This is a genomic window from Mycobacterium sp. H4Y (genome assembly GCF_000364405.1).
Lineage (GTDB): Bacteria > Actinomycetota > Actinomycetes > Mycobacteriales > Mycobacteriaceae > Mycobacterium > Mycobacterium intracellulare.
In genome coordinates this window covers 1095127-1325812 of the sequence record NZ_AKIG01000001.1, presented here as the reverse complement: position 1 = coordinate 1325812, position 230686 = coordinate 1095127, and the positions used below count along the sequence as shown (strand labels likewise).

187 protein-coding genes, 2 tRNA genes and 2 pseudogenes (2 of these 191 running past the window's edge) are annotated in these 230686 nt (G+C 67.5%); 95 read left to right on the top strand and 96 right to left on the bottom strand.

The annotated features are described in order from the left end of the window. Together W7U_RS05880 and W7U_RS05875 are read left to right on the top strand one after the other, a co-directional pair. A protein-coding gene (locus tag W7U_RS05880; RefSeq protein ID WP_008255860.1) for an ester cyclase crosses the window boundary here: on the top strand, positions 1-309 show its 3' portion. It extends 234 nt beyond the left edge of the window; the window shows 309 of its 543 coding nt (coding positions 235-543); its start codon lies off the left edge, out of view; it ends in the stop codon at positions 307-309. A 78-nt stretch (positions 310-387) separates the two neighbouring features. After that, a complete protein-coding gene (locus W7U_RS05875) occupies positions 388-792 on the top strand; it encodes a hypothetical protein (RefSeq protein ID WP_232536740.1) in 405 nt (134 codons plus the stop codon). Positions 793-796: 4 nt separating this feature from the next. Here W7U_RS05875 and W7U_RS05870 read toward each other — a convergent pair whose 3' ends face one another. After that, complete coding sequence (locus W7U_RS05870; RefSeq protein ID WP_008255856.1) at positions 797-2284, bottom strand: NAD(P)/FAD-dependent oxidoreductase; 1488 nt, start codon at positions 2282-2284, stop codon at positions 797-799. A gap of 66 nt (positions 2285-2350) precedes the next feature. After that, entirely contained in the window at positions 2351-2617 is a 267-nt protein-coding gene (locus W7U_RS25295; RefSeq protein ID WP_020822262.1) for a hypothetical protein, read from the bottom strand. A gap of 220 nt (positions 2618-2837) precedes the next feature. Between W7U_RS25295 and W7U_RS05865 the strand changes: the two genes are divergently transcribed. Further along, positions 2838-3596 (top strand): cutinase family protein, encoded by a 759-nt coding sequence (locus W7U_RS05865; RefSeq protein ID WP_036428776.1) that lies wholly within the window; start codon positions 2838-2840, stop codon positions 3594-3596. 1 nt (position 3597) lies between these two features. Here the strand turns inward: W7U_RS05865 and W7U_RS05860 are convergent, their stop codons facing one another. Further along, positions 3598-4365 (bottom strand): Rv3717 family N-acetylmuramoyl-L-alanine amidase, encoded by a 768-nt coding sequence (locus tag W7U_RS05860; protein WP_170320560.1) that lies wholly within the window; start codon positions 4363-4365, stop codon positions 3598-3600. Positions 4366-4423: 58 nt separating this feature from the next. Here W7U_RS05860 and W7U_RS05855 point away from each other — a divergent pair, with 58 nt between their 5' ends. Then, the gene (locus W7U_RS05855; protein WP_008255853.1) at positions 4424-5593 is read left to right on the top strand and encodes an acyl-CoA dehydrogenase; all 1170 of its coding nucleotides are present in this window, start codon (positions 4424-4426) and stop codon (positions 5591-5593) included. Here W7U_RS05855 and W7U_RS05850 read toward each other — a convergent pair. From W7U_RS05850 to W7U_RS05830, 5 genes are all read right to left on the bottom strand, one after another. Beyond that, positions 5573-6169: a TetR/AcrR family transcriptional regulator gene (locus W7U_RS05850; RefSeq protein WP_008255851.1), complete on the bottom strand. Its 597-nt coding sequence runs from the start codon at positions 6167-6169 to the stop codon at positions 5573-5575. The genes W7U_RS05855 and W7U_RS05850 overlap by 21 nt on opposite strands. Positions 6170-6223: 54 nt before the next feature. Beyond that, a complete protein-coding gene (locus W7U_RS05845; protein WP_008255850.1) occupies positions 6224-6769 on the bottom strand; it encodes a carboxymuconolactone decarboxylase family protein in 546 nt (181 codons plus the stop codon). After that, the gene (locus tag W7U_RS05840; protein WP_014711448.1) at positions 6766-7287 is read right to left on the bottom strand and encodes a carboxymuconolactone decarboxylase family protein; all 522 of its coding nucleotides are present in this window, start codon (positions 7285-7287) and stop codon (positions 6766-6768) included. The genes W7U_RS05845 and W7U_RS05840 overlap by 4 nt, the downstream gene beginning before the upstream one ends. Positions 7288-7434: 147 nt before the next feature. Then, positions 7435-8655 (bottom strand): endonuclease/exonuclease/phosphatase family protein, encoded by a 1221-nt coding sequence (locus tag W7U_RS05835; RefSeq protein WP_255348944.1) that lies wholly within the window; start codon positions 8653-8655, stop codon positions 7435-7437. Positions 8656-9121: 466 nt separating this feature from the next. Continuing rightward, positions 9122-11572 carry an AAA family ATPase gene (locus W7U_RS05830; protein WP_232525832.1) on the bottom strand — a complete coding sequence of 817 codons (2451 nt, stop codon included), beginning with the start codon at positions 11570-11572 and terminating at the stop codon, positions 9122-9124. Positions 11573-11762: 190 nt separating this feature from the next. Between W7U_RS05830 and W7U_RS05825 the strand changes: the two genes are divergently transcribed. From W7U_RS05825 to W7U_RS05795, 8 genes are all read left to right on the top strand, one after another. Beyond that, on the top strand, positions 11763-18164 hold the full coding sequence (locus W7U_RS05825) for a DUF4011 domain-containing protein (RefSeq protein ID WP_008255842.1): 6402 nt from the start codon (positions 11763-11765) through the stop codon (positions 18162-18164). A 331-nt stretch (positions 18165-18495) separates the two neighbouring features. Continuing rightward, positions 18496-19125: a DUF6308 family protein gene (locus tag W7U_RS26105; RefSeq protein ID WP_136244875.1), complete on the top strand. Its 630-nt coding sequence runs from the start codon at positions 18496-18498 to the stop codon at positions 19123-19125. Positions 19126-19681: 556 nt separating this feature from the next. Continuing rightward, on the top strand, positions 19682-22186 hold the full coding sequence (locus W7U_RS05820) for a hypothetical protein (RefSeq protein WP_008255840.1): 2505 nt from the start codon (positions 19682-19684) through the stop codon (positions 22184-22186). A gap of 2 nt (positions 22187-22188) precedes the next feature. Beyond that, the gene (locus W7U_RS05815; protein ID WP_008255839.1) at positions 22189-23700 is read left to right on the top strand and encodes an AAA family ATPase; all 1512 of its coding nucleotides are present in this window, start codon (positions 22189-22191) and stop codon (positions 23698-23700) included. 11 nt (positions 23701-23711) lie between these two features. Further along, positions 23712-25826: a DNA methyltransferase gene (locus W7U_RS05810; protein WP_008255837.1), complete on the top strand. Its 2115-nt coding sequence runs from the start codon at positions 23712-23714 to the stop codon at positions 25824-25826. Continuing rightward, the gene (locus W7U_RS05805; RefSeq protein WP_008255834.1) at positions 25823-28417 is read left to right on the top strand and encodes a DEAD/DEAH box helicase family protein; all 2595 of its coding nucleotides are present in this window, start codon (positions 25823-25825) and stop codon (positions 28415-28417) included. The genes W7U_RS05810 and W7U_RS05805 overlap by 4 nt, the downstream gene beginning before the upstream one ends. Positions 28418-28710: 293 nt before the next feature. Beyond that, complete coding sequence (locus tag W7U_RS25015; protein ID WP_008255832.1) at positions 28711-29442, top strand: HAD family hydrolase; 732 nt, start codon at positions 28711-28713, stop codon at positions 29440-29442. Next, entirely contained in the window at positions 29439-30119 is a 681-nt protein-coding gene (locus W7U_RS05795; protein ID WP_136244305.1) for a hypothetical protein, read from the top strand. Before W7U_RS25015 ends, W7U_RS05795 begins: the two co-directional genes overlap by 4 nt. 479 nt (positions 30120-30598) lie before the next feature. Here the strand turns inward: W7U_RS05795 and W7U_RS05790 are convergent, their stop codons facing one another. Continuing rightward, positions 30599-31057, bottom strand: a complete 459-nt coding sequence (locus W7U_RS05790) for a VOC family protein (protein ID WP_036428771.1) — start codon at positions 31055-31057, stop codon at positions 30599-30601. 158 nt (positions 31058-31215) lie between these two features. Between W7U_RS05790 and W7U_RS05785 the strand changes: the two genes are divergently transcribed. Continuing rightward, positions 31216-32484 (top strand): cytochrome P450, encoded by a 1269-nt coding sequence (locus W7U_RS05785; protein ID WP_008255818.1) that lies wholly within the window; start codon positions 31216-31218, stop codon positions 32482-32484. 4 nt (positions 32485-32488) lie between these two features. On the opposite strand, the gene W7U_RS05780 is transcribed toward W7U_RS05785, so the two are convergent. Further along, complete coding sequence (locus W7U_RS05780) at positions 32489-33085, bottom strand: TetR/AcrR family transcriptional regulator (protein WP_008255810.1); 597 nt, start codon at positions 33083-33085, stop codon at positions 32489-32491. A gap of 69 nt (positions 33086-33154) precedes the next feature. Here W7U_RS05780 and W7U_RS05775 point away from each other — a divergent pair, with 69 nt between their 5' ends. After that, on the top strand, positions 33155-33646 hold the full coding sequence (locus W7U_RS05775; RefSeq protein WP_008255808.1) for a DUF1707 domain-containing protein: 492 nt from the start codon (positions 33155-33157) through the stop codon (positions 33644-33646). A gap of 73 nt (positions 33647-33719) precedes the next feature. Here W7U_RS05775 and W7U_RS05770 read toward each other — a convergent pair whose 3' ends face one another. Further along, positions 33720-35201, bottom strand: a complete 1482-nt coding sequence (locus tag W7U_RS05770) for a serine/threonine-protein kinase (RefSeq protein ID WP_008255806.1) — start codon at positions 35199-35201, stop codon at positions 33720-33722. A gap of 187 nt (positions 35202-35388) precedes the next feature. Here W7U_RS05770 and W7U_RS05765 point away from each other — a divergent pair, with 187 nt between their 5' ends. Beyond that, on the top strand, positions 35389-36774 hold the full coding sequence (locus tag W7U_RS05765) for an FAD-linked oxidase C-terminal domain-containing protein (protein WP_008255804.1): 1386 nt from the start codon (positions 35389-35391) through the stop codon (positions 36772-36774). A gap of 203 nt (positions 36775-36977) precedes the next feature. Here W7U_RS05765 and W7U_RS05760 read toward each other — a convergent pair whose 3' ends face one another. Next, positions 36978-37379: a nitroreductase family deazaflavin-dependent oxidoreductase gene (locus W7U_RS05760; RefSeq protein WP_008255802.1), complete on the bottom strand. Its 402-nt coding sequence runs from the start codon at positions 37377-37379 to the stop codon at positions 36978-36980. 85 nt (positions 37380-37464) lie between these two features. On the opposite strand from W7U_RS05760, the gene W7U_RS05755 reads away from it, so the two are divergent. Beyond that, entirely contained in the window at positions 37465-38049 is a 585-nt protein-coding gene (locus tag W7U_RS05755) for a TetR family transcriptional regulator (protein WP_008255800.1), read from the top strand. 236 nt (positions 38050-38285) lie between these two features. On the opposite strand, the gene W7U_RS05750 is transcribed toward W7U_RS05755, so the two are convergent. Next, positions 38286-38951 (bottom strand): TetR/AcrR family transcriptional regulator, encoded by a 666-nt coding sequence (locus tag W7U_RS05750; RefSeq protein WP_008255797.1) that lies wholly within the window; start codon positions 38949-38951, stop codon positions 38286-38288. A gap of 120 nt (positions 38952-39071) precedes the next feature. Here W7U_RS05750 and W7U_RS05745 point away from each other — a divergent pair, with 120 nt between their 5' ends. Further along, positions 39072-40382 (top strand): cytochrome P450, encoded by a 1311-nt coding sequence (locus W7U_RS05745; protein WP_036428767.1) that lies wholly within the window; start codon positions 39072-39074, stop codon positions 40380-40382. A gap of 3 nt (positions 40383-40385) precedes the next feature. On the opposite strand, the gene trxB is transcribed toward W7U_RS05745, so the two are convergent. Then, positions 40386-41378, bottom strand: coding sequence for a thioredoxin-disulfide reductase (trxB, locus tag W7U_RS05740; protein ID WP_008255793.1), 993 nt, complete (start codon positions 41376-41378; stop codon positions 40386-40388). 289 nt (positions 41379-41667) lie between these two features. Between trxB and W7U_RS05735 the strand changes: the two genes are divergently transcribed. After that, the gene (locus W7U_RS05735; RefSeq protein WP_008255790.1) at positions 41668-43335 is read left to right on the top strand and encodes a nitrite/sulfite reductase; all 1668 of its coding nucleotides are present in this window, start codon (positions 41668-41670) and stop codon (positions 43333-43335) included. After that, positions 43332-44048: a sirohydrochlorin chelatase gene (locus W7U_RS05730; protein ID WP_008255788.1), complete on the top strand. Its 717-nt coding sequence runs from the start codon at positions 43332-43334 to the stop codon at positions 44046-44048. Before W7U_RS05735 ends, W7U_RS05730 begins: the two co-directional genes overlap by 4 nt. 91 nt (positions 44049-44139) lie before the next feature. Here W7U_RS05730 and W7U_RS05725 read toward each other — a convergent pair whose 3' ends face one another. Next, positions 44140-45081, bottom strand: coding sequence for a LysR family transcriptional regulator (locus tag W7U_RS05725; protein ID WP_008255786.1), 942 nt, complete (start codon positions 45079-45081; stop codon positions 44140-44142). A gap of 224 nt (positions 45082-45305) precedes the next feature. Here W7U_RS05725 and fdxA (W7U_RS05720) point away from each other — a divergent pair, with 224 nt between their 5' ends. Then, positions 45306-45632 (top strand): ferredoxin, encoded by a 327-nt coding sequence (fdxA, locus tag W7U_RS05720; protein ID WP_008255784.1) that lies wholly within the window; start codon positions 45306-45308, stop codon positions 45630-45632. Positions 45633-45676: 44 nt separating this feature from the next. After that, a complete protein-coding gene (locus W7U_RS05715) occupies positions 45677-46951 on the top strand; it encodes an alpha/beta hydrolase (RefSeq protein ID WP_008255779.1) in 1275 nt (424 codons plus the stop codon). Positions 46952-46970: 19 nt separating this feature from the next. On the opposite strand, the gene W7U_RS05710 is transcribed toward W7U_RS05715, so the two are convergent. Next, the gene (locus W7U_RS05710) at positions 46971-47405 is read right to left on the bottom strand and encodes a protease inhibitor I42 family protein (RefSeq protein ID WP_008255777.1); all 435 of its coding nucleotides are present in this window, start codon (positions 47403-47405) and stop codon (positions 46971-46973) included. 146 nt (positions 47406-47551) lie between these two features. Between W7U_RS05710 and W7U_RS05705 the strand changes: the two genes are divergently transcribed. The 6 genes from W7U_RS05705 (at position 47552) to W7U_RS05680 (ending at position 54850) form a co-directional block, all read left to right on the top strand. Then, positions 47552-49156: a Na+/H+ antiporter gene (locus W7U_RS05705; RefSeq protein WP_014379881.1), complete on the top strand. Its 1605-nt coding sequence runs from the start codon at positions 47552-47554 to the stop codon at positions 49154-49156. Between the two features lie 33 nt (positions 49157-49189). Then, entirely contained in the window at positions 49190-50368 is a 1179-nt protein-coding gene (locus W7U_RS05700; RefSeq protein ID WP_008255771.1) for an AAA family ATPase, read from the top strand. A 206-nt stretch (positions 50369-50574) separates the two neighbouring features. Beyond that, the gene (locus W7U_RS05695; RefSeq protein ID WP_008255768.1) at positions 50575-51207 is read left to right on the top strand and encodes a TetR/AcrR family transcriptional regulator; all 633 of its coding nucleotides are present in this window, start codon (positions 50575-50577) and stop codon (positions 51205-51207) included. Then, entirely contained in the window at positions 51200-52726 is a 1527-nt protein-coding gene (locus W7U_RS05690) for an FAD-dependent monooxygenase (RefSeq protein WP_008255767.1), read from the top strand. The genes W7U_RS05695 and W7U_RS05690 overlap by 8 nt, the downstream gene beginning before the upstream one ends. An 89-nt stretch (positions 52727-52815) precedes the next feature. Next, positions 52816-53955 (top strand): glycosyltransferase, encoded by a 1140-nt coding sequence (locus tag W7U_RS05685; RefSeq protein WP_008255765.1) that lies wholly within the window; start codon positions 52816-52818, stop codon positions 53953-53955. Between the two features lie 46 nt (positions 53956-54001). After that, positions 54002-54850, top strand: coding sequence for a sulfurtransferase (locus tag W7U_RS05680; protein ID WP_008255763.1), 849 nt, complete (start codon positions 54002-54004; stop codon positions 54848-54850). A gap of 1 nt (position 54851) precedes the next feature. On the opposite strand, the gene W7U_RS05675 is transcribed toward W7U_RS05680, so the two are convergent. Both W7U_RS05675 and W7U_RS05670 read right to left on the bottom strand, forming a co-directional pair. Then, positions 54852-56108: a cytochrome P450 gene (locus W7U_RS05675; RefSeq protein WP_008255762.1), complete on the bottom strand. Its 1257-nt coding sequence runs from the start codon at positions 56106-56108 to the stop codon at positions 54852-54854. Then, complete coding sequence (locus W7U_RS05670) at positions 56105-56677, bottom strand: TetR/AcrR family transcriptional regulator C-terminal domain-containing protein (RefSeq protein ID WP_008255757.1); 573 nt, start codon at positions 56675-56677, stop codon at positions 56105-56107. The genes W7U_RS05675 and W7U_RS05670 overlap by 4 nt, the downstream gene beginning before the upstream one ends. 134 nt (positions 56678-56811) lie before the next feature. On the opposite strand from W7U_RS05670, the gene W7U_RS05665 reads away from it, so the two are divergent. Together W7U_RS05665 and W7U_RS05660 are read left to right on the top strand one after the other, a co-directional pair. After that, on the top strand, positions 56812-57690 hold the full coding sequence (locus W7U_RS05665; RefSeq protein ID WP_008255754.1) for an LLM class F420-dependent oxidoreductase: 879 nt from the start codon (positions 56812-56814) through the stop codon (positions 57688-57690). Beyond that, a complete protein-coding gene (locus W7U_RS05660) occupies positions 57690-58418 on the top strand; it encodes a hypothetical protein (protein ID WP_008255752.1) in 729 nt (242 codons plus the stop codon). The genes W7U_RS05665 and W7U_RS05660 overlap by 1 nt, the downstream gene beginning before the upstream one ends. Here W7U_RS05660 and W7U_RS05655 read toward each other — a convergent pair whose 3' ends face one another. Genes W7U_RS05655 through W7U_RS05645 form a run of 3 tightly spaced genes read right to left on the bottom strand, consistent with a single transcriptional unit; the run spans position 58419 to position 60687 of the window. Beyond that, a complete protein-coding gene (locus W7U_RS05655) occupies positions 58419-58832 on the bottom strand; it encodes an ArsI/CadI family heavy metal resistance metalloenzyme (RefSeq protein WP_036429198.1) in 414 nt (137 codons plus the stop codon). It abuts the gene before it with no gap. A 2-nt stretch (positions 58833-58834) separates the two neighbouring features. Beyond that, positions 58835-60343, bottom strand: a complete 1509-nt coding sequence (gene arsB, locus W7U_RS05650; protein WP_008255750.1) for an ACR3 family arsenite efflux transporter — start codon at positions 60341-60343, stop codon at positions 58835-58837. Next, positions 60331-60687: a metalloregulator ArsR/SmtB family transcription factor gene (locus W7U_RS05645; protein ID WP_008255749.1), complete on the bottom strand. Its 357-nt coding sequence runs from the start codon at positions 60685-60687 to the stop codon at positions 60331-60333. Before W7U_RS05645 ends, arsB begins: the two co-directional genes overlap by 13 nt. Positions 60688-60761: 74 nt before the next feature. Here W7U_RS05645 and W7U_RS05640 point away from each other — a divergent pair, with 74 nt between their 5' ends. Continuing rightward, positions 60762-61274, top strand: coding sequence for a lipoprotein LpqH (locus W7U_RS05640; protein WP_036428762.1), 513 nt, complete (start codon positions 60762-60764; stop codon positions 61272-61274). Between the two features lie 44 nt (positions 61275-61318). Further along, positions 61319-62308: an alpha/beta fold hydrolase gene (locus tag W7U_RS05635; RefSeq protein ID WP_008255746.1), complete on the top strand. Its 990-nt coding sequence runs from the start codon at positions 61319-61321 to the stop codon at positions 62306-62308. A gap of 12 nt (positions 62309-62320) precedes the next feature. Here W7U_RS05635 and W7U_RS05630 read toward each other — a convergent pair whose 3' ends face one another. Continuing rightward, positions 62321-63526 carry a cytochrome P450 gene (locus tag W7U_RS05630; protein ID WP_008255745.1) on the bottom strand — a complete coding sequence of 402 codons (1206 nt, stop codon included), beginning with the start codon at positions 63524-63526 and terminating at the stop codon, positions 62321-62323. Between the two features lie 37 nt (positions 63527-63563). Next, positions 63564-64226 (bottom strand): TetR/AcrR family transcriptional regulator, encoded by a 663-nt coding sequence (locus W7U_RS05625; protein ID WP_008255744.1) that lies wholly within the window; start codon positions 64224-64226, stop codon positions 63564-63566. 196 nt (positions 64227-64422) lie between these two features. Between W7U_RS05625 and W7U_RS05620 the strand changes: the two genes are divergently transcribed. Further along, positions 64423-65211: a spirocyclase AveC family protein gene (locus W7U_RS05620; RefSeq protein ID WP_008255742.1), complete on the top strand. Its 789-nt coding sequence runs from the start codon at positions 64423-64425 to the stop codon at positions 65209-65211. 70 nt (positions 65212-65281) lie between these two features. On the opposite strand, the gene W7U_RS05615 is transcribed toward W7U_RS05620, so the two are convergent. The 3 genes and pseudogenes from W7U_RS05615 to W7U_RS26685 all read right to left on the bottom strand — a co-directional run. Further along, positions 65282-66256 carry an LLM class flavin-dependent oxidoreductase gene (locus W7U_RS05615; protein WP_008255741.1) on the bottom strand — a complete coding sequence of 325 codons (975 nt, stop codon included), beginning with the start codon at positions 66254-66256 and terminating at the stop codon, positions 65282-65284. A gap of 45 nt (positions 66257-66301) precedes the next feature. Continuing rightward, the gene (locus tag W7U_RS05610; RefSeq protein ID WP_036428759.1) at positions 66302-67363 is read right to left on the bottom strand and encodes a dihydrodipicolinate reductase; all 1062 of its coding nucleotides are present in this window, start codon (positions 67361-67363) and stop codon (positions 66302-66304) included. A 178-nt stretch (positions 67364-67541) separates the two neighbouring features. Then, a pseudogene (locus W7U_RS26685) lies at positions 67542-67637 on the bottom strand (LLM class flavin-dependent oxidoreductase); the annotation flags it as partial. A 254-nt stretch (positions 67638-67891) separates the two neighbouring features. Between W7U_RS26685 and W7U_RS05605 the strand changes: the two are divergent. Both W7U_RS05605 and W7U_RS05600 read left to right on the top strand, forming a co-directional pair. Continuing rightward, on the top strand, positions 67892-68986 hold the full coding sequence (locus W7U_RS05605) for a dihydrodipicolinate reductase (protein WP_008255739.1): 1095 nt from the start codon (positions 67892-67894) through the stop codon (positions 68984-68986). Between the two features lie 9 nt (positions 68987-68995). Further along, positions 68996-70192 carry a MalY/PatB family protein gene (locus tag W7U_RS05600; RefSeq protein ID WP_008255738.1) on the top strand — a complete coding sequence of 399 codons (1197 nt, stop codon included), beginning with the start codon at positions 68996-68998 and terminating at the stop codon, positions 70190-70192. An 11-nt stretch (positions 70193-70203) separates the two neighbouring features. Here W7U_RS05600 and W7U_RS05595 read toward each other — a convergent pair whose 3' ends face one another. Continuing rightward, positions 70204-70932 carry a DUF2652 domain-containing protein gene (locus W7U_RS05595; protein ID WP_008255737.1) on the bottom strand — a complete coding sequence of 243 codons (729 nt, stop codon included), beginning with the start codon at positions 70930-70932 and terminating at the stop codon, positions 70204-70206. Between the two features lie 111 nt (positions 70933-71043). Between W7U_RS05595 and W7U_RS05590 the strand changes: the two genes are divergently transcribed. The 5 genes from W7U_RS05590 (at position 71044) to W7U_RS05565 (ending at position 75327) form a co-directional block, all read left to right on the top strand. Continuing rightward, positions 71044-71949 carry a haloalkane dehalogenase gene (locus W7U_RS05590; RefSeq protein WP_008255736.1) on the top strand — a complete coding sequence of 302 codons (906 nt, stop codon included), beginning with the start codon at positions 71044-71046 and terminating at the stop codon, positions 71947-71949. A 178-nt stretch (positions 71950-72127) separates the two neighbouring features. Then, entirely contained in the window at positions 72128-72613 is a 486-nt protein-coding gene (locus tag W7U_RS25275; RefSeq protein WP_008255735.1) for a MarR family transcriptional regulator, read from the top strand. 382 nt (positions 72614-72995) lie between these two features. Then, on the top strand, positions 72996-73364 hold the full coding sequence (locus W7U_RS05575) for a DoxX family protein (protein WP_008255734.1): 369 nt from the start codon (positions 72996-72998) through the stop codon (positions 73362-73364). 68 nt (positions 73365-73432) lie between these two features. Next, entirely contained in the window at positions 73433-73786 is a 354-nt protein-coding gene (locus tag W7U_RS05570) for a hypothetical protein (protein WP_042911607.1), read from the top strand. After that, positions 73783-75327, top strand: a complete 1545-nt coding sequence (locus W7U_RS05565) for a multicopper oxidase family protein (protein WP_008255732.1) — start codon at positions 73783-73785, stop codon at positions 75325-75327. The genes W7U_RS05570 and W7U_RS05565 overlap by 4 nt, the downstream gene beginning before the upstream one ends. A 31-nt stretch (positions 75328-75358) precedes the next feature. Here W7U_RS05565 and W7U_RS05560 read toward each other — a convergent pair whose 3' ends face one another. Next, the gene (locus W7U_RS05560) at positions 75359-76087 is read right to left on the bottom strand and encodes a 3'(2'),5'-bisphosphate nucleotidase CysQ (protein WP_008255731.1); all 729 of its coding nucleotides are present in this window, start codon (positions 76085-76087) and stop codon (positions 75359-75361) included. A 170-nt stretch (positions 76088-76257) separates the two neighbouring features. Here W7U_RS05560 and W7U_RS05555 point away from each other — a divergent pair, with 170 nt between their 5' ends. Next, a complete protein-coding gene (locus W7U_RS05555; protein WP_014384440.1) occupies positions 76258-76821 on the top strand; it encodes a hypothetical protein in 564 nt (187 codons plus the stop codon). A gap of 51 nt (positions 76822-76872) precedes the next feature. On the opposite strand, the gene W7U_RS05550 is transcribed toward W7U_RS05555, so the two are convergent. Then, positions 76873-78048, bottom strand: a complete 1176-nt coding sequence (locus W7U_RS05550) for a thiolase family protein (RefSeq protein WP_008255729.1) — start codon at positions 78046-78048, stop codon at positions 76873-76875. A 151-nt stretch (positions 78049-78199) separates the two neighbouring features. On the opposite strand from W7U_RS05550, the gene W7U_RS05545 reads away from it, so the two are divergent. Both W7U_RS05545 and W7U_RS05540 read left to right on the top strand, forming a co-directional pair. Next, entirely contained in the window at positions 78200-79330 is a 1131-nt protein-coding gene (locus W7U_RS05545) for an NDMA-dependent alcohol dehydrogenase (protein WP_008255728.1), read from the top strand. A gap of 29 nt (positions 79331-79359) precedes the next feature. Beyond that, positions 79360-79752: a membrane protein gene (locus W7U_RS05540; RefSeq protein ID WP_008255727.1), complete on the top strand. Its 393-nt coding sequence runs from the start codon at positions 79360-79362 to the stop codon at positions 79750-79752. A 252-nt stretch (positions 79753-80004) separates the two neighbouring features. Here the strand turns inward: W7U_RS05540 and W7U_RS05535 are convergent, their stop codons facing one another. Continuing rightward, a complete protein-coding gene (locus W7U_RS05535) occupies positions 80005-80364 on the bottom strand; it encodes a VOC family protein (protein ID WP_014711398.1) in 360 nt (119 codons plus the stop codon). Between the two features lie 119 nt (positions 80365-80483). Here W7U_RS05535 and W7U_RS05530 point away from each other — a divergent pair, with 119 nt between their 5' ends. After that, positions 80484-81227, top strand: a complete 744-nt coding sequence (locus W7U_RS05530; RefSeq protein ID WP_008255725.1) for a sensor domain-containing protein — start codon at positions 80484-80486, stop codon at positions 81225-81227. 44 nt (positions 81228-81271) lie between these two features. Here W7U_RS05530 and W7U_RS05525 read toward each other — a convergent pair whose 3' ends face one another. The 3 genes from W7U_RS05525 to htpG all read right to left on the bottom strand — a co-directional run bounded on the left by W7U_RS05525 (position 81272) and on the right by htpG (position 84553). Beyond that, complete coding sequence (locus tag W7U_RS05525) at positions 81272-82291, bottom strand: TIGR03617 family F420-dependent LLM class oxidoreductase (RefSeq protein ID WP_008255724.1); 1020 nt, start codon at positions 82289-82291, stop codon at positions 81272-81274. A gap of 42 nt (positions 82292-82333) precedes the next feature. After that, a complete protein-coding gene (locus W7U_RS05520) occupies positions 82334-82549 on the bottom strand; it encodes a hypothetical protein (RefSeq protein WP_008255723.1) in 216 nt (71 codons plus the stop codon). A 69-nt stretch (positions 82550-82618) separates the two neighbouring features. Beyond that, positions 82619-84553 (bottom strand): molecular chaperone HtpG, encoded by a 1935-nt coding sequence (gene htpG, locus W7U_RS05515; RefSeq protein WP_008255722.1) that lies wholly within the window; start codon positions 84551-84553, stop codon positions 82619-82621. A 115-nt stretch (positions 84554-84668) separates the two neighbouring features. Here htpG and W7U_RS05510 point away from each other — a divergent pair, with 115 nt between their 5' ends. Then, complete coding sequence (locus W7U_RS05510) at positions 84669-85289, top strand: TIGR03085 family metal-binding protein (RefSeq protein ID WP_008255721.1); 621 nt, start codon at positions 84669-84671, stop codon at positions 85287-85289. 69 nt (positions 85290-85358) lie between these two features. On the opposite strand, the gene W7U_RS05505 is transcribed toward W7U_RS05510, so the two are convergent. From W7U_RS05505 to W7U_RS05490, 4 genes are all read right to left on the bottom strand, one after another. Continuing rightward, positions 85359-86576, bottom strand: a complete 1218-nt coding sequence (locus W7U_RS05505) for an IS30 family transposase (RefSeq protein WP_020821705.1) — start codon at positions 86574-86576, stop codon at positions 85359-85361. 63 nt (positions 86577-86639) lie between these two features. Next, positions 86640-88181 (bottom strand): AMP-binding protein, encoded by a 1542-nt coding sequence (locus W7U_RS05500; protein ID WP_008255718.1) that lies wholly within the window; start codon positions 88179-88181, stop codon positions 86640-86642. A gap of 2 nt (positions 88182-88183) precedes the next feature. Then, a complete protein-coding gene (locus W7U_RS05495) occupies positions 88184-89026 on the bottom strand; it encodes a thioesterase family protein (protein ID WP_008255716.1) in 843 nt (280 codons plus the stop codon). Positions 89027-89126: 100 nt separating this feature from the next. Then, on the bottom strand, positions 89127-89840 hold the full coding sequence (locus W7U_RS05490) for a VIT family protein (protein WP_008255713.1): 714 nt from the start codon (positions 89838-89840) through the stop codon (positions 89127-89129). A 203-nt stretch (positions 89841-90043) separates the two neighbouring features. Between W7U_RS05490 and W7U_RS26680 the strand changes: the two genes are divergently transcribed. After that, complete coding sequence (locus tag W7U_RS26680; protein ID WP_081490085.1) at positions 90044-90685, top strand: chitin-binding protein; 642 nt, start codon at positions 90044-90046, stop codon at positions 90683-90685. Between the two features lie 97 nt (positions 90686-90782). Here the strand turns inward: W7U_RS26680 and W7U_RS05480 are convergent, their stop codons facing one another. The 6 genes from W7U_RS05480 to W7U_RS05460 form a co-directional block, all read right to left on the bottom strand. Then, a complete protein-coding gene (locus W7U_RS05480) occupies positions 90783-91418 on the bottom strand; it encodes a class I SAM-dependent methyltransferase (RefSeq protein ID WP_014711393.1) in 636 nt (211 codons plus the stop codon). Continuing rightward, a complete protein-coding gene (locus W7U_RS05475; protein ID WP_008255710.1) occupies positions 91415-92347 on the bottom strand; it encodes a class I SAM-dependent methyltransferase in 933 nt (310 codons plus the stop codon). The genes W7U_RS05480 and W7U_RS05475 overlap by 4 nt, the downstream gene beginning before the upstream one ends. A 120-nt stretch (positions 92348-92467) precedes the next feature. Next, entirely contained in the window at positions 92468-92665 is a 198-nt protein-coding gene (locus W7U_RS26675) for a hypothetical protein (RefSeq protein WP_232518761.1), read from the bottom strand. Positions 92666-92948: 283 nt separating this feature from the next. Beyond that, the gene (locus W7U_RS05470) at positions 92949-93380 is read right to left on the bottom strand and encodes a nitroreductase/quinone reductase family protein (protein WP_008255709.1); all 432 of its coding nucleotides are present in this window, start codon (positions 93378-93380) and stop codon (positions 92949-92951) included. 87 nt (positions 93381-93467) lie between these two features. After that, positions 93468-93785 carry an STAS domain-containing protein gene (locus W7U_RS05465; protein ID WP_008255707.1) on the bottom strand — a complete coding sequence of 106 codons (318 nt, stop codon included), beginning with the start codon at positions 93783-93785 and terminating at the stop codon, positions 93468-93470. Beyond that, positions 93785-96355: a SpoIIE family protein phosphatase gene (locus W7U_RS05460; RefSeq protein WP_008255701.1), complete on the bottom strand. Its 2571-nt coding sequence runs from the start codon at positions 96353-96355 to the stop codon at positions 93785-93787. Before W7U_RS05460 ends, W7U_RS05465 begins: the two co-directional genes overlap by 1 nt. 173 nt (positions 96356-96528) lie before the next feature. Here W7U_RS05460 and W7U_RS05455 point away from each other — a divergent pair, with 173 nt between their 5' ends. From W7U_RS05455 to W7U_RS05445, 3 genes are read left to right on the top strand one after another with little or no spacing between them, the layout of a single operon-like run. After that, on the top strand, positions 96529-103965 hold the full coding sequence (locus tag W7U_RS05455; RefSeq protein WP_277813564.1) for a BTAD domain-containing putative transcriptional regulator: 7437 nt from the start codon (positions 96529-96531) through the stop codon (positions 103963-103965). Next, a complete protein-coding gene (locus W7U_RS05450; RefSeq protein ID WP_008255695.1) occupies positions 103962-104651 on the top strand; it encodes a Type 1 glutamine amidotransferase-like domain-containing protein in 690 nt (229 codons plus the stop codon). The genes W7U_RS05455 and W7U_RS05450 overlap by 4 nt, the downstream gene beginning before the upstream one ends. A gap of 46 nt (positions 104652-104697) precedes the next feature. Continuing rightward, positions 104698-106299, top strand: coding sequence for a bifunctional aminoglycoside phosphotransferase/ATP-binding protein (locus tag W7U_RS05445; RefSeq protein WP_008255693.1), 1602 nt, complete (start codon positions 104698-104700; stop codon positions 106297-106299). Here the strand turns inward: W7U_RS05445 and W7U_RS05440 are convergent. Beyond that, positions 106296-107180, bottom strand: a complete 885-nt coding sequence (locus W7U_RS05440) for a TPM domain-containing protein (RefSeq protein ID WP_008255687.1) — start codon at positions 107178-107180, stop codon at positions 106296-106298. The genes W7U_RS05445 and W7U_RS05440 overlap by 4 nt on opposite strands. Before the next feature lie 216 nt (positions 107181-107396). Here W7U_RS05440 and W7U_RS05435 point away from each other — a divergent pair, with 216 nt between their 5' ends. Further along, positions 107397-108803 (top strand): aldehyde dehydrogenase family protein, encoded by a 1407-nt coding sequence (locus W7U_RS05435; protein ID WP_008255685.1) that lies wholly within the window; start codon positions 107397-107399, stop codon positions 108801-108803. A gap of 133 nt (positions 108804-108936) precedes the next feature. Here W7U_RS05435 and W7U_RS05430 read toward each other — a convergent pair whose 3' ends face one another. From W7U_RS05430 to W7U_RS05420, 3 genes are read right to left on the bottom strand one after another with little or no spacing between them, the layout of a single operon-like run. Next, positions 108937-109224: a hypothetical protein gene (locus W7U_RS05430; RefSeq protein WP_036429189.1), complete on the bottom strand. Its 288-nt coding sequence runs from the start codon at positions 109222-109224 to the stop codon at positions 108937-108939. A 37-nt stretch (positions 109225-109261) separates the two neighbouring features. Further along, entirely contained in the window at positions 109262-109801 is a 540-nt protein-coding gene (locus W7U_RS05425) for a hypothetical protein (RefSeq protein WP_008255682.1), read from the bottom strand. A gap of 15 nt (positions 109802-109816) precedes the next feature. Continuing rightward, on the bottom strand, positions 109817-111289 hold the full coding sequence (locus W7U_RS05420; RefSeq protein WP_008255680.1) for a hypothetical protein: 1473 nt from the start codon (positions 111287-111289) through the stop codon (positions 109817-109819). A gap of 165 nt (positions 111290-111454) precedes the next feature. Here W7U_RS05420 and W7U_RS05415 point away from each other — a divergent pair, with 165 nt between their 5' ends. Continuing rightward, positions 111455-111628, top strand: a complete 174-nt coding sequence (locus W7U_RS05415) for a hypothetical protein (protein WP_014711392.1) — start codon at positions 111455-111457, stop codon at positions 111626-111628. Between the two features lie 162 nt (positions 111629-111790). Here the strand turns inward: W7U_RS05415 and W7U_RS05410 are convergent, their stop codons facing one another. Then, positions 111791-114337 (bottom strand): excinuclease ABC subunit UvrA, encoded by a 2547-nt coding sequence (locus W7U_RS05410; protein ID WP_008255677.1) that lies wholly within the window; start codon positions 114335-114337, stop codon positions 111791-111793. Between the two features lie 111 nt (positions 114338-114448). Here W7U_RS05410 and W7U_RS05405 point away from each other — a divergent pair, with 111 nt between their 5' ends. Continuing rightward, on the top strand, positions 114449-115600 hold the full coding sequence (locus W7U_RS05405; RefSeq protein ID WP_036429187.1) for an alpha/beta hydrolase: 1152 nt from the start codon (positions 114449-114451) through the stop codon (positions 115598-115600). An 88-nt stretch (positions 115601-115688) separates the two neighbouring features. Here the strand turns inward: W7U_RS05405 and W7U_RS05400 are convergent, their stop codons facing one another. From W7U_RS05400 to W7U_RS05370, 7 genes are all read right to left on the bottom strand, one after another. Beyond that, complete coding sequence (locus W7U_RS05400) at positions 115689-116876, bottom strand: IS481 family transposase (protein ID WP_036428753.1); 1188 nt, start codon at positions 116874-116876, stop codon at positions 115689-115691. A 111-nt stretch (positions 116877-116987) separates the two neighbouring features. Next, positions 116988-117064: transfer RNA gene (locus tag W7U_RS05395), tRNA-Ile, on the bottom strand. A 130-nt stretch (positions 117065-117194) separates the two neighbouring features. After that, positions 117195-117614 (bottom strand): hypothetical protein, encoded by a 420-nt coding sequence (locus tag W7U_RS05390; protein ID WP_008255672.1) that lies wholly within the window; start codon positions 117612-117614, stop codon positions 117195-117197. Between the two features lie 324 nt (positions 117615-117938). Next, on the bottom strand, positions 117939-118364 hold the full coding sequence (locus tag W7U_RS05385) for a hypothetical protein (protein WP_008255670.1): 426 nt from the start codon (positions 118362-118364) through the stop codon (positions 117939-117941). A gap of 411 nt (positions 118365-118775) precedes the next feature. After that, entirely contained in the window at positions 118776-119642 is an 867-nt protein-coding gene (locus tag W7U_RS05380) for a carboxymuconolactone decarboxylase family protein (protein ID WP_008255667.1), read from the bottom strand. 41 nt (positions 119643-119683) lie between these two features. Next, positions 119684-121057, bottom strand: coding sequence for a TldD/PmbA family protein (locus W7U_RS05375; protein WP_008255665.1), 1374 nt, complete (start codon positions 121055-121057; stop codon positions 119684-119686). Next, entirely contained in the window at positions 121054-122571 is a 1518-nt protein-coding gene (locus tag W7U_RS05370) for a TldD/PmbA family protein (RefSeq protein WP_008255664.1), read from the bottom strand. Before W7U_RS05370 ends, W7U_RS05375 begins: the two co-directional genes overlap by 4 nt. A gap of 58 nt (positions 122572-122629) precedes the next feature. On the opposite strand from W7U_RS05370, the gene W7U_RS05365 reads away from it, so the two are divergent. The 3 genes from W7U_RS05365 to W7U_RS05355 are packed head-to-tail and all read left to right on the top strand — an operon-like array spanning position 122630 to position 125662. Further along, positions 122630-123514, top strand: a complete 885-nt coding sequence (locus tag W7U_RS05365) for a sugar ABC transporter permease (protein ID WP_008255663.1) — start codon at positions 122630-122632, stop codon at positions 123512-123514. After that, positions 123501-124325 (top strand): carbohydrate ABC transporter permease, encoded by an 825-nt coding sequence (locus tag W7U_RS05360; protein WP_008255662.1) that lies wholly within the window; start codon positions 123501-123503, stop codon positions 124323-124325. The genes W7U_RS05365 and W7U_RS05360 overlap by 14 nt, the downstream gene beginning before the upstream one ends. Next, positions 124322-125662: an extracellular solute-binding protein gene (locus W7U_RS05355; RefSeq protein ID WP_008255661.1), complete on the top strand. Its 1341-nt coding sequence runs from the start codon at positions 124322-124324 to the stop codon at positions 125660-125662. The genes W7U_RS05360 and W7U_RS05355 overlap by 4 nt, the downstream gene beginning before the upstream one ends. 8 nt (positions 125663-125670) lie before the next feature. Here W7U_RS05355 and W7U_RS05350 read toward each other — a convergent pair whose 3' ends face one another. The 3 genes from W7U_RS05350 to W7U_RS05340 form a co-directional block, all read right to left on the bottom strand. After that, the gene (locus W7U_RS05350) at positions 125671-127125 is read right to left on the bottom strand and encodes an amino acid permease (protein ID WP_008255660.1); all 1455 of its coding nucleotides are present in this window, start codon (positions 127123-127125) and stop codon (positions 125671-125673) included. 127 nt (positions 127126-127252) lie between these two features. Further along, a complete protein-coding gene (locus tag W7U_RS05345; RefSeq protein ID WP_008255659.1) occupies positions 127253-128107 on the bottom strand; it encodes an energy-coupling factor transporter transmembrane protein EcfT in 855 nt (284 codons plus the stop codon). Next, positions 128104-130140, bottom strand: a complete 2037-nt coding sequence (locus W7U_RS05340) for an ATP-binding cassette domain-containing protein (RefSeq protein WP_225336764.1) — start codon at positions 130138-130140, stop codon at positions 128104-128106. Before W7U_RS05340 ends, W7U_RS05345 begins: the two co-directional genes overlap by 4 nt. 109 nt (positions 130141-130249) lie before the next feature. Between W7U_RS05340 and W7U_RS05335 the strand changes: the two genes are divergently transcribed. From W7U_RS05335 to W7U_RS05325, 3 genes are all read left to right on the top strand, one after another. Next, a complete protein-coding gene (locus W7U_RS05335) occupies positions 130250-130738 on the top strand; it encodes a MarR family transcriptional regulator (protein ID WP_008255657.1) in 489 nt (162 codons plus the stop codon). Between the two features lie 114 nt (positions 130739-130852). Further along, positions 130853-133189: an ATP-binding cassette domain-containing protein gene (locus W7U_RS05330; RefSeq protein WP_008255656.1), complete on the top strand. Its 2337-nt coding sequence runs from the start codon at positions 130853-130855 to the stop codon at positions 133187-133189. 49 nt (positions 133190-133238) lie between these two features. Beyond that, positions 133239-135191 (top strand): acyl-CoA dehydrogenase, encoded by a 1953-nt coding sequence (locus W7U_RS05325; protein WP_014379818.1) that lies wholly within the window; start codon positions 133239-133241, stop codon positions 135189-135191. Positions 135192-135235: 44 nt separating this feature from the next. On the opposite strand, the gene W7U_RS05320 is transcribed toward W7U_RS05325, so the two are convergent. Further along, positions 135236-135703: an LppP/LprE family lipoprotein gene (locus tag W7U_RS05320; RefSeq protein WP_008255654.1), complete on the bottom strand. Its 468-nt coding sequence runs from the start codon at positions 135701-135703 to the stop codon at positions 135236-135238. A 329-nt stretch (positions 135704-136032) separates the two neighbouring features. On the opposite strand from W7U_RS05320, the gene W7U_RS05315 reads away from it, so the two are divergent. The 10 genes from W7U_RS05315 to W7U_RS05275 all read left to right on the top strand — a co-directional run bounded on the left by W7U_RS05315 (position 136033) and on the right by W7U_RS05275 (position 148886). Continuing rightward, positions 136033-140274, top strand: a complete 4242-nt coding sequence (locus W7U_RS05315) for a bifunctional nitrate reductase/sulfite reductase flavoprotein subunit alpha (RefSeq protein WP_014379817.1) — start codon at positions 136033-136035, stop codon at positions 140272-140274. Between the two features lie 195 nt (positions 140275-140469). Further along, the gene (locus W7U_RS05310; RefSeq protein WP_009953066.1) at positions 140470-140649 is read left to right on the top strand and encodes a hypothetical protein; all 180 of its coding nucleotides are present in this window, start codon (positions 140470-140472) and stop codon (positions 140647-140649) included. A 148-nt stretch (positions 140650-140797) separates the two neighbouring features. Beyond that, complete coding sequence (locus tag W7U_RS05305; RefSeq protein WP_008255650.1) at positions 140798-141601, top strand: Stf0 sulfotransferase family protein; 804 nt, start codon at positions 140798-140800, stop codon at positions 141599-141601. A 140-nt stretch (positions 141602-141741) separates the two neighbouring features. Continuing rightward, positions 141742-141894 carry a hypothetical protein gene (locus tag W7U_RS26385; RefSeq protein WP_162130882.1) on the top strand — a complete coding sequence of 51 codons (153 nt, stop codon included), beginning with the start codon at positions 141742-141744 and terminating at the stop codon, positions 141892-141894. Then, positions 141888-143018 carry a YeiH family protein gene (locus tag W7U_RS05300; protein WP_008255648.1) on the top strand — a complete coding sequence of 377 codons (1131 nt, stop codon included), beginning with the start codon at positions 141888-141890 and terminating at the stop codon, positions 143016-143018. The genes W7U_RS26385 and W7U_RS05300 overlap by 7 nt, the downstream gene beginning before the upstream one ends. Before the next feature lie 485 nt (positions 143019-143503). Beyond that, positions 143504-144436: a cysteine synthase A gene (gene cysK / locus W7U_RS05295; protein ID WP_008255646.1), complete on the top strand. Its 933-nt coding sequence runs from the start codon at positions 143504-143506 to the stop codon at positions 144434-144436. Positions 144437-144438: 2 nt separating this feature from the next. After that, positions 144439-145122 (top strand): serine O-acetyltransferase, encoded by a 684-nt coding sequence (cysE, locus tag W7U_RS05290; RefSeq protein ID WP_008255645.1) that lies wholly within the window; start codon positions 144439-144441, stop codon positions 145120-145122. Positions 145123-145264: 142 nt separating this feature from the next. Continuing rightward, complete coding sequence (locus W7U_RS05285) at positions 145265-146386, top strand: LLM class flavin-dependent oxidoreductase (RefSeq protein WP_008255643.1); 1122 nt, start codon at positions 145265-145267, stop codon at positions 146384-146386. After that, the gene (locus W7U_RS05280; RefSeq protein WP_008255641.1) at positions 146383-147504 is read left to right on the top strand and encodes an LLM class flavin-dependent oxidoreductase; all 1122 of its coding nucleotides are present in this window, start codon (positions 146383-146385) and stop codon (positions 147502-147504) included. The genes W7U_RS05285 and W7U_RS05280 overlap by 4 nt, the downstream gene beginning before the upstream one ends. After that, entirely contained in the window at positions 147501-148886 is a 1386-nt protein-coding gene (locus W7U_RS05275; RefSeq protein WP_008255635.1) for an NtaA/DmoA family FMN-dependent monooxygenase, read from the top strand. Before W7U_RS05280 ends, W7U_RS05275 begins: the two co-directional genes overlap by 4 nt. 28 nt (positions 148887-148914) lie before the next feature. Here the strand turns inward: W7U_RS05275 and W7U_RS05270 are convergent. Next, positions 148915-148987, bottom strand: a tRNA-Asn gene (locus W7U_RS05270). Between the two features lie 142 nt (positions 148988-149129). Between W7U_RS05270 and W7U_RS05265 the strand changes: the two genes are divergently transcribed. Then, positions 149130-149408 carry a hypothetical protein gene (locus W7U_RS05265; protein ID WP_008255632.1) on the top strand — a complete coding sequence of 93 codons (279 nt, stop codon included), beginning with the start codon at positions 149130-149132 and terminating at the stop codon, positions 149406-149408. On the opposite strand, the gene dnaG is transcribed toward W7U_RS05265, so the two are convergent. The 3 genes from dnaG to W7U_RS05250 form a co-directional block, all read right to left on the bottom strand. Beyond that, positions 149392-151344 carry a DNA primase gene (dnaG, locus tag W7U_RS05260; protein WP_008255631.1) on the bottom strand — a complete coding sequence of 651 codons (1953 nt, stop codon included), beginning with the start codon at positions 151342-151344 and terminating at the stop codon, positions 149392-149394. The genes W7U_RS05265 and dnaG overlap by 17 nt on opposite strands. 30 nt (positions 151345-151374) lie before the next feature. Next, positions 151375-151992, bottom strand: coding sequence for a superoxide dismutase family protein (locus W7U_RS05255; RefSeq protein ID WP_008255630.1), 618 nt, complete (start codon positions 151990-151992; stop codon positions 151375-151377). A 67-nt stretch (positions 151993-152059) separates the two neighbouring features. Then, positions 152060-153337, bottom strand: coding sequence for a deoxyguanosinetriphosphate triphosphohydrolase (locus tag W7U_RS05250; RefSeq protein ID WP_008255629.1), 1278 nt, complete (start codon positions 153335-153337; stop codon positions 152060-152062). Between the two features lie 142 nt (positions 153338-153479). On the opposite strand from W7U_RS05250, the gene W7U_RS05245 reads away from it, so the two are divergent. Further along, entirely contained in the window at positions 153480-155459 is a 1980-nt protein-coding gene (locus W7U_RS05245) for a TPM domain-containing protein (RefSeq protein ID WP_008255627.1), read from the top strand. Positions 155460-155658: 199 nt separating this feature from the next. Here the strand turns inward: W7U_RS05245 and W7U_RS26670 are convergent. From W7U_RS26670 to W7U_RS05230, 3 genes and pseudogenes are all read right to left on the bottom strand, one after another. Further along, positions 155659-155799: pseudogene (locus W7U_RS26670) on the bottom strand (hypothetical protein); the annotation flags it as partial. Between the two features lie 503 nt (positions 155800-156302). Then, positions 156303-157529, bottom strand: a complete 1227-nt coding sequence (locus W7U_RS05235; protein WP_014382304.1) for a PPE family protein — start codon at positions 157527-157529, stop codon at positions 156303-156305. A gap of 251 nt (positions 157530-157780) precedes the next feature. After that, a complete protein-coding gene (locus W7U_RS05230) occupies positions 157781-159172 on the bottom strand; it encodes a glycine--tRNA ligase (protein WP_008255621.1) in 1392 nt (463 codons plus the stop codon). A 183-nt stretch (positions 159173-159355) separates the two neighbouring features. Between W7U_RS05230 and W7U_RS05225 the strand changes: the two genes are divergently transcribed. Together W7U_RS05225 and W7U_RS05220 are read left to right on the top strand one after the other, a co-directional pair. Further along, positions 159356-159781, top strand: coding sequence for a metalloregulator ArsR/SmtB family transcription factor (locus tag W7U_RS05225; protein WP_170320583.1), 426 nt, complete (start codon positions 159356-159358; stop codon positions 159779-159781). Then, a complete protein-coding gene (locus tag W7U_RS05220; RefSeq protein ID WP_008255605.1) occupies positions 159778-160173 on the top strand; it encodes a Fur family transcriptional regulator in 396 nt (131 codons plus the stop codon). Before W7U_RS05225 ends, W7U_RS05220 begins: the two co-directional genes overlap by 4 nt. A gap of 3 nt (positions 160174-160176) precedes the next feature. Here W7U_RS05220 and W7U_RS05215 read toward each other — a convergent pair whose 3' ends face one another. The 3 genes from W7U_RS05215 to recO all read right to left on the bottom strand — a co-directional run bounded on the left by W7U_RS05215 (position 160177) and on the right by recO (position 162437). Next, on the bottom strand, positions 160177-160605 hold the full coding sequence (locus W7U_RS05215; protein WP_008255604.1) for a hypothetical protein: 429 nt from the start codon (positions 160603-160605) through the stop codon (positions 160177-160179). After that, complete coding sequence (locus tag W7U_RS05210) at positions 160605-161474, bottom strand: decaprenyl diphosphate synthase (RefSeq protein ID WP_008255602.1); 870 nt, start codon at positions 161472-161474, stop codon at positions 160605-160607. The genes W7U_RS05215 and W7U_RS05210 overlap by 1 nt, the downstream gene beginning before the upstream one ends. Positions 161475-161639: 165 nt before the next feature. Further along, complete coding sequence (gene recO / locus W7U_RS05205; RefSeq protein WP_008255600.1) at positions 161640-162437, bottom strand: DNA repair protein RecO; 798 nt, start codon at positions 162435-162437, stop codon at positions 161640-161642. Positions 162438-162499: 62 nt separating this feature from the next. Between recO and W7U_RS05200 the strand changes: the two genes are divergently transcribed. After that, complete coding sequence (locus W7U_RS05200; protein WP_008255598.1) at positions 162500-163990, top strand: amidase; 1491 nt, start codon at positions 162500-162502, stop codon at positions 163988-163990. A gap of 76 nt (positions 163991-164066) precedes the next feature. Continuing rightward, positions 164067-165527, top strand: a complete 1461-nt coding sequence (locus W7U_RS05195; protein WP_008255597.1) for an ornithine decarboxylase — start codon at positions 164067-164069, stop codon at positions 165525-165527. A gap of 8 nt (positions 165528-165535) precedes the next feature. Here the strand turns inward: W7U_RS05195 and era are convergent, their stop codons facing one another. The 8 genes from era to hrcA form a co-directional block, all read right to left on the bottom strand. Further along, the gene (era, locus tag W7U_RS05190; RefSeq protein WP_008255596.1) at positions 165536-166435 is read right to left on the bottom strand and encodes a GTPase Era; all 900 of its coding nucleotides are present in this window, start codon (positions 166433-166435) and stop codon (positions 165536-165538) included. Then, the gene (locus W7U_RS05185; protein WP_008255591.1) at positions 166428-167738 is read right to left on the bottom strand and encodes a hemolysin family protein; all 1311 of its coding nucleotides are present in this window, start codon (positions 167736-167738) and stop codon (positions 166428-166430) included. The genes era and W7U_RS05185 overlap by 8 nt, the downstream gene beginning before the upstream one ends. A gap of 38 nt (positions 167739-167776) precedes the next feature. Continuing rightward, positions 167777-169030 carry a hypothetical protein gene (locus W7U_RS05180; RefSeq protein WP_008255589.1) on the bottom strand — a complete coding sequence of 418 codons (1254 nt, stop codon included), beginning with the start codon at positions 169028-169030 and terminating at the stop codon, positions 167777-167779. A gap of 17 nt (positions 169031-169047) precedes the next feature. Further along, complete coding sequence (ybeY, locus tag W7U_RS05175; protein ID WP_008255587.1) at positions 169048-169581, bottom strand: rRNA maturation RNase YbeY; 534 nt, start codon at positions 169579-169581, stop codon at positions 169048-169050. Positions 169582-169601: 20 nt separating this feature from the next. After that, a complete protein-coding gene (locus tag W7U_RS05170; protein ID WP_036428749.1) occupies positions 169602-170660 on the bottom strand; it encodes a PhoH family protein in 1059 nt (352 codons plus the stop codon). Positions 170661-170772: 112 nt separating this feature from the next. After that, complete coding sequence (locus tag W7U_RS05165; RefSeq protein WP_008255584.1) at positions 170773-171534, bottom strand: 16S rRNA (uracil(1498)-N(3))-methyltransferase; 762 nt, start codon at positions 171532-171534, stop codon at positions 170773-170775. 13 nt (positions 171535-171547) lie between these two features. Beyond that, a complete protein-coding gene (gene dnaJ, locus W7U_RS05160) occupies positions 171548-172696 on the bottom strand; it encodes a molecular chaperone DnaJ (RefSeq protein ID WP_008255583.1) in 1149 nt (382 codons plus the stop codon). 56 nt (positions 172697-172752) lie between these two features. After that, complete coding sequence (gene hrcA, locus W7U_RS05155) at positions 172753-173784, bottom strand: heat-inducible transcriptional repressor HrcA (RefSeq protein WP_008255582.1); 1032 nt, start codon at positions 173782-173784, stop codon at positions 172753-172755. A gap of 171 nt (positions 173785-173955) precedes the next feature. Here hrcA and W7U_RS05150 point away from each other — a divergent pair, with 171 nt between their 5' ends. The 3 genes from W7U_RS05150 (at position 173956) to W7U_RS05140 (ending at position 175852) form a co-directional block, all read left to right on the top strand. After that, positions 173956-174270, top strand: a complete 315-nt coding sequence (locus W7U_RS05150; RefSeq protein WP_008255581.1) for a type II toxin-antitoxin system VapB family antitoxin — start codon at positions 173956-173958, stop codon at positions 174268-174270. An 83-nt stretch (positions 174271-174353) separates the two neighbouring features. Further along, entirely contained in the window at positions 174354-174950 is a 597-nt protein-coding gene (locus tag W7U_RS05145; RefSeq protein WP_008255579.1) for a carboxymuconolactone decarboxylase family protein, read from the top strand. Next, entirely contained in the window at positions 174947-175852 is a 906-nt protein-coding gene (locus tag W7U_RS05140) for a sigma-70 family RNA polymerase sigma factor (protein ID WP_008255578.1), read from the top strand. The genes W7U_RS05145 and W7U_RS05140 overlap by 4 nt, the downstream gene beginning before the upstream one ends. On the opposite strand, the gene W7U_RS05135 is transcribed toward W7U_RS05140, so the two are convergent. The 10 genes from W7U_RS05135 to W7U_RS05090 form a co-directional block, all read right to left on the bottom strand. Beyond that, positions 175846-176370 (bottom strand): hypothetical protein, encoded by a 525-nt coding sequence (locus W7U_RS05135; RefSeq protein WP_008255577.1) that lies wholly within the window; start codon positions 176368-176370, stop codon positions 175846-175848. The genes W7U_RS05140 and W7U_RS05135 overlap by 7 nt on opposite strands. A 251-nt stretch (positions 176371-176621) precedes the next feature. Continuing rightward, positions 176622-177161, bottom strand: coding sequence for a hypothetical protein (locus W7U_RS05130; protein WP_008255575.1), 540 nt, complete (start codon positions 177159-177161; stop codon positions 176622-176624). Between the two features lie 224 nt (positions 177162-177385). Then, positions 177386-177601, bottom strand: coding sequence for an MbtH family protein (locus W7U_RS05125; protein ID WP_008255573.1), 216 nt, complete (start codon positions 177599-177601; stop codon positions 177386-177388). Next, positions 177582-178868, bottom strand: coding sequence for an NADPH-dependent L-lysine N(6)-monooxygenase MbtG (gene mbtG, locus W7U_RS05120; protein ID WP_008255571.1), 1287 nt, complete (start codon positions 178866-178868; stop codon positions 177582-177584). The genes W7U_RS05125 and mbtG overlap by 20 nt, the downstream gene beginning before the upstream one ends. Further along, the gene (locus W7U_RS05115) at positions 178865-183304 is read right to left on the bottom strand and encodes a non-ribosomal peptide synthetase (RefSeq protein WP_008255569.1); all 4440 of its coding nucleotides are present in this window, start codon (positions 183302-183304) and stop codon (positions 178865-178867) included. The genes mbtG and W7U_RS05115 overlap by 4 nt, the downstream gene beginning before the upstream one ends. Next, positions 183301-189876, bottom strand: a complete 6576-nt coding sequence (locus W7U_RS05110; protein ID WP_008255566.1) for a non-ribosomal peptide synthetase — start codon at positions 189874-189876, stop codon at positions 183301-183303. The genes W7U_RS05115 and W7U_RS05110 overlap by 4 nt, the downstream gene beginning before the upstream one ends. A gap of 1 nt (position 189877) precedes the next feature. Further along, positions 189878-192925, bottom strand: coding sequence for a mycobactin polyketide synthase MbtD (mbtD, locus tag W7U_RS05105; protein WP_008255558.1), 3048 nt, complete (start codon positions 192923-192925; stop codon positions 189878-189880). After that, positions 192925-194244: a polyketide synthase gene (locus W7U_RS05100; RefSeq protein ID WP_008255557.1), complete on the bottom strand. Its 1320-nt coding sequence runs from the start codon at positions 194242-194244 to the stop codon at positions 192925-192927. Before W7U_RS05100 ends, mbtD begins: the two co-directional genes overlap by 1 nt. Positions 194245-194249: 5 nt before the next feature. Continuing rightward, positions 194250-195020 (bottom strand): alpha/beta fold hydrolase, encoded by a 771-nt coding sequence (locus W7U_RS05095; protein WP_008255555.1) that lies wholly within the window; start codon positions 195018-195020, stop codon positions 194250-194252. A gap of 8 nt (positions 195021-195028) precedes the next feature. Beyond that, positions 195029-198532 (bottom strand): non-ribosomal peptide synthetase, encoded by a 3504-nt coding sequence (locus W7U_RS05090; protein WP_036428742.1) that lies wholly within the window; start codon positions 198530-198532, stop codon positions 195029-195031. 95 nt (positions 198533-198627) lie between these two features. On the opposite strand from W7U_RS05090, the gene W7U_RS05085 reads away from it, so the two are divergent. Then, positions 198628-200271 (top strand): AMP-binding protein, encoded by a 1644-nt coding sequence (locus W7U_RS05085; protein WP_008255551.1) that lies wholly within the window; start codon positions 198628-198630, stop codon positions 200269-200271. Between the two features lie 137 nt (positions 200272-200408). Here W7U_RS05085 and W7U_RS05080 read toward each other — a convergent pair whose 3' ends face one another. The 4 genes from W7U_RS05080 to W7U_RS05065 form a co-directional block, all read right to left on the bottom strand. After that, positions 200409-201476: a 3-deoxy-7-phosphoheptulonate synthase gene (locus W7U_RS05080; RefSeq protein ID WP_008255549.1), complete on the bottom strand. Its 1068-nt coding sequence runs from the start codon at positions 201474-201476 to the stop codon at positions 200409-200411. A 350-nt stretch (positions 201477-201826) separates the two neighbouring features. Beyond that, positions 201827-202444, bottom strand: a complete 618-nt coding sequence (locus W7U_RS05075; protein WP_008255547.1) for a TetR/AcrR family transcriptional regulator — start codon at positions 202442-202444, stop codon at positions 201827-201829. Between the two features lie 95 nt (positions 202445-202539). Then, a complete protein-coding gene (locus W7U_RS05070; protein WP_008255544.1) occupies positions 202540-203286 on the bottom strand; it encodes a maleylpyruvate isomerase family mycothiol-dependent enzyme in 747 nt (248 codons plus the stop codon). A gap of 129 nt (positions 203287-203415) precedes the next feature. Further along, positions 203416-204207, bottom strand: coding sequence for a hypothetical protein (locus W7U_RS05065; protein WP_008255541.1), 792 nt, complete (start codon positions 204205-204207; stop codon positions 203416-203418). 108 nt (positions 204208-204315) lie between these two features. On the opposite strand from W7U_RS05065, the gene W7U_RS05060 reads away from it, so the two are divergent. Beyond that, positions 204316-205947 (top strand): sulfite reductase flavoprotein subunit alpha, encoded by a 1632-nt coding sequence (locus W7U_RS05060; protein ID WP_008255539.1) that lies wholly within the window; start codon positions 204316-204318, stop codon positions 205945-205947. 10 nt (positions 205948-205957) lie between these two features. On the opposite strand, the gene W7U_RS05055 is transcribed toward W7U_RS05060, so the two are convergent. Beyond that, positions 205958-207616, bottom strand: a complete 1659-nt coding sequence (locus tag W7U_RS05055) for an NAD-dependent malic enzyme (RefSeq protein WP_008255538.1) — start codon at positions 207614-207616, stop codon at positions 205958-205960. Positions 207617-208520: 904 nt separating this feature from the next. Between W7U_RS05055 and W7U_RS05050 the strand changes: the two genes are divergently transcribed. The 10 genes from W7U_RS05050 to W7U_RS05010 all read left to right on the top strand — a co-directional run bounded on the left by W7U_RS05050 (position 208521) and on the right by W7U_RS05010 (position 221231). Next, the gene (locus W7U_RS05050; RefSeq protein ID WP_008255536.1) at positions 208521-209912 is read left to right on the top strand and encodes a condensation domain-containing protein; all 1392 of its coding nucleotides are present in this window, start codon (positions 208521-208523) and stop codon (positions 209910-209912) included. Between the two features lie 33 nt (positions 209913-209945). Then, a complete protein-coding gene (locus W7U_RS05045) occupies positions 209946-211592 on the top strand; it encodes an ABC transporter permease (RefSeq protein WP_008255534.1) in 1647 nt (548 codons plus the stop codon). After that, positions 211592-212938 carry a wax ester/triacylglycerol synthase domain-containing protein gene (locus W7U_RS05040; protein WP_008255531.1) on the top strand — a complete coding sequence of 449 codons (1347 nt, stop codon included), beginning with the start codon at positions 211592-211594 and terminating at the stop codon, positions 212936-212938. Before W7U_RS05045 ends, W7U_RS05040 begins: the two co-directional genes overlap by 1 nt. After that, on the top strand, positions 212935-214185 hold the full coding sequence (locus W7U_RS05035) for a hypothetical protein (RefSeq protein ID WP_008255529.1): 1251 nt from the start codon (positions 212935-212937) through the stop codon (positions 214183-214185). The genes W7U_RS05040 and W7U_RS05035 overlap by 4 nt, the downstream gene beginning before the upstream one ends. A 196-nt stretch (positions 214186-214381) precedes the next feature. Further along, positions 214382-214711 (top strand): hypothetical protein, encoded by a 330-nt coding sequence (locus W7U_RS25255; protein WP_074021617.1) that lies wholly within the window; start codon positions 214382-214384, stop codon positions 214709-214711. A gap of 355 nt (positions 214712-215066) precedes the next feature. Beyond that, positions 215067-216458, top strand: a complete 1392-nt coding sequence (locus W7U_RS05030; protein WP_036428736.1) for a PPE family protein — start codon at positions 215067-215069, stop codon at positions 216456-216458. 437 nt (positions 216459-216895) lie between these two features. Beyond that, positions 216896-217381, top strand: a complete 486-nt coding sequence (locus W7U_RS05025) for a hemerythrin domain-containing protein (RefSeq protein ID WP_008255526.1) — start codon at positions 216896-216898, stop codon at positions 217379-217381. Positions 217382-217510: 129 nt separating this feature from the next. Then, positions 217511-219835, top strand: coding sequence for a cbb3-type cytochrome c oxidase subunit I (locus W7U_RS05020; RefSeq protein WP_020822180.1), 2325 nt, complete (start codon positions 217511-217513; stop codon positions 219833-219835). 2 nt (positions 219836-219837) lie between these two features. Next, positions 219838-220464: a hypothetical protein gene (locus W7U_RS05015; RefSeq protein ID WP_008255516.1), complete on the top strand. Its 627-nt coding sequence runs from the start codon at positions 219838-219840 to the stop codon at positions 220462-220464. Beyond that, entirely contained in the window at positions 220461-221231 is a 771-nt protein-coding gene (locus W7U_RS05010) for a slipin family protein (protein ID WP_008255514.1), read from the top strand. Before W7U_RS05015 ends, W7U_RS05010 begins: the two co-directional genes overlap by 4 nt. A 34-nt stretch (positions 221232-221265) precedes the next feature. Here the strand turns inward: W7U_RS05010 and W7U_RS05005 are convergent, their stop codons facing one another. Then, positions 221266-222363 (bottom strand): 3-keto-5-aminohexanoate cleavage protein, encoded by a 1098-nt coding sequence (locus W7U_RS05005; RefSeq protein ID WP_008255513.1) that lies wholly within the window; start codon positions 222361-222363, stop codon positions 221266-221268. A gap of 330 nt (positions 222364-222693) precedes the next feature. Between W7U_RS05005 and W7U_RS05000 the strand changes: the two genes are divergently transcribed. The 4 genes from W7U_RS05000 (at position 222694) to W7U_RS04985 (ending at position 226984) form a co-directional block, all read left to right on the top strand. Next, positions 222694-224217 (top strand): PucR family transcriptional regulator, encoded by a 1524-nt coding sequence (locus tag W7U_RS05000; RefSeq protein ID WP_008255510.1) that lies wholly within the window; start codon positions 222694-222696, stop codon positions 224215-224217. Positions 224218-224397: 180 nt separating this feature from the next. Next, complete coding sequence (locus tag W7U_RS04995) at positions 224398-225018, top strand: membrane protein (RefSeq protein WP_008255508.1); 621 nt, start codon at positions 224398-224400, stop codon at positions 225016-225018. Positions 225019-225153: 135 nt separating this feature from the next. After that, a complete protein-coding gene (locus W7U_RS04990) occupies positions 225154-226431 on the top strand; it encodes an FAD-dependent oxidoreductase (RefSeq protein WP_014711348.1) in 1278 nt (425 codons plus the stop codon). A gap of 85 nt (positions 226432-226516) precedes the next feature. Then, the gene (locus tag W7U_RS04985) at positions 226517-226984 is read left to right on the top strand and encodes a GreA/GreB family elongation factor (protein WP_008255502.1); all 468 of its coding nucleotides are present in this window, start codon (positions 226517-226519) and stop codon (positions 226982-226984) included. 205 nt (positions 226985-227189) lie between these two features. Here W7U_RS04985 and fdxA (W7U_RS04980) read toward each other — a convergent pair whose 3' ends face one another. Continuing rightward, complete coding sequence (gene fdxA / locus W7U_RS04980; RefSeq protein WP_008255500.1) at positions 227190-227543, bottom strand: ferredoxin; 354 nt, start codon at positions 227541-227543, stop codon at positions 227190-227192. 52 nt (positions 227544-227595) lie between these two features. Between fdxA (W7U_RS04980) and W7U_RS04975 the strand changes: the two genes are divergently transcribed. Next, positions 227596-228003 (top strand): hypothetical protein, encoded by a 408-nt coding sequence (locus tag W7U_RS04975; protein WP_008255499.1) that lies wholly within the window; start codon positions 227596-227598, stop codon positions 228001-228003. 116 nt (positions 228004-228119) lie between these two features. Then, positions 228120-228866 (top strand): succinate dehydrogenase/fumarate reductase iron-sulfur subunit, encoded by a 747-nt coding sequence (locus tag W7U_RS04970; RefSeq protein WP_008255497.1) that lies wholly within the window; start codon positions 228120-228122, stop codon positions 228864-228866. Positions 228867-228881: 15 nt separating this feature from the next. Here W7U_RS04970 and W7U_RS04965 read toward each other — a convergent pair whose 3' ends face one another. After that, a complete protein-coding gene (locus tag W7U_RS04965) occupies positions 228882-229319 on the bottom strand; it encodes a group III truncated hemoglobin (RefSeq protein ID WP_008255495.1) in 438 nt (145 codons plus the stop codon). Beyond that, entirely contained in the window at positions 229312-230046 is a 735-nt protein-coding gene (locus W7U_RS04960; RefSeq protein ID WP_008255493.1) for an HTH domain-containing protein, read from the bottom strand. The genes W7U_RS04965 and W7U_RS04960 overlap by 8 nt, the downstream gene beginning before the upstream one ends. A 130-nt stretch (positions 230047-230176) precedes the next feature. Between W7U_RS04960 and W7U_RS04955 the strand changes: the two genes are divergently transcribed. Further along, positions 230177-230686, top strand: partial view of a nitroreductase family protein gene (locus W7U_RS04955; protein WP_008255490.1) — the 5' portion only. The gene runs 471 nt beyond the window's last position; 510 of the gene's 981 nt are visible here — the first part of the coding sequence; the start codon lies at positions 230177-230179; its stop codon lies off the right edge, out of view.

Here is a 230686-nt window from a genome sequence, read left to right as displayed (position 1 = left end):
CTGCGGCACAGCGCCGACGCGGTGATCGTCGAATTCTGGCTGATGGGCACCCACCGCGGCTACCTGGGCAAGGTCCCGCCGACCGGCAGCCGGTTCCGTGTCCGCATGACCGCCTACTTCGTCTTCGACGACACCGAAACCCTTGTCTGCGAACGCATTTACTTTGACAGCCTGACCATGGTCAAACAGCTCCTCGGCGGGCTGGACATGAGGAAGCCGGCGAACTGGTGGCTGGCCGCGCGCTGCGTGCGCGGGTTCCTATCGATGTCGTCGGGAAAACCGGACCCGGCGCTGACCAACACCTCCTAAACTCCACCGCTAAGAGCAAGGGAGGCTGCGATGCGCACTTCACCCCTTCACCCGGTGGGCGTGCTCGTCGTCGCGGCCATGTTGGCCCCCTGCGCCGCCGCCGTCGCCACTCCGCTGCCGCCCGGTTCGCACACCGAGAAATGGATCGACCTGCGGGCCGGTGAGTGCGTGGCCGACCTGCCGCCGGCCGACGGCAGCCGCGTCGACGTCACCGTCGTCGACTGTGCGACAGCGCATTTGGCCGAGGTGTATCTGCGCGCCCCGATGGCCGTCGACACCGCCACCGCCGCCGTCGCCAACAAGGACTGCGCCGCCGGACTCGCCCCCTATACCGGGCAATCCGTTGACGCCGGCCGATTTTCGATCACCTATCTGATCGACTCGAACCAGGACCGCACCGGCGCCGACCCCACCCCTAGCACCGTCATCTGCTTGCTGCAGTCCGCCAACGGGCAACCGTTGACCGGATCCGCGCGCCGCTGAGGCGCTAGGCGATCACGTAGTCGCTGAGCGGGAAGGTCTGCGCTTCGCGCACCGAATTGAGCGTCGACGTGGGCCGCAGCAGCGACGCCTCACCGCTGGGGCTGAAGTAGTACGACCGCGACGTGGCGCAGTCGCCGCTGTAGAACACCGAACTGTCCAGCCGTTTGGTCATCCGCTCCATGAACCGGTCGTTGGCTTCCTCGGTCACCTCGAAGGTCGTCGCGCCCCGGCGCTTGACCTCGCCGAGCAGCCGGTCGATGTGCCGCATCTGGTATTCGATGGTGTGGAAGAAGGACAGTCCGGAGAAGGCGAACGGGCTTGCCAGGCCGAGATAGTTCGGGAAGTACGGCACTGAGACGCCCTGGTAGGCCTGGAACCTGGTCTCGCGCCACCACTTACCGAGATTGCGGCCCTTGCGGCCGATCACCTCGATGGCCGGGAAGTTGGCCTCCCACAGGTCGAAACCGGTCGCCAGGACCAGGGTGTCGATGACGGTCTTGCGCCCGTCGGTGGTGACGATGCCGTCCGGCTCGATCCGCTCGATCGAGTTGGTCTCCAGGTGCACGTGCGGCTTGGCGAACGCGGGATAAAAGGTGTTGGACAGGGTGGGCCGCTTGCAGCCGCAGTCGTAGTCCGGGGTGAACTTGGCCCGCAGATCCTTGTCCCGGATCCACCGGAATCGGTTGATCTTGGCCAGGTCGGCGGCCGAAATGTTGCCGCGCCCCCGCGATTCCCGATAGTGCAGCGCCCCGACGACCATGATGATTTCCAAGATGATGTCGGTGACCCACCGCAGCGCGCGCTGCGAGGCGGGCAGCCGGGCGAACAGGCGTCGCACCGCCTGCGGGAACTCGAAGTCGGGCTTGGGCATGATGTGGGTCGCGGTGCGCTGGTAGACGGTCAGCTCGCCGGCCCGCTTGGCGAGCTCGGGAATGAGCTGAACCGCCGACGCGCCGGTCCCGATGACCGCGATGCGGCGGCCCGTGTAGTCGTAGTCGTGGTCCCACGCGGTGGTGTGGACGATCTTGCCCTCGAAGCCGGTGATGCCGGGGATGTCCGGCAGGCGCGGCTGGGACAGGAAGCCGGTCGCGGTGATCAGGAAGCGGGTGGTCAGGTTTTCGCCGCCGGCCAGCGCCACCCGCCAGACCTCGGCGTCCTCGTCCCACTCGGCGCCTTCGACGGTGGTGTTGAACCGCATGTGGCGGCGCACGTCGTACTTGTCGGCGACGTCGGCCGCATACGCCTTGACCTCGGCGCCCGGCGCAAACAACCGTGACCACCCGGGATTGGGCTCGAACCAGTACGAGTACGTCGTGGAGGGGATGTCGACGGCGATGCCCGGGTAGTGATTGACATGCCAGGTGCCACCCAGGTCATCCTCTCGGTCGAGGATGACGAAGTTCTTAAAACCGAGGCGCTTGAGCTGAATTGCGGCGCCGATGCCGCCGAAACCTGCGCCTATGATGATCGCGTCGAAACGGTCCGTTTTCACAGCCTTGCTCCGTGCTACCTGTTTCCATACTTAACGAATCATAAGCTTTCCCTAAGATACGTCACTCTAATAGGGCGCCACGCCGAGCGCACCTGAGCGTTGCCCGTATGTGACCATGCCGACACCTGTGCGCCCGCTCAGCATTTTCGGCTCACGCGGAAACCAATTCGCCGCACCGGCGTCCTCATCGCGGGGCCGGAGGCAATCCCATTCGGTCCCGCGTGGGTTGCGTCGCGCGCACGGGTCGTCGTCGCGGCCCGATATCACCGAGTGGTGTTGAACGGAAAAGAGATCGAAGGTTACGCCGCCGAAACCCGTTTCGCCCGTTGCCATGTCGCCGCCCCTCTGATTGGCAGAGTCCCGCGATCTGCGGCTACCCTCGACAGACGAAATCAAACGACGGCTTAAAGTGTTTTTTGGTAACAAGATGCGCACTGGCCGCGTCGGTCCGATGGAGGCGACGGAGCCGCTATCCACCGCATGCCGGCGCGCGCCGGTATACAGGAAAACATCACGAAATGGTCGGCAAGTTGACAGTTTGGGAGGGGCTCGCATGGGCACGTTGGACGGCATGATCGTGCGTCGAATTGTTCGTTCTTTTGGTCCAGCAGTAGTTATCGCCGCGTCGGGCATGGCCGCCTCGGCCGTCTCCGGTTCCCTCATCCCCACCGCCGCCGCCGCATGTCCCGACGTGCAAGTGGTCTTCGCCCGCGGCACCGGCGAAGAACCCGGCGTCGGCCCCACCGGCCAAGCCTTCGTCGACGCCCTGCACCAACGCGTCGGCGACCGCTCCTTCGACGTCTACCCCGTCAACTACCCCGCCACCGACCAATGGGACACCGGCATCGACGGCATCCGCGACGCCGGCGCCCACGTCGTGTCCATGGCCCATGACTGCCCCAACACCAAAATGGTCCTCGGCGGCTACTCCCAAGGCGCCGCCGTCATGGGCTTTGTCACCTCCGCCGCCGTCCCCGAAGGCATCGACCCCGCCACCGTCCCCAAACCCCTGTCCCCCGACGTCGCCAACCACGTCTCCTCAGTCGTGCTCTTCGGCATGCCCAACGTGCGCGCCATGAACTTCCTCGGCGAACCCCCCGTCGTCATCGGACCCGCCTACCAAGACAAAACCCTCAAAGTCTGCGCCACCGAAGACCCCGTCTGCTCCGACGGCATGAACTTCGCCGCCCACAACACCTACGCCGACGACGGCTCCATCATCGACAAAGGCGTCGCCTTCGCCTCCAGCCACCTCGGCCTCGGCGGCCCCGCCCCGGCGCCGCCACCCGCGAGCGGGGGCTTCGGCAGCTGAGTCAGCCGGCCTTGGCGCTGAGGAAAGCGACGATTCCCCGGGTGACCGCGGCGGCGTAGGCCGCCCGGCCGTCCGCGCTTTCCATCCGCGCGGCGTCGCCCGCGTTTTTCATGTTGCCGAGTTCGACCAGCACCGCCGGGTATTGGGCCAGGTTCAGCCCGGCGAGGTCGTCGCGGCCGTACAGGCCGTCGGAGCCGATGTAGTTCGCCGGCTGTAATCCCGACTGGGCCAAGGCATCCCGCATCGCGTGGGCCAGCTGCACGGCGGGTCCGGTCTGAACATCGCCCAGTGGCGGGCTGGAGTAGTTGACGTGGAATCCGCTGCCCGACGGCGGTCCCCCGTCGGCGTGGATGCTCACGATCGCGTCCGGGCGCATGGCGTTGGCCGCCGCCGCGCGCTGGTCGATGCACGGACCGACGCCGCCGTCGCCGTCGCGCGAGAGCTGGGTCCGAACGCCCATCTGGTTCAACTGGTCGGCGATCAGCCCCACCACCGCCCAGGTGAACGCGTGCTCGGGATAGCCGTCGCCGGCCGCGGCGCCCGAGGTCTGGCACGGCTTGGTGCCCCCGCGACCGTTGGGCACCTGCTGGTTGATCGAGGCGTCGTTGACGGCGTTATGGCCGGGATCGAGGAAGACCGACATCCCGGCGACACCGGCGGCCGCGCGCGGGGCGGGCAGGACGGCGGCGGCGCCGAGGATCGCCGGCAGGACACCGGCGATCTTCAGGACGTCGCGGCGTGATCGCATCCCGCCCGGGCGATCGCTCACCGGGCGATGGTAACAACCGGCGCCGCTACATACTAAAAAGTATGTTACGGTCGTCGGCATGTCCGTGGTCGACAGCCGTCCCCTGCACGGCATCACCGACGAATTCGTGGCGCGGCTGGCCGAGCGCGCCGAGGAGGCCGAGCGGCTGCGGCGCCTCCCCGCGGCGACGGTGAGCGATTTCCGGCAGACCGAGCTGTTCCGCTTGTTGCTGCCGGCGCGGTTCGGCGGCCTGCAGGCCTCGTTTCCCGAACTGCTGCAACCGATTCGGCGGATGGCGCACGGCTGCGCCTCGAGCGCCTGGACGTTGGGTTTCTACGCGCTGCACAACTGGATGCTGTCGTTGTTCGATCCGCGGGCGCAGGAGGAGGTGTTCGCGTCCGGACCGGCGCTGGCGCCGGCTCCCCTGGCCCCGACCGGCCGCGGCGTCCCGGCCGACGGCGGGGTGCGGGTGACCGGCAGGTGGTCGTGGGCGACGGGGGCGATGGACGCCGATTGGATGATCGTCGGCGCGCTGATCGAGCGCGCGGACGGGATCGACCCGGTGCTCGTCGTGCTGCCCGCCGACCGGGTCGAGGTCGTCGACACCTGGCACACGGCCGGCATGCGGGCCACCGGTTCGCATGACCTGGTCGTCGACGATGTTTTCGTCCCCGAGCATCGGTTGGTCGCGGTGGCCGACATCTACGGCGGCACCGCACCCGGCGCGCGGGCGCACGGGGTCCCGACGTACCGGTGGCCGATGGTGCCCGCGCTGGCGCTGACGGCGTCGATGCCCGTGCTCGGGGCGGCCGAACGGGTGACCGAGCTGTTCGCCGAGCGCCTCGGTGGGCGGGTGCTGGCCTACAGCGGGGTGGCGCAAAAGGATCAGCCCGCCGCGCAGATCCGGCTCGGCGAGGCGCGGGTGCGGCTGAGCGCGCTGCGGGCGTTGATCGCGGCGACCGTCGACGAGATCGAGGCGATCGTGGTCAGCGGCGGGCGGGTGAGCCGGTCGGTGCGCGCCGATGCCCGGCTGGCGGCGGCGCGCACGGTGCACGAGTGCCGGGCGATCATCGCCGCTCTGTTGGAGGCGGCCGGCGCCAGCGCTCATTTCCTGTCGAGCCCGCTGCAGCGCGCCAAGCGCGACGTGGACATCGCCGCGGGGCATGTGGTGTTCGACTACGACACGAGCCGAGAGTTGGCCGGCGCGTTGGCGATTGGCGCGAAGATCTCACCCATCGCCATGATCTGAGCCGGCGGTCCCCGACTCGCCCAGCATCACGGCCAGGAATCGTTCTCGCTGGGACAGCGATTGGGCCTGCTCGGCCGAGCTGGTGAGGTGCAGCAGGCCGATTCCCGCGGCGAAGGTCAACTCCGCGCGCAGTTTGGCGTCCTCGAAGCTGAACCCGTAGTCGCAGTAGGCCTTGACCACGGTGCGCAGCAAGAGCCGGTCCGCCGCGCGGATGTTTTCGGCCGCGACCGGGTCCAGGCGGGCCCATTCGCGCATCGCCCGCTCGAGCATCCAGTACTGGGGGCTGACCAGCGTGCGCGTGAGGGCCAACAGGCGCTCCCGGGGTGGCAGCTCGTCGAGCTTGGACAGCGCCTGGCGGTCGCGTTCGAGGAATTTATTCCAGGATTCGACGAGCGCGGCCCGGTAGTGGTCGATGTCCTCGAAGTGCCAGTAGAAGCTGCCACGCGTGACACCGGCCTGCTGGCACAAACGCTCGACTTTGAGTGCGCGCACACCCTCTTCGGCGAGCACGGTGTAGCCCACCTCGAGCCAGTCCTCGGCCGACAGGCGGGTCGACGGCTGCTTGCGCACCACCATGTCGTGAAGGTTACGGGAAGGCCGATTGGCTGGTGGAGGAACCGCGGGCCACCGTCATTTTGTCGGCGGTATCGGCAGTCGGGCGGTCTCGTCGAGGTCCACGTCGAGCGCGTTGAGCATCAGCGCCAGGCCGGCGTAGCGGTTGATGACCATCAACGCCTCCATGGTGGCCTCCGAGCCGAGGGCTTGGTGTACCTGGGCGAAAAGCTCTGCCGCGACGCGGCGGGTGGTGACCAGCTCCGTGGTCAGGTGCAGGACGGCCAGCTCGGTGGCGTCGAAATCGCCGTTTTGCCAACCGGATTCGGAAGTCAGCGCGGCGATGCTGTCGCTGCTTAGGCCAACCGTCTGGGCGACGTCCTTGTGTTGGCCGAGCTCGTAGGCGCAGTCCATGAGATACGCGGTGCGCAGGACGATGAGTTCGCGCAGCCTCCTGGGCAGCACCGGGCTGGTCAGGGCGGCGTCGCCGGCCACCATCCAACTGGTGAACACCTTCTCGGCGTTGGCCAGCGCGCGGTAGACGTTGAGATTGCCCCGCCGCGCGGTCAATTCGCGGGCGAGTTCGGGCATGTCCTCGGGGTCGCGGTACGGGATGCGGGTCATGCGGGGGCGTCGATGTCGAGGTCGACGGCGTTGAGCACCAGCGCCAGGCCGTAGTAGCAGCTGACGATCATCAGCATCTCGGTGAGTGCCTCGTCGCCGAGCAGATGGTGGGCCTGGGCGAAGGAGTCGTCGCTTAGCCGGCGGGTGGTGCACAGCTCGGTGACGGTGTCGATGACGAGGCGTTCGCCGCTTTCGAACCCGGCCGCGTCCAGGTCCGCTTTGTCCTGGAGGGCGTCGATCTGTCGGTCGGTGAGCCCTGCCTTTCGGGCGAAGACCACGTGCTGGGCGAGCTCGTAGGGCGACTCCTGGAGGTGGCCGACCCGCAGGATGATCACTTCGCGCATCCGCGGGGTGAAAGTCGGGCTTTCGAAGAGCTGCCCGGCCATCTGCGACCATCCGTCGAACACGTTGGGGGCGTTGGCGATCAGGCGCAGCACGTTGAGGGTATCCGGGCTCGCGATGGGTTGCTGAATCCCCTCGGGTTGGCGGTCGGTGCTGACCAAGGGCATTCGCGTCATCGCCGAGGTCCTTTCTTGCCCACTAAGGGTTCCTCGACTGTACTGAACGCGGCTGTCCGGGAGTGCCAAGGGTTTGCGGAAAGTGATAGCTCCTGCGCTAGCGGTTTCAGGAACTTGCCTGTCCACCTGGCGGCGCTGCAGCTCAGCTCACTGTGGCGGCCCTGCGAAACCGTTGTCACTTACATGCGCCTTCAGCTGCGCCGCAACTGAAGGCGGCAAGTCGCTGTATCTAACTCCGCCATCCGGGACCGGCGTTTTCCACTGGTGGTCCAATTCCCGTTTGCCGAGTGAACCGTCTTGGAGCACGCGTGGGCCCCAGATCCTGACTTCTTTGAGCACACCTTCGGCCCACTCAGCTGTCACGTAGGTCGGACGGAACTGCTGCAAGAACTCCTGGCCGTTGAGGCCGCACTTCATGTCGGGGAGACCGCCTACGATCTCGAAGCGAGCACTGAGTTTCCGGCCCTGGACCAGCATTGCTGCCTTATGCCCTCTTGGATGGAACAGCTTGTCGCTCAAGGTGTGAAAGGATTGTTCACCAGTCATCGTTTCCGTCGACAATTGTTCTTTGGCGATTACCGTCGTGGCGCCTACTTCCGGCGTTCTCAGTTTGAGAACCACGCTGGCGTGGTCTGATGCCCCGGCCGTTCGAGGCCCATGAAGTATTGCGGCGTCGGTTACTGCGTGCTGCAGTGCCGGGGAGACAAAGATATAGTCGAGGCGAAACCCGTTGAGATCTTCGGACTTACCCGTGGTCTTGTCCACCCGTTTCGAGAACCAAGTGTAGTCGCGTTCGTGGGTGTGAAGGTGCCGCCACGTGTCGATGTATCCGATCTCAAGCAGTTTCGCCATCCAATGTGACTGCTTGAAGTTAGTGCCCTCGGCATCGATCCGGAACCCGGTATTGAAGTCCCCCAGAATGATTGCTTGACGGTCTTTATGGCTGACGGCGTAGTTGATGGTGTATTCCCAAAACAACTCCTTACGCTTCGCGCCGGAGATGCCGTAACCGTTTTCGAACTTATTGTCAGGAGCTCCCGGGATGTGCACAGCCAGTATGTCGAGGTCGAGCTCATTGAGACGAAGCGCGAGCCACCGTTCCTGGTCGGCACCGAGTGTGTAGTCATCGGGAGCATGCTCAATCGGCCACCTGCAGGCAACGAGTAGGCCGTTGTGATTTGCAATCGGTTTTGACGTCATGACGAACGGGTAGCCAAGCCGGTCCAAATGTGCGCGCAACGATGCTTCGTTTCGGGCCTGAAATTCGGTAAACGCTAGCAAGTCTGGTCGAACATCTTCGACGTGGTGGCAGATCGATGACACCCGCGAACCGCCACCCTGCCTGATGTTCCAAGTCAGAAGTATCACTGCTCAACCATCCCTTGGGCTAAGTGCAACCTTTTCCCGCCTGAACGCCAACTCATCGTGGAAGTCCGCTCGGTTTGGTCGGCGGGCAGCGGCTTCTCTTACTACTCAATGGCTGTCGTCGAATTTGTACAGCAAAACGCACGCACCTGTCCCACAAGGTGCCGTACCTCTGTCACCGAGGGCTGTAGCTCATAGGCGTGGTGGTGCACCGCCCGACTTAGCGAATGCCAAGCCCTCCTTACCCGCTCCCCCACCTCAGCTCCTCGATTCCTACCTAGCACCACAAGTTTTGAGTTCATTGTCGGCGGCTTCTCACTGGACGATGACCAGGAGGCGCTCTCCTCGTTGAGCCAATCCTCCAACGCAAGACGTGCCAGCAGCGCCGCGGTCCGTGCCGCCCGCGGGCCCAGCGCGATGCTTCCATCGAGCACGTTATCGGCGTACTCGAGCAGCGCGGCGCGTACAGTCATGCAGCCACTCGGGCTAAGTCGCCGACCGCCAACCGGGCATCTTTGACCGCGCCCCTGTAATCCGAAACTCCCTGGTGGACACCCCTGTTCACGACGGACAACGTGTCTCGGCGCGCACGACCACCCGACTTCCACTTGTCCACCGCAACGTCATCGTCGGCGTCGCCCGACAAGGCCAGTGCCAACCGCTTGGTCGCCTTGGTGGCTTTTTCCCAAGCTGTCTCTACAGCTTCACGAGATCGGCCATCCGACAAAGCCTTCGACGAATAGACATCCCAGGCGGTCACCTCCAACGCCTCTCGACACAGTGCTGGGATAGCGGATCGCTTGATGCCTTCCGGCACCGCATCGTCGGCCGCGATCGCGAACGCGTCGTCGAGCAGCCGCGTCGCGGGGCAAGTGGACTCCACGATGCTGATGGACGAGTTCGCCGCGCGTGTCACCTCGACGATTCGCGCGGGAGCCCGCGAGCTGCGGATGGCCGCCGGGAGCCTGTTGTCATGGGTCAAAACAATCACCTGGCGGTCTCTGGCCAGCGTGATCAGGACGTCCAGAAACCCGTCGATCTTCGACGGGTCCATCGCCTGGATCGGATCGTCGAACACCAGGAACCGGAAGGGACTCTCGGGCGATGTCGCGCGCGGAATGAAAATTGCCAGGGCCAGGGCCTGCAGTTCACCTTGGCTCATCACGCCGAATGCCTCGGTGTCCGATCCATCGACGGCAGCCTGTAGCACCACGCGTCTGGTGGTCTTCTGTCCCTCCAGGCGGATGCCACCGAGATCGACGTTGCTCTCCTGGCGCAGTGCCGCCCAGATCTCGCGGGACTTCTCGGCCAGTGGCGCGATCCGTTCGTTACGTAGCTGACTAGCGTTGGCCTGCAACCACTTCGATGCCTCGGTCGCGACTGCGAGCTGGTCAGCTACCGCGGCGGCGGCCTCGGCTTTGTGCAGCCAGGCGGCCAGCTCCGCGGCCACGGGGCTCCACGCGTCCTCGCGGGCTTGGAGCAGGTCCGAGGCTTCCTGGGTCAGCGCGGCGTAGGCGGTGCGCAGCGCCGGCAGCGTCGCTTGGACATGGTCGGCGAGCGCGAGGTCGTCGCCAATCGGGAGCTCGGCGAAGACATCGTAGGCGGCGCGCGCTGCTTCGATAGTGCTCAGCTCGGCATCGGCGAGCGGCGGGCGAGCCACCGATCGCACCATTGCCACGACTGCCGATCGCGCCTGCTGCGCCTCGGCGCGAGCGGCGGTGAGGTCGCTCAGGGCACTTTGATCGCGCTCGAGGGCCGCGCGCGCGGCCAGCGCCCAACCTTGGTCTAGGATCCCTTGACCGCAGACCGGGCAAAGCTGATCACCGTGCTGGTCGTGAAACTCCAGGCTGGATTCAAGCAGCTGGGCGCGGTCGGCCGCCAATGCATCGGCGCGCCGGACTTCTGCCTGTAGAGCCTGCGCCGCCGATCGAAGGGCTGTGTACTTGATTTCGGAGTCCTCGGCGCTCGGCGACGTCAGCTGGCGCGCCTGTTCCCACGCCATGGGCACATTGGGTGGCACGCCGGTGATCAATGGGCGCACTGCATCGAGGTCGGGCTTTGTTTTCTTGACCTGTGCCGCCGCGGCCGAGGCGCGTGCATCTTCGTGGGCGGCCAATATCGGCTTGAGGGCGTCGGCAGCTTTCTTGAGGTCGGCGCCGGGTTGGCGAAGCTTTTTGATCTCTGCGTCGAGGATGCCAATAGCGCTGGAGAGCTGCTCGAGGCCCAACAGCCGGTAGAGCTGGTCGTAGAACTCGCTTGGCCTGCCTTCCAGGATGCCGCTGAGCTCGTCGTAGCTGAGCAACGGCCGATACATCGTCAGCGCCGTGTCCCATCCCAGCGCGCCGACGGGTTCTTGCTTCTGCTTTTTGCGCTGAACCCAGCGCCGTGCGTCCTCCACGGGAACCTCCTGGCCCGCCGGCCAGTCCACGCCGATTGTCGTTGTGCCCGAGCCTTCTTCAGTCAGGCCGATGCGGATCTGTGCCGGTTCACCGGCGTGCAGGTTGCGCCACGCCTGCGACCACACAACCGGCTTGTCTTTCCATCGAGAATTGACGCCGGTCAGCGCCAGCTCCAGCGCCTCGGCCAACGTCGACTTGCCCGACCCATTGCGCCCGGCGATCACCGTCAGGCCTGGGCCGGGCTGAAGGGGGACGGTAACCTTGGGTCCGATGCCGCGGAACCCCGACACGGTGATCGAATCGAGATAGGCCCCCACCGGGTGCTCGGGCTCGTCGGCGGCGGTTAGCAGATCCGAGACGTCCGCGGACGCGGCACCGCCCAGCGCTTCGGAGAGGACGTCGGGGTCTTCCAGCGCGGCCAACACTGCCAGCCTTGCCGACTCGCTCAGCGATTCGTCTGCGTCGGCGAGTGCCAGCACGTAATTCTTCAGCGTGTCGTTCACCGGCTCCTGTGCTCCCACGGGGAAGAGAGTAAAAGCGCGCGCTGACACGCCACACGCTTTTCGCGTAAGGCGCTGCTCAGGAACGCCTGCGGAAAGTTAGCTTGTCGTGGTTTTATGTCCAACGCGGGCTGTCGGTCGGGCCACTTAAGCTCGCCTCACGTCCGAGCAGCGCGGCAGCATTCACCGAATTCACCTGGAGAGACCTCTCGTGAGCGAGAAGAACTACCACATCGTCGTGGGTGAGGCGCTGTCGATATTGATCGACGGCCTCAGCCCGTTCGTCGAAGAGGTGTGCGCCAAGTCGCTGCCACCCAGCGTGTCGTGGACCGAGGTGTTGCGCCGCAAGGATGCCGCCGCCGGACGGCAAATGGGCATGTATAAGGCCCGGGACTTGTCGTTAATGCTGCGGGCCATGACCGAACGGCTCGGTGAATACGGCTTCCCGTTCAACCGACAGCTGTCCCGGCTCGGACAAAGCTACGCCAGCGAATTGCGCGACGTCCGCAACCGGTGGGCCCACAACGAGACCTTCAGCGCCGCCGAGGCTTACCGAGCTATCGACTCGATCGAACTGCTCTTGCGGACGGCCAATGCCCCCGGCGGCGCGGCCGAAGCCGCCCGGCTGAAATTGACCGTCAGTCCCCTGCCTGCCGCTGGGCCCACGTCCGAAGGCCAACCCCGACCGGCAAGCGGGCCTACCCCGCCGATGGCGCAACGACCCGATGAACAGACGGTTCCCGCCACCCGTTTCGCCCCGGCCCCGACGCACGAAACAATTACGCTGCCGGCGGCGAGCACGGCCGCGATCCGACTGGAGATCAAGGCCATCTCCGACCTGAGCTATCCGATGGCACATTGCCGGATACCCGTGGTCGACCAGGTAACGATCGACGGGGTCACCGAGGACCTGCGGGGTGCGGTGCTCCGGGTGGATGTGGTCAGCGCCACGGGTTCACATGGCGGACCACGCGAACTGCACGTTGACCTCGCGGCCGGCAAGCCCACGATCCTGCGCGACGTTGACTTGGCGCTGGACCCTGCCTCCATGCTCACGGTCGACGACCAGCGCCCAGGCCGCATTGAAGCAGTCCTGCAGGATGCCGCAGGGGAAGTGATCGCGAAAGGCTTCACCGAGGTCAACATTCTTGCCGCCAACCAGTGGAAGGCCACCCCGCTACAGCTCGGGTTGGAGATGTTAGCCGCGCACATCCAGCCGAACGCATCAGCGATCGGCGGGCTAATGCAGGACGTTTCCGACCGTCTCAATGCAGCCACCGGACGCTCGGCGATCGACGGCTATCAGAGCGAAAGTCCAGAACGAGCCGACGCCATCGCGCAAGCGGTTTATGACGCGATGCGCGCCAGGGATATCCGGTATGCGGAACCTCCGGCAAGTTGGGGACTCGACGGTCAAAAAATTCGCACGCCGCACGAAGTCCTTGACGACCGACTGGGAACTTGCCTGGACACCGCTGTCACGATGGCCGCCGCGCTGGAACAGGCTGGCATCAACACCACCCTATGGGTGCTCAAAGGACATGCGTTGCTCGGCTATTGGCGAGTCGACTCTGCACTGCCGGCTATCTCCACCACCGAAGTAATCGACGTCGCCAACCTCGTGGACCTCGGTCAGATACGGCTTGTCGAGACGACGATGCTGGCAGGTGGCGACGACTCCTCACCCTTTCCGGATGCGGTCGGCGCGGGCAGAAGACATCTCGGTGATGACTTGTCGAATGTCCTTGGTGTGACCGACATTCGCCAGGCACGGCTCTCCAGGATCTATCCGCTGCCCAGTCGCACGCTGAGTCCCGATGGCAGCGTCGTCGTCACCGAATACACCCCGGCTGAGGGGCCTGTGATTGCCCCTTATCAACGCTCCGACTCGAGCGCGACCGTCTCGCATCAGACAGACTCGGTGCCGCCGCGGGTCGCCAAATGGAAGAACGCGTTGCTGGATTTGAGCCTGCGCAACAAGTTGATCAACTACACCGACCGCGCCGGATACCGGGTGGAGATACCGGGACCCGCCCTCGGCCGCTTCGAAGACGCCGTTAACGACAATGCACGCATAACGTTGCTGGCGTCTGACGCCGTCAAGGAAATCGATGTCGCCCGCGGAATCCGCTATGGGCGTGATCTTCCCGAACGCGAACGCGAACTGCTGCTCGCCGAGAAGAACAGCGCATACATCGACATCACCGCCGCGGCGTACAAGACCAAGCTGCGGTACTTGGCCGCCAAAGCCAAGACCATCGTCGAGGAAACCGGCTCCAATAACCTGTATCTGACCTTCGGGATGCTGAACTGGCGGTTCGACGACCGCGAACTTCGGTCGCCGTTGGTTCTCGTGCCCGTAACGCTCAGCACGGCCAACCGCGGCGAACGCTACACCCTAGCCCTCGACGAAACGGGAGCCTCGACACCGAACTACTGCCTAGTCGAAAAGCTGCGGGTTTCCTTCGGCCTGGAGGTTCCCGATCTCAAGGAACCTACGCATGATGCTTCGGGGATCGACCTGGCGGCCACATTCAACGCCGTTCGCCGCGCGATAACGCGGGCAGGACTGCACTTCCGCGTCGAGGAGACGACGCACCTCGCGATCCTGCAGTTCGCGAAGTTTCCTCTGTGGAAGGACCTTGACAATTCGTGGAAAGCATTGTCGAGCAACAGCTTGGTTCGGCACCTGATCGATTCGCCCGACAAGCCGTTCACCGACCCGGTGGCCGGCAGCACCGAAGTCGACCTCGATCGGCTCGGCGACGAAATACCGGTATCCGCCGACTCGTCTCAGCTGCAGGCCATCGCTCAAGCTGCCGCCGGACGGACCTTCGTGCTGGAAGGCCCGCCGGGCACCGGCAAATCCCAGACGATCACGAATCTGCTCGCCCACGCCATGGCCGCCGGAAGGCGGGTGCTATTCGTGGCCGAAAAGCGCGCCGCCCTGGACGTCGTCAAGAAACGGCTGCAGGCGGTCGGATTGGGCGAGCTGTCGCTGGATCTGCATGACAAGTCTGCGCGGCCCGCCGCCGTTCGCGAACAGATCCGCGCCGCTTTAGATCTCAGTGTCAGCGCCGATGCCGATTCGCTGCGTACGCAAACCGAGGCGGCTGAATCCAGTCGAAATGCCCTCGCCCGCTACGCGCGGCGGCTGCATGAGGAAAACGCCGCCGGCATGTCGTTGTATTCAGCGCGCACGGCCGAGCTCGCCGCCGACCAGGACGTCGCCCCGATTGAAGTTCCGAAAGAGCTTGTCGCCGGCGGCCCTTCGGAGACGCTGCATGCCCTCCAGCAGGTGATGCGAAAGCTGCCAGAGGTCGCCGATCTCGCGCAGCCAAGCGTCGATCACCCCTGGGGCTTCATCGACTCGCCCCCTGCGGAATCGGATGTCGCCGAAATCCACCGGTGCGCAGTCGAGTTCGACTCAGCGTTAGCCGCAGCCGTCGAGTGTGGCCTCACGATCGAGAGCCTGGGGCGGTGCGGCCTCCCCGCCGGTTTCGACAACTGGGTAAAGCTTTGTGGTGCTCCACGGTACCCGTTGGACGCGCTGGACACCTTGCACGAAGACGCCTGGGCGCAGGAGCTGGCGTCACTCGACGCCGACCTGCATAGCTTGACCCAGCGCACACCCGAGTGGCGGTCAGTCGCCTCGGTGGACGCGGTCGACCTCGACATTCCAACGATTTACGCGGCCGCGGTGGCGGCGGACGAATCGAAGTTCTTCGGGCGCAAGAAACGTCGGCGCGCCGTGCTGGAGCAGCTTTCTGATGTGTTGGTGGTCGACCCGAAAACCATTGACCTCAAAACACTTACTAGCCTCGTCGCGGACATCCTGGAGTCGCACGCTGCGGTTTCCGACGTGCGCGGCAGGGTGGCGAGGATTCCGACCACCGTCATCGGCGAACCGTGGAATCCCCTTGTCGCCGAGCACACCGCGAAGGTCAGGCAGGAATTGGGTTGGCTGCGGTGGACTGCAGCACTCCTTTCGGCTCACCTCAAGGACCCGCACATCGACGATCTGCGGTCGTACTACGCGAATCAGCCCGTCGGCGCCTTCGCCAGCCAACTTGCCCGCATCCCGTCGGCGTGGAGCGCCCTGACGAAAACCACCGAAACCAACTCCGAGCGGCAGAACGAATGGGCACAGCCCCAATCTTTCATCGTCCACTGGTGGGCGATGCGCAGCGCGCGCCGCCTCGGTGACACGGCCTCAATCGAGCATTGGGCAGCGTTATTGCATCTCATCGAACCGCTCAAACCTGCGGGGATGTCCGCCGTGCGGACGGCCATCCTCAACGGCGAGATCGACCCCGACGATGCCAGCTTGGCGTTCGCGCGCGGCATCGCCGTGGCATCCGTTGCCGAGCGCCGCGACGCCACCGCCCTGGGAAGCTTCAGCGCCGAGGCCCACGACAAGACCGTCGAGCGATACACGAAGAGTTTGCGCGCGATCCGCGGCGAGTTGCCTCGAGCGATCCCGGCGGCGCTACTACAAAAGAGGCGATTCGACGCCAATGCGGCCAGCGGCCAGATCGGCGGCTTGCGCCGCCAATTGGACCGACGCCGCGGCGGGATGAGCGTGCGCGGTTTGATCGAGCACTACGGGGAGCTGATCACCCAGATCATGCCGTGCACGATGATGAGCCCCGACTCGGTGGCGCGGTTCTTCCCGGCGCGCCCGGATCTGTTCGACATCGTCGTGTTCGACGAGGCATCTCAAATTCGGGTCGCTGATGCCATCGGGGCGATGGGCCGCAGCCGCTCTGTAGTCGTCGTGGGGGACAGCAAGCAGATGCCGCCGACCAGCTTCGCCGAGGCGAACGCCAACGTCGATGACGCGGACGACAACGACCAAGAGTTCTTCCTCGACGAGGAGTCGATCCTCACCGAGTGCGTCCACGCCCAGCTCCCCCAGCAGTGGTTGTCCTGGCACTACCGCAGCCAGGACGAGGCATTGATTGCCTTCAGCAACCAGCACTACTACAACCGGCGGCTGGCCTCCTTCCCCGCACCGCGAAGCGGTGGCGCGTCCGATGCGGGCGGACAAGGAATATCGCTAATCCGGGTAAACGGGACCTTCGAGCGGTCCGGCAAAGGCAAGACACTGCGGACCAACCGCGTCGAGGCCGATGCCATCGTCGATGACGTAGCGCGGCGGTTCGAGCAGTCGCCCGACGGGGTTCCGTCCCTAGGCATCATCACGTTTAACGCCCAGCAACGCGACCTGATAGATAACCTGTTGCGCGACAGTGCAGACGAACGGGTGGTGCGTGCTCTGGACGAGCCGGACGGGCTTTTCGTCAAGAACCTGGAAAACGTCCAGGGCGACGAGCGCGACACCATCCTGTTCTCGGTAGCATTCAGCGCCAACGAAAAAGGGGTGGTGCCGCTCAACTTCGGGCCGCTGTCGAGGCCCGGCGGGGAACGCCGGCTCAATGTTGCGATCACCCGCGCTCGGCGAGAGGTGGTCCTCTACGCGAGCTTTGACGCGGAGGACCTACGCGCGGAGGAAACCAGCCAGATCGGCACGAAGCATCTGAAGGCGTACCTGGAGATGGCGGCGCGCGGTGTCGACGACGCGGCCGACAGCATGCGTCGGACGCCCGTGATCGATCGCCACCGGGATGACATCGCCGCTGCATTGCGAGACGCCGGTCTGGTCGTGACAACCGATCTCGGCTTGTCCGATTTCCGAGTGGATCTTGTACTTGGGGATCCCACGGAACCCGAGCGGCAGCTTGTCGCAGTTCTCCTCGACGGTCAGAGTTGGCGCGCACGGCGCACCGTTGCCGACCGCGACGCCCTGCCGGTGGATGTTCTGCGCGACCTAATGCATTGGGCTGCTATCGAACGGGTGTGGTTGCCCGAGTGGCTACGACGACCTGAACACGTCGTGGCCCAACTCAAGGAGTCGGTAGAAACAACGCGTCAGCGTGTGCTGTCCGGGGAGATAACGGCGGAGACAGCGCCGCCGGCTCCCCTGCGTCAGAACGCGCCCCTACTGCGAGCGACGCTGCCTCCGAAACCACAAGCGCCACAAAGTCATCCGATGGTGCAGGTCTATCGCGAGTGGAAACCGGGTCGACTCGGGGATGTAACTGTGCTGGACGACCTGCCGATCGCTTACGCGGAGTCGCGGGTATACGACGCGATCATCAGTGCGATGGCCGTGGAAGCCCCGATACACCCGCGTCGACTTACCAAATTGGTTGCAGGAGCCTTCAATCTGACCAGACTCAACGAGAATCGCCATCGATCGATTGAACGAATCGTCCCCGTTGAGTATCGCCGGCCGACAGGCGAGGGGTTCTTCTGGCCCGTCGGCGTCGAGCCAGAAGACTGGCGGATCGTGCGCCGACCACCGGAAGGCGTCAGCCGTCAGTTAGAACACGTGTCGCTGATCGAGATTGGCAACGCGATGATCGTCGTCGCGGAGCAGACGGGTGGGATCGAGACGTACGACCTCAAACGTGAAGCGCTCAATCTGCTGGGTGGCCGCCGCGTCACGCAGGCGATCGATGCTCGGCTGAACGATGCGCTGAACAAGGCACTAGAGCGAAAAGTGCTGCGCCGTAGTTCGTCTGGGCTGATCGTTAGTGACTCGGGATAGGCCTGGAGGCGCAGATTAACGTCGCATTAGCAGTTCAAGATACTCCGACCCATCCTGAGGAAGTCGACGGTGGAGACACACAGCGGGGACATTCCTGCAAACCCTGACGTTCGCCCAGACGGGACTTGCTACTGCGGCTGCAGCGGGACGACGAAGGCCAGCAAGTACTTCGTGCTAACCCACGACCGTAAAGCCGAAGCACGGGCCATCCGAGAACGTTTCGGCAATATCGCGACTTTTGCCGTCTGAGTGGAGACGTATATGCCGAAGGTTGAGGATCAGTAGTAACCCTGACTCTCGGAAGAATAACTTGTCGCACCCGAAGGAAGTTATGAGCAACGGTTTTGCATTCGACCTTGGAGAGTGGTTCTCCGAAAACGCGATTCAAGTTCAACACTATTTAAGACGCTATTTCGACGGAGGATGCAACGATCAGTTCGCTGGGCGCTGGTTCGAAATCTTTGCCGCGGCGGCTGACGTTAACAAGTTCGCCCCGTCGGATGTACTTGCGGTGGAGGCACTTTCTGTAAAGGTGCCGACTGAATCTGCCGCACGGCTCCTCATCACCGAAGCTGACCAATTCAACGGACTGCTAGCGGAGGTGCCCGACGGTATCGACCTTTGGGACATGCCACGATCGGACGTCGAGCCAGAAAGTGCCGCCGCACAACTACATACAGCGCTCATGGAGCTTAAGGGCGTGGGATATGTTACCGCGGGCAAGCTGCTGGCAGCGAAGCGCCCACGACTACTGGCGATCCTCGATTCTGGAGTCAAACGGTTACTAGTGCCTCCCAAGGGGCAATTCTGGGCCAACATGCACGACCAGCTAGCCGATAAGGTAAGGCGACAAACCATTGAAGAGGTGTGTGCCGCTGCACCCAGCGGTGTCAGCCTCCTCCGGAGGATTGATGTAGCGCTATGGATGCATGCGACTGAACGCGCACGAGAGGATGAGTGACACCTCCGATTCGCCATTTTCGAGTTTCCTCGGACAGCCGGGATAGCGGCCAATCCCCAGTTTTCGCGGTTTGGGACGCAGCCCGGCAAATCCCGAGCCGCGCCATGATGTTCCGCAGCGATGACCAACAATTGGCGGCAAGCGCGGCCGCGCAACCTCCGAACCCCTTCACGTGGAAGTGCCGCATGTGTGACTAGCTCACGAAACTACGGTCCAAGCGGCGACTACTCGGACGCGCGCGAATCCACTCTATTCTGCCGCGAAGGTCGCAGCTCCGCGGCAGACTATACGCATATGCAAGTAAACGGGGGACGTCGATGCTCTGCCCCGAGAAATGGAGTGGATCGTGACTGTCGTCGCCACGTCAGCTGCGCCGCCACCGCACCCGTCCCTGGGGGGTGGATCGGGCGCTGTAGCAGCCTCCGCACATGCCGCCTGCGCTCGCTTCCGCGGCACTGATCCGCTGATCGTTGGGCGAACGCGGCGACGTCTCGCAGCGGAAATTGGCTTCGCTGACCAATCGGGACGCATCCCCGATGCGCGATGGATGCGTGCGATGACTTTCGAGCGGCTCGTACGAGATGTGGCGTTTGCCAGCGAGGTCACCACGACGGCGGTGGGGCGTCTCGGGCTTGCACGTCCCACACAGGTAGTGACAGTTAACGCCCACGTCAACGTCGGAAATACGGCGAAACTGCTCGCCGACGCGCATACTCGGTCCGTCCGCGATGGAGACGCCACTCTTATCCACGGACTAGCCGTCCCGTTCGCAGGCTTTGAGGCAACCGGCGCAACAAACGTCCGACCGGATTTCGCGATCGTCGCCGCGACTATAGATCGGACTAGATCTTGGATCATTGTCGGCGACGCGAAGGACTATGAACGCATGCGTTCCCGCGTCGAGGACACGCGGCTACTAAAAGGGTTTCTCCAGGTCGCCGTCGGCGCGGAGTCGCTTGATGCATGGTCTCTGCGGCCGGACAGGATGGCGGTCCACTCACATGGCGTGTTGGCGGTTCCGCGCAACGCTTTCCTGCAGCCCGAGCCGCTCGTGGAGCTGTTGGACGACCACAGGCGTGAAGTGCGGCAGCGCATCGCCGAGCGCGTTCGCGAGGCCGAACTTATATCGTTCGATAAATCGGCGGACGCTGCGCAATTCGTTGCCCACCTGATCGCCACCTTCGACCCTGCGACGTGCCCGACATGCCAACTTTTTAGCTACTGCCGCGATGAACTTCGAACGTCGTCGAACCCGACAGATCTGCTCGTCGAGCTCGGCGTGGCAGCGAATATCCGGCCCAATGTCGTGGGCCTGATCGACGGCACCGGGGTGCTCGGTCAGCCACCCGCGTCTGTAGTTGCGAATGTCATGGCGACGCTGAAGGGCGTCGCGCAGCCCACTGGCCAAAAGCGCGTAGACCAGGCGGGGTTGCCCGGCACTGTAAATGTTGTCATTGCCAAGTCGGACGCCGCGGCACTAGGCGTTCACGGCATCGCGCTCCAACGTGTGACGGCCACAGGGCGAAAGCCGTGGCGAGTCACCGTGTTTGATGATCCACAGGCGCCGAAGACTCGACGCGACCTACTGCGGCTGCTCGGCGAGGAAGTCGCTAATGCGATGCGCGACCAGCGCAAGGCGAACAAGGACGAACCGAGCCCCGTCCATCTGGTCGTTCCGGACACCACGACGGCGGATGTTCTCGTATCGATCGCAGACAACATGGCCGGGATCGAGCTGAGTCGGTTGCGCTGGGAGCGCGACCTTCAAGTGGGTAGACCCGCGCTCACCTTCAACGGAGAACCCGCCGACATCCCTTCGGCGCTGGCAGAATCCGATCGGACGGCCGTGTCATTCCTTTTGGAAGAGGATCGTGCCCGCGCAATGACCCTGCGGTCGCCGATCGTCGACCTTCGAGCGGCGCTAGCCAGACACGTCGCGGCAGGCGGGCCCGCTGTGGCTTCTTATCGTCTGGACTACCTCGTCGGGTGGGCCGAGACACTCACTCGTGGTCCGGTGCAGCCACGACAGTTCGAGGATTACATCGAGACGTCGGACCATACTCCGGGTGCCCGTCTGACCAGTCGCACGTCCAACGCCATCCACACCGCGAGGACCGCTGACCCGCAGGCATACATCGATCTCGTGACCAAAGAACTGGACTACAAATGCACGACGCTCGAGGGTGCACTGAACTACCTCGACACTGTCGCCGACTCGAAGCTCCGGGAGGTTTACCGCGCGATCGAGGGCGACGCACAGGCGGTGTGGCGGCGGAGGCTGCGGCTGCACGCCTCGGATCTGGTTCGGTTCGGTCGAACGTACCGCCACTGGCGCAACTCACTCGTCCCTGCGATCGAGAGTGATACGTTGTGCCGCAATCAACTTCTCGTGTTGGCCAACCCGCAGGCAGCCGAAGATTTGGCGGCGGACGCGGGAATCCGTCACGTCGCGGCCGCAACGGTCGTCAACGTCAACCCGCTGCGACTGTCCGTCGAATCGCGACGCATCGGAGCCGGATCCAAAGTGGTGCTGCTACACGTAGATGGCGAAGCGTGCATCGAACGTTCTCAGGTCACCGTGAAACCCCAGAAGGGCAGCTTCAAGTTCGAGGGTCTGTCGATCGGACCACTCGCTGCCATCGCCGACACCAAGCACTTGGCCTGGGCACCCGAGAACGACCCGGCGGTTTCCGCCGGCGCCCGACTAGTTGTTGCCGACTTCGCGTGGTTCTGCGACTTGAAGGGGAACAAGTTCCTAAAGGTGGACCGGCCAACACCTGACACCATATCGGCCCCTAAACCGGGCTGCACGGACGACTCGTACGAAAACGACCCGAACTCGCACCAGTACTGTTGTCGCCCACACGAAGACGCAGAGGCGGCCTGGTCGGACGAACTTGCGGCACGCCGAGCGCGAGGCGAGCTAAACCCTGACACGTGGCCGCCGGTGATCGACCGCGACGCTTTCGAAGTCGCTAGAGCCGGATCTCCCACTGCAGCTTCGCAGCCGGACTCGGTCGGCCCTCCACCCGACGATTTAACCCTTGACGATGTGGACTGAGCGTGACACTCCAGTTCATTCAGCCCACGCCCAACACTGCCGACCGTATCCACCACGCCCAAGCGGCGGCGCGCAACGCGGCCGTCGCGAACGACGCCGCGAGCGTTCTCAACAACGCTTTGTCAGGCGTCGAACCGATCGACCGGCTGCTGGTACGAGCTGCCGCTGGCGCTGGGAAATCGTTCGTCCTCAAGCGGCTACTCGTCGACGCGGTTGCGCAGCCCAACTGCGCGCGGGTCGCAGTAACTGCGTTCACCAACAACCAAATCCACCCTCTGGCCGTGTCGCTCGGTAAATCCCTAGGCGCCGATCGGGTGTGCCTGTTTGTTGCCAAAGACAGGCTCGGCGACATTCCCAATGACGCACGGACCAACGCGACGATCGCGACAACTACCAGCACCATCCCAGTCGACTCGAAGGTCGTCATATCCACATGCCACAAACTAGGCGCACCGAGCGAACTCCGCCGAATGCGCGAACACTTCGGACCCGGATGGAATGGTGACGCTCCATTCGACGTCCTGTTTGTTGACGAGGCATGGCAGCTTCCCCACTATTTGTTTGACCGCGTCGCGAAGGCCGCGCCCGTAGCGGTCGGCGTGGGCGACGTTGGTCAGCTGCCGCCACTGGAGATCGGGGCCAACCCCTGGCGGGGCGACCCTCGCTACAACCCATATCGCGCATGGCCAACCGAGTTCGACGATGTCGACGATGCCCGCACCGTGTCTGTCGAGCTGCCAGCGGTCTGGCGTCCCGCCGCCGGGCACCTCGACCTATGGCGAGCGTTTTACCCTGACTGGGATGAGCTGAACTGTGTCGCCGCCCCGGGCGACCGCTCGCTGGTTGCCAAGGGCCTGACCGGCGAGACGGCCACCGTTTGGACGCAGGTCGGCACAGGCGTCCCTACACTGCTCGAGGTCGCCGGGCTACGCGACGCGGAGGCTCCCGACATCGACCTCCCGCTCATGGAGGTCGTCGAATCGCTTCTGGATGAACTGCTGTCGTCCGAATTCGCCTTAATACGCACCAACTACGACGACACCGGCGCTCCAACCGGTTCGACAACAACTCAACGTCCGGGCGACGGCTCCACCGACCCCCTCGTCGTGATCCTGGCAACGCGAAACCAAGCGGTCGATGACGCGACCGATGTGGTCGAGCGCCTACGCGAAAAGCACTTACTTGCCGCCAACGAGATCGTCGCCTCAACCGTTGACTCGTGGCAAGGGCAGACGAACGGAATCACGGTCGCCGTACACCCACTCAATGGTGCAACCGAGCTCGACGCGTTCCATTCGGCTTTCGGGCGTCTGGCTGTCACGTGCACACGGGCAACCCACGGATTACTCATGGTTTGCCGACCCGGCCTCATCGAGCTGCTGAACCAAGCACCTCCGCGGCCGGGCACCCCATTCGGCGAACCCGGCAACCGGCACCTGCCGCGCCAAACCCACCAACGCATCCTTGCCACGTTCGCGCGTGGCACGTTGACCATCGACCCGAGTAGCGACTAAGGAGTCACCAGTTGTCCCGGATCAACGACCTGATTCGCCAAGTTAACGAGAAGGACCCGTCGCTCGCCGCCGACCTGCAGCGCGAAGTCGCCGCGCTGGCCGACCGCCGCGCATTCGGCCTCAACTTTGAGCGCCATGTCCCCGAGGCAGTGGAGTTGCCGGGCCGTCGCGTTCGCCGCGGCGACAAGGTGCGCATCCTCCCGGCGCGCGGTTTACCTCCGAAAAAATCGGACGAAAAGCTTTGGCGTGTGGCCTCAATCGAGCGAGACGGCGATTGTCGGACTGCCGAACTCATTGCCCTAGCTGACGACACCGAGACGGCAACAGCCGCCCTCGAGGACCTCGTCGTAGTCGCCGAGTTCCGCGATCCGATCTACCCCGGTTTGGTGTCAACCGGCAAGATCGAGCGCGGCGGCGATAAGCCATACCACACGGTCATTAACGCCGAGAACTTTCACGCGCTGCAGTTACTTATGTTCACGCACCGCGGGAAAGTCGACTGCATCTACATCGACCCGCCATACAACACTGGCGCCCGCGATTGGAAGTACAACAACGACTACGTCGAAGCCGACGACCACTATCGTCACTCGAAATGGTTGGCATTTATGGAGCGGCGCCTAGTCCTCTCTCGGGACCTGTTGAACCCGTTGTCCTCTGCGCTGATTGTCACAATCGACGAACGTGAATACCTACGCCTCGGGCTCCTGCTTGAGCAGACGTTCCCAGAGGCGCGCATACAGATGGTGTCGTCCGTGATCAACCGCAAAGGGGTCGTTCGGACGAATGAACTTACGCGCACAAACGAGTTCATTTTTCTGGTCCTACTCGGTGACCAAAAACTCGTTGCCGAGCGGCAGCTTGCCAACGAGAAGGTCCGTTGGGCGAGTCTTCGGAGGTTCGAGGACTCATCGCGACGCAACGGTCCGCAGCCACGGCCCGATCAGTTTTACCCCATCTACGTTGGAGCCACGTCAGGCCGAATCGAAAATGTTGGAGCCTCAATACCGCTGGGGGTGGACCGATCGACCGTGGCAGACGTGGCCGGATGCCATACCATCTGGCCGCTAAAGCCCGACGGCACGGAGATGATTTGGGGTCTTACACCGGCGACACTGCGGAAGCGTCTTGCCGAGGGATTCGTAAAGGTCATCCGCGGGAAGAATGGCAAGCCACCAACCCTGTACTACCTAACCAGTGGCCAGGTGGCAGAGGTCGCGAGCGGTGAGCTCCTCGTTACTGGTCGCGACCCTGACGGGTCAGTTGTCGTCACATATGCGACTGGAAAGGCGTCGTTGCCAACCACTCAGTGGGACAAAGAGTCACACAATGCCCAGAGCAATGGCACGGGCCTCCTCTCGGCCATCATTCCGGGCCGGAAGTTCCCATACGCCAAATCTGTCTACGCGGTTGAAGACGCTTTGCGACTGGTGGTTGGTGCCACTCCAAACGCCGTGATAGTTGACTTCTTCTCGGGATCGGGCACAACCACGCATGCCGTCCTGCGTCTGAATAGGCAAGACGGCGGCCGACGCCAATCAATACTAGTAACAAATAACGAGGTCGCGGCCGACGAGCAAAAGACATTGCGCCAAAAAGGCGTCCGACCTGGCGACCCAGAGTGGGAACGCCGGGGCATATGCGAGTACGTCGCCAAACCCCGCATTAAGGCGGCCATCACCGGCAAGACCCCTGATGATGAGCCGATAAAAGGTCACTATGCATTCACCGATGAATTCCCGCTAGCCGAGGGTTTCGAGGCGAATGCCGAGTTCTTCACTCTCACTTACGAAGCGCCACTTCGTGTTGCCAGCAACCGGGAGTTCGAGCGAGTCGCCCCTCTCCTCTGGATGCGAGCCGGGTCGCGGGGCTCCCGGATCGACGATATCTCGAAGGGCTGGGACGTCGTGGAAGCGTACGGTGTTATAGCGGATTTCGACCACACCGACGAGTTCATGGACGCACTGGCCACCAAACCGGACGCGACGCATGCATTCGTTGTAACCGACGAGGATTGGCTGTTCGAGTCGGTGTGCCGCGACCTACCTGAGCACATCGAACCTGTCCGGCTGTACGAGGCGTACCTGCGCAACTTCGAGATCGAAGCGGGAAGGGGTGCCCGGTGAAGTTCACCCTGAAGGACTACCAAGCAGAGGGTGTTGAGGACGTCCTGCGCCGTCTGGAGCAAGCGCGCACGCTCTACCGCCGAGACGGACAAGAGACGTCGTTCACGCTCACTGCCACCACCGGCGCCGGCAAGACGGTCATGGCTGCTGCCGCGATCGAAGCTCTGTTCTACGGCAGCGACAACTTCGACTTCGCCGCTGACCCAGGCGCAGTCGTGATCTGGTTCTCCGACGACCCGAACCTGAACCAGCAGACCCGGTTTCGTCTGATGGAAGCGTCCGAGAAGCTCGTATCGTCCGACCTTGTTGTTATCGAGCCCCCCTTTTCCAAGCCCCAGCTCGACCCCGGCAAAGTATATTTTCTGAACACCGGCAAGCTGACGAAGAGCTCGCTCCTCACCCGCGGGCACGACCCCGACGCGCTGACAGGCGCACTGCCCGGCTTGGGCACCGACGCACCGCCGGACATGCAGGGGTGGACGATCTGGGAGACGATCGCGAACACCATCGCTAACGACGACCTGACTGTCTACCTGATCCTCGACGAGGCCCACCGGGGATTTAACACCAAGACCACGTCCGACAAACCGACCATTGTCAGGCGGCTGGTCAACGGCCACGCCGGGTTACCGCCGGTACCCATCGTGTGGGGCATCTCCGCCACGATCGAGAGGTTCCGAGAGGCGATGGACGCGGCCCACGCCGCGAAGAGCCGCCGCGCGTTGTCGGCTGTGACTGTTGAACCGGCTCGAGTTCAGGAGTCCGGGCTCGTGAAAGACACCGTCGTGCTGGATATCCCTGCTGAGGCGGGCAACTTCGATACTGTCCTTGTTCGTCGCGCCGCGAAGAAGCTACGCGCGTCGACCGAACGGTGGAACGAATATGTCCGGTCGCAAGGGTCGACGCAGCTGGTGCACCCGCTGCTCGTCCTTCAAGCACCTAACACACCTAACCCGGACGATCTCGGACGCGCTCTCGATGAGATCTTCCGCGAGTTCCCCGAATTCGGCGCCGAGCAGGTCCGCCACGTCCTAGGCGAACACTCGACGCAACAGTTCGGTTCGTGGGAGGTCCGGTACATCGAGCCCCAGCGGGTCGAAGACGCCACTCACGTGCGTGTGCTCATCGCCAAGGACGGCATCTCGACGGGTTGGGACTGTCCGCGCGCAGAAGTGCTGGTTTCGTTCCGGCCCGCGAAGGACCACACCCACATCACGCAACTGCTCGGTCGCATGGTGCGCAATCCGCTGGCGCGCCGGGTCCCAGGCGACGATCGACTCAACGCGGTCGACTGCATCCTGCCGTTCTTCGACCGCACCACGGCCGGCAACGTCGTGAAGCTCCTGACCGGTCAGTTGACCGAGATGCCGACGACCGGGCCGAAGGTACTGCTCGACGGCCGCGAGCTCGCCCCGAATCCGCACATCGGTATGGATGTTTGGGCATGCTGGGACGCGCTCCCCACCCTGACGGTACCGGCCCGCGGTGCGCGCCCTGTCAAGCGTCTGGTCGCGCTTGCCGAGGCGCTGTCTGGCGATGGTCTGCAGTCAGGCGCGCTGAGCCTAGTCGAGCAGGAGATGCGGACGATTCTCGACACCTACGCGACCAGGTACGCGCGGAAACTAGATGACGCGGAATTCGAGGTTCGTGCAGTGCGCGGGCAATCCATCACCGGCACCGTCGGGAAGTCAAAGCTGACGTACATCGACTTCGTCGAGCGGGCCGACGACCGGGCGATCAGAGTCGCGTTTGAGGACGCGCGCAAGGCATTTGGCGCCGATATAGCGCAGTCATATGTCAACCACCTCGCTCCAGACGACGAAGCGGACGACGACGGCCTCCGATCGGCGTACGTCAAGACGTCCGCGCTCGCCACCGTTCCGGACGTGCGGGAAAAGGTCGACGCCGAGGCGGACGAACTCGCCGACAGGTGGTTTGTCCAGCATCGAGTGTCGATTAAGGGCCTAACCGACGAGCGGCAGCAGGACTACGAGACGATTCGGGCACTTGCGACTGAGCCTCGCCGCGGTGAACTGGCTCGGCCGCGCCGAAGGATGGAGGACTATGCGACCACGGATGACGCGGGGCAGATCGGCGTGGCGCCTCTGGTCGGTAAGCACTTGATGTCCGATGCGGACGGGATGTTCCCCATCGGAACGCTGAATGATTGGGAGCGCGCGGTTGTGATTGCCGAAACCAAGCGGCCCGATTGCGTTGGCTGGTATCGCAATCCAGCCAGAGCCGCGGTTGATTCGCTTGGCGTCACTTACCGCGACGAAGTCGGGAACTGGCGGTCGATGCACCCAGACTTCCTATTCTTTAACGAGATCAACGGCGCGGTGAGGGCATCTATCGTCGATCCGCACGGCCACCACCTTGAAGACTCACTGGTGAAGCTGCAGGCGTTAGCCCGGTTTGCGCAGGAGTACGGCTGCGAATTCCACCGCATCGAGGCGCTCACGAAGATCGGCACCCACATGCGGGTGCTCGACCTGCAAAACGCAACTGTTCGAGAGGTGGTCATCCACGCCAAGGGATCCGTGCAGGCGCTATATGAATCAGACCTCGCGATGAACTATGAGCCGGCTTAGCGGATAAGCCAGTCAAATCAGGTCGCCACCGCCGAAAAAGCTCGTTATCGACGCCCACATTCGGAATAACGGTGCTTCTCAGAACCCCTCAGAGTGTTATGCGGCGGCGCAATCCACTCCTAATCTAAGCACACGGTTTCAGCCTGGACGGACTCTCTGCGGCGCGGGGCGCTGGCCATCCGGGACTGTGCTTCTGGCCACAGTGAACGCCGTCAAGAGTCTGCGCCAATTTCCCACCGCACCGGGGCAGTTCGACGGGAGCTTCTGTCGGAACCCTCTATTACCCTTGACCCATGTCGAGCAGGACATTAGCCGTCTTCGACGGAGACGACACACTGTGGGCAACCGAGCCCCTCTACGACCGTGCCCGAAGGCGCATCCGCACGCTTTTGTGCAGGTTCGGCATCGACGGGGCTCGATGGGAGCTAGTGGAGCGCAAGATCGATCTGGAACGCGTCGCGACTCAGGGTTTCGCGTGGCATCGGTTTCCGCGGTCTTGCTTGCTCGCGTTCGACGAGGTTGCGCCCCTCTGCGCGGAGCCCACAAAGTGGGCACTTAAATTGGTGATCTTTCTTATAGCGTTAGCAGTTTACTTGGAGCACCCATCGCTAATGCCCGATGCGAAAATCGTCCTGCAAGAGGCTGAACAGCGGTATGACCTTGTACTCCTTACCAAAGGTGAGCGATGGATTCAACACCGACGGATTCGCCAGTCGGGGCTTCGGCACTACTTCGACCGTTGTGTCGTCGTGCCTGCGAAGACCACCGAAACATTCACAGCCATCGCCAGGTTTCGGACTGGCCAACGGCTGGCGATTTCGGTTGGCAACAGTCTCCCGTCGGACATCGAACCGGCACTCTCGGCGGGATTTATCGGTGTCTACGTCGACGGCTACATGTGGGAGCACGAGCGACGCGAAACAAGCGCAACAAATGGACAAATAATGGTTGTTTCCGATCTTCGAGGAGCGCTCGAAGCAATCCGACGTATCACGGACACCCACTGGGCTAACTTGTTGCCATGACAACAAGGGTTCGCTGGCACCCCAACCGACCGCCCAAAATTGATACGCGGGACACTGGCGTCACCTTCGTCGATGTGCTCTTTGCACTCGTTGTGGGAAAGATCCTCGAGGTCAGCGTCGGCGGTCCCCTGCCCGCTGCTGCCATCAGCCACCTGTTTGTCGCTGCAGTGCTGACAATCGGAAGCTGGGTGGGCTACCACAACAGCGTGAACCGGGTGAATTACTTTCTCCGGTTCTGGAACTTCCCAACTCTCTTATTCTTGATCGACGTCCTTCTCGTGTATGACTACTGGCTGGTCCCCGTCATGACTGTCCACTACCGGATAGCTGGAAGTAGCTCTCCGCCAGAGGCATTTCGTTCGACAGCCCTCGTAACAGCCGCCGCTCTCCTATATATTGCTTGGGATTTTATCGCCCTGCGCATGCGCCGGTCTGGTAAGTACGAGGAACGCCCTGCCGACCAAGACGTTCCAGCTCGTCGATACGCGTCCATCGCGCTCTTCATCCTGACCGCGGCAACCTTAGCCGTCGTTTGCTGGAAACAGCCGCATACGGATGCGCCGGTAATCTTGGTCGACGGAATCTTGGTCGTACTACTGATTCTGTACCGAACTATTAAAGAAGGCCTAACGCCTGCCGACGCCCTTACGCCCGCCGGCTCGCGATCAACTAGTTAAACTGCACTGCCGTGGGTCGATGCCAGCTCGCCAAATCCTCCACTGACAGTAGCCGAGGTACGCTTCGTTTGACGCTGCGCCGCGACCCGCAACCGTGAATATGGACGTTCCACCAAATTGCTGCCAAGATGGCACGACGCCAGGCCCCATTTTCATCCAGAGGCTGTCACGGCTCACTCGAGGCGGTCCATATGACGGCACCAGGGAACTCGCTTTTGCGACCGATTGTGTAAGGCCCGCCTCACCACCTGCGAACATACCGGGACCATTTGAGTTCGACCTCTTTGCCTGCATGTCGCTTTATGTGCCAAATCACCACGGCCCGCAACTTGAGCACGGCAACCGCATCGCGATCGGCGGCCCCACCTACCAGTTGTTCGCGCCATCGCCTCTCCGAGTGACACCATCTCATCCGGCACCGAACAACATGGGCCTTCTCGGACCAGCCTGCGCCACACGGCAGCGGCGAAACGGGCAACCTAGTACGCAGGCCGCGCAGGCAACGCCTTCAACCAGCCATCCGAAAGCAACTCAAGCAACTGCCCATCCGGATCCCGAATCATCGCCGCGCCGGCCGACACTGACGAATCGACCACCGCTCCCCCGAACTCCGCCACCTGAGCCAGCACACCCGGAAGATCCGACACTGACAACGAGATGTGCGTCAGGCCGATCTGGTCCATCGCCCGCTCCGTGCCGGCATGAACCTGACGCTTCGAGTAGTCCATCAGCTCGAGCACGAACCCGTCGCGCACCAGATAGGTCGCGTGCACGCCGAGCGGCTCGGGCAGTCCGACCAGCTGCGACGTCGCATCATCGGGCGGGTCGAGCTCCCACCAGAACTGGAACCCCAGCAGACCCTCGTAGAAGCGGCGCGACCGCTCGCGATCCGTGACGCACAACCCAACGTGATTGAAAACCGTTCGATGACTTCTCAACCCAACCTCCGCAGCAAGTCAGACCCCAGACGAATGCAATCGCTACCGGCCTTTAACCAAGCTTCTCCACGCCACGCGAAAGCGTAATAATGCAAAGATAAACCAATAAGCGCCCGTCACCGCCAACTAAGCAGACCGCTTCCGTGGGAGAGCTTTCGATGGTCACACGCCCGAAGGTCCGGCCCGACGCCACCGTCGACTTCGACCATCACTCCGACGCGTTCAACCTCAACGAGCTGGCCGTCAATGCCGAACTGCGGCAACGATGTCCAGTCGCCTGGAACGAGAACTACGACGGCTTCTGGTACCTCAGCAGCTACGACGCCGTCAGCCACACGGCCCGCGACGGCGACACCTTCGCCCACAAATACGAACCCAACGCCCCCGACGGCGTCGACTACCAGGGCGAGATGGGCGTCCCGCGCCCCGACGGCCAACCGGCCCTGGGCATCGGCGAGGTCGACGGCCCCTACCACCAAGCCCTCCGCCACGCGCTGGCCCCGTTCTTCTCCCCCGGCGCCGTCGAGAAACTCAAACCGTTCATGGAGCAGTCCGCGCACTGGTTCCTCGACCAACACATCACAACAGGGCAGATGGACCTGGTGCTCGACTACGCCAGCCCGGTCCCGGCCATCCTGACCATGAAGCTGATGGGCCTGCCCTACGACAATTGGCACTTGTACGCCAACCTCTTTCACTCCGTCATGGCCGTCCCCCAAGACAGCGACGAGTACGCCGACGCGATCGCCAAAGTCCCCGCCATGATGCAAGAAGTCATCGAATTCGCCACGGCCAGACGCAGCAACCCCGAAGACGACCTGACCAGCTTCCTGCTGCAATTCGAATTCGACGGCCACCGCCTCACCGACGAGCAGCTGCTCAACATCCTGTGGAACCTCATCGGCGGCGGCGTCGACACCACCACCTCACAAACCGCACTGACCCTAAGGCACCTGGGCACTCACCCCGACCTCAGACAGCAACTCATCGACCATCCCGAGCTCTACCGCACCGCCACCGACGAATTCCTGCGCTACTTCTCGGTCAACCAAACCCTCAGCCGCACAGTCACTCACGACGTCGTCCTCGGCGGCCAATGCCTGAGAAAGAACGACCGGGTCGTCCTTAGCTGGCTCTCGGCCAACCACGACGAAACCGAGTTCGACCGACCCGACGAGATCATCCTCGACCGCGCGCCCAACCGCCACGTCGCATTCGGCCTCGGCCCGCACCGCTGCATCGGATCGCATCTCGCCCGGCTGATGTCGGCAGTGATGGTCAAGGCCGTCCTCGACCGCATCCCCGACTATGAAGTCGACGTCGAAAACGTCCACCAGTACCTGGGCAACCCGAGCATGACTGGGCTGGGCAAGCTTCCGGTCACCTTCACCCCGGGACCCAGCCGGGAAACAGAACGGCCCTGGTGAGCACTCAAAGCACTTGCGCCACAACGCCCGCGACCAGCTCGTCGGGAGCCTCCACGATCCCCACCGCCTGCAGTTGCCCGCCGATCGCAAGCGTCGCGATGCCGTGCACCAGCGACCAGAGCGGCCCGGCCACCTCGCGGGGATCCTGAGCCGCGACGATCCCGGCCTCCTGGCACCGGGTGATCGCGTCGAGCAGGTCCCCGAACGCCTGCTCGCCGGCTATCGCAAGGCCCTGCTCGGCCTTCAGCGACGCCCCGAACATCACCTGATAGTGATCGGGATGGGCGATGGCCCACCGCACGTAGGCCCGCCCGAGCTCCGTCACCCGTTCCTTCGGATCCGACACGCGATCGGCCGCCGCGGCCAACTCGGCGTGCAGTTCGCGGAATCCCTGTTCGGCGACCGAGGCCAGCAGCTCGGCCTTGTCGGCGAAGTGCCGGTACGGCGCCGCGGCGCTGACCCCGGCGCGGCGCGCCGCCTCCGTGAGGGTGAACCCTTTCGGCCCCTTCTCGGCCACTAGCGACAGCGCGGCGCTGGTGAGCGCGCGCTTGAGATCACCGTGGTGATAGCTCTCCCGCCGGCGCAAGGTCGACCGCTTCACAGCCATGTTGACGACATTAACATTAAGGTCTATGTTAATGACATTCACATCGGCGACCAAGGAGACGACATGACGAATCTGCTTGACACCACATCCACGCTCGCCGGCACCCGCGACCGGGAGCGCACGGCCGACCTGCTCGGTCAGGCCCTCGCCCAGGGCTACCTGCAGATCGACGAGTACGACCGACGGCTACAAGCCGCTTTCCAGACGCAGACCGACCACGAACTCCGCGAACTGCTCGCCGACCTGCCGGTCAATCGCATCCGGCGCGACGATCCCCGCCGGCGCGCCGCTCGCGTCGCCGCGGCCCGTCGCGGCGTGCGCGCCCACCTCGCCGCGTACCTGGCCATGGTCGTCGTCGTGCTCACCGTCTGGGCGGCCGTCGCCCTGACGACCGGCGCGACCTATTTCTGGCCGATCTGGCCCATCCTGGGTGCGGGCATCGGGCTCGCCAGCCACGCCGTGTCGATACCGCGGCTCAAGCAGAGCCGTTGGCAACCAACGCTTTCGGCCGTGCTTGCACCGGGATTGTGTGCAAACCGCTATCACATCCGCTAGCGCGTTCGAAAGACATGTGCCACCCTGCGCGTTGGCACGGCCGGGTATGCCGAAGAGGTTGCCTTCCCAGTGATTACGACGCCGTCGCGTACTGCAGGACGGGTTCCGACGAATCGACGTGCCCGTAGCTGATGATCCGCAGCCGGTGCGGGCGGACCTCGTAGACGACGCCGTCGACCGGATTGGTGACGTCGAATCCGTCCTCGACGGGCTTGGCGTTGGAAAGCTCGATGTGGGCGCCATCGCGAATCCGCTCGCCGCGGTAATAGTAAGTCCCGCTGAGGTTTTGACACACCACCGCCAGCGACTTGGCGGTGCGCACCACGGCGGCCGGCGGGTTGCCGGGGTCGCAGCGGGCCGTCTCGCCGACGAACCCGAGCCCGTCGGCGCCCTTCACCGGACGCGACAACGTCGGCGTCAGCGGCGGCGGTGAGCTCGACGGCGCGGGAGGTGCGGCCGCTCGCGCTGACGACGGCCCCGGGGAGGCCGAACTGTTGTGATGAGTGCCGACAACGGATTTCACCGACAACACCAGGCCGGCGATCAGCAGCACCGTCGCCACCGCTGTCACCACGAGCGGCGCGTGGCCTACCATCAGTCGGCGCGCGGGCCGCGGCGACGCAGGGGGCGGCTCGGGGGCGTCGCCGTCGGGGCCGGTATCCGGAAGCGCCACCGCCGGGAACGGACGGGTGCGCGGGAGCGGGAGCTGGCCGGCCCCAACGGAAACCGGCTCGTACGCCGCGAACACCGCTTCGCTGGCGGCCCGGGCCAATGCGCCGGCCGAATCAAATCGCGCCGTGCGCTGTTTGGCCATGCCTCGGGTGATGATGTCGTCGTAGTCCCGGCCGACGCCGCGGCGCATGATGCTGGGCCTCGGCGCCGGCGACAGCAGGTGCGCGCTCTTCAGCTCCCCCGCGTCCTCGGTCTCGAACGGCGGCTGCCCGGTGAGGCACTCGTAGAGCACACATGCCAAGGAGTAGACGTCGGTCTGCGACCCGATGCGTCCGGTGGTGAATCGCTCGGGCGCCATGTACGTGCGCGAAAGGGACTCGTCCCCGGCGGCTTCGGCGATGCCGAAGTCGGCCAGGTAGGTGAAGTGATCGTGGGTGAGCAGAATGTTTTCGGGTTTGACGTCGAGGTGCACCAGCCCGGCGGCGTGGGCGGCGTCCAGGGCGCGCGCCACCTGGGCGGTGATCGATGCCGCGCGCGAGGGCTCCAGCGCGCCCTGCTCGCGCAGCAGGTCCTTGAGGCTGCCCCCGTCGTCGACCAGATGCATGTCGATGAACGGCACCCCGTCGATCTCGCCGAAGTCATGCAGCGGCAGGACGTGGGGCTCCTGCAGTCGCGTCACCTTGCGGCATTCGCGCCAAAGTCGTTGCTGGAAGCCAGGGTCCGCGGCCGTCTCGCCACGTAATAGCTTGAGCGCGACCATCCGGTCCTTAACCGTGTCGTAGGCCCGATAGACCTCGCCCAGTCCCCCGGCACCGATCAGTGATCGCAGCTCATACGGCCCGAACCGGGTACCGAGCCGCGAACCGCGGGACGAGGAGGCCACTGCGCAATCCTTTCGCAACGTCGAAGACAGTCCAGCCCGCGTGTTCCCGAATCGGGCGTCGACATAACGTGCGCAGGCTCACGCGTGTCGCAACCGCGCGGCAGCGCCGCCCGCAACTACGGTGCGCCGCCGTCCCCCACACCCCGATACAGTGAGTGGCTGTCCGACGGGAGAAGGTGGGCCTTCGATGACCGACATGACAACGCGGTTCGCGGCGATCGTCGGCGCGCACCACATCCTAACGGGCGACGCCATCTCCGACGACTACGCACACGACGAGGTGCTGACCAAGCCCCCGCAACGACCCGCGTACCTGGCCAAGCCCGCGACCGCCGACGAGCTGGCACAACTGCTCAGGGCCGCCACGGAAAACCACGTGCCGGTGACGGCCCGCGGCTCGGGAACCGGCCTGTCGGGCGCGGCGATCCCCCGCGCCGACGGCCTGCTGATCTCGTTCGAGCGCATGAACGCCGTGCTCGAGGTCGACGTCACCAACCAGGTCGCCGTCGTCCAGCCCGGCGTGACGCTCACCGAACTGGACGCCGCGACCGCCGGCACGGGGCTGCGGTACATGGTCCACCCCGGCGAGCTGTCCTCCAGCGTCGGCGGCAACGTCGGCACCAACGCCGGCGGCATGCGCGCGGTCAAGTACGGCATCGCCCGCCACAACGTGCTCGGCTTGCAGGCGGCGCTGCCCACCGGCGAGATCATCCGCACCGGCGGCAAGATCGCCAAGGTCTCCACCGGCTACGACCTGACCCAGCTCATCGTCGGCTCCGAGGGCACCCTGGCGCTGGCCACCGAGGTGATCGTCAAGCTGCATCCCCGCCTGGACCACACCGCCACCGTGCTCGCGCCGTTCGCCGACTTCGACCAGGTCATGCAGGCCGTGCCGAAGATCCTCGCCAGCGGCCTGGCACCCTACATCCTGGAATACATCGACAACGTGACGATGGCCGCGCTGGTCCATACCCAGAACCTGGAGCTCGGCGTTCCCGACGACGTCCGCGACAGCTGCCAGGCCTATCTCGTTGTGGCGCTCGAGAACCGGACCGTGGATCGGCTGGACGAGGATGTCGAGACGACGGGTGAGCTGCTCGCTGAGCTGGGTGCCGTCGACGCCTATGTGCTCGACGGCGGCGCGGCGCGCAAGCTGATCGAGGCACGCGAGAAGGCGTTTTGGACGCTCAAGGCGGTGGGCGCCGACGACCTCATCGACGCCGTCGTGCCGCGCGGCGCGATGCCGAAGTTCCTGTCCACCGCGCGCGAATTGGCGACGGCGGCCGGCGGTGCCGCGGCGGGGTGCGGGCACGCCGGCGACGGCAACGTGCACCTGGCCATCTTCTGCCCGGACCCCGCGACGCGGAAGAAGCTGTTGACCGACATCTTCGCGCTGGCAATGGAATTGGGCGGGGCGATCTCCGGCGAGCACGGCCTCGGCCGCGCCAAGGCCCCGTACTTCGTCGAACTCGAGGATCCCGTCAAGGTGGACCTGATGCGCCGCATCAAGGCCGGCTTCGACCCGGCCGGGATCCTCAACCCCGACGTCGTATTCGCTTCGGGCGACGCGTAATCCGCCAGACGCCCTAGCCGACCAGCACGTCGTCAAGCGCCCGCAGGGCCGCCGCGGCGCGCCCGATGCCATACTCGGCGCAGAAGCGAATCACGTCACGGACGTCGTCCCCGGCAGCCCGAACGTGAACGCGGCCACCTCCAGTCCGAGCTTTTCGAATTGCGGATCCAGCTCCCCCAGCGGGCTGCTCGGTAGGTCCATCGTCAACGCGCCGTTGCCAATTGGCTCACGATGTCGAGGCGGAGGAACTCCGGCGCCTTGATCACCTTGCGCAGCATGAACCGGATGAACGCCGGCATGTCGGTGGCGTCCTCGTCGCGGAACACGACCGGGGCGCCGAGCTGATACCGCCGGCGCCGGGTCTGCAGTTCGCAGCCCCCCGCGGCCAGAACGTTGCGCACCCAATCGGTTTCGGGGCCGTATGTCAGCGCGATCACAAATCCGTTGTGGCGGCGGAAAGCCCACAGCGGGGTGCGGAAGGTGCGCCCCGATTTGCGTCCGCGATGGACGACGATAGCCCATCCCGGCGCCCACGGGGCGATGTACTTGGTGAACCGATTGAGGCCGATCTTGTTGGCCCGGGCAACCCATCGCGGTGCTGGCATCTCCTTAACTCCTCACTTGGGGAATTTATGGATCCAGGCTAACGCTGCAGCATCCGGAAGTCAACGACTGTAGAATTTCCGGATTGTGCCCCCCATTGGACGACGCCCGGGCAACCCCGACACCCGGAACGACATCGTGGCGACCGCTCGACGGCTGTTCGCCGAGTCGGGATACGACAAGACCTCGGTCCGCGACATCGCCGCCGGCGCCGGCGTCGATCCGGCGCTGATCCGGCACTATTTCGGCAGCAAGGCCGAGCTGTTCCGGTCCACCATGGGGTGGCCGTTCGACCCGGCCGAGATCAGCGCGCGCATCGCCGGCGGCGATCGCGAGGAAATCGGCGCGCGCCTGACGCGGGTGTTCTTCGAAGCATGGGAGCGGCCGGACTCGCGCGCTTCCCTACTGGCAATCCTGCGGGGCGCCGCCACCCACGACGAGTCGGCCGCCCTGGTGCGTCAGTTCATTCAGGGCCAGCTGTATCCGCAGATGGCCAAACTGCTGACGGGATCGGATGCACAACTGCGTGTCGATCTGGCCATGGGCCAACTCCTGGGCATCGCCTACTTGCGCCACGTCCTGCAGGTCGAACCGATCGCGTCCGCTCCAGTGGACGAACTCATCGCGCGGGTCACCCCGATCGTCACCGCCCATCTCACGCCGCGGGGTTAGACGACCTCGGGACGTCGCGGGCCGGTGATCCGGGGCCGACGCGGGGCGGTATTCCGGTGCGACGCCGGGCGGTATTCCGGTGCCACCGCGGTCCGGACGACCATACGAAGTGCCCACCTCCGAGCGACAACACACTGCCGCGCATCGCGATTGTCGCTCGGAGGTGGGCAAAAGATATGCCGTCTCGCGGAGAGACGAAAGTGGCGCATGTGACTCACCGGGCCACCGACAGCCGACTAGCTCGGCCCGGTGACCATCGGCATCAGGTAGTTGCGCACGTAGGTGCGGGTGTCGTCAATGGTGGCCAGGTTGATGCCGGTGTGCGGGGTGACGATGAATGACAGCGTCAGCCGGGTGTGCAGTTCGGCGACGGTGCGCAGGTGGCGCTCCTGAGCCGCCGTGGTTTTCGAAGCGCCGTAGAGCGCGGCGCGCAGCAGCCCCATGGCGTGCTCGGTGGCGAAGTCGAGAATGGCGCCCGCGTCGATAGTCAGGCTGGGCAGAATCGTTTCGGGCTCGGTGCGGAGCAGCTTCTTGAGCAAGGCGTGTTCGCGCATGAACGTCACCGAGAACAGCGTGCTGTAGACCATGCGCTCTTCGAGTGTCGTGCCACGCGCCCAGGCCTGCGCGTCGCCCTCGAGGAAGCGGCGCGCCTCGGCCAGCACGACGGCATCGACGAGCGCCGCCTTGGTCGGGAACCGCCGATACAGGGTGGCGCGCCCGACGCCGCTGCGCCGCGCGACATCTTCCATGGTGGTTCGGCGCATCCCCACCAGCTCGGCCTGTTCGGCGGTGGCGGCCAGGATGCGGGCGGTGATCTCGTCGGGGTTGTCGACCTGCGCAAGCACGACGGGATCGGGCTCGGTGAGTCGCCGCACGAACTCCGCCGTTCGCGTCGAGGTCACGAATCCCTCCTTGCCCGCTCGTCGCGGTCGTCGTATCGTAGCGATCGGAACATGCGAGACATTTAGGGTCTCATTGTATCGCAAGGTGCAAGCGGGGTTGAGATTCCGGGAGGGATCCGTATGCGTGTCGGACTCAGGGCCCGGTGGGCGGCCATGCACGGCGTGCCGCGGGCGTACTTCGCCGTTCAGGCCCGCCGCGGCGACCCCCTGGCGCGGCTGCTGCGCAGCGGAACGGCCGATGACCGCTATGCGCTGATGGAGCAGATCCGGGCGCGCGGACGCGTGGTGCGCTCCCCGTACGTGTGGGCCAGTGTCGACCATGCCGTGTGTCGACAAATTCTGCGGGACAAGCGCTTTGGTGTCACCGCGCCCAGCGAGATGGAATTGCCCCGCCCGCTGAAGGCGCTCATCGCCAAAACCGACCCCGGCGTGGCCAACCCGGTCGAACCACCCGCGATGGTGATCGTGAATCCGCCCGATCACACCCGCTACCGGCAACTGGTGGCGCAAAGCTTCACCCCGCGCGCGATCGACTCACTGGACACCCGGGTCGCCGAAGTGACGATGGAGTTGATCGAGCGCATCGCCGCCACAACGCAGCCCGATTTGATCGCCGACTTCGCGATGCAACTGCCGGTCGCTATTATCGCCGAAATCCTTGGCCTGCCGCCTGATTCGTATCCGCGCATGCTGGGGTGGGGCCGCAGCGGTTCCCCGCTGCTGGACATCGGGATCGACTGGAAGACGTACCGCGACGCCATCGACGGGCTGCGCGGCGCCGACGATTACCTGCTCGAGCACCTCCACAGACTGCGCGCCGGCCAGCAGAGCGACAATCCGTTCGGCCGCATGGCCGCCGACGGCTCGCTGACCGACCGCGAACTCACCGCCAACGCCGCGCTGATCGTCGGCGCGGGCTTCGAGACGACGGTGAACCTGATCGGCAACGGCATCGTGCTGTTGCTGCAGCACCCCGAGCAGTTGGCCCTGCTGCACGACAATCCGGACCTGTGGCCGTCCGCGGTCGAGGAGATCCTGCGGTTCGCCAGTCCGGTTCAGATGACCGCGCGCACCCCGAACTGCGACGTCGAAATCGCTGGCGCCCACATCGCGTCCGGCGACATGGTCGGACTGTTCCTCGGCGGCGCCAACCGCGACCCGAAGGTGTTCACCGAGCCAACGACTTTCGATATCACCCGGGCCAACGCGCGCGACCACCTCGCGTTCGCATCCGGCATCCACGCCTGCCTCGGTGCCGCCCTGGCCCGCATCGAGGGAGCGACCGCCCTGCGCGCACTGTTCGAGAGTTTTCCCGATCTGCGCCTGACGGCTCCCCCACAACCGCGAGGGCTGATCAACTTGCACGGATACACCCGGCTGCCGGCCCAACTCGGCGGTCGCAGAACGACTTCCGCCAAACTCCCCGTCTAAACCTCAGTTACGCAACGGTTCTCGACCGATAGCCGGCGTCACGGACGCGTCCACGTCGGTTTCCTCGTGGTCGGCGAGCCAGCGTTCGGCGTCGATGGCGGCCGAACAGCCGCTGCCCGCGGCGGTGACGGCCTGGCGGTAGGTGCGATCCACCAGATCCCCGGCGGCGAACACCCCCTCGATCGAGGTACTGGTAGTGCGGCCACGCACCAACACATACCCATCCGCGTCGGTCTCGAGCACCTCGCGCACCAACTCCGAACGCGGGTCATGCCCGATCGCCACGAACACCCCGCTCACCGCCAACGTCGAGGACGCACCGCTCACCGTGTCACGCAACCGCAACCCCGTCACCGTCTGGGCACCCTCGACCGCCTCAACCGCCTTATTGGTCAGGAACGTGATCTTGTCGTTGGCCTTCGCCCGCTCCAACATGATCCGCGAGGCCCGGAACTCCTCACGGCGATGCACCAACGTCACACTGCGGGCAAACCGGGTCAAAAACGTGGCCTCCTCCATCGCCGAATCCCCACCACCGATCACCGCGATGTCTTGATCCTTGAAAAAGAACCCATCACAGGTCGCACACGAGCTCACCCCACGACCCAACAACTCCTGCTCACCGGGCACCCCCAAATACCGGGCCGCCGCCCCCATCGCCAAAATCACCGCCCGCCCCCGAACGGTCTCCCCCTCGCTGGTGGTCACCGACTTCACCGCACCCTCCAGCGACACCGATTCGACGTCTTCCATCCGCAGATCAGCACCAAACCGCAACGCCTGCTCACGCATCTGATCCATCAACTCCGGACCCATGATCCCGTCACGAAACCCCGGATAATTCTCCACCTCGGTCGTCGTCATCAACGCCCCACCAAACGACGTCCCCTCAAACACCACCGGCGCCAACTGCGCCCGCGCCGCATACAACGCCGCGGTATACCCAGCAGGACCCGAACCAATAATGATCACGTCATGGATGTCGGAGGAGCTCATAAGCGGCCACACTACTGTGAGTCCGGCCAATCCCTCTGGCCGCCAAGGCAACGCCGTGAAGCAGCGCACACAACGCGAGGTTGTGCCCTCACAACATGTGACCTCTACTGACGCCGGCGCGACTCGTGCACTATGGAATCGCGCCCCGTGGGTCCAATGACGAACCTGCGGGTGCCCACAGACCCAACATCATCGCGAATGCCCGGTAGCCGAGAAGGCCCGCAGCCCGCCTCCGGCCGCACGCCGCCAATCTGAGCCGCCGCGACGAAGTTCGCGAAGGAGCACGCATATGACCACCGCACGTCCCGTCAAGACCCGCAACGAGGGTCAGTGGGCGCTGGGGGATCGCGAACCCCTCAATGACACCGAGAAGATCAAGAACGACGACGGGCCGCTGAACGTCCGCGACCGCATCATCAACGTCTACTCCAAGCAGGGCTTCGACAGCATCGACAAGTCCGACCTGCGCGGACGGTTCCGCTGGATGGGCCTCTACACCCAGCGCGAGCAGGGCTACGACGGCAGCTGGACCGGCGACGAGAACACCGACAAGATCGAAGCCAAGTACTTCATGATGCGGGTCCGCTCGGACGGCAAGGCGATGACGGCGCACACGATGCGCACGCTGGGCCAGATTTCGACTGAATTCGCCCGCGACACCGCCGACATCAGCGACCGCGAAAACCTGCAACTGCACTGGGTCCGCATCGAGGACGTCCCCGAGATCTGGCGGCGGCTCGACTCCGTCGGGCTGCAGACCACCGAGGCCTGCGGCGACTGCCCCCGCGGCATCCACGGTTCGCCGCTGGCCGGCGACTCGCTCGACGAGGTGCTCGACCCCTCGTCCGCGATCGACGAGATCGTCCGCCGCTCGCTGAACAACCCGGAATACGCCAACCTGCCGCGCAAGTACAAGACCGCGGTCTCCGGTCTGCAGGACGTCTCGCACGAGACGCACGACATCGCGTTCGTCGGCGTCCACCACCCCGAACACGGCCCCGGCCTGGATCTGTGGGTGGGCGGCGGCTTGTCGACCAACCCGATGCTGGCCCAGCGGCTCGGCGTCTGGGTTCCGCTGAACGAGGTGCCCGACGTCTGGGAGGCCGTCACCCAGCTGTTCCGCGACTACGGCTACCGCCGGCTGCGCGCCAAGGCCCGGCTGAAGTTCCTGGTCAAGGACTGGGGCGTCGAAAAATTCCGCGAAGTCCTCGAAGAGGAATACCTCAACCGCCGGCTGATCGACGGCCCGGCCCCCACGCCGGTCAAGCACACCATCGACCACGTCGGCGTGCAGCGAATCAAGAACGGCCTCAACGCCGTTGGCGTCGCGCCGATCGCCGGGCGCGTGTCGGGCAGCACCCTGTCGGCCGTGGCCGACCTGATGGAGAAGGCCGGCTCCGACCGGGCGCGGTGGACCCCGTTCCAAAAGCTGGTCATCCTCGACGTCGCCGACGACAAGGTCGACGAACTGGTCGCGGGCCTCGACGCGCTCGGGCTGCCGTCGCGGCCGTCGTCGTGGCGCAAGAACACCATGGCGTGCACCGGCATTGAGTACTGCAAGCTGTCGTTCGCCGAAACCCGGGTGCGCACCCAGACTTTGGTGCCCGAGCTCGAGCGGCGCCTGGCCGACGTCGAGTCGCGACTGGACGTGCCGATCAGCGTGCACCTCAACGGCTGCCCGAACTCGTGCGCCCGAATCCAGGTCGCCGACATCGGATTCAAGGGCCAGTGGATCGACGACGGTGACGGCAATTCGGTCGAGGGCTTCCAGGTGCATCTGGGCGGCGGCCTGGGCGAGCAGAGCGGCTTCGGCCGAAAACTGCGCCAGCACAAGGTCACCAGCGCCGAGCTGGGCGACTACATCGACCGGGTGACCCGCAAGTACCTCGAAAAGCGCGACAGCGGAGAGGCTTTCGCGTCCTGGGCGCTGCGCGCCGAGGAGGACGACCTGCGGTGAGCACGCTCGTCCTCACCGCGCACGGCAGCCGCGACCCCCGGTCGGGTGCCAACGCCGAAGCCGTGGCCGACCGCCTGAGGCGGATGCGGCCGGACCTCGACGTGCGGCTGGCGTTCCTCGAGCTCAACGCCCCGAACTTCGTCGACGTGCTGGCCGGCCTGCCCGATAGCCGCCACGCCGTCGTGGCCCCGTTGCTGCTGGCCAGCGCGTATCACGCACGCCTGGACATCCCCGAACAGATCGCCCGCGCCGGCGCCCAGGGCATCCGGCAGGCCGACGTGCTCGGCGAGGACGACCGCCTGGTCACCGTCCTGCGTGAGCGTCTGACCGAGATCGGCGTGTCGCCCCTCGACGACGATCTCGGGGTGATGGTCGTCGCGATCGGCTCGTCGAACCTGGCCGCCAATGCCCGCACCGCGAAGGTGGCGTCGCGGCTGGCCGCCGGCACCCGATGGGCCGGCGCCGCAACGGCGTTCGCCACCCGGCCCGAGGCGTCGGTGGCCCGGGCCGCCGAGCAGCTGCGCCGCCGCGGCGCTCGCCGACTGGTGATCGCGCCGTGGTTCTTGGCGCCCGGATTCATCACCGACGGCGTGTCAACTTTCGCCCGGGACAACGGCATTCGGATGGCCTCCCCGCTGGGCGCGCACCCGCTAGTGGCCGAGACCGTGCTCGACCGCTACGACGAGGCGCTGGCCGCCGACGCCGCGGCGTAAGCCCTGCCTCTCTCCTTCTTCCCGCCGAACGTCGAGTTGTTGAGGCAAAACGCCCGCAAACGCCGCCACAACTCCACGCTCGCCGAGCGTCCTACGCCGTCGTGCGGTTGATGATGTGACTCAACAGGTCGCGGATCGCCCCGGCCGGCGGAGTACGCCCGCCGACCCAGATGGCCCGAAACTTGCGGCGCAGATCCAGCTTTGGGATGTGGACCGCGTGCAGACGCCCGACCGCCAGGTCGTCGGCCACCGCCAGCCGGCTCATCGCCGCCGGGCCCGCGCCGGCCAGGACGGCGGCGCGCATCGCCGCCGACGACGTCAACTCCAGCACGGGTGCGGCTTGCTGCATGTCCTCCCCGAGCACCTGGCGCAGCGCCGCCGCCAGCGAATCGCGGATGCCGGAATGGAGTTCGCGGGACACCAACGGCGTCTGCGCGAGTTCGCGCGCGGTCACGATCCGCGACCGTCGGGCCCACTTGTGGTCCGGCGGGACGACGATCACCAGCTCGTCCTCCCCCACCACGCAGCTGCCCAAACCCTTTGGTGTGCCGGGGTTTTCGACGAACCCGAGGTCGGCGGTGCCGTCGCGCACCGAGGCGATCGCGTGGTCACTGTTGGTGGCGGTCAGGATGACCTGCGGCGCGGTGTCGCCGCGCCGCGCCGCATCGGCCTGCAGGGACAGCAACCAGTGCGGCATGAGTTGCTCGGAGATCGTCTGGCTGGCCGACACCCGGATGCGTTCGCGGCCTTCCTTGCGCAGCGAGCCCAGCCCGGCGTCGACCTCGTGGGCGACGTCGAGCAGGCGGGTCGCCCAGTCCGCGACGATCAGGCCCGCGGGCGTCAGTTGGGAGCCGCGCGTGGTCCGGACGGCCAGGGTGACGCCGATCTGGGCCTCCATGGTGGCCAGGCGCCGGGAGATCGCCTGCTGGGTCAGCCCCAGCTCACGCGCGGCCCGGCCGAGGCTGCCCGTCTCGGCGATCGCCAAAAACGCCTCGAACGAGGCCAGTTCGGGCAGCCGCGGGCTGAGTGGCATGGTGCAGCGCTCACAATCAAATCGTGTGACCACAACTATAGCTTGTGACACCACAACGCCAAACCTCTACTCACGCCCGGCGCGGGCCGGAAGCATGGGAAACATTGCCGCCCGAAAGGGGCGGTGAGCCGCGCGGATGCCGCCGCGCTAAATTAGCCAGCCTGACCGAGTTGCTGCGGCCCGCAGCCGGCTGACCCCGCTAGCCAGACGGAAGGACAACATTCGTGGCCTACGTGATCGCCGAACCCTGCGTCGACATCAAAGACAAGGCATGCATCGAGGAATGCCCCGTCGACTGCATCTACGAGGGCGCCCGGATGCTCTACATCCACCCCGACGAGTGCGTGGACTGCGGCGCCTGCGAGCCGGTGTGCCCGGTCGAGTCGATCTTCTACGAGGACGACCTGCCCGACGAGCACAGCGGATACCTGCAGATCAACGCCGACTTCTTCGCCGAGCTCGGCTCGCCCGGCGGAGCCGCGAAGGTCGGGCTGACCGAGAACGACCCCGCCCCGGTGAAGAACCTCGAGAGCAGGGCAGAGGCGTCGTAGCCCGCTAATCCGAGACGAATCCACCCGTTTCGTAAGGTGAGGCAATGCGGACAGCTCGAATCATCCACCTCACCCGGCAAGTCGGGTCGCTAGCGGTCACCGCGGTGACCGCGGCGTCCACACTCAACGCCTACCGCCCCCTGGCGCGCGGCGGCTACCCGTCGCTGTACTCGTGGATGGTCGGGCTCATCGTCACCGAGTTGCCGCTGCAGACGCTGGTCAGCCAGCTCGGCGGGCTGGCCCTGACGGCACGGCGCCTGACGCGGCCCGTGCGCATCACGGCATGGTTGGTCGCCGGGCTCTCGGCGCTCGGCCTGCTCAACCTGAGCCGCGCCGGCCATCGCGCCAACGTGCCGCTGACCGAGGCGTTGGACAGCGGGCTGGGACCGGACCGCCTCACCGAGTCGGCCAGCCTGTGGCGCCGGCCGAGCGGCAGCGGCACCGCCAAGACGCCGGGACTGCTACGGATGCTGCGGATCTACCGCGACTACGCCCACGACTCCAACATCAGCTACGGCGAATTCGGCGGCGCCAACCGCCTGGACATCTGGCGGCGCCCCGACCTCGATCCGGCCGGCAAGGCCCCGGTGCTGTTCCAGATCCCCGGCGGCGCCTGGACGACGGGAAACAAACGCGGACAAGCGCATCCGCTGATGAGCCACCTCGCCGAACTCGGCTGGATCTGCGTGGCGATCAACTACCGGCACAGCCCGCGCAATACCTGGCCCGACCACATCGTCGACGTCAAGCGCGCCCTCGCCTGGGTCAAACAACACATCGCCGAATACGGCGGCGACCCCGACTTCATCGCCATCACCGGCGGCTCGGCCGGCGGCCATTTGTCGTCGCTGGCCGCGCTCACCCCCAACGACCCGCAATTCCAGCCGGGCTTCGAGGACGTCGACACCCGCGTGCAGGCGGCCGTGCCGTTCTACGGCATCTACGACTTCACCCGATTCGACAAGACGCTGCACCCGATGATGCCCGGGCTGCTGATCAAGTCGATCATCAAACAAAAGCCTTCGACCCACCGACAGACGTTCGAAACCGCGTCGCCGGTCAACCACATCCATGCCGACGCTCCCCCGTTCTTCGTCCTGCACGGCCGCAACGACTCGCTGGCCTACGTCGAACAGGCGCGCACCTTCGTCGAAAAGCTGCGCCAAACCAGCGCACAGCCGGTGCTCTACGCCGAATTGCCTTTCACCCAACACGCTTTCGACATCTTCGGCTCGGTGCGCGCGGCGCACACCGCGGTGGCCGTCGAGCAATTCCTCGCCGAGATCTACGCACGCCAACGCCAGGTCGCCGTCGCGTAACCGCTGACGCCGCAAGGACTTATCGCACGGTCACGGTCAGCGTGTAGACGCATCCCGGCTTGGCGTCCTTTTCCACAAAGCTGTTGTACGTCGCGCCGATGGTGGTGGTCCCCGGTCTCATGGCCGCGAACGTCCACGTCTCGGTGCCCGGCGCCCCCAGGGCGTCGGAGGCCGGCGGCACGAACTCGTGACTGAGCTGCCTGATGATCGCCGAGTCGCCGATCTTGGTGTCGGGCGTCCACCGGTAGGGCGTGGTGTAGTTCGAACCCAATTCCACGACCAACGTGTTGCCGACGTCGAGGGTGATGCTCTGGTTGATCTCGCTCTGGGTCAGCACTTCGGTCATCGGGACCCGAAGGGTCTTGGTCGACGGCGGATTCCTGGACGCGAAGTGGCAGCCCACCACCGACGACAACATGAGCACGGCGACTGTTGCCAGCAGCCTCACCTTCACCAGATCCCCCTTCGATTCCGCTCCGGAGCCTATCGGTCTGATCCAGACCGAAGATAGGCGCGACGCCATCGTGCGTGACCGGGCGGGCCGTCAGACGTCGGGCGGCCCGCGCAGCCACCGACCGTGTCATCCGGCAGGATGGGCTGGTGTTTGGCCTCGAACTGATCGTCGCCCTGGTGTCCACCGTCATCGTGGGGACGGTCATCGGCCGGCGCTATCGCGTGGGTCCTCCGGTGCTGCTCATCTTGATGGGCGTGCTGCTGGGTCTGGTCCCCCATTTCGGTCATGTGCGGGTCAACGGCGAAATCGTGTTGCTGCTGTTTCTTCCCGCGATCCTGTACTGGGAGGGCCTGAACACCAGCTTCCGCGAGATCCGGGCCAACGCGCGCATCATCGTGTTCCTCAGCGTCGCCCTGGTGATCGCGACCGCGGTGGCGGTGTCGTGGACGGCGCGGGCGCTGGGCATGAATCCGCACGCGGCGGGCGTCCTGGGCGCGGTGCTCTCGCCCACCGACGCGGCCGCGGTCGCCGGCCTCGCGAAGAAGCTGCCACGCCGGGCGCTGACCGTGCTGAAGGCCGAGAGTCTCATCAACGACGGCACCGCCCTGGTCTTATTCGCCGTCAGCGTCCACGTCGCGATCGGCGGGGCCGCGATCAGCCCACCCGAGGTGACGGCCCGGTTCATCGGCTCCTACCTCGGCGGCATCGCCGCCGGCCTGCTCGTCGGGGGCGCGGTCACGCTGCTGCGCAAGCGAATCGACGCGCCCCAGGAGGAGGGGGCGCTGAGCCTGGTGACGCCGTTCGCGGCGTTCCTGCTCGCGCAATCGATGGAGTGCAGCGGGGTGGTCGCGGTGATGGTGTCCGCGCTCGTCCTGGCCTACGCCGGTCCCGTGGTGATTAGGGCCCGCTCGCGACTGCAATCCTCGGCCTTCTGGGACATCGCGACCTTCCTGCTCAACGGCTCGCTCTGGGTGTTCGTCGGCGTCCAGATCCCCGGCGCGCTGCGCGGCATCGCCGGCGTCGACGGCGGAATTCGCCACGCGTTGTTCGTCGCGCTGGTGGTCACCGCCGTCGTGATCGTGTCGCGCATCTTCTGGGGCGAGATCACCACGCTGCTGATCCGGCTGATCGACCGGCGTCAGGTCCAGCGCGAACGTCGGGTCAACTGGCGCCAGCGCTTCGTCACCGTCTGGGCGGGGTTCCGTGGGGCCGTATCGCTGGCCGCCGCGGTCGCCGTGCCGATGACGACGCTGAGCGGCGCGCCCTTCCCGGACCGCAGCCTGCTGATCTTCATCGTGACCGTCGTCATCCTGGTGACCGTCCTGGTCCAGGGCAGCACCCTGCCGGCCGTGGTCCGATGGGCGAAAATGCCCGAGGACGCCACCCACGCCGAGGAACTGCAACTGGCTCGTTGTCGGGGGTCCCAGGCCGCGCTCGCCGCGCTGCCGACGGTCGCCGACGAGGTCGGCATCAGCGACGACCTGCGCCGACGGCTGCAAACCGAATACGAGGAAAAGGCCGCGCTGGTGCTGGCCACCGAGGACGGGTCGACCGACCACCGCATCCTCAAGGGCCGCGAGAAGGTCCGCCAGGTGCGCCTGGGCGTGCTCGAGCACAAGCGCCGGGAAATCACCGCGCTGCGCAACCAGAACCTCATCGACGACATCGTGCTGCGCGAGCTGCAGAACGAGATGGATCTCGAGGAGGTGCAGCTCCTCGCCGCCGCGGCCGACGAGGACGAGGGCGACTAGGGCCCGTCGGTGGCCGACCGTACAGTCGGCCGCATGCTGCAGACCGTCGCGATCCGCGGATATCGCTCGCTGCGCGAGGTGATCCTGCCGCTGGGCCGGCTGTCGGTGATCACCGGCGCCAACGGATCCGGCAAGTCGTCGCTGTATCGCGCGCTGCGGCTGCTGGCCGACTGCGGGCGCGGCGAGGTGATCGGGTCGCTCGCGCGCGAGGGCGGGCTGCAGTCGGTGCTGTGGGCCGGCCCCGAGCAGGTGGCCGGGGCCCGGCGCACCGGCAAGACCGAGGGCACGGTGCGCACCCGGCCCGTGTCGCTCGAAATGGGCTTCGCCGCGGACGATTTCGGATATCTGGTGGACCTGGGCATCCCGCAGTCCGCCGGGAAGTCGGTGTTCGCCCGCGATCCGGAGATCAAACGGGAAGTGTTGTTCGCCGGCCCGGTGCTGCGGCCCAGTACGACGCTGGTGCGCCGGTCGCGGGTGTTCGCCGAGGCCCGCGCGGACTCCGGTGGTGGGTTCGACGAGTTGTCCCGATCACTGCCGTCGTATCACAGCGTGCTGGCCGAATACGCCCACCCGCACGCGCTTCCCGAGCTCGCGGCCGTGCGAGAACGGCTGCGCGGGTGGCGGTTCTACGACGGCTTCCGGGTCGACGGCGGGGCGCCCGCGCGGCACCCGCAGGTCGGCACCCGCACCCCGGTGCTCTCCGACGACGGCAGCGACCTCGCGGCCGCGATCCAGACCATCCTCGAAGCGGGGTTCGACGATCTGGGCCGCGCCGTCGCGGAGGCGTTCGACGGCGCCACCCTCTCGGTGGCCATCCACGACGGGCTGTTCGACCTTCAGCTGCGACAGCGCGGCATGCTGCGCGCGTTGCGCGCGGCCGAGTTGTCCGATGGCACACTGCGTTTCCTGCTGTGGGCCGCCGCGCTGCTGAGCCCGCAACCGCCCTCGCTGATGGTGCTCAACGAACCCGAGACCTCGCTGCACCCGGACCTGGTGGCGCCGCTGGCGTCGCTGATCCGCACCACCGCCGCCAAGACCCAGGTTGTGGTCGTCACACATTCGCGCGTCCTGCTCGAATTCCTGGACGCGGCGCCGATGGGCGAAGACTCCGACGGTGCCATCGAGATCGAGCTGTACAAGGACTGGGGCGAAACGCGCATCGGCGGCCAGACCCTGATCACGACCCCGCGGTGGGATTGGGGCGCGCGCTAGGCGCGCTTGGCTTGGCGTGCTCTCTGCGGCGTTCGCCCCGCCTGCGCGGCGAGTGTGAATCCTGGGCGTTACGAGTTAAACCTGGGCGGGCTTCACCGGCGTGTCGCCGCCGTGGCTTCACTCCGAAAGCCCTCAGTGCACACTCGACGTTAATTGCCTACTAGGCAATATTGCCTAGTAGGCATCTTTTGCGTACGGTGGCGCCTATGTCCGGACTGCGCGAACGCAAAAAGGCCGACACCCGGCGCGCGCTCAGCGATGCCGCGCTGCGCCTGGCTTTCGAGCGCGGGCTGGACAACGTGACGCGCGAAGACGTCGCCAACATGGCGGGCGTCTCACTGCGCACGTTCAACAACTACTTCAGCGGTAAATACGAGGCGCTGGCCTACCGGCAAGCCGAACGCCTGCGTCGCAGCGTCGCATTGCTCCGGGAGCGTCCCGCCGACGAGCCGCTCTGGACGGCGATCGCCCACGCCGTGCTGGAGCCCTTGGAGGACGACTTCGGCGACGTCTACGGCGACGAGAACCGGGCACCCAGCCGCCAGGAACTCGTCGAGGTGCGAAAGCTGCTCATGCAGCCGCAAGTTCGAAACTCGGTGCCGCAGAACCTGTTCGACGAGTTCCTCAGCGTGATCGCCGAACGCACCGGCACCGACCCGAAGCATGACCTGTACCCGCGACTGGTCATGTCCGTCGTGCGGGCCGTCGGCGACGCCGCGGCCGACGCCTATGCATGGGCCGACCCCCCGGTTCCGATCACCACGTTGATCCGCTCGGGCTTCGCCGCCGTCGAGGCGGGGCTACCGGAACCCACCAGAAAGAAGGCAGCCCATGGCTGACGAACACGCCGACGTCGTCGTCGCCGGCGCCGGCCCCAACGGGCTGATGCTGGCCTGCGAGCTGGCACTGGCCGGCATCAGGCCCGTCGTACTGGACGCCCTGCCTGGCCCCAGCTCCGAGCCGAAGGCCAACGGCCTTGTCGGACAGGTCGTTCGGATGCTCGACATGCGCGGGATGTATCGGGACTTCACCGGTGACGAGGACCCACCGCGGCCCAGCCCGGGATGGATGTTCGCGGCCATGCCGCTGATCTTCCCCGAGGGCCGCAACAACCCGATGTACGCGATGCTCATGCCCCAACCCCGGCTCGTGCGGCTGCTGGAGAAGCGGGCCCGCGACCTCGGCGTGGATGTGCGCTGGGGCCACGAACTCGTCGGGATCGTGCCGGGGCCGGAATCCGTCGCGCTGCACGTCTCGTCACCCGGAAACGACTACGCCATCGCCGCCGGTTACGCGGTCGGCGCGGACGGCGGGCGCAGCCTGGTGCGCAAGTCCCTGGGCATCGACTTTCCCGGCACCACCTCACCGATGGTCGCTCGGCTGGCCCACGTGCACATTCCCGACCAGTACCGCCGCCCGGACATCGCCAGCATCGAGGTTCCGGGATTCGGTCCGCTTCGCTTCGGGCACAGCCGCTTTGACCGGGGCGGGATGATCTATGCCGAGTTCGAGCCGGGCCGCGCACTGCTCGGGACCATCGAATTCGGCCCGCCGGTGGACGAGGTGCCGATGAGTCTGGCCGAGTTGCGCGAGAGCGCGCGCCGCGTGCTGGGTGCCGACGTTCCGTTCGAGGAGCCGAAAGACCCCGGGCCCCATGCGCTTCGGCGCATCAACGGACAAAACACCCGGCACGCCGAACGCTACCGCGTCGGCCGCGTCCTGCTGCTCGGCGACGCCGCGCATGTGCACAGCGCGATGGGCGGCCCGGGCCTGAACCTGGGGTTGCAGGACACCATGAACCTGGGCTGGAAGCTGGCCGCCGAGATCAACGGAACGGCGCCGGCCGGACTGCTCGACACCTACCAGTCTGAGCGCCATCCGGTCGGCCAGCGCGTCATGATGCACTCGCTGTCCCAGATCGCGCTCATGGCGCCGGGACCCGAAGTCGCCGCGCTGCGAACGCTGTTGGGCGAGCTGTCCACCTTCCCGGACGCACAAAGGCACATGGCGGCGCTGCTGGCCGGCTCCGACGTGCGCTACGACGTGGGCGACGACCACCCGCTGTCGGGCCACCTCGTGCCCGACCTGACCCTCGATGGCGGCCGACGGGTGGCCGACGTACTCCACGATGGCCGTCCGGTCCTGCTCGACCTCGGCGGCGCCGTCGCGAACGCGGCGCAAGGCTGGGCCGCTCGGGTCGACGTCGTCACCGCGAGCGCCGCCGAGCGACCCGCCGCGGCGCTGCTGATCCGGCCGGACGGCTATGTGGCTTGGGCGGCCGACGAATTCGGCAGCACTCAGGAAGAGGCGCTGCGCGCGGCGTTGCGGCGCTGGTTCGGGCCGCCGTCCAACGGATAGCGGCACCCACAAGCGAAATTCATACAGTGTTCAGGCGCGCGTCGGGTCGGCATTGATGTGCGCACACGCGCACCGCGTGTCCTCGCGTTATGCGCGTTGTACAGGTCGCCAATTTCTACGGCCCTCGCTCCGGCGGCCTTCGCACCGCGATCGACCGGCTGGGCGCCGAATACTGCGCGGGCGGTCACGAGGTCTTCTTGATCGTCCCCGGACGGCGGACCGCTCACGTCCAGCTCTACACCGGCGTGGTCCGAATCACCCTGCCCGCCAGGCTGATTCCCTTCACCGGCGGCTACCGTGCGGTGATGCCGGGTCCCGTCAAGGCCCTCCTGACGGCGTTGCGGCCCGACGCGCTGGAGGTGTCGGACCGGCTCACGCTGCGATCGCTGGGCCGGTGGGGCCGCGACCACGGTGTCACCACGCTGATGATCTCCCATGAGCGCCTGGATCGCCTTGTGGGCCAGGTGCTTCCGCGCCGGGCCGCGCGGAAGTTCGCCGATGTGGCCAACGCACGCACCGCCGCGAACTACGACACCGTGGTGTGCACCACCGGTTTCGCGCGCGAGGAGTTCGACCGGATCGACGCCGGCAACACCGTCACAATCCCATTGGGCGTGGATCTACAGACGTTCCATCCGAGCCGCTACTCGCATCTGGTGCGCCGGCGCTGGGCGGCGCCGACACAGCTGCTGCTGGTCCATTGCGGTCGGCTGTCGGTGGAAAAACGTGTCGACCGCAGCATCGACGCGCTCGGCGCCTTGCGCCACGCGGGCATCGACGCGCGGCTCGTGGTCGTGGGCGAGGGCCCGTTGCGGGCCCGGCTGCAGCGCCAGGCCGCGCGCCTACCGATCGACTTCACCGGTTTCGTCTCCGATCGCGAGGTCGTGGCGCAGCTGCTGGCCTCGGCCGACGTGACGCTGGCCCCGGGCCCGCATGAGACATTCGGGCTAGCCGCGCTGGAGTCGCTGGCGTGCGGAACACCAGCCGTGGTCTCTCGCACGTCCGCGCTGACCGAGATCATCACGCCCGACAGCGGCGCGGCGGCCGACAACGACCCGGCCGCCATCGCGGCCGCGGTCAGCGCCATCGTGGGCCGACCCGAACACCAGCGCCGCGTTGCCGCGCGGCGCCGCGCCGAGGATTTCACCTGGCACCGGGCGGCGGCCGGGATGCTCGCGTCGATGGGCGCGCCCGCCTTCGACGGCCGCGATTCGGAGCGGACCGCGTAGCCACCCCGGTCCCGGCTAGTCTCGACGGAGACGACGAGGAGGGCCAGTGCAAGCACGCGATCGGGTGTTGATCAGCGCCGCCGAGTTGGCCGGCGTCATCGAGGCCGGCGATCCGGTGAGCGTCCTGGACGTGCGGTGGAGGATCGACGAAACCGACGGGCGCGCGGCGTACCTAGAGGGGCACATCCCGGGCGCGGTGTACGTCTCGCTCGAGGACGAACTCAGCGACCACTCGATTTCCGGGCGGGGCCGTCACCCCCTGCCGTCGGGCCGCGACCTGGAAGCCGCCGCGCGCCGCTGGGGAGTCCGGCAGGACACGCTGGTGGTGACCTACGACGACTGGAATCGGGCCGGTTCCGCGCGCGCATGGTGGGTGCTGACCGCGGCCGGACTGGACAACGTCCGCATCCTCGACGGCGGTTTGGCCGCGTGGCGCGCGGCCGGCTACCGCCTCGAGACCGGGCCCGTCGAACCGGCGCCCGGCAATGTGGCTGTGCCGCACGATGATCTGTATGCCGGAAGCCGTCCGACGCTGACGGCCGAGCGGATGGCCGAGGGCTCGGTGCCGCTACTCGATGCGCGAGCGCCGGAGCGCTACCGCGGCGACGTGGAACCCCTCGACGCCGCCGCGGGCCACATTCCCGGCGCCAAGAACCTTCCCAGTGTCGCCGTCTTGGCGGCCGACGGCACCTTCCTCGACGACGACTCGGTCGCCCGATTGTTGTCCGATCGCGGGATCGAGCGTCAAGACACGGTGGGCGCCTACTGCGGCTCGGGCGTCACCGCCACGGTCGCGATCGCGGCGCTCGCCTCGCTGGGGCGGGAGGCCGCCTTGTATCCCGGGTCGTGGTCGGAGTGGAGTTCGGATCCGTCCCGCCCGGTGGAACGCGGCTGAATCACGTTGTGCAAGGCAGCCTTTTGATGCCGTGGAAGAACGACGAGCGCAGCCGGTCCGGCGGTCCGGTGACGGCCAGGCCGGGCGCGTTCGCATAAAGTTCTTCGAGCATGACGCGCAGTTCGAGCCGGGCCAGTTGTGCGCCGAGGCAGAAGTGCACTCCCCCGCCCCCGAACGCGGCGTGGCCGGCGTCGGGGCGGGTGACGTCGAACTGGTCCGGCCGGTCGAAGACCTCCTCGTCGCGGTTGGCGGACAGGTAGTGCATCAGCACCCAGTCGCCACAAGGGATTCGTTGCCCGCCGATCTTGACGTCGCGGACCACGGTGCGCCGGAAGTGCATCACCGGGGTCGCCCAGCGCAACAGCTCTTCCACCGCGGGCTTGATGGCCGCGGGATCGCGGGCGAGCAGCGCCTGTTGCTCGGGGTGCTCGGCGAGCGCCAAGATGCCGTGGCTCAACGTGTTGCGGGTCGTTTCGTTGCCGGCGATGGCCAGCAGTAGGAAGAACTCGTTGAGTTGGTCGCGGTTGAGCTTTTCGCCGTCGACCTCCGCGGCGAGCAGCGCCGACAAGATGTCGTCGGTGAGGCCGTGCTTGCGCCGATGCTCCACCAATTCCCCGCAGTAGGTGAACATTTCGGCGGCGGCCTGGCCCAGCGCCTCCGGCGTGGGGGCGTAGTCGGGATCTTCGATGCCCAGGCTGCCGATGGCGTTGCTCCAGCGGAAGACGTCCATCCGGTCCTCGGCGGGAACGCCGAGCACGTCGGCGATCACCTGCAGCGACATCTCGGCGGAAATGTCTGTCACGGCGTCGAATTCGCGCTTGTCGGTGATGGCGGCGACGATGCCGCGCGCCACCTGCCGCATTTTCGGCTCCAGCCGCTGCACGTTGCGGACGGTGAAGCCCTGGTTGATCAGCTTGCGGAAGTGGACGTGACGGGGCGGATCGATGCCGGGCAGCATCGCCGAGTTCGGCCCGGCCTCGGCCTCCACCAGTGTGTTGCCCTTGCTGCTGGTGAAGGTGTCGGTGTCGCGGCTGACCAGGCGCACGTCGGCGTGTTTGGTCAACAGCCACGCCCTGGGCAGCCCGGGCAGCTGCACCGGGTGCACCGGCGAGGTGGCGCGCAGCCTCGTCATCGCGTCGTACGGTGCGCCGGTGACGAAGGTGTCGGGATCGAGCACGGCGGCCGCGTCGCGGTCGGCGGCGGTGTCCAGGTTCTGCGGGACCAGGGATTTCACCAGCGTGGGTTTGGCAATGCTCACGACGGCGCCGATCCGTCCGGTCGCGAGGCCCCGATCCCGGCGATGATCACCTCGAGGCCGGCGCGAAAGTGGTTGGCGGCCTGGCGCTTGCCGCGGTGGGCGGGCCGCGTCTCCTGCAGGCTCACCGAACCCAGCAGGTAGGTGTACAGCACCGAGTGGGCCGCCGCCGCAACCGGTTTGGTGAGGCCCGCCTCGGCGAGCAACGTACGGCTGAGCTTGTCGAGCCGACGGGCGGAGTCGCCTCCGCCGCCCGCTTGCAGGACACCCGCGATGCCCGGCACCGACAGGATCACTTCACGGGCCGCGCAATAGAGTTCGGCCAGCCGGGTGTCCCAGGACCCGGTCTCGACGACGGGGATCTCGGCCAGCACGGATTCGGCGAGCAGGTCCAGAGCCGCCTGCTTGCCCGGCACGTGGTAGTAGACCGAGGGCACCGCGGCGCCGAGTTCGGCGGCCAGCTCGCGCATCGTCACGCCCTGCACGCCGACGCGGCGGGCCAGGTCGCGCAGCGAGGTCACCACGCGGGCGCGGTCGAGTTCGCCATAGGGCCGGCGCACCGCGGCCGTCATCGCGGCACCCGCTTACCCACGGCGGCGGTTCGACTCCCGCCAGATTCGAGCACTGTTAGAATCTACCCCCGCATGAATCATCCTGGGAAGACCACGTTATGCATCCCCGTCGACGCCGGAGGATGCGTGCACCGATGAGCGGTCACGCCAAACTGTCGGTCGCCACCCCGGTCGTGACGATGTTCCCCCACAGCGCCGGCGACTGGGAGAAGGACGCCACCATCGAGGACCTGGCGCGGATCGCCGAGGCCGCCGACGGGCTCGGCTACCACCACCTGACCTGCAGCGAGCACGTCGCCCTGCCCGCGACCGAGACGGGCCGCCGCGGCACCCGCTACTGGGACCCGCTGGCGACCTTCGGCTACCTGGCCGCGCGCACGCGACGAATTCGGTTGGCCACCAACGTGCTGGTGCTCGGCTACCACCATCCGCTCGAGATCGCCAAACGCTACGGCACCCTGGACCGGATCAGCGGCGGCAGGCTGATCCTGGGGGTCGGCGTCGGCAGCCTCAAAGAAGAATTCGACCTGCTCGGCGCGCCCTACGACGACCGCGGCCGACGCGCCGACGACGCGCTGCGGGCCTTGCGCGCCGCGCTGTCAACGCCCGAACCGGAATACCACGGCGAGTTCTACTCCTTCGGCGGCATGGTCGTCGACCCGTGCGCGGTCCAAGACCGCGTCCCCCTCTGGATCGGTGGGCAAACGCTGCGCTCACTGCGCCGGGCCGCAACGCTGGCCGACGGCTGGGCGCCGTTCAACGTGAGCCTGCGCCAGGCGCGAGACTGGCTGAGCCGCTTCGACTTCGGCCCTGGTTTCGACGTCATCCTGCCCACGCCCTCGCTGCTGGACCCGATCGGCAATCCGGAACGGACCCGCGATCTCGTGGCCGAAACCGCCGCGCACGGCGCCACCATTGTCAGCGCCGTGTTCCGGCACACCTCGCTGCCCCATTACCTGGAGAACCTGCAGGCCCTCGCCGAACTTCATCCCCTGTCCGGCGGTGCCACGTAATGCGCGTCAAGGCAGGCATATTCAGCCTCACCGCCGCGGCGCCGCCCGACGATGACGGCAGCTACCTGCGTTGGCACCTGCTGGATCACATGCCCGAGCAATTTCAGCTGCCGGGCATCGTGCATGGATTGCGCTGGATCGCCGACGGCGACTACGCCGACCATCGCCTGGCCGCCCGCGGACCGTTGGGCGACATCGGCAACGCGGTGCACTATCTGGTCACCGACCCGGTCGAAGAGACCTTCGACGAGTTCGTCACCCTGGGCCGCGCGTTGCGCGACAACGGCCGCTTTCCCGTCGTGCGGCCGTCGCTGCAAGTGGCGGGCTTGCGCCTGCTGCAGTGGCGGTCCTCGCCGCACGCGCTGATCTCGCCCGAGGTGGTGCCGTTTCGGCCGCACCGCGGCATCGTGCTGATCGTCGAGGAACCCAGCGACGGCCGCCCGGACGAATGGCTGCAATGGCTGCACGCCGAGCACTATCCGGCGCTGCTCGCCACCCCGGGCACGGCCGGCGCGTGGACATTCGGGTCCAGCGCCGGGTGGAGCCACTTGCCCCGGGCGTGGCGCACCGACCACCAGTACATCAGCGTCGTCTATCTCGACGAGGATCCGCTCGCCACCGTGGAAGCCTTGGCTCCGCTCATCGAAGAACGTTGGCGCTCAACGGCTGTGCGGCCGGTGTTCGCCGGGCCGCTGCGCAGCATGATCGCCTGGGAGGCCTGGCCGTAGCTACGAGGCGCAGCAGGTGGACTGCGATTCGTCGGCCGGCCCGAAGGTCTCGGAATCGGCCTTGACCGTGTAGATCTCCCAGCGTTCACCGCCCGGGCCGCTCACCCACACCTTGTCCTGGGTGGCATAGCAACAGGTCGAGTCGATCTCTTCGTCGGTGAGCAGACCCGCCTGCGCGAGCCGGCTGTTTTCGGTGAGCACGGCGTCGCTGGTGGGAACCTCGACGCCGAGATGGTTGAGGGTCCCGCCCTGGCCGGCGTTTTCCAGCAGCACCAGTTTGAGCGGCGGGTCGGCGACGACGAAGTTCGCGTAGCCGGGTTTGACCTTGGCCGGCTCCACGTCAAAGAGTCTGGTGTAGAACGTGATCGCCTCGTCGAGGTTGTCGACGTTGAGAGCGAGTTGGATGCGCGACATGATCACTGTCCTTTCGTGGCGGGCACATCGATCGTCATCGTGATCCCGAGCAGCTGCCGGATGAGGGCATAGACATGCTCGGCGATGTCCTCGCGGATTTCCCGCACCGTCTCGACCGGCTGACCGGCGGGGTCGCGCAGGGGCCAATCGCGGTACGAGACGCCCGGGAAGAACGGGCAGGTATCACCGCAGCCCATGGTGATGACGACGTCGCTCGTCCGCACCACGTCGGCGTCGAGTGCTTTCGGGACGTCGGTGATATCGATGCCCCATTCGGCCATCACGGCCACCGCCGCGGGATTGATCTGATCGGCGGGTTCCGTTCCGGCGGAACGGACGTCGATGCGGTCGCCGGCTAGGTGGCGCAGCAGCGCGGCGGCCATCTGGGAACGACCGGCGTTATGCACGCAGACGAACAGGACGCTGGGCCTGTCGGCGCTCGACCGCGAACCGTCGGCCGCACCAAAGAGCCGGGGCCGCAAGGCCAGGGAAACGTAAACCAATGCGACCAGGATCGGAACTTCGATCAGGGGTCCCACGACGCCGGCCAGCGCCTGACCCGAGGCGGCGCCGTAGGTCGCGATCGCCACGGCTATCGCGAGCTCGAAGTTGTTGCCGGCGGCGGTGAACGCCAGGGTGGTAGTGCGCGCATAGCCGAGCCGCAGCAGCACCCCCAGCGCGTATCCGCCCGCCCACATGATCGCGAAGTACGCCAGCAGCGGCAGCGCGATCCGGGCGACATCCCAAGGCCGGGAGGTGATTTGGTGACCTTGCAGCGCGAAGAGAATGACGATGGTGAACAGCAACCCATACAACGCCCAGGGCCCGATCCGGGGCAGGAAGCGATTTTCGTACCAGCCGCGGCCCCTGGCGCGTTCGCCGAGGTGGCGCGACAGGTACCCGGCCAGCAGGGGCAGCCCCAGGAAGATGAGCACCGATTTGGCTATCTGCCAAGCGGATACGTCGATGCCGGTCGTGCTCAGCCCCAGCCACCCCGGGAGCACGGACAGATAGAACCAGCCCAGGGCGGCGAACATGACGACCTGGAAGATCGAATTCAGCGCGACCAGGACCGCCGCGGCCTCGCGGTCCCCGCGGGCGAGGTCGTTCCAGATGATGACCATGGCGATGCAACGCGCCAGCCCCACGATGATCAGCCCGGTGCGGTACTCCGGCAGATCCGGCAGCAGGAGCCAGGCCAGCGCGAACATGACGGCGGGTCCGACCAACCAGTTCAACGCCAGCGACGTCGCCATCAGTTTGCGGTCCGCGGTCACGGTATCGAGCTGGTCGTACCGAACTTTGGCCAGGACCGGATACATCATCACCAGCAGCCCGATCGCGATGGGCAGCGAGATCCCGTCCACTTGAACGGCGCTCACCGCCCCTCCCAGGCCCGGGACAAGCCGGCCCAGCAGCAGGCCGGCGACCATCGCCATTGCGATCCATCCGGGCAGGAATCGATCCAGCGTCGAAAGCCGCGCGCTCACCGCCTCGTTCATGAGCCGCATCCCGCGCCCGACAGGGCGTCGACGTGCAACACCGATGAAAGCTGTTGCAGCGCTTCGGGAACCACCCAGTAGTACACCCACGTGCCGCGCCGTTCGCAATCCAAGAGCCCCGCCGACCGCAGCGTTTTCAGGTGATGGGAGATCGTCGGCTGCGACACGTCGAACGTCGGGGAGATCTCGCAAACACAGGCCTGACCGCCCGGGTGGCTGGCGACCAGGCTCAACAGCCGCAACCGCACCGGATCGCTGAGCGCCTTGAACATCGCCGCCAGTTCCGCGGCTTGCGGCTCGGCCAGCGCGGCCGCCCCCAACGCCGGGCAACACGCCGCGGTTTGATTCGACATGCATCTATATAAACGCATATCGAATCAGAAGGCAAGGTTCTATAGTCCTCATGACCGTCTAGCGGAGGACCGATATGACACACCCTCGGCCGTGGATCGTTCGTGCGGGTTCCGCGCTCGGCGCGCTGGCGCTGGGGGCGAGCCTGCCGGCCTGTTCGGGCAAGGAGAGTCACCCGGCGAGTCCCCCCAGTTCGACACCGGCTTTGACGAGCACGACCGTGATGATCGATGGGAACAAGCACACGCTCATCGCCGCGGTCGACTGCACGAGCTCGGCGGCCCAGCCGAATGCGTCGCCGCCGGAATCGGGGGATCTCACGACCCGCATCAGCGTGCACGACGACGCGGCGTCGGTGTCGCTGGCCGTCTCGGACGAACGGCCCCCCACCGTCGACGGGTTCGCGATTTCACTCAAGCTGCCCAATGGCCAATATCAGCTGCCCTATCAAGGCACCAATTCGCCGACGCAGGTCCAGGCGACCAAGGACGGCAAGGGCTACACGATCACCGGAACGGGCCAGGCGACCACACCCGGGCAAAGCGGCGTGCGCGACGTGAGGTTCGGGATCCACGTGACGTGCCCCTAGCCGCCGTGGTTGTCTGCCGCGGCCCCCTCTGACAGGCTGACAGCTTGGACATCTTCGCGCAGTGGCAAAACGGCGGCACCCAACTTCGTTGGCGGTCGACCACCGCGGCCAACGAGGCCAGAGAAGTCACGATCTTCAGCCGCCGTTGCGGCACGCCCGGCGCGCCCGCGCTGGTGCTGGTGCACGGCTTTCCGACGTCGAGCATCGACTACTTCGCGCTGGCGGCCGAACTGCGCGCGGAGTTCGACATCTACCTGCTCGACTTTCCCGGCTACGGCCTGTCCGACAAACCGCCCGAGCCGTATGTGTACTCGCTGTACGACGACGCGCGGCTGCTGGTCTACGCCATCACCGAGGCGTGGCAGCTCACCGACTACCGCATGCTCACCCACGACCGCGGCAGCAGCGTGGGGATGATCGCGCTGGGCATGCTGGCAGCCCTTGATCCGCCGTCGCTGCCCGCCGACCTGATCGTGACGAATGCCAATATCTACCTTCCCCTTTCGAACCTGACCGCGTTCCAGACCGCGCTGCTCGATCCCGGGACCGGGCGCGCCACCGCGGCGGCGACGACGCCGGAGATGCTGGCGGCCGGTTTGGGCGCCAGCACGTTCATGCCGCGGCGGACATTGGACGATCCGGAGATCGCCGCGCTGGCCAAGTGTTTTGCCCACAATGACGGAATCCGCGTGCTGCCCGATACGATTCAATACCTCCACGAGCGCGCCGCCGACGAAACCGGTTGGCTGGAGGCGCTTTCCACCAGCGAAGTCAACACCACGGTGGTGTGGGGCCTCCACGACAACGTGGCCCCGTTGCGGGTTCCCAACCACGTCTGGCAGACCTATCTGAAGAACAAGCCGGGCCGCAATCGCTACTGGGTGGTGCCGGGCGCCGACCATTATCTGCAGTGCGACGCCCCGGAACAGCTCGCGCAGATCGTGCGCCTCACCGCCGACGGCGGGGACATCCCGCTGCAGACGCTGGGAAACCGGCCCGACGGCGCGGTGTTGGTGGACCGGAGCGAGCCCTAGCGGTGCCCCGGCTCAACGAGTGACCACCGGCAGGCGCGCCCATCCGCGCACGCTCGCGGTGTGCGCACGCTCGGCGTTGGCGTAGTCGACCTCCCAGTCCGGCCAGCGCTTGAGCACCTCCTCGAAGGCCACCCGCGCCTCCATCCGGGCCAGCGCCGAGCCCAGGCAGAAGTGCAGGCCCTGCCCGAAGCTGAGGTGGCCGCCCGCCTGCCGGTGGATGTCGTAGCGGTCCGGATCGGCGAACCGCCGGGGGTCGCGGTTGGCGGAACCGTTGAGCAGCAACATGAATGACCCCTCGGGGACGACACGGCCGTACTGCTCGGCGTCCTGGGCCACGTAGCGCGCCTGCACCGGCGACGGGGGTTCGAAGCGCAGCGTCTCCTCGATCGCCCCGGGGATGAGGGACGGGTCGGCGACGAGCTCGCGGCGCTGCTCGGGATGGTCCGACAGCAGCTGTCCCATGAAACCGATGAGCCGGGCGGTCGTCTCGTTGCCGGCGCCGGCGATCATGGCGGTGTAGGCCAGCACCTCGGTGCGCGACAGCGGGCGCCGGGTCCCGTCGGGCTCGTCGATCTCGGCCCGCAGCAGCTCGGTCATCAGGTCGTCGGAGGGATGACTGGCCCGCCACTCGATGTACTCGGCGAACAGGGCAATGGAGTTCGCGAAGATGTTCGCGTCGACCGCGGCCGGGTCGCTGTCCGTGGACAGTTCGATGTTGGCGACGCTGCGGTCGCGGATCTTTTCCTGGTCGGCCTCGGGGATGCCCAACAGGTAGCCGATGGTCCGCATCGGCATCATCGCCCCGAGGTCGGCGATGAAGTCGAAGCCGCCGGCGCCGACGAGCGGGTCAAGCTCGCGGACGCAGAACCCACGCACCAGGTCTTCGACGGCCAGCATGCGCCGGGGCGTGAAAACGCGCGAGAGCAGGCGGCGGTGCAGGTCGTGCAGCGGGGGGTCCTCGAACAGCAGAATGCCGGGCGGCACTTCGATATTGGCGAACAGGATGTCGGCGGTGGTGCCCCGGCCGGATCGGTAGGTCTGCCAGTTGGGCAGTTCGCGCGCCACGTCTTCGTAGCGGCTCAGCGCGTAGAAGTTGTACTTCTCGTTGTAGTACAGCGGCGCTTCTTCGCGCATCCGCTTCCACACCGGATAGGGGTCGTCGTCGATGACGGAGTCGAAGGGGTCGTAGTACAACTCGATCGCGCTGGTGTCTGTCATGAACCAATTCCTCTGAGTAGAGCGGTCTTTCGAAAGCTCAGCCGTTCCTGTGTAGGAAGCCGTGCAAGATGGCCTGGATGAGTTCGTCGACGATGGTCTCCCTCGACGGCGGCTCGGTCCCGAAGTAGGTCGACCGCAACGCCGCCATGCCGGCGATCATCGCGACCGTCGAGTGGGCGGGCAGGTCGGGATGGTCCGAGCGCAGCCCGCGCAGGTGCATGCCCTCGGCGCTGATCTGCCCGAGCGCCGTGACGGCCTGCCGGATCTCGGCGATGCCGGCGTCGGCCTTTTCCTCCTCGGACAGCGCCTCGGATGCCATCAGGGTCAACAGCAGGCCCTGATGCTCGACGAACACGTCGTAGAGCTGCCCGACGAACCGGCGCGCCAACTCCTCCTCGTCGGTCTCCTCCGGGACGACCGACTGCCAGGTCCGGCGGAACTCCTCGACGAAATCGGTGAAGGGCAGGACGAGCGCCTCACGGAACAACGCCGCCTTGGAGCCGAAGTGGCGAAACAACAGATGCTCGGTAACGCCTGCGGCCTGGGCGATTTCGCGCGTCGTCGTGCTGCGGTAGTCCTGGCGGGCGAAGCGGGCCCGGGCGGTGTCGAGCAGCAGCTTGCGCGGGGCGCCGCGGGGCCGGCGCACCGAGGCCGACGCCTCCGCCGCGCCGCGTTTCGTGCCGGACGACCGCTGAACCACGTCACTGCCTCCTCACCCGATGGTTGACTCCCTTTAGGATAGTAGGCACTATCTAATCAGTCGAGCTCGAATCGGAAGGGATTGCGACTGTGGGCGCTGTCATCATGCTGGGCACGCTGTTCGGCTTGATCGTTGTGATCTTCGGGCTGGTGCTGCGCTTCGACCCGCAGGCACGCCGGAGTCAAGGGGCCGACCGGTGAGCTCCCAGATGACGCCGGTGATGCAGGCGGCCAGCGATTTCGCGCTCGTCGGCGGCATCACGTTCACCGCCCTCGGGATCTATCTGAGCGTGCGCCAGCGGCGCGTGCACCCCCTTCTGCTGCTGTGCATCTCGGCGATGTCGTTCTCGTGGATCGAGGCCCCCTACGACTGGGCGATGTACGCGCAGTTCCCGCCGGCCATCCCCCGGATGCCGTCGTGGTGGCCGCTGAACATGACGTGGGGCGGGCTGCCGCTGTTCGTTCCCGTCGGCTACATCTCCTACTTCGTGCTGCCGGCCGTGACCGGCGCGGCCCTGGGCCGATGGGTGGCCGCCCGGTTCAACTGGCGCAGACCCCAGACGCTGTTGGTGGTCGGACTGATCGTCGGCTTCTGCTGGGCGCTGTTCTTCAACGGGTTCCTGGGCGCCAAGCTCGGCGTGTTCTACTACGGCCGCGTGATTCCCGGGCTCGCGATCCGCGAGGGCACCCTGCACCAGTACCCGCTCTACGACTCGCTGGCGATGGGCATCCAGATGATGCTCTTCACCTACCTGCTGGGCCGGACCGACGACCAGGGACGCAACGTCATCGAGATGTGGGCGCAGAACAGGTCGAAGAACCGCGTCACCTCCTCGATCCTGTCCGTCGTCGCCGTGATCGTCATCGGAAACGTCCTCTACGGCGCCGTTTTCGCGCCCCACCTGGCAACCAAGCTGGGCGGCTGGGTGACCACCGAGCCGCCGGCGGGCGAACTGTTCCCGGGCGTCCCGAACCAACCGCGCTAGCGACGAACGTGGAGTTGTGGCGCGGAATCGCGACCATTTCGCGCAACAACTCCACGTTCGGCACGCGTCCTCAGGACAACGATTGGGGCAGCACGACCTCGCCCACCCGCTTGAGATAGGGCCACGCGATCTCCGGTGGCAACCCGCCGCACAGGGGCGACAGGTTGAGCACCTGACCGGCCTTCACGCGCGAAATCGCTTCGGGGACAGAGATGATCACGTGCGACGTTCCGGTCTCGCGCAGCTCGTCGACGGTGTTCACGTGCGAGAAGCCGGCCGTCGTCTCGTCGCCGGGGTTCCACGCGGCATAGGTTTTCACGTCGTGCAGCAGGTGATCGCCGATCTCTTTCCACGCCCGATCGACGTCGTCGGCGACGAACACGACCGACGGGGTGTTGCGGTCGGGAAACATGGTGGGGCCCGGCGTGTGGCCGTGCTCGCGGCAGGCCTCCTCGTAGGCCTCCCGGATGCCCGGCGCGTTGGCGTTGCCCAGCATGCCCAAGCCGTACCTGCCGGCCCGGCGGGCCGCCGCCAGGGTTCCCCCACCCCACATCAGCCCCGGTCCGCCGGGGGTCAGCGGGCGCGGCGTGACCGTGATCCGCCGCCCGTCCTCGATCACGGTTTCACCGGCGAGCAGTCGCCGCAGCAGCGCGAGTTTCTCGTCGCAGACGCGACCGCGCTTCTTGATCGGCACGCCGAAGTGCTCGAACTCCTCCGGCCGGTACCCCAGCGCCAAGATGTACGACGCCCGCCCGTTGCTGATGATGTCGAGGACCGCCATGTCCTCGGCGAGGCGCACGGTTTCGTAGAACGGCAGGATCAGGATCAGGCTCAGCGCCAGGCGCTGGGTGCGCGCCGCCACCGCGGAGGCCAGCAAAAACGGCGACGGCAGATAACCGTCCTCGGAGCCGTGGTGCTCACACAGCACGGCGGCGAGACCGCCGTGTTCCTCGGCCCAGGCGGCCATTTCGGGCGCCGCGGCGTACAGATCGGTTGGGGCCGCGGCCCATTCGGGATCGCGCATGTCGAAGCGCAGTGTGTACACGGCAGACTCCTAGGTGGCCTAATCTTGGTGATGCACGTTACACCTTCACTCGAAGGCGTAAAGCGGCAGCGTCATGGGAATGTCCAGCGAGCTCAGCAGGCCCGCGGGTGCGGTGACCACGTACGGGATCGCGTTGACGACCCGCATCGCCGTCGACGCCATGGCGGCGTGCCCGGCGCCGTGGCCTGCGGCCTCCCCCATCCTCATCTCGCAGTGGACGTCGGGATCGCCGTCGATGTCGACCCGATAGGTGGCGTCGGACTCCGAGGTCGGCCAATCGGGCGCGACGTCGCGGGCCATCCGGATGACGTGTTCGATCACGATGGCCTCGCGACCGTTCACCACGCCCGCCGCCCGGGTCCGCACGGCGCCGCAGGTGCCCGCCTTGATGGTGCCGAATGCCACCTCGATGTCGCGGTCGGTCAACCGTCGGTCCAGGGAGCCGCGCACCCCTTCCACCTCGACCCCGAGGCCGCCCGCGATCAGGTATATCGGTGCCTGCCAAGCCATTTCGATGAAGCCGGGGGTGGCGAGCATCGGCTGGAAATCCAGCGGGTGGCCGAATCCCATCCCGTTCATCATCACGTCGGCCACCGGGTAGTGGTCGTTGAGCGCGACCTCGCTGGCCGTGATGGTCCGGATGCGCTTCGACTGCGTCGTCATGAGCAGCGCGAGCTGATCGGAGGCGAAGCCGGGAAAGATGCCCGACACGTAGAACGAGGCGCCGCCGGCGGTGGCCGCCGCCTCGAGCTCGTCGCGCCAGTCCGGGGCGAAATACGACGGGGGGTGCACCAGGCTGGTCGACGACGTCGACACGACGTTGATGCCGGCCTTCAGCAGCCGCACGTAGTCGGGCACCGCCACCCCGTCGCGCTCGGGCCCGCTGGCCGCATACACCACGCAGTCCGGTGCCAGGGCGATCAGGGCGTCGGCGTCGTCGGTGGCCGTCACGCCGAGCGGGTCGCCGCCGGCCAGCTCGCCGGCGTCTCGACCGACCTTGTCCGCCGAATGTACCCATACCCCAACGAGTTCCAGATCCGGGCGTCGGCGGACGGCGTCGATCGCGACCTTGCCGACGCCGCCGGTGGACCACACGACAACCCTCATAGCTCTGCTCCTCACCTGTCCTGCGGCCGAGGGTGAATCCTGCGACGCGACACGCCGCCACGGCGTCGTGGAATTCACTCTCGCGGCCCCGCTGAATCGTGCGCCTGGGCGGCGGCGGCCGCGGCGCGTTCGAGATAGGGCCAGGCAACGTCGGGGGCGATGCCGCCGCGCCGCGGGTCTCGGCCCACGCGCACATGTCGATGGCCGCCGCGTACAGATCCGCGGGCGGCGCGCCGAAACCGGGGGCGCGCATGTCGAACCTGAGCGTGAACATCAGCGCCCGCCCGCGCCCTGCCGAAAAATGCCCGCCGCACAGCGACAACGTGGTCCCGAATCGTCGCCCGGAGGCGGGAAAAACTCGGATTCGGCCCCCACCGCTGCAGACTAACCTAAAATTTGTTCGTTAAGATAGTGTCTGCTTTCTTAAACCTGACCGCTCGAACCGGCCGCGCGCGTCGCGAACACACGAAAACCGCGGCGGCCGTTGGTCTTAGACCAGCGGCTGATATGGACTTGAGGAGGAACGAGATGACGACTCATCGCGTGGTGGTGTGGGCGACCGGCGGCATCGGCTCGATCGCCATCCGCGCCCTCGCCCGGCGCCCGAATCTGGACCTGGCCGGCGTCTGGGTGCACTCGGACGACAAGGTCGGCAAGGACGCGGGCGAACTGGCCGGCGGGGAGCCGATCGGCGTGGCAGCCACCAACGACGCCGACGCGCTGATCGCGTTGAAGCCCGACTGCGTCATCTACGCGGCCAGCGGCCCGGAGCGCGACGCGCTGGCCATCCCGGACTACGTCACGCTGCTCGAAGCCGGGATCAACGTCGTGACGACCAGCACGACGCGGCTGGTCAACCCGCACGCCTACGAACCGGCGGAGTGGCGCGACCAACTGGTCGCCGCCGCCAAGCGGGGCCAGGCATCGCTGTACGCGTCCGGGATCGAGCCGGGCTTCGCCGCCGACTACCTGCCGCTGGTGCTGTCGACCCAGTCGTCGGTCATCGAAAAGATCCACTCGTTCGAGATCGGCCTCTACGACGATTACGGGGTTCCCGACATCATGAGCGACGCGCTGGGTTTCGGCCGCCCGCTCGACTACCAACCCTGGATCGGCTTTCCCGGCGCGATCGCCGGCGAATGGCAGGGCCAGATCCGGTTGATCGCCGACGCCCTCGGGGTCGAAGTCCAGGAAGTCCGTGAGGGTTTCGATCGCGCGGTCACCAACCGGACGCTGGAAGTCGCGATGGGCACCGTCGAGGCCGGAACCTGTGGCGCGCTGCGGATGCAGGCGATCGGGGTGGTCGACGGCCGCGAGGCCATCGTCATCGAACACGTCACCCGGCTCGCCCACGACGTCGCGCCCGACTGGCCCATCGGGATCGGCGACCTGTCCTATCGCGTCATGATCACCGGCGACCCCGACCTCGACTGCACCCTGGCTGCGACGCTGCGGGATCCCGGCGGGGCCGGGATCGCGGGCATGACCTCGGGGGCCGGCGCGATGGTCGCCACCGCGATGCGCGTCGTCAACGCGGTGTCGTATGTCGTTGCCGCGAAGCCGGGATTGCTCAGCTCGGTCGACCTGCCGTTGACGATTCCGAAGCACGCGTTCGCCACATAATCTGCCCGAGTGACTTTTAATCCCTTCGAGGAGCTCACGCTCGAGCAGTTGCGGCTTCGCACCAGCATGAAATGGCGGGCGCATCCCGCCGACGTCCTGCCGCTGTGGGTCGCCGAGATGGACGTGCACCTGCCGCCGACGGTGGCCGAGGCGCTGCGCAGGGCCGTCGACGACGGCGACACCGGATACCCGTGCGGCACGGCGCTGGCGGAGGCGGTCAGCGAATTCGCGGCGCGGCGCTGGGACTGGGACGACTTGGAGGTGGGCCGCACCGCGCTCGTTCCCGACGTCATGCTCGGCATCGTCGAGGTGTTGCGTCTGGTCACCGATCGCGGTGACGCCGTCGTCGTCAATCCCCCTGTGTACGCACCGTTTTACGCGTTCGTGGCGCACGACGGCCGCCGCGTGATCGAAGCGCCGCTCGCCGAGGGGCGCATCGATCTGGGCGCGTTAGCGGAGGCGTTTTCCCGGGCCCGCGCGACGCACGGGAACGTGGCCTACCTGTTGTGCAATCCGCACAACCCGACCGGCACGGTGCACACGCCCGAGGAGCTGCGCACGGTGGCCGAACTCGCGCGCGGATACGGCGTCCGCGTGGTGTCCGACGAGATCCACGCGCCCGTCATCCTGCCGGGATCGCGGTTCACCCCCTTCCTGACCGTCCCCGGAGCGGAGAACGCCTTCGCCCTGACGTCGGCGTCCAAGGCCTGGAATTTGTCCGGGCTGAAGGCGGCGGTGGCGATCGCCGGGCCGGAGGCGGCCACCGACCTGGACCGGATGCCGGAGGAGGTCAGCCACGGGGCCAGCCATCTCGGCGTCATCGCGCACGCCGAGGCGTTCCGCAGCGGCGCCGACTGGCTCGACGCGACGCTGTCCGGCCTCGACGCTAACCGGAAGCTGCTGGGCGAGTTGGTCGCCGAGCAGCTGCCCAGCGTGAAATGTCAATGGCCACAAGGCACTTACCTGGCGTGGCTGGACTGCCGGGCACTCGGTATCGACGAAGAGGAAAGCGATGGCCTCGCGGTGGTCGCCGACCTGTCCGGACCCGCCCGCTGGTTCCTCGAGCACGCCCGGGTGGCGCTCAGCTCCGGCCACGTGTTCGGCACCGGCGGAGCCGGGCACGTGCGGCTGAACTTCGCCACCTCACGCGCCATCCTCACCGAGGCCCTGTCGCGCATGGGCCGCGCCCTCGCCGGCGCTCAGTAGCGGCGCGGGGGCTACGCGGAGATTTCTTCGGTCCCGCGCCCCAAGTTGCGGAACCCCTCGGCGGGCTCCCGCATGCCCAGGGTGAACGGCAGGGTGTTGAACTCCAACTTCATCGTCGCGCCAAGCCGGCGCAAGAAACTGCGCTCGGACTCCACGGCGGGAACCTGCAACGACGCGAGGTCGATGTAGTGCGTCGACGTTTCGCCGATGCCGTCGAACACGTGCAGCATGGGTGTGCACAGCCCACGCATCGACTCGTCGAGGCATTCCGCGACGGGATCGGTCATGAGCACGTATTCGGCTACCGGCACCATGTTTTTCAGCATTCGGTGCACCAGGATTACATCGAAGCCGGCCAGCTCGACATGGCGCTTCACCTTCTGATCCGCCACCTCGCCCACGTGCACGACGAACTTGAGCGACAGCTTCTCCAGCTGCGCGCAACTCGCGCACTGGCAGGCGATGTCGTTTTTCATCCGCTCCCGCCGCTCCAGGAACGACGTGCGCATCCGTGACAGCCGCTCGCACACCACCACTTTGGCGTTGGTGTCCGGCGCCCAGAAGAACGCGGCGTCGCCCTCGAGCTTGGCCAGCTTCAGCCCCTTGGCGGCGTTGATGACCGACTCCAGCAGGCCCGCGACCGTCAGCTGGGCGTGGGCAAGGTGCGTCCGGTTCCACTGCATGTAGTGCGTGTAACCGCCGATGTCGGCTATGAGCAGAACCGCGCGCCGAATTGCCATGAATAAGCCAGTTTAATGGCCGGCGCGGCCCAGCTCAATGAATCTCCCACTAGACGAATGCGCCTCGGCGAGAGAGGCTAGCAGAGGTGCCGGTTCACCGGAGGAGCTGATATGCATGTGCTGCGAACCCCGGACTCCCGTTTCGAAAACCTGGAGGGCTACCCGTTCGTAGCGCATTATCTCGACGTCACGGCGAGCGACACCCGGCCGCTGCGCATGCACTACCTCGACGAGGGGCCGATCGAAGGGCCGCCGATCGTCCTGCTGCATGGCGAGCCCACGTGGAGCTATCTGTACCGCTCCATGATCACGCCCCTGACCGACGCCGGGAACCGTGTGCTGGCACCCGACCTGATCGGTTTCGGCCGGTCGGACAAGCCCAGCCGCATCGAGGATTACACCTACCAGCGGCACGTGGAATGGGTGGTCTCGTGGTTCGAGCACCTCAATCTGTGGGATGTCACGTTGCTCGTGCAGGACTGGGGATCGTTGATCGGCCTGCGCATCGCCGCCGAGCAGCCCGACCGCGTCGGGCGGCTGGTGGTGGCCAACGGTTTCCTGCCCACCGCACAGCGGCGCACCCCGCCCGCCTTCCATGCCTGGCGCGCCTTTGCGCGCTACTCCCCCGTGCTGCCGGCGGGACGCATCGTGGGCGCCGGGACCGTCCGCCGGGTGTCGTCGAAGGTGCGGGCCGGGTATGACGCCCCCTTCCCGGACAAGACATATCAGGCCGGGGCCCGCGCGTTCCCCCAGTTGGTCCCCACCTCGCCCAGCGATCCGGCGATTCCGGCCAACAGGAGGGCGTGGGAGGCGCTCGGGCGCTGGGAGAAGCCGTTCCTGGCCATCTTCGGTGCGCGCGACCCCATCCTCGGGCAAGCGGACACCCCGCTGATCAAGCACATCCCCGGCGCCGCGGGCCAGCCGCACGCCCGCATCAACGCCAGCCACTTCATCCAGGAGGACCGCGGACCCGAACTGGCCGCACGCGTCCTGTCGTGGCAGCAGGCCCTGCTCTGAGAGACCCTTATGCGCAGCGGATCTTGCGGGGGCGGGCGCGGCGGGATCGACACGCCACGGCAACGGTCAAGAACTGTACCGGCCGATGACGATCTTGTAGGATGATAATCCCTGCACTGGCAACGCTTCGCACGTAAAGCGTTGCGGTGCAAACAGTCCAGTACTCGAGGAGCCGACGTTGCCCAAGCCGCCGAGTGAACATCACTCCGGCATTGCTGAACTCGACGAACGAATCCCGTTTCTCCTCGCGCAACTCGGCGCCCATATCAGCAGCGACTTCCAGCGCCGGCTTTCGTCGATAGGGGCCGACCCCCGCACGTACGCAGTTCTGCTGGCACTCGCTAGTGCCGACGGCCAATCCCAGCGTCAGCTCTCCGAACGCCTCGGGATCCACCGCAATGCCATGGTTGTGGTCATCGACCAGCTTGAACAGCGAGGACTCGCAAAGCGGTTACCGCGCCCCGAGGATCGGCGCGCGGTCGCTGTCACGCTTACCGCCAAGGCCCGCCGCCTGCTGCCCGCGCTGCATGAGCAGGGCCGCGACCTCGAAAACGAAATAGCCGCGCCCCTGTCTGCGAAAGAACGCGACACGCTGCGCCGCCTTCTTCAGCGCGTCGCCGCGGGGGCAGGGCTCATTCCCGGAGTTCATCCCCAACTGGCGTGATCGCCGGTCATTGACCAATCGGCGGGCGCGATGAGGCAATGCGCTCGTCGGCCGCATTCCCTAAGCCATACGGCGCGAAGTCACGACACCGTGCTGCCGGCGCCGTGCAGCGCGGCTTCAGTCTCCTTACATTCAGTCTGGCACCGTGCATAATCGTCATGTACCGTGATAATCACTAGTTGTGACAAATTGGGAAGTGAACGATGAAGACGGTCATCTTCGGAGCCAACGGGCCGACTCGACTCGGCCTCCCTCGGCCGCATCGTGGTCATCTCGACGACCCAGTCCACCCCGACCCTGAGGCAGATGGTACGTCGAGAGGCACTGTCGGCCAAAGACTCTGACTCGATACCGACGAGATGAATCCCCCGAGGAGGACACGGTGCACACCGCATATTTGATCGTGACATTCACTGCGATCGCCTTCGATGGATTCTCGGGTATCGCGGCGCTGGTTCACTTCGCGCCGATTCTGCCCGGGATGGCGAGCGCGGGCGTGCCGGTGTCGTGGTTGAGGTTTCCTATCGGCACCCTGAAGACATTGGGAACCCTGGGACTCATCGTGGGCCTGTGGATACCGGCAATAGGCATTGCCGCCGCTGCGGGGTTGGTCATATTTTTCGTGTGCGCCGTGTACACCCACGTGCTGGCCCACGACATCACGGGCCAGATGATGTTCGGCGGATTCCTGCTGGCGCTCAACTGCGCCGCCCTCGGCGTGGCGATTGCAGCACACCCGGCGGTCCTGTGAACGCCGGTGACCGGCGAGGCCCGACCACACGGGGACCGCTGCTGTTGGCGCGTGCCAGCACCGCATCGATGGTGGTGCTCGCGCTCGCGCAGGCCACTTTGGCGGGCAATTTTCTCGGCGGCCAGTACGACGCGCTGATGCTGCACTCGCTCGGGGCGAAAGCGATCACCCTCACCTCTGCGGTGCAAGTCGCTATCCTCGCCTGGATCTGGCGTCTCGGCGGCCCGCGCGGCGCGTTCTTGGGCGGCATAGCGCAGACGTTGTTGCTCGTCGCCGAGTTCGCCGCAGGCGAACTGCGACTGACTGCCGTACACGTTCCGCTGGGCGTCTTGCTCGTCGTCGGGATTGTCCAAGTGGCGACGGTGATTTGGCGTACCCCGTTGCCGGCTCGGCGCGCCGTCGACGGCGAGGTGGCATCGTGAAGCGGCGCACCCTGCTGCGCGCCGGCTTGCTCACGGCGGGCGTCGGTGTCGCAGGAGCGGGATGGCCCGCGGCGCAGCTGGCGCTGGGCCCCGCCGAGCCGGGCAAGCTGCTGCGCAGCCAGGTACCGCTGCCGCCGCTCTACCAGACGCGGTTGCCGATCCCAATTCAGCTGGCCCCCGTCGCCAGCGACGCCACGAGCGACTATTACGAGATCACCCAGTGCGCCGCCGACCTGCCGATACTGCCCGGCCTGACTACGCCCGCCTGGACCTATGGCGGAACCTTTCCCGGTCCCACAATCGTCTCCCGGTCGGGACGGCGCACCGTGATCCGCCACCACAACGCGTTGCCCGTTCCCGTTGCTGTGCACCTTCATGGCGGCCATACCCCGCCCGACAGTGACGGTTATCCACTCGACCTGATCGAACCACAGGGCCCGAAGGTCACTCCCGGTGACGGCGGCATGGCGGCGGGAACGTCGCGCAATTCCGTTGTCGGGCAACGCGAATACGTCTACCCCATGCAACAACGCGCGGCGACGCTGTGGTATCACGACCACCGAATGGGCTACACCGGCCAAGCCGTCTGGCGTGGGCTCGCGGGATTTCACCTCGTGCACGACGATGAGGAGCTGGCCCTCCCACTGCCGAAGGGTGATCGCGACATCGCGCTGATGATCACCGATCGATCGTTTGCCGCGGACGGCTCTTTCCAGTACCCGCTCGCCGACAGCGGTGAGGTCGCCGCCCCCTATATGAATGGTGTGCTCGGCGACGTCGTACTGGTCAACGGCGCGCCATGGCCCGTGCTCGACACCGATCCCGCACGGTATCGATTCCGAGTACTCAACGCCTCCAACGCCCGCCGCTACCGATTGCGGCTCGACCCGCCACCACCCGAGGGACCGCCGTTCACCCAGATCGGAAGTGACGGTGGGCTTCTGAGCAGTCCGATCACGCATGACGCGATCGACATCGCGCCGGCCGAACGCTTCGACGTCGTCGTCGACTTCTCCCGCTACCGTCGCGGCACCCGGGTACGGCTCGTCAACACCCTTGGCGCACAGTCCACTACGGAGGTCATGCGCTTCGACGTCCTCGGCACCGACCGCTCAGACGAATCAAGCATTCCCGAACGGCTCAGCGAAAGCGTTGCACCCCTGGACCGGAGGCGTGCCACGACCACCCGCACCTTTCTGTTCGGACAAGGCCGGGCCGGTGTGTGGACGATCAACAACAAGCCCTACAAGCCCGGCACTCCGGTTGCGACGCCGCGCATCGGCGATGTCGAAGTCTGGCGCTTCATCACCGACATCCGGCATCCAATCCACGTCCATCTCAACCCGTTTCAAGTCTTGTCGCGCAACAACAAGCCGCCCGGGCGCTTCGATCACGGTTGGAAAGACACCGTCGACGTGGCCCCGGCCGAAGCCGTGGAAGTGATCGTGCGGTTCACCGACTATCGCGGAACCTATCTGGTCCACTGCCACAACCTCGAGCACGAGGACATGGCCATGATGGCGGATTTCGTCACGGTCTAGCGGTCCCCTGGACGCAGGCCGGCGCGGCCGGTCAGCCGGTAACCGCGAGTACGGCCTCCGCGAGCTCGGGACGACACACCACGAGGTCCGGCAGCTTCGGGTCCGGCTGGTTGTAGGCCAGAGCGGACCCGTCGATGCGGGAGGTGTGCAGCCCCGCGGCGCGCGCCACCGCCACCGGGGCGGCGGAGTCCCATTCGTACTGCCCGCCGGCGTGCACGTACACATCGGACAAGCCCTGGACGATCGACGCCACCTTGGCGCCGGCCGAACCCATTTCGACCAGAACGCCGTCCAGGGCGTCCCGGACGTTCAGCGCGATGGCGGGCGGGCGGGTGCGCGAGACCACGATCCGTGGCTTGCCCGGCGCCGCCGGAGGCGACGCGATGTCGGGCGTGGCGAACGTGATGCCCTGCGCCGGCAGCGCCACGGCGCCGGCAACCAGCTCGCCGGCCTCCCATAACGCGACGTGCACCGCCCAGTCGTCGCGCCCGAGCTCGGAGAACTCCCGCGTCCCGTCCAGCGGATCGACGATCCAGACGCGCTCCGCGCGCAACCGCACCGGGTTGTCGGCGCCCTCCTCGGACAGCACCGCGTCGCCGGGGCGCTGCGCGGCGAGCGCAGCCATCAGAAAGTCGTGGGATCGCTTGTCCCCCGCGGCTTTCCGTTCGTTCGCTTCCGCGTCGGCGAACTCCTGCCGGACCCCGAGCAGCAGCTGGCCCGCGTCGGTGGCCAACCGCGCGGCCAGGTCATGGTCATTCATCGGCATCTCCACGGAATCCTTGATAAGTTGGCAGCGATGACCAACTTTACCCTGAGAAGCCATCGCGGGTTGCCACCCCCGACCAGAAACTGGTCCGTAATCTGGTGGTTGTGAGCGGCAACGCCAACGTCCCTACATCGAGGCGGTTGCGGCACATCTCGCGGGGGCGTTTGATCGCGATCGGCATCGCGGCGGTCGTGCTGGTCGGGGTTTTGGCCGTCGTGGGGGTGCGCGTAACCGAAGGCAACCACAGCGCGACGGGTCCCACCACCAGCCCACCGCTGTCGGCACCGGAGAGCTTCGCCATCCCCGGCTGCTACAACCCGTCCGTCCCTCCGGTCGCGCGTCCCAAGAAGCTCAACGTTCTGGGGTGCGCCAGCGTGGCGGTTGCGCTGCAGGACATGTCGTGGAGCTCCTGGGGACCGCAGGGCGCCGACGGGACCGGCACGGCCGTGTTCAAGCTCTGCGACCCGAATTGCGCGACGGGATCTCAGCTGACCGAGCCGGTCGTGGTGCACGCGTGGAATCCACAGCCGCCCCGGCGCGAAGCCATCTGCCAGGCCGGCCTGGAGATTTTCGCCGACATGATCCTGGCCTTCCCCAAAGACGTCCCGCCGCCGTCCGTGCAGCAGATGAACACGCAGTACGACGGAAAACCGGCCGTGCACTTCGCCAACTACGCCAGCGGCGACACGCGCGGCACCCAGTTCATCGGCTACACGTTCTGTAACTGACGCCGCTAGACCTGATGGCGGCGACCCGCTTTGCCGCCCTCGCGATCGCCGCTAGACCTCGATGACGACAGCGCCGCCCTGGCCGCCGCCGGCGCACATCGCCGCGACGCCGATGCCGCCGCCGCGGCGGGCCAGCTCGTAGGCCAGCGTGGTCACCATGCGCGCGCCGGAGGCCGCGATCGGGTGGCCCAGGCTGCAGCCGCTACCGGAGAAGTTCACCTTCTCCTCGTCGAGGCCGTATTCCCGGCACGCCGCGATCGGCACGGACGCGAACGCCTCGTTGATCTCCCACAGCGCCACGTCGCCGGGCGACAACCCGGCGCGCTGCAACACCTTTCCGATGACCTTGACCGCACCCAGGCCGCAGTCCCGTGGCGGCACGCCCGCGGCGGCCCACGCCCTGACCGTGCCCATCACGTTGAGCTTCTCCGCGTCGGCGTACTCGCGGTCGACCAGGGCGACCGCGGCCGCGGCGTCGTTGGTGCCGCTGCTGTTGCCCGCCGTGATCGAGAAGCCCTCGATCTCGGGGTGCAATACCTTGAGGCCGGCCAGCTTTTCGACGGTGGTGTCACGGCGGGGGTGTTCGTCGACGGCGAACTCGATGACCGAACCGTCCGCCTGCAAAATCTTCAGGGGCAGGATCTCATCGACGAACTTGCCCGCGTCCTGGGCCGCGACGGCGCGCTGGTGCGAGCGGGCCGCCCACGCGTCCATCTCTTCGCGCGTGATGCCGACGGTCTGGGCGGTGTTCCAGCCGACGGTGATCGACATGTCCTTGGCCGGCGCGTCGGGCGTCTCGACGTGCGTCGGCGGCATCCACCGCTCCTCGAACTTCAGCTCGGGTCCGGGGATGCGCCAGTTGGTCAGCGGCGTCATCGACAGCGACTGCACGCCGCCGGCGATCAGCACCCGCTCCATGCCGGAACCGATCTGCGCCGCCGCGTTGCCGATCGCGGTGAGGCTGCCCGCGCAATGCCGGTTGACCGATTGACCGGGGACATGCTCGAGGCCGGTCGCGGTGGCCGCATACCGCGCGAGATCGCCGCCCCCGTAATGGGATTCGGCGAAAATGATGTCATCGATGGCGGCCGGGTCCACACCGGACCGGCGCACCACCTCGGGAAGCACCGCGGTGATCAGCGTCTCGGGCGGCGTGTTGACCAGCGTCCCCTTAAAGGAACGGCCGATCGCCGTTCGGACGGCTCCAACGATGACGGGTGTACCCATGTTTTCAACCTCGAGCGGTCTGGCGGCGTTCAGTCGCGGCGAATCGTTTCAAATACTGTATAGACAATAGTATTGGTCTAAGTTCGGTGGGGGCCGGTCTGTGACCGCGCTAACAATTAAGCGGTTAGTACACGTTCAGGAGGCCTCCCCGTTGAAAACCAAAGGCGCCCTGATCTGGGATCTCAACGAACCCTGGGTGATCGACGAGATCGAGATCGGCGATCCCCGCCCCGGCGAGGTGACGGTCCGGTTGGAGACGGCAGGGTTGTGCCACTCCGACCACCACCTGCTGACCGGTGACTTCCCCATCCCCTGCTTCCCGGTGCTCGGCGGGCACGAGGGCGCCGACATCATCACCGAGGTCGGCGACGGTGTCGAGCACCTAGCCGTCGGCGACCACGTGGTCATGTCGTTCATCCCCTCCTGCGGCAAGTGCACGCCGTGCCAGACGGGGCTGCGCAACCTGTGCGACCTGGGCATGGGATTGCTGTCGGGTCAATCGGTGTCCGACGGATCGTTTCGGGTCACCGCGCGGGGCCGCGACGTCATCCCGATGTCACTGCTGGGGACGTTCGCGCCGTACGCGGTGGTGCACCAGACCTCGGTGGTCAAAATCGATCCCGCGATCCCGTTCGACGTGGCCTGCCTGGTGGGCTGCGGGGTGACCACCGGCTACGGCTCGGCGGTGCGCAGCGCGGCGGTCGCACCGGGTGAGGACGTCGCTGTCATCGGCATCGGCGGCGTCGGCGTCGCCGCGCTGCAGGGCGCCCGCATCGCCGGGGCCCGACGGATATTCGCCGTCGATCCCTACGAATGGAAGCGCGAGCAGGCGCTCAAGTTCGGCGCCACAGCGGCTTTCGCGGACGTGGGCAGCGCCGCGGCCGGAATTGCCGAGGCGACGCGAGGCATGATGTGCCGCAAGGTAATCGTCACCGTGGGCCACGTGGAGGGCAAAGACGTCGAGTCGTGGATGGCGCTGACGGCCAAGGGCGGAGTATGTTGCCTCACCGGCATGGCCAGCGTGTTGGCCAACGACGTCACCCTCAACCTCGCCGGGCTCTCGCTGCTGCAGAAGAGCTTGCAGGGCAGCATTTTTGGTGGCGGCAATCCCCAGTACGACATCCCGGCGATCCTCGAGTTGTACAAGCTGGGGCAGCTCAATCTCGACGACATGGTCACGCGGGAGTACACCCTCGAGCAGATCAACGACGGCTATCGGGACATGCTCGAGGGGCGCAACATTCGCGGCATCATCCGCTACACCGACGCCGACCGCGGGTAGGCCGTGGCCGCAATGGGCACAATGTCTCCATGACAACGAGACCCCTCGCCGGCCGTGACGCCACCCAGCGACTCGCCTTCCGCGTCGCGGCGATGCTGCTCGGCATCGGCACCCTGCACTTCGTGGCGCCCAAACCGTTCGACTCGATCATCCCCGTCGAACTGCCCGGCAGCCCGCGGCTGTACACCTACGGGTCGGGAGTGGCCGAGCTGGCGATCGGGGCGCTGCTGGTGCCGCGACGCACCCGGCGAACCGCCGCGCTGGCCGCCGTCGCCCTGTTCGTCGGGGTCTTCCCGGGCAACGTCAACATGGTCCGGTTGTGGTGGGACAAGCCGTGGGCGATGCGGATCGTGGCCCTGGCCCGGCTGCCGCTGCAGATTCCCATGATCACCACCGCGCTCAGGATCCGGCGCGAGAGCTGACGCGCGCGTCGCGGCATCACCGCTTGTTGACCACGGCCGTCACGTAGGGAGCTTTGGCGCCGCCCGGGGAGGATGACCGCAAATGCCCACCTCCGAGCGACAACCGCGCGGGGTGGTCCGGTGTTGGGGCGGTGTCCCGCCGCTCCCGCTCGGATTGTCGCTCGGAGGTGGGCATTTCGTCTGTCACCCGGCGGAGGGACGCGTGTTGCGCCTGTGACCACTGCGCCACGAAGCCGGCGCGACGGCCGAAGATCAGGTCAGGGGCGAGCCGACCCGGTGCGCGGTCCCGTCGGGATCGACATAGGCGAACTCCCGCAATCCGTAGGGCGTGTCCTGCGGCGCGATCAAGCGGCCCTCGAGATTCTCCAGCGCGGACCACTCGGCGTGCAGCGCGTCGGCGTCGCTGACGTAGAAGTACACGCTCGCGGCGGTGCGCAACGGGTCGTGTTCGTCCCACTCGGTGAGGTGCAGCGACACCGACCCGCGGTCGACGAAGCCGTAGCGGTCCGGGCCGTCGTATGCGCGCGCGTCGAACCCGAGCCGCCGGTAGCGGTCCAGGGCGACATCGAGATTCCGAACGGGGACGATCGGCGCGACGGACGCGAAGTTCACTGCGGACACCCCGCGAAGATAGCGCTTCGCGCCGAACCGGCGCGCCGCGGCCAGTGCTGTCGTATGCTCCACCGCAAACGACCCCTGAGGAGTCGGCTCAAGCAGGAAGGGCACCCACCATGCGCCAGCTAACTGCCGCCGTCGCCGTCGCCGGGCTACTGGTCGCCGGGTGCGGTGACAGCAGCGCAGGCGACACCGCGGCGTCGTCGAGCACGACCACCACGGCGTCGCCCAAGACTCCCCTCGCGAAGGCCGCGCTGCCCGACCTGATGCTCAGCCCCGACGACATCGACAGCGCGCTGGGCACCCGGGGAACGACGAGCGACCCGCCGTTCACCAACCTCGGCGAGGACCCGGTGCACCGCACCGACTACACCTTTCCGCCCGAATGCAAGTACACGATCCATGCCGGATTGGCGTCCGAATACGCCGACAGCGGAAGCACCGGCGTGTACGGCTACCACGACATCGCACCGACGCCGCCCCGCGGCAACCAATTGGAAAGCCCCGACGTCTACCAGTTCGTGGTGTTGTATCCCTCCCCCGAGCAGGCGAACGCCTTCTTCTCCACGTCATCTCAGCGCTGGCCCGCCTGCGCCAACCGCCAGGACACCGTCCCCGCCGACGGCACCCACCCCGAGCTTCAGTGGAAGGTGAGGCAGGTGTCCAACGCCAATGGGGTGCTGAGCACGTCGGTGATCGTGACCGTCAACGGGGACGGCACGAACGTCACGATGCCCTGTCAGCGGGCGCTGACCGCCCGCCGCAACGTCGTCATCGACGTCGACGTGTGCCGCAAGGATGTCGGGGACCTCGGCGTCAACATCGCCAATCAGATCGCCGCGAAGGTCGACAAACAGTAGCGGACTCCGATGCTCGACGGCCCCGATAGCCTTCTGCCGTAACGCTATTGGCGGTGCCGTATCCGCCGCGCCACCTCGCCGTAGCGCTCGAAGCGGTCCTGGTCGGCCACGGAGTTGTACATCACCAAACGCGTTGCCATGCCGGCGTATTTGTCGGTCAACGCGTCGGCCAGGCCGTCCCAGCTGGACTCGGTGGCGAAGACGGCGATGTGGTCGTCGCTGACCTGGGCGGCCATGCCGGCGAAGTCTCCGGCCTTTTGTTTCTCCCGGATCCGGGCGGTCGTGCCCTCGAAACCGGCCTCGTCCCAGATGAACGCGTAGTTGGGCGTGCTTCCGTAGAACGCCATGCTGGCGCGCACGACTTCGCGCTGCTTGTCGCGCTCCTCGTCGCTGTCACCGACGATCGTCATGACGGGCACGATGATCGCGAGGTCCGACACCGAACGCCCGGCCTTGGCCGCCCCTTCGGCGACCGTCGGCAGGACGTGGCGGGCCAGGTATCCCGGTTCGCCGATCGGGTGGACGTGCACCCCGTCGGCCACCTCGCCGGCCATCCGCAGCATCCACGGATTCACCGCCGCGATATCGACTTTCGGGTCGACAGCGCCGATGGGTCCCGGGCTCCACTGCGGGGTGATGAAGTCGAGATCGTAGAAGTCGCCGTGGTGGTCGAGCGTCCCGGAGCGAAAGGCCGCGAAACACGCCTTCACGGCGAGCAGGTAGTCGCGCAGCCGCGGCCCGGGCCGTTCGAAGGCCGTGCCGTAGCGCCGCACGACGTGGGTGCGCACCTGAGTTCCCAAACCCAGCCGGAACTTTCCCTCGGTCGCTTCCTGCAGTTCCCACGCCGCGGCGGCGGTGACGAAGGGGCTGCGCGGGAACGCCACCGCGACACCCGTGGACAGCTCGAGACCGGGCGCGGCCTGCGACGCGACCGCGGCGTTCAGGTAGGCGGTGCGGCCCGTCTCGGTGAACAACAAACCGGAGAAGCCGGCGGATTGGGTCCGGCGGGCAAGTTCGCCGATTTGAGCGAGCGGCTGGGGCGTCGTCATCGCGTCGACATGCATGGTGGGAGCCTACGTGGCCGGCCGCGCGCGACGATCGTTGATTCAGCGCTTCGTCGGCCGTCGGCTCACCGGGGCGGTAAAGCCTTCGGTGTCATCGAAGAAGGCCCACTGCCCGTCGTCGTTGACCTCCATGCGCCAGCCCAGCTCGGTGTTGCCGCCGACCGAGTGGACGAACCATGCGTGCGCGGCCTCGGCGTTGGCGAAATTCTTCGTCGCGACCACCCGCCCGTGAGGGTCGATGACGCGGAACTCAGCCATGGGACCTAATTATCCCCACCCGCGGCGTTTCAATCCGAAAAACTTCGGCATCCGGCGCCCAAGCCCGGCCTACACCGTGCGGGCCAACCGATCGGCCAGCATCTCGGCAAACCGCGCCGGATCGTCGAGCGCGCCGCCCTCGGCGAGAAGCGCTGTGCCGTAGAGCAATTCGGCGGTCTCAGCGATGGACGGGTCGTCGCTGCGGTCCTGGTGTGCCTGGCGAAGGCCCGTGACCAGCGGGTGGTTCGGATTGAGCTCGAGGATCCGCTTGCCCACCGGGATGTCCTGCCCCGAGGCGCGGTAGAGGCGCGCGAGCGCGGGCGTGATCCCGAACGCGTCGGTGATCAGGCAGGCGGGCGAGTCGGTGAGCCGAGTGGAGAGCCGAACCTCCTTGACGTGATCGGCGAGGGTGTCCTTCATCCAGGCGAGCAAATCGGCGAATTCCTTCTGCTGCTCTTCGCGCTCGGCCTCGCTCTCGTCGCCCTCGGCGCTCAGGTCCACCTCGCCCTTGGCGATCGACTGCAGCGGCTTGCCGTCGAATTCGGTCACCGTTCCCACCCAGACCTCGTCGACCGGGTCGGTGAGCAGCAGCACCTCGTAGCCCTTGGCTTTGAACGCCTCGAGGTGCGGCGACTTCAGGATCTGCTGACGCGTCTCCCCCGTGGCGTAGAAGATCTGCGTCTGGCCGTCCTTCATGCGCTCCACGTACTGGGCGAGCGTGGTGGCTTCCTCCTCGCTGTGCGTCGAGGCGAACGAGGAGATCTGCAGCAGCGTCTCCTGGTTGTCGAAGTCCGACAGCAGACCTTCCTTGACGACGCGGCCGAATTGGGTCCAGAAGGTCCGATAGTCGTCGGGGCGCTCGGACTGCAGATCCTTGATGGTGGACAGGACCTTCTTCGTCAACCGTCGCCGGATGGCTTTGATCTGCCGATCCTGTTGCAGGATCTCGCGAGAAACGTTGAGCGACATGTCCTGCGCGTCGACCACACCCTTGACGAAGCGCAGGTATTCGGGCATGAGCTGATCGCAGTCGCCCATGATGAACACGCGCTTGACGTAGAGCTGGATGCCGGTCTGGGCGTCGCGGTTGAACAGATCGAACGGCGCGTGCGACGGAATGAACAGCAGCGCCTGGTATTCGAAGGTGCCTTCGGCCTTCATCGCGATGACCTCGAGCGGGTCGTCCCAGGCGTGCGCGATGTGCTTGTAGAACTCCTTGTATTCCTCCTCGGAGACCTCGTCTTTGGGCCTGGCCCACAGGGCCTTCATCGAGTTGAGGGTCTCGGTCTCGATGGTGACGGTCTCCTCGCCGCCCTCCTCGCTGGCCGGTTCCCGGCGCTCGACCTGCATGCGGATGGGCCAGGCGATGAAGTCGGAGTACTTCTTGACCAGACCCCGGAGCTTGAACTCCGAGGTGTAGTCGTGCAGCTCGTCCTCGGCGTCTTCGGGCTTGAGGTGCAGGATGACCGACGTCCCCTGCGGCGCATCGTCGATCGATTCGATCGTGTACGTGCCCTCGCCGCTCGATTCCCATTTAGTGGCGTCGCTCTCGCCGGCCTTACGGGTCAGCAGTTCGACCTTGTCGGCCACCATGAAGCTCGAATAGAAGCCGATGCCGAACTGGCCGATGAGTTCCTCCGACGCGGCCTCGTTCTTGGCGTTCTTGGCCTCGCGGAGTTGCTGGCGCAGCTCGGCGGTGCCCGACTTGGCCAGCGTCCCGATCAGGTCGACCACTTCGGCGCGGGTCATGCCGATGCCGTTGTCGCGGATGGTCAGGGTGCGCGCCTGGTGGTCGACGTCGATCTCGATGTGCAGGTCGGAGGTGTCGACGTCGAGGTCCTTGTTGCGGAACGCTTCGAGCCGCAGCTTGTCCAACGCGTCGGAGGCGTTGGAGATCAGCTCCCGCAGGAACGAGTCCTTGTTGGAGTAGACGGAGTGGACCATCAGATCCAGCAGTTGCCGAGCCTCTGCCTGAAACTCCAACTGCTCGACGCGCGCGTTCATGACTTCTCCTATATCTCCTTTCCAGGGCCGGACGGTCTCAAATTTACCGAGCCGCCGGCCGTCGGTGTGTGGTGGACCCGTCCTCTTCGGGGGTGACCGGCTCTACGCTGAACCCATGTCTGTTGCTCAACGCGAACGCGCCGCCCTGGTGGACACCATGCGCGAGGTCGGTCCGGACGCTCCCACCCTGTGCGAGGGCTGGACGACGCGGGACCTGGCCGCCCACCTGGTGATCCGGGAGTATCGGCCCGACGCCGCCCCGGGCATCCTGATCCCGTTCTTCGCCTCCCACACCGCCAAGGTGCAAAACCAGGTGAGCGAGCGAAACGAGTGGGACGAGCTGGTCGGCAAGGTCGCCGCCGGCCCGCCGGTCTACTCCCCGCTCAAGCTGCTCGACCCGGTCGCCAACGTCGCCGAGATGTTCATCCATCACGAGGACGTGCGCCGCGCGCAGCCGGGCTGGCAGCCGCGCGCGCTGGAGCCCGCGCTGAGCACGATGCTGCGCCGCACCCTGCCGCTGATGGCCCGGATGACGCTCGCCAAGGTGCCCGCCCGGGTGGCGCTGCGCACCCCGGAGGGCAAGACGTTGCTCACCGCCGGTCAGGGTCCGGCGGTCACGGTGACCGGCGCGCCCGCCGAGCTGTTGCTGTTCTCCGTCGGGCGCGCGGCGCAGGTCGAGTTCGACGGCGACGCCGCGGCCGTGCAGGCGGTTCGCGACGCGCCCAAGGGGTTATAGCATCGCGCCGCGGGCGTAACGCCACGGCGAAAAATTCAGCCTCAAAGTCAAGTGGCTAATGCATTTTTGTTAGGCGGCTTGGTCGAGGAGGGCGGCCAGGCGTTGGGCGGGGGTGTCGAGGTCAAGGGTTGGGCGCGGTCGTCGGTTGAGGGTGTCTTGGATGCGTTTGAGGTCTGCTGGGGTGTAACCGCTGAGGTCGCTGCCCTTTTCGAACCAGAAGCGCAGGAGGCGGTTGGTGTTTTCGTTGGTGCCGCGTTGCCAGGGCGAGTGCGGATTGCAGAAATAGACCGGGGTGTTGAGTTGCAGGTGAATGTCGCGCCAGCGGGCCATTTCGCTGCCACGGTCCCAGGTGATTGATCGACGAAGGTGTTCGGGTAACTGGCGCATCGCTTCGATCATCGCGCCGGCCACCGTCTCGGCGGTGTGATCGCCGGGCAAATGCAGCAGCATCGTAAAGCGGGTGGACCGCTCGACCAGGGTGCCGATGGCGCTGTTGGGGCCGACGATCAGATCACCTTCCCAGTGGCCGGGCACCGCGCGGTCGGCGGCCTCGGCGGGCCGGTCGCTGATGGTGAACACATCGTGGAATTTCCCCCGCCGTTCGGTGTGGTCCCGGGATTTGCGGGCCGCGCGTTTCGTCGACAAACGCTTACTCAGGTCGGCGCGCAGTTGACCACGAGTTTGGACGTAGAGGCACTGGTAGATGGTTTCGTGGCTCACCCGTGCCAGCCTGTCATCGGGGTGATCGCGCGCCAAGACATCGGCGATCAGTTTGGGACTCCATCCCTGATCCATCCAGTCCTCTATGGCCTCGCATAGCGCGCGGTCTTGGAGTTTGAATGCTTTGGGACGCTTGGCTTTCTTGGCGGCGCGGGCATGGGCAAGACCAGCGTGGTAATCCCCGTCGGGATTGCGATTGCGTTTGAGCTCACGGGAGATGACGCTGGCGTCGCGGTCGAGCTCGTCGGCGATCTCGACCTGGGTGAGGCCCTTGTCCAGACCCCGCATAATCACCAGGCGTTCATCGAAACTGAGCCGGTGTCCCCGCGCGCCCGGCCGGGTCAGATCACCTGGTTCGGCAAGGCCGGTATCAGAGCCCGTACCACTTCGTAATTGCATTGATCCAGCGTCATGCCACCAGCTCCATCCGGTCTGGATCGACACACCGACCTGACGGCCGGCTTCACGCAATGATTCCCCTGCACACACCCGATCAAAGAACTCTCGCCGCATCGAACGCGGATAAGCAACTGACACCTGCAACCTCCTCAAACGTGGAAATTGCATTGACCGTATGAATCTGCCCAGCGGAATCTCGCCGTGGCGTTACACGTGCGCGAATAGGGAAGGTCAGCCAAACGCCGCGCGCAGGTCCTTTTTGATCACCTTGCCGAATTGATTGCGCGGGAGCGCGTCGACGACCACGAGATGTTCGGGGTGCTTGTAACGGCTCAGCCCCCGCGATTGGCAGTGTTGCACAAGAGATTCCAGCGTCACACCGTCGGCGGTGGCGGGCACCACGACGGCGCAGACGCGTTCGCCGGTGCGCGGGTCGGGGATCCCGATGACGGCGACGTCGGCGACGGCGGGATGGGTCGCGAGCGCATTCTCGATCTCGAGGGCGGAGATGTTCTCCGCGTTGCGGATGATCGCGTCTTTGGTGCGACCGGTGACGCGGACGTTGCCGTTCGCATCGATCAGGCCGAGATCGCCTGTGCGCAGCCACCCGTCGTTGTCGAAAGCCTCGGCGTCCAGCGAAGGATCGGCGTAACCGAGGAAACATTGGGGGCCCTTGAGTCGCAGCTCCCCCTCCTGGCCGGCGCCCAGTTCGACCTCGTAGTTGTCGACCACGCGAACCTTGACCCCGGGCACCGGCGGGCCGACGGTGTGGTCGAGCACCTCCGGCGGGGCGGTCAGGGGCGGCGAAGTCGCACACGGAAACTCGGTCATCCCCCACGCGTTGGCGATCCCGGCGATGCCGAAGGTCTCCCGGACCTGCCGTCCGAGTTCGGCGGTGATGGGCGCGCCTCCCGCCAGGCCACCCCGCACGGACGGAAACAACGGCCGATCACCGTGGGCGCGTTGGGCTTCCAGGAACGCCACGAAGAACGGGGTGGCGGTGCCCAGGAACGTCGGGTTGTGGGCGGCGATGGCCAGCGGCGTCGTCGCGGGGTCGAACGACGCGAACAGCGCCAGCCGCATGCCGGTCAGCAGGGCCGTCGCCAGCATCGCCGCCCCGCCGATGTGAGCGATCGGGAAGGCGATGGGGTCCACGTCGCTGCTCGTGGCCCCGACCATGCCCACCACCCCCGCCGAGCCGGCGATGACCGAGGTATCGGTGTGGCGGATCCCTTTGGGGTCCGCGGTGGTCCCGGAGGAGTAGTAGACCCAGCGGGCGTCGTCGGCCGATCGTGGGGGCGCGGGCAGGGAGCCGTGGTGGGCGCCGGGCAGCCGCAGCTCGCCGGACGGAGGCGTTTCCAGGTCGAGGGTGATGACCTCAAAACCCTTGTCCCGCGCCAACTCGCGGGCCAGGCCGCCATGGTCGAAGCCACGCCAAACGTCCGGTGCCACAAGGAATTCGGTGTTCAACTGGCCGGTGATGAAGCCGACTTCGCTCTCGCGCAGCAACGGGATGATCGGGTTTTGCACCGCACCGAGCCGGGCCAGCGCGGACATCACCACCAGGGTTTCCAGCGTGGTGGGCAGCTGCCAGGACACCACGGTTCCCGCGCGGACACCCCGTTCGGCGAAGGCGGCGGCGGTGGCGCACGCGGCGTCGCGGAGCTGGCGTGCGGTCAGGCTGCGACCGTGCTCGTCGGCGAGGAGCGGCCGGTCCGATCCACGTTGCGCCGCATCGGCAATCAACGCCCAGAACGTGCCGGCGCCAGCCAACGTCAGCGCACCGTCGGGTCGGTGGGGGGCGGGCGAAATCCCGAGTGCGCGACGGCGACCGACACACCGGTGCCGATCGGGCCCTTCTCGTCGACGAGTACCGCGGAGCCGCTGGCCACCCCGTCGTGGCTGTGGTGCGTGAGGGAGGCCAGCCCGATCTGCGGTCCCTCGGGCAGCCGGGTCAGCGTCAGCGTGTAGTCGACGTTGATGAATTCCAGGGAGTTGGTGCCCCAGTTGGCGATCGAGGCCGTGATGTCGCCCGCCATCGCGGCGCGGGTGAAGGCGGACAGCGGTTCGTCGTCGATCAACGGGCGGTTCTCGTGCAACCAGGTGTATTTCGGGCCGTCGGTCTGGGGCCAATCCGGCTCGGGGTTCTGCACCTCCGAGCCCCAGCCGTAGGTGCGCATGAAAAGCGTCGGGGAAGTCTCACCCAGCGGCATCGGCGGCATCTGTACCGGCGGTGACCAGATGTGTCCGTCGGGCTGGGGACCGCGCCGCACGAACAGCGCGCTGGCCTGTGCCACGGGGGCGCCGTCCTGGATGATGACGGCCTCGACCAGCCGCAAACGCCGCCGGTCCTGGCGCACCTCGGTGTGCACCTCGAGCGGTTTGAGCGCGGTCGGCCGGGGCAGGTCGACGGTGAGCCGGGCCGGTTGCAGGTGCGCGTCCGGCGCGGCCCGCTCGACCGCCCACGCCAAGAGTCCGCCGACGACGTGGCCGCTGAGCGATGGGCCCCAGCCGCCGCGCGCGATTTGTGTTGGTACGAAATGCTTTTCGTCGCGCACGAAATACGGCGCCGGTTCCGCCCATTGGGCTTCATCCGGAACGAAATTGGGCTCGGCCACTGCATGACCCTTCGTGTGAGGGGATCGCGGAACCCTGCTGAGATCCGCAACCGTGAATGTTACAGTTACGCTTCCAGTCGCTGGATGCGCACCGTGCCGGTCAGTCGATGGCGGCGCCCACCAGGTGACCGATCACGTAGGTGACCGTCAGTGCGAGGCTGCCCCCGATGGCGTTGCGCAGCACCGCGCGAAGCTTCGGCGCCCCGCCCAGGCCGGCCGAGACCGCTCCGGTGACCACCAGCGCCATCAGCACCGCCACCATGGTGACGGGGATCCGCCACGTGGTCGGCGGGGCCAGAATGGCGATCAACGGCAGCAGGGCGCCGATCGCGAAGGACAGGGCCGACGACGATGCCGCCTGCCACGGATTCGTCAGCTCCTCGGGATTGATGCCGAGTTCGACCTCGGCATGGGCCAGCAACGGATTCTGATCGGTGAGTTCCTCTGCCACGGTGCGCGCAGTGGCGGCCGTCAGGCCTTTCGCTTCATAGAGTTCGGCGAGCTCGTCCAGTTCGGCGGCCGGATCGTCGCGCAATTCGCGACGCTCCTGGCGCAGCAACGCCCTTTCCGTGTCGCGTTGGGTGCTGACGGATACGTATTCGCCGAGCGCCATCGACACCGCTCCGGCGACCAGCGCGGCGCTTCCGGCGGTCAAGATCGGCGCTCGCAGGGTCGTTGCCGCCGCAACCCCGACGACGATGCCCGCGGTGGAGACGATCCCGTCGTTGGCGCCCAGCACGCCCGCCCGCAGCCAATTCAGCTTCGAGGACACCGATCCGACATGCGGTTCGGCCGGATGTGACGTAGTCGACACGGCGGCAACGATATAGAGGAAAACCCTGGCCGACTAGCCAACCTAGCCTTGCCAAACCGGTGCGTTTCGATGGCCCGCCCAAGCATTGCATGGGCCAGACACAGCTAGTCCATAGGGAAGCTATCTAGCGTCTGGGTTGTGTCAGGGGGAGGTTCCGAGCACATCCCTAGTTGAAGAAGTCCCTAGTGGATAGGTGAAGCATCATGAAGTTGAAGCAGCTTGTCGGAGGGGTGACCGTGGCCGGCGCGCTGAGCGCTGCGGCCCTGGGAATGGGCGCCGGGTTTGCCAACGCCGCGCCGGGCGGTCCGCCGCCCGGTCCCGGTGGTCATGGCGCACCGCAGCCCGGGGGCTTCCACGCCCCCACCGGGCCCAATGATCCCGGCGGACCCGGTGGTCCTGGCGGTCCTGGCGGTCCCGGTGGTCCTGGTGGTCCGCCCGGGGGTCCGGGTGGACCCAGTCATCCCGGTGGGCCTGGCGGGCCGGGTGGACCCGGTGGCCCCGGTCCCGATCACCCCGGCGGGCCTGGTGGGCCGGGTGGTCCCGGCGGCCCCGGTCCCGGTCACCCGGGTGGACCCGGTGGTCCGGGCGGACCCGGTGGCCCGGGTGGCCCGTGGCACGGCGATGACCAGCGCGGCTACTTTCATGGCGCCCCGTGGGGCGACGGGCCCGGTCCGTGGGGTGCGGGCGCGCCGCCGCGGCCGGCGTGGGACCGACCGCTCCCCCCGCCCGGCGGTCACTGGGTTTACGGCCCGATCGACTACTGGGGCTACCAGGAAACGCCGTACTGGAACCCTCGTTTCAACCAGTGGGGATTCGACTTCTTCGGGGTCTGGATTCCGCTGTAAAGATCGCTGAACGCAATGCCCGCCTCGCCGATCGGCGAGGCGGGCATCGTCGTTTAATGCGTTGGCGGCGAATGCTTTCCGCGGTTCGACGCGAGTTTCAGCGTTTGGTGCCGACGGTCAACAGGTCGGACACGAGGCGGGTCCAGACCGGCCGCGGGATCCGGTGCTGATCGCTGATCACGAACCCGGCGTCTTCGAACAGCGCCCGCATCTCGGGCGCCGACGTGTTGTGTTGCGGCTTCCACCGGTTCTGCGCGGAAGACTGCAGCCGCGGTTGCCGCGTGCTCAGGGCCGACACGGCCACCAGTCCGCCGGGCGCGAGCACGCGATGGAATTCGCGCAGCGCCGCGGGCTGATCGAAGAAGTGGAACGCCGAGGTCGTCACGACCGCGTCGAGCGCACCGTCGTCGAAGGGAAGCTGTTCGGCCGGGCCGCGCAACCACTGCACCCGATCCGATTTGGCCCGGGCCTGGTTGAGCATGCCGTCGGACATGTCGACGCCATAGATCTCGTCGGGATTCAGTTCACGCTGGATCCGGTCACTGAGAATCCCTGTGCCGCAGGCGATATCAGCGATCTTTCGCGCCCCGTGGTTGCGCAGCTGCGCGATCACCTCGTTGTGCGGCGGCCGGTATACCCACTGTTGCAGGAACGGCAGGTCGTAGGCCGGCGCGAGGAAGGTCCACATCCGGGTGACGGCTTCGTTGAGCCCGCGACGCTGCGGTGCGGTCACTTGGCCAGCACCGAGCTGAAGTAGACGGTGTCGGCCACCGAGACCGAGTCGTTGGTCTGCGGGATCGAGTCCAGGCCGAAGTCCGCCAGCAGCTGACTCATCTGGACGCCGACCGAGCGCCAGCCCAGGTTGTCGAGGTACGCGGCGACGTCGCTGCGCTCGCCCTGGTAGCCGAGATCGCCGAATTCCAGGTCGAAGCCGTGCTCACGCCATTTCGCGGTGGCCCTGCGCATCATCTCCTGAGCTTTCTCGGTGTCTACCTCGGACATGTCCGGAATAGCTTCGCACGCCAGCCGGCTGCCGTCGGCGCTGAGTGCGGTGATGTTGTCCAGGAGGCGGTCCTGCGCCTCGGGCGGCAGATAACCGAAGAGCCCTTCCGCGATCCATGCCGTGGGCCGGCTCTTGTCGAAGCCCGCGTCCGCCAATGCTTTTGGCCAATCGTTGCGCAGATCGACGGGGACCGTGCGCAGCTCGGCCTGCGGGGCGGCGCCCAACTCTGCCAGCGTGGCGGCCTTGAATTCGATCACCTGCGGCTGATCGATCTCGAACACCGTCATGTCGGCCGGCCAGGCCAACCGGTAGGCGCGTGCGTCCAGGCCGGACGCCAAAATCACCGCCTGCCGGATCCCGGCCTGCGTCGCGGCCTGAAAGAACGAGTCGAAGAAGCGGGTGCGGGCGGCCATCGCGGCGGGCATGTGTTCGAGCTTCCAGCCGGATTCGTGGTCGTCGACATCGGCGGCGACCAGGTCGCCGGAGACCCAGCGCGTGAAGAAGTCCACACCGACGGCACGGACCAGGGGCTCGGCGAATCGGTCCTCGATCAGCGGCTTGTCGGCGTTGGTCGCGATCGCCCGGGCGGCCGCCACCATCGTGGCGGTCGCGCCCACACTGGTCGCGAGGTCCCAGGTGTCGTTGTCTGTGCGTGGCATGCGGCTGTTGTCCCCCTCGGAATCGGATTACTTAGCCAGTATAACGACCGGCGGGCGGGTGGAGTTCCCGCGCGCCGACCATCCGGCGATGTCGCCGATTCCAGGCGGGCGTTGCCGCAGCTAAGCGGGCCTTTTAGTGCGCTCCTGGGTGGCCGGGCGCCCCGGGTCCACCGGGCCCACCCGGTCCACCTGGCCCACCCGGTCCACCGGGCCCACCGGGGCCTCCGGGCCCACCAGGACCGCCGGGCCCGCCCGGTCCACCGGGCCCCCCGGGGCCTCCCGGGCCATTTGCGGCCGGAAGCAAGAACACGCACTCATTCAGCTCGACGCTCCAGCCCCAGCCCGGGGCGCATTCACCGTCGGCGCGGGCGATCGCGGACGTCCCGAGCACCGTCACCGGCAACCCCGCCAGCGCGAGGGCGAACACGCCGATCAGGGAGCGCCGCAGATACCGTCTCATCGCCGACCTCACTTTGTCCTTGGGGCAGGGCGCGCGGCGTTGGCCGTCGCATCAGGCCGGACCCGCGCACATCATTGTGCGGCAATCGACGCGTTAGCGTGCCGAATCGGCGGACCTGAATGTTGTTGGCGGCTCGCGCCTTCAGTCGGTCATCAATTCGAAGACCGGGATGACGCGATCGGTGCGTTGCTGGTATTCGCCGAAGCCGGGAGCGCGCTCGACGATCACGGGATAGATCAAATCCCTTTCCTCGCGCGGCAATTCGCGCGCGGTCACCGACTTGGGAGCGTCGGAGCCGATCTCGACGGTCAATTCGGGGACGGCGCGAATGTTGTGCACCCACGCGGGATGGTTGTCCCGGCCGGCCGCCGAGCCGACGATATAGATTTTGCCGTCGATGTCGAAGTAGGCGACCGGGTTGACGCGTTGGGCGCCGCTGCGCGCACCCTCTGACGTCAGCAACAACAGCGGGAAGCCCTCGAACTGTCCGCCGACCTTGCCACCATTGCGGCGAAACTCTTCGATGTTGTGCTCGTTGAAGTCCCGTTCCGAGCTCAGCGCGTCCTCACCCATTGCGCCATCGTGGCACGCAGGAGGCACATGGGCCAGTCATAACAGGTTATATGTTGCGCCGCAAGGATATTCAACACCGAGAAAGTGTTAGCGCTTCTCGGTCGGCGGCGCGGGGACGATGGCGGTGAGCTCGGTCAGGCCGCTGACCTTAAGGACGGGCATCAGGATCGGGTGCGCAACCAGCTCAATGCGGTCGGCGTGGGCGGCCAGGGCATTGATGGCGGCGCTGTCGAGGTACTCCACGGCGCTGAGATCGACAAGCACCGCCCCGTCGCTGCCGGTGGCGGCGGTGGACAGGGCCAGGGTGAAGGCGTCGACATTGGTCAGGTCGATTTCCCCCGATGCGACCAGCACGAGTTTCCCGTCGCGCCCGCGCGCGGTGTCGAGCGTGAGCGGCGTGGTCATCAGGTGATCCGCGCCGATAGGTGAACGGTGGTTCCGTCGTGCGCCGGTCGGATGTCGACGTCGTGCATCAGGCTTCGCATCAGCGGGATGCCCCGGCCGCGACGATGATGGGAGGCCGGCTGCGGAGCCTTCCACGAACCGGTGTCCGTGATCGTCAACTTCACCTCATCGCCCACCGCGACCGCGCCGAGCCGAATGAGGCCCTCCGGTCTGTGCCGGTGGCCGTGCTCGATCGCGTTGGCGACCGCTTCCCCGGCGGCAACCAGCACGTTCAAGGCCTCCTCGGGGCCCACCCGGACGCGGGCCAACCACTTACGCAAGGCGTTGCGGGTGGGCGCGAGCTGGCTGACATCGGCGGGGAAGTTCAGCTCCAACGGCGCCGGATGACGGTAGAGCAACAGGACGACGTCGTCCTGGTACCCGCCCGGCGGCGCGACGCGCGTCATGACCTGGTTGGCCAGATCTTCCAGTCCCAGCGTTCGGGCGTCCTGCGCGACGTCTGCGACGCGAAATATGCCCCGATCCAGTGGACTGCGGCGACGCTCGACCAGCCCGTCGGTGTAGAGCAGCAGGGTCGTGCGCGCCGGTATGGTCACGCGGGCCTCCGGGCGCGACCAGTCCCCCCGTATTCCCAAAGCAATGGTGTGGCCGTCGTCGAGCAATTGGGTGCTGCCGTCGCCGTGCACCAGGATGGGCGGCGGGTGCCCGGCGCTGGAGTAGACCAGTTCACCGGTGTCGGGGGTCAGGACCGCGCACACCGCGGTGGTGCATTGCGCGCCGGGCAGCCGCGCGGCGAAGCGATCCAACCCCGCGAGAGCTGCAGCGGGGCTTGGGTTTTCGAACAATAGCGCACGACAGGCGCTGCGCACCTGACCCATCACCGCGGCAGCGGCGAGGCCATGGCCGACGCAGTCGCCGACAACCAACGCGATGCGCCCGTCCTCGAGGTCGACGATGTCGTACCAATCGCCGCCCACTTGCAACGGCCTTGTGGCGGCCTGATAGCGCACCGCGAATCCGCTGGGCAGATCGGCCGGGCCGAGGATCGCGTGCTGCAGGGCCAGAGCGGTTTCGCGCTGCTGGTCGACTTGGTGCACCCGCTGCAGACCCTGGCCGAGGCGGCCGGCCAGCACGGTGAGCAAGGTCTGGTCCTCCAGGGTGAACGGGCGTTGCTCGGCCAGGTCGATCCAGACGACGAGCACGCCCTCGGGGTGCTGCAGCGCGATGCCCGCCGTCCCCGGCTGCGTCGTCGTCGGGGTGAGTAAGTCGCCGTCCCGCAACGAGCTGAGCGCCCCTTGGGTGTCGGACGGCAGGTCGGCCCACTGCGCAGGCTCGCCCACCGACACCACCTGCGGCGCGCCGAAGGCCGTCTCCGTAGACGAGCCGTACGCCGGAAAGGTGACGGCCAGGACCCGGCGCGCCCGCCACAGCCGGCGCAGCTCTTCGGCGGCGGTGTGGACCGCTTCCTCGACCGTATCGGCTTGGGCCAGTTCCTGATTGAGCGCGTGTTCGCGGCCCGCCGCCAGCGCCAACGCGATCGCGGCGTGCCGGGCGAAGTCGCTGACGAGGTCGAGGTAGTCGTTGCCGAACGGGGGCTGGCGCGGGTCGCGCGCGACGGCGATGACACCGAGCACCGCGCCGTCCGCGATGAGCGGGATGACTATCGCCGGGCGTTCACCGACATCGGTGAAGCCCTCGATCGGGTATTGGAAGGAATCGGTGATCAGCGGCAGACCGCGTCGCGCCACACCGCCCGTGGTCGAGCCCTCCATCGGGACCTGCCGACCGATCACTTCCGACGAATAGCGGCCCGCCGTTGCGGCCACCACCAGCGTGTCGGCCTCGTCGGCGACCGAGTCCGGCTCCCGGGGCACCAGCAAGATCGCCTGCTCGGCGCCGGCCAACTCCAGCGCCCGGTTCACGATGAGCTGCAGCGGCCCCGTCTGCGGGTCGCCGGACAGCAGCGCGGTCGTGATCTCACGACTGGCCGTCGTCCATTTCGCCGTTTCACGCTCGCGCTCGAAAAGTCGTGCGTTGTCGATGGCGGCGGCGGCCGCCGTGGCCATCGCTCGTACGGCACCCTCTTGCGAGTCGGTGAAGACGCGCCCGGGCCGGTCGTCGGCCAGGTAGAGGTTGCCGAAGTTGGCCGCCCGCACGGTGATCGGGATTCCCAGAAACGCCCGCAACGGTGGGTCCTGTGCGGGCAGCCCGGCGGTCTGCGGATCGGCGCTCAGATCGTCGACGCGCAGCCCGTCGCCGACCGGGAGGTCGCCGAGCCGTCGCGCTGCGTCGCCGTCGATGCCCGCGTGCACGAAGGACACGAGGCTGCCGTCGGGGGCGCGGATGCCCAGGGCGGCGTAGCGGGCGCCGGTCAGCTCCATCGCCGCTTTGAGGACCCGGTGCAGCGTCACGTCCAGGTCCAGATCGGAGCCCAGTTCGACGATGACCTGCACCAGTTGTTCCATCTGGTCGCGCGCCGCCACCAGCTCGTCGAGCTGGTCGTGCATCTGGCCCACCAGTTCGCGCCGGCCCTGCCAGGTGAAGGCGGAGTCACTCCGGTCGCTGTCCATAGGCACCAAGGTAGTGCGTGGGGTTGCCGGCGCGCGGGCGCAGCGGCCTTTACTGAATCTTGACCGGGTATTGAATTGCCCCGCCGACGATAGGCAAGGTGAGTACCCTTTTAGCGGTGGAACTGGGGGTTTTAGGCCCTCTCCAGGTCCGGCGAGGCGGAGCGGCCGTCGGTATCCCGGGCGCGAAACCTCGCGCCATCCTCACCATGCTCGGACTGCACGACGGTTCCGTCGTGCCGGCCGACACGCTCGTCGAGTTGCTGTGGGGCGAGGATCCGCCGCGCACCGCCGACAAAGCCCTGCAGACCCACATCTCCGCGCTGCGCCGCACGCTCGGTGACGGCTTCGTCCTGACACAGGGCGCGGGTTGGGTCCTCGCCGACAGCGAGGTCGATGCCTCGCGGTACAAGACGGCCACCCGCCTGGGACGCGCTGCCGCCGCCGCCGGCGACACGAGCCAAGCGGTGGCCCGGTTCGACGAGGCCCTCGCCCTATGGCGCGGAATCCCCGAACTTCCCGATGGCCGGCGCGGCACGTCCGAAAAAACGCGGTGGATGGAGGGCCACGCCGCGCTGGTGGAGGATCGAGCCGACGCGTTGCTGGCGACGGGCCGCGCCGCGGAAGTCATCGGCGATCTGGAGGCCGCGATTGCCGATGCTCCGCTGCGCGAAAGGCGGTGGGGCCAGCTGATGCTCGCCCTCTACCGCGCCGGCCGGCAAGGCGAAGCCCTCGGCGCGTACCAACGCGCGAGGGCGCTGCTTGCCGACGAGCTCGGCGTCGATCCCGGACCGGAACTTCGCCGGCTCGAGGCCCTGATCGTCGCGCAGGACTCCTCCCTGGACATTGCTGTGGCACAACATGTTCCGTCGGTGACCCGCGCGGTGACGTTCCTTCTCACCGATATCGAGGGGTCGACGGCCGCCTGGGAGGCGGAGGCCGGGGCCATGGCGGCGGCCCTCGCCCGACACGACGAGCTGATCGAACACGTGGTCACGTCGCGTGGCGGTCGGCTGATCAAGACGCGCGGCGAGGGCGATGCCACCTTCTCGGTTTTCGAACGGCCGTCTGCGGCGGCCTCGGCAGCGGTCGAGTTGCAGGACGCGATCGCGCATGAACCCTGGGCGCTGCGGCAACCCATCCGCGTCCGGGTGGCGCTGCATACCGGCGAGGTCGAGCTTCGCGACGGCGACTACTTCGGCCGGGCCGTCAACCGGGTCGCGCGGCTGCGGTCGCTGGCCGAGGGTGGCCAGATCCTGTGCTCGGGCGCGACCGCCGAGCTCGTCATCGACTCGCTCGCCGACGACGTGGTGCTCACCGACCTGGGGATGCGCCAGTTGCGGAATCTCGCACGGCCCGAGCACGTTTTCGAGTTGCGACTGGAAACCGCTGAGCAGCGTCCGCAGCCGGCGGCGGCCGAAACCCCGATGGAGCGCCCCGGACTTCCGGCGGTGCTCGTCGGCCCCGGGCCGTTCGTCGGGCGGGGCCGCGAACTCGAAGGCCTGCTGTCGGCGTGGCAGGGCGCACTGACGGGGGGCGTGCGCACGGTGCTGATCGCCGGCGAACCCGGCGTCGGCAAGACCCGCCTGGCCGGTGAGTGGTCGCAGCGGGCCTATGAAATGGGCGCGGTCGTGCTGTACGGCCGGTGCGACGAGGACCTCGGAGCGCCCTATCAACCGTTCGCGGAAGCGCTGCGTGCGCTCGTGCCGTGTATGGGCGCTGAGCGGCTGCGGGGACTGCGTGGCGTCGAAGCGTTGCTGCCGCTCGCGCCCGGGCTGGCCGATGTGGTGCCCGACCTCGCTCCCCCGGCGCACGCGGATCCCGACACCGAGCGATACGCACTCTTCGATGCCGCCGTTGCCCTGCTCGAAATCGCCTCCGCGAGCGCACCGGTGCTCTTGATCCTCGACGACCTGCACTGGGCGGCCAAGCCGACGCTGCTCCTGCTGCGGCACCTGCTGCGCTTCGGCGACCACGCCCGCGTGCAGATCGTCGGCACCTACCGCAGCACCGACCTCGACCGCTCCCACCCCTTGGCGGCGATGCTCGCCGACCTGCACCGCGACGGCACGGCCAACCGGCTCAACCTCGGCGGCCTCGACGAGGACGACGTGACCACCTACGTCGCCGAAGCCGGCTACGACGACGAGGAACTCGCGCACGCGCTGGCGTCGGTCACCGGCGGTAACCCCTTCTTCCTCATCGAGGCCTTGCGCCACGTCGATGAGAGCGGCGGCGTGTGGGATCAGAGCACCCTGCCGCAGGGTGTACGAGAAGCGGTGAGCCGCAGGCTTTCCCGGCTACCGACCGAGACGAACAAAGCCCTCGCCACGGCGGCGGTTGTCGGCAGCCGGTTCGCCCTGGAGCTGGTCGAGCAGGTGGTCGGCGAGGACCTCGTCGACGAGTTCGACGAAGCGCGCCGGGCGGGCATCGTCATCGAAGAACCCGGTGGCAACTACCGGTTCAACCACGCGATTGTCCGGCAATCGCTGCTCGCCGAGCTGGCGTCGGTGCGGCGCATGCGATTACACCAGCGCATCGCCGCAACGCTCGAGACGCTGCCCGGCGCCGACGACGAGTTGCTCGCCGAGCTTGCTCACCACTATTTCGAATGCGCCTGGGCCGGAAACGCCGCCAAGGCGGTTTTCTATTGTCGGCGCGCGGCCGACCAGGCGATGTCACGTCTCGCCTACGAGGGCGCGGCCGACCTGTACCACCGCGCCCTGCACGCGCTGGAAGAACTTGACGACGAGCTGCCCGACCGCGACGACCAGACCGCCGAGCTGTTGGTCGCGCGCTGCGAGGCCTTGTTGGCCGCCGGCGATGTGTCCTCGGCCGCGGGTGCGGTCTCCCAATTGCGGGCGGCGACAGTCGATTCGGCCCGGCTCGCGGCGTGGGCGACTTGCTTCGACGGGCAGCTGTCGATGCTGATCCACCCCGAACGGTTGGACGAGGTCGAAGCCGCGTTGGCCGCGGCCGCCGCCAAACTCGCCGAACAAGACGACGCCGCCGGAGAAGCCACGGCGCACACCGTCCGCGCTGGGTGCCTCGCCCGTCTCGGGCGGATCGCCGACTGCGAGGGCGCCCTCGACGACGCGCTGAACGCGGCGCGTCGCGCGCGCGAACACCGCCGCGTGAACGCGGTTTTGGCGGGTGCTCCCCTCGCGGCGCTGTGGGGCCCCAACCCGGTGCCCCGTGCGGGCGGGCGGTGCCTCGACGTGGTGCGGCTGCTGCGGATCACGACCGACTCCCCCGCCGTCGAAGCCACCTCGACACGATGCCAGGCCGTGTTGGAGGCCTTTCGCGGCCGCGCCGCGGCGGCCCGTCGGATGATCGACTCGGCCCGGCGCACGGTGAGCGAGCTCGGCTTGCGTCATGCGCTGCTGGAAGTTGAGCAGTTCGCCGGGATCGTCGAGCTCATCGTCGACGATCCGGCCGCCGCCGAGCCGCATTTGCGGAAGGCCTGCAACGGCTTTCGTCGCATGGGCCTGGACGCGGACACCGCCGAGACCGCCGCGTTGTTGGGCCGCGCATGCCTTGCGCTCGGGCGCGATGACGAGGCGGACGAATTGTGTTCGGAGAGCGAGCGTCTCGCCGGGCACGCGCTGAAGGCATCGATCGCGTGGCGCACCCTGCGTGCGCATTTGCTGGCGCGCGGCGGTGATCACGCTGCGGCTAGGCAGGTTGCCGAGGCGGCTGTCACTTTGGCGGAACGCACAGACGCGCTGGTTGACCACGGCGACGCCTGCCTGACGTTGGCGACGGTTTTGGGGGGCGCCGGCGACGTCGTGGCGGCGCGCGAGGCCGCCGAACAAGCGGTCGAGCTGTACGAACGCAAAGGCGCTGCGGCGCTTGCGGAGAGGGCGCGCGTGATCCTCGGCGAGACTGCCGTTGCACCCACCCCGCCTCCATCCGAGGCGCCAAGGGCCGAATTAGACAACGCATGCGTGCGAGCGGGCGAAAACGTGGTGGCCGCCATAAATCGTGAGGCTTGGGACGAGTTCGAGCGGCTATTCGCGCCAGATGGATTCATCGAGAGCCGCCGCAAGATTGTCGGCTTTGGACAGATCGACGTCCCACCGGGCGAGTTTCCACGTGTGAACAGGCGTGTTTTGGAGACAGTTCCTATGCGGCTCACCCAAACGGTTATCGCCGTGCGAGGCGAGCGTCTAGCGCTCGCCCGATTGGTGATAGGCGCGGAGGACGTCGGCCCCGGGGCACCGCAGGACGAATTCCTCCTGCTTTATGGCATTGATGAAGACGGCCAGATCTCCCTGCAAGTGTGGTTCGACCTCGAAGACGTGGACGCCGCACTCGCCGAACTCGATGCCGTTCGGTTCGGAGCGGAAGGTCCGAACCTGCGAAGTCTGAAGAACTCGGCAACCCGCGTGTACGAACGCTTCTGGTCGTACTTCGCCGCCCGCGATTGGAACGCCCTGGCAGCCACCGTCTCCGAAGACTTATCCGGCGCCGATCATCGACGGGTCGTGAATGCCGGGGACCGAGGTAGCCGAGAATCCGTGATCGAGGATCTGCAGGTGGCCGCCGACCTCGGGTTCACGATAGGGATGGCCGACGTCGTAGCGATCCGGGGTGAGCGCCTCGCCCTCACACGGGTGCGTGCGTCCGGTCGCGACCCGGAGACGATTCAAAACGATGCCTTCAATCTCGTCGAGATCGACGCCGACGAGCGAATCACGTCGATCGTCGTCTACGACCTGGACGACTTCGACAGTGCCATAGGCGAACTCGATGCTCGATATCTCGCCGGCGAGGCGGCCGCCCAGGCGCACACATGGGAGGTAATCGCGGAGGCCTACGCGGCGCTCAACCGACGCGAAGTCCCCGCCACGACACCGGATTTCGCAAGCATCGACCACCGACGGGGGACGGCGTTCGCGCCTGGTGACCTGATCGCATATGTCCGCGCTGCCTGGGATCTCGGACAAGACGGCAGCACCTACATCGAGGCTGTACATCGGCTAAACAACATCGGCGCGGTCGTCGCCCACGTGACGAACGGAAACTTCCAAGAGGGCTTCGACGCCGAGTGGCGGGAAGTCTTCCTTCTCACGATCGAAGGCGGCCTGCTCAGCCGCTGCGAGCTATTTGGCGAGGGAGACCTCGACACCGCGCTCGCGAGATTCGAGGAGCTCGGGCGGCCTACAACAAGGTTGGAAAACGCGGCGAGCCGCGCGGGCGAGCGTTACCTAGCGCAATTCGCGGCTCACGACTGGGACGCTATGGCGGAGACGCTTTCCGAAGACTTTTCCAACGACGATCGACGTCGTGTGGTAGGCGCTGGAATCCAGCACGGTCGAGACGCCCAGATCGCGCATATGCGGACAGTTGCCGACCTGTGGACCACGAAGGTGATGCCGACGACCATAGCGACTCGCGGGAGGCGCCTTGCCCTCATGCGTCTCCGCTTCTCGGGGCGCGATCAAGGGCCCGAAACATTTCTCACCGAGGTACTCGGAGTGCTCGAGATCGACTCTGACGAGAGAATCGCCGCAGTCGTCTTCTTCGAAGTCGACGACTTTGACGTCGCGATAGCCGAACTCGACGCTCGCTACCTCGCCGGAGAAGCCGCTCCTTACGCGCGCGCGTGGCAGGTCATCACGCGAGGCTATGCCGCCGCCAACAGAAACGAAGTTCCCGGCATGACACCGGATTCGGTGTTCGTGGACCATCGAGCGGCCTTAACGACCGAACGGGAGGACCTGACGGGATACCTTCCCGCCCTGTGGGACCTCACGCCAGACGTCAGAGTCTACGTCGAAGCGGTGCATCGGCTGAATGAGCTGGGAGCGGTCATGACCCATACCGCGCGCGGCACTTCGCAGGAGGGCTTTGATGCCGAGTGGCGGACAGTCATCGTTGGCGTAACCGACGGCGATCTCTACCGCCGCGTCGAGGTCTTCGACGAGCCCGACCTCGACGCCGCGAATGCGAGGTTCGAAGAACTCAGCCGGCCGACAACCGAGCTCGTGAATGCGGCTGCCCGAGTGGCCGAGAAATTTCTAGCGCACTATGCGGTCCGCGACTGGAAGGCGATGGCAGAATTGCTCGCCGAGGACGTTTTCTCAGACGACCGTCGTCGAGTCGTGAATGCCGGGGTCCGGCGTGGTCGCGATGCTGAACTGGCGAATTGGCGTGCTACTAGTGAAGTCTGGAGCACTCACGTGGCGTCGACCGTCGCTATCCGCGGAGAACGCCTCGCGCTTTTTCGCAACGCCTTCACAAACCACGACAAGGCCTCTACGGCGTATTCCGCTGCGGCGTTCGCCGTTGTCGAGATCAACGACAACAACCGAGTTGCGGGTTACGTCGTATTCGACGCGGACGAACTCGACGCGGCCATCGCCGAACTCGATGCGCGGTACCTCGCGGGGGAGGCCTCCACCCACTCCCACACCTGGACGCTGGTGACGGACGCCTTTGTGGCGCTGAACCAGCGGAAAATCCCTGCGACGACATCAGATTGGGTAAACATTGATCACCGACGACTGGTGCCGATCGGCACGGGTGATCTGGCGGCATATCTCTCCGTCGCGTGGGAACTTTCGCCGCAGTCCTACCTCTACGTTGCCGCCGTGCACCGCCTGAGCAGCCTTGGCGCGGTGATCACTCATGTCGCGGCTGGGACTTCGCCCGAAGGGCTCGACGCCGAGTGGCAGGTAATCGACGTCATGACTTTCGAAGGCGATCGGATCAACCGCTGTGAGCTTTTCGACGAGTCCGACCTAGACACCGCGCTCGCCAGGTTCGATGAGCTGCACGGCCAGACGCGGAAGCTGGAAAACGCGGCAAGCCGCGCAGAACACCGACTCTTTGATCGCTCGAGCACCCACGATTGGGCGGCGATAGCCGAAATCTTGGCGCCGGACAGTTTCGTCGACGATCGACGTCGAGTGGTGAATGTCGGCTTCTGGGACGGTCGCGATGCCGTGATGGCAAAAATGCGAGCACTGGCCGAGGGCCTTGCGCAGGTGTCCTTGACGGTGATCGCGACTCGTGGAAAGCGCCTCTCGCTCGCCCGCGTCCGCTCGTTCAATCCCGACTCCCGGCGGGAGGGATTTGCGGTAGAGCTGCTGGGAATCGCCGAAATTGACACCGACGGGCGGATCGCCGCCCACGTCTTTTTCGACGCCGACGATATCGATGCTGCCTTCGAGGAACTCGATGCGCGCTACCTCGCCGGCGAAGCGGCCGCGTACGCGCACACTTGGTCGGTGACTTCAAGGGCTAACGCCAAATTCAATCGTCACGAGCTTCCCGCGACGACGCCGGATCCGGTTTACATCGATCATCGATCGCTCGTATCGATCGAGGGGGTTGATCTGGCCACATCCGTCGGTGCCCTGTGGGACCTCACTTCGGATACCAGCGCCTACATCGAAGCCGTGCATCAGCTCACCGAAGACGGAACCGTCACTACTCAAGTGCTGAAAATGACCTCGCAAGATGGATTTGACGCGGAATTGCGGTTGACCTACGTGATCGTGGTCGAGGGAAACCTGCTTAGCCGCGTCGAAGTCTTCGAGGGGTCAGATCTCGAGGTGGCCCTTGCGCACTTCGATCAGGTTACTTGCAGAGACCAGCCGAAGTGACAGCGCCACAACGCCAACCGCTCTACCTGCTAGCGGATAGTCAGCTGCTGTTCTGGAAGCGCGACGGCCGCCCGCTACTGGAAACGGCGCTCGACGGATTGGCTCGAGACAAACCGTTGAGCGCCGCCTACATCGGGGCCTCCAATGGCGACCGGCCGGAGTTCTACGAAATCTTCGAGGCGGCCGTGGACGCCGTCGGGATCACCGACCGTCGCATGATCCATTCGTCGTTCGGCCGGGCCGACCGCGCCTTCCTCGAAGGCGCCCAGGTGATCGTCCTCGCAGGCGGCGATGTCCGCCTCGGCTGGAACACCTTCGAGAAAACCGGCATGAAGGAGACGATCCTGAACCGCTACGCCAAAGGCACTGTCCTCGTGGGTATTTCGGCCGGCGCGGTCCAGCTCGGACGCTATGGAATCCTCGAGCTCCCAGGCACCGAACTGCTCGACGTGTTCGGCCTCGTCCCCATGGTGATCGACGTGCACGACGAACGCGGCGAGTGGGCGCGGCTGACGCAGACAATCCAATCGCTGCACGGAGAAGCGACCGGGCTCGGCATCCCCACGGGCGGCGGAGTCGTCGTCCACGCGGACACCAGCATCGAGCCCCTGCGCCATCCCGCGCACATAGTCGCTTACGACGGCACCGCCGTCACGCACTCACTATCGCGACCGACGGGAACCTGACGTTCCTTGACGGCCACCCAGCCCACCTGTAATCGTCGGCGGGAGCATGACACACGCCTTCGACCCGACCGGACCCGACGGCCACCCGCGCATCGTCGCCGACTTGCTACGGCCCGATGCGTACGACCCGCCGGCCCACGACGTGCGTCTTCACGAGACGCACAGCTCGTGGGTCCTGCTCGCCGGCCCCTATGCCTACAAGCTCAAGAAGCCGGTGGACCTCGGGTTTCTCGACTTCACCTCCATCGAGCGGCGCCGCGCCGACTGCGACGAGGAGCTGCGCCTCAATCGGCGGTTCAGTCCCCAGATGTACTTGGGCGTCGTCGAAGTCACCGAGCGGGACGGCCACTACCGCATCGGCGGCGAGTCCGGGTCGGGCGAGCCGGCGGTGTGGATGCGGCGCCTGCCGGAGGAGGACATGCTGCCGGCCAAGCTCGCGCGCGGGGAGGTCGACCTTCGTCTCGCGCGACGAATCGGCCGCACCCTGGCCAAGCTTCACGGCAGGACCGAAACCGGCCCCGACATCGATGCGTACGGCAGCCCGTCCAGCGTGGCCGCGAACTGGCAGGAGAACTTCGATCAGATTTCTCCGTTCGTCGGCCGGACCATCTCATGCGACGTCAACGACCACATCCGACGCTACGTCGACGAATTCCTGCGAACGCGGGCGCCGGCGCTCGAGCGACGCGTGGCCGACGGACACGTGCGCGATGGCCATGGCGACCTGCATGCCGCCAGCATCTGCATCGACGACGGCCAAATTCTGCTATTCGACAGCCTGCAATTCGCGCCGCGCTATCGTTGCGCCGACCTCGCTTCCGAAGTCGCCTTTCTGGCAATGGATCTCGAATACCACGGGCGTGCGGATCTGGCGTGGGGGTTCGTTGATTCCTACGTGCGCGCCAGCGGCGACGACGGTCTGCTCGACCTGCTCGACTTCTACGCCTGCTACCGGGCCTACGTTCGCGGCAAGGTCCGCAGCCTGCGCCTGGCCCAGACGGAACAGGCGTCCGGCGGTGAAACCGCTCAGCTCGTCGCCGAGTCGCGGGCGTACTTCGACCTGGCGTGGGCGCATGCGGGTGGGCTGCCCCGTCCGCCGATGGTGGTCACGATGGGTCTGCCGGCGAGCGGCAAGACCACGCTGGCGCGCGCGCTCGCCGGCCGACTCGGGCTGGTGCATCTCTCGTCGGACGTGGCGCGCAAGCGGATGGCGGGCATCGAACCCACCCGGCGCGGCAGCGACGAATTCGGTTCGGGGCTCTACGATCCCGCGATGACGCGCAGCACCTATGCCGCGCTGCGCCGCGACGCCGCGCGCTGGTTGCGTCGCGGCCGGGGCGTGGCCGTCGACGCGACGTTCGGCAATCCGCGCGAGCGCGCCCAGATGCGTCAACTGGCGCACCGCCTCGGCGCCGACCTCCGCGTCGTGCTGTGCGACGCCGACGACGCCACCCTGATCGCGCGACTCGAGCGGCGCGCCACGCAGAAGGGCGTGGTCTCGGATGCGCGGATCGAGCTGTGGCCCGAGCTGCGCGCCGCATTCACGCCCCCCGACGAGCAACCGTCCGTTCTGCGGGTCGATGCGACGCGCGACAGCGAGGAGACCGTCGAGCAGGCGCTGGCGCTGCTGCGCGCTTCCTACCGCTAACGGCGCCGTCGCGCGCCGTGCCGTCCTAGCACGTCGGCGTTAGCCAGCGTCTGGGCCTGAGCGGCCAGGGTCGATGCCCTGTTAGCGTGCGCGATCGCTTCGGCGTCGTTAGTGGATTCCTTTCCGCGCGCCGCCGCCAAATGCCGCTGGGCCTCGTCGAGCCGGGCCTGGGCGTCGGCGCCGACGCTGTCGCGATGCCGGGACACGTAGTCAGAGATTTGGCGCAACCGTGCATCCGCGGTGGACAGCGCCTGCGGCAACGATTCACCGTGCCCCGCAACGCCGCCCGGCGCGCGCCGGCGCCGACGCGCGCGATAGAGCACGAACAGCAACAGCAGAACCACGGCGACGATGACGCCGATCGCGACCAGCGGCCAGATCGGCTTCGACGAGCTCGCCGGCTTGGCCGAACTCGCCAATTTATCCAACCCGTCGGCCGCGGCGACCGCCGCTCCGCTCCAGTCCTTGGCGCCCAGCACGGGTTCAATTTGGTTGCGCCGCAGGCTGTTCAGTCCGGCCTCGGTCGGGCCCTGCACCTGCGGCGGCACGGTGAACGAGTACGCCTTGGTGTTCGTGGCTATGGCCAGCAGCGCATCCTGGCCGCCCAGCCCGCTGGCGGCGCGGGTTTTGTCGGCCCAGTTGTCGGGCTTGAACCGGGAGAAGTTGTCGACGTAGACCACCCATAGCTGAATATGGCGATCGCGATACAGCCGGTCGATCGCCGCGCTGACCGTCGCGCGACCCGGATCGGTCAAGACCCCGGTGGTGTCGGTGATGTGGTCCGTGAGCTTCGACGGCGGCTGCGCGGCGCCGGGGCTTGCCAGCAGCAAGCCCGCGGTGAGGATCGTCAGGACGGAACCGAACAGGCGAATAACCCGCATACAGGTAACTTAGCCGCCCATTCGCGTTGGGTCAGGAGGGCGCCGCATCCGCGACCAACGGGGCGCGAATCGCTTTGCGCACGTCGACGACCAGCAGAATCCGCCCGAGACGCCCGCCCGCCACGGCTCCCCCACGCACTGGACACCCACTGGTTACGCGCGTAACCTCTGTCGCGCAACGACAGCATTCTCGCGAGCGAAAGGCCACTGAGAACCGTGAGTAACGCCATTGAGGTCTTCAACCCGTCCACCGAGGAGCTGATCACCGAGGTCCCCGACTCCGACCAGGCGGCCGTCGACGCGGCGGTGGCCCGCGCGCGTGAGACCTTCGAGTCGGGCGTGTGGCGCAAGGCGCCCGCGTCGCACCGGGCCAACGTCCTCTTCCGCGCCGCGCGCATCATCGAGGAGCGCACCGACGAGCTCGCCGCGCTCGAGGGCCAAGACAACGGCATGAACCTGACGGCCGCGCGGCACATCATCCCGGTGTCGGTCGACATGCTGAAGTACTACGCCGGCTGGGTCGGCAAGATCCACGGTGAGTCGGCCAATCTGGTGTCCGACGGCCTGCTGGGCACCTGGGAGACCTACCACACGTTCACCCAGCTCGAGCCGGTCGGCGTCGTCGGCCTCATCATCCCTTGGAACGGGCCGTTTTTCGTCGCGATGCTCAAGGTCGCGCCCGCCCTCGCGGCCGGCTGCAGCGCGGTCCTCAAGCCCGCCGAGGAGACGCCGCTGACCGCCTTGAAGCTCGAGGAGATCTTCCGCGAGGCGGGCCTGCCCGACGGCGTCCTGAACGTCATCACCGGCTACGGCGAGACCACGGGCGCCGCGCTGACCGCGCACCCCGACGTCGACAAGATCTCCTTCACGGGGTCGACGGAGGTCGGGCGGCTGATCGTCAAGGCGGCCGCCGGCAACCTCAAGCGGCTGACGCTCGAGCTCGGCGGCAAGTCGCCGCTGATCATGTTCGACGACGCCAACCTCGACAAGGCGATCCTGGGGGCGGGCATGGGCCTGCTCGCCGGTTCGGGTCAGAACTGCTCGTGCACGTCGCGCATCTACGTCCAGCGCGGCATCTACGACGACGTCGTGCAGCGGCTGGCGGAGTTCGCCCAGATGCTGCCGATGGGCGGCAGCGAGGATCCCGACTCGGTGTTGGGCCCGCTGATCAGCGACAAGCAGCGCAAACGGGTGGAAGGCATCGTCAACGACGGCGTGGCCGCCGGCGCGCAGGTGATCACCGGCGGCAAGCCGATGGACCGCAAGGGCTACTTCTACGAGGCGACGATCATCACCAACACCACGCCCGACATGCGGCTCATCAAGGAGGAGATCTTCGGGCCGGTCGGCTGTGTGATCCCGTTCGACGACGAGGACGAGGTAATCGCTGCCGCGAACGACACGCACTACGGGCTGGCCGGGTCCATCTGGACCGAGAACCTCTCCCGCGCCCACCGCATGGTGAATGAGCTTCGCGCGGGCCAGGTTTGGGTGAACTCCTCACTCGCGGCCGACCCGTCGATGCCGATCAGCGGCCACAAGCAGTCCGGGTGGGGCGGCGAGCGCGGCCGCAAGGGCATCGAGGCCTACTTCAACACCAAGGCGGTCTACATCGGTCTGTGAGACGCGGCCCCGGGCGGCCGCGCGCGTAACGCCTTCTTAGCACCGCGCTCGTAACGCCACGGCGAAAGAAGCGCTGATTTTTCGCCGTGGCGTTACGCCCGGCGCTCCTAGGAGCCCCCGGGCGTAACGGCTTTCAGTGAGACGCTACGAGGGCACGGCCCTCGTCGGTGCACCCGGCAATGAAATCAGGGCCCGAGTCCACTTGGGCGATCTTCCCGCTTTTCAGATCGCTCTGAAGGACCCTCTGGCAGTACTGGTTCCAATCGGTGTCAGCATTCAGCTGCACGTGGTAGTGCTGAATCTGCTCATCGATGGCCTGTTTGCCTTGGTTGTACGAGGGCGACCCGGGGTCGGCGCCCGCGCCGGGCGCGAAGACAACGGCGGCGGCACTAAGCACCGCTGCCAACGTCAACCCGCGCAGGCGACTCACGCAAGCAATCTTACCGAATCGCGGCCGTCTAGAAAGTCCACGAGCCGGCGGACTGAAGCACGAAGCCACGGTTAAGGATTGGATCGATGCAGGCGGTCAGGCGGTCAGCGCCCACGACGCACGTGATGTCACCTTTGGTGAGCTTTTGGCCGACGTTGAGCAGCGGCGAGGTGATGATCGGGCAGCCGGTGCCCTTTTGAAAGCTGTACGGGTTGAGGTCTGTCGGAAGCGATGACGGCGAGGCGACCACCGAGCAGCCGTCGCTGCCGACGGGGGCGTTGTCCGGCAGACCAGGCAGTGGCCCATCGCAGCTGGCGCTGACGTGATCCCCGGGCTTGGGTGGGTTGGGGAGGATGCACTGCAGCCCATCGGGTGTCGCGAAATAGGCTGCGCCGCCGGCGCGGGCCGCGGCGGTATAGGGCGCGGCGTCGACCGCTTGAAATGCGTTCAGATCGGGGAATTTCGGCGGCGGCGTGGCGGTGGCCAAGCCGGGGGCGTTGCGGGAACACGCCAGGCTCAGGACCGCAATGCACGCGGTGATCACGGCTAGGGCCACCCTGCTCAGCATGTGGCGTCCCCCTTCCTAGTGTTGGACGCCGAAGGTGGTCGTCCACGTGTTGGGATCATAGGTCGGCCCGGGCGGCCAGGTGCTCACTCGAAGCTGAACCGTCTCGAGCCCGGTCGCGGGGTCGAGCGTCGTGCCCATGACGGTGGGGCCGTAGACGGTCGGAAGCTGGTTTGGGGCCACCAGGGTTTGGGGTGTCGCCCCCATCAGGCCTTGCGGTGTGGCGGCGGTGATGCCCTGCACGGGGCCGCCGTTGGTCGCGCCGACGAGCATGAATCCACCACCTTTGAGCGAGACCAGTTGGCTTTCGCGATCACCGGGGAGGCTGACGGTGCCGACGCGCTGCAGGTTGTTGACCCAGCTGTTGGGTTTGGCCGGATCGATGGGTCCCGACACCCACATGCCGCGGGTCGTGTCGCCGACCCGGTTGCTGGTGTTGCCGACGATCACCATCTGGTTGGTGGCGGGGTCGTAGACGCCGCTGGCTTGGTAAATCCCCGGCAGCTCACCGACTTTCACGGGATGTGCGGGATCGGTGTAATCCCAGACCGACCCGTTGGTGGCGAATTCGTTGAACCCGGGGGTCACGGACCCATCCGGGTGGCTGAAAAAGGCATAGCGATGACCGTCGGGCCCCAGCGCGGTCCCCGTCGGCAGCGGACGAGTTCCCGGCGGTCCCTGCGCCAGCTCCGATGCCGGGCTGCGGGGGAAGCCATCTCGGGGGTCGCCCCCAAAGGTCGGGCCCTGGCCGTCTTGGAACTGGTCTTGGAGGTCGTAGGTGTTCTGCTCGTGCTGGGGCGGGCCGGCCGGTCCCGTGATCCTGGGGTCACTCTGCGGAGCGTCTTGCCCGTCCCCGAAGCCCGCCGGCTTGAACTCGGCGACCGCGGCGGCATCCTGCGGGGTGAGGTGCCCGTTCGCCTGTGCCTGACGCAGCGATTTCGTGTAAGTGTCGCGAATTGAGTTCATCTGCTTGAGCGCGTCCCGCGTGTCGTCGGCGGCGTCGGCTTTGGCGTCCTTGATCAGGGTCTCGAGTGCCTTGCGGCTGTTCGCGTCGAGGGTCGGGTCCTGCAGATCTTTGGTGGCGGCGCCGATCAGCTTGTCGAGCAGCTGCAGCTGTCGTTCCAGCGTGGTGATCTCCGCGGAGCCCTCTTTTTGCGCGGCGGCCAGCATGGCGGCGATGTTTTCCAGGTCCGCAGCGATCTTGGGCAACTGGTCGGTCTGCAGGCGAAGCGATTTGGTCAGCCGCTGCACTTCTTCTGAGCCGTTGATCGGGTGGTCGCCGTTCTGGTGGTTCCAGGCCGCGTCGAAGCGTTTGCGGGCCTGATCGAACTCCTCTTGGGCAGCGGTGGAGCACCGGCCCGCGGCGTGAAAGGCCTCCGCCAACTGGGAGATCTGAAACGGGTTCCCGGCCTGCAAACTCTTGTTGACCGCCCACGGATCGCCGCCGGCCTGGGCGATCAGATCGGCGACGTTCAACCAGTTCAGCTGCATCGCACCGCCCGTTTGCGCTCTCGACCAGCTATTGACGCTACCTCCGCTGGTTCCCCTCCGCCCTATTCCACCCGAGATTGCGCCGCAATTCACTTCAGTGCTCGGATCTTGAGCGCCGCGTTTGGTCGAGGCGCGCTTCAATAGCATTGCGACCGGGAGGACATGATGGCGCGCTTCAAAACCGAAATGGAAGTCTGCCCGCACTGCCGACGTCCGGCCGAGGCCACGGTCGAGTACAGCTACGACAGCGACGGCAAAGTCACCGGCAGGCGGGTGCGGGACGTCAACTGCCGCTACGCGGACTGCCCGGGCAGCGAGGTGCCGCCGCACTGGGGATAGCCCATGATCCCCCTCCCAGCCGCTTCGCATCGGCCTCTTTGCCGGAGTGGCGATCCCCTTCTTGGGGGCATTCGACATTGGCGACGCCGCTGATTCCACGCTCAACTCGCTACGGGCGTCAAGGATCAACCGCAGCGCCGAGCCGGGCGTGAGACGGCGTCTTCACCGAGTGCCGGACGGCGCCAACCGCTTCGCCAGATACGGCGCCGTGCGGCTCCGTTTGGCCCGTGCCACGCGCTCAGGTGGCCCCGCCGCGACGACCCGGCCGCCGTCGCTGCCGGCTCCCGGTCCCAAGTCGATCACCCAGTCGGCACCCGCGACCATCCGCATGTAGTGCTCGGCCACCACCACGGTGTTGCCCGCGTCGACCAGGCGGTGCAGTTGACTATCGAGCAGATCCACATCGGCGGGGTGCAGCCCGGTGGTCGGCTCGTCGAGGACGTAGAGGGTGTGCCCTCGCCGGGGTCTCTGCAGTTCGGCGGCGAGCTTGATCCGCTGTGCCTCGCCGCCCGACAGCTCGGTGGCGGGCTGTCCGAGACGCAGATATCCGAGGCCGACCTCTTGCAGCGTGGTCAGGCTGCGCGCCGCGCTGGCGACGTCGGCAAGAAACTCCGAAGCCTCATCGACGGTCATCGCGAGGACATCGGCGATCGTACGGTCGCGATAGCGAACCTCGAGTGTCTCGTCGGAGTACCGCGCTCCTTGGCACGCCGGGCAGGTGGCGTATGTGCCTGGCAGGAACAACAATTCGACCGACACGAAACCCTCCCCCTGACAGGTGGGGCAGCGACCGTCGGCCACGTTGAACGAGAACCTGCCCGCCGTCCAACCGCGGCGACGGGCCTTCGGGGTCGCAGCGAATTCACGGCGCACGGCGTCGAACAGGCCGGTGTAGGTCGCCAGCGTCGAGCGCGGCGTGCGTCCGATCGGACGCTGGTCGACCGATACCAGCCGGTTGATGTTTTCGGCCCCCTCTGCCGTCACACCGACAGTCGCGTCATGATCGAGATCGTCTATCCCGCTGTCGGTTTCGTCGTCGTCGGGTTCGGCCGGCTCGGCCGCTCGTCCGGTGCCGAGATGGCTGTGCACGACATCGCCGAGGACCTTGACGACGAGTGTCGACTTGCCGGAACCGGACACCCCGGTGACCGCCGTGTACACGCCGAGGGGCAGGTCCACGTCGAGGTCTTTCAAATTATGAAAGCAGATCCCGCGCAGCCGCAATTGCCCGGACGGCGTGCGTGGTTGTCGACGCGGCGGCCGGGCACCGTCGAAAAGGTAGCGACGAGTGACCGACCCCTCGATGTCGGCGAGGCCGGACACCGGCCCGCTGTAGAGCACGGCGCCACCGAGCTCTCCGGCCCCAGCGCCAACGTCGACGATCCAGTCGGCGCGGCGCACGACGTCCATGTCGTGCTCGACCACGAATAACGAATTGCCCGCGCGCCGGAGGCGATCGAGCACCTCGAGGAGCGGCTCGGCGTCGGCCGGGTGCAGACCGGCCGACGGTTCGTCTAACACATAGAGCACGCCGAACAAGCCGGCGCGCAGTTGGGTGGCCAGCCGCAACCGCTGCAGTTCGCCGGGTGACACGGTCGGGGTCCGGCGACTGAGCGTGAGATAGCCGAGGCCGAGATCAATGAGTACCTGCAGGCGTGCGACCAGGTCAGCGGCGATCATGGTCGCCACTTCCGTCAGCTCGCCGGATGTCGTGGACTCGTAGGCGGCGACGGCGTCGGTCCGAGAAGCCGTCGGGCGCAACGTGTCCGCGAGGCCGCCCAATGGCATGGCCAAGTAGTCGGCGATGGTGCGCCCGGCGAAGGTCACCCGCAACGCCTCCGGCCGCAACCCAGAGCCGTCGCATACCGGGCATCCGACCGTGTCGACGAATTGCAATACGCGGCGTCGCATCATCGCGCTATGGGAGTTGGCCAACGTGTGGCGGACATGGCGTTCGGCGCTGGAGAACGTGCCGTTGTAGTAATAATCGGCTTGCACGGGGTGCTGGCTCGGATCGATTTCGACGGTCGGCTGCTCATCGGTGAACAGAATCCAATTGCGTTGACGCTTAGGCAGTTTCCGCCACGGCTTGTCGATGTCGTAGCCCAGCGTGACGAGGATGTCGCGGAGGTTTTGGCCCTGCCACGCGCCGGGCCATGCGGCGACAGCGCCTTCGCGGATGGTCAGCGCGGGGTCTGGCACCAGTGTCTCTTCGGTCACCCGATGGATTCGTCCCAGCCCGTGACATTCGGGGCACGCCCCCACCGCGGTGTTCGGCGAGAACGCATCGGAGTCCAGTCGTTCCGTGGCCCCCCGCGGATAGGTCCCGGCGCGGGAGAACAGCATCCTCAACAGGTTCGACAGGGTGGTGACGGTGCCGACCGTCGACCGCGATGTCGCCGAACCCCTGCGCTGCTGCAGTGCGACGGCAGGCGGTAGCCCGGTGATGTCATCGACCTTCGGCGCGCCGGCGGGCAATAGCAGGCGGCGGGCGTACGGAGCGACCGATTCGAAGTAGCGGCGCTGGGCCTCGGCATAGATGGTCCCGAAGGCCAACGACGATTTGCCCGATCCGGAGATTCCGGTAAATGCGACCAGCGCGTCACGCGGCGCTACGACGTCGACACCCCGCAGATTGTGCACCCGCGCCCCGTAAACGCGCACACAAGGATCGATTTCGCCGGTGCTTCCGTAGGACGTTTGCGTCATCTTGCTCAGCGGTATACCCCGGTTGCGGCCGCACAAGCCTGCGCTTCCCGGCAGGACCACCTGTCGGCAATCGGTTTTGACGTCCCGCCAGCCGGGAATTCCGCCGTGGCCATGCCGGAAACATCACCAAGCCGGATCCGCCTGAGCCATCACGTCGTGGAACTCGATGACGGGCGCCGGATCGGGCTTTCAGTCGGCGGCCGCGGAGTGCCGTTGTTGTTCATGCACGGGCTGCTGCTGAGTCGGAGGGCCTATCTGCGGATGCTCAGCCGGATCGCCGGTATGGGATTTCTGGTCGTCGCCGTCGATGCCGCCGGTCACGGCGATACCGGGCGACTGCCCAGCGACGCGTGCGGCTTCACCGATCGCGCCGATTCGGTGTTGCGCACGCTGGACGCCCTTGGCATCGGGCAGGCGTTGTTCGTCGGCCATTCGATGGGCGGGCGAATGACCATCCAACTGGCCGCACGCGCGCCTGAGCGGGTGCTCGCCGCCGTGCTGTTCGACCCGGCGGCCGGAGCGCGGTTCGACACGACCATCCCAAAATTGGTGAGGTCCCCCACCAAGGCGTTGGGCGCGGCCTACACCGCTGTCCGCGACACACTGGGCGACCCGACTCAGCTCTCACCCGGCGAGCAACTCGGATACTTCCGCGTGCTGGCCGCGGTGGCGGTGCCCAACCTGCGTTATCCACTCGCGGCCGTCCGGACGATCAGGGCCATCATCGAATCCGGCGATTACACGCCGATGCTGCACACCATCCGTGACGAGGGGATGCCCACGATGGTGGTGCACGCCGAAAAAGACATGATCGTTCCGTTCCCGCACGCGCGCGAAATCGCCAACGAGGCGGACGCGACGCTGTACAAGGTGCCGGACGCGTATCACTCGTGGATGATCGCCAATCCTCGCCAGGGCGCCGATGCGTTTCGTCAACTGCTCGACGGCGAGCTGGGCGAGGTGCTTCGCGACGCCGCCGACACGATCGGCATCGCGGACCTCGACGACCACGAGGCATGGGAGCGCGAACTGCTGGACCCCGATGCGCTGGTATTGGATTTCATCCACGGCCGCGACCGAATAGAGATCGGGCCCGAGGAGCTCGACCATGTCGACCTCGAGCTGGTGCGCCGTACCGAGCGCTCGCAGGAGCGACTGTCGTGGGCGCAACGCACGTATCGCCGATGGGCGGCCAAGCACCTGCATCAGGCGCGATCGCTGATCCGGCACAACACCCGGATCGAGCCCGAGCACCACGAATAGCTACAGGTGAAAAGCGTGTGGTGTGTTCAGAGTCGGTTGATCGGTGACATTTCTATGTCGGTTGATCGGTGACACTCTGTGTTGTGGTTTAGGCCGGTGCGCTGGTGCGCAGGGCCCGTTTGTTTCGTACCTCGCCGCGGCTGGTGCGCGCGGCGGTTTTGACCAGATCATCGCCGACCCAAAACCGCAGCAGGTCCCCATCGACGTGGACATCGCAGCGCGCGCCGGCATAGTGGCGCCCGATACAGACCTGCTGCCAGGACACGCACACGATGCCGTTGGAGCACACCCGTCGACTTACCCAATCATCGCCACTGCGGTCGACGTGTCGGGCACACGAGTTCGAGGGCGGTGATGCCGGCGCACCGGCGTGAAACCGTTGAGCCGGTGTGGTCATCTTCAGGGCTTGGTGCGGCCGGGTGGTGTTGTAGTCCTCGACCCACTCATCGAGCGCCTGCTGAGCGACCTTGAGGTTGGTGAAAGGCTCACGGCCGCTGAGGAACTCAGCACGCAGACTGCGGTGAAACCGCTCGATTTTGCCCGTCGTGGTCGGACTTCGCGGCTGGGTCAACACGTGCTCGATGCCGTGCTCGCGGCAGATCGCATCAAAGAGCACCTCGACCGGTGGATGAAAGAACCGCCCGGTGAACACCTTGCCGTTATCGGTCAAGATCTGCTCAGGCACGCCGTAAGCCGCCAGCGCCGCCTGTAATCCGTCGCAGACCGCGCGGGTGCGCTCACGAGCCATCAACTTGGCGCACACACACATCCGGGAATGATCATCAATACCGGTCAAGGCTTTGGCGCTGGTGCCGTCAGCCAACGCGAACCCGCCGACGATGTCCATCTGCCACAGCTCCATCGGCGCCCCTCGCTCCCAGCGCTTCCATTTGCGCGACCGTCGATCTCGCATCGCGGGGTCGATCAGACCGGCCCGCACCAGCACTCGATACACCGCCGACTCCGACGGCACCGGATGGACACCTCGTTTGGCCAGCTCGAACACCAACCGCCGCGGCCCCCAATACGGTCGCGAGCGGCGCAGCTCGAGCATCTCGGCCTCCACCTGCCCGGGCATCTGATGCGGACACGACACCGGCCGATGCGACCGATCCACCAGTCCTTCCAAGCCCGCGGCTTCATAACGGGCCAGCCATCGGTGCAGCGTCTGACGCGCCACCCCGGTCTTCTCTGCGGCCTGTGACACCGACAACCCGTCGCCGATCACCGCCATCACGGCCTGATACCGCTGCTCAGCCACACTTAACTCCCTCATCTAGGGAGTGTCACCGATCAACCGAAACAACTGTCACGCATCAGCCGAAACACTGACACGCATCAACCGAAGGCAAAATGTCACGCATCACCCGACGTCATACAAAAACTCTGGTGGGGCGGGTCGGGCTCGAACCGACGACCAACGGATTATGAGTCCGCGGCTCTAACCAACTGAGCTACCGCCCCCGACGGGGTAGTTCCGTAGGAAACCGTAGCCGAAGACCGGAGCCAGTGTCCGTCGGGCGGCGGGCGCACACATGGCAGGTCACATAGCGATGGGCACCGCGTCGCGGCGGCGCCCATCGACAAAACGCAATCAGGCGGGCGACGACGCCTGCGCCGCCTGCCCCTTGATCGCGGGGATCATTTCCGGCGCGTAGACGAAGATCGCGGACTCGACCTCCCACTCAGCCTGCTCGGGCTTCAGCGGGGTCGTGTTGGTCACCATGGTCACGAGCCGCTTCCCGGCGGCCAACGGATTGTCAGCGCTGCGGACCTGGTCGGCGAACCAGCGGCCCTCGGCGGTCATGTTGCAGTCGTTGAACTCGGCGGAGTGGATCATCTTGTTCTGCGCAAGCAGGTTGATGTACTGGTCGTCCTTCGGGGTCATGTTGCAGGCGGCCGCTGCCTGCGGCGCGGACAGCAGCGCTTCGCCCAGCATCGACGTCGCCACGACGGCGCCGGCAGCCCCCAACGCCAGCATCTGCCCGCGCGAGCGTGTACGTCTGATGGTCATCTTTCGAACTCCTTCGCGTAGAAATTTGCTGATCCACCTGTCGCACACCAATGGGTACACGGACAGAGAGCACGACAAACGGCGGGAACGCAAACAATGGGTGAACAAGTACGATCGAAAACCGCAGCGCGAGAAGCTATTTGAGCGACCACCCCGCTCAGGGATCGACGAGCTCCTCCACAGGCACGGCGGCATCCGGCATCGTCGTCAGCGGTTCAAGGTCCCGCTATTCAATTAGCTGAGAACATCAAATACAGCGGATGAAATTCAAATCCGTTGCGGCCGTTCGATATTCGTAGCAAAGCGCACGCGCGGGCCCGGGGTTTAAGACTCCGTCGGCCAGTTTTGCTTGGCGGCCTGGTCCTTGATCTTCGGGATCACCTCGGGCGCGTACACATAGATCGCCGACTCGACCTCCCACTCGGCCTTGTCGGCCTTGAGCGGCGTCGTGTTGGTCACCATGTTCACGAGTTCTTTGGCCCGGCCGAACGGATCGGACGAGCTCTTCACCTGGTTGGCGAACCACCGGCCCTCGGCGGCCTCATGACAGTCGCTGTACTCGGCGGTGTGCACCATGTTGTTCTGCGCGAGCAGGTTGATGTATTGGTCATCCGCAGGGCTCAAGTCGCACGTCGCCGAAGCCACGGGCGCGGAAAGCACCGCTCCGCCGAACATCGAGGCCCCCAGCGCGACACCGGCAGCCCAGACCGACGACACCCGCAAGCGCGAGCGGGTACGGGTGCTTGTCATGTTCGAACCTCCCTCTGCGCAGGAACTCGATTGGCTCCGACGCAAACCCAAGCTACGAATGCTGCAAACAACGAACCGGGAAATCCATCGGCATGACGGCTCATGACGTACGTCCCATGGCCACCCGGCTGGGGCCACGCTGCCATTTCGCTACCGTCACGTCTCAGTGGTCATTTCAGTGTCGGCGACGGGGCTTAAGTTATCCAACGACCCCCGCACACAGCGAAAACGCACGCTTGCGCGTCGATGTACGAATGGTTAACATTTCGTGCCCTCGCGCCCGGATGAGCTCCTGGCTCACCCGTCGGCCACGCCGCTGCGCAAACGTCGACGAACCCTACCGCCGGGCGTCGCGGTGCCCGCAGCTAAACGGCGTGCGGCAGTCGGCTACCGGGTTAACACCGGCCGCCGTCAGCTAAATACCGTGTGCCCCTCGGCGTCGATCAGATACCGCTCGGTGCCGCTCTCGACGCGTGGGGCGTCGGCGCCCAATGACACGGCGACTTTGTTGCTGGCATTGCGCATGATGTCGAAGGTGAGCTCGACGGATTCCGCCTCGGAGAAGCGGGAGCGCACCTCGGCGGCATCGTCGGCGGCGAGGTGCGCAGGGGTCCAAATTAACCCATCCGCATAGCGCAGCGCTGCTTTTGCGCGGTCGTCGAGCAAACTCGACGATTCGAACCGCTCGATCTCCTCGTACAGCGTTTCCGAACCGCCGGCGTCGAGCGCGCCGCCCTCGCGTAGCGAGTTGCACAGCCGGCAATTGTGTTGCGCCGCGCCCCGCAGCCGCACCAGTTCGGAGGTGACCGGGTCCAGCGCACGCATTCGCGCCACGGCGATTAAAAAGTCGTTGAACACCAGATCCGACGGGTCGGTGGTGTGATCCCAATTGATCGGTCCGGTCGCCCAGCCCAGGTACTGCGAGCCGACCCCGAGCGCTTCCAGCCCGGCCCGCACCCGGGGGACGAAGTCGGCGATGTACATCTGCACGACGACCCCAAAGATGCGGTCCCCGAGGTGTTTCGACAACCGGGACCGTTGCTCGGCGGTGATCGCCGCGACGTCGGCGCTGAATTGTTCGGCGAAGTCGACGACGGCCGCCTCGGCGTCGGATTCCGGCTCGCCCACCTCGACGGCCGAGGGCAGCGGCGGAAGCGACACCGTCTGCGCGCACGCCCGCCGGATCAACGCCGCGATGCGCGCGTCGGCGGGCGCCGCGGGAAACAGCGCGACCAGGCGCGTGAGCTGGTCTTCTCGAACCGAAACCGGGGCCGCCATTCGTCACACGCTAGAGCGCGTGTCGCCCGGCGGCAATCGAACTATTGAGCCTGGCTCACCGAGGACATGTGGAAGTCCGGGATCCGCAGCGACGGCATCGCAGCGCGGGTCGCCCAATCCCCCCATTCGCGCGGCAGCGTCTTCTCGCTCGCACCGGCCTCGATGGCCCGTCGCAGCAGGTCCAGCGGGCTTTCGTTGAACCGGAAATTGTTGACGGCGGCGGTCACCCGTCCGTCTTCGATGAGGTAGACGCCGTCGCGGGTAAGTCCGGTGAACAACAGGGTGGTGGGGTCGACGACCCGGATGTACCACAGCGTGGTCAACAGCAGGCCTCGCTCGGTGGCCGCGATCATCTCGTCCTGGGTGGCCGTCCCCCCGGTCATCACCAGGTTGTCGGCGGCGACGGCGACCGGGGCGTCGTACTTCTCGGCGGTGGCCCGCGGGTAGGCCAGCGCGTTGATCACGCCGTCGCGGATCCAGTCCACCTGGGTGATCTCCATGCCGTTGTCGAACACCGACAGCGTCTCCGAGGAGCTGCTCGCCGCGACGAACGGCGTGCAGGCAAGGCCGGGCGCCATCGGATCGGAGAACAGGGTCAGCGGCAGATCGGTGAGCCGCTCCCCCACCCGGGTTCCACCGCCGCGCGCCGAGAACGCGGTCCGACCCTCCTGCGCGCCGCGGCCGGACATCGACCACGCCATGTAGATCATCATGTCGGCCACGGTCGACGGCGGCATGATCGTCTCGTAGCGCCCCGCCGGCAGCTCGACGCTGCGCTGCGCCCAGCCCAGCCTGGTCGACAGCTGCTCGAGCAGCGAATCGATTGGCACATCAACGAAGTCGGGCGTCCCGACGCCCGCCCACGCGCTGGCGTCGCCGCGTTTGGCATTGATCTCCACCGCACCGGTGGGTTGGCTGAAACGCCGCCGCAACCCGGTTGACGATGCCAGGAACGTCGTCGAAACGCTATGGTGCGCAAAGCCGTAGAGCCGATCCGCGCCCTTGAAGCCGCGGCTCAGGGAGTCGGCCGCGTCAGCGAAGACCAGCGGCCCGGTCCCCGGCACCGGCGCGTCCCAGTCGGCGGGCACCCCGCTATCGGCCAGCAGCGGCGCGGCATCGCCGGCCTCCGGCGCCGACCCCGCGGCCTCCTGCGAGGCCGCCACCAATCCGGGGAGCACCCGCGGATCCGCCTCGGCGGACACGACCGTGCCGATGCGCGCGCCGCCGCCCCGGCGCACTACGGAGATCACCGATACGCTGCGGCTCACCGAAACCCCGTTGGTGGTCATCGAATTGCCCGCCCAGCGCAGGGTCGCCTCGACCTTGTCGGTGACCAGCACCATCGTCTCGTCGGCGCCGCCCAGCTTGGCCGCCTCGTCGAGCACGATGTTGACGACGTGCTGCGGGCGGATCATCGCCCGCCCTCCGTGCGGGTGTTCAGCACGTTGACGCCGCGGAACAGCGCCGAGGGACAGCCGTGGCTCACCGCCGCGATCTGCCCGGGCTGGGCCTTGCCGCAGTTGAACGCGCCACCCAGCCGCCAGGTGGACCGGCCCCCCACGGCCTCCATCGAATTCCAGAAGTCGGTCGTGGTGGCCTGATAGGCGACGTCGCGCAATTGCCCGTCGAGGCGGCCGTCGCGAATGCGGAAGAACCGTTGGCCGGTGAACTGGAAGTTGTAGCGCTGCATGTCGATTGACCAGGATTTGTCGCCGACGATGTAGATGCCGTCCTCGACCCGGCCGATCAGCTCGTCGGTGCTGATGTCCTCGGGGGCAGGCTGCAGCGACACGTTGGCCATGCGCTGGATCGGCACGTGGTGCGGCGAGTCGGCGTACGAGCAGCCGTTGGAGCGCTCATGCCCCAGGCGCCGAGCGAACACCCGGTCGAGCTGATAGCCGGTAAAGATCCCGTCGCGCACCAGATCCCAACTCTGCGCGGCAACTCCTTCGTCGTCGTAACCGATTGTGGCCAAACCGAATTCGTCCGTCCGGTCCGCAGTCACGTTCATCACCGGCGACCCGTACCGCATGGTGCCCAGTTTGTCCGGTGTGGCGAACGACGTTCCGGCATAGGCGGCCTCGTAGCCGATCGCGCGGTCGTATTCGGTTGCGTGACCGATGGATTCGTGAATCGTCAGCCACAGGTTGGTCGGGTCGATCACCAGGTCTGTGGGACCCGGAACAACGGTGGGCGCCTTGACCTTCTCGGCCAGCAGCGCCGGCAGCTGCGCCAGCTCGTCGGTCCAGTTCCAGACCTCGTCGCCGGTCAGGACCTCCCAACCCCGGCCCATCGGCGGGATCAGCGTGCGCATCGAATCGAAGCTGCCCGCCGCGGGGTCGACGGTCACCGCCTCCAGGGTGGGCTGGATGCGGACGCGCTGCTGGGTGATCGAGGATCCGAACGTGTCGGCGTAGAACGTCTGCTCCTTGACCGCGGTCAGCACCGCTGAGACGTGATCGATGCCGTCGGCGCTGAGCAGCCGCCCCGAGTACTCCTCGAGCACGGCGATCTTGTCGGTGGTGGAGACGTCGAACGGGTCGATGCGGTAGTTCGACACCCAGGTGGCGTCGGTGTAGACGGGTTCGGGCGCCAGCTCGACGCGCTCGGTGCTCAGCATCGCCAGCGTGGTGGCGACCTGCACCGCGTGCCGCGCGGTCTCGGCGGCGACCGACGGCACCAGCTCGGCGTGCGAGGCGAATCCCCAGGTGCCGCCGACGATCACCCGCACCGCCAGGCCGACCTCGCGGTTGATCACCGACGTCTCGAGCGCGCCGTCGCGCAGCTGGATGATCTCGGTAGTGATGCGATGAACGCGCAGGTCGGCGTGCGTGGCCCCGGCCGCGGTGGCCGCTGCAAGCGCGGCGTCGGCCAGTTCGTGGCGCGGCAGGCCGAGGAAGTCGGCATCGATCCCCCGGTTCGGTGTCACGGCTACACCGTAACGGCCGCTCACCCCAAACCGCGGCAGCGCCCGCTTTAATTACCCCATGGCCGGCGCCGCACGCAGGATTCGTCCTCGATCGACCGCGCTGGGCTATGCGCTGCTGGCGCCAAGCCTGTTCGGGGTCCTCGCCTTTCTGCTGTTGCCCATCCTGGTCGTGATCTGGCTGAGCCTGTGCCGGTGGGATCTGCTGGGACCGCTGCGCTTTGTGGGCCTGTCCAATTGGCGGTCGGTGCTGACCGACGGCACATTCGGCAATTCGCTGATCGTCACCGCGATCTTCGTGGCGATCGTGGTGCCGGCGCAGACGGCGCTGGGATTGCTGGCCGCGTCGATGCTGGCCCGCCAGCTTCGTGGCACCGGCCTGTTTCGCACCGTGTTTGTGCTGCCATGGATTTGCGCCCCACTGGCGATTGCGGTGTTGTGGCGGTGGATCCTGGCTCCCACCGACGGCGCCGTGAGCACCGTGTTGGGACACAGCATCGAATGGCTTTCCGATCCCAGCTTCGCGCTGCCGCTCGTGTCGGCCGTCGTGGTGTGGACCAACGTCGGATACGTCTCGCTGTCGTTCCTGGCGGGCCTGCTGGCCATCCCCGACGAGGTCCACGCCGCCGCACGCACCGACGGCGCCAACGCGTGGCAGCGGTTCTGGCGCATCACCATACCCATGTTGCGGCCGACGACCTTCTTTGTGCTGGTGACCGGGATTGTCAGCACCGCACAGGTTTTCGACACGGTGTACGCCCTGACCGGCGGCGGGCCGGCGGGCAGCACCGACCTGGTGGCCCACCGCATCTACGCCGAGGCGTTCGGTTCGGCGGCGATCGGCCGGGCGTCGGTCATGGCGGTGGTGCTGTTCGTGATCCTGATCGGCGTCACGTTGCTTCAGCATCTGTATTTTCGGCGACGGATCAGTTATGACCTCACCTAGCCGCGCCAGCAACGCGCTGATCTATTCCGGGCTGACCCTGGGCGCGTTGATCACGTTGGCGCCGTTCACCCTTGGCTTGATGACCGCGTTCACCTCGGCGCACCAATTCGTCACGGGTACGCCGCTGCAGCTGCCGCGGCCACCGACGCTCGCAAACTTCACCGACCTCGCCGGCGCCGGGTTCGGCCGCGCGGCGGCGGTCACCGCGTTGATGACGGCGGTGATTCTGGTGGGCCAGTTGACATTTTCCGTGCTGGCCGCGTACGCCTTCGCGCGCTTGCAGTTTCCCGGGCGCGACGCGCTGTTCTGGGTTTACATCGCGACGCTGATGGTGCCGGCGACGGTCACGATCGTGCCGATGTATCTCATGATGGCCCAGCTCGGCCTGCGCAACACGTTCTGGGCGCTGGTGCTGCCGTTCATATTCGGCTCGCCCTACGCGATCTTCTTGCTGCGCGAGCACTTTCGCATGATCCCGAACGACTTGGTCAACGCCGCCCGCCTGGACGGCGCCAACACGCTGGACGAGATCGTGCACGTGGTGATCCCGTCGAGCCGGCCTGTCCTGGCCGCCCTGGCGCTGATCACCGTGGTCTCGCAGTGGAACAACTTCATGTGGCCGTTGGTGATCACGAGCGGCCACAAGTGGCGGGTGCTCACCGTGGCGACCGCCGACCTGCAGTCGCGGTTCAACTCCCAATGGACGCTGGTGATGGCGGCCACCACCATTGCCATCGCGCCGCTCATCGTGCTGTTCGTGGCCTTCCAGCGCCACATCGTCGCCTCGATCGTCGTCTCGGGGCTCAAATGACCCGGCCCCGGTTTTCCACGCTGGTCGCCGCGGCGCTCGGGGCGGTTGCGGTGCTGCTGGCGGCGACGGCGGTGCTGCTGGATTACTCGGGCCAGCCCCACGGCGGCAAGACCATTGTGACGGTGCGTATCTGGGGCGATCAGATCGCCGCGGCCTATCGGCAATCGTTCCAGGAGTTCAGTCGCGCCCATCCCGACATCGAAGTGCACGTCAACTTGGTGGCGTATTCGACCTACTTCAATACCCTGCGCACCGACGTGGCGGGCGGCAGCGCCGATGACATCTTCTGGCTGTCCAACGCCTACCTCGCGGCTTACGCCGACAGCGGCCGGTTGCTGGATATCGGTGCGGCGCTGGGCCCCACCGCCGCGTCGGCCTGGGAGCGACCGGTCGTCGAGCAGTTCACCCGCAACGGCACGCTTTGGGGCGTGCCGCAGCTGACCGACGCCGGGATCGCGTTGTACTACAACGCCGACCTGCTGGGCGCGGCCGGCGTCGACCCTGCCCAGTTGAGCACGTTGCGATGGGGTCCCGACGAGCGGGACACGCTGCGGCCCGTCCTCGCCCGGCTCACCGTCGATGCCGACGGAAACCGCGGCGATAGCAAGGGATTCGACGCCGGGCGGGTGCGGCAGTGGGGATACAACGCGGCCAATGACCCCCAGGGGATCTACCTGAACTACATCGGGTCGGCCGGCGGTGTGTTTCAGCGTGGCGACGAGTTCGCGTTCGACAATCCCGGGGCCGTGACCGCGTTTCAATATCTGGTCGACCTGATCAACCGCGACCACGTCGCGCCTCCCGCCGCCGACACCAACGACAACGGCGACTTTTCCCGCAACCAGTTCCTGGCCGGCCGGATGGCGCTGTTCCAGTCCGGTACCTACAACTTGGCCCCGGTGGCCCGCGACGCCCGCTTCCATTGGGGTGTGGCGCTAATGCCGTCGGGCCCGGCGGGCCGGGTCAGCGTCACCAACGGCATTGCCGCGGCGGGCAATGCGGCATCACGGCATCCCGACGCGGTGCGCCGGGTGCTGGCCTGGATGGGCAGCAGGCAGGGCAACGAATACCTGGGCCGCCACGGTGCGGCGATCCCCGCGGTGTCGTCGGCCCAGCCGGTCTACTTTCACTACTGGGCCACCCGGGGCGTCGATGTCACGCCCTTCTTCACCGTGCTGAACGGCCCGCGCATCGCGGCGCCCGGCGGCGCGGGGTTTGCCGCGGGCAATGACGCCCTGCAGCCGTATTTCGACGAAATGTTCCTGGGCCGCGGCGATGTCGCGTCGACGTTACGGCGCGCTCAGGCGGCGGCCAACGCCGCCGCGGCGCGTCAGTGAGCGCCTGATCACGGCGAGCCGCTCGAAACCTCTCCGACCGTCTCGTCGTTGAGCGCGCTGTGGTGGCGGCCCCAGACGAAATAGAAAACCAACGCCAGCACGACCCAGCCGCTGAACGCGACCCAGGTGTACCAGTGCAGGCTGGCGAGGATGTACCCGCAGGCCGCCACCGAAAGGATCGGCGTGACAGGGTAACCCGGGACCTTGAAGCCCCGCGGCAAGTCGGGCTCGCGCACCCGTAAGACGATCACTCCGACAGAAACCACCACGAACGCGGTCAGGGTGCCGATGGACACCATGTCCGCGAGCTTTTGCAGCGGGACGAAGGCGGCCAACGTCGAGGCCGCGAGCGCGACGATCACCGTGTTGTTTACCGGGGTCATGGTGCGCGGGTTCACTTTTGCGAACCTCGCGGGCAGCAGGCCGTCCCGCCCCATGGCGAACAGGATGCGCGTCAGGCCGTACATGGTGACCAGCGTGACGCTGAAGATCGAAATGACCGCGCCCGCAGCGAGGATCGAGCCGGCCCAGCTGCCGTGGGTGACGTTCTCGAGAATCGTTGCCAGCCCGGCCTCCTGCTGTCCGGCGAAAGCTTGCCAGGGCTGCGCGCCCAGTGCGGCCACCGCAACCAATACGTAGACGCCGGTGACGGTCAGCAGAGCGGCGATCAGCGCGCGCGGCATGGTCTTCTGCGGGTTGTTCACCTCGTCACCCGCGGTGGACACGGCGTCGAGGCCGATGTAGGAGAAGAAGATGGTGCCCGCGGCCGACCCGATGCCCGCGACGCCGAACGGCGCGAAGTCCCGCAGGTGGTGCGCGTCGAACGCGGTGAAGGCGACGATCGCGAACACGACGAGCACGCCGAGCTTGATCATCACCATAATGGCGTTGACCTTCGCCGATTCGCTGGCGCCGCGGATGAGCAGCAACGCGCACATCCCGATCAGCGCGATCGCCGGCACGTTCAAATAGCCGGGCTGCGCGTCCCACGGCGCGGCCGACAAGGCATGTGGCAGTTGAAATCCCACCACATTGCTCAGCAGCCTGTTGAGGTAGCCGCTCCAGTTGACCGCGACCGCGGCGGTGGCCACCCCGTATTCCAGCAGCAGGCAGGCCGCCACACCCATCGCCACCACCTCCCCGAGCGTGGTGTACGCGTACGAGTACGACGACCCCGAAACCGGCACCGCCGAGGCCAATTCGGCGTAGCACACGGCCGCGAGGCCGGCGGCGAGGCCCGCCAGCAGGAAGGAGACGATGACTCCCGGCCCGGCCTCGGGCACGGCCACGGACATGACGAAGAAGATGCCGGTGCCGATGGTCGAGCCGACCCCGAACATGGTCAGCTGAAAGGTGCCGATGCCGCGCTTGAGGCCCTCCGCGGCACCGGGCGCGACGTGCGCGCCCACCACGGGGCGGCGCCGCAGCAGCTGCTCCTTCAGGCCAACCGACGTGGCTGCCAATTGCGCCTCCTGTTTCCGGTTCGGCGATCAGCGCCGGCGAAGCCCTCCGGGCCCGTCGGCCGCCAGGTGGCGCACCCCGGGCTCGGTCCAGGTGCCCGGATCGTCGAAGGCGCGCACGGCTTCGCGCCTAGTGAAGCTGGAGGATCGAGTCGACGACCACGCCGGCGGCGCCGGCCGCGGCGGTGATCGCCAGTGTCACCCAGTCCGCGAGCTTCGGACGTCCGGGAGCGGCCGAGAGCTGACCGATTCCGCCACGGGCGGTGATCGCATCGCCCATTTCGTCGGCGCGCCGCAACGTCACAACGATTGCCGCGGTGAGCAAGTCGATCATGTCCCGCGCCTGCTGGCGCCGGCGCGCCCGGCGGCTGCGCGGAGTCTCGTTGGGACGCAGGCGCCGGGCGGCGTAGAGCACCTGGAACTCTTCGATCAACATCGGGAAGGCGCGCAGCGCGAGCGCCAGGGCAACCGCCCATTCGTCGCTCGGGATCCGCAACCACCGCAAGGGCCGGCCCAAAGCGGCCAGCGCCGGCCCCATTTCGGCGACGTTGGTGGTCCAGGACAGCATCGCCCCCAACCCGATCAACACGATCGACAGCGCGGTGACCCGCACGAAGTGCAACGTGCCGCCCAGCCCGATATGCACGCCGGCAATCGAGACCACGGGGCTTCCGGCGCCGAGAGCGGCGGTGATGCCGCCCACCGCGAGGACGATCCATATCCAGCGCCGCGGCGAGGGCAGCGCGCCGCGGGGAATGTGCGCGAGCCGGGCCGCCGTGATCAGCAACACCAACATCAGCCCGACGCTCGCCCAACCCGGGTAGAAGGTCAGCAGTATCGAGACGCCCAGCACCACCAACAGTTTGGTGCCGGCCCACAGTTCGTGAATTTTCGACGTTCCGGGCACCGGCACCAGCAGGACGACCGGCCGGGGAGTGCGCCGTGTTTTTCCCTTCGCCGACTTGGCGTCCGCGGGCGCGGTCATGGCATGCCCCCCGCCGCCGTCGACGCCGTCTCGAGCACGCCGTTGCGCAGATACAGGGATCGCGGGCAGAGCTCCTCCAGCCCGACGATGTCGTGGGAGATGACCACCAGCGTCAAACCTCGTTCCCTGCGCAGGTTTTCCAGCAGCCGCAGCAGGCCCCGCTGACTGCCGACGTCCAATCCCGCCAGTGGTTCGTCGAGGACGAGCGCCCGCGGGGAACGGGCCAGCAGCCCGGCCAGCACGACACGGCGCATCTGGCCGCCACTGAGTTGATCGATGCGCCGCGTGCCCATCGCCGGGTCCAGGCCGACCGATATCAGCGCCTCGGCCACCCGATCTTTGTCATGATGCGAAAAGCCCGCTGCGGAAGCGACTTCGGCGTCGACGTGGTCGCGCATCAGCTGCAACCGGGCCGACTGGAACGAGAGCGCGACCTCCCCGACGTGTTCGTGGGTGGGCTCGCCGTCGATCAGGCAGGTACCGCTGGTCGGAGTCGTCAACCCCGCCATGATCCACGCCAAGGTCGATTTGCCCGACCCGTTGCCGCCGTGGATCAACACCCCGTCACCCTGCTCGACCACGAAGCTGACATCGCGCAGGGCGACCTTGGCCCACGGTGTGCCGCTGGCGTATTCGTGGCTGACGTCGACGAGCTCGAGCACCGGCGTGCGCGACGGGGCCGCGACGTGAGGCGTCTGGGCGTGGGTGGCCGGGGTCTCGGCCTTGGCGGTGTTATCCGGTGAATCGCTGAGCGTGATGATGCGGTCGGCGGAGGCGGCCTCGTTGTCGTAGTGGGTGATGTGCACCAAGGCGCTCTGGTGGCGTTTCGCAAGACCAGAGAGCACGCCCAGCAACGCATCTCGCCCCTGCTGGTCGACCATCGTGGTGACCTCGTCGGCGATGAGCAACGCCGGATCGCGCGCCAGCGCCGCCGCGAGCGCAAGGCGCTGCAGCTCTCCGCCGGACAGGCTGCCGGTGTCGCGCTCGGCAAGTCCCTCGAGCCCGACCTCGCGCAGCAATCCGCCCACATCGATCTCCGCCCCCGGCGGCAAACCCCACACCACGTCGTCGGCGACGCGCGTGCCCAGAACTTGACTTTTGGGGTGCTGCAAGACAATTGCGGTGCCGCCCATTTCGCCCAGCCCCACCGCGCCGGGGCGGTCGATGGTTCCCGACGTCGGCTCCCGGCCGGCCAGCATCAACATCAACGTGGTCTTGCCCGAACCGTTGGCCCCGGTCACGGCGATGTGTTCGCCGGCCTGGACGGCGAGGCTGATCTCGCGCAGCGCGTCCCGGTCGGCGCCGGGATACCGGAACGACACCTTGTCAAGCCGCACGGGCACCGGCCCCACCGGAGCACTGCCAGCACCCTCGGAGACGTCCAACTTGTGCACGTCGGGAATCTTGCGCATTCGCTCCAGGAGGCGAGACAGCGCCGACCAGCTGATGAACGAAACGATGACGACCAACAAGACCATGTACGGGAAAATCAGTAGCTGCCAGTGGTGTATCCCGTTGGCGACGTATCGCTTCAAAGCGTCGCCCACGCCCGGCAGGTGTACCCAATTCAGGAATGCCGCGACCCCGTTGGCATTGGCGGTGATGACGTCGAAGAACAGCTGCCGCAGCCGCGTCAGCACCGCCAGGACCGCGACCCACCCGGCGCCCCACAGGACTCCGGCGATCAACGACAAGAAGGCGACCGTCGGCGTGCCCCGGCCCTTGCGCTTGACGATTCCGCACAGTCCGCCGACCCAGGCGCAGTCGACGAGCATGAACAGGCTGCCCAGTCCGGCGATCAAAAAGGCGATCACCCCGCCGGCTACGGTCGCGGCCATCAGGGCGCGGGGGCGGTAGCGGTACGCCAGCAATCCCATGGGCACGGTGCCCAGCACGCCCAACCCCTGAGCGAATGGGATTACCGCGGCGAGGATCTCGATCGCCGCGCAGAGGGCCCCCATGACCGCGGCCTGTGCCAACTCATTCGGACGCAGGGCCCCTTCCCCGGGTTGCCGAATACGCAGCAAGGTCACTTGGGCGATTCTGCCAGTCCCGCGAGGGGGTGTCCGCTGAAGAAGGGTTTTGGCGCGGCACGCCTGGTCGCTTCGCCCTCGCTTAGCAAAGCTATGCAACCATGGATACATGGACAATGTCGTCGACACCGCAAAGCTCGAGGGAGCGCAGGGGCTGGGGGCCGATCTGCTCGCCGTGGTCGCGCGGCTCAACCGCCTCGCCACCCAGCGCATCCAGATGCCGCTGCCGGCCGCGCAGGCAAGGCTGCTGGCCACCATCGAAGTTCACGGCGAAGCCCGAATCGGTGACCTCGCCGCCGTCGATCACTGTTCGCAACCGACGATGACCACGCAGGTGCGTCGCCTCGAGGAAGCGGGTCTGGTGACCCGCATGGTCGACCCGGGAGACGCGCGCGCCGTCCGCATCCGCATCACCGCCGAGGGCAGGCGCACCCTCAACGCGGTCCGGGCCGACCGCGCCGCCGCGATCGAACCCCAATTGGCGCTGCTCGACGCCGGTGACCGCCAGGTGTTGATGCAAGCGGTCGACGTGTTGCGCCGACTGCTCGACGATGCCACCCTGGCCACCTCGCTCGCGGGCCGCCGTACCTCGCTGTGAACGTCACAATGCTGGAGAGCGGACCGCGAGCGCGGGTAGACACGTAACCGAACGGGCGACCGGCGCCTGACGGCGAGACCCAATCGAGCTGACCGGTGACGAAAGGTGGCGGCCATGCCGACCGAGGCTTCGGCCGTTCCGGCCTCCCCGCTGACCGTGTGGGCCGGACCGAGCAGGTATGTCTTTTCGCCGGGACGCGACGTGCTCGTCGGCTATGGCCCGGGCTGCGACATCCCGCTGGAGCGCCTCGGAAGTCCCGCGCCGCCGCCCGCGCCCCATCCGGATGTGGTGCTCCGGTTCACCGGGGCCCAATGGGTGGCCATCGATCTGAGCCACCGCGGCATCTTCCTCGACGGATTTCGCGTGCCGACGGTCGAGATCCGCGACGGCCTGGGGATCACCATCGGCGATCCCCAGCACGGCCCGCGGCTGATTTTCCAGCTCGCGCCCGCCCCCGCCGCACCGGGACACCCGCCGCCCGGCGGGCCCGATCCGCGGGTCCCCACCCAAAGCGCCACCCAGCGCATGCCCGTGGTGGCGCCCCCACCGACCCCGGCGCCCCCACCCCCGCCAGTAACGCCGCATCCCGCGGCGCTCCCTCCCTTTCAGCCACCGGTCGCACCGACGCACCCGCCCGTCGCACCGGCCGAACAACCAAAAGGCCCGGGCCTGATCGAGCGGGTGATCACCTCGAAGCTGCGCGCCCAGCGCCCCTCCATTCGCAGCGACGAGGCCAACTCCACCTTCCGTCTGCCGCTGCGAACCGCGGCGCGCACCACCGGGGTGACGGCGTACCAGCTGGGCCTTGCCGTCGACGGGCGGCAGATCCTGTCGGACATCTCGTTCGGGGCCCGTCCGGGCACCATGACCGCCGTCATCGGGCCCTCCGCCGCGCGCAATTCCGCGCTGCTGGCCGTGCTGGCCGGCACCAGGGCACCCAGCTCCGGGCGCGCCACCGTCGATGGGCACGACGTGCACGCCGAACTGCAAGCCATGCGCAGCCGCATCGGGATCGTCGCGCGTGACGACCGGCTGCACCGCCAGCTCACGGTCGAACAGGCCGTGCAGTACGCCGCCGAAGTCCGGCTGCCACCGGAGGCCTCGGCCGAGCAGCGCGAGCGGGTTGTCGGCCAGGTGCTCGACGAGCTCGACCTGACGCCGCACCGCACCACCCGGATCCGCAAGCTCGCCCCCGAGGTGCGCCGGTGCGCCGCCCTGGCGATCGAGCTGATCACGCGGCCGAGCCTGCTCGTGGTCGACGAACCCACCGCCGGGCTGGACCCGGCGCAACAGCGCCACGTCATGGCGGTGCTGCGGCGCCAGGCCAATATCGGCTGTGTCGTCATCGTCGCGATCTCGGCGCGCGCGTCGCTCACCGACGTCGACACGTGCGATCAGGTGCTGGTACTCACCGGGGCGGGCAAGGTCGCGTACCTGGGCACCCCCCTCGACGCCGGATCCGCCATGGGCACCACCGACTGGTCGCAACTCCTCGCCCGGGTGAGCGCCGATCCCGACGGAACGCACGCCGCGTTCCGCGCGCGGCCGCAGCCGTTGACCGCCCCGCCCGAGGTCGCCGCACCGTGGACGCCGCCGGCCGGGCTGCCCCGGCGCCGCCAGATCCGGTTGCTGGCCCGACGGGAGGTCCGCCTGCTCCTGGCCCATCGCAGCTACTTCGCGTTCCTGGCGATCCTGCCGTTCGTGCTGGCGGGGCTGACGCTGCTGATCCCGGGCGACGCAGGCCTGACGCGTCCCGGGCCGGGCGGCGCCAACGGGCACGAAGCCATCGAAATCCTCGCCGCCCTCAACGTCGGCGCGGTGATCCTGGGCACGGCCCTGACCATCCGCGCCCTGGTCCTCGAGCACCGCGTCTTCCGCCGGGAACAACAGGTAGGACTGTCCGCGCCGGCCTACCTGGCCGCCAAGCTCACGGTGTACGCGCTGGCCGCCGCCCTGTGGACCGCCGTCATGTTCGCGATCGTCGTCGCCGTGCGGGGCGGACCGGCGGGCGACGCCGCGTTGCTGCGCAACGCCACGGTCGAGCTCTACGTCACCGCGGCGGCCACCGCGATCGTGTCCGCGGTGATCGGCCTCACCCTCTCGGCGCTGGGCACCGCGCTCCGGCAAGTCCTACCGCTGGTGGTCCCGGTGATCCTGGCGTCCGCGCTCTTCAACGGGAGCCTGGTGCAGCTGGTGAGCCTGTGGGGGTTGCAGCAGATCAGCTGGTTCGTCCCGGCCCAGTGGGGCTTCGCGGCCTCGGCGTCCACGGTGAATCTACGCAGGACCGACGCGCTGGCCGCCAACGTCTTGACGTGGACCCACTACAGCGGCTGGTGGGTCTTCGACATGGTGATGCTCGGCCTGTTCGGTGCCGTCGCGGCCGGGTTCACGCTCTACCGGCTGCGCTCGCCGCTGCCCGGCGAGCACCGCCCACCGGTCCGCGGCACCTGAACCGTCGTTCTTGTTCCCCGCGGCGCGAGCCGCGCATTACTGTCGGCTTATGGCGCCACAAAAGACAAGCACCGCAGAACATCTCCGCAACGCGCTGGACGGCCGGTGGCGTGACGTCAGAAACCGGATGCGGACGACGCTGACCGAGGACCTGTTCCGCCCGCACTACACCCCCAACACGGTGATCGCCCGCACCAAGGTGGCGGAGCAGATGAGGATCATGGCGGCGTTCGGCGCGGCCGCCGACAGCTTCCGCAAAGAACATGGCGGCACCGGCGACGTCGGCGCGGCGATCACGATGATCGAGATGCTGGCGATGTCGGACCTCTCGCTGATGGTGAAGGCCGGGGTGCAGTGGGGGCTGTTCGGCGGTGCCGTGGAGAACCTGGGCACCGAGCGCCACCACGAGACCTACGTGCCCAAGATCATCAGCCTGGAATTGCGCGGCTGTTTCGCGATGACCGAGACCGGGCACGGCAGCGACGTGCAGTCGCTGGAGACCACCGCGACCTACGACGCCGAGACGCAGGAGTTCGTCATCGACTCCCCCACCCCGTCGGCGCGCAAGGACTACATCGGGGGCGCGGCCGAAACCGCAACCATGGCAGCGGTTTTCGCGCAACTGATCACCACCGAGGACGGCAAGCCGGTCAATCACGGCGTGCACTGCGTGCTGGTCCCGATCCGCGACGAGGACGGCAACGACCTGCCCGGGATCACCACGTCGGACTGCGAATACAAGGGCGGGCTGCCCGGGGTGGACAACGGCCGCATCGTGTTCGACCACGTTCGCGTCCCGCGGGTGAACCTGTTGAACAAGTACGGCGATGTCGCCCCCGACGGCACCTACAGCTCGCCGATCGAGAACCCCAACCGCCGGTTCTTCACCATGCTGGGCACTTTGGTGCGCGGCCGGATCACCGTGGGCGGCAGCGCCGGCGCCGCCGGCCGGGTGGCGCTGGACATCGCGACCCGGTATGCGTTGCAGCGCAGGCAGTTCAGCGCCCCCGACGACGGTTCCGAGGTGCTGATCATGGACTACCTGGTGCACCAGCGGCGGCTGTTCCCGCTGATCGCGAAGTCCTACGCCCTGCAGTTCGCGCAGAACGAACTGGTCAGCAAATGTCATGACGTCCAGAGCGCCGACGCACCCGACGCCGACGAGCAACGCGAGCTCGAAGCCCGCGCGGCCGGGCTAAAGGCCGCCAACACCTGGCATGCCAGCCGCGCGATCCAGGAATCCCGCGAGGCGTGCGGCGGCGCGGGCTACATGGCCGAGAACAGGTTGATCGGGCTGCGCGGTGACACCGACGTCTTCACCACGTTCGAGGGCGACAATCACGTGCTGACCCAGCTGGTGGCCAAGGAACTGCTGACCGCGTACGCCGACGACATCAAGAGCATGAGCCCGGTCGAATGGGTGCGCTTTGCCGCCAACACCGTCGGTGAACGCGTCATCAAACGCACTGCGGCGGAAGCGATTATCCAAACGATCGTGGACTCCCGCCAGGACAGCGAGGAAGAGGGCAGCCTGTTCAATCGCGGCACGCAGATCAAGATGTTCGAAGACCGCGAGGAATACCTGCTGGCGTCGGTGGCGCGCCGGCTGCAGGCGAAATCCAAAGAGATGTCGGAATTCGACGCGTTCAACTCGGTGCAGGACCACGTGCTGCACGCGGCGAGCGCCCACATCGACCGCGTGGTGCTCGAAGCGTTCGTCGCCGGGATCGACGGCTGCGCGAACGAGGAGGCCCGCGAGCTGTTGGGGATCCTGTGCGACCTGTACGCGTTGTCGGTGATCGAGGACGACAAGGCGTGGTACATCGAGCACCGGTACCTGTCCACCGAGCGCGCCAAGGCCGTCACGCGGGGAATCAACGACCGCTGCCGGGCGCTGCGCCCGCACGCCGCGACACTGGTCGACGGCTTCGGGGTTCCCGAGCAACTGCGTTACGCCGAGATGCTGCACCCGGAGAACTTGGCGGACGCCGTCACAAGCTGACAGGCGAAGCCGATCGGCGTCGTCGAAGCCCTTGGCCCGACGGGTTATTGGTTGGGAACCTTGCCGACGGTTTGCAGCTTGCCGTCCGGGCCGATCCGGAACTTCACCGTCCCGATCCCGCTGGGACAGCACAGCTGATCATTTCCCTTCTGCCACTGGTACTGAACGGTCACGGTGTCATCCGAGGGCGGCAGCACGGTGATGTACGGCTTTGGGTTCGGGGTGGCGGTCCCGAGCGGCCTGTTGTGGTCGAAGAAGAGCAGCTGCTGGGGAGTCGACTCATTCGCGATCGTGGGGATGATCTGCACCCACGACAACCGGCAGTTGCGGGTATGGCCGCGCCCGATTTCAACCCAGATGGTGCCGGGGATCGCGATGGGGACCGCGGTGATCGCCTGGCGCACGGTGTCGGCGGTCGGCCCGTCGGAGGCCTTGCAGGTGTCGGGCTTGGCCTGCGGTGGCGTGGGCGCTTTGCCGCCGCAACCACAGGCCAGCAAAACCAGCACGATCACAGTGAGCCGACGCACGCGGTGAGCTTAGCGAAGACTGTGAATGTTCCGTCGGTTTGGTCGGAAAGCCCGTTCTGAGAAGCGTCGTGCGGGGTGCGCGACGTAACCTCGTGCGGGGCGGGTGGTCAACGGTGACCTGCGGTAACGCGATCCCCCGCCGCGAATTCCCCCGGCGATTTCACATTGGCGTGTCGGCCGGTGAGAGAAGAAAGTAAACGGGGGGAAATTTCGGGGAGCGGCGGCGAAACATGCCTGCTCCACAATGAACTCACTCGATACGGAGCTAACCCGTACGCACTCGACGGAGGGACGTGAGCGTGGCCACGGAGTCCATGGCGGAGGAGAACGCCGTGAACACCATGTGCGCGTATTGCGGCGTCGGTTGCGGCATGGTGTTGCAGATCACAACGGACCCGGAAACGGGTCGCGGTCACGTCACCAAGTCGGTTGGCAACAAAGAACATCCGGCCAACTTCGGCCGGCTGTGCACCAAGGGCGCCACCACCGCGGACATGCTGGGCGCCCCCGGCCGCATGGACTCGGCGTACGTGCGCACCGATCGCGGCGAACCGCTGCAGGCCATCGACACGGATCAGGCGATCACCCAGTGCGCGAGACGGTTACGGGCGATCATCGACGAACACGGCGCGGACGCGTTCGCGATGTACGTGTCCGGCCAGATGTCCATCGAGGCGCAGTACCTGGCGAACAAGCTGACCAAGGGGTTCATCGGCACCAACCAGATCGAGTCGAACTCGCGACTGTGCATGGCCAGTGCGGGTTCTGGCTACAAGCTTTCGCTGGGCGCCGACGGCCCCCCGGGTTCGTATCAGGACTTCGAACACGCCGACGTCTTCTTCGTCATCGGCGCCAACATGGCGGACTGCCACCCGATCCTTTTCCTGCGCATGATGGACCGCGTCAAGGCCGGCGCAAAACTGATCGTCGTCGACCCGCGCCGCACGGCGACCGCCGACAAGGCGGACCTCTTCCTGCAGATCGCCCCGGGGTCGGATCTGGCGCTGCTCAATGGCCTGCTGCACCTGATCGTCGAGAACGGCCACACCGACCCCGAATTCATCGCCGAGTTCACCGAGGGCTGGGAGGTGATGCCCAGCTTCCTGGCGCAGTACACCCCCGCCAAGGTCAGCGAAATATCCGGCATCCCCGAAGACGACATCCGCGCCGCGGCCCAGATGATCGGCGAGGCCGACAATTTCGTGAGCTGCTGGACGATGGGGCTCAACCAGAGCACCCACGGCACCTGGAACACCAACGCCATCTGCAACCTGCATCTGGCCACTGGGGCCATCTGCAAGCCCGGCAGCGGTCCCTTCTCCCTCACCGGGCAGCCCAACGCGATGGGTGGCCGCGAGATGGGTTACATGGGACCGGGCCTGCCGGGGCAGCGGTCGGTCGCCTCGGCCGAGGACCGCGAGTTCGTCGAAGACCTGTGGGGCGTCCCCCGCGGAACGCTGCGCACCGAGGTCGGCACCGGCACCATCGACATGTTCTCCCGAATGGCCGCCGGACAGATCAAGGCGTGCTGGATCGTCTGCACCAATCCCGTTGCCTCCGTTGCCAACCGCAAGACGGTGCTGGCCGGACTGGAGCGCGCCGAATTGGTGATGGTCCAGGACGCGTTCCTCGAGACGGAGACCACCGAATACGCCGACGTGTTATTGCCAGCGGCCCTGTGGGCGGAGTCTGAGGGGGTGATGGTCAATTCCGAGCGCAACATGACGCTGTTCCAGCCGGCGGTCCCCGCACCGAGTCACGCGATGCCGGACTGGCAAATCATCGCCCGGATCGCCTGCGAGATGGGCTTTTCGGAGGCGTTCAGTTACGACTCCGCCGAGGAGGTCTTCGAGGAAATCAAGCGGTTCTCGAACCCGAAGACCGGTTACGACCTGCGCGGGATCAGCTACGAGCGGTTGCGCCGGAGTCCGGTGCAGTGGCCGTGCGCGCCGGACAGCGAGGCCGATCGCAACCCGATCCGCTATCTGAACGACGGTGTCAGCCAATCACAGTTGGTCCGCGACGACGGCACGGTGCCGCGACTGGCCTTTCCGACCCCGAGCGGCCGTGCGGCGTTCTTCGCCCGCCCGCACCTGCTGCCCGAGGAGATGCCGGACGACGACTACCCGTTCCTGCTGAACACCGGCCGGCTGCCGCACCAATGGCACACCATGACCAAGACCGGCAAGGTCGCCAAGCTCAACAAGCTCAACCCCGGACCGTTCGTCGAGATCCACCCCGACGACGCCGCGAGGCTTGATATCGCCGACGACGATCCGATCGAAATCGCTTCTCGCCGCGGCCGCGCGGTGCTGCCCGCGGTCGTCAGCGATCGGGTGCGTCCGGGCAACTGCTTCGCGCCGTTCCACTGGAACGATGCCTTCGGCGAGTACCTGTCGATCAACGCCGTCACCAACGACGCCGTCGACCCGATCTCGAACCAGCCCGAATTCAAGGCGTGCGCCGTCACCTTGACGAAAGTAGCTGTCTCCCAACCCGATCCGGACACCACGACGACGGCGAACACCGACGCACCGGACGCCGCGGCCAGGGAGGTACGAGAAATCAGCGTGCCCCAACTCGACACCCTGGGCGAATTGCTCGGCGTCACAACACTGCCCAAGCCGGAATTCAACGAACTCGGCCGCGCCTACCTCGCCGGGATGCTGACCGGGCTCCGCTCGGACGCCGGCCGCCGCGCCGCCGGGGTGCCGACCTTGCCGCCGAGCGCGCCGTTCGATTCCGGCACCCGGTTGTGGGTGGACGGCCTACTGGCGGGATTGTTCTCGCGCGCCGACGGACCCAAGCCGGTGGCGCTGCCCGTGGCGCCCCCATCGGCTCCGGCGCCGGCCGTTGGGCAGCCGCCCGTCGCGCCGGCCGGCCCCCCACCCGCGCCCGAGCGCGCTCCCGTCGTGGTGCTGTGGGCGTCGCAGACGGGGACTGCGGAGGAGCTCGCCGCCGACATCGCCGCCCGACTGGCCGACGCCAAGCTGCCGGTCTCATTGCACAGCATGGACGACTTCCCGGTGGCCGAGCTGACGAAAACGCGGGAGCTATTGCTCATCACCAGCACCACCGGTGACGGCGACGCGCCCGACAACGGTGCCGGCCTGTGGCGGGCGCTGACGTCCGAGACCGCGCCGCGATTCACCGATACCCGCTACGCCGTGCTCGCGCTGGGCGACTCCAATTACGACGACTTCTGCGGCCACGGACGCAATCTCGACGCGCGGCTCGCCGAGCTGGGCGCGACCCGCCTCACCGGCCGGGTCGACTGCGAACCCGACTACGACGACTCCGCGGCGAAGTGGCTTGGCGACATCATCGACGCCCTGACCCGGACCCCCACCTCCGTCGGTGGCGACGGCAGGGCGGCGGCGCCGGCCCGCGCCTCCACGGTGGTGGCGCCGTCGCGCCCGGGCCCGCCCGCGCCGAGCACGTACAGCAAGAAGCATCCGCTGATCACCGGCATGGTCCGCAACACCGTGCTGAGTCGGCCGAAATCGGCAAAAGACGTGCGGCACTTGGTTTTCGACCTGCCGGAAGAAACCGTGACCTACGAGGCCGGTGACGCGCTCGGGGTGTGGCCGCGCAACAGCGACCAGCTGGTCGACGAATGGCTGTCCGTCACCGGGCTGGACGCGCAGACACCCGTCGAGGTCGGCGAGCACGGGCTGATGTCGTTGCGCTCGGCGCTGACCGAGCGCATCGAAATCGCCCACATCAGCCGGGACCTGGTGCGGTTCGTGCAGGAGCGCACGGGCGATGCGAAACTCGCGGAGCTGCTGAAGCCGGAAAACAAGCGCGCCCTGGCGGATTGGTCGTGGGGCCGGCAATCCATCGACCTGCTGGCGCAGCTGCCGGTCATCGCGTCGGCCCACGAGTGGCTGCGAGTGCTCAAACGCCTTCAGCCGCGGCTGTACTCGATCTCATCGAGCCCGAAAGAGTGCCCGGGCGAGGTTCACCTGACGGTCTCACCGGTGCGCTACAACTTCCAGGGCGTCCCGCGCCGCGGGGTGTGTTCGACCTACCTCGCCGACCGTTCCCCTGGCGATCGAGTCGCCGTGTACCTGCAGTCGTCGAGCAATTTCCGCCCGCCGAGCGACCCGGACACGCCGATGATCATGATCGGTCCGGGCACCGGCATCGCGCCCTTCCGCGGCTTTCTGCAGGAGCGGCGCGCGCTCGGCCACACCGGACCCAACTGGTTGTTCTTCGGCGAGCAACATGCCGCCACCGACTACTACTACCGCGACGAACTCGAACAGATGCGTGACGACGGCTTTCTCACCGAGTTGGACCTCGCGTTCTCCCGGGACCAGCAGCAAAAGGTCTACGTGCAGCACCTGATGCGCAACCGCGGCGCGCAGCTGTGGAGCTGGTTGCAGGACGGCGCCCAGCTCTACGTCTGCGGCACCGCCGACCCGATGGCCAAGGACGTCGACCGCGCGCTGTGCGACATCGCGGCCGAATTCGGCAACCTCGACCCGGACGCGGCGCAGGCGTACGTGCAAGGGCTCAGCGCCGACAAGCGCTACCACCGCGACGTCTACTAGCGCCGATCCGCCGCTGACATCGAACTTGTAATACGGCGGAAACATCGCGCATCCGCCGATGAAACATCCGCGTCGCACCATGCACTCAGAAGGTCGCGCACCTGAAGGGGTCGTCGTATGACTCGGGACTGTGATGGACCCGATCGGGTCCTCGAGAACGGCTGCCCGCTGCGATGCCGCCTACGACGCGTCGGCGTGACGGAGGAGCGGGTGGATTGGGCGGGGCTGCCCGTCAACCTGGACTTCGCGTTCTCGCGCGATCAGCGCGACAAGGTTTACGCCCAGCACCTGATGCGCAGGCGCTTGTGCGTCTGCGAGATCGCCGCCGAGCAGGCTCCTTTGGCTGCGACGAAACAAAACCTCGAATATTCCTGAATCCCTTGGGTTCACGAAACCGTGGCTTTGGCTGGCCGTCCGCGCCGGAGCTATAAGGGCAACATCGGGGCGACGCAAGGTTTTCATTCACGCCGACCCTAATCGTGCTTGACAGATTGGGATTTCAAATTCTGGTTAGACTCTGCGGGTGACAAACAGGCCGTCGTCATACCTGGTGTTGGCGTCGCAGCGCAGCGGCAGCACGCTGCTGGTCGAATCGCTGCGCGCGACCGGCGTGGCCGGCGAGCCGCAGGAGTTCTTTCAGTATTTGCCGGCCACCAGCCAGTCGCCACAGCCACGGGAGTGGTTCGCCGGCGTCGACGACGAGTCGATCCTGAATCTGCTTGACCCGCTGGACGCCGGGACCCCGGACCTCGCGCCGCCCGAGATCTGGCGCGCCTACATCCGTACGGTCGGACGGACGCCGAACGGGGTGTGGGGCGGCAAGCTGATGTGGAACCAGACACCGCTGCTGCTCGACCGCGCCAAGAACCTGCCGGACCGAAGCGGCGACGGCCTGCTCGCGGCCATCCGCGACGTGGTGGGCGAAGACCCGCTACTGATTCACGTCTACCGGCCCGACGTGATTTCGCAGGCGGTGTCCTTCTGGCGCGCGGTGCAGACCCGCGTCTGGCGGGGCAGGCCCGACCCGGCCCGCGACGCACGCGCCACCTACCACGCCGGGGCGATCGCTCACGTGGTCACCATGCTGCGCGCGCAAGAAGAGGGCTGGCGGAACTGGTTCGCCCAGGAGGGCATCACGCCCATGGAGATTCCGTATCCGGTGTTGTGGCGCAACCTCACCCAGGTGGTGGCCTCCATCCTCGAGGCGCTGGGTCTCGACCCGCAGCTGGCGCCGGAGCCGGTGCTCGAACGCCAGGCCGACCATCGCTCCGACGAGTGGGTGGACCGCTACCGTGCCGACGCCGAGAAGCGCGGCCTGCCAACCTGATCGACCGCCCCGGGCGAGCTAAATTCTGCCCGAGTCAATCACTTGGACGCGCCGGACCCACGGGCCACGATTCCCCTCAACGGGATGCGGCTGCGCAAGCCGCCACTGTCGCCCGGGGAGTCGCGTGAGGAGTGGCCATCGTGGGTGAGGGCGTGCCAGAGGACGACGCGCTGCGGGGACCGCGCTGGACCGCGAGGCTCGGCGCGATATCGGTGGACTGGTGGGCGACCGCGGTGGCCGGCGCCATCGTCGCGCTGGCGGTGGCCGACGTGCTTCCGAAGGTTCCGTGGTGACCGGCGTGAGCACGGTGCGCGTCGAGCCCGGCGAAGCATCTGCCGAAACCACGTTCACCAGTACCCGTCCGCTCGACTATGTCCCGGGCATCCTGCTGCTGATCGGCGTCGGGGTGCTGGGCAAGTACGCCCAGATCTGGTGGAACGCGCTGGCCAAACACGAGCACTGGACGGTGCCCGACATCGAATACGTGTTGTGGGCGATCGTGATTGGGCTGCTCATCACCAATACCGTTGGCCTGCACCCGATCTTTCGCTCCGGCGTGCTGACCTACGAATTCTGGCTCAAGGTCGGCATCGTGGCGCTCGGTTCGCGTTTCGTGCTGGGCGACATCGCCAAGCTCGGCGGGATCAGCCTGGTGCAGATCCTGGTGGACATGACGATCGCGGGGACGATCATCATCGTCGTGGCCCGCGCGTTCGGGTTGTCGGGCAAGCTCGGCTCGTTGTTGGCGATCGGCACGTCGATCTGCGGGGTGTCGGCGATCGTGGCGGCCAAGGGCGCGATCCGGGCCCGCAATTCCGATGTCAGCTACGCGATCGCGGCGATCCTGGCGCTGGGCGCGGTGTCACTGTTCGTGTTGCCGCCGCTGGGCCACGCGATCGGGCTCACCGATCACGAATTCGGTTTGTGGGCAGGGCTTTCCGTGGACAACACCGCCGAAACCACCGCCACGGGCTACCTGTACTCCGACCACGCCGGCAAGATCGCGGTGCTGGTGAAGTCGACCCGCAACGCGCTGATCGGTTTCGTCGTGCTGGGCTTCGCGCTGTATTGGGCCGCGCGCGGGCAGGCCGACGAGATCGCGCGGGGCGCCAATGCCAAGGCCGCGTTCGTCTGGAACAAATTCCCGAAATTCGTGCTCGGCTTCCTAGCGGTGTCGGCGATCGCCACCGCCGGCTGGCTGACCAAAGGCCAAACCGCCAACCTCGCCAACGTGTCGAAATGGGCGTTCCTGCTGACCTTTGCTGGCGTGGGCCTCAACACCGATATCCGTCAGATCGCGCGCACCGGCTGGCGCCCGCTGGTCGTCGCGGTCATCGGGCTGACGGTCGTCGCCACCGTCTCCCTCGGCATCGTGCTGCTGACGTCGCGGCTGCTCGGGTGGGGTGTCAGCGCCTAGGCACGGCGCCGACACATGCGGAGACCCTCGCGCCGAGCCGATCGAAGCGATGACCAGCCCAGACGGCGCGGATCCCGGCTGAGCCCAACGGGCGAAAACCTCGCCTGTCCTATAGTGGACGCATGCAACACTCCGTACAGCTGCGCTTTGTCCCGTCGCGCGTCGCGGACTGTTCGTGTCGCTGTTGTTGATCCGCACGCCTCTGACACTGTAGAAATCCGCGCGCTAGCCCATGTCAGGGCGGTTTCGGTGTATTTGTCCGGCGGCGTCAAGACGCGGGCTCACGGAGATTTTCAGGAAAATTAGCGACCGATGACCGTATCGTCCGAGCCGATTCACGCCCTGGCGGGAGCTAGCCGCAGCGGCCCTGATCAGGCTCGACTCGATTATGCGGCGCTAGCCATCCCGACCGAGATGAACATAGAGTTCGATATTAGCTGGCAGGCTGAGAGGCCTGGTCCTACATCGTTGGAGACAAAAGGTAGATGAGCATCGCCGAGAACGTCACGGAACTGATCGGAAACACCCCGCTGGTCCGGCTCAACAGGGTCACCGACGGTGCGGTCGCCGACGTCGTCGCCAAGCTGGAATTCTTCAACCCGGGAAACAGCGTCAAGGACCGCATCGGGGTCGCGATGATCGACGCGGCCGAAAAGGCGGGCGTGATCAAGCCGGACACGATCATTCTCGAACCGACGAGCGGGAACACCGGCATCGCGCTGGCGCTGGTGGCGGCCGCACGCGGCTACCGCTGCGTGTTGACCATGCCGGAGACGATGAGCGTCGAGCGGCGAATGTTGTTGCGCGCGTTGGGCGCCGAGATCGTCTTGACACCCGGTCCGGAGGGCATGCCGGGCGCCATCGCCAAGGCCGAGGAATTGGCCAAGAGCGACCAACGGTACTTCGTGCCGCAGCAGTTCGAGAACCCGGCCAACCCCGAAATCCACCGTAAGACAACGGCGGAGGAAGTCTGGCGCGACACCGACGGCAAGGTGGACATCTTCGTCGCCGGGGTCGGGACCGGCGGCACCCTCACCGGGGTGGCTCAGGTCATCAAAGAACGTAAGCCCTCCGCACAATTCATCGCCGTCGAGCCGGAGGGGTCCCCGGTGCTCTCCGGTGGACAGAAAGGGCCGCACCCCATCCAGGGCCTCGGCGCCGGTTTCGTCCCGCCGGTGCTGGCGATGGATCTGGTGGACGAGGTCATCACCGTCGGCAACGAAGAGTCGATGACGTTGGCCCGGCGGCTGGCCGCCGAAGAGGGACTGCTGGTCGGCATCTCCTCGGGGGCCGCGCTGGCGGCCGCGCTGAAGGTCGCCCGCCGCCCGGAAAACGCCGGAAAGCTCATCGTCGTCGTGCTGCCCGACTTCGGCGAGCGCTACCTGAGCACGCCGCTGTTCGCCGACCTGGCCGATTAGTCATGCTCGACGCCATTCGCACCGACATCCGGGCCGCCAGGGAGCGAGACCCCGCCGCCCCGACCACGCTGCAGGTGATCTTCGCCTATCCCGGGGTGCACGCCATCTGGCTTCACCGCATCAACCACTGGCTGTGGCTGCGCGGGGCGAGGCTGATCGCGCGCATCACCGCCGAGATCACCAGGATCCTGACCGGCGTCGAGATTCACCCCGGCGCCGTCCTGGGGCCCGGGCTGTTCATCGATCACGCCACCGGCGTGGTGATCGGCGAGACCGCCGAGGTCGGCGAGGACGTGACGATCTACCACGGCGTCACCCTCGGCGGCAGCGGCAGGGACACCGGCAAGCGCCATCCCACCATCGGCGACCGGGTGATCATCGGCGCGGGCGCAAAGGTCTTGGGCGCGATAAAAATCGGCGACGACAGCCGCATCGGCGCCAACGCCGTGGTGGTCAAAGAGGTTCCGTCCAGCGCGGTGGTCATCGGGGTGCCCGGACAGGTCATCAGCCGTAGCCGTCCCGGCAGTCCGGATGACTCGATGATGCCCGATCTCGTCGGTGTCAGCCTGCAGTCGCTGCTGACCCGGGTGACCAAACTCGAGGCCCGGGCGGACGGCGCGCAGACCAACCACGTCATCCGGCCCCCCGAAGCCGGAGTCTGGTACGGCGAGGACTTCTCCATCTGATTCTTCGGCGATGAACTCGGCAGAGTATTACTCACGCTGACGTTAACTCCGCCCCGGAATGCATTGCCGCGCTGAGCGTTGCACAGTGGGTTATGGACACGATGCACGACGGCGTCCCGACGGCAGATTCCGCGGCCCGGTCATGACCGAGCTGCATCTGGCCGTGGGGCTCGACGGCTACGGGTGGCACCCCCACGCGTGGCGATACGCCTTCGCGCACAACGCAACCGGCGGCGGGCAACTCAGCGGGCGATACTGGGCCGCGCTGGCCGCCACCGCCGAACGTGGCCTGCTGGACTTCCTGACCATCGACGACAGCCTGGATGCGCAGCCGGGCCGCCGGCCCGAGATCTCGCCGCGGCGCCTGGCGGGGCGCGCCGACGCCACGCTCGTGGCCGCGCGCATCGCGCCGGTCACCGCACACATCGGACTCATCCCCGTCGCGACGGTCACCCACACCGAGCCGTTCCATGTCTCGAAAGCGATTGCGACGCTTGACCATATTTCGCACGGCCGGGCCGGCTGGCAGGTGCGGGTGAGCGCGACGGCACACGAGGCGGCGCTGTTCGGCCGGCGATCCGCCCCCGACGGCGACGAACTTTTCCGCGAGGCCGCCGACGCCGTGGAGGTGGTGCGCCGCCTCTGGGACAGCTGGGAGGACGGCGCCGTCATCCGCGACGTGGCGACCGGCCGCTACATCGATCGCGACAAGCTGCACTACATCGACTTCGCCGGCGAGCACTTCTCGGTCAAGGGACCGTCCATCACCCCGCGCCCTCCCCAGGGCCAGCCGGTGGTGGCGGCGCTGGCGCACGCGCCGCGCGTCTACGAATTCGCCGCCGCCAGCGCCGACCTGGTGTTCGTCACCCCACGCGACGAGGAATCGCTGCGCGCGATCCTGGCCGAGGTCGGCCACGCGCAGCGTGCGGCGGGCCGCACGATCCAGGCCTACGCCGATCTGGTGGTGTCGCTGGGTGAGGATCTGCTGACGCCGGGCGCGGCCATCTCCTCCGACGCGCACGTGTTCCATGGCCGCGCAAGCGATTTGGCGGAGCTGCTGCTCGCCTGGCAGGACGCCGGGGTCGACGGGGTGCGGCTGCGGCCCGCGGTCAACGCGATCGACCTGCCCGCGATCGTCGACGACCTGGTGCCGCTGCTGCAGCGCGCCGGGCGGTTCCGCACCCGCTACCGCGAGGGCGAGACGCTGCGCGACCGCCTTGGCCTGGCGCCCGCCCCCAACCGCTACGCGACGGCGCCGTCATGAGCCTCACTCCCCTGTCGATCCTGGACCTGGCACCCATCAGCGCCGGCAGCGACGCCGCGACGGCGCTGCGCAACACCATCGACCTGGCCCAGCACGCCGAACAATGGGGCTACAAGCGTTACTGGCTCGCCGAGCACCACTTCGTCGCGGTGGCCAGCTCGTCACCGGTGACGCTGATCGGCCAGATCGCCGCGGCCACCGAACGCATTCACGTCGGATCGGCCGCCGTGCAGGTCGGCCACACGACGGCGCTTGCCGTGGTGGAGAGCTTCGGCATCCTCGACGCGTTGCATCCCGGCCGCATCGACATGGGCCTGGGCCGCTCCGGGCAGCGGCGGCAAGAGGCCGCGACCTCGCGCGCCCCCCAGCCCGACCGCGCGCCCGAGCCGTGGCGGGACGTCGACGGCCTGCTCGTCCCCACACCGTTCGACCAAACCCCGCTGATGAGATCCGAACGGATGCGGGCGCAGGCGTCGGTGCTCGCCCAACCGTGCGCGCAGCCGGCGGATTTCGCCGACCAGGTCGCCGACATCGAAGCGATGCTGGACGGCACCTACGCCGTCGACGGCCATCAGCTGCGGGCGGTTCCCGGCGAACACGCGCAGCTGACACCGTGGATCTTCGGCAGCACCAAGGGACAGAGCGCCGAGGTGGCCGGCGCCCGCGGGCTTCCGTTCGTCGCCAGTTACCACATCACCCCCGGCACCGCGCTCGACGCGATCACCGCGTACCGCAACGCCTTCCGCCCCTCCGCCCGGCTGGCGCGGCCGTACGTGGTGGTGTCGGCCGACGTCGTGGTCGCCGAGGACAGCGCCACCGCGCGCTACCTCGCGTCCAGTTACGGCCACTGGGTGTATTCCATTCGTAGCGGCCGGGGCGCGATCCCCTACCCGGATCCCGACTTCTGCGAACCCCTGACCGAGGCCCAGCAGGCATTGGTGGCCGACCGCACTTCAACACAATTCGTCGGCAACCCCGATGAGGTCGCCGACCGGCTCGAGCTGCTGCGCCGGGTCACCGGTGCCGACGAACTTGTCATCACGTCCGTCACCCACCGGCACGCCGACCGGCTGCGCTCGCATGAACTGATCGCCAAACGATGGGGGCTGACCGGATGACCGTTCGAGATGCGGGACAGCGCAAGCAGATACACCTGGGCGCCCACTTCCCCGGGGTGAACAACACGACGGTGTGGTCGGATCCGAGCGCGGGCAGCCAGATCGCGTTCGAATCGTTTGTGCACCTTGCCCAGACCGCCGAGCGGGGGCTGTTCGACTTCTTCTTCCTTGCCGAGGGGCTGCGGCTGCGCGAGCACCGCGGCAAAATCCACGATCTCGACGTCGTCGGCCGTCCCGACACGTTCACCGTGCTGGCCGCGCTCGCCGCGGTGACCGACCGACTCGGCCTGGCCGGCACCATCAACACCACCTTCAACGAACCCTTCGAGGTGGCAAGGCAATTCGCGACGCTGGACCACCTGTCCGACGGGCGTGCGGCGTGGAACATGGTCACCTCCTCCGACGCGTTCACCGGGGAGAACTTCCGCCGCGGCGGATTCCTCGCCCACGCCGACCGATACCACCGGGCCGAGGAGTTCATCCGCGTCGCGCGCAAGTTCTGGGACAGCTGGGCACCCGACGCCGTGATCGCCGACGTCGACGCCGGCACCTACGCCGACCCGACGCGCATCCACGTCGTCGACCATTTCGGTCCGCAGTTCGGCGTCCACGGCGTGGCCGCGCTGCCCGCCGGGCCGCAAGGCCACCCCGTGCTGTTGCAGGCCGGTGACTCCAGCGACGGCCGCGACTTCGGCGCCAGGCACGCCGACGCCCTGTTCACGCTGCACGGTTCGCTCGAGGCGGGGCAGCGCTACTACGCCGACGTGAAGGGCCGCGCCGCCGCCCACGGGCGCGACCCCGACCAGCTCAAGGTCCTGCCCGGCGCGACGTTCGCGCTGGGAGACACCCCCGACGAGGCGCAGGACAACGCGCGCCACATCCGCGAGCAGCAGGTCAGCGGTCCGACCGCGATCGCGTTTCTCGAGCAGGTGTGGGGCGTGGACCTGTCGGCCTACGATCCCGACGGACCCCTGCCCGACGTCGACCCCGTCGAGAACCCGAACATCACGAGGGGACGCGTCCGGCACGGCGATCCCACGACGGTCGCCCAAACCTGGCGGGCGCGAGCGGAGGCCGAAAACCTCTCGATCCGGGAGCTGATCATCGAGGTGACCAGCCGCCAGCAGTTCGTCGGAACGCCGCAGCAGGTGGCCGCCGAGATCGACCGCTACGTGCAGTCGGACGCCTGCGACGGCTTCATCCTGGTGCCGCACCTGACGCCGCACGGCCTCGACGAGTTCGTCGACAAGGTGGTCCCGCTGCTGCAGGAGCGCGGCAGCTTCCGCACCGAGTACCGCGGCCACACGCTGCGCGAGCATCTGGGTTTGTCGCCGACGCCGGGATGGGCGGGAAATCCGGCCGGTATCGCGAGCGGGCAGTGACGGCCGGGCGGCCCGCTGAATTTTGCTGCTCCCCCGCCTGGACTCGAACCAGGAACCCTTCGGTTAACAGCCGAATGCTCTGCCAATTGAGCTACAGGGGACTAACCCGATCGCGGGACGACTCTAGCGTACTGGCACGACCGCGCCCAACTGGCGCGGGTCGCCACCGTCTCACCCGGTCGACCGCGCACGCACCCCACCCGGTGAGGCAGGATGGAGCCATCGATAGTCGGGAGGAACGCTTTGATCCGGTATGTCGTGGTGCTGGGACTGGGTTACGTGCTGGGCTCGAAAGCCGGTCGTCGGCGATACGAGCAGATCGTCGGCACCTATCGAGCGCTGACCAGCAGCCCGGTGGCCAAGTCGATGATCGAGGGGGGACGCCGCAAGATCGCGAACCGGATCTCCCCGGACGCCGGCTTTGTCACGCTGGCGCAGATCGACGACCAAACCGCCATCATGGAACGCGACGTCGAGCGGCTGCCCGACGAGGAGCTCGAGACCTCTACTCGTCGCCGCTAGCCTGCTCCAGCAGGCTGCGCCGGTAGGCCTCCATCGCCACCAGGTCGCCGAACAAGGCGTGATACTCGTCGCCCTGTTCGATCGGCGACATGCGCTGCAACTTCGACTTCACCTCGGCGATCTGCCGGCCCATCCACACCTCTTGCAGGCGGGCCAGCACGCCGGCGATGTAGCGCGGCATTTTCTCCTCGTCGACCTGGATGGCCTCGACGCCCAGCTCGCTGATCAGCGCGGCCGTCAAGGGCGACGACGCCCGATCGCGCACCACCTCGAGCCACTGCGCCCCGGTGACCCCGCTCGACGTGCCGCCGGCGGTCTCGATCGCCGCGCGGATGGCGGCGTAGCCGGGGTGGGTGAAGCTCTCGACGGTGAGCGTGTCGAAGACAGGGCCGGCCAGCGCCGGATACTGCAACGCCGACTTGAGTGCCTCCCGTTGGGGCCACAGGGTGGGGTCGCGAGGGTCGGGACGGCTGGCGGCGGCATGGGCCGCGGCGGCGGGTTGCTCCGCGCGCCGCGACGCCTTGGGTCCGGCCCCGCCGCGGGCCGGGGTTTTGGCGTTCTTGGATTGGCCGCGCACCCGGTCGATCACCTGCGCGACGTCGTCCCAGCCGACCCACCCGGCGAGCTGGCGGGCGTACTCGTCGCGCAGTGTGGGGTCCTTGATCTGGCCCACCATGGGCACGCAGCGTCGCAGCGCGGCCACCCGGCCCTCGGCGCTGTCCAGGTCCATCTCGGCGAGTGCCGACCGGATCGCGAACTCGAACAACGGCGTTCGCCGGGCCACCAGGTCGCGCAGGGCGCCGTCGCCGGACTTCAGCCGGAGATCGCAGGGGTCCATGCCGTCCGGCGCGACGGCCACGAACGACTGCCCCGCCAGGTTCTGCTCGCCGCCGAACGCCTTGAGGGCGGCGGCCCGCCCGGCCGCGTCGCCGTCGAACACGTAGATCAGCTCGCCGCGAAAGAAGCTGTCGTCCATCATCAGTCGGCGCAGCATCGCCAGGTGCTCGTCGCCGAAAGCGGTGCCGCACGACGCCACGGCCGTGGTGACCCCGGCCAGATGCATCGCCATCACGTCGGTGTAGCCCTCCACGACGACGGCCTGATGGCCCTTGGCGATGTCGCGTTTGGCCAAGTCGATGCCGAACATCACGTTCGACTTCTTGTACAGCAGCGTCTCCGGGGTGTTGATGTACTTGGCTTCCATCGGGTCGTCGTCGAAGAGCCGCCGGGCGCCGAAACCGATCACCTCGCCGGCCGAGGAACGGATGGGCCACAGCAGGCGGCGGTGGAAGCGGTCCATCGGCCCGCGGCGTCCCTGCCGCGACAGGCCCGCCGCTTCCAGCTCTTTGAACTCGAAACCCTTGCGCACCAAGTGCTTTGTCAGTGAGTCCCAGCCCGACGGCGCGAACCCGCAACCGAAGTGACGGGCCGCCTGGGCATCGAAGTTGCGCTCGGTCAGATACTGCCGTGCCGACGCCGCCTCGTCGGATTCCAGCGCGTCGGCGTAGAACTCCGCCGCGGCCGCGTTGGCCGCGACGAGCCGGCTTCGGCTGCCGCGGTCGCGCTGCACACTGGTCGCCGGGCCGGAGTAGGTGATGGTGTGACCGATCCGGTCGGCGAGCAGCTCGACCGCCTCGACGAAGCTGACGTGCTCGATCTTCTGGATGAAGGCGTACACGTCGCCGCCCTCGCCGCAGCCGAAGCAGTGAAAGTGGCCGTGGTTGGGGCGGACGTGAAACGACGGCGACTTCTCGTCGTGAAACGGACACAGCCCCTTGAGCGAATCCGCGCCCGCGCGCCGCAACTGCACGTAATCGCCGACCACTTCGTCGATGCGCACCCGTTCGCGGATGGCGGCGATGTCGCGGTCCGGAATCCGGCCGCGGCCCCGGGCGCGCGCGTCGCCGTCGCTCCGTGAACTTGCCGGGCTTGACATCGGCTCAGTCTAAGCGCGCGGCGGCGAACGCTATCCCGTTCCGATGACGCCGCACGCGACGCGATCCATCGCGTTCTCGGTGTCCTGGGCGCCGTGCAGCATCAGCGCGGTCTTGGTACCGGCCAGCAGGTCGTCCCGGGTGAACGAATCGGTGGTGGTGACCAGGTAGGCCGCGCCGTCCTGGCGTACCTCGAGCGTCGCCAGGTCGCCGCTCTCGGGCTTGCCGGTGTGGCCGGGTGCCTGGTAGTGACCGCCGGCGGACAAGAAGTTGCCCGGCGCACCGCCGGTGGGGGCCACCGAGTTCGGCTCGCACTTGCCGATCTCGTGGACGTGCAGGCCGTGCAGGCCGGGGGTCAGGATGCCGGTCGCCACCGTCTTGACGGTGACGGTCACATAGTTGCCGGTGAAGTCGAAGGTCGCGGTAGCCGCCGTCCGGCCGTCGGGTGTCTTCAACTCCGCGCTGAGCGAGCCGCCGGCGGGTGCCGGGGTCGTCGCCTCCCCGGAGGACGTCGGCGCGGCGGTTTTCACCGGCGGGGTGGTGCCCGGCTGGCTGCTCTCGTGCTGCGGTGAACTGCAGGCGGTCATGGCGACGACGGGAAGCCCCATCAGAAGGGAGGCCATCAAAGGCGAGCCGCTGAATTTCTTCATGTCGGGCAGCCTAACTCGCGGCGGCCGCGCCGATCCCCGGGCCGGACGAGTTGCGCCCCACGACCCGCTACGGGCCGGCCTGGCGGGAGTCGATCCGTTCCAGCCGGCCCTCGGTGTAGGAGGCGATTTGATCGACGATGACCCGCCACCGGGCGCCGTCGTCGGCCGCGGTGTTGAAGGCCGCGGCGAAGACCGGGTCGAGGGTTCGGGGGGCTCCCGCGTACAGCCAGTGGGCCACCCGGTGGATGCGCTCACGCTGCCCGGCCTGAGTTTCCTGATGCCGCGGATCGGACATGATGAACTGCAGCGCCAGGATTTTCAGCAGCGCGACCTCGGCCCGCACCAGATCGGGAACCTGCAGCTCGGCGCGGTAGCGCACCAGCGGTCCGGGTCCGGCCGCCGCGCGAGTGGTGGCGATGGCGGCCGAGGCGAACCTCCCGACCAGCTCGCTGGTCAGCCGCTTGAGCGCGACCGACGCCGCGAGCGTGGCGTCGTACTTGCCCACGGCGGCGACCACCGGCAGCGCGGACAGCCGTCGCGCGGCCGCCATGAAATCGTCGGCGCGCACCCGGGAAAATTCGGTCTCGCCGAGTTTGGCCAGCGCGGCCGCCTCGTCGTCGTCGGCCAGCACCCGCAGGTCGATGCGTTGGGAGACGACGCCGTCCTCCACGTCGTGCACCGAGTAGGCCACGTCGTCGGCCCAGTCCATCACCTGCGCCTCCAGGCACATCCGGCCCTCCGGGGCGCCCGCCCGCATCCAGGCTGCCGCCTCGCGGTCGGCCTCGTAGAACCCGAACTTGCGCGCCGCGCTCCCGTGGCCTTCGCCGCGGGGCCACGGGTATTTGGTGACCGCATCCAGCGACGCGCGAGTCAGGTTCAGACCCGCGCTGTTGCCTTGGACGTCAAGCACTTTGGGCTCGAGGCTGGTCAGGATTCGGAAATTCTGGGCGTTGCCCTCGAAGCCGCCATAGTTCGCCGCGACCTCGTCGAGGGCGCGCTCGCCGTTGTGGCCGTAGGGCGGGTGGCCGATGTCGTGGGCCAGGCCGGCCAGGTCGACCAGGTCGAGGTCGCAGCCCAGGCCGACGGCCATTCCCCGCCCGATCTGGGCGACCTCGAGGGAGTGCGTCAGCCGGGTGCGCGGCGTGTCCCCTTCCCGCGGCCCGACGACCTGGGTCTTGTCGGCCAGCCGGCGCAGGGCGGCGCTGTGCAGCACCCGGGCGCGGTCGCGGGCGAAGTCGGTGCGGTGCTGACCTTCGGTGCCCGGCAGACCCGCGGTCTTCGCGGCTTCGGTCACCCGTCGCTGACGGTCGAAGTCGTCGTAGGGGTCGCGCTGATTCCTGGTCACCGACGCACAGTCTGCCAGGGAATGCCCGCCCAAGTCCGGCTCGACTCGGGCCCGCCGGCGTGTGTCGGCCGGGGCCGCGCCTGACCGCCCCACTCCTCAGCAGGCCTACTGGCCTGCATCGTCGCGGGGCTAGATTGGCCTTATGCGTTGCACCGCTCGCCTGCTCGCCGTGCTCGCGACGCTCCTGACGGTCGGCCTCGGCGGCGGGCTGCTGTCGGCACCGGCCGCCGGCGCGCAACCATCATTCCGGTTGGCGGACTACGTCACCGACAACGCGGGGGCGCTGTCGGATTCCGGTCGAAGCACCGTCACCGCCGCCGTCAACAAGCTCTACACCGACCGCCACATCCGGCTCTGGGTGGTCTACGTCGACGACTTCTCCGGGCAGAGCCCGACCGGGTGGGCACAAGGCACCGTTCGCGCCAGCGACCTGGGCGGCTACGACGCGCTGCTGGCCGTCGCGACCACCAGCCGCGCCTACGCCTTCCTGGTGCCGTCCACCATCAAGAGCGTCAACGCCGGTCAGGTCGACAGCTTGCGGCGCAACAAGATCGAACCCGCCCTGCACAACGGTGACTGGAGCGGCGCCGCGGTGGCCGCGGCGAACGGGCTCGACGCGTCGCCCGGTTCGTCGGGGCGGGTGATCCTGCTGGCCACGCTGGCGGGCATTCTCATCGCGCTGGCCGGCCTGCTGCTGGTGATGCGTCATCGCGGGCAGCGCCGACGGGCCGCGGCGTTGGCGGCCGCGCGGCGCGTCGACCCCACCGACGTCGACGCGCTCGCCGCGCTGCCGCTGCAGACGCTCGACGACCTGTCCCGCGCGCTGGTGGTGGACGTCGACAACGCGCTACGCACCAGCGCCAACGAATTGGACCTGGCGGTCGGCGAATTCGGCGAAGAGCGCACCCGACCCTTCACGAGCGCGGTGGCCAACGCCAAAGCGGCTCTGTCCCAAGCGTTCACGGTGCGCCAACAACTCGACGACTCCACACCGGAAACACCCGCCCAGCGGCGCGAACTGCTCACCCAGGTGATCGTCTCGGCGGCGCGGGCCGACCGCGAGCTGGAGTCACAGACCGAGGCGTTCGAGAGGCTGCGCGACCTGGTGATCAACGCCGCGTCGCGGCTGGATGCGCTGACGCAGCAGTACGTGGAACTCACCACCCGTCTGGCGCCGGCGGAGCAACGGCTGGCGGCGCTGCATCACGACTTCAGCGCTGCCGCACTGACTTCGGTGTCCGGCAATGTCACGACGGCCAAGGAGCGGCTGGCGTTCGCCGACCGCAACATCGGCACCGCCCGTGAGCTGGCCGCCCGCGCCGTCTCCGGTGGGCAGGCCGGCTTGGTCGACGCGGTTCGGGCCGCCGAGTCCGCCCTTGGGCAGGCGCGGGCGCTGCTCGACGCGGTGGACAACGCGGCCAGCGACATTCAGCACGCGATCGACGGGCTGCCGTCGGCCGTCGCCGACATCAAGGATGACATCGCACGCGCCAACGATCTGCTGCAGAAAAAACCCACGCGCAGCGGCGATTTGGTGGCGGCCCGCGACGCGGCCACCAGGGCCGTCGAGAGCGCCGGCGCCAGCGGATCCGAAGATCCGCTGGCCGCCTTCGGACAGGTGACCAAGGCCGACGCCGCGCTCAACGGGCTGCTGGCCACCCTGGCCGAGGAACAGGCCACCGCCGAGCGACTCAACCGATCACTGGAACAGGCCTTGTTCACCGCGCAATCGCGGGTGCGCGCGGTGTCCGACTACATCGACACGCGCCGCGGCAGTGTCGGCCCCGACGCCCGCACCCGACTGGCCGAGGCCAAGCGCCACCTGCAGGCCGCGCAGGACAAGGGCGCGACGAACCCGAGCGAAGCGATCGCCCACGCCAACGCGGCGTCGACGCTGGCCGCTCACGCTCAATCATTGGCGAACGACGACGTGCAGGCGATGCAGCGCGCCTACACGCGTGGCGGCGGCGGTGACATGGGCGCGATGCTCGGCGGCATCATCATCGGCGACCTGCTCAGCGGGGGGATGCGGGGCGGATTTGGCGGCTGGAGCCCGACGTCGTTCGGTGGCTCGCCGGGTTCTTCCGACGGCGGTTTCATGGGTGGCGGCGGCCGATTCTGACGCGCCGCACGCGGGTGACCGCGGCGGCTTTCGGTTCTCTACCTACCGATCTTCAGCCGGCGGCCGGGGAATGCGGGATCACGCCCACGGGCCGTGCCGCGGCTTCGCCTTCCCACCCGCTCCAGACGCCGTCGGCGACCGCCGTCGGGCGGGGCGCGTCGAGTGTCTCCTCCGTGGTGTCGGCGCTCGCGTCCGACTTCGGCGCCCAGTGGTCGTAGTCGTCGGGCGGAACGACCACCCCCCACTTGAGTGGGACCGATAAACCGCCGAGCACACCGCACTCACCGCGTACTGCCGCCACCGTGTCATCGGGTAACGGCGAACCGAGAGGCAAAAGCACCCCTGCCCCCTTCCACAGCCGATCTAAGCGTTCGGGCGCTGTGGCGAACCTATTTACACCAACCGGTGACATCGTAAGACAAACCGAAGAAAATATGCGGGAATTGCCAATTTTCCTTAATTTGAGCGTGTATCGGACCACGCGGGCCTCTCGCCAACCGGTAAGGGGACCGCCGCGCGGGCCACGCGGGCCGGCGACACCGGGGAACTCGGGCGCCATCCCGGACGATCCGCCGTCGATTCCTACGGACAAACTCCTTGCCGCACAGCACGTTAGGTTAAACCGTCGTGATCGGATCGAGCGGTCGGCCGCGGGTGCGCAGGGGGTCCGGCTCCGCGCTTCCCGCTCGGGGCAACGCATGCGAGCGCGCGTTGTTACGGGACGAATTATATGAATTCGCATATTGCGGTACGGCGTTGCTTGGCCGCCCCGGCCAACCTAGTCGGAATTTCCGGTTTCTCACGCAGTGCACTCCATGCACATCCGCAACAGCGGCACCGCGATTATCGGGTTCGCGGCACCACTTTGGGCCGTGACCGCACCACCTCCGCCTTGGTGCCGCGCTTGTCCCCCTCGGGCCCCTTGTCGCCCACCGGCATGGCCGTCATCGGCACGCCGTTACCCGACCCGGCCGCGGCCGACGTCGCCGCGGGCGCTCCGGTGGCCACACCCGACACCGCCGGTGCGGGCACGTACGCCGGCATCGACCCTTGCCACGCCGCGGGCACCGACATCGCCCCGACGAACCGCGCGGTCCCCAGGCCCGCCGACGCGACGCCCAGCGCGCCCAGCCCCCCGCCCGCCAGCGGTTGCAGGTCGGACAGCACGCTATGGGCGCTGCGCGGGGCCTCGGCGGCGGCCACGTTGGTGGCGCTGAGCAATATCGGCGCCGGCGCCGCCGGCGCCGCGGCCGCCACCGGGCCGGTGCTCTGGGCCAGCGCCACCATGGGCGGCATCAGCGCGCCGGCCGGGTACATGCCGGCCTGGGCCACCGTCGTCAAGGTCGCCACCGGCGTCGAGGTCATCAACGACGTCAGCGACGAGACCGCCGGGGAGAGCGCCATGAACACCGACTGCAGCTGCGACGCGAACGCGGTCCCCAGCGAGGACAAGCCCTGGAAAAACTGGGACGCGAGCGTCAGAGGCGCCGTCACCAGGTCGGCCAGGCCCGCCAGGCCCGCGGACGCCGCGCCGCCGCCGAGACCCGCGGGCGGCGGGGTGAACGCCGGCAACGTCTCCACCAGCGTTTGGGCCCCCGCGTGATAGCCCACCATCGCGGCCACATCCTGCGCCCACATCTCGACGTACTCCAGCTCGGTCTGCGCGATCGCCGCCGTGTTCTGGCCGAAGAAGTTGGTCGCGATCAGGATCAGCAACCGGGCACGATTCGCCAGCACCGCCGGCAGCGGCACCGTCGCGACCACCGCCCCCTCGAACGCCAGCGCCGCCAGCCGGGCCCGGATCGCGGCCACCTCCGCCTCCGCGGCGGCGATCAGCAGCCATTGCACGTAGGGCGCCGCGGCGGCCGTCATCGATGCCGACGAAGGACCCGTCCAGGGGCCCGCCGCCAGGTCCGTCACCACGGTGTTGAACGAGGCCGCCGAGGACGACAGCTCCGCCGCCAGTCCGTCCCACGCGGAGGCCGCCTCGAATAGAGGTCCAGCACCGGGGCCGCCGACTATCAAGGCCGAGTTGATTTCCGGAGGGAAGAACAAAAACGCGGGAATCATCCACACCCCAACCGACCGAGTCAACGGCTCCAGCGACAGACGCCCGACATCCGCCCATGGCTCAACTAGCTATCTACTTATGCCCCACGGCAGATCCTAGGGCACCGCCACCATCGCGGCCCGATTTTTAAGCAAACCTTATTTCGCAAATGCGAACCGGCGACGGCGCATCATTCACGGCGGCGCGAGTCGGCCAGACGCGCACCGACGCAACGGGACCCGATATGGCACCGCCGACGGCGGCCCGGTGATTAGCAGCCTTTGAGCCGTGCCGCCAGATAATCGGCCACGGTGTTCATCGCGACGCGTTCCTGGGTCATGTCGTCGCGCCGGCGCACCGTCACGGCGTTGTCCTCGAGTGAGTCGAAATCCACCGTCACACAGAACGGCGTGCCGATCTCGTCCTGGCGCCGATAGCGCCGCCCGATCGCGCCCGCATCGTCGAAATCGATATTCCAAAACTGGCGCAGTTCGGCCGCCAGATCGCGGGCCTTGGGGCTCAGGTCGGCGTGCCGGGACAGCGGCAGCACCGCCGCCTTGACCGGGGCCAGCCGCGGGTCCAGCCGCAGCACCGTGCGCTTTTCCATCTTGCCCTTGGCGTTCGGGGCCTCGTCCTCGACGTAGGCGTCGATCAGGAACGCCATGAACGACCGCGTCAAACCCGCCGCGGGCTCGATGACATACGGGATGTAGCGTGCGTCGGTCGCCTGGTCGTAGAAGGACAGGTCGACGCCGGAATGCTTTGAATGCGTCGCCAAGTCGAAATCGGTGCGGTTGGCGACGCCCTCCAGCTCACCCCACGGGTTACCGGCGAAGCCGAATTTGTACTCGATGTCGACGGTGCGATCGGAGTAGTGCGACAGTTTGTCGGCCGGGTGTTCAAACAACCGCAGGTTCTCCGGATCGATACCCAACTCGACATACCATTGCAGCCGGGTGTCGATCCAATACTGATGCCATTCCTTCGCGGTCGAGGGCTCGACGAAGAACTCCATTTCCATTTGCTCGAACTCGCGCGTGCGGAAAATGAAGTTGCCCGGGGTGATCTCGTTGCGAAAGCTCTTGCCTATCTGGCCGATGCCGAAGGGCGGTTTCTTGCGCGCGGTCGTCACCACGTTGGCGAAGTTGACGAAGATGCCCTGCGCGGTCTCCGGACGCAGATAGTGCAAGCCCTCCTCGGTCTCGATCGGACCCAGGTAGGTCTTGAGCATCATGTTGAATTCGCGGGGCTCGGTCCACTGCCCGGGCTCGCCGGTGTCGGGGTCGCGGATGTCGGCCAGTCCGTTGGGCGGCGGGTGGCCGTGCTTGGCCTCGTAGGCCTCGATGAGATGGTCGGCGCGGTAACGCTTATGGGTGATCAGCGACTCGACCAGCGGGTCATGGAAGACCTCGACGTGGCCCGAGGCCACCCACACCTGCCGCGGCAAGATGATCGACGAATCCAGGCCCACGACGTCGTCGCGCCCGCTGACCACCGCGCGCCACCACTGACGTTTGATGTTCTCTTTGAACTCCACACCCAACGGGCCGTAGTCCCACGCCGACCGGGTTCCACCGTAGATCTCTCCCGAGGGAAAAACGAAGCCGCGCCGCTTGGCCAGATTCACTACGGTGTCGATGACGGACGCCACGGGGTGGTGCACTCCCTTTCCGGGGTTGGGTGGGCGCGCCTGGCGGCCGACCGCCGTGCGCAGAGCATCAGTCATGGTAGCGATCGGCGCCGCGGTCTTTGACATGCGTCATCATGCATGTGACAGTGGAGGGCAGCCGATACGGCGGATACTTTCCCACTACCTGGCACTTCTCGAGGTGATGCCGCTCCCATGATGTCCCCCTCACGTTCTGCGTCGATGCCGTCCGCCACCGACGGCGACATAGGAACGGACCTGGACGCGGTCACCCACGACCACGGCGGACTCGGCGCCGGTGGGCACTCCGTACTGGCCGATTACCCCGTCCCACCCCCGCGGGAGATCCTCGACGCCGCGGGCGAGTTGTTGCGGGCGCTGGCGGCGCCGGTGCGCATCGCCATCGTCCTGCAGCTGCGCGAGTCGCATCGCTGCGTGCACGAGCTGGTGGACGCGCTCGGCGTGCCCCAGCCGCTCGTCAGCCAGCACCTGAAGATTCTCAAGGCGGCGGGCGTGGTTGCCGGCGAGCGGTCCGGGCGCGAGGTGCTGTACCGGCTCGCCGATCATCACCTCGCGCACATCGTGGTGGACGCCGTCGCGCACGCGAGCGAGGACGCCCCGTGACATCAGGAGCGAGCGTTCGCTCGACCCGTCAGCGCGCGGCGATCTCGACGCTGTTGGAGACACTCGACGAATTCCGCTCGGCGCAGGATCTGCACGACGAGCTGCGCCGGCGCGGCGAGAACATCGGGCTGACCACCGTCTACCGGACGCTGCAGTCGATGGCCGCGGCGGGAATGATCGACACGCTGCGCACCGACACCGGCGAGTCGGTCTACCGCAGGTGTTCGGAACACCATCATCACCACTTGGTCTGCCGCAGTTGCGGATCCACGATCGAGGTGGGCGATCACGAGGTCGAGGAGTGGGCGACGGCCGTGGCCGCCAAGCACGGCTTCTCCGACGTCAGCCACACCATCGAGATCTTCGGCACCTGTTCGGAGTGCATGCCCTGACGATTACGCCGTCAGCGTGCGGCGTACCTGGGCGCCGGTGTCGAGCACCAGCAAAATCAAGGTCCTCAGCGCATCGTCGGTGAGGCCCGCGCCGGGAAAGTTGTAGCGCAGCATCACATCGGCGTTCTTGGCCGCGCCCTTGCCCGAATTACGCTGCACGGCTTTGTCATTGACCTTCTCGATCAGGCTGACGCTGCCGAAGTTGCTGTCGCGCGCCTGCTTGGCCACCTGATCGCTCAGCTTCTTGGTCAGCGGCAGATCCCACGCCAATATCTGGGTGAGCGATACCAGGTCAAGGCCCTCGGCGATGTTCACCACCCGCAACGAGGCGATGGTGCCGTCATGGTGAACGGTCAGCGCGCCGTCGGTCTCCTCCTGCAGCGCAAGGACATCGCGGAGGATCGACGCCAGACGCTCCTGTAGCGATGGCACTATGCGCTCCCGAATCGGCGGTTGCGCGAGGCGTATTCCTCGCAGGCGGCCCACAGGTCGCGACGGTCGTAGTCGGGCCACAATTTGTCCTGGAAGATGTACTCGGCGTATGCCGCCTGCCACAGCATGAAATTGCTGGACCGCTGCTCCCCCGAGGTCCGCAAAAACAGATCCACGTCGGGGATGTCGGGCCGCTGCAGGTGGTTCGCCACCGTCGACTCGGTGATGCGCTCCGGGTTCAGCCGTCCGGCCGCGGCCAGCCGTGCGATTTCCTTTGTGGCTTCGGCGATTTCGGCGCGGCCACCGTAGTTCACACAGTAGTTGACGGTGATGACGTCGTTGTCCTTCGTCATGTCTTCTGCGATCGCCAGCTCATTGATCACGCTGCGCCACAGGCGGGGCCGCGACCCGACCCACCGGATCTTGACCCCGATCGCATTCAGGTTCACCCGGCGCATCCGCACCACGTCGCGGTTGAAGCCCATCAGGAAGCGGACCTCTTCGGGCGAACGCTTCCAGTTCTCGGTCGAGAAGGCGTACAGGCTGAGCCACTTGATCCCGATTTCGATTGCACCACAGACGATGTCGATGACCACGGCCTCCCCGGCTCGATGACCGTCGGTACGGGTCAGCCCCTGCTGGGTGGCCCAGCGGCCGTTGCCGTCCATGACGATGGCCACATGGTTGGGCAGCCGGTCGGCCTCGATCCTGGGCGCGGCCGCCTTGGAGGTGTGCTGCGGCGGCCGGCACGGGCCGCCGTCGGCGGACGGCGGCAGCTCCGGAAACACGACGGGCCAGGTCGACTTGTCGGGAAAGACCGGATAGTCGTCGGGCGCGGGGGGCAGCTGCGGGAAACCGCGGTGTGTCACCAGCGCCCCACTGGCCTCGGTCGCAGGGCGTGTGTCTTGTGCCCACCTCCGAGCGACACGTTCGGGTGACCCGCTTTTGTCGCTCGGAGGTGGGCACAACACATGCCGGTTGACGCAGATGCGGGTGTGACGGATGTGATCACCGCCCGTCCGCCGGCCCAGACTTTAGCCACAGTCCATATCCTGCCCGATCAGCGTCGCGCGCTGATCGGCGATGGTGCGGTCGACGTGATACGTCCGTTCGACGAGCGGCAACGTCTTGAGCTGCCGCTCCAAATGCCATTGCAGGTGCGCCGCCACCAGACCGCTGACGTAGTTGCGGTGCGACTGCGGCGTCTTCTCGGCGAAGTCCCAATCGCCGTCGTGCAGCGCCGACATCAGGTCCAGCACCCCCGGCGGCGGCGTCGTCGAACCGGCCGGGCGGCAGTGGGTGCAGACGCTGCCGCCGGCGCCGACATGAAACGCACGATGGGGACCGGGCGTGGCGCAACGGGCGCACTCGTTCAGCGCCGGCGCCCAACCGGCGATGCCCATCGCCCGCAGCAGGTAGGCGTCCAGCAGCAGGCCCCGGGACCGGCGGCCGTCGGCCACCGCCCGCAGGGCGCTCACCGTGAGCCCGTGCAGGGCCGGGGCGGGCGCCCGCTCCTCACCGGCGAGGCGTTCGGCGGTTTCCAGCATGGCGCACCCGCAGGTGTAGCGGCCGTAGTCGCTGACGATGTCGGTGGCGAACGCGTCGATCGAGACGACCTGGGTGACGATGTCGAGGTTGCGGCCGGGATGCAACTGCGCGTCGATGTGCGCGAATGGCTCCAGCCGCGCACCGAATTTGCTGCGGGTACGACGAACGCCCTTGGCCACCGCGCGGACCAGCCCGTGATCACGGGTCAGCAGGGTGACGATCCGGTCGGCTTCGCCGAGCTTGTGCTGGCGCAGCACAACAGCTCGGTCTCGGTATAGCCGCATCCCCATAGTTTTGCACCCCGCCGCGACATTGCGGGTATCCGCGCCGTCTAGTCTCGTACCCCGTGATTGGCGCTTCGGGGTCGGGAGTCGGGTCCATTTCCGGGTCCGGCAACCAGCGCCTGCCCACGCTGACCGACCTGCTCTATCAGTTGGCCAGCCGCTCGGTGACGTCCACCACCCTGGTGGGTCGTTCGCTGCACGCCATCCACGCCAGCCAGCCCACGCTGAACGCCTTCCGGGTGGTGCTCACCGAGTCGGCGCTGGCCGACGCGGCCGAGGCCGACCGGCGCCGCGCGGCCGGGGACACCGCCCCGCTGCTGGGCATCCCGATCGCCGTCAAGGACGACGTCGACATTGCCGGCGTGCCCACTGCGTTCGGCACCGAGGGGACGGTTCCGCCGGCGACGCACGACGCCGAGGTGGTGCGCCGCCTCAAGGCCGCCGGCGCGGTGATCGTGGGCAAGACCAACACGTGTGAGCTCGGCCAGTGGCCGTTCACCAGCGGACCCGGTTTCGGGCACACCCGCAACCCCTGGTCGCGGCGGCACACCCCCGGCGGGTCGTCGGGCGGCAGCGCCGCGGCGGTGGCCGCGGGCCTGGTCACGGCCGCCATCGGGTCCGACGGCGCCGGCAGTATCCGCATCCCCGCGGCATGGACGCACCTGGTGGGCATCAAGCCGCAGCGCGGACGGATCTCGACCTGGCCGCTGCCGGAGGCGTTCAACGGCATCACGGTCAACGGCGTGCTGGCCCGCACGGTCGCCGACGCGGCGCTGGTGCTCGACGCCGCGTCCGGCAACGTCGAGGGGGACCGTCACAAACCGCCCGCGATCACCGCCTCCGACTATGTGGGCAAGGCGCCCGGCCCGCTGAACATCGCGCTGTCAACCCGGTTTCCCTACACCGGTTTCCGGCCCAAGCTGCACCCGGAGATCCTGGCGGCGACGCGCGCCGTGGGTAACCAACTCGAACTGCTGGGCCACACCGTGGTGTCCGGCAACCCCGACTACGGCATGCGGTTGTCGTGGGACTTTCTCGCCCGGTCCACCGCGGGCCTGCGGGATTGGGAGGAGCGCTTGGGCGACGGCGTCGTGCTGGACCCCCGGACCCTGTCCAACCTGCGCATGGGCGCCGCGCTGGGGCAGGCGATCCTGCGCAGCGCCCGCCGCCACGAGGCGGCCGACCAGCGCCGGGTCGGTTCGATCTTCGACATCGTCGACGTGGTGTTGGCGCCGACCACCGCCCAGCCCCCGCCGCTGGCGCGGGCCTTCGACCGGTTGAGCGGCTTCGGCACCGACCGGGCCATGATCGCGGCCTGCCCGCTGACGTTCCCGTGGAACGTCCTGGGGTGGCCGTCCATCAACGTTCCGGCGGGCTTCACCTCCGAAGGCCTGCCGATCGGCGTGCAGCTGATGGGCCCGGCCAACAGCGAGGGCATGCTGATCTCGCTGGCCGCCGAGCTCGAAGCCGTGTGCGGATGGGCCAGCAAGCAGCCCCAACCCTGGTGGCACCAGAGCGCGGACACCCCTCCGGCGCCCGCGCCCAGCGGCTGAGATCACCGCCGCGTCCCGCCGTCTGGGCAGGTCGGAGCGGTGAATTTCCTGCCGACGAGGCGGGTACACGTTCGCCATGGACCAATCCGACGCCCCACTGCTCGATGCGCTGGCCGACTATCGGGAAAAGAACCGATACGGGTTCACGCCGCCCGGCCACCGGCAGGGCCGCGGCACCGACGAGCGGGTCCTCGCGGTCCTGGGCCGTGAACCCTTCCTCGACGACGTACTGGCCAGCGGCGGCCTGGATGACCGCCGGACCAGCAACAAGTACTTGAAGAACGCCGAAGACCTGATGGCCGAGGCAGTGGGCGCGGACACCGCGTGGTTCTCCACCTGCGGCAGTTCCCTGTCGGTGCGGGCGGCGATGATGGCGGTGGCCGGCGGCGAGGGCAGCCTGCTGGTCAGCCGCGACAGCCACAAGTCGATCGTGGCGGGGCTGATCTTCTCCGGCGTGCAGCCGCGCTGGATCACCCCCCGCTGGGACGCCGCGCACCACTTCTCTCATCCGCCCTCGCCGGAGCAGGTCGAACAGGCCTGGGACAAGCACCCCGAGGCCGCCGGCGCGCTCGTCGTCAGCCCCAGCCCCTACGGCACCTGCGCCGACATCGCCGGGATCGCCGAGGTGTGTCACCGGCGCGGAAAGCCGCTGATCCTCGACGAGGCGTGGGGCGCACACCTGCCGTTCCACGAGGACCTGCCGACCTGGGCGATGGACGCCGGCGCGGACGTCTGCGTGGTCAGCGTGCACAAGATGGGCGCCGGTTTCGAGCAGGGTTCGGTGTTTCACCTGCAGGGCGACCTGATCGATCGGGATCGCCTGTCCGCCTGCGCGGATCAGCTGATGACCACCAGTCCCAGCGTCCTGTTGTACGCCGCCATGGACGGCTGGCGCCGGCAGATGGTGCAGCACGGTCATGAATTGCTCGGTGCCGCACTCGATTTGACGCGACACGTGCGTGAGGAGATCGAACTCATCCCGGATGTGGAGGTTCTCGACGACGAGTTGCTCGGCGCGCAGGCGTCCCACGACCTGGACCGGATGCAGGTGCTGATCGACGTATCCGCAACGGGCACTTCGGGTTATCAGGCCGCCGACTGGCTGCGGGCGCACGCGCACATCGACGTGGGGATGAGCGATCACCGCCGCATCCTGGCCACCCTGTCGATGGCCGACGACAAGGAGACCCTGGGGCGTCTCACCGACGCGCTGCGCGCGTGGCGCACCGCCGCCGACGACTTCGAGCCGCCGCCGAGCATCGCGCTGCCCTCGCCCGACGAGCTGCAACTGGAGTCCGTCGAGTTGCCGCGTGACGCGTTTTTCGGGCGGGTGGAAACGGTGTCCACGGACAGCGCCGCGGGCCGCATCGCCGCCGAGCAGATCACCCCCTATCCCCCGGGCATCCCCGCCGTCGTGCCGGGTGAGCGTCTCAACGATGCCGTGCTGGACTATCTTTGCTCGGGCGTCAATGCCGGCATGAATCTGCCCGATGCGGCCGATCCGTCGCTGAACACCATCCGGGTGCTCGCCACGTAGAAAGCCCGCTAAAAGCCCAGCCGGCCAAGCTGTTTGGGGTCGCTCTGCCAGTTCTTGGCGACCTTGACGCGCAGGTCGAGGTACACCTTGGTGCCCAGCAGCTTCTCGATCTGGGCGCGCGCGGCGGTGCCGACGTCGCGCAGCCGGGCCCCGCCCTTGCCGATGATGATGCCCTTCTGGCTGTCGCGTTCGACGTAGAGCAGCGCGTGCACGTCGATCAGGTCGTCGCGGTCCTCCCGCGGGCTGACCTCGTCGATGACCACGGCCAACGAGTGCGGCAGCTCGTCGCGCACCCCCTCCAGGGCCGCCTCCCGGATGAGCTCGGCCATCAACACCTCTTCGGGTTCGTCGGTCAGTTCCCCGTCGGGGTAGTAGGCGGGCCCGGGCGGCAGCGCCGCGGCCAGCACGTCGATCAGGACGTCCATTTGCGTCCCGGCCACCGCCGACACCGGGACGATCTCGGCCTGCTCGCCGACCAGCGCGCTGACCGCGACCAACTGCGCGGCGACCCGGTCCTTGGGCGCCTTGTCGATCTTGGTGACGATGGCGACCAGTGTCGCCTTGGGCGCGGTCGCCCGAATCTGCTCGACGATCCACCGGTCGCCCGGGCCGATCGCCTCGTCGGCCGGGATGCACAGCCCGATCACGTCCACCTCGGCGTAGGTGTCGCGCACCAGGTCGTTGAGCCGCTTGCCCAGCAGGGTGCGCGGGCGGTGCAGACCCGGCGTGTCGACCAGGATGATCTGGAAGTCGTCCCGGTGCACGATCCCCCGGATGGTGTGCCGGGTGGTTTGTGGCCGTTTCGAGGTGATCGCGACCTTGGTCCCGACGAGCGCGTTCGTCAGGGTCGACTTCCCGGTGTTGGGCCGGCCGACCAAACATACGAAGCCGGAACGGAATTCAGTCATGCTGCGGGGGTTCCTCGCCATCGGGTGAGCCGTCGGATTCGACGGGGCTGAGCAGGACGGTGCCGATGCGTACCCGCCCACGGTGATCCGTGCCGCCCTCGGCGTGCAGCCGCAAACCGTGGGAGATCACCTCGGCGCCCGGCAGCGGCACCCGGCCCAATTCCAGGGCGAGCAGCCCGCCGACGGTGTCGACGTCGAGGTCGTCGTCGAACTGCACGCCGTACAGTTCGCCGAGGTCCTCGATCGGCAGCCGAGCCGACACCCGAAAACGCTTGTCGCCCAGGTCTTCTATCGGCGCCGTCTCCGCCTGGTCGTACTCGTCGGCGATCTCGCCGACGATTTCTTCGAGCACGTCTTCGATGCTGACCAGGCCGGCGATCGCGCCGTACTCGTCGACGAGCAGGGCCATGTGGTTGCGGTCGCGCTGCATTTCGCGCAGCAGGGCGTCCAAGGGCTTGGAGTCCGGCACGAAGACCGCCGGCCGCATCACCTGCGCCACCGGGATGGTCCGCCCGCCGCCGCCCGACAAAAACGTCTGCTGGACAAGGTCTTTCAGGTACACGACGCCGACGATGTCGTCGACGTTCTCGCCGATCACCGGGATGCGGGAATGGCCGCTGCGCACCGCCAGGTTGATGGCTTGGCTGGCGAATTTGTCGCTTTCGATCCAGATCATCTCGGTGCGCGGGACCATGACCTCGCGGGCCGGGGTGTCGCCGAGTTCGAAGACCGACTGGATCATCCGGCGTTCCTCGGCGGCGACCACGCCACGCTGCTGAGCCAGGTCGACGACCTCGCGCAGCTCGATCTCCGAGGCGAACGGCCCGTTCCTCAACCCGCGCCCCGGGGTGACCGCGTTACCCAGCACCACCAGGAGCCGGCTGATCGGCATCAACAACCACGAGATCGCTTGCAGCGGAAGCACCGTCGTCAACGCGATGGAATAGGCGTGTTGGCGGCCGAGGGTGCGCGGGCCCACCCCCATGACGACGAAGCTGGTCACCACCATGATGGCCGCGGCGCCGAACAATCCCCACTTCAGCCCGAAGTTGTCATAGAGGAACACCACCAGCAGCACGGTCGCGGTGATCTCGCAGGTGATCCGCAGCAGCACAACGAGGTTGATGTAGCGGGGACGCTCCGACATCACCTTGGACAGCGCCACCGCGCCCGGCCGCTCGTCGCGCACCATTTCCTGAACACGGGCCAGCGACACCGTGCTGATGGCCGCATCGATCGCGGCGAAAAGCCCGCCCAGCGCGATCAACGCGACCGCGGCGAACAGCTCAGACCAGCCGGTCAACGGTCATCCCTCGACGTGGTCACTATTCCCCTGTGGCATCACGAGGACTCAGCGGCGTCGTCCTCGCTGCGGTTCCGGCGATTGAGCAGCCAGGCGACCAGGCCCACCACCACGGCGAACCCACCGAAGCGCAGCGCCATGGTCCACACGGATTGGTGGGGTTGGCCGGGCTCCGGGTGGTGAACGGCGAGCAGCACCAAGAAGCCGCCGTCGTCGGTGAGGCCGACGCCCGGCGTCGGCTGGGTCTTGATCACCCGGATCTGGGCGGGCGCGCTGCTGGAGTTGTCGATCTGGCCCCAGGCCAGGGTGGAGTCGTCGAGCAGGAACGTGTCCTGGCTCCCCGGGGATTGGCTACCGTCGTGGCCCACCACCGCCACGTGGCCCACTTCCACGGTCTCGCCCTTGGCGGGAACGGACACGACGACGTTGTCGTACAGCTTCGGGGGCGCCGGCGGCTTGTAGTCCGGCGGCGGTGGCCCGTTGTATCCGTTGAGCGGTAGCGAGCCACCCCCGTAGAAGCTGCCCGAGGCCACATAGCTGTCGCCGACCGCGGTGAACGGGACGACGCCGACGGTCGCGGCGTCGAGCACCATCCGCGCTCCGCGCGGGAGGTACAGCTGCTGGTAGGCGCCGTTGTAGAAGTAGCGGAACGTCATCGCCTGATTGAGCGGGTTGTAGAGGGTTGGGCGGCGGTAGGCATCGTCGTAGTCGACGTAGTCCCAGTGGCGCGGCCGCACGAACCGGTGCTCGTCGATCTTGAGGATGTCGACGTTTTGCCGGTGGGCATTCACCACGTTTTGCACCTGCTGGTTGAAGTCCACCTCGGTCGGCGGCTTCGGCGGGTTGGCGGGGTCGGCGCGGGTTACCGGCGCGGCCTTCGCCGCTGCGATCGCCACCGAGGGCGCATCCAGCCCTCGCGGCGGCGCGACCACCGGGGCGTTTCGCGGCGCATCGGGGCCGGGCGGATTGATCTCGAGCACCGGGACGGTGTTTTGGCCCGCGTTGGGCGGCGGCAGGACCACCGGTTGCTGCACCGGCGGCGGAAGCGGGGGCGGTTCGTACGCCGGGATGGGCACCTGCGGAACCGGTGTCGGCGCGTTGCTCGCGGGCCCCTGGACGCCGCGCTTGTCCTCGTTGCACACGTTCGCCGTGTGATAGGCGTTCACGTAGAACATGCAGCGCTGGCAGGACACGGGGTTCGAGCCCGCGCCGGCGCAGGGCGCCGCCTGTGCCACCGTGCCGGGGATGGCGACGATCATCGAGATCGGCGCGAACGCGATGGCTGCCGCCACCAGGATCCTGAGTCGGCTCAATTGTCGAAATACCTTGACTTGTCAAGCAATCGGCGATCGCGCTCTTCCTGGCGGTCCTGGCGGTAGGCCTCGACCTGGTCGGCGACCCACTCCTCGAGCAACCGGTCCTGCAGCGCGAACATCTCCTTTTCCTCGTCCGGCTCGCCGTGGTCGTAGCCGATCAGGTGCAGCACCCCGTGGATGGTCAGCAGCGCCAGCTCGTGCCCCAGGCTGTGCCCCGCCGCGGCGGCCTGACTGGCCGCGAATTCCGGGCACAGCACGATGTCGCCCAGCATCGAGGGCCCGGGCTCGGGGGCGTCCGGGCGCCCGCCCGGTTCGAGCTCGTCCATCGGGAAGCTCATCACGTCGGTGGGCCCGGGCAGGTCCATCCAGCGCATGTGCAGGTCGGCCATCGCCGCGGTGTCCAACAGCACCATCGACAGCTCGGCCGCCGGATTGACGTCCATCTTGGCGATGACATGCCGCGCGACGCTGATCAACTCGGCCTCGGAGACGTCGATGCCCGACTCGTTGGATACCTCAATGCTCATGGAACCCGCTCACCGCACCATCATCGGCGACCGCGCGAGCCCGACGCCCGCCTGGCCGCCCGGTTCATCGTCAGGTCGGGCTCTTCGAACTTGGCGTAGGCGTCGACGATTTCCGAGACCAGCCGGTGGCGCACCACGTCCACGCTGGTCAGTTCCGCCACGTGGATGTCCTCGACGCTGTCGAGGATCTCCATCGCCGAACGCAGACCCGACCTGGCCCCGCCCGGAAGGTCGACCTGGGTGATGTCGCCGGTGACGACGATCTTGGATCCGAAGCCCAAGCGGGTGAGGAACATCTTCATCTGCTCGGCGGTGGTGTTCTGCGCCTCGTCGAGCACGATGAACGCGGAGTTCAACGTCCTACCACGCATGTACGCCAGCGGCGCCACCTCGATGACCCCCGCCGACATCAGCTTGGGGATCAGCTCGGCGTCCATCATGTCGTAGAGCGCGTCGTACAGCGGCCGCAGGTACGGGTCGATCTTCTCGCTGAGCGTGCCCGGCAAAAAGCCAAGGCGCTCACCGGCTTCCACGGCCGGGCGGGTCAGGATGATGCGGCTGACCTGTTTGGTCTGTAAAGCGTTGACCGCCTTGGCCATTGCGAGGTACGTCTTGCCGGTGCCGGCCGGGCCCACCCCGAAGACGACGGTGTTGGCGTCGATGGCGTCGACGTAGCGCTTCTGGTTGAGCGTCTTGGGCCGGATCGTCTTGCCGCGTCGCGACAGGATGTCCAGCGTGAGCACTTCGGCCGGTGACTCGTTGTCGGTGCCGGCCAGCATGGCGACGCTGTGCCGGACCACCTCCGGGGTCAACGGCTGCCCACCGGCGACGATCGCGATCAGTTCGGAGATCACCCGTTCGGCGAGCGCGACGTCGGCGGGCTCACCGGAGATGGTGACGGTGTTGCCGCGCACGTGCAGATCCGCGTCCAGGGTGCGTTCCAGCGAGCGCAGGTTCTCGTCTGCCGAACCCAGCAGGCCCATGACGGAATGGGGCGGAACGTTGATGCTGCTGCGAACTTGAGCGTCGGCCTGGAGGGGTCCGGCTGCGTCAGCAGCGCTGGTCTCGCGGGGCGTCACGTGGTTTTCGATGCCTGCCTTGTGTGAAGTGCTCGCCGATTCCGGCGTTTTCTAGCGTTTTTATCCTACCGCCGGGTCGACGCTCGCCCAATGTGCAGCGCGCGACGAGTCATTACAGGCTCGACGGGTGGTCCCATCGCGGGGTCAGCACCCCCAGCGCACCGAGCGCCACGGCCGCGGCGGTCGACGTCCGCAGCACCTGCGGACCCAGCCGCACCGCCGTCGCGCCCGCTTCGGACAACGCCGCCATCTCGTCGTCGGCGATCCCGCCCTCGGGACCGACCACCAACAACACCGATAGCGCTCCCGCGAGGTCGGCGCCGGCGAGCCGCTCGGTGGCCGACTCGTGCAAGGCCAGCACCGTCGCGCCGCCGGCCACCTCGTCGCGGATGCGCGAGGTCAGCGCCGGGGTGGACAGCACCCCGTCGACCAGCGGGATGTGCGCCCGGCGCGATTGCCGGGCCGCCGAACGGGCGACCGCACGCCAGCGGCGCAGACCTTTCTCGACCCGGGCGCCGTGCCAGTTGGCCACGCAGCGGGCGGCCTGCCAGGCCAGGAACCCGTCGGCCCCCGCCTCGGTGGCCAGCTCGATGGCCAGCTCCGATCGCTCCGACTTCGGCAGGGCCTGCACCACGGTCACCGGCGGGGTTCCGGGCGCGACGCTCCAGCGCTTGAGCACCCGCGCCCGCAGCCCGTCACGCCCGGCGTGCTCCACCTCGCAGTGCGCCAGGCCGCCGGCGCCGTCGCCGAGCACCAGTTGCTCGCCGGGGCGGATCCGCCGCACGCTGGCGGCATGAAACCCCTCGTCACCGCCCAGGACGGCCAGCGCGCCGGTCTCGGGCAGCGCGTCGGCGTAGAACAGGGTCGCGACCATCGGCGCGCCTTGACTAGCGTCCGGTGAACGTCTCGCGGAGCCGGCTGAACAGGCCGCCGCCGGCGTGGGTCGAGCGCACCTCGGGGACGTCGCGGCTGCGGCGGGCCTTCAGTTCGCGCAGCAGTTCGGTGTCGCGGGCGTCCAGGCGGGCGGGAACCACCACCTCGACGTGGACATGCAGATCACCGCGGGTGCCGGTGCGCAGGTGCGGCATCCCGTGGCCGCGCAGCGTGATGACCGAAGCCGGTTGGGTGCCCGGCGGAATGGTGATCTCGCTGACGCCGTCCAGGATGGCGTCGACGGTGACCGTGGCACCCAGCGCCGCGTCGACCATCGGCACCGACACGGTGCAGTGCAGGTCGTCGCCTTCGCGGACGAAGACGTCGTGGCTCTGCTCGTGCACCTCGACGTACAGGTCACCGGCCGGCCCGCCGCCGGGTCCCACCTCGCCCTGGGCGGCCAGCCGCACGCGCATGCCGTCGCCGACACCGGCGGGGATCTTGACGCTGATCTCCCGGCGGGCGCGCACCCGGCCGTCACCCATGCACTGGTGGCACGGGTCGGGGATGACGACCCCGACGCCGCGGCAGGTCGGACACGGCCGCGACGTCATCACCTGCCCCAGCAGGGAGCGCTGCACGGTCTGGACCTCGCCGCGACCACCACACGTGTCGCACGGCACCGGAGCCGAGTCGCCGTTGGTGCCCTTGCCCTGGCAGCGGTCACACAGCACTGCGGTGTCGACGGTGACCTGCTTGGTGACGCCGGTCGCGCACTCTTCGAGATCGAGCCGCATCCGCAGCAGCGAATCCGAGCCGGGCCGTACCCGCCCGATGGGACCTCGGGAGGTCGCGCCGCCACTGAAACCGCCGCCGAAGAAGGCCTCGAACACGTCGCCCAGGCCCCCGAAACCGCCGCCGAAACCGCCGCCGGCCGCGGCCGCGTTCTCCATCGGATCGCCGCCCAGGTCGACGATCCGCCGCTTCTCGGGGTCGCTCAGCACCTCGTAGGCGACGCTGATTTCCTTGAACTTCGCCTGCGCGGCCTCATCGGGATTGACGTCGGGATGCAGTTCGCGCGCCAACTTGCGGTACGCGCGCTTGATCTCCGCGTCACCGGCGTTTCTGCTCACGCCGAGCAGCCCGTAATAATCGCGTGCCACGCCTGACTCTCCTATACCTGGTCTTCTCCGCGCCTACCCACACTGCGGGTGCGCGTTCATCGAGCACCCAGGACTTCGCCGATATATAGGGCAACCGCGGCAACGCTGGCGATAGTTCCCGGATAGTCCATCCGGGTGGGCCCCAGCACACCCATTCCCCCGTACACGGTGTCGGAGGTGCCGTAGGCGGTGGTCACCACGGAAGTGCCCAGTATCTGATCGGCGGCCGTCTCGTGGCCGATGCGAACCGTCACCTTACCGGCTTCCTGCTGGGCGGCCAGCAACCGCAGCACCACCACCTGCTCCTCGAGCGCTTCCAGGATGGAGCGCAGCGAGCCGCCGAAATCGGCGGCGTTGCGGGTCAGGTTGGCGGTGCCGCCCATCAGCAGGCGTTCCTCGGTGTGCTCGACGAGTGACTCCAGCAACACCGTCGCCGATCGGCCCACGGCGTCGCCCAGCCCTTCCGGGCTGCTCAACTGCCCGGCGAGGTCGGCCACCGCGACCGAGGCGGCCGACAGTTTCTTGCCCACCAGCGCCTGGCCGAGCATCTCCCGCAGCTGGGAGAGTTCGTGGTCGTCGATGACGTCGCCGAGTTCGACCACGCGCTGGTCCACCCGGCCGGAGTCGGTGATGACGACCATCAGCAGCCGAGCGGGCGTCAGGGCGATCACCTCGAGGTGGCGCACGGTCGACGACGACAGCGTCGGGTACTGCACGACGGCCACCTGCCGGGTCAGTTGCGCGAGCAGCCGCACGGCGCGGCGCAGGACGTCGTCGAGGTCGACACCGGACTCCAGGAATCCCTGGATCGCGCGCCGTTCGGCCGAGGACAGCGGCTTGACGTCGTCGAGCCGGTCGACGAATTCGCGGTAGCCCTTCTCGGTGGGCACCCGCCCGGAACTGGTGTGCGGCTGGGTGATGTAGCCCTCGGCCTCGAGCACCGCCATGTCGTTGCGGACGGTGGCCGACGAGACACCCAGGTTGTGGCGCTCCACCAGCGTCTTGGAACCGATCGGCTCTTTGGTGGCGACGAAATCAGCGACGATGGCCCGCAGCACCTCGAACCGTCGGTCATCGGCAGTTCCCACTGGTCGTCACCTCCTTCGATACCGCTTTGACCCGGTTCATTTTACGGTCTCGGGCGCCGTCGCCCGCACCGGTGGAGCGCAAGCGTCTGCTCGCCGGGACGGCCGGTGTCCGGCTAGCCTTTCCAGCATGAACCGGTCGGGCCACAGCTATGCGTCGGGGGAGATCGGCCAATGATTTTCAAGGGCGTGCGCGACGGCAAACCGTATCCCGAGCACAACCTGTCCTATCGGGATTGGTCCCAGATACCGCCGCAACAGATCCGGCTCGACGAATTGGTCACCACCACAACGGTGCTCGCGCTGGACCGCCTGCTCTCGGAGGACTCCACCTTCTACGGCGACCTGTTCCCGCACGCGGTGCGGTGGAAGGGCACCACCTATCTCGAGGACGGCCTGCACCGCGCGGTGCGCGCCGCGCTGCGGAACCGCACCGTGCTTCACGCCCGCGTGTTCGACATGGACATGCCCCTGGGCCAGCCCGGGTGAGTTAGTGGTCACGTTTGGGCCTTCCCGCGTGTCGACCTAGTGAGGACGTTGGTTCACGACCACAACTTGCCGGGAGGATCGCCATGCCACGGCTACAGGGAGTCTCCGACCGCGACGCCGGCCTGGGCGCCAAGATCGCCTTCTTCTTCACCAGGCGCAAGCTCGCGCAGATGACCGGGCTGGAAACCGCGGGAATGCTGGAACCGCTGCGGATGTATGCGCACATCCCGAGACTGCTCAACGCCTACGGCAAGTTGGAGCAGGCCGAATCGAAGCTGGACGTTCTCAGCCCGCGCCACCGAGCGCTGGCGGAGCTGAAATCGGCGACGACGGTGCGCTGCGAATACTGCATCGACCTCGGCTCGCAGATCGCCCGGCAATGGGGCATCACCGACGAAGAGCTGCTGGGGATGGCCAATTATCGGGACGCGCCGTGCTTTTCCGACGTCGACAAACTGATCCTCGAATACGCGACCGCGATCAGCCGCACCCCCGTCGAGGTGAGGGATGAGCTTTTCGAGGCGCTGCGCGCGCACTTCGACACCGCCCAACTGGTCGGCCTGACCCACGTCATCACGCTGGGCAATCTGCGCGCCCGCTTCAACATCGCGCTCGACATCGGGTCGTCGGGCTTTTCCGGCGACCGCGTGTGCGCCCTGCCGGAGACCGATCGGCCGTGACCAATCCCGATGCGTCCGCGCCGTCACCGCCGTCACTGCGGGCATTGACGGCGCGCTTCGAGGCGGCCCGGCCGCGGTTGGGCGCCCTCGCCTATCGCATGCTCGGCTCGTTCGAGGACGCCCAGGACGCCGTGCAGGAGGCCTGGCTGCGGTTGAGCGGCAGCTCCGGGGAGACGATCGCCAACCCCGACGCGTGGCTGACCACCGTGGTCGCCCGCATCTGCCTGAACATGTTGCGCGAGCGCCGAACTCACGGCAGCGAGGAGCTGAGCGCCCGCCTGCCCGACCCGATCGTGGAAACCGACGAGGAATTCGATCCCGAACACCGCGTCATGCTGGCCGACGCGGTGGGGCTGGCGCTGTTCGTGGTGCTGGACACGCTGCCGCCGGCGGAGCGATTGGCCTTCGTGCTGCACGACGTCTTCAGCGTGCCGTTCGATCAGATCGCCACCATCGTCGATCGGACGCCGGAGTCGGCCCGCAAGCTGGCCAGCCGGGCGCGCCGACGGATCGAGCGGGCCGATCCGGTTCCCGACGGCGACCTCGCCGCCCAACGCGAGGTGGTGGACGCCTTCTTCGCGGCGGGCCGCAGTGGTGACTTCGAGCGTTTGGTGTCGGTGCTGCATCCCGAGGTGGTGCTGCGAGGCGACTTCGGCCCGGCCGCGGCGGCGTTCCGGGCCGACGGTGCGGCCTCGGTGGCCAGGCTGGCCCGAAGCTACGCCGGGCCCGACCGCGAGGTGCGCGCCGCGACCGTCAACGGCGCCGCCGGCGCCGTCATCGTCGTCGCCGGACGCGCGGCGTCCGTCATGGGATTCGTGGTGCGCGGCGGCCGGATCCGGGCGATCGATGTGCTGGCGGATCCGGCGCGCCTCGCGAGATTAAACCTTGGTACCGATCACTGACCGGCGGCCTGCAGCAATTCCATCGCCGAGGCCCGCGACAGCACCCAGCCGCCCTGGTTGACGAAGGTGACGTTCTGGGTGACCGGTGAGGTCAGCTTGGGACCGGAGACCGACACGTCGGCGGTCGCCGAACCGGCGGCAGTCGGTTGGATGTTCGTCACGTCGAACGACAGCGGCAGGTCACCGTTTTTCGCGGCCTTCTGCAGCTTCTTGTCGGCAACGTGGGCTTCGATGCCGCTGATACCACCCTGCACCAGGTTGCTCTTGTTGCTGAACGACACGCTCGGGTCGGCCAGGCTGTTGAGCAGGCCGGTCAGCTGATCGGGAGTCGGGACGTTGGCCCCCACGACCGGCTGCACCGGCGGGGGATCCTGCGGAAGCGGCGCGCCGATCGTGGCGAGCTGCACCCCGACCTGGGGGGTTGGGCTCGGCTCCGACATCGAGGTCAGGCCGGCGGCCGCGCCGCCGACGATCGCCAGTGCTGCCACGCCGGTGGCAAGCGTTTTAACGGTTTTCATGGTTCCCCCTTCGGTGGGCACGAAAGTCGACGCACGGGTGGTGTCAGCGTGCCCTTTTCGTCTCTTATTTCGTGTCTCGGCACCGATACGTTACGGCCGGCCGTTGTGCACACAACATGAGCAACCTGTGCGCCGGCTGTGCGGGGGTCGCCGCAGATGCCACACCCCATGCGCCTCCGGAAGGCGACGCATGGGGTGCGCTGGAACATCTGGCGCGTCCGCCCGATTGGCATCGGGTTTACGCGCGGTGATCAGTTGGTGGCGGTCGCGGCCTGTATCAGCGCGATCGCCGCGTCGTGCTGCAGGACCCAGTTCCCACCCTGGTTGACGAACGCGAGGTGCTTGGTCACGGGGCCGGCGAACTTCGGGCCCGTGATGGCGACGTCGGCCTGGGCCATGTTCGGACCCGCCGGCGCGATGTTCGTCACGTTGAACTGCTCGGGAAAGTTCCCGTTGCGGTAGGCCTTTCGCAGGTCGTGGTCGGCCACCATGCCCTCGTTTTGGCTGACGCCGTTTTCAACGAAGTTGGCCTTCTCCCTGTAGTTGACGCCGGGGTCGGTTACCTGGTTGCACAGAGTGGCCAACTGATCGGCCGTCGGCAACTGGCCCGGCGCACCCGGCGGCGGGGGCGGAGGCGGCGGCGGGTCCTGCGGCAGTGGCGCGCCGACCGCAGCCAGTTGCACATGATCCAGACCCATCGGTGCTGCAATGGAAGCCACACCGGCGGCGGCGGCGCCGCCAATGGCGGTCAGCGCCGCCACGCCCGTGGCAATGGACTTCACGGAATTCACAGGTCCCCCTTCGATGCACATGGACCGTGGCGGAAATCTTGGGGATCGCCGCACACGGTCACACGTCTTCATGGTTGAAGATGGTGTAAGTGTGCCCTGTGACTCCGGAATTTGTGTCTCAAGTTGGTCACGTTACGACGACGCTACGGCGGCGACGCGGGAAAACACCCCGAATAGTCTGTGCCGCAACCGTGTAGCGGCTCGCACTTGTCGCGCGCCTGCGGCTACTCCCCCGCGAGCGCCTCAATCAGGCTCTTGGGGCGGATATCTGACCAGTTCTGCTCCACGTACTCCAGGCAGTCCGCGCGGCTTGCTTCACCGAAGACCACCCGCCAGCCGGACGGCGTGTCGGCGAAGGTCGGCCAGAGGCTGTGCTGGTTCTCGTCATTGGCGAGCACCACGAAGGTGGCGTTGTCGTCGTCAAAGGGGTTGGCGCTCATCATGTCTCCTTCTCAGGGGATACGCGGACGGGCTGACGGTGGAACCCAACACCCGATCGGATAGCAGCCCCAGGCAGCTCAGGTTCGGGAATCCGGGGCCCTGGGTGAGTCCGGACAGGTTGGGCAGGAACAACTTAGGGGTGACGTCTGTGACGGACAGGTCATAACCTATCGCCTCCTGCAGCCGCTCCGAAGTCAGGGGCCCACCCAGACCGAGTTCGAGCAGATCAAGCGCGTCCTGGCTGAACAACGGTGCGAACCACAGCGAGTCGGCGCCGGAGCCGTCGATGACGAGATCAAACCCGTGGACCGTCTCGAGGTTCTCGCTTCCTCGGTTGGTGGACAACGTCAGCCGGATCTGCCCCTGCCTGCCCACCGCGTGGGCGACGCGGCCCCGCAGGTGGTGGATGCGGTCATCGGCCAGCAACGCCTCCTGCACGTTCGACGAAAACACGCCCCGGTCCGTGCGGGCCAAGGCATCTCGACGTTCGGCCAGGGTGAGGGCCGGCCAGTTGGTCGGATCGGAGAACAGCGAGTTCTCGAAATACCCCTCGCCGCGCGTGAACAGCGTCGCCTGCGGGGAGATGACGGTGATGCTCGAGACCCGGTGCCGGAACAGCTCATTGAGCATCGCGGCGGCCGTCTCACCGCCGCCGATCACCGCGACCCGCTCCGCGCTGATCCGGTCGTGATTGGCGGCGCGGTCCCAGAACTGGGCGATCGAGAGCACGCGCGGATTGCCCGGAAGCAACGATTTTTCGGCCTGGCCGGGCCCGGTGATCATCAACGCGTCGGCGTGCACGGTGGTCTCATGGGTGTGGATCGCCCAGCGGTCCCCGGTGACGGCCAGCCGTTCGACCTCGCCGTGCACCACATTCATGCCCACGTGGTCGGCGACCCAGCTCAGATACTGGCTCCACCGCCGATGCGGCGGCGCCGGCCTGCCGCGGTCGATCCACTCGGCGAACGACGCCGTGGCGATCAGGTAGGACTGCCAGCTGTAGCGGGTCATCCGCTCGTCCAGCTCGGCGTTGCGGCGCGGCACCAGCGCCGAGCGGTAGGGAAAGCCGACGTCTTTTTCCGGGCTGGTGCCCAGCCGGTGCGCACCGTCCGTCCAGCCGCCGCTGGCCTGCCAGTTCGCCGCGACGCCGATGCGTTCCACGGCGACCACGTCCGGAACCTCGACGCCCATGTCGCGCAATACCGACGCCTTGGCGGCGACGGCCACCGCCTTGGCGCCGGCGCCCACGATCGCCAGTGTGCTCATTTCACCACCTCCCGCAGTGAATCGATCCAAAGTCCTTGCAGCGCGGTGATGTCCGCGTCCGTGAGAATGTCGGGCAGCGCGCGCCACTGGGCCGCCAGCACCCGCTCCCCGCCGTATGTCAGCACCATCGCCGCGATGGTGAGCTCGTGGCGCACCGCCAGCTCGGGCTCGGGCACGGGCGACACCCCGGCGAGCAGCTCGCGCTCGAGCGTCAGCCCGGTGCCGCCGTCGGTGTGGGCGGCGCCAAGGTAATTCAGCAGCAGTTGCGGCGGCGGGAAGCCGGCGAGCCACGCGGCGGTGTCGTCCCGCAGGTAGCGCAGCAACCCGAAGTCGAGGCCATCGCCGGGGATCGAGGCCAACTTCTCCGCCACCTTGTGCGGGTCGTCGGAGTCCAGCCGCACCGGGTAGATGGAGCTGAGCAGGCCGACCGTGTCGCCGGTGTCGATGGTGTGCGCGCCGGGCCCGTCGACCAAAGTGTCCGCGCGGCCATGGGTTTCGAGCGCCAGCAGCGGAGGCGGGGTCGCCTGACCGCGTAGCCGGCGCCAGCTGGTCACCGTCGCCGCGGTGGCGGCGACCAACAGCGTGGGCAACGCCAGACCCGAATTCAGCAGCCGGCGAGTGAGGTCGGCGTCGGTCGCGACGTTGCGGACGATCAGATCGCGGGCCCGATCGCGGTCAGGGTCGAGCCGCCGGGCGCCGAGGTCGGGGTCGTCGCCGTCCAACTCCGACGCCCAGTACGGCGTGGTGTCCAGGCCGTGCGCCCGCGCGGTGAGCGCCTCGGCCCAGCGCCGATAGCTGGTGTGTTCCCGTACGGGGGCCGGTGAGTGACCGGTCGCCGCCGCAGTCAGGGCGGCACCGAGTTCACCGAGGATCACCCGCCACGACGCGGGGTCCAGCGCCACGACGTGCGCGGCCAGCAACAGCACGCTCTCGCCGGCCGGGGGCCGGAGCCACACCGCGGCCAGCAGCGTTCCCCGTTCGGGGTCCAACCGGTCGACGGCCCGGGCGACGTGGGCCGGCACCGCCGCGGCCAGCTCTGCGTCCACCTCAACTTCTTCGAGTGCCCCCAGGACGTCGGCGTCGGGCACCGGAACCAAGGTCATCGTGGAGCGGTCGACCCGGGTGCGCAGCACCTCGTGGCCGTTGATGATGCTTGCCAGCGCGGCGTCCAGCTGTTCGCGGCGCAGCGTCTCGGGCAGCCGGATGGCCTCGGTCTGGGCGAGCCGGCGCGGGTCGCCGTGCTCGTAGAGCCATCGGCCGTTGGGCAGCAACGGCATTGGCCCGCTTGCCTCGTCCACCTGCTGGGCCGCGGCAGTGGTTTCCGAGTCGATCGCTTCGGCCAGTTCGCGGATGTTGGTGCAGTCGAGGATGAGTCGGGCGCGCAGCGCCATTCCGCGCGCCCGGGCCGCCTGCACCACCGACAACGCCATGATGCTGTCCAGTCCCAGCTGCAAAAAGTCCGCGGTGACGTCGACGCTCGGGTGCCCGAGCAGTTCGGCGAGCAGGTCGGCCAGCGCGGATTCCGTGGCGGTCTCGGGTGTTGCCGCGCCGCCGGCTGATTCGGCGACGTCGGCGGCGGCCAACGCGGATTCGTCCAGTTTCCCGTTGGGGGTCAACGGGATTTCGTCGACCAAAACGATGCGCTGCGGCACCATGTAGCGCGGCAACCGGGTGCCGAGCATGGCCCGCAGTTCGGTGGCCGTCGGCTTGGCCCCCGCGGTATCGGTGGTCGCCACGTACGCGGTCAGCCGCGGGGCTCCCCGGTGCTGATGTACCAGCACGCCGGCGTGCCGGACGGCGGGATGCGATTCGAGGGCGGCGGCGATCTCCCCGGGCTCGACGCGGTGGCCACGGATCTTCACCTGGGCGTCGGCGCGACCGATGTATTGCACTGTGCCGTCGGGCAATCGGCGCACCAGGTCGCCCGTGCGGTACATCCGCTGCGCGGGCGCGAAGGGGTCGGCGACAAAGCGCGCCGCGGTCTCCCCCGCGCGGCCGATGTAGCCGCGAGCCAGCTGGGCGCCGCCCAGGTACAGTTCGCCCGTCGCGCCGCACGGCACCGGGCGCAGCCCGGAATCCAGCACGTATCCGCGGGTGTGCCGGGTCGGTCGGCCGATGCAGGGCTCGTCGTGCTCGGCGATCGCGGCGACCACCGCCTCGACCGTGGTCTCGGTCGGCCCGTAGCAGTTGTACGCCGTCATCGACGTGGCGTTGCACGCCTCGCGGATTCGGTCCCAGGCGGCGCTGCCGAGCGCCTCTCCCCCGAGCGCCAACACCGTCAACGGCACGTCGGTCAGCAGGCCGAACGCCTGCAGCTGGGCGAACATCGACGGGGTGGTGTCGATCATGTCGATGCCGTGCTCGGCGATCAGCGCGACCAGCGCCTCGGCATCGGTCTGGGTCTGCTCGTCGACCACATGCACGCCATGGCCGTCGAGCAGGGCGACCAACGGCTGCCAGGCGGCGTCGAAGGCGAACGACCAAGCGTGGGCGATGCGCAGCGGTCTGCCCAGTCTTGCGGCCGCGGGCCGCAGCACGCGGTCCAGATGGTCATCGGCGTACGCCCCCACCGCGCCATGGGTTCCGATGACGCCCTTGGGTTCTCCCGTCGTGCCCGAGGTGAACACGACATACGCGGCCCGTTCGGGCGCGACGTCGACCGGCGTGAATTCGTCGTGCGGCCGGCCGGCCTCGAGGAGCTGTGCGGTCAGCTCGTCGTCCAGGACGATCGACGCGCCGGATTGGCGCAGGATCGAGGTGACCCGCTCCGGGGGCATCCCCGGCACCAGCGGCACGCACATGCCGCCGGCCTTGAGCACCGCGAGTATCGCGACGACGTACTGCGGATCGCGGAAAAGGCTTATGGCGACCGGTGTTTCGGGCGCGACGCCCTTGCGGACGAGCTGGGCGGCCAGCCGGGTGGACCGGTCATCCAGCTCGCGATAGCTCAGCGTGCCACCCGCCCAGCTGACCGCCGGGCTGTCGGCCGCGCTGGCCACGACGTCGGCGAACCGCGCGTGAATGCTCCGCGGTGACGTCGCGGCGGGCGCCCCGGCGGCACGCAGCGGGGCAACCTCGTCGTCGAAGAGGACGCTGATCTCGCGCAGCGGCCGCGCCCAGTCCCGCAGCAGCCGCTCGGCGGTGGACAGCACCCGACGACCGAACGTGGCCGCGGGAATGGCGCCCAGCGCGCCGTCGATCACTTCGATCAGCACCACCAGCTCGCCGGCATCCATGTGGGCGGCGACGGCGATCGGGAAATGCGACAGGGTTTGCAGGGCGGATGGCCGGAAGGTCGCACCGCCGGCGGTCAATTCGCCACTGGAGGACAGCCCGTTCATCGGGAAGTTCTCGTAGACCAGCAGGGTGTCGAACATCTCCCCGACCCCGCCGAGGGCACGCAATTGGGCGTGCCCGAGATAGCTGTGCTCGCGCAGCAGGGCGGCGTCGCGCTGCACGGCGCGGCATTGTTCGCCGGCGCTGGCGGCCGGGTCCAGCCGCACCCGCAGGGGCACGGTGTTGATGAACAGACCCACCATGGTCTCGACGCCGGTCAGTTCGGGCGGCCTGCCGGACACCGTGACCCCGAAAACCACGTCGTCGGTGTCGGTGAGACGGGACAACACCAGCGCCCACGCCATCTGCATCAGGGTGTTGACGGTGATGCCACGCGAACGGGCCTCGTCGACCAACCGCGCGGTGGCCTCGGCCGGCAGGCGCAGTTCGGTGGTGCGCGGCAGCGCCGTCTGCCGTCCCTGCGTCGTCTCCACCGAGCCCAGGGCGGCGGCCAGCAGGGTGGGGCCGGGCAGGCCGGCGAGGTGCCGGCGCCAGACCTGCTGGCTGGCCTCCGGCTCGCGACTGGCCAGCCAGCCGATGTAATCGCGGTACGGCCGCGGCGCCACGGGCAGCGCCGACAGGTTGCCGCCGGCCTGGTACAGGATCATCATCTCGTTGATGAACACCGGCATCGACCAGCCGTCGATCACGATGTGGTGGGCGGTGAGCACCAAACGCCATTGCGCGCCGGGCAATTCGATCAGCAGGAAGCGGATGGCCGGCCCGTGTTCCAGGTCGAAGGGCCGGCGGCGTTCGCCGGTTTCCAGCGCCGGCACGTCCTCGCGCGCGGCGCTGACGGATCGCCACGGCAACTCGACGCGGGAGGGCACGATCTGCACCGGCCGCGGGATGCCGCGGCTGAAGAAGCTGGCCCGTAGGTTCGGGTGGCGCACCAACATCTTCTCCGCGCACTCGCGTAGCAGCGCGACGTCGAGTGCGCCGGAGATGTCGGCGGCCATGCCGATCACGTACGGGTCGTCCGCGGCTTCGCCGTCGGCGAACTCGGCGAGCGTGGTCAGCGAGTACAAGCCCTCCTGCAGGGGGCTCAGCGCCATCACGTCCTCGATGTCGGGCGCGACGTCGGTGTCGGCGGCCGTCATGTCGTGCCCTCACGTGACGACGACCAAAGTTGGGTCACCGCAGCCAGATCCGTGGACGAGAGGCCGGAGGTGCTCATCGGCTCGAAACGGACGTCGGCCGCCTGGTCGTCCCGCTCGGTGTCAGCCTGCCCGTTCCCCAGAGCGTCCACGGCGGCGGCCAGCTGCTGCACCGTCGGATTCTCGAAGATCATGCGCGGGCTCACGGCCAGGCCGACGGCGCGCGCCCGCGAGGCCAGCTGCACGGACAGGATGCTGTCGCCGCCGAGGGCGAAGAAGTCGTCGAAGCGCCCCACTTCGGGGGTCGAAAGCAGTTCGGCGAACACCTTGGCCAGCGCCCGTTCGGTGTCCGTGCGCGCCGGTTCGGTCAGGCCACCGGTGCTGACCGCCGGGAGCGGCAGCCCGGGCCGGTTCAACTTGCCGGACTCAGTCTTGGGCAGGACGTCGAGAACGGTCAGCGACGACGGCATCATGTAGCCCGGCAGGGTCGTGGCGATCGCGGCGCGCACCTCCCCCGCGAACGCCGCCTTGTCGACGTCATCGACGATGGGCCGTTGGGGCACAACATATCCGGCCAGCGACGTGCCGCCGTGCACCTCCCAGGTGCGCGCGGCCGCGGCGGCGACGCCGTCGGCCGCCGCGAGGGCCGCCTCGACCTCGGCCAACTCGACCCGGAAGCCGCGGACCTGCACCTGGTGGTCGGAGCGTCCGACGAATTCCAGTTGGCCGTCCTCGGTCCACCGAGCCAGGTCACCGCTGCGGTACAAGCGCGAACCGGGCTCCCCGCCATAGGGGTTGGCGACGAACCGCGTCGCGGTCAGGGCGGGCCGTTTCCAGTACCCGCGCGCCAGCTGGTCACCGGCGTAGTACAGCTCGCCCACCACGCCGACCGGCACCGGACGCAGCCCGTCGTCGAGGAGGTAGGCCTGCGCGCCCGGGACCGGCTTTCCGACAAGCGGATTCGGCAGGCCCAACGGCCCGCGGGAAACCGCGCCGGAGGTCTCGGTGGAACCGATGTTGTTCAGCAACTCGGTCGCACCGTCGTCGGCGCACACCGACACCAGCCGTTGCAGCAGCGACGTGCTGACCGGCTCGCCACCGCACACCAGCCGCGACAGCGCGCGCACGGCGTCGGGCCGGCTGTCCACCAACGCCGAGACCAGGCTGGGCACGGCGGTCACCTGGGCGACCGAATACCGGGTCATCAACTCCCCGAGGGCCTCGGGGTCGCGGTGCTCGTCGTCGTCGGCCAGGATCATGGTCGCACCGGCGGCCAGGCCGGCCAGCATCTCCATCCCGCCTTCGAGGAAGGTGATCGACGCCTGCGCCAGCCGCACATCCTCGGTCCTCGGCGGGTAGTGCCGCAGCTGCCAATCCAGCCGGGCGGCCATCGAACGATGGGTGCCCACCGCGCCTTTCGGCTTGCCGGTCGATCCGGAGGTGAACACCAGATACATCGGGTCGTCGGGATGGGGCCGCGGCAAATCCCGCGACTGGGGATCGACGTCATCGCGGTCCACCAGGTCGCGCACGTGGGGATCGTCCAGCGAAATCAACTCGACTCCCGCAACGTGTGGCATGGTCGCCACCGCTTCGGTCGTTGCGACCACCACCGGCGGCGCGACGTCGTCGAGCATGAATTGCTTTCGCGCCAAGGGGTAACCGGGGTCGATGGGGAAGTAACCGGCGCCGGCCTTCATGATGGCCACCAGCGTCACGACCAGGTCGATGCTGCGGCGGGTCGACAGCCCGACCAACGCGCCCGGCCCCGCCCCGTTCTTGGCGAGCAGCGCGGCCAGGTTGTCCGAACGGCGGTGCAGCGCAGGGTAATCGATCCGCTCGTCCCCGCAGCGCACCGCGATCCGATCCGCGTCCCACGCCCGACTCGGTTCCAGCAGCTCGGGTATGGTGCGCGGCCTGTCGTGCGGTGCCGGCGCGCCGCGGCTCCAGTCCTGCAGGATGCGGTGCTGTTCTCCCGCATCGATCAGCGCAACGTCGCGCAGGCTCAAGTCGAGATCCTCGGCGAACGCGGCGACCGCCCGCGACAGCCATTGCGCCAACCGCTCGATGGTCGTTCTGGCGTAGAGCTCGGTACGGAAGATGACATTGCAGTTGTAGCCGACGTCGTCGGTGCCGTCGGTGCCGAAGAAGTTGACGCTGAGGTCGGCGTGGGCCATGTCGAAGATGGGGTCCAGCGACGTGCACACGGTGTCGCGTCCATCGCCGCCCGCGGGGGCGGTTTCGATGACCCGCGTGGCGGACAGGTGATCCCGGACGTGCACGACGACCTGGAACAGCGGGTTGCGCGACAGCGAGCGCACCGGGCTGACACTGTCGACCACCCGGTCGAACGGCAGGTCTTGGTGGGCGTAGGCGGCCAGGGCCGTCTCGCGGGCCCGTTTCAGCAGTTCGCGCAGCGTCGGATTGCCGTCCATGTCGTTGCGCAGCACCAGGATGTTGACGAAAAAGCCGATCAGTTGGTCCAATTCGGCTTCGGTGCGGCCGGCGACCGGGGTGCCCAACGGAATGTCCACGCCGCCACCGGCCTTGTGCAGCACCACTGCCACAGCCGTTTGCAGCAGCATGAATTCGGTGATGCCCAGCTCGCGGCACAGCTCGCCGAGCTTGGCGCGGGTGGCCGAGTCGATCTGGAAGTCGACGGATTCGCCCTCCCCGCTGGGCACCGGCTGGCGGGGGAAGTCCGGGCGCAACCCGGTGTCCTCCGGCAGCCCGGCCAGCTTGCGGGTCCAGTACTCCCGCTGCTCGGCGGCGATAGCGGACTCCTGGCCGCTGGCGTCCCCCAAAAACGTGCGCTGCCATGCCGCGTAGTCGGCGTACTGCACGCGCAGCGGCGCCCAGGACGGCGCTTCGCCACCGCGTCGGGCCCGGTAGGCCGTCATCACGTCGGAGAACAGCACACCCGCCGACCAATGGTCAGAGGCGATGTGGTGCACGACCACCGACAGCACGTGCTCGTCCGCGTTCTCGGTGCGCAGCACCGCGACCCGGATCGGCAGTTCCGAGTCCAGCTCGAAGCAATGGCGCCGCTCGATGTCGAGCTGCTCTTGCAGCCACGCCTCGCCGACGCCCTCCGCGCGGCGCACCGGAACCTCGACCCCGACCGGGCCCACAACCTGATAGGGCACGCCGTCCAGCTCGACGTAGCTGGTGCGCAGGATTTCGTGCCGCGCGAGGACATCGCCGACGGCGGCGATCAGCGCGTCGACGTCCCACGGACCGGTCAGCTTGGCCGCGAAGGGAATGTTGTTGACCGGGCTGGGCCCGTCCAGGCGGTAGGCGAACCAGCTGCGCAGCTGCGACGCCGACAGCGGCATCGGCTCGTCGTGTGCGGTTGCGATCAGCCTGGGGCGCGACTGCGTCAGTTGGCCCGAGCTCAGCTGGTCGATCCGCTCCGCCAGCAGGCCCACGGTGGCGAGCTCGAACACGTCGCGGATGCCGAGTTCCACACCGCACTCCGCGCGGATCGCGGTGACCAGCTTGGTGGCGACCAGCGAGTGGCCGCCCAGATCGAAGAACGAGTCGTCGACGCCCACCCGCTCGTGTCCGAGCAGCCCCGAGAACAGCTGGGCGACCCGGATTTCGGTGGGGGTCGTCGGGTCGCGGTACTCGGTGCCGGCCGCCAGTTGCGGTTGCGGCAGCGCGGCGCGGTCGATCTTTTGATGGGCGGTGATGGGGATCTCGTCGAGCACCACGTAGGCGGCAGGGGTCATATAGTCCGGCAGCGCGGCGGCCACCCGGGCGCGGATGCGTTCGACGTCAACGGTTTCCGTGCCGGCGCCCTCGGCCGGAGTCACGTATCCCACCAGGCTCTTGCCCAACTGCGGCAGGTCCATGGCCAGGACGACGGCTTGCCCGACACTGGGGTCGACCGAGATGGCGGCGGCGATCTCGCCCAGCTCGATGCGGAAGCCGCGGATCTTCACCTGCTCGTCGGCGCGGCCGACGAACTCGATGTCGCCATTGGCGTTACGCCGGGCCAGGTCGCCGGAGCGGTACATCCGCCCGCCCGGGGTGAACGGGTCGGCGACAAAGCGCTCGGCCGTCAGCTGCGGCCTGCGGTGGTATCCGTGCGCGACATGTGTTCCGGCGATGTAGATCTCACCGATCACCCCGGCAGGGACGGGCCGCAGCGCGTTGTCGAGCAGGTACACCTGGGTGTTGATCTTGGGCCGGCCGATCGGCACTATGCGCGTGCCCTGGGCGCCTTCCACCGGGTAGCTGGTGCAGTTCACGACCGTCTCGGTCGGTCCGTAGAAGTTGTGCAGCGACGCGTCGAAGGTGGCGTGGAACTTGTCGGCGATCTCGCCGGGCAGGGCCTCCCCGCCGATGGGCACCCGCCGCAACGTGCGCCACTGGCTGACACCGGGTAACGACAGGAAGAGTCCCAGCAGCGACGGCACGAAGTGCATCGACGTAATGCCTTCGCGCGCCAGAAGATCGGTGAGGTAGCCGATGTCGCGCAGTCCGTCCGGGCGCGGAATCACCAGCCGGGCACCCATGATCAGGGTGCCGAAGATTTCGCCCATCGACACGTCGAAACTGGGCGACGCGACCTGCAGCAGCCGGTCGGTCTCGTCGATCCGGTACTCGTCGCCGAACCAGACGAAGTACTCGGCGATGGGCGCGTGGGGCACCGGCACGCCCTTGGGCAGTCCTGTCGAACCCGAGGTGTAGATCAGGTACGCGGTGTTCTGCGGGCTCAGCGGCCGCAGCAACGCGGTGGGCGCCGTGGTCGGATAGCTCTCCAATCCGGAAACCGGTTCGCGCAGCACCAGTTTGGCGTCCGCATCCCCGAGAATGAAACTCAGCCGGTCCTCCGGGTAGGTGGGATCCACCGGAAGGTAGACGCCACCGGCTTTGAGCACGCCCAGCGCGGTGATGACCAGTTCGGGTGACTTGTCCAGCAGGACCGCGACGCGATCCTCGGTGCCGATTCCTTGCTCGATGAGCCAGTGCGCCACGCGGTTCGACTCTTCATCGATTTCGCGGTAGGTGTAGGCGCGCCCTTCGTAGACGACCGCAACGGCGTCGGGCGTGCGCGCCGCTCGCCGGCTGACCAGCTCGGACAAGGTGCTGGCCGGGGTGACGAATTCTTCACCGGTCGACACGGACCGCAGCCACTCGGCGTCTTCGTCGTTCATCAGCGCGCACGCCGACAGCGTCACGTCGGGGTCGGACAGCACGCTGTCCAGCAGGGCGGCGTAGTGGCGCAGCAGTTGCTGCACCAGCTGCTGATCCAGCACCTCGACGAGGTACTCGGCCTCGATGACGCCGCCGCCCAGGCCATCCGGCGTGCGGTTCAACTCGACCATCAGACTCAGCGGCAGCTGGTTGAAATGACCGCGCAACTCGGCGCGCTCGCAGCGCACGCCCGGCGGGCAAAAGCCGGCGCCGTCGGGCTCCCGCTGTCCGAAGCTGACCCGGGTCATCCGGTCCGCGCCGTGCCGGCGGTCCGGATTCGACTCACGCACCAGCCAATCCAGGTCGGCGCGCGAATGAGCGAAGGCGCCCACCGCGCCGTCCCGGGTCTGGGCCAGCAGTTCGCGGAACGTCTGGTGTGGCCGCGGCCGCAGCCGGACCACCACGGTGTTGCCGTGGTACCCGATGACATCCTCGGTTCCCACCCCGCGGTTCAGCACCGGGGCCGCGAACAGGAAGTCCGTCGACTGCGTGTAGCGGTGCACCAGGGCGCCGAACGCGGCCATCAACACCATGTAGGGCGTGGCGCCCGTCTCGCGGGCCAGCGCGGCCGCCCGGTCGACGACGTCCGCCGACAGTGGCGCGGTCGCGCGTTGCGCGCGCCAGGTGCTGGGCACCACCGACCCATTGGGGCCGGGAAGTTCCAGTGGCTCCGGGAGATCGGCCATCAGCGGCCGCCAGTAGTCCAGATCGGCCTGACGGATCGCGGTCGGGTCGGTGGCGAGATCCGGCAGCGCCGGCGCCGCGGCAAAGCCGTCCGGGTCGGTGTACGCACGGGTCAGGTCGGCGAAAAACGGCGCCCACGAGCCGTCGTCCCAGGCGATGTGATGCGCGGTGATCAGCATTATCAGCTCGTCGGCGCCCAGGTGCGCCACGGTGACGCGCAGGGGTGAATCCTTGCTCAGGTCGAACGGACGGCGAAAGTCCCGCTGCGCCAGCACATCCAGCCGCAACCGGCGGGCTTGATCGGCCAGTCCGGACAGGTCGTGCTCGGACCATTCGGGGTGTAGGTCGTCGCGGACGACGGGCCGCGGGTCGCCGTCACCGTCGGTGTCATACGTCGTATGCAGTACGGGGTGACGCGCGGCGACGGCGTCGACGGCGCGATGTAGCCGAGCGGCGTCCACGGCGCCGAGGAGGCGATAGGAGACGCAGATGTTGAGCAGCGCGCTGTCGGGATCGACCGACTGCACGAACCACATCCGGTGCTGGCCGGCGGACATGCGCGGCTCGTCGTAGGTGGCCACGGAAGCCGCGCCCGTCGGCCTGGCCAGGCCGCGTTCAGCGAGCTTGCGGCGCAGCAGTTCCAAGCGTTCCTCGTCGAGACGGGTGCCGGCGCCGGTGGTGTCTGTCACGCTAGGAGTCCAACCTTTCGAGCATCGCGAGCGTTGAGTGGTGCGCACCGTTGGCGGCGCCGGTGCGCTCGATGGGCGGCGGCGTGGGGCCACCGGGTGAGTCGGCGCGCAGCGCGTCGATCAGCTCGTTGACGGTGATGCCGCCGAGCATGCGCGCCACCGGAACCGAGTTCCCGACCGTCCGCCGCAGCCGCTTACGCAAATCGAGGGCGAGCAACGAGTCCACCCCAAGGTCGATCAGGGAGGTGCCCGGGTCGATCGACAGCGAATCACCCAGATGCAGCGTCGCGGCCAATTCGGCCCGTACCACCTCGGCGAGCGGCTTCGCGACGGCGACGTCTTCTTTTGCGCCGCCGTCACCGCTGTGCGAAGCACTGAACGGCATTGGCATTCCCTGGCTTTCGAAGAACACCTGCAGCCGGTCGAAGTCGGCGTCGAAAATCAGCGGGTCGCCGTCGTAGCGGTGCAGGCTGGCCTCGATCGCCGCCTCCGGCTCCATCGCCACCAGGCCCGAGCGTTCGGTGCGGGTGATCTCGTTGCCGACCACCACACCGGCGCCCTGCCACAGCCCCCACCGGATTGCCGTGCAGTCGCGGCCGTCGGCCCGCAGCTGGGCGGCCAGCACATCGAGCATCCGGTTGGACGCCGCGTAGGCCGCGTGGCCGTAGCCGCCCCAGGTCCCGAACACCGACGAGCAGGCGAGGATTCGGCAGTCCGGCCGCAGCGGCCAAACCTCGGCCATCAGCGCCAAACCGCGGACCTTGGCGTCGCACACGGCCGCGACATCGACACCGGTGAGGTCGGCGCGCGAGCGTGCCTGCGCGATGCCCGCGGTGTGGATCAGCAGCGACGCCCCCGAACCCGCGTGCGTCGCGGCCACGGAGGCCAGCGCGGCGCGGTCGGTGATATCGCATTGCGGGGCACGCACTTCGGCGCCGTGGCCGTCGGCGAGCTCGCGCAGCGCGGCCGGGTCCACGCCGGTGCGGCTCAACAGGGTGACGGTCCGCGCCCCGCGTTCGAGGCAGTACCGCGCGTACTGCAGGCCGATCGCCCCGCTGCCGCCGGTGATCACCACGTCGTCCAGGGCGGCGGCGTCGAGGGCCCGGCTGGTCGCCGATTCGCGGCATTCGCGGAATGTCCGTACGTGGCTTCGAACATGGCTCAGCGGCGGCTCGCCGCCCCGCAACGCCACCTCGGCCGCCTCGCCCGAGAGCGCGTCGGCGACGGCCCGCGCGGTCGCGGCGTCCACATCTGCCCGCTCGAGGTCGAGATGTCCGAAGGCCTGGTCGGGGAATTCGAACCCGACGCTGCGATGCATCGCCGCCAGGGCCGCCTGCGCCGGCGAGAGGTGGGTGTCGTCTCGATCGACCTGTTCGGCGCCGACGGTCAGTAGCCAGACGGCCCGGCATCGCGGCCCGATGAGCGCGGGGTAGTCGGGTAGGCCGGCATCGGGACGGGCGGCGATCTGCTCGATGGCGGCCGTGGCGTCGTGCTCGTCGAGACGCGGCGCCACGATTGCCAGGACCTCCGCCTCGTTCGGTGCCACCACGCGGCAGTCGCCTTGCGCCGCAACGGCATCGGCGAGCGAACGGGCGAGAGCGTCCGTACCGAAGAAGCCGATGTCGGGACGTGTCGCAACGGTGTGCGAGGTGGCGTGCTGCCAGTCCTCGACGGCCACGGTCGGCGCGGACGGTGAGGCCGCTTCGGTCACTCGTTCCGGCGCCGCCCAGAGGTGCACCGCGCGCATCGGCGCGTTCGGGAAGCCCCGCAGCGGAGGCTGATCAGCGTTCGGGACGGCATCGGCCCACCGGCAGCCGGGGTCGGCGGCCGCGACCGCGGCGATACTCGCCGAGAGCGACTCGGTGACCGGCCGCTCGCGGTGGCCCGAGCCGACGACAACCGACTCGTCGCCGACGATGTCGCCCAGCGGATAGAGCAGTGAGGGGTGCGCCGAGAGCTCCACGAACGTGTCGGCCCCGCAGGCGCGGGCGTACTGCACGGCAAGATCGAAGCGCACGGTGCCGCAGAGGTTTTCATACCAATAGTCCGAGAAATCGGTCCCTTCGCCCAACTCGGCACCGCGGGTGGAACCGACGAAGCGCACCGGCCCGTCCCGGAACGCCGACCGCGGCGTCAGCTCGGCCAGGCTGGCACGCAATGGCCGCAGCGCACTGGTGTGGCCCGGATAGTCGACGGACAGTTGATGGGTGAACACGTCGCGCTGTTGCGCCAGGCGCACCGCGGCGGCCACCGCGTCGTGATCGCCGGCGACCACGGTCGACGACGGGCCGTTGACCGCCGAGACCTCCACCCAGCCGGGCGCCTCGGCCAGCAGCGACTCGGCGACGTCGAGGCCGGCGCCCAGCACCGCCATCGCGTAACGGCCCGTCAGCCGGCCGACCACGGTGGCGCGGGCGACCACGAGGGCGACGGCGTCGGGCAGCGAGATCGCCTCCGCCACATAGGCCGCCGCCACCTCGCCGAGGCTGTGGCCGATGGTGATATCGGGCAGCACACCGCAGCATCGCCATGCCTCGGCCAGGCTGACCGCGTGGGTGAACTGCGCTCCCTGAATTTCGGGGCGTGACCAGCTACGCTCTTCCTTCCCCACCAGATATGGCAGCGGAGAGGCGAATCCGGCGACGACGAACTCTTCGGCGCACCGGTCGGCCGCCTCCCGGTAGGCGGGCAGCTCCCGGTAGGCGCCGGCGCCCATCGCCTGCCATTGATTTCCCTGGCCGGGGAACACGAACGCGATGCGCGGCGGCGTGGTCTTCGCGGAATGCGTGACCAGCTCCTGTTCCTCGCCCCGCGCGATCGCCGCCAGCCCGGCGGCCAGCTCGGCGGCGTCGGCCGCGCGCAGCACGGCGCGGTGCCGGCGGGGGCGCCGCAGCCGCAGCAGGGTGGATGCGATCGCGGCGGTCGCGTTCGGCGAATCGATGCGGCCCAGGTAATCGAGGATCGCCGCGGCGTCCCGGCGGATCAGCTCCGGGTCGTGGGAACTGAGCAGCACCGGGATGCGCCCGTCCGGCAGATGATGGGTGAGCATCACGCCACCTCGGGAACGGAGACAATCAGATGCGCGTTGGTGCCGGCGATCCCGAACGCGGACGCCGCGGCGATGCGCTGCCCGTCGGTCGCGGGCCACGGTGTCAGGGTCTGCGCCAGCCGCAAACCCTGTTTGTCCCAGTCGATTTCGGGGCTTGCGTTGTCGGCGTGCAGCGTGGGCGGGACGGCCCCGTGTTCGGCGGAGACGAGCACCTTGGCCAGTCCCAGCGCGCCGGCGGCGGCCAACGAGTGGCCCACGTTGGACTTCACCGACCCCAGCAGCGCCCCGGCGCCGGCCTCGGTGTCGCCGTAGGTTTGTGCCAGCGAGCGCAATTCGGTGCGGTCGCCGAGCCGGGTGCCGGTGCCGTGCCCCTCGATCATGCCCACCTCGGCGGGCTTGATCCCGGCCTGGGTGATGGCCCGTTGGAAGAGGCGGACCTGGGCGTCGCCACTGGGGGCGCTGAGCCCGGCGCTGCGCCCGTCCTGGTTGATGGCGGTGGCGCGCACCTCGGCCAGGATCCGGCGGCCGGCGCGCACCGCGGCCGATTTGCGTTGCAGCACGAACATCGCCGCCCCCTCGGCCCACACGGTTCCGCTGGCCTGCGCGCTGTAAGGGCGGCAGTAGCCGTCATCGGAGAGGGCGTGTTGTTTGGAAAACTCGACGAAGAACCCCGGTGAGCCGAGCACATTGACCCCGCCCGCGATGGCCATGTCGCAGTCGTCGTTCTGCAGGGAACGCACCGCGACGTGGAAGGCCACCAGCGCGGACGCGCACGAGGAATCCAGGGTCAGTGCCGGGCCGGCCAATCCCAGCGTGTAGGCGATGCGGCCCGAGATGACGCTGAGGGCGGTCCCGGCGAGCAGATGGCCGCTGTGTTCGGAGAACCTGGCCATCTCGGGCCCGTAGCCCGTGGCGGAGGCGCCCACGAAGCACCCCACGTCGTGGCCGGCAAGGTCGTCGGGATTGATGCCGCTGTTTTCCAGGGCGCGCCAGGCCACGCGGAGCGACACCCGCTGCTGCGGGTCCATCACCACGGCCTCGCGGGGCGAGATGCCGAAGAATTCCGGGTCGAATGTGGTTGCCCCGCTGAGGAATCCACCGCGATCGTGAATCGCCTTGAAACCGCTCCGGCGCGAGCCGGCGAGCAGTTCGCGCACGGCCCACCCGCGGTCGGTGGGAAAGGGTCCCAGTGCCTCCCGGCCGTGCACCAGCAGATCCCAGTACCCTTCGGCGTTTTCGATGCCGCCGGGCGCCTCGACACCCATTCCCACGATCACCACGGGGCCGACGCTCTCGGCGTCATACGCATCGTTCGACATCGGTATCACCCGGCATTCACCTGCGCGGCGACCGCGTCGACATGGTCGTAGACGTAGAAGTGCCCGCCCTCATACAGCGACACGGCGAAGGATCCCGCGGTGTGTTTTTCCCACTGGCGCAGCACACCGGTCCCGATGCGGTGGTCGTCATGGCCACCCAACACGTGGATGTCGGCGCCGATGCGGACGTCGGGGCTCGGGTCGTAGCGGTTGAAGGCCTCGTAGTCGGCGCGCACCGCGGTGGTCAGTAGTTCCGAGAACTCTTCGTCGGCAAGCAGTTCCGGGTCGGTGCCGCCCAAATCGGCGATGTCCGCCAGCAGCCCGTCGTCGCTGGTCGGCAGTTCGGGCATGTCGGCGACGACGCACGGCGGCGGACCCGCCGATACCCAGAGTTTGCGGACGGCCGCACCGTGCGTCTCGGCGACGCGGGCGAATTCGAAGGCGACGACGGCACCCATGCTGTGGCCGAACAACGTCAGCGGTGCGACGCTGGGCCATGGTGCGGCCTGGAAGAGGCCGGCGGCCAGGTCGTGCACGCTTTCGTGTGCGGGCTCGCTGAGGCGGTCGGCCCGCTGTGGATACTGCACGACGTAGGTGTCGCCACCGGCGGCCAGCGCCGCCGCCAGCACCCGATAGCTCGCGGCGGCCGCACCGGCATGCGGGAATACCACCGTGGCGCCCGCACGGCGGTCCGCCGACCCGTCGTTGCGGCCCCGGGTCAGCTTGATCCAGGACGGGAACGTGGAAGACACGGTGATCAGATTATTCAATGTCATTGCACCGTTTACGATTTCGCGGGTTGCTGAGAGGCCGCCAGAACCGATTCGGCGTCCATGCCGATAACCTCCAGATATAGCTCGGCGACCTGGTCAAGCCGGCCGGGGTCGCGCTCACCGGCCCCGAGGACCGCGGCCAGCGCCGACACGGTTCGGTTCGCGAAGATGTCGGCGACCATGATGTCCGGCGCGTCCAGCCAGGCCCGAATTCGCGCCACCGCCTGTGTGGCCAGCACCGAGTCACCGCCGAGGGCGAAGAAGTCGTCGTCGATACCGATGTTCTGCCGGCCGAGCAGGTCGCCCACGATCATGGCGAGCGCGGATTGAAGTGGCGTCGACGGCGCGCGGTGGCCGGGCCGCTGCGATTGCGAAACGGCGCTTTCCAATTCGCGCGCCACGGCGCGCCGGTCGAGCTTTCCGGCATCGGTGAAACCGATCCGCTCCACGACCGTGATGTGGCGCGGAATCATGTGCGCGGGAACGAGGTCGGCGAGAGCCTGCCGGATTCCCTCGGCGGTCACGGAGGCATCGTCAGCGCACACCTGCGCGGCCAGCACATCGGATTCGCCGGACACGGCGATCAACGCGGCCACCGCCGTGCGCACCCCCGGCACGCGCCGCAACGCGGTCTCGACCTCGCCGAGCTCGACGCGGTACCCGCTGATCTTGACGCGGTGGTCGGCTCGGCCGACGAATTCGAGGGTGCCGTCGGGCCAGTAGCGGACCAGATCGCCGGTGCGATACCAGATTCGGCCGTCGTGTTCGACGAAGCGTTCGGCGGTGAGATCGGGGCGTCCGCGGTAGCCGCGCGCGATGCCGCGGCCGGACACCCAGTACTCGCCGGGCACCCAGTCGGGACAGTCGGCGCCGGTGTCGTCGACGACGCGGCAGGCGTTGTTGGGCAGCGGGACGCCGAACGGCAGCGCCGTCCAGTCGTCGGGTATCGGCTCGGTCACCTCGAAAATGCTGTTGTGCACCGGGGTTTCGGTAGCTCCCCCGAGGCCGGCGAACCGGAGGTTGGGGGCTTCGGCCCGCAGCCGGCGCACCACCTCGGGGCGCACCCAGTCGCCTCCGGTGGGCACCACCCGCACCGAGGACAGCCGCCCGCGGCCGACCTCGACCAGCATCTCGAGCCAGCCGGGCATGAAATGCAGCACGGTGACCTGGTGGGCGTCGATGAGCCGGGCCCAGGCGTCGGGATCACGTCGCTGGGCTTCGTCGACCACGACGATGGAGCCGCCGGTGCGCAGGGTGACGAACACGTCCATGACCGAGATGTCGCCCTCGAGGGTCGATAGGGCCAGGCATCGATCCGCGGGGCCGATGTCGAAGTGGCGGCCGATGAATTCCACGGTGTTCATCGCCGCGTCGTGGGTGACCTCGACGCCTTTGGGTTCGCCGGTGGAGCCGGAGGTGAACAACACGTAGGCGAGCGCGGCGGGATCGACTCTCGCTGAAGTGATCTCGGTGCTCGCGGGCGCGCCGCCGAGGATGTCGGCGAGCACCACCTCGGGCACCGGCATGGACAGGCGTTGTCCTCCGCACACCACGGCCAGGCTCACCCCGCCGGACTCGAGGATGCGCTCGGCGCGATCGCGTGGCTGGTCGACGCCGATCGGCAGATAGACGGCACCGACGGACAGGATGCCCAGCAGCGCGGGAATCTGCTCGGCGGTTTTGGGGCCCATCACCGCGATGGTGTCCCCGGCGGTGACGCCGGCCGCACGCAGCGCGGCCGCCACGGCCAGCGCCTGGTCGCGTAGCTGCGCGTAGCTGAGGTCACCGGAACTGGCGAAGACCGCCGGCGCATCGGGTCGCTGCTCGGCTTGCCGAAAGAACCCGTCGTGCAAGGCTTCTCCGCTCGGTTCGGCGGTGCGGCCGTTGGCCGCCTCGCGCACCGCGCGCTGAGCCTCGGGCAGTGCCGGGGGGCCCGGCGCCTCCCAGGCTTCGTCGGCGGAGGCCAGCCGGAGCAGCTCGTCGATGTGATGCGCGAACATCGCGTCGATGACGCCGGCAGGGAAGACGCCTTCGCGCACATCCCAATTCACCAGGACGCCGCCGTCGAATTCGGTGACTTGCGCGTCCAGCAGCACCTGCGGCCCCTGGGAGATGATCCATCCCGGTGTGCCGAATTGGCCGGTCACGTCGGAGCTGAACAGCTCGCCGAGTCCGAGCGCGCTGGTGAAGACGACGGGCGCGAGCACCTGGGTGCCGCGATGACGGCTGAGGTCACGAAGGACCGACAGACCGGGATAGGCCGAATGGGCGGCGGCGGTGCGCATCGCGTCCTGCACCACCTGGGCCCGTGCCGCCGCGGTGTTCGCGCGGGTGAGGTCGACGTCGAGCAGCAGCGAGGAGGTGAAGTCGCCGACCAAGGAGTCGACGTCCGGGTGCAGCGCCTGGCGCCCGAACAGCGGAACGTTCAGCAGGAAGCGCGAGGTGGTCGACCAGCGCGCCAGGGTGTTGGCGAACCCCGCGGCCAGCGCCATCGCCGGGGTGAACCCGCGGGCCTGGGCGCGCGCGAAGAGCGCATCGCGGGTGTGCGGGTCCAGCCAGTGCCAGCGCCGGGTGCTTTGGTTCTCGGCGCGGCCCGCGGTGGTCGGCAGGGCGGGCGGGTCTGGCAGCTCGGGAAGGCGCTGCGCCCACCAGGCGCGGTCCGCGTCGCGGGCCGGTTGCGGCCGCGCGTCCTCGGCCTCGATGGCCTGGCGGTACTGCCGGTAGCTGTAGTGCAGTTCGGGCAGGTCGCGTCCGAGGTAGAGCGCCGCCAGGTCGGCCATCAGGGTGCGATAGCTCATCGCGTCGGCGGCCTGCATGTCCAGGTCGACGTGCAGCCGCGACCGTTCGGCCGGCAGCAGCGTCACCGCGAGCTCGAACACCGCGCCGTCGAGCTGCTGGTGTGATTTGGCGGCGCGGATGGCGGCGAGCCGCCGGTCGGCCTCGCCGATGCTCCGCTCGCGCAGGTCCTCGACGTGGACCGGGAAGGGGCCGAACTCGTCGGCCGGGGCGATGCGCTGGGTGCCGTCGGGCAGGAACCGCACCCGCAGCATCGGATGGCGCCGTGCCAGCGCGGTCGCCGCGGCGCGCAGGCGTTCCGGATCGATTCCTCCGCCGTCGAATTCGACGTAGAGGTGTCCCGCGACGCCGCCGAGCTGCTGGTTTTCCTGGCGGCCGACCCACATCGCGTGCTGCATCGGGGCCAGCGCAAAGGGCTCGTCCTCCCCGGACCGCGCAGCGTCCGCGGGCGCATCGGCGGGCTCGGCCGGCCGATCAGCGCTCGGCCTGCCGGCGTTGACCAGTTCCGCCCAGGCCTCGACCGTCGGCGTTTCGGCGAGCGTGGCGAAGTCGACGGCGATGCCCTGGCGGCGCCAGCGCCCGGCCAGGGTCATGATCCGGATCGAGTCCAGGCCCTGACCGATGAGGTTGCTACACGGCTGAACTGCATCGACGTCGACGCCGAGGAGTTCGGCCACCTCCGCCCGGATGTCCTCCGAGCGTGCCGGGGCGTGCACCACAGACCCTCCCTGGATTAGCACAGGCTGCCCTAATTTTTTGGTTACCCTATCCTTACTCCGTGCATCCCCGCTACTAAGCCCCCGTCTAAGGAGCCATGACCCCGAACACAACGCCGCCGGCCGGAGTCCTCGACGGGTTCGTGCCCTTCCCCGCTGATCGCGCCGCCGCCTATCGGGCGGCCGGCTATTGGGCGGGACGGACGCTGGACACGATCCTGACCGACGCGGCTCGGCAATGGCCCGATCGAACCGCGGTGCGCGACGCCGTGGGCGGTACCCGCTTCAGTTATGCGGACCTCGACGACCAGGCTAACCGCGCCTCCGGCGGGCTGCGGGCACTGGGTATCGCGCCGGGCGACCGGGTGCTGCTGCAGTTGCCGAACAGCTGCCAGTTCGCGGTGGCCTTGTTCGGGTTGCTGCGGGCGGGCGCGATCCCAGTGATGTGCCTGCCGGGACATCGGGCGGCCGAACTCGGGCATTTCGCGGCGGTCAGCGGCGCCACCGGGTTGGTGATCCCTGATACGGCAGCCGGTTTCGACTATCGAACGATGGCGCTCGGGCTCGTCGAAGAACACCCGACGCTGCGGCACGTCCTCGTCGACGGCGACCCGGGGCCCTTTACCTCGTGGGCGCAACAGCGCGAGCAGGCGCCCGCCGCCCCGCCGCCCTCGCCCCGCGACCCGGGATCGCCTGCGCTGCTTCTGGTTTCGGGCGGGACCACGGGCACACCCAAGCTCATCCCCCGCACCCACGACGATTACGTGTTCAACGCGACGGCCAGCGCCGAACTCTGCCGGCTCACCTGCGATGACGTCTATCTGGCGGTGCTGTCGGCCGGCCACAATTTTCCCCTCGCCTGTCCCGGCCTGCTCGGCGCGATGACGGTGGGCGCCACCACCGTCTTCGGCACCGATCCCAGCCCCGAGGCGGCCTTCGCCGCCATCGACCGCCATGGCGTCACGGTCACCGCCCTGGTGCCGGCCCTGGCCAAACTGTGGGCGCAGGCCTGCGAGTGGGAAACGGTGACTCCAAAAACCTTGCGGCTCTTACAAGTCGGTGGCGCCAAGCTGGAGTCCGAGGACGCCCGCCTGGTGCGCACCGCCTTGACGCCGGGCCTGCAGCAGGTGTTCGGGATGGCCGAGGGGCTGCTGAACTACACGCGCCCCGACGATCCGCCCGAAGTCACCGAGCACACGCAGGGCCGGCCGTTGTCCGCCGCCGACGAACTGCGCGTCGTCAATGCGGCGGGCGAGCCCGTGCCCCCCGGCGAGGAAGGCGAATTGCTGGTCCGCGGACCCTACACGTTCAACGGCTACTTTCGCGCCCAGCGCGACAACGAGCGCTGCTTTGACGCGCAAGGCTTCTTCCGCAGCGGTGATCTCGTCCGGATCACCGACGACGGCTACGTCGTGGTCACCGGCCGCGTCAAAGACGTCATCTGCCGCGGCGGCGAAACCATCTCCGCGGCGGACCTCGAGGAGCAGATGCACAGCCACCCGGCGATCTTCTCGGCGGCCGCGGTGGCGCTCCCCGACCCTTATCTGGGCGAGAAGATCTGTGCGGCAATCGTTTTCGACGGCCCTGAGCTATCGCTCGCGGAGCTTAACGGCTACCTCGACGGGCGTGGCGTGGCCGCGCACGCGCGTCCCGACGTCTTGGTTCCGATGACCACGCTGCCCACCACGCCGATCGGCAAGATCGACAAAAAGGCGATCGCCGGCCAGATTTCGGCGCGCTAGCACCACGCCGTGCGTATGGTAGCCACGATCACTAGTTGGTTTGCAAGGGCGCTGGGTTCACCGAGTGTGTGGACGAAATGAACCAAATCCGTACCTAGGCCCCACACTCGGCGCGGCCCTGTCCGCCTCAGGGCCACCTACCCGCGATCACCCATCGCCGCGTAAAGCTTCGCCAGCAATTCCGCCGTGGTCGCGAAGTCCATGCAGGCGTCGGTGACGGATTGGCCGTATGTCAGTTCGCCGCTGAGCGATTGGGCGCCGGCCACCAAAAAGCTCTCCAGCATCAGGCCGGCGATGCCGCGCTCGCCCGCCGCGATGCGCGCGGTCACCTCGGCGGCGACCTCGGCCTGTCGCACGTGGTCTTTGGCGGAGTTGGCGTGTGAGCAGTCGATCATGACCAGCTCGGAAAGCCCGACCCCGCGCAGCCGTTCGATGGACGTGACCACCGAGGCCGCATCGTAATTCGGGCCGGCGGTACCGCCCCGCAGGATCACGTGGCAGTCGGGATTGCCCATGGTCTCGACGACGGCCGCGCGGCCCACGTCGTCGGTTCCGAAGAAATGGTGGGGCGCCGCCGCGGCTTTGACGCCGTCGATGGCGACTTGGATGTTGCCATCGGTGCCGTTCTTGAATCCGATCGGCATCGACAGCCCCGATGCCAACTGGCGGTGCACCTGCGACTCGGTGGTCCGCGCGCCGATGGCGCCCCAGGCGACGGCGTCGGCGATGTACTGCGGGCTGGTGGGCTCCAAGAATTCGCAGCCCACCGGGAGGCCGACGTCGATGATGTCGAGCAGCAACCCTCGTGCGGTGCGGATCCCCCGTTCCACGTCGAAGCTGCCGTCCATGGCGGGGTCGTTGATGAGCCCCTTCCACCCGACGGTGGTGCGCGGCTTTTCGAAGTAGACCCGCATTACGATCTTCAGCCGTTCGGCGTACCGGGTCGCAAGCGGGGCGAGCCGGCGTGCGTAGTCGAGCGCGGCGGCCGGATCGTGCACCGAGCAGGGGCCGACGACGATGAGCAGGCGGTCGTCGTGGCCGGCCAGGATTGCCGACACCTCGTCGCGGTCGCGCTGGACGGCCTCGGCGCGCGCGGGTGTCAGTGGCAGTTCGGTGCGAATCGCGGCCGGAGCCGAGAGTTCTCGGAACGAGACGATCCGATGGTCGGACGTGTCGACAGCTGTGGTGACGTCGGTGAGGGACATGGTGGGTGTGTCTTTCTGTGTTGGCTGCCAGGGCACGCCCGCTGGTTCCCGATGCCCTGAAAAGCGAAAAGCAGCGACCGTGTGGTCACTGCTGGGCTCCGGGTCTCAGTCGTGCGGGTGCGTCAACCAGACGCCTCATCGCCGGCTCCGCCCGGAGCCTCGATAAAGCGCCAATACGCGCGCACGCCGATGTTCACGTGGGCGAACATACCATGTGGGGCCGGGCCCGCTGACAGCCGTCGCTCCACGTGAAGCCGGTTGATAGGCCCGCGGTCACGCGCGGCCGCCAAACATTCGTTCGGGGAACTCGTTTTCCTGGTCGTCTACGACCCGCCGCACGTGGCGACAGACTAGCCAATCGCGTTGGTGCGCAACGCGCTAAGGAGTCTGTCCATCACCACGCCGGCGTCCGCCCGCGCCTGGTGGTAATCGTCCGCACGTGCGATGTAGAGCGTTGCTTCGCGCAGCGCCCCCATGATGGTCAGGGCCGTCGCCTCGATCGGCTGGCGCGGGATGCTGCCCGACTCAATGGCCTCGGTCAGCAGCCCCGTGACGAATCCGATGTTGTACCGGTGCCCGATGGCGCTCCAGCGTTCCCATCCCAGCACCGCCAGCGCCTCGAGCAAAACGATGCGTTGAATCTCGGGATCGGCGCACGCGTCCAACCACAGGGCGGCGCACAGCCGCATGATCTCGACGGGATCGCCGTGCCCCGCCGCCGCGACGGCGTCTCCCATTCGGGCGGCCATCTCCCCCTCCACCTGCTCGAACACCGCCGCGAACAGCTCTGTCTTGTCGGCGAAATGGTGATACAGGGCGCCGCGGGTCACCCCCGCGTTGCGAACGATCGTTTCCAGGGATGCGTCGGCAAACCCCAACGACGCAAACAACGGCCGGGCGGCAGCGACCAGCGCTTCACGCGTGCCGGCCGCGCGCTCTGCCTGTGTGCGACGACCGCCCGTCGCCATCAATCCCCGCCTCTCACGTGTGCATTCTCATACATACCGCGCGGAGGTCGTGGGATGTCCCGCCCGACGGCGTAGCGTCGAGGTCCGCGGTGGACTCAAAACACCCTGAGCCGACGAATCACGTTCAGAGTCGATGGATCCCCCTCGGCTTGAACGCCCAAGCTTTCCCAGGTACCGCGCTGGGTAACCCACCGCACGAAAGCTTGCGAATCAGACGTGATGTGCGTGGCGACATCGTCGTGGTCGCCGATGCGGAGGATCCGAGGGCACAGGCCGTCGAGGCGAAGCTCCACGCCTGTCTGTAACTCGTTGAGCAGACTCGTGTTCTGCTGCGGCAGGGCCGCTTCGATCCAGTCGAGGGTGGGCGCGAGCCGTAGCTGGTCGACGGGCGGCGGTGCACCTTGCAGCGGCCCATCCGGAGGAAAAAGGTCGTACCGGATGTGGACGAAGGCTTCGAAGACGAAGGTTGTCGGCACGACCGACGCCGGATAGGTGCCGACATCGCCTATCGGAATGTCGACGTCCTGACCTTCGACGGCGGCGAGCACCTCTAGACCCCGCGCGCTCACCGATTCGTAGTCGGCCACGACCTCTTGGGGGGTCATCGAGCGTCGCGACTCGACATAGATGTCCGCCGCGCGCTCGGCCGGCAAATCGCCGGGATCGGGCAGGGCCGATGGGTCGACCGCCAACCAGAAGCTGCACGCCATATGGGACACGAGATCTTGCACCGACCAACCCGAACATCCACTGTCCTTGGCCCACATCGAATCCGGCATCTGCGAGCAAAGCTGCAAAACGGTCCTACGTTCTTCCGCTATGGCCTCGAGCACGGCACTCATGATCCCACCTCCACATACATACAGTATGTATTAACATACACACGGTATGTATGTGGTTCAAGTGGAACATCGAAGTTGGTATCGACCGCCAAAAACGCCACCCCCCGGCGTTTGTCGGGGCCACCCGTGTCAGATTGAGCCGGCGTGTGCGGCGACCAAAGGCGCTGTCGCGCGGCGTGATCGGCGTACCGGCAGCCCGAATCCGACCATCGCATCGAGGATGGCCTGGCTTCGGCGGGTGATCACATGGTCGTCCACGGGCGCCGGGCGCGGGATCTGAGCGGCCACCCCGACGATCGCCGACCCCACGATGTGCCACATCGCCGTGACCGCGACGGCGCCGTTGCTGATTGCGTGCACGGAGTCGAACAGCCGCGACAGGCTTCGGTGGCAGCGATGCGCCACCCAAATCGCCAGTGCCGCTTCGTTCGGCAGCGTGAGCACGCCCTCTCGGCGCGGGCGCCGCCCGAAGGCATCGCCACTGCGCGCGGCCGCGCAGGGATCGTCGGGCAGCACGCGCAGCGTGGGGTCCACCACGGCGGCCCAATCAATTGCACCGTCGCGATCGCGGTGCAGCCAGAGATTTTCCAGGCCGGCGTCCCAGGCTCTTCCTTCCAGCAGCACCAGCGGCAGCATCCGGCCGATAATCTCGTGGATGAGGCTGGCCACCAGTTGCCGCGCGGCGGCGTGGCGACCGATGTTTTTCGCGGCATCGTCGAACATCGCCTGCAGCAACGTGTCGGTCCGCTGTGAATCGAGAGGCCACCAGCGCTGTCGCGAGACATCGTCGAGCACGGCGATGCCATACACCAAGGGACACCCGGGAAAAAGTGCGCGCAGGCGACGGCTGGACTCATGCACCGGAAGCTCCCGGCGGATGTCCATCCCCGATATCAGCGGATGGTGAATCGCGGTGCGCATGTGAGCAACCTCCCGTGTCAGTTAGGTTAGGCTACCCTATGCTAGCCCTGGGTCGGGCGGCGCTCCCGCCCGGTCAGCGACACAGGTCCGCGCACAGAGGAAGCGACCATGACCGCCCAACCGAAGTTTTCACTGATCGTGGGCTACGGCACCGACATGGGTAACGCCGAAGACGCGGCCGTGTCGTTCGCCGAGGCCGTCCAGGAAGCCATGGGCATCGAATCGGAAGCGGTGGAACTCAACCAGGTCGAAATCGCCGACCTGCAATCGGCGAGCCATTTCATCGTGGTCACCTCGACGTTCGGCGACGGCGAGTTCCCCGACAGCGCCGCGTTGTTCTGGGAGGCGATCAGCGCCGAAAGCGCCGGCCGGCTCGACCATTTGAAGTTCGCCGTGCTGGCGCTCGGCGACAGCAGTTACGAACTGTTCTGCAATGCCGGCCGGCTCCTCGACGAGCGCCTGGAAGCGCTGGGAGCGGTCAGGCTGACCGCGCGTGTCGATGTAGACGGCGCCTACCAGCAACTCGCGACGGCGTGGACGGGCGACCTGGTCAAGCTGCTGGCCGCCGACCGCGCTCATGCGGGACCGCGTGTCGCGACGGTTGCCAAGGAGGCAACGGCCGCTCCTCCCCCGCCGGGCCGGGATCACCATCAGCGTTTTGAGGCACCGATAGTCGTGAACCGGCTGCTCAGCGCGCCGGGTTCGGAGAAGGAGGTTCGTCACTACGAGTTGGACCTCACCGGCGCCGGAATCGCCTACAGCGCCGGCGATTCGATCGCGGTGCATGTCGCCAACGACCCCGACTTGGTCGACGCAGTGCTCGCCGAACTCGATGCGGGCCCCGACCATGCGGTGGCCGGCTACGACGAGCCGCTCGGCGTCCTGCTGGCCCACCACCTGGATATTCGGGCTCCGTCGCGGGCGCTGCGGGCGCTGGTGGCATCCCGCGCCGGGGATGCCGACGCGGTCGCCGCCCTCGCCGGTGACGGAACCGCGAAGCCCGGCACGTGGTTGTACGGCAGGGACGTGCTCGACCTGATCAGGCTGGGCGAGCTCAGTGTGGACGAACTCGTGGACGCCTTGCGTCCCTTGCAATTCCGTGACTATTCGATCGCGTCGAGCCCGGTGGTCCATCCCGATCGCGCGCATTTGACGGTCGCGACGGTGCGGTACACCGCCCGTGGGCGCCGGTATGGCGGGGTGGCCTCGACCTTCCTGGCCGACCGCAGCGAGACGGCACGCGTGCACCTGCGACCGAATCACTCCTTCCGCCTGCCCGGCGCTGACGTCCCGATCATCATGGTCGGTCCGGGGACCGGCATTGCGCCGTTCCGCGGCTTTCTGCAGGAACGGCAGGCGACCGGGGCGCCGGGCCGGGCGTGGCTGTTCTTCGGCGCGCGGAATCGGGCGCTGGACTTCCTCTACGCCGACGAACTGCACGGCTTCCGGGAATCGGGCGTGCTCACGCGACTCGACCTGGCGTTCTCCCGCGACGGAAACGAGGATGCCACGAAACAGTATGTGCAGCACCGCATGTGGGAGAACGCCGCGGAAATCTTCGGCTGGCTCGAAGAGGGTGCGCACGTGTATGTGTGTGGCGACGCCGAGCGAATGGCCAAGGACGTCGACGAGGCGTTGCGAGCGCTGGTGGCCCACGCCGGCGCGATGGAGGCCGAGGCCGCCCACGCCTATGTCAACGAGCTGATCAAGAATCACCGGTACGTGCGCGACGTCTACTGACGGCCGGTGTTCACTGACTCGCGGCGGTGGGATATTCCGGGCGCCAACGCACCTCGGCGATACGGTCGGCGAGCTCCGCGTCGCTGCGCGTCGGGGCGACGCCGTCCACCACGGCCTGCATGGCGACCGCGTGCGCGATGCGGACGGCGACATCGGGCACGTCCGACCACGCGGGCAGCAACGGCCGGTCGGGGTCCGTGAGGGCGGGCGACGCCTCGCCCAACGTCTCCGCGGCGACGCGCATCATCTCGTCGGTGACCCGGGTCGCCTGGGCCGCCGTGACGGCCAAACCCATCGCGGGGAAAATATAGACGTTATTGCATTGGGCGACAGGGCGTTCCAGCCCGTCGCGGCGCAGCGGCGCGAACGGCGATCCGGTGGCGATCAGGGCGCGCCCGTCGGTCCACCGATCCAACTCCGCCGGGTGCGCCTCGGCCCGGCTCGTCGGGTTGGACAGCGGGAAGATGATCGGTCGGTCGGTCTTGCCCGCGAGTTCCCGCACGATCGCTTCGGTGAACGCGCCCGCGGCGGTGGACAAGCCGAGCAGCACGCCGACGTCGACACGGTGGACGACATCGGCGAGCCGGGCGCGCCCGGACACGCCCCAGCCCGCCACCCGCGCGGCCGGCTGAGCAAACCCGCGCTGCGCGGCGGACAGATCGGTGCGGTCATCGGTGAGCAGCCCTTCCACGTCGACGACCCAGATGCGCTCCGAGGCAGCGCCTTCGGACAATCCCTCGTTCACCATTTGGCGGCGAATCATGTCGAGCACACCGATGCCGGCCGAGCCGGCGCCGAGCATGACAACCTGTTGCTGCGACAGGGGGCGTCCCGCGACCTTGGCGGCACCGTGCAGCGCCCCAACGGTGACGGCGGCGGTCCCCTGGATGTCGTCATTGAAGGTAAGGAGTTCGTCGCGGTAGCGAGCGAGGATCGGCTGCGCATGTGTGGACGCGAAGTCCTCCCACTGCAGCAGCACATGGGGTAGCTGCCTGCGTACGGCGGCGACGAACTTGTCGATGAACGCGTAGTAATCGTCGTCGTCGACGCGTCGGTGCCGCCATCCCAGGTACCGAGGGTCATCAAGCAGTTCGCTGTTGTCGGTTCCGACATCGAGCACGATCGGCAGTGTGCGAGCGGGGTCGATGCCGCCAATGAGGGTGTAAAGGGACAGCTTTCCGATCGGGATGCCCATGCCGCCGATGCCCTGATCGCCCAGGCCGAGGATCCGCTGCCCGTCGGTCACCACGATCACGTCGACCTCGCGCTGGGGCCGATTGTTGAGCACCTCGTCCAGGCAGTCCCCCTCGGCGTAGGACACGAACAATCCCCGCGGCCGGCGGTAGATCTCGCTGAAACGCTGGCAGGCCTCCCCCACCGTGGGCGTGTAGACGATCGGCAGAGCCTCGGGGATGTGGTCGAGCAAAACCCGGTAGAACAACGTCTCGTTGCGGTCCTGCAACGCCCGCAGATAGATGTGTTTGTCGAGATCGTCGCGGCGCGTGGAGAATTCGTGCCAGCAGTGCTCGGCCTGTTGCTCGAGGGTCTTGACGGTCGTCGGCAGCAGACCCATCAGGCCCAATCGCCGTCGCTCGTCCTCGGTGAAGGCGGTGCCCTTGGTGGTCAGGGCATCGAACAACCTGGCCGGCCCCCGGAGCTCATCGGGCATCGTCAACGTCCCTTCTGTACGAATCTCGCGGGAGGGGAACGAGGGAGTGTCCGAACCATCATCGATGATCCCCGGCTGTTTGTCTGCGCGTAACCCGGCGTCAAAGCCGTCAAAGTGTCAGTGCGCTGCCAAAACGACCTGGGCCTGGGCTCGTCGAATGCCTTGAGGGGCATAGAGGAACGATGCGTTCTCAGATGTGAGGAAGCCCGCGGCGCCCCCTATTGACCGGATTCCCGGTTGGCCGCAGTTTGCTGCCGGAGTCGGGAATCGGCCCGAATCCCATGCGAGGCTTCGCATCAACGGGAGCATGTGATGCAGCGCCGGGGAACTTATGCGGATCGTGTGATTGTTTGCCCGACTCACCGGTGCAAGAAAGGTTTTGCTGACACTATTCCAATACGGCCATACATCACGATATGGTAACCGAAGCGCCGTTTCGGCAGGCCCAGCATCGTCTCGGGTGGCCATGCCGAGACAGCGCCGCTCTGTGGGTGGGAATCGACAGATTGGGTCATCGCGTCGAGAGAAATGCTTGTTCGGCCAACGGTTGTGTTAACCGCGCGATCTAATTCGGCTCCCTGTCTTTGACTACCTCACACGGGCACACCATGGGTTGTCAGAAGTTCCTGAGAGATTGCTCGGGCCCGAGAGGGGAATTCTATGATTGCGCCGCGGGTGCGCCGGCGAGTCATGACTTTGCGCCGCTTGACAACATGCGGGTCGCCAACTCACATCACGGTGAACTTATTCCCTCGCGCGCATTGGTCGACGCATCCGGCGGTGCGGCGATCGGGAGGCCCGCGTAACGGGGCTCCTCGGGTCCTCAACTTGTTCAGCAACTCATGCGCTGTGCCATTAAGGTCATCCGAACTGGCGTCACCAGCTGACGGACGAAAGGTAGCGCATGTTCTTGGGAACGGTTGAGGACTGGACGGCCGAGGGCACCGTCGTATCCTGGTACCCCACCGCGACCACCTACCGGCGTGTTGCCGAAGCGCAATACCATCCGGCGCCGGTGAGTTATCAGCAGTCGCAGCATCTTCGATACTACCGACGCCAGGTCAGCCGGGGTCGTGATATCCCACGGTTGTGCATTGGGGCCTGGGAAATCAGCGGTGTCTGTGATATCGATGCGATGACCTACGCCGTGAATGCGCACCTGCGGCGGCACGACACCTACCACGACCGGTTCGCCTTCGGTGACGACGACGAGGTCCTTCGCTACGTCATTGCCGAGCCGGAGGTCATCACTTTGGCGCCAACGGATCTCGGAAAGATGGGACCACCGCAGATCCGCAAACTCCTGCTCGACACGCCCGATCCCCTGCAATGGGACTGCTTCACCTTCGGCGTCATCCAGGGTGATGACCGGTTCACGGTCCTGATCGCCGTCGACCACCTGCGCGCCGACGGTATGTCGGCCGGGGTGATCTTCCTCGACATCCAGACGATGTACTTCAGCGCGTTGCAGCAGGCACAGTGTCCGCTGGCACCCGCCGCCAGCCATCGCGAATACAGCGCGAATCAGCATGCGTACACCAGGGGCCTGACCGAAGAGTCACCCGAGATCCGTTCGTGGCGAGCCTTTCTCGCGGCGAACAACGGGGCGCTGCCGAAATTTCCGCTGGAACTTGGCGAGGCGGCCGCCGATACCCCGGGGGCCATCGACGTGTTCGACCTGATCGATGACGACCAGGGACGGCGGTTCGAAGCGGCGTGCCGCGCCGCGGGCGCGCGTTTCAGCGGTGGCGTGTTCGCCTGCGCCGCCCTGACCGAGCACCGGTTGACGGGCGCCGCAACGTATTTCGGCCTCACCCCGTTCGACAACCGGCGGGATCCCGCCCACGCCACCGCGGTCGGATGGTTGGCCAGTTTTGTCCCGTTGGCAATTCCGACCGCAGGCGCTTCGTTCGACGAGGTCGTCAGCGCCGCCCAGGCATCGTTCGATGCAAACACGGCGCTGGGTGCCGTGCCGTACTACCACTTGCTCGAGTCGCCGGACGGATCGTCGGACCCCATCGAGGTTCCGGACCGTCCGGTCCCGATGCTGTCGTACATCGATATTCGCAAGTTGCCGTTCGGCGACTACTTCGACGGTCTGCGTGCCGGGGTGTGGGGCGATAACAGGCTGTCGGAGACGGTGTGCATGTGGGTCAATCGCATGCACGACAAAACGCAGCTGGTGGTCGCTTACCCCGGCACCGACGTCGCGCGTAGGTCGGTCTCCCGCTACGTCGAGACGATGCGCGCCGAGTTCACCCGGGTGGCCGACGCCGGGCTGAACACCGATGCGTGACGCGGAATTGTCTCCGCCGACCGAGGTCTCGGCATGAGTGCCTTGGCGGCACTCACCTTGCGCACACTTTCCGGCTCTCGGCGCGATGCCGACCTGCTGTTCGCGGCGCTGGCGCCCGTGGGCTGCTTCCTGGGATTCACCTTGGTGTTGGGCAGCCTGATCCATCCCGGCTCGATGACCTATCCGCAATATGTCCTGCCGGTGGTCATCGTGCAGGCGATGCTGTTCGGGGCGATGACGACCGCCGACCGTGCCGCACGAGACCGGCTCTCCGGCTTCGGGTCTCGTCTCAAGACTTTGCCGGTTCCCGCGGCGGTGCCGCTGGCCGCGCGGATGCTCTATTGCTTGATACGCTCGGTCGTCGCGCTCGTCGCCGCTGTCGCCGTCGGGTGGTCGTTCGGCTTCCGGATGGCCGGCGGTCCGGGCGACACGGGCCTGTTCGTGATCATCGTCGTGGCGTTCGCGATGGCGGTGTGCCTCGGCGCCGACGCCCTCGGCTCGCGGGTCGGCTCCGTCGAATCGTCGAGCCAATTGCTGCTGCTGCCCCAGCTGGTGCTGGTCCTGTTGTCCACGGGTATCGCTCCCGCGGAGTCGTTTCCGGCATGGCTGGGCCCGTTCGTCCGACACCAGCCGGTCTCCCGGGTCACCGACACGTTGCGCGGGCTCGCCGCCGGTCACGCAACGGGTAGGGACCTGGCGGTGGCATCGGCGTGGTGCCTGGGGCTGCTGGCGTTGTTCGGCGTTTTGGCGGTGCGGATGCAGCGACGCGTCGGCGGCGGACGCCCCCGCGCGCCCCGCACGGTCCGGATCCCGTCTCAGGGCGCTCGACAGGCGCGGGATGCGTCCGCGCAGCCGTCGCGGGGGGCAGTGGCTACCCATGCGACGCAACGGGTTTCGTATGCGCCGTCACTGACGGCCTTTCTCAGTCACAGCGCTTCGGAGGCCGGCCGGCTCCTGCGCCGCTGGCGGCGCGACCCGATCGTCGCGGTGCAGGCCCTGCTGTTCCCGGCCTTCCTCCTCATCGTCTACAAATTGCTGATCGGCAAAGCCGTTCTGGCCGTCACCGGACACGACAGCCTGTACGGGCTGGTTCCCATGTGTGCGGTGGTGGGCGCCGTGTTCGGAACCCTTGGCGCCGGTTTGGCTTTGCCGGCGGAACGAGAGTCGGGCGTACTGACGAGGTTGTGGGTGCAGCCGGTGCATCGGGCCAGCACGGTGGCGGGCCGGCTGGTCGCCGAGGCCGCCCGCACCACCGCGTCCGCCGTTGTGCTCACCATCTTCGGTGTCGCCCTGGGGCTGCGATTCAGCTACGGCTGGATCGCGGCGCTGGCCTTTGTGCTGGTACCCGTGGCGATTTCGGCCGGGATGGCGACGTTGGTGATCGCGATCGCCGCCCGCGCGGACGGCAAAGCCATGGTGACCTGGCTGGGTGCGGGATGCGTGCTGCTGCTGTTCCTCAACACCGGTGTCGCGCCCGCCGGGGTCTTTCCGGGCTGGCTGCAACCGGTGGTCCGTTTTTCGCCCATATCAGCGACGATCGAGGCGATGCGCGCGCTCGCAGAGGGCGGGCCGGTGCTCTCGCCGCTGTGGCAAGCCGCCCTGTGGGCCGGCGTCCTGGTCGCGGTGTTCGCGCCGGTGGCGGTGCGCGGATATCGCGCCCCGGCCGAGGCGGGGTGCTAGTGACGAGGCTGGCACTGTTGGACCAGGCCGCGTTTCTGCGGCTGCGCGCCACCGGTCAAGGCAGCACGGTGCAATGCACATGGGTCTATGACCGCGCCGTCGATATCGACGAATTGCGGTCCTTCAGAGACAGTCTCGGTGCCGGTCTGCTCGGGCGCCGGATCGAGCGTTCGCCGCTGCCGTTCGGGCGCCACCGCTGGGTGGCCGACAGCCGCTCACCGGACATCGCGTGCGAACCGCCGCGCCCCCGGAGCGAGATCGGCGCGTGGATCGAAAGACGCGCGCGGGTGCGCGTCGACCCCGAGCACGGCCCGACATTTCACCTCGGCGTGCTGCCGTTGGACGACGGTGGGGCGGCGGTCACCCTGGTGGCGTCACACTGCGTAGTCGACGGCCTCGCGATGGCAGCGGCCATCACCGAAGCGGTCAAGGGAGAGCCACGCAATCGCGGCTACCCACAGCCGAATTCGCGTGGCCGGTGGCGCGCGATTCGTGAGGACCTGTCCCACGCCGTTCTCAGCCTGCCGGCGGCCGTCCGGGCGCTGATCGCGACGCTGGCGATACTGGTCAAGGCCGCGGCGGATCGACAGGCGCAGCCGCAAACGCGCGCGCCTCGGGCGTCCGGCCCAATGGGCCAGCGCCAGAACGGATTCGGGTCGGTGACGATCCAAACCGACGCCGCGGCATGGGAGGCACGTGCGCGCAGCCTCGGCGGGAGCAGCAACACGCTGTGCGTCGCGTTCGCCGCTCGCCTGGCGCACCGGATGGGCAGGGTGCTCCCCGGCGAAAACTCCGTGACGGTGGTGCTTCCGGTCAGCGATCGCACCGCCGATGACGACCGCGCCAACGCGCTGACCTCGATCACGCTCACCGTCGACGCCCACACCGTGGCCGGCGACTTGAGCGGCGTGCGTGCGGATGTCAAAGAGCTGTTGGCGTCTTTGGCTCGCCAACCCAACGAGATGCTCGCCGGATTGCCACTCATTCCGTTCACGCCACGATGGCTGGTCCGTCGCGCCGAGGGCATCGCCATGTCGGCCGGCCAGCTGCCGGTGGGCTGCTCCAACCTCGGCAGCCTCGATGCCGCCGTCGGCCGCATCGACGGTGCGGACGCCACCGAGTTCTCGATGCGGCTGGCCGAGCAGGGCATCACCCGGTCGCGCATCGAGCAAACACACGGCCAATTGTTCTGCGGCACAGGAACGGTCAACGGCAGCCGATTTCTCACCATCGTCGGCTACCACAGCGGCGCCCACCCCATCACCGCGGCCACGAGCGAGCTCGCGTGCGACGCGCTGGCCGACCTGCATTTGTCCGCCACCACGGTCTATGGGGACGGGTCGTGACGGTGGACCTCGCCCTCGAGGCCGATCAACGCGCGCGTCGCCTTCACGTGGGTGTCGCCGTCGCGATCGCGGCGTGGGCGGCGGCCGTGCTGTGGTTCGCGATCAAGGTCGTTCCCCTCGACGTGTACTGGATGTCGTATTACACGGCCGACTACACGCATGGCTTCGTCCGCCGCGGGCTCGCCGGTGAACTGGTCCGGTTGGCCCCGAACCACTACTTCGCGGCCACGCTCGGTCTGCGGTGGCTGTCCACGCTGATCTATTTGGGCGGGCTGGTAACGGTCGCCGGTGTGGTGGTCTCGGGTCGCCATCGGTCTGAACGCAGACTGATGGTCGCGGCGGTGTTGCCGCTGTTGCCATTCGGTGTCCCGTTCGCGGCGTTCTCGGCTCGGCCGGACCTGTTCGGTGGGGCGGCCCTCGCGGCGTTCAGCTCGGCGTTGGCGCTCACACGATCCCGGCCCGTCGCGACTGTATGGTGCGCCGCCTACGGCGCCGTCATCGCCGCCTTGACGCTGGTGCACGAGGCGATAGGGCTGCAGTTCGCACTGGGGGCATTCCTGGCAATCGTCGTCCTCGGCGGGGCCCTGGAAACCACCTGGCGCCGTGGCATGCTCCTGGCCGTGCTGCCGGGAGTCCTCACCACGGCTGCCGTGGCGGCGTTCGGTCGCCACGACATCGCCCCTCAACTGTGCGCGGCGGTGCCACATCACCCGGTGCCCAACCCCTTTGCCACGGTCACATCGCCTGCGACGCTGATGCACTACGTGCTTGCGGGACAACCGAATCAAACCGATTACCACGACTGGGTGTGCCGCAATGTGATGCCGAACTACGCCAACGGAATCGCGGACGCCGTCCGAACCGTCGGCCACATCGGCGCGCTCGGCCTCACCGTCTCACTGCTCTTCGGCGCCGGTGCCGCCGCGGTGACGGTGTGGGGTCTCAGCGCCTTTTCGGGCGTCCCGCTGCGCGCGTTCGTCGACGCCTTGCGCGGGCGAACTCCCTGGGTGATCACCGGTCTGCTGCTGGTCATCCCGGTCTTTCTGACCGGCTTCGACTGGACCCGTTGGCTGACGATCGTAGCGCTCGACGTCGCGATCGTCTTCCTCCTTTTCGCGGCGCGCAGGCCCGAGATCGATCGGCGACCCACACCAAAGACGGTGCGGCTGTTCATCCTTCTCGTCATCGCGCTGGCGCTGATCCCGGTGGGCGCGGTTCCGGGTTTCGGCGGACCGCGGATGGTCTGACGGGGGCGCCCGATCGGGGTTTTGCTGGACGTGACGCGTTGCCTGTCGATGTATCGCGGCTGGTAGAGTGCATGGCACTGTGAATTTCGGAGTTGGACTGCTTTCACGGTGGCCGCGACGGCAACCCGCGTTGGCCATCGTTGCTGCGCTGGCACTCGTTGCAGCTGTACTCGGTTGCGGGGCTTTGCGAGCCGAAATGGCCGCCAACGCCTCGCCGCCGGAGGCGGCCGCCTCGTCGGCCAGCCCGCTTTCCAACCCCATGCACTCCGACCACGAGTCGGTTCCGGTACGTCGCCTCGGCGTCGGATCCACGGTGAACGACGACAAGGCGTTCAAGAGCGTCGCGTTAAAGCGTGATCGTGGAAGCACTTTCGCTCTTTCGACGCCTCGGCAATCCGGATCGTCGGCCCCACCCACCCTCGGCATAATTTGGTCCCAGCAGCGCGTCGATACGCCGGCACGCGCGCCGGCGTCCAGTCCCGCCGGGCACAATATTTTGATTCAGTTCTGCGTCGCCCGTTGCTGATCGGGCGCGTCACCTCGCCGGCGCGCAATACCCACCCGCGGCGGATCAGACGCTAGCCGCGATCAGCTCCGGTGCCCCCGGCATCTGCTGATCGGTCGTCGTCTGGGCCGTTCAGCAGACGTGTTGTGGCCATCACACACACCCCGGTGCTGCCGGGAAACAGGTGTGCCAATTCGCGCAATAGCGAGGTCAATCCAACGAACCCGGGTATGCGGGCTCACCAGGTCGCGTCGCGTGATGCGTTGGGGACTCGGGCTTTTCATCACCACATCGATTGCGTGACCGGATGTCGCGTGCGACCGCCGCGGCGTCAGCACGGTCCGCCCAGAGAACTGACAAGGGGACAGAGATAGGCATGGATTTTGGCGCGTTACCACCGGAGATCAACTCTGGTCGGATGTATTTGGGGCCCGGTCCCGCAAGTTTGCTGGCCGCCGCGGCGGGATGGGAGACGCTGGCGGCCGAGCTGACTGATGCCGCCGGCAGCTACCAAGCCGTGATCGCCGGCCTCACCGACGAGTCCTGGTCGGGGCCGGCATCGATGTCGATGGTGGCCGCGGTCATGCCCTACATCGCGTGGATGACGGCGACCGCCGAGCAATGCCAGCAGGCCGCCGGCCAGGCCACGGCCGCCGCGGCGGCCTTCGAAACCGCGTACGCGATGACGGTCCCCCCTCCGCTGGTCGCGGCCAATCGGATTCGGCTGCTGGCCCTGATCCAAACGAACATCTTTGGGCAGAACACGCCGGCGATCATGGCGACCGAAGCCGAGTACAGCGAAATGTGGGCGCAAGACGCGACCGCGATGTACGGCTACGCCGCCAGTTCGGCGTCGGCCTCGGCGCTTTCGCCCGTGGCGTCGCCGCCGCCCCAAACGGCGACTTCGACCGCCGTCGCCGGCCACATCGGCGCCGTCACCCACGCGGCGCTGCAATCCGGCAGCACCGCCCACGCGACGGCGACGCAGTGGGCCTCCTCTGTGCCGCAAACCCTGCAAGGCCTTTCGACACCCGGCTCGTCCTCAAGCACGGGGCTGTCGCAGGCGGCGATGGGCACGGGCGCTTCGCTGGGATCGTCGGGGGCCACCGCCCCGCTCAGCGCGCTGTCGGGTCTGACCAACGCCTCCGGCAAGGGCGCGACGAAGAGCGCGAGCACGGGCGCGGGCGCCGCGACGGGACTGGCCTCCACACTCGCCGCCGCGCCGGCGCTCGACGGCGGTACGGGCGCGCTGGCGGGAGAGGCGGCGGGTTTCGGCGCCGACGGCGCCGGCCTGATCGCCGACACCGGAGGAATCGGCATAGACCTCTACGGGCTCGATTTGGATTACCAGGGGCTCGGTTTGGACTACCAGGGGTTGGCACTGGACTACGCGGGCGCCGGTTCCATTTTGGGGGCCGAGGGCGCCGGCGGCGTGGAGGGCATCAGCGGTATGGGCGCCGCCGCGGGTCTGGGCAATCTCCCGCCGGTCGCGGGATTGGGTCACAGCGTTGCGGCGGGCGTGGGCCAAGCCAGCTCGCTGAGCACGTTGTCCGTGCCCCCGAGTTGGGCCGCCACCGTTTCGTCGGTCACGCCCCTGCAGGCCCTCCACTCCAGCGCCATGCCGGGCGGATGGGCCGCGGCGCCGTCCCCCGGCCCGACCGTGTCCAAGCTGCCGCTGGGCGGCATGGTCGGTCGCGAGTCCGAGGGTGCGGTTCAGCGCGTCGGTTTGCGTGTCTCGCTCATCCCGCATTCGCCAGTGGCCGGATGATGCAGCGCCCCCGTCCGCAGCCCGTCCCGGGAAGCGCAAGCTCGTCGAATCCGAAGGAAATCGCAATGGACACACCCACACCACACCGGTCTGCGCACCGGCCGCCGAACCGAAAACCTTTGGCGCTCCTGACAAACCTGTGCGCCGCGGTCATCGTGGCGCTCGGGGCATCGACGCCGATACACGCCGGCGCCGACCCGGATCCGGGTGACGACGGCCCCAATCCCTTTGGCGGCCTCAGCTGCAGCTGCGCACAGACCAGCCCTGCCGGCGCCCCCGCCCAGCGGCAGCAGCTCATCGGGGGCTTACAGCAGGGACTCGCTGTCGGGCAACGGGAGCCGAACCTTGCCTCGTCGCCGGCAAAGCCACCGGCTTGACCTGCCGCCTTCTAGGAACTGGCCTGCCCCGATCTGCACATTGACGTAGAGGAGCACGTGATGCCCGACCGGGTGCTATCCGCCGAACTCATGCGGCAACACCGCGAAATAGCTGCTGCCATAGAACTTTTCGTCGGAAAGCTCGACGGCGGCGACCGCCAACCCGAGCTGCTGAGGGCGACGATGGATGCGCTGCGCCGGCACATCTACCTGGAGGAGACCTTCCTGTTCCCGCCGATCCGCAAGGCGGGGATCATGATGCCCGTCTTCGTGATGATGCGTGAACACGGCGAGCTATGGCGGACGATGGAAGCCCTGACGCGACTGCTCGCCGACCGGACAGGCGGTCCACTGCTCGACGCCACCTGCAACCAGCTGCTGGACCAACTGCACGGGCACAACTTCAAAGAGGAGCCGGTGGTGTATCTGCACGCCGACTACGATTTGCCGGCGCCGACGAGCGCGCAGCTCACCCGGTTCGTCGTCACGGGCCGCATACCCGATGGATGGGTTTGCCAGCAGGCGGGCACGAAACGCGGTCGCTAGCCGGCTAACCGGGGTCATGCGCCCCGCATTCGGGCGTGATGCAGCTCATAGTGAATTTCTACAATCGCCATTGTGTAATTACCCGGACACGTTTCCCTCCCTCACTCAGCCCGAGGAGCGCACCGGCACATGGCAATCCGATCAGCACCGTCACGACCTTCCACACCGGCACCCGCCGCGTCGTTGATCGGCAAGGGCTGGGCTCAGGGCGTGGCGCTGGTGATGATCTTCGGGTTCTTGGTGATGGGAATCTTGGTGTACCGGACCTACACCGCCTCAATGCCGTTGCCGGCCAACGTTGTTAGTGAGTCGGGCAAGGTGCTGTTCACCGGCGCCCAGATCACCCGCGGCCAAGAGCTCTATCAGGCGCGCGGCCTGATGCAGTACGGGTCGGTGCTGGGACATGGCGCTTACCTCGGTCCCGACTACACCGCGGAATATCTGCGCATGTCGACCAACGATGTGGCCGCGCAATGGCGGGCACAGGGGGCTGCTGACGCGAAGGAACGGGTGGTGGCCGAGTTTCGCACCAACCGCTACGACGCCGACACCAAGACGTTGGTGTTCACCGATAAGCAGGCGGCCGCCTTCGACCATCTCCAACAGCATTACGCGGATTACTTCGGCGAGAACTCCACCAAGTACGGGTTGCTGCCGCGCATGATCACCAGCACGGCCGACATCCATGACCTCACCGCGTTTTTCGCGTGGACGGCGTGGGCGTCCGCGGCCGAGCGTCCGGGTCACAGTTACAGCTACACCAACAACTGGCCGGCCGAGCCGCGGGTCGACAATGGGCCCACCGCATCGATCGTGGTGTGGTCGGTGTTGTCGCTGGTCACGTTGCTGGGCGGGACCGGCATCATGTTCGCCGTGTACGGGCGGTGGAGCCAGAAGATCGGGTGGCACAGCGCGGAGGCATCCACGTTGTCGTTCCGCCAGCCCGGCGATGTGGGACTGACCGCCTCGCAGCGCGCCGCGATCTGGATCTTCGCGATCGTCTCGGTGCTGTTCTTGGCGCAGACCCTGATGGGTGGCGCCGTCGAGCACTACCGCGCCGACCTGTCGGCGTTCTACGGGCTGGATCTGGCCAAGCTGTTGCCCTTCAACCTCGCCCGCACCTGGCACGTGCAGTTGTCGCTGTTTTGGACGGCGGCCGCGTTTCTGGCGGGGGGAATCTTCCTGGTGCCCTTCATCAGCCGTCGGGAACCGCGACGACAGAGTTGGCTGGTGTACGGGCTGCTGGGCGCGCTCGTCTTGGTGGTGGGCGGCTCATTGATCTGCGAGGCCCTCTCAATCTACGGGGTGATTCCCGCGGGTGGCTTGTTCTCCCAGCAGTGGGAATTCCTCGACCTGCCGCGGCTGTGGCAGATCCTGCTGACGGTCGGCCTGTTCCTGTGGATCGCGATCATCTGGCGCGGCATCCGCGGCAAGCTCAAGGGCGAGTCGAAGATGAACCTGCCGTGGATGTTCTTCTTCACCGGGCTGGCGATCCCGGCCTTCTACGCCGTGGGCCTGTTGGCGGGCCACGACACCCACTACTCGGTGGCCGACTTCTGGCGGTTCTGGGTGGTCCACCTGTGGGTGGAGGACTTCCTCGAGCTGTTCACCACCGTGATGGTGGCCTACATCTTCGTCCTGCTCGGGGTGGTGCGCGAGCGGATCGCGCTCGGAGTGATCTTCCTCGACATCATCCTGTACTCCGCCGGCGGTGTGATCGGGACGATGCACCACCTGTATTTCTCCGGCACGCCCGTGGAACACATGGCGCTGGGCGCGTTCTTCTCCGCCGCCGAAGTGATCCCGCTGACCTTCCTGACCGTCGAGGCCTGGGCGTTCCTGCAGCTGGGATCTCGCCAACAAAGCCACGAAACACCGTTCCCGCATCGCTGGGCGGTCATGTTCCTGGTGGCGGTTGGATTCTGGAACTTCTTGGGCGCGGGCATCTTCGGGTTCCTGATCAACCTGCCCATCGTGTCCTACTACCAGATCGGCACCGCCCTGACCGCCAACCACGCCCATGGAGCGATGATGGGTGTGTACGGCATGCTCGCCGTCGGGCTGGCCATGTTCGCCTTCCGTTACGCGATCCCGGCCGACAAGTGGCCGGAGAAGTGGGCGCGGCTGTCCTTCTGGTGCATGAACATCGGGCTGGCCTGGATGGTGTTCGCCACCTTGCTGCCGCTGGGGGTGTTGCAGCTGTACCACTCCGTGAGCACGGGGTATTTCGAGGCGCGGTCGCTGGGCTACCTCACCCGTCCCGGCAACTCGCTGATCGAATGGCTGCGGCTGCCTGGCGATTTCGTCTTCATTCTCGGCGGTGTCTTGCCGTTCGTCTGGATCGCGTGGACCGCGATATGCAACGTCCGACGCGCGCCGACCAGCGACGAGCTGCACGAACATCCGCTCTACACCGAACTCGACCCGACTCCGGCTGCATCCCAGAAGGGTTGACGATGACATCCCCCACCGCCGCGGCATGGCTGGTTGCCGGGTACGCACTGGCACTGGTGGCCACCGCCTGGGGTGTCGACGCGATGGCACGGCGCGTGTCGCAGCGCGCCGCGCAGTGGCGTAGCGGCCAATTCCGTTACCACGCCGACCATGACGCGTGGGTGTGCCCGGAGGACCACTGGCTGTGGCCGAGTTCCTTCGATCCGAAGCACCGGGTGATGCGTTACCGGGCCAAGCCCAGCGTGTGCAACAGCTGCCCGGTCAAATCGACCTGTACGACTTCGGAGCACGGGCGCGAGATCAGCCGCGAGATCGACCCCTGGCCGCATTCCGAAGCCGGACGCTTTCACCGCGGCATCGCTTGCTGCGTAGCGGCTTTGGGGGTGGTGATGCCGCTGGTGATGCTTGCCAGGCTGCACTCCCCCGCCGACCTGCTGGTACTGATCGGCGTCATAGCCATCGCGCTGGCGGCGGGGACGCCGCTGGCGGGCCATTTGTGGCGTACCCCGTCCAACGCTCCCGGGCACGTGGCGCACCGCTCCGCGCTGGAAGACCAGGCGGCTCTCGCGGTCGACCGCTATTCGACCCGCTGGGGCGCGGGCCGACCGGAGAAGGACGCGGCGACGTGAGCGCGCTGTTGTGGGTGGCCGGGGTGACAATCGCGGTGCTGGTGGTCGTGCTGACATTTCTTTCGCTTGCGGTGGTGCGCGAGTATGAGCGTGGCGTGGTGTTCCGGATGGGCCATGCCCGCCCGTTGTACGGGCCGGGCCCACGGTGGTTGATTCCGCTGGTGGACAAGATGATTCGGGTCGATCAGCGGGTGGTGACATTGACCATCCCGCCGCAGGAGGTGATCACCCGCGACAACGTGCCCGCCCGGGTCAATGCGGTGGTGATGTTTCAGGTTGTCGACCCCCTCAAAGCGATTCTCGCCGTGGAGAACTACGCGGTGGCCACCTCACAGATCGCGCAAACCACCCTGCGCTCGCTGCTGGGCCGCGCGGACCTCGACACCCTGCTGGCGCAACGCGAGGACCTCAACAACGATCTTCGGACCATCATCGAGGCGCAGACCCGGCCCTGGGGGATCGAGGTCCGGGTCGTGGAAATCAAGGACGTCGAGATCCCCGAATCCATGCAGCGGGCGATGGCCCGGGAGGCCGAAGCCGAGCGTGAACGCCGCGCCAAGGTCATCAACGCCCGCGGCGAACTACAGGCGTCCGACGAGCTGAGCCAGGCCGCCGAGACCCTGTCGAAGAATCCGGCCTCGCTTCAACTCCGGTACCTGCAAACACTTTTGGAGTTGGGCGCCGATCAGAATTCGACCGTGGTTTTCCCACTGCCCGTCGACATACTCACGCCTTTCCTGCAGCGCTCGGTGACATCCCCGCCGTGATCCTCGCTGGGCATCGTCCGGCCGCGAGGCGATGTCACACTTCGACGCGGATCGCCCGTTCCGGGCAGCTCGCCGCGCCCTCGAGGGCCTTCTCCAGCAGGCTGGGGTCGACGTGGGGCTTCACGACGACACAGTATCCCTCGGCATCGGGTTGGTAGATCTCTGGCGCGTGCGAGTAGCAGACGCCCCATCCCATACACCGGTTCCGGTTGACGACGACCCTTACCAACTCGCTTTCGTCCACCTCGGCCGCGGCGAAGCGGGCGCGTACGTCATCCTGCGTGGCGGGCGTGAGTTCCCGTTTGGTCACGAGGTTGACCGCGCGATCCACCAGCTGGGCGTTGGTGGTGGTCCGCGATATCGTCGGGCAATCCCCGATGCCCACCCGGATGCCGAGCCCGCGGTTGAGCGCATGTTCCCAAAGCTCTTGGCGCCGTTCGGCGGAGCTCATCGCATACGGAACGACAACGATCTCGTGGTCGATCCACTTCGGGATGCGCGAGACCAGGTAATCGAGGACATCGGGGTCGGGATCGTTATAGGAAACCCAGCGATCGGAAAAGAACAACTTGATGTTCAGCGGTTGCCGCAAGATCCCGATGCGGCCCGCCAGTATCACCCAGCGCAAGTCGACGTCGTTGAACACACCGATGCTGGGCACCAGGCCCAGCTTGGTGAACCGGTCGAGTTCGGGCGGGTAAGACGGCTGCGAACCGTTCGAGTCGTCGGAACCGACCGTCTTGAACTGGTTTTCGTCCTCCTGCCACAGCACACGCTTGACATGTTGGGCGGGGTCGAACGGCGCGAGCAGCAGTCCCGCACCGGCGGGTGGGTGCTCGGCCAGCGCCCAGATGTGGTCGAGGCTACCGGCGTAGCCCGGGTAGGCCAACGGGTCAACGTCGCGGGCCGCGGCAGCCAAGATGGTGCGGGAGACCTCGTCGTCGGCCCACGCCTGCCGGCCGTCGTCGTAGCGGGCATGGAATTGGACGGCGGTGGCTCCGCGCTGAATGCACTCGACCACGTCGCGCGCCGTCTCTTCGGCGCCGTAGGGCACATTCGGGTTTTCATCCTTGCTGACGTCTTCGTTGACCCCGACTTCGAGGTACACCTTGCCGTCGTCGCGAAAACTCATTGCGCCGCTGCCCTTTCTTCGCAGATGCCCATCGCCGGCCGGTGGCTGATCGCGGCCCGCGCGGCACATGCCCGCCCTATGTTTTTACAAATGAAATTGTGAAAAGTCTAGACGTCGTCGGGCGCGTTGACCAGAACGGACCGCATCGGACGACTGGCGCGGCGTGATGGCTTGCCTCACTGCGGCTGACCGCCTAGGGCGGTCCGGCCGAAACCCGCGGTAGACCGCTGCGAATTCCGACTCCGCAGCCACAATCGGCTTACCGCTCGCGATCCGGGGCACAATACAAGGCACCTACCTCTCGTTTCTGCACACCGTTGGAGCTGGCGCATGATCACACTGGACCGCCTGGTGAACGTCCTGGGTGGGTATGGCGTCCGGTTGCGTTGGTCGTCGGTGCCCCGCTCGACCGAGCTGCGCAGCGTGGTCGTCCACGAGCCGCCCACCGAACGGCCGGTCGTCGGCGACGTTTTGCTGGCCATCGGCGCCGGCTCCCACGACGAGGCGGTGCGCTGGGCGGCGTCGGCGCGCGCGATCGTGGTGGTGCTGAGCGACCGTGACGCGCCGGTGACCTTTGACAGCGACACCGGTGTCGGCGCGGTGATGGTCATCGACGAGGCGGTGTCATGGAGCGCGGTCGCGGCGGTGGTCTACGGCCTGGTGCTGGAAGGTCGCGAGACGGAATCCGGGCGCGGCCCAACCGATCTGTTCGCGCTGGCCGATAGTTTGGCAGACGCGATCGGTAGCGCCGTCGTCATCCACGACCGTCTGTTGCGGGTGTTGGCGTACTCGAGGCTGCAGCAACATGCAGACCCGGCACGGGTCGAGACGATCCTTGGACGGCAGACGCCGGAACCACTGCGCGCGCTGTTCGAGGCGCGTGGGGTGCTGGCTCACCTGGCGGTCTCCGACGAGCCGCTGTTTATCGCCGAGGCCCCTGACCAGGGTCTGACCGGACGCATGGTGGTTGCGGTGCGATCCGGCGCGGAACTGATCGGGTCGGTGTGGGTGGCATGCCCGGCGCCGCTGGACGACGCGGCGCGCGGGGCCCTGGCCGATGGCGCGCACACCGTGGCCCTGCACCTGCTGCGGTCACGCGCGAGCGCCGACCTGGAGCGCCAGGTCGAGTCCGAGCTGGTGATCCGATTGCTGGAGGGCGCGACCGACGCGTCCACGGTGGCGAGCAGGTTGGGCCTGGCGCACAACGGTTTGCGCGTGATCGCGGTGCAGGCGTTCGTCGGGACCGACCGCGATGCGGCGTTGCTGTTGGCGTTCGAGCGCGCCACCACGGGGTTCGGCTGGTCACGGCCGGGGCGCAGCGCGTTGGCGGGCAATATCGTCTACACGGTGCTCCCCGGCGAGGACGCGGCGACGGCGCGGCGCTGGGTGATGACTTTGCACGCGGCCCTGCCCGAGCGGGTGACGGTGATCGCCGGGATCAGCGGTGTGGCCGAGCTGGCGGACCTCGCCGCCGCCCGCCAGGAGGCCGACGAATGCCTGGCATTGCACGAGATGTCGCCGACCGCCGCGCCGCCGGCCTACGACGAGTCGTGGGACGACATCCTGCTGCAGCGGCTGCGAGCCGCGGCACGCTCAGGGCGCGCCCCGACCCGCGGACCGGTGGCCGAACTGCGCCGCCACGATCAGGCCAACGGCACGGACTACGTGCTCACGCTGCGAGCGTGGCTACAGGCCCAGGGCGACCCGACCGAGGCCGGCGAACGCCTGGGAGTGCATGAGAACACCGTCCGTTACCGGCTGCGCAAAATGGCCGAGCTCACCAACCTGTCGTTGGACGACGCCAGAAAGCGGCTGGCGATGATGATCGAGCTCGCGGCAACCGACACCGACTGACCGACGGGGCTGTCGGGATCCGACAAAGCGCCGCGGCCCGGTTGTCTTGGCTCGGCAAACCCTGTGGCGATCATGCCCGCCATCATGAGGTTGTCACTCGTGGCCGGTTTCAGTGGCGGCGTGTTTCCGGCTGCCGTGTGCGATCAAAGCCCGCGCCGACCCGTCGATAGGAAACACCCGATGAGCACCCACCGTCCCGATCATCTTCGGCCCGCAGGCGACCCGGACGATGGCGCCGCCATGGAGAGCTTCACAGTGCCGTTGCCGCGGGGACTGTCTTCGCGGTTGTTCGGGCACAACCCGCTGATACGCGCCAGCGACCGGGTGGAGGCGCTGGTGTTGGTCTTGGCCGTCGCGATCTCGCTGCTGGGGGTTCCCATCGGGGCTGCCGTGGGCACCGCCGTCCACGAGTCCAGCAGCCGCGTTCACGCCGAGCAGGCTCGCCGGCAGGTGACCGCGACGTCCATCGGCGACAGCCACTCGCGCAGGGATCTCGAAAGCCCAACGGTGACGGTGCCTGCACGATGGTCGGTCGACGGGATCGAGCACACCGGCGACGTTTCCGCGCCGTTGAACGTGAAGTCCGGTGACGCGTTTGAGATTTGGGTCGATGGCAAGGGCGCCCCGGTGCGCCCAGCGGCGCGGACCGCTGTCGACGCGGGGGTGGCGTTCGCCGTGGCGACCTGGTCCACCATGAGTTTGTTGGCGGCGGGCTTGTTCGGCGTCGTCCGTGTGGCCCTCGACCGGTCGCGCTACGCCCGATGGCAACGGGACTTCGACAACCTGGTTGGGCATCGATGAGGTAACGGCAACAACGGCGTTGTCGGTTCGGCACAACGGCCCAGTCCCGCATTGTCGGATTCCGGCAACCACCGCGGCACCCGTCCACACCACCATGGACTTCACCAGTCAGAAGATCAGTTGCGGAGGTGCGCGATGGGTGGCGTCGAATCTATTGACGGCGGGCCCAGATCCGTGATCGTCGTGGGCGCCGGCGTCGCCGGGTTGTCCACGGCGTGGTTCCTCCAGGAACGTGGTGTCGACGTCACGGTGGTCGACCGCGCGGGCGTTGCAGCGGGCGCGTCATGGGGCAATGCGGGATGGATCGCCCCGGCACTGACTTTTCCGCTCCAGCCCGCCGGCGTGCTGCGCGACGAATGGCAGGCCGTTCGCGAGCCGGCCGTGCCGCCGCAGCTGCCGTCAACCCTCGGCGCGCACCTGGGGGCCATTTTCATGCAGCTGTCCCCGCCTCATCGGCGTGCGTCGTCGCAGCGGGCCCTGCGCGCCGGCGTGGCGCTCAACGAGGACTGCATCGAAGCCTTCGACGTGCTGATCGCCAACGGGGTCGACGCACCGGTCACCGACGCGCCGATCACCGCGCTGTTTCGCAGCACCAAAGAGGCGCAGCGCATGCTGGAATCGCTGCAGCAGCTCGAAAACGCCGGACAGCCAATGTATGTCACCGCGCTCTCCGGCGCGGCGCTGCGCGAGCAAGTGCCCCTGGCCTCCCCGGAAGTCACCGCGGGGCTGAACATCAATGGACAGCGGTTCGTCGACCCGCGACGGTTCGTCGAAGCCCTGGGCCGCTCGGTGATGGCCCGCGGGGCGGCGATGCACAGGCTGGAAGTCGACGACGTCCACGGCTGGAATCACGGGGCCGTGGTGCACCCGCGCCGCGGCGACCCGCTGACCGCCGATGCCGCGGTCATCGCCACCGGTGATCGGTTGTCGCGGCTGGCCGGCCGCTGGCTGCGCGTCCCCGTCCAGGCCCAGAGCGGCTACTCGTTCACCGTGCCGGTGGACCGCCCGATACTGGCGCCGATCTACCTGCCGGACATTCGCGTCGCGTGCACGCCCTACAAAGGGGCGCTGCGTGTTTCAGGAGCCTTGGAATTCCGTCGCCGCCACCAGCCGCACCCACGCGAGCGGGTGGAGGCCATCGCCACCGACGCCAGTTCCCTGCTGGACGGGGTGGATTGGGCCGCGCGCAGCAATGTGTGGGTCGGTGCCTGCACGGTCACCCCCGACGGCCGGCCACTGATCGGTGAGCTGGCGCGTGGCGTCTACGTGGCCGGCGGGCACGGCATGTGGGGTTTGGCACATGGACCGGTGACCGGGCGGCTGCTCGCCGAACAGATCACCACCGGCAAGCAGCCCCAGGCTCTCGCCGAATTCGACCCGCGGCACCGGACCCTGCGTCACGCCACCCGTTAACCCCGGAAAGCAAGCCTTCCGCCAATCCTCGCCCGCGAGCACGTTCTCGGGCGCGCTCCAACGCTGTCAGAAGAAGGGAAAAGATATGACCAGCACTCAACCCGCATGGATTTCACCGCAGGCCTACGAGCGGCTTCAGCGGGAATTGGCGACGCTGCGGGAGTTGTGTGACACCAACGCCGTCGGTAGCGCCAATGACGAGAATTCGATCGCCGTCCAGCGTGCGTGGCAGGTGCGCATCCGACGGATCCATGAGTTGTTGGTCGATGCGGTCGTCGGTGAGGACCCGCCCGATGACGGGATCGCCGAGCCCGGCATGGTTTTGACCATCCGCTACGACGACACCGGCGAGGTCGAAACGTTCCTGTTCAGCGTGCGCGGCGCCGAATACGGTGGCATGGAGGTCTATTCGATCCGATCACCGCTGGGCGCCGCCATCGCCGGTGCGCGCCCCGGCGAGCAGCGCACCTACACACTGCCCAGCGGTGTCGCGCTCAGCGTCACCCTCCTGAAGGCCGTCCCCTACGGCGTTCACCTCGCGGGCCTCAGCTGACGGCGATCCCATGATTTTCGATGTGATCGACCCGTTGGCGACGATGTTTCTTCTGGTCGCGGGGATCTTCCTGTTGATGGCCGTCGCGTATGGGCGAATGTGAGGGCGAGACGGGGATTCGCGTCACGAGGCAACGAGCAGCAGCACGCCCGCGGTGCTCACCCCGAGATTCCCCGTGGCCCCTCGCGCGGCATGACGACCGCGCTCACGCTTGCTCGGGTTCCTGCTTGGGCAGGCTGGCCACCAGCGGTGTGTCGACGCCGAGCGGGCCGATCTTGGCGGCCCCGCCCGGCGACCCCAGAGGCTCGTCACGGCCTTCCAGCGTCTCGGAAAAGAACGCCGCATTGTCCGCCTGATACGGCTGCAACTCCTCGGGCAGGTCATCCTCATAGTAGATCGCCTCGACGGGGCAAACGGGTTCGCACGCCCCGCAATCCACGCACTCGTCGGGATGAATGTACAGCGCCCGGCCACCCTCGTAGATGCAGTCGACCGGGCACTCCTCGACGCAGGCCCGGTCCATCACGTCCACGCATGGCTTCCCTATCACATATGCCATGCCGTAGAGTTTACACAAGTGCGGTTGTATAAACCAGATGAAGTGGGCGCCGATGACCGAGAACGCGAAACCCCTGGCCGACAACGAACTCGGCGACGCGCGGCTGCCCAGGTCCGGCATGCGATCGACGGTCCTGGCCGCCGATGCCGGCTTGCCGACAGGCCGATTGCGCGAAGACGCCCGAGTGGCCAAGCGGTCCGGCATGCGCGAACAACACCTGGACTGGAACATTGTCACGCTGCCGCCCGACGGCGAAATCGACGCCCCCGGAACCGAAGTCGACGCCATGATCCACGTGCTGTCCGGCAGCGGCCGGCTCACCACCGCCAAGAACACGATCCAACTGGCGCCCGGCGCCGTGTTATGGCTCCCAGGTCGGGCGCGTCCGCAGTTCATCGCCGGCCCGGACGGACTTCGCTACCTGACGGTGAACCAGAAGTGGAAAATCCTGCCGCCGTAGTTGGAGGAAGCGATGGCAACAATCCTTGATTCAAGGAAGTTGTCGGCTCGCTGGCTATTTCCTGCGCGGCAGGGACCGATTGGATGCATAGCCTACTGACGGGACGGAGGCGTTTGATGACTTACAACGGGAATATTCGAGTGTGGCGCGGCGACGAGCACGGGGGCGAATTCCACGAGTTCTCCGTCGAAGTCAACGAGGGCGAGGTCGTGCTTGACATCATCCACCGGCTGCAGGCCACGCAAGTTCCCGACCTCGCAGTGCGCTGGAACTGCAAAGCGGGCAAATGTGGGTCGTGCTCCGCGGAGATCAACGGCTACCCGCGGTTGATGTGCATGACCCGCATGTCGAGCTTCACCGAGAACGAAGCCGTCACCGTCACCCCGATGCGAGCCTTCCCGGTAATTCGCGATCTCGTCACCGATGTCTCGTTCAACTATGAAAAGGCCAGAGAGATACCGTCTTTTGCACCGCCGAAGGATCTTGGTCCCGGCGAGTACCGGATGGCCCAGGTCGACATCCAGCGCTCGCAGGAGTTCCGCAAGTGCATCGAATGCTTCCTGTGCCAGAACGTCTGCCACGTGATCCGTGACCACGAGGACAACAAGCGAGCGTATGCGGGACCACGCATGTTCATTCGCCTCGCCGAACTGGAAATGCATCCCCTCGATACCGCCGATCGACGAGACCTCGCCCACGATCAGCAGGGACTGGGACTGTGCAACATCACCAAATGCTGCACCGAGGTCTGCCCGGAGAACATCAAGATCACCGACAACGCCATCATTCCCATGAAGGAACGCGTCGCCGGCCGCAGATACGACCGGGCGGCCTGGCTGGGGCGCAAATTCTTTCGCCGGTAGTGCGCCCCTCGGCGTTCAGCGCGGGACCAGGCTGTCGAGTTCCGGCGAGTCCGCGCCCGTCAGCCGTCGGTGCATCGCCCAGGCGATCCGGGCGCCCTGGATCTTCGCGCGCTCGGCGATGGGCCCCCGGAACATCTCATCGACGGTGTCGTTCCATACGGTCAGCCAGCGGACGAAATGGCTGTCGCCCAACGGGATTCGTTGATGGACGTGCCGGTGGGCGTGCAATGCGCTGCCGCGGTACAGTCCGGCGCGGAACAGCACCGTCTCCCAGAAGTTGGCCATCACCGGGATGTGCGACTCCAGGCCCTTGCTCCGCAACTCCGAGAAGGGTTCGGCGAGGGTGTCGTCGACCATCACCCGGCCATAAAACCGGCGCAACAGCGCCTCGATGTCCGCGCGGGCGACCAGATCTGCGTCCGCCTGGCCGACGGGAACACACAACTCAGTCATGCGCGATCACCGTCGCGAGGCACAATTCGGGTTCGACGAACGGCTCCAGCTCGACGTGCATCCCCGGAGTCGAACCGACCGGCTTCGTCGGGCCGGCCAGACCCTGCAGCAGGCCGCGATGCAACGCGCACGCCACCTCGGGGTGATCACGGGCCAGATCGCGGACCGGGCAGCTGTGCAGGCGGATCGTCCGCTGATAGTCGCGAGTCGATTTTTGTGCCGGAACCGGCTCGGGACCGAATCCCATCCTGTCGAATACCGTCGTGATCATCGCCGATCGCTCGTCAGCGGCCTTCTTCGGTGCCGCGTCGGATGGAACACGTTGTCCCGCAGCGTCTTCGTGCGGGACGTCGTCGGCGATCCGCTCGGCCCAGCGACGGCCGGCGGCTTCGGCGCGGCGCCGCCTCTTATCGGCGGTATCACCGAGTTCCAAGGCCAGGATCTCGGCCAGGATTCGATAATCCAGTCGCTCGCGCACCGCGCGGTAGCCGGTGCGGGGCCGGCCCACACCGGTCCTCGTGATCCGGGTCCGCTTGACCAGTCCCTCGGCGCACAACGCGTCGAGATGAAAACGCACCGTCGTCGTGTGCAGCGCAAGCCGCGCGGCGAGTTCGGCCGCATCGACCGGTTCGCCATGCTCGCGCACCAGTTCAAAAACTCGTTGGCGCTGCCGGTTCTGCGCCGCGCGGTGCGGCCGTCCGGCCTCGTCTCCGTGCTGCTCGCCCACCCCGTCCGTCCTCTCGTCCGGTTGCCTTCTGGCTATTTCGAGGATATTATTCATTAATAATAGCACCGCACTCCCCAGATGTCTCCGGTAGCGAACGACATTGGGGCAGCACAGAAACCGGAGGTGCGCCGTGTTGGACACCATGGTAGAGACCCAGGTCATCGAGAACGCGGTCCGGTTGGCCTGCCGCGCTCCGTCGCTGTACAACACCCAGCCCTGGCGGTGGGTGGCCGACGGCCCCCGGCTGGACCTGTTTCTCGATGTGGCCCGTGTCGTACACGCGGATCGATCGATGCGCGAGGCCCACATCGGCTGCGGCGGTGCGCTCGAACACCTTCGGGTGGCGGTGGCCGCCGCGGGCTGGAGCGCCGAGGTCGACCGGTTTACCGATCCGGACAATCCCGCGCACCTGGCCAGGGTGACCATCGCCCCCACGAACGCAGTGACGGACGAGCAGCGGCGGCGCGCCGACGCGATCCTGCGACGTCGAACCGATCGTCTGCCGTTCCTCGCGCCGGTGGACTGGGAATCGTTGGAGGCCGCGCTGCGCGGTCGACTCGGCGCCGGCGCGGTGCGATTGGATGTACTGCCGGAGGAGATGCGCCCACGGCTGGCCGAAGCTGCCGCGTTCACCGAGTCG

Coding starts and splice junctions, on each gene's coding strand:
- W7U_RS05875 (WP_232536740.1), top strand. CDS start 388: ATGTTGGCCCCCTGCGCCGCCGCCGTCGCCACTCCGCTGCCGCCCGGT.
- W7U_RS25295 (WP_020822262.1), bottom strand. CDS start 2,617: ATGGCAACGGGCGAAACGGGTTTCGGCGGCGTAACCTTCGATCTCTTT.
- W7U_RS05865 (WP_036428776.1), top strand. CDS start 2,838: ATGGGCACGTTGGACGGCATGATCGTGCGTCGAATTGTTCGTTCTTTT.
- W7U_RS05855 (WP_008255853.1), top strand. CDS start 4,424: ATGTCCGTGGTCGACAGCCGTCCCCTGCACGGCATCACCGACGAATTC.
- W7U_RS05850 (WP_008255851.1), bottom strand. CDS start 6,169: ATGGTGGTGCGCAAGCAGCCGTCGACCCGCCTGTCGGCCGAGGACTGG.
- W7U_RS05845 (WP_008255850.1), bottom strand. CDS start 6,769: ATGACCCGCATCCCGTACCGCGACCCCGAGGACATGCCCGAACTCGCC.
- W7U_RS05840 (WP_014711448.1), bottom strand. CDS start 7,287: ATGACGCGAATGCCCTTGGTCAGCACCGACCGCCAACCCGAGGGGATT.
- W7U_RS26105 (WP_136244875.1), top strand. CDS start 18,496: ATGAGCAACGGTTTTGCATTCGACCTTGGAGAGTGGTTCTCCGAAAAC.
- W7U_RS05820 (WP_008255840.1), top strand. CDS start 19,682: ATGACTTTCGAGCGGCTCGTACGAGATGTGGCGTTTGCCAGCGAGGTC.
- W7U_RS25015 (WP_008255832.1), top strand. CDS start 28,711: ATGTCGAGCAGGACATTAGCCGTCTTCGACGGAGACGACACACTGTGG.
- W7U_RS05795 (WP_136244305.1), top strand. CDS start 29,439: ATGACAACAAGGGTTCGCTGGCACCCCAACCGACCGCCCAAAATTGAT.
- W7U_RS05785 (WP_008255818.1), top strand. CDS start 31,216: ATGGTCACACGCCCGAAGGTCCGGCCCGACGCCACCGTCGACTTCGAC.
- W7U_RS05775 (WP_008255808.1), top strand. CDS start 33,155: ATGACGAATCTGCTTGACACCACATCCACGCTCGCCGGCACCCGCGAC.
- W7U_RS05765 (WP_008255804.1), top strand. CDS start 35,389: ATGACCGACATGACAACGCGGTTCGCGGCGATCGTCGGCGCGCACCAC.
- W7U_RS05760 (WP_008255802.1), bottom strand. CDS start 37,379: ATGCCAGCACCGCGATGGGTTGCCCGGGCCAACAAGATCGGCCTCAAT.
- W7U_RS05745 (WP_036428767.1), top strand. CDS start 39,072: ATGCGTGTCGGACTCAGGGCCCGGTGGGCGGCCATGCACGGCGTGCCG.
- trxB (WP_008255793.1), bottom strand. CDS start 41,378: ATGAGCTCCTCCGACATCCATGACGTGATCATTATTGGTTCGGGTCCT.
- W7U_RS05735 (WP_008255790.1), top strand. CDS start 41,668: ATGACCACCGCACGTCCCGTCAAGACCCGCAACGAGGGTCAGTGGGCG.
- W7U_RS05725 (WP_008255786.1), bottom strand. CDS start 45,081: ATGCCACTCAGCCCGCGGCTGCCCGAACTGGCCTCGTTCGAGGCGTTT.
- W7U_RS05715 (WP_008255779.1), top strand. CDS start 45,677: ATGCGGACAGCTCGAATCATCCACCTCACCCGGCAAGTCGGGTCGCTA.
- W7U_RS05700 (WP_008255771.1), top strand. CDS start 49,190: ATGCTGCAGACCGTCGCGATCCGCGGATATCGCTCGCTGCGCGAGGTG.
- W7U_RS05695 (WP_008255768.1), top strand. CDS start 50,575: ATGTCCGGACTGCGCGAACGCAAAAAGGCCGACACCCGGCGCGCGCTC.
- W7U_RS05690 (WP_008255767.1), top strand. CDS start 51,200: ATGGCTGACGAACACGCCGACGTCGTCGTCGCCGGCGCCGGCCCCAAC.
- W7U_RS05685 (WP_008255765.1), top strand. CDS start 52,816: ATGCGCGTTGTACAGGTCGCCAATTTCTACGGCCCTCGCTCCGGCGGC.
- W7U_RS05670 (WP_008255757.1), bottom strand. CDS start 56,677: ATGACGGCCGCGGTGCGCCGGCCCTATGGCGAACTCGACCGCGCCCGC.
- W7U_RS05665 (WP_008255754.1), top strand. CDS start 56,812: ATGAGCGGTCACGCCAAACTGTCGGTCGCCACCCCGGTCGTGACGATG.
- W7U_RS05660 (WP_008255752.1), top strand. CDS start 57,690: ATGCGCGTCAAGGCAGGCATATTCAGCCTCACCGCCGCGGCGCCGCCC.
- W7U_RS05655 (WP_036429198.1), bottom strand. CDS start 58,832: ATGTCGCGCATCCAACTCGCTCTCAACGTCGACAACCTCGACGAGGCG.
- arsB (WP_008255750.1), bottom strand. CDS start 60,343: ATGCGGCTCATGAACGAGGCGGTGAGCGCGCGGCTTTCGACGCTGGAT.
- W7U_RS05645 (WP_008255749.1), bottom strand. CDS start 60,687: ATGTCGAATCAAACCGCGGCGTGTTGCCCGGCGTTGGGGGCGGCCGCG.
- W7U_RS05640 (WP_036428762.1), top strand. CDS start 60,762: ATGACACACCCTCGGCCGTGGATCGTTCGTGCGGGTTCCGCGCTCGGC.
- W7U_RS05630 (WP_008255745.1), bottom strand. CDS start 63,526: ATGACAGACACCAGCGCGATCGAGTTGTACTACGACCCCTTCGACTCC.
- W7U_RS05610 (WP_036428759.1), bottom strand. CDS start 67,363: ATGAGGGTTGTCGTGTGGTCCACCGGCGGCGTCGGCAAGGTCGCGATC.
- W7U_RS05605 (WP_008255739.1), top strand. CDS start 67,892: ATGACGACTCATCGCGTGGTGGTGTGGGCGACCGGCGGCATCGGCTCG.
- W7U_RS05595 (WP_008255737.1), bottom strand. CDS start 70,932: ATGGCAATTCGGCGCGCGGTTCTGCTCATAGCCGACATCGGCGGTTAC.
- W7U_RS05590 (WP_008255736.1), top strand. CDS start 71,044: ATGCATGTGCTGCGAACCCCGGACTCCCGTTTCGAAAACCTGGAGGGC.
- W7U_RS05570 (WP_042911607.1), top strand. CDS start 73,433: ATGGTGGTGCTCGCGCTCGCGCAGGCCACTTTGGCGGGCAATTTTCTC.
- W7U_RS05560 (WP_008255731.1), bottom strand. CDS start 76,087: ATGAATGACCATGACCTGGCCGCGCGGTTGGCCACCGACGCGGGCCAG.
- W7U_RS05550 (WP_008255729.1), bottom strand. CDS start 78,048: ATGGGTACACCCGTCATCGTTGGAGCCGTCCGAACGGCGATCGGCCGT.
- W7U_RS05540 (WP_008255727.1), top strand. CDS start 79,360: ATGACAACGAGACCCCTCGCCGGCCGTGACGCCACCCAGCGACTCGCC.
- W7U_RS05530 (WP_008255725.1), top strand. CDS start 80,484: ATGCGCCAGCTAACTGCCGCCGTCGCCGTCGCCGGGCTACTGGTCGCC.
- W7U_RS05525 (WP_008255724.1), bottom strand. CDS start 82,291: ATGCATGTCGACGCGATGACGACGCCCCAGCCGCTCGCTCAAATCGGC.
- W7U_RS05520 (WP_008255723.1), bottom strand. CDS start 82,549: ATGGCTGAGTTCCGCGTCATCGACCCTCACGGGCGGGTGGTCGCGACG.
- htpG (WP_008255722.1), bottom strand. CDS start 84,553: ATGAACGCGCGCGTCGAGCAGTTGGAGTTTCAGGCAGAGGCTCGGCAA.
- W7U_RS05510 (WP_008255721.1), top strand. CDS start 84,669: ATGTCTGTTGCTCAACGCGAACGCGCCGCCCTGGTGGACACCATGCGC.
- W7U_RS05505 (WP_020821705.1), bottom strand. CDS start 86,576: ATGCAATTTCCACGTTTGAGGAGGTTGCAGGTGTCAGTTGCTTATCCG.
- W7U_RS26680 (WP_081490085.1), top strand. CDS start 90,044: ATGAAGTTGAAGCAGCTTGTCGGAGGGGTGACCGTGGCCGGCGCGCTG.
- W7U_RS05475 (WP_008255710.1), bottom strand. CDS start 92,347: ATGCCACGCACAGACAACGACACCTGGGACCTCGCGACCAGTGTGGGC.
- W7U_RS26675 (WP_232518761.1), bottom strand. CDS start 92,665: ATGAGTGCGTGTTCTTGCTTCCGGCCGCAAATGGCCCGGGAGGCCCCG.
- W7U_RS05470 (WP_008255709.1), bottom strand. CDS start 93,380: ATGGGTGAGGACGCGCTGAGCTCGGAACGGGACTTCAACGAGCACAAC.
- W7U_RS05465 (WP_008255707.1), bottom strand. CDS start 93,785: ATGACCACGCCGCTCACGCTCGACACCGCGCGCGGGCGCGACGGGAAA.
- W7U_RS05460 (WP_008255701.1), bottom strand. CDS start 96,355: ATGGACAGCGACCGGAGTGACTCCGCCTTCACCTGGCAGGGCCGGCGC.
- W7U_RS05445 (WP_008255693.1), top strand. CDS start 104,698: ATGACACACGCCTTCGACCCGACCGGACCCGACGGCCACCCGCGCATC.
- W7U_RS05440 (WP_008255687.1), bottom strand. CDS start 107,180: ATGCGGGTTATTCGCCTGTTCGGTTCCGTCCTGACGATCCTCACCGCG.
- W7U_RS05425 (WP_008255682.1), bottom strand. CDS start 109,801: ATGCTGAGCAGGGTGGCCCTAGCCGTGATCACCGCGTGCATTGCGGTC.
- W7U_RS05420 (WP_008255680.1), bottom strand. CDS start 111,289: ATGCAGCTGAACTGGTTGAACGTCGCCGATCTGATCGCCCAGGCCGGC.
- W7U_RS05415 (WP_014711392.1), top strand. CDS start 111,455: ATGGCGCGCTTCAAAACCGAAATGGAAGTCTGCCCGCACTGCCGACGT.
- W7U_RS05410 (WP_008255677.1), bottom strand. CDS start 114,337: ATGACGCAAACGTCCTACGGAAGCACCGGCGAAATCGATCCTTGTGTG.
- W7U_RS05405 (WP_036429187.1), top strand. CDS start 114,449: ATGCCGGAAACATCACCAAGCCGGATCCGCCTGAGCCATCACGTCGTG.
- W7U_RS05400 (WP_036428753.1), bottom strand. CDS start 116,876: ATGAGGGAGTTAAGTGTGGCTGAGCAGCGGTATCAGGCCGTGATGGCG.
- W7U_RS05390 (WP_008255672.1), bottom strand. CDS start 117,614: ATGACCATCAGACGTACACGCTCGCGCGGGCAGATGCTGGCGTTGGGG.
- W7U_RS05385 (WP_008255670.1), bottom strand. CDS start 118,364: ATGACAAGCACCCGTACCCGCTCGCGCTTGCGGGTGTCGTCGGTCTGG.
- W7U_RS05380 (WP_008255667.1), bottom strand. CDS start 119,642: ATGGCGGCCCCGGTTTCGGTTCGAGAAGACCAGCTCACGCGCCTGGTC.
- W7U_RS05375 (WP_008255665.1), bottom strand. CDS start 121,057: ATGATCCGCCCGCAGCACGTCGTCAACATCGTGCTCGACGAGGCGGCC.
- W7U_RS05365 (WP_008255663.1), top strand. CDS start 122,630: ATGGCCGGCGCCGCACGCAGGATTCGTCCTCGATCGACCGCGCTGGGC.
- W7U_RS05360 (WP_008255662.1), top strand. CDS start 123,501: ATGACCTCACCTAGCCGCGCCAGCAACGCGCTGATCTATTCCGGGCTG.
- W7U_RS05355 (WP_008255661.1), top strand. CDS start 124,322: ATGACCCGGCCCCGGTTTTCCACGCTGGTCGCCGCGGCGCTCGGGGCG.
- W7U_RS05345 (WP_008255659.1), bottom strand. CDS start 128,107: ATGACCGCGCCCGCGGACGCCAAGTCGGCGAAGGGAAAAACACGGCGC.
- W7U_RS05335 (WP_008255657.1), top strand. CDS start 130,250: ATGGACAATGTCGTCGACACCGCAAAGCTCGAGGGAGCGCAGGGGCTG.
- W7U_RS05330 (WP_008255656.1), top strand. CDS start 130,853: ATGCCGACCGAGGCTTCGGCCGTTCCGGCCTCCCCGCTGACCGTGTGG.
- W7U_RS05325 (WP_014379818.1), top strand. CDS start 133,239: ATGGCGCCACAAAAGACAAGCACCGCAGAACATCTCCGCAACGCGCTG.
- W7U_RS05315 (WP_014379817.1), top strand. CDS start 136,033: ATGGCGGAGGAGAACGCCGTGAACACCATGTGCGCGTATTGCGGCGTC.
- cysK (WP_008255646.1), top strand. CDS start 143,504: ATGAGCATCGCCGAGAACGTCACGGAACTGATCGGAAACACCCCGCTG.
- cysE (WP_008255645.1), top strand. CDS start 144,439: ATGCTCGACGCCATTCGCACCGACATCCGGGCCGCCAGGGAGCGAGAC.
- W7U_RS05285 (WP_008255643.1), top strand. CDS start 145,265: ATGACCGAGCTGCATCTGGCCGTGGGGCTCGACGGCTACGGGTGGCAC.
- W7U_RS05280 (WP_008255641.1), top strand. CDS start 146,383: ATGAGCCTCACTCCCCTGTCGATCCTGGACCTGGCACCCATCAGCGCC.
- W7U_RS05275 (WP_008255635.1), top strand. CDS start 147,501: ATGACCGTTCGAGATGCGGGACAGCGCAAGCAGATACACCTGGGCGCC.
- dnaG (WP_008255631.1), bottom strand. CDS start 151,344: ATGTCAAGCCCGGCAAGTTCACGGAGCGACGGCGACGCGCGCGCCCGG.
- W7U_RS05255 (WP_008255630.1), bottom strand. CDS start 151,992: ATGAAGAAATTCAGCGGCTCGCCTTTGATGGCCTCCCTTCTGATGGGG.
- W7U_RS05245 (WP_008255627.1), top strand. CDS start 153,480: ATGCGTTGCACCGCTCGCCTGCTCGCCGTGCTCGCGACGCTCCTGACG.
- W7U_RS05235 (WP_014382304.1), bottom strand. CDS start 157,529: ATGATTCCCGCGTTTTTGTTCTTCCCTCCGGAAATCAACTCGGCCTTG.
- W7U_RS05225 (WP_170320583.1), top strand. CDS start 159,356: ATGTCCCCCTCACGTTCTGCGTCGATGCCGTCCGCCACCGACGGCGAC.
- recO (WP_008255600.1), bottom strand. CDS start 162,437: ATGCGGCTATACCGAGACCGAGCTGTTGTGCTGCGCCAGCACAAGCTC.
- W7U_RS05195 (WP_008255597.1), top strand. CDS start 164,067: ATGGACCAATCCGACGCCCCACTGCTCGATGCGCTGGCCGACTATCGG.
- era (WP_008255596.1), bottom strand. CDS start 166,435: ATGACTGAATTCCGTTCCGGCTTCGTATGTTTGGTCGGCCGGCCCAAC.
- ybeY (WP_008255587.1), bottom strand. CDS start 169,581: ATGAGCATTGAGGTATCCAACGAGTCGGGCATCGACGTCTCCGAGGCC.
- W7U_RS05165 (WP_008255584.1), bottom strand. CDS start 171,534: ATGGTCGCGACCCTGTTCTACGCCGACGCGCTGCCCGAGACCGGCGCG.
- W7U_RS05150 (WP_008255581.1), top strand. CDS start 173,956: ATGATTTTCAAGGGCGTGCGCGACGGCAAACCGTATCCCGAGCACAAC.
- W7U_RS05145 (WP_008255579.1), top strand. CDS start 174,354: ATGCCACGGCTACAGGGAGTCTCCGACCGCGACGCCGGCCTGGGCGCC.
- W7U_RS05135 (WP_008255577.1), bottom strand. CDS start 176,370: ATGAAAACCGTTAAAACGCTTGCCACCGGCGTGGCAGCACTGGCGATC.
- W7U_RS05125 (WP_008255573.1), bottom strand. CDS start 177,601: ATGAGCGCCAACCCCTTTGACGACGACAACGCCACCTTCGTGGTGCTC.
- mbtG (WP_008255571.1), bottom strand. CDS start 178,868: ATGAGCACACTGGCGATCGTGGGCGCCGGCGCCAAGGCGGTGGCCGTC.
- W7U_RS05115 (WP_008255569.1), bottom strand. CDS start 183,304: ATGACGGCCGCCGACACCGACGTCGCGCCCGACATCGAGGACGTGATG.
- mbtD (WP_008255558.1), bottom strand. CDS start 192,925: ATGCTCACCCATCATCTGCCGGACGGGCGCATCCCGGTGCTGCTCAGT.
- W7U_RS05100 (WP_008255557.1), bottom strand. CDS start 194,244: ATGTCGAACGATGCGTATGACGCCGAGAGCGTCGGCCCCGTGGTGATC.
- W7U_RS05095 (WP_008255555.1), bottom strand. CDS start 195,020: ATGACATTGAATAATCTGATCACCGTGTCTTCCACGTTCCCGTCCTGG.
- W7U_RS05085 (WP_008255551.1), top strand. CDS start 198,628: ATGACCCCGAACACAACGCCGCCGGCCGGAGTCCTCGACGGGTTCGTG.
- W7U_RS05080 (WP_008255549.1), bottom strand. CDS start 201,476: ATGTCCCTCACCGACGTCACCACAGCTGTCGACACGTCCGACCATCGG.
- W7U_RS05075 (WP_008255547.1), bottom strand. CDS start 202,444: ATGGCGACGGGCGGTCGTCGCACACAGGCAGAGCGCGCGGCCGGCACG.
- W7U_RS05070 (WP_008255544.1), bottom strand. CDS start 203,286: ATGAGTGCCGTGCTCGAGGCCATAGCGGAAGAACGTAGGACCGTTTTG.
- W7U_RS05065 (WP_008255541.1), bottom strand. CDS start 204,207: ATGCGCACCGCGATTCACCATCCGCTGATATCGGGGATGGACATCCGC.
- W7U_RS05060 (WP_008255539.1), top strand. CDS start 204,316: ATGACCGCCCAACCGAAGTTTTCACTGATCGTGGGCTACGGCACCGAC.
- W7U_RS05055 (WP_008255538.1), bottom strand. CDS start 207,616: ATGCCCGATGAGCTCCGGGGGCCGGCCAGGTTGTTCGATGCCCTGACC.
- W7U_RS05050 (WP_008255536.1), top strand. CDS start 208,521: ATGTTCTTGGGAACGGTTGAGGACTGGACGGCCGAGGGCACCGTCGTA.
- W7U_RS05045 (WP_008255534.1), top strand. CDS start 209,946: ATGAGTGCCTTGGCGGCACTCACCTTGCGCACACTTTCCGGCTCTCGG.
- W7U_RS25255 (WP_074021617.1), top strand. CDS start 214,382: ATGGCCGCCAACGCCTCGCCGCCGGAGGCGGCCGCCTCGTCGGCCAGC.
- W7U_RS05030 (WP_036428736.1), top strand. CDS start 215,067: ATGGATTTTGGCGCGTTACCACCGGAGATCAACTCTGGTCGGATGTAT.
- W7U_RS05025 (WP_008255526.1), top strand. CDS start 216,896: ATGCCCGACCGGGTGCTATCCGCCGAACTCATGCGGCAACACCGCGAA.
- W7U_RS05020 (WP_020822180.1), top strand. CDS start 217,511: ATGGCAATCCGATCAGCACCGTCACGACCTTCCACACCGGCACCCGCC.
- W7U_RS05015 (WP_008255516.1), top strand. CDS start 219,838: ATGACATCCCCCACCGCCGCGGCATGGCTGGTTGCCGGGTACGCACTG.
- W7U_RS05005 (WP_008255513.1), bottom strand. CDS start 222,363: ATGAGTTTTCGCGACGACGGCAAGGTGTACCTCGAAGTCGGGGTCAAC.
- W7U_RS05000 (WP_008255510.1), top strand. CDS start 222,694: ATGATCACACTGGACCGCCTGGTGAACGTCCTGGGTGGGTATGGCGTC.
- W7U_RS04995 (WP_008255508.1), top strand. CDS start 224,398: ATGAGCACCCACCGTCCCGATCATCTTCGGCCCGCAGGCGACCCGGAC.
- W7U_RS04990 (WP_014711348.1), top strand. CDS start 225,154: ATGGGTGGCGTCGAATCTATTGACGGCGGGCCCAGATCCGTGATCGTC.
- W7U_RS04985 (WP_008255502.1), top strand. CDS start 226,517: ATGACCAGCACTCAACCCGCATGGATTTCACCGCAGGCCTACGAGCGG.
- fdxA (WP_008255500.1), bottom strand. CDS start 227,543: ATGGCATATGTGATAGGGAAGCCATGCGTGGACGTGATGGACCGGGCC.
- W7U_RS04975 (WP_008255499.1), top strand. CDS start 227,596: ATGACCGAGAACGCGAAACCCCTGGCCGACAACGAACTCGGCGACGCG.
- W7U_RS04970 (WP_008255497.1), top strand. CDS start 228,120: ATGACTTACAACGGGAATATTCGAGTGTGGCGCGGCGACGAGCACGGG.
- W7U_RS04965 (WP_008255495.1), bottom strand. CDS start 229,319: ATGACTGAGTTGTGTGTTCCCGTCGGCCAGGCGGACGCAGATCTGGTC.